We start from the raw sequence: 206,809 nt of genomic DNA, 5'->3' as shown, positions 1-206,809 counted from the left end.
TGTTCATCGTAGGGGCTGACGACATAGAGCTTTCGTGTGCCGCGATGGAGGCGCACGAAGCTGCCCCTGAAGCGGCCTGAAAAGTTTCGGAAGCAGAAGTACAGCGCGACGGCAGCGGCAACGGCGATACAGGGCATAAGGAAGAGCAGGCCCCATACATCAACTGTAATTGGGGGCGTCGATATTGACCAGGCATAGACCGCGGTTCCCATCCCAATGAGTAGCGATTTGCCGACAAAGCTTGCCCACACATCCCGCACGATGTTGCCCTGAAGCGCCAACTCGACGCATTGGTCGCTCACGCGCCGTACGCCCAACTCCTGCTGTAGCAGGTCAGGCGTGCTGGGGATGGCGTGGCGATCGGGTGCGCTGTGCCACAAGCGGGTGGCGCCGATGAGCAGGCTGTTGGGCAGGCGCTGGAGGGTGTTGGGGGAGCATTTCATTTGGGAGGCCTGACGGGGGTCAGTTTGGCAGGATCAATGGTCGGAGAGAGCCAGCCGGACGAGGTAAAGACCAAGGGCTCGGGCGCACCAGGCTGTTCCACGCCGATCCTGGGCAGTTTTTGCGGATCGGGCCGGAAGAAATACTTCAACTCGACCTGGGCATCCTTGTGCATGGCAATGCGCCAACCGCGCTCCATACCCACGCCATCGGTGAGCGGCTCGATGATGTAATGGCTTTCGAGGTTGATCAGGGCGCCCGGACGCGTCAACGCGCTGTTCGCGTCGATCTTTTCTAGCGGCCGCCCGCGCAAGAGCACCCGTAGATCGATCTGCAGGTCATTCATCGCGTAAGTGGCGGCAACGGTAAAGCGCAGCCGCAGGATGCCGGCGATACCATGCTCCGGGTCCCACACGGCACTGATCTGAGGGCTGTATTGCAGGCTATGCCAAGCTTCCAGCTCCTGCGCCAGCGAGTAGCGCGGCGTGAGAATGCCCCAGGCGGAGTGGCGGAGCAGGATTTCCACTGGACCGTGTTGTGCGGCGTCCGCCTGAATCGTGAAAAAGACGACAGCTCCCACGGCCAGGATGGCAATCAGTGCCCAGCCGAAGGGCGTGATGCCTAGGGTCCAGAGCGGAGCGGCGGCGCCGGTCAGGGTGGCTAGGCTGGCCGCGCCACCCGCAGCCGCGGCGAAGGCCGATATGCCGCCAAATATCGCAGATTTCAGATACATGTCGGCTTGTTCCGGATTTGCCTCGCTCCCGGCCTTGACACTGCGTACTCCATCTGCCGCCGCGAGTGCGGCAGCCGCAGCCGAACCAGCGACGGTGCTTCCCCACTTCACGCCAAAAATCTTGAGGGCGTTCGCCAATGCTGTATTACCACGCCGCGACGATGCCGTAGAGGCGGTTATTGTTGTTACCTCCAGACTTGCCCCGATTACGGTAAGCAGAGATCCGAAATGTGCCAGTGCTGTTGTGGTGTTTTTGGTTTCTTCCCGATCCCTAATCGCATTCCTCATCCCCCAAATCGCCAACCCACCCCCGATCCACGTAAAGCCGATGCCCAGCGGCCCCTGCAAGCGTTTGAGGTTGCGCAGCATTGGGTTGCCGGACGGATCCATCGGCCTGGGCTGCCCGATGACATGGGCGGTACCCACCGTTTCAAATTCCCACACGTCGACCTGTTCGACCATCGAGACGCGCGTGGTGCCGGGCTTTAGGCCTGGCGCGGTATCGACCCGGACTCTCCAACGGGTCTCGCGGTCCTGGAAGGTGGCATACCCCTGCATTTCCAGACTCCACGCGAGGTACTGGTCGCGGGATACCGAGCGGCAGCCGAGTACGCACGCGAAGCGGCGTTCGGCCACATGACGCCAGCGCCTGACCTGGATATCGGCTTTCTCCACGGGGGCGGTGGCGACATAGGAATAGATGAGCCGCGCGAGCATGTCCGTGACGATGGTGCCGGGCCGCTCGTCGAGCATCTTGTCCACTACGTCGAAGACGCCCCTGGCGAGGGTGAGCGGCGTGGCAAAGCGATTCATGAGCGGTTCGTCGCCCGCGCTCAGGGCCTGCCACAGCGGGCTGACTTGCGGCGGCTGCTCAATGATCCTCGCGAGTTCGGCCCGACCGCCCTCCGTGTGCACGGCGGCAGCGAGGCAGTTCAGCACGGCGATTTCGAAGTCGCGGGCATTGTCGGCGCACGACAGGTCAAACAGCTTGAACGCTTTGCCGACGAGCAGGGACGCGTCTACCAGCTTGACCCATGCAGCGACGTCAGCGCCAGTTTTGTCGACCGGGACTTGCAACGCTTTCAGTGTTTTCTCATAGGTCGGCCGGAAGGCGCGTGCGCCCTTGAGGTCGACGAGTTCGCGCTGACGTTGGAGTGCATGTTGGGTGTCCGGCGTCTGGGCCTGCCGTTCGGCATAGGTGAAATAACCGTCGATTAGCGCAGCGCTTTGCAGCCGGTGCTTGCTGGCCTTCTGGTAGTTGTCGCGCTTTTGCACTTCCAACGCGCAGAGATGCCCCAGCTCGCTGGCGATACCGATGGGGTCCTGCAATGCCACCGCCAATGGCGGCGTGTCCTTGCGCGGCACCAGCGCAACGTGCATGGCGCTGAGAATACGGGTGTAGTCGGGCTTGTCGGTTCGGAGCTTGATCTCGCTCCACGGGTAGTCCAGTGCGACACCCGACACGGAAGCGATGAGTTCCGGTGTGGCGTTGCCCAGCAACACCGCATCGAACACATGACGCTGCTCGGGGCCGCCGCCGGGTTTCACGGTCGTCGCCAAGGTGTCGCGCAGCCCACCCTCGTTGGTTTCGATCCACCAGAGCGTGCCGTGCGTCAGCAGCGTGTCGCTGACCATCACGTAGACGGTATCGGCGGTGCTCTTGTCCGGCGCCAGCAAATATGGGGTCGCGCGTGTCTCGTCGGGACGCGCCACGCGGCCGGGCGCATCGTCGTTATAGTCCGCCGCAGTCCACTTGATGGGCGCGAAACGCACGTCGGCTGTCACCTTGTAGTGCGTCGTCATCATGCGTCCACCTTGATAAAAGAACAGATAGACGTAGGTGCCAGGGCGCAGCACGCGCAGGCCATAGGCCTTGCCACCTTGCAGCGCAGGGTAGCCGGCCACACTGAGCTTGGGATAGGCCTTCGCATCGTAAGGCTGGTCCGCAATGCCGTAGCGCAGCGGATAGAGGGGAATGCCATGCTCGCAGGGTGGTGCGGACAGGCTGTCGCAGGTTTTGGCGTTGGGGCTGTCCGGTTGCACGGCCCGCTGGAGGCGATTTGTCATGGCGGCGTGTGCTTAGAAGGTGAGGGACGCAATCTGGGTCAGACGCGCCGTGATGGCAAACAGTCTTGACATGCCGTGGTCTTCGCGCCGGCTCAGCAGCGCATGCACGGTTTTGTCCTCGACGAAAGGCTCGCGCGGATAGCGCAGCCGCAGTTCCATGTAGTAGCGGATATCGCATTCCAGCCGGAAGCCGAACTGATGCGCTTCGTCGGCGAACGTCGCCAACGACCGACGCAAGGCAAGCTGCGCGTCGGCAGGCGCGTAGGCGGGGAAGCGTCGCGTGAGCGTATGAGCAAACTCGCGCATGAACCACGCACGTCCAGCCAGGTTCAACGCGGCTTCGTCGCTTGGCGTCAATGCGAGGTGATGATCGATCGACAACGGTGGCGCCTTGCGATCAGGCGCATCGGCACGCAGCCAAGTGTCGGTTTGCGTTTCACCGTCGTGCCAGATGCAAGCTTCAATCGGACCGAACAGTTGGGCGCGCTGGTCTTCGGGCAGTGCCTCGCAGCATTCTTCGAGCGCGCGTGTGACGTGCAGGCCGAATGCGACGGGCCATCCGTCCGCAGCGATAAACTGATGCAGCCCCTGCACGTGGCTGACCAACACGTTTTCATCATTCGGTCCAAGCAGAATCACGCCAGCTTGCTGGGGTATCCAGGTCGCGACGGCATGGGCCAGCAGCGCCGCATCCAGTGGGACCAGTAATGGACCGTGGCGATAGCCGGGAAGCGCGTACTCCAGTGGCGTATCGCGCCATACCCAGCGGTAGTCGAAGCCATGGATGGTCGCGATAACTTCTTCCTCCAACGCTTCGCTATGCGCGCCGCTGAGCAAGAGCCATGGTCGTGGACCGGATTGCAAAGCCGACCAAACGGGTTCGGCGATGGCGCGCACGACCTGGCGCGGCCAGCCTGCGTCGACGGTGTGCGGTTCCATCAAGCGGCTCCTTTACCGCAGGGGCAGGGTTTGCGCGGGCAGGTGCCGTCTGCGCGCATCGCGCAGGCACGATCCATGGGCAGGCCGGTGTTAGGGGTGCCGGCGATGCCCAGCGCATTGCCGCGCCCGCCCGTTTGCAGGCGCAACGGTCCTTCGAGCTTGATCGCGATCCCGCTGATCGTGATTCCGGATGCATCGATACGCAGCGTCCCACCGGGACCCCTGATGACGATGGCGTCGGCGGCCCCCAGTTCATAGACGCGGGTTTTGCGGCGAATCGCCTGACCGGCGGCCAATCGAGCATAGCCTGCGACCTTTTCCTCGAGATGTCCGCCAATCGTGATCGAGTGGTTGGCGGTGATCGTGTCGTGGCGGTGGTTGCCGACTTCTTCGGTGCGGTCTTTGCCGATACGGACAGTGTGATTACGCTCGATGGCAAGGAAATCGTCTTGGCCGATCTGATGCCGCCGGTCCTGGCCGATCGTCACCTGTTCGTCGTTGCCGACCGTTTCCTTGCGGTCGTGGCCGATGGCGACGTTTTCATCATGTTCGACGTTTTCGCTACGGTCATGGCCGACGAAGGTAGTTTCGTAATGGTTGACGTGAATGTTCTGGTCCTTCTGCGCGTGGACGAAGATTTCTTCCTGATCCTTCTCGTCCTCGAAGCGCAGCTCGTTGAAGCCGTCGCCCTTGTGGGTCTTGCTCTTGATGGTCATGCGCGTCTTGTGGCGCGGCAGCTCGTAGGGTGGCAGCTGCGTAGCCATGAACGTACGCCCGATGATGATCGGCTGGTCGGGATCGCCGTTGACGAAAATCACCAGGACTTCCTGCCCGATGCGCGGGATCGCGATGTGCCCCCAAGTGGCGCCGGCCCAGTTCTGGACGGCGCGTACCCAACAGGAGCTGCGATCATCGAACGTTCCGCGGCGATCCCACGGAAACTGAATTTTTACCCGCGCCCACTCATCGCAAAAAATTTCTTCGCCTTCCGGGCCGACCACTGTCGCCGGTTGCGGGCCATCGATGCGGGGCTTGGGCAAGGGCTCCGGCCGCCATTCCACGTCATCCGGCACGAGTTCGGCGGTGTAGCTGTAGTGCGTGCCCTGTTCCGCACCGACGCTGTCTTCCTCCAGGTTGGTGTGCTGCACGCCGCGGTGGCGCATGCGAATGACGCGCCAGCCGCGGTTCCACGCGTCACGCGGGTGATCGGTCAAATCGAAGGCCAAGCCTGGCTGGAGACGTGCGTCATCGCCTTCCACTGTGGCCACCTTGGCGTCGCGCCGATGGCCGCGCAGGCGATTCAGGGTGAACGGCGTTCCAGCCGCATCTTGCTTGTATCTCCCAGGGTAGTCGAAACGCTCGTAGTGATCGCCTTGGTGTTCCAGGTCAGATGCCCGTGGCGAGTGTTCCTGGTTGTAGCGCGGGTGGGTAAAAACGTAGTCGCGCTGGGTTTGCTGGGCGGTGCGGACGTTTTCTGCGTATCGGAACCGCCGCAGCGCGGGTTCCGGCTGGTCGCCGCCGGCCATTGGGTTATACACAACGGGACCGCCCTGAATTCCTCCGTAACTCCAGAGCCGGTCACAATAGATCAGCTGATGTTCGTTCTCGGTATGAAGAAAGCCGTGGACGAAGCCTTCTTCCCGTGCGATGCGCTCCAAAAAGTAAGCATGGGTGTCGCCGGCTTGTACGCAATATTCACGGGTGAGATGTTCGGTCGTGTCGTCAAAGTCGACGTGCACGATGCGCTGTTCTTTGAGCACCCTGGCGATGATCTGGGGGACTGTTTCGGCCTGGAAGGCCCGCCAGTCGGAACCGAGTTCGAGGCGGGCGAGTTCCGGTTCGACCACCGCGTAGTAGAACGTTCGCCGGAAGCCGGTTTCGCGTTGCTCGAAACTCGAAACGACGCCATGCACATAGCGCACAGGCGCGTCGCTCTGCCAGATAGTGAGTACCGCCGGGCAATCCAGCACTTTGCCGAAGTCCACGGCCGGATCGGCGCTGACGAGTGTCAGCCGTAACCGATACCCTTCGGACAGACCCTCGTCGAGGTCGAACTCGACGACATCAAGCGGGACATCGCCGGCCTTCAACGTAAAACGCACATCGGATTGCGCGGCCATCGTCAGGTGTCCATTCCTTATCTGAACTGAAGCGACGCACTTCGTGCATGCCTCGAATTTCTGGCGGCGTCACAGCGGGATGGATCGATTCATCGTGCGCGATGCCGGTCGATGTAGTGCTGTGATATGGATGCCCATGGGGCACGTTACCGGGGGGGAATGGTGGGCCTTGGAGGCGCCAAGCGTCTATGAGACGAATCCGAAAATAGTTGGCGTATAAGGCTCGCCTCATTTCGATGCAAAAAGGCGGCGATGGCTAATGGGCTTCCAGGAACTTGCGCGTGTATCGGCGAGTTGCCAACGGCACGCCAGCATGAGGACGCAGTCGTGGCGAAGCGGTGTGCTTAGCCGACGTGTGAATTGACCCGATACGGAGAAGCGGAACGGCCGTTGGTTCGCGCCGACCCAGACCAAAGATCGTCACCTTCATTCAGATAGGAGCCTGCACGGCACTTCCAACGAACGGAAAGTTGCATGCGCGTGGGCATGCCGATAGCGCATCGAATTGCGCCAAATTGCAACTAAACGCGATGCAACCACCCGAGCCAGCGCTCGAGCAGCGGTGCACGCGTCCACAGCGATTGCGCAAGCCACAGCGTGCCGCCCCATGCGGCGGCCACGACGATCAGGTCGCAGTGTCCGCTGTTCCACAGGTTCAGTGAATGGCGCCGCCAGATCCACGGCACGCCGAGCGGATTCGGCCAGTCGGCGAGCAGGTGCATCACGCCGCCGCACGCGAAGCCGAACAGCGGCGCCGCCCACAGCGGATGCGGTTGATGGATGAGCCCGTGCCACCCGAGCGCGAGCAGCGCGATCCAGCCGATACCCCAGTGCGTGATGGTGCGATGCGTGATCCACAAGCGGCGCTTGCGGGTCCACCAGGCGACTTCGAGCCAGTCGGGCGCGGTGCCGCCCGCGACGCCCGCCGCGAACGCGGCGAACATGCCCAAATGCCACGGGCCCGTGGCGCCGGTTTGTGCGACGAGGACGGCGGCGGCGACGCCGGCTGCGAAGCCGGACGCATGATGCGCATTGTGTGATGCCATAGGAAGCGAGACGAAGAAACGTGAAGCTGCGCGTGCAAGAAAAAATGATGCGGCGCGAAAGCGGGGCGCTATCTTCGCAGATCGTCCGGTGCAGTGGGAGCGACGTTTGCAGATTTTTTTGCACGGGCCGCATGGCCTGCCGCGCAGTTTGCAACTTTCGGTTTTGTGCGCTGCATGATGATGCGTATCGCGTGCAATTTCGACCGATCCACCGGCCTGTTTTGAAACCTCGGCATGACCCCGCACACACACAACGCATGCGCTTTCGTTGCACGTCATGTGTTCGACCCTTTTTGTCCCCCTATACTACGAAACCGGAGATGGCCGTCGGCGCGCCGGCGGTCGTGAGCGGAACAGGTGCCTTTCCTGCCTGAAGGAGATCCACATGGGGGACATGCAATGACTACGCTGAATCGCTTCAAATCATCCGCTGTCGTGCTTGCGACGGTGGCCGGCATCGGGTTCCTGCCGAACGCGCCCGTCTATGCGAAAGGGCCGCAGCCGGCCGTCCTGACGAGTTCGGCCGTTGCGGTGGCCGACAAGTACAGCGCGGACGCCGCGGAGCGGATCTTCAAGGAAGGCGGCAACGCGATCGACGCGGCCGTCGCGATCGCGTTCACGCTCGCCGTCACGTATCCGGAAGCCGGCAACATCGGCGGCGGCGGCTTCATGACGATCTACAAGGACGGCAAGCCGTACTTCATCGACTACCGCGAGCGTGCCCCGCTCGCCGCGACGAAGGACATGTATCTCGACAAGGACGGTAACGTCGTCAAGGGCATGAGCCTGTATGGCCCGCGCGCGGTCGGCGTGCCGGGCACGGTTGCGGGCATGTGGGAAGCGCAGAAGCGCTTCGGCAAGCTGAAGTGGAAGCAGGTGCTCGCGCCGGCGATCCACTATGCGCGCGACGGCTTCGTCGTCGACGAACAGCTTGCGCAGCGCGGCGTCGACGCATCGAAGGAGTTCGGCGGCAAGACCAACTTCGACAAGTATTTCTCCGGGCTGAAGGCCGGCGTGAACTTCAAGCAGCCGGATCTCGCCGATGTGCTGACGCGCATCGCGAACGACGGCGCGGAAGGTTTCTACAAGGGCAAGACGGCCGAGCTGATCGCCGCATCGATGAAAACCGGCGACGGCAACGGGCTGATCACCACCGAGGATCTCGCGCAATACCGCGCGGTGTGGCGCCAGCCGGTGCAGGCGAAGTGGAACGGCTATGACGTGATCACCGCACCGCCCCCGAGCTCGGGCGGCATCGGCCTCGTGCAGCTGCTGAAGATGAAGGCGGACCTCAAGCAGGACTTCGAGGGTGTGAAGCTCAACTCGCCGCAGTACATCCACCTCGTCGCGGAAATCGAGAAGCGCGTGTTCGCCGATCGCGCGCAGTATCTCGGCGATCCGGATTTCTACAAGGTGCCGATCGCGCAGCTGACCGACGACGCATACATTGCGAAGCGGGCGGGTGAAGTCAACCCGAAGGAGCCGTCGGATACGAAGAGCGTGCAGCCGGGCCTCGGCACGTCGATGCCGGAGAAGGCCGAGACGACGCACTTCTCGGTCGTCGACAAATGGGGCAACGCGGTGTCGAACACGTATACGATCAACGGCTATTTCGGCTCGGGCGTGATCGCCGACGGCACCGGCATCGTGCTGAACGACGAGATGGACGACTTCTCCGCGAAGCCGGGCGTCGCGAACATGTTCGGCGTGGTCGGTAGCGATGCGAATGCAATCGAGCCGAAGAAGCGTCCGCTGTCGTCGATGTCGCCGACGATCATGACGAAGAATGGCAAGGTGTCGCTCGTGATCGGCACGCCGGGCGGCTCGCGGATCTTCACGTCGATCTTCCAGGTGATCAACAACATCTACGACTTCAAGATGCCGTTGAAGGAGGCCGTCGGCGCGATGCGTTTTCACCATCAGCTGCTGCCGCCGAACACGATCTTCTGGGAGCCGTACCACCCGATCGAAGGCGAACTCGCGAAGCAGATCGAGGCTCGCGGCTACACGCTGAAGGGGCAGGACTTCAGCGGCGACATTCAGGTGATCAAGATCGACGGCAAGACGCCGGAGGCGATGGCCGATCCGCGCGGACGCGGGGTCACGCGGATCATTCACTGACGAAGGCGGCCGGATGCGCGACCGCCGCGGCGGTCGCGCCGCTGCGTGTCGCCTGACGCTCAGCACCGGTCGTTCGCCGCATTGCTCTCGAGGAAGCTGTCCGCCGCGATCGGCGATGGTTCGTCGAGGGTGCCGAGCACGCTTTTCAGCGTCCACTGCAGCTTGGGCCCATCGAGATGGCGGTCGAACAGCTTCTGCCGGATGCCCGAGATGTCGCGCCGCAGGTTCGGCGTTTCATACGTCTTTCGGTCGCTGACCTGGCGCGTTTTCATTGGCGCGTCGTATGCAAGCCGCGCCGCCTGCAGCGATTGCTGCAGCGCACGCATGCGCATGCCGACCGATTCGAGCGCGGACAGCGCCTCGCGGTGATCGGTGCTGAATTGCTCCTCGACTTTGCGCAGCCGGTTGCGATACTGCTCGGTCACGCGGTCGGCTTATCCCGTTGCACACGAAGACCACGCTTGACATTCGGGCCGCCGAATCGGACGCTGGCGTCCAATACCTTCAACATTACCGCGAACCCGGTTCTGGCCAGCGTGCTGCCCGGATTCCGCTTCTGAGGGGCGGATCGGCCCCTTTTTCATCAATTTGACGCGAGACACTGGGATAATGCTGTAGTTTGGCTGCGTCAATTGAAGGAAGGAGGCCCCATGGACGATAACGATTCCCGCACCGAGACCGACAACTTCACCGATACGGCATCGCTTGATTCGCGCCGGCGCCGTTTCGAGGAAGACCTCGTCGACGCGTACGACGAAGAACTCGAAATGGAGCTCGACGACCGCCGCTTCGACAGCGACGAGGATATGCTGTTCTCGCCGGAGCGCCGCGAAGCGCGCAAGCAGTATTTCCGCGAGCTGTTCCGGCTGCAGGGCGAACTCGTGAAGCTGCAGGACTGGGTCGTGAGCACGGGGCACCGGCTCATCGTGATTTTCGAGGGGCGCGACGCAGCAGGCAAGGGCGGCGCGATCAAGCGCATCACGCAGCGCCTGAACCCGCGCGTGTGCCGCGTGGCGGCGCTCCCGGCGCCGAGCAACCGCGAACGCACGCAGTGGTACTTCCAGCGCTATGTCGCGCACCTGCCGGCCGGCGGCGAAATCGTGCTGTTCGATCGCAGCTGGTACAACCGCGCGGGTGTCGAGCGCGTGATGAATTTCTGCACCGACGATGAATACGAGGAGTTTTTCCGCTCGGTGCCCGAGTTCGAGAAAATGCTCGTGCGCAGCGGGATCCAGATCGTCAAGTACTGGTTCTCGATCACCGACCACGAGCAGGAGCTGCGCTTCCAGAGCCGGATCGAGGATCCGCTGAAGCAGTGGAAGCTGAGCCCGATGGACCTCGAGAGCCGCCGTCGCTGGGAAGCGTACACGGTCGCGAAGGAAGAGATGATGGCGCGCACGCATATTCCCGAGGCGCCGTGGTGGGTCGTGCAGGCGGTCGACAAGAAGCGCGCGCGGTTGAACTGCATCCACCATCTGCTGACCCAGGTGCCGTATCACGAGGTGCCGCGGCCGACGATCGATCTGCCGCAGCGCGAGCACCATGAGGACTACATTCGCCGTCCGACGCCGGACAGCATGATCGTCCCTGACGTCTATTGAGCGGCTCGGGCCGGCTGGATCGACCACGGAGGCGCGCCGTGCAATGCGGCGCGCGTCATCCCGGATCTGGGAATGCGGCTCGGTTGCCGGAATTTCACAGGTCGGGGAAGCCTGAGCGCCCCTGCGTCAAATCGAACAGCTCGGCCTTGGCCGCCGCCTCGGCCGTTTCCGGCAGCTTGATCACGAGCCTCACGGTCATCCCGTACGCGCTGTCCACCAGCTCGTAACCCGCCTGCTCGATCCAGCGGCGCACGCGCGCCTCGTCCGGATAGCCGATTTCGATCGCGAACCGCGTGTGGCGAATGCGTTCGACGCGCTCGGCATCGAGCAGCGCCGAGGCGATCGCATCCGTATAGGCGCGCACCAGGCCGCCCGCGCCGAGCTTCACGCCGCCGTAGTAGCGGACGACCGCACCGAGCACGCCGTCGAGATCGTGATGACGCAGCACTTCGAGGATCGGCCTGCCGGCGGTGCCCGACGGCTCGCCGTCGTCGGACATGCCGGACTGGCCGCCGGCAAGCAGCGCCCAGCACACGTGGGTGGCCGTCGGGTGCTCGTCGCGCAGGCGCTGCAACGCCTGCATCGCGGCTTCGCGGTCCTCGACGGGGATTGCGAATGCGATGAAGCGGCTTTTGCGGATTTCGAGTTCGCGAGTGTAAGCAGTAGCGAGTGAATAACTCATTGAAAGGAAAGCAGGTCCTGTGAGGGCGGCATCGAGCGCATTATGAGCCATTCCGGTGCGGAATCGCCGCAAGGCACGCCGGGTGGGGATCGTCTCGATAACCGACGATGCACGGTTTTTTCTAGAAATTGATAAATGGTTAAATCTGGAAGGCGCCTCGCGCAGTGGCGTTGATCTTTTGTAACGGCCCTGTTACAGTTCCGGCGCACCGAGTTACCGCTTATTCAGTCGCAGCGATTGACAATCCGGGTGCCGGCTTCGCGAACATTACGATTTCCCGTTTTTTCAGGTAGTACCGGAAGGGGGAGTCGACGGCGCGAGTCCGGTGGTCAATATGCGATGGGCGGATTTCATGGAAAGCGGAGCGCAACCGCCTGATACCGGGTGGCGCCATATAACAACACCCAAGAGAAGCAATCCTAACGAGAACAACAATGGCCGATTTGCATTGGACTATGCCAATCGCCAGATGGACGTCGATTTCGACCGCGGGGGTACCGGGCGTCGAAGCCCTCGATCCGATGGTGCGACGCCGCTTGAGCCGGCTGTCGCGTCTCGCGCTTCAGGCGGCCTACGATTGTGCCGGAGCGGAAAATCCGTTGCGCATGGTGTTCGCTTCGCGTCACGGTGAGCTGACGCGCACCACCGGCATTCTCGCCGACATTGGCGCCTCGGAACCTGTCTCGCCGACGGCATTCAGTCTCTCGGTTCTCAACGCCGTTACGGGCATTTTCGGAATCGCCCGTCGCGACCGAACGGCCGCCACGGCGATCGCGGCCGGCCATGAAACCCTCGGCTACGCGCTGCTCGAAGCCTTTTCCCAGTATGCAACGTCGCCGGACTCGCCGGTGCTGCTCGTCTATGCGCACGAGCCAGCCGATCCTGTCTATGGCGATGTCGACGACGATCCCGAGAGTGTCGGGCTGGCCATTCTGATTGGCGCCGATGAATCGGCCGACTATCTGACGTGTGAGATGGCGGCGGACGGGGCGGGCGATGCGCGCGATGCCGACGATGCGGCCGGTACGCAAAGCGAGGCTGTGCTGCGTTGCCTGTCCACGCGCGCCACGGCGTCGTGGCGCGGTCAACACGCATCCTGGCGGTGGAGCTGGCATGATCGCGCGGCTTGACTACGGCTGGCGTCTGTTCGCGACCGGTGCGAGCCTGGCGTTTTTCGCGCTGTGCGGATCGGCGTTCTCGTTGTTGGCGATCGTCGTCGGCGGACTATGGCCGCATCGGCGCTCGCGCCAGCGTGGCGTGACGCTTGTCATCCACTATTTCTTCCGCGCGTTGGTCGCGATGCTGCAACGCGTCGGCGTGATGAAGCTTGAGCTGAGCGGCGCGGAGCGCCTTGCAAAGGACGGTCCGGCAATCGTCGTCGCGAACCACCCGACCTGGCTCGACGTCATGGTGCTGCTGTCGCTGACGCCGAAGGCGTGCTGTGTCGTAAAGCGTGGTCATTGGGGCAACCCCTGTTTCTGGGGTATCGTCCGCGCGGCCGAGTACGTCAGCAATGCCGATGCCGTGCATCTCGTCGAGGCCGGCGCGCGACAACTGGCGGCGGGCTACACGATGATCATCTTCCCGGAGGGGACGCGCAGTCCGGGCGGCAATCGCCTGCATTCGTTCTCACGCGGTTTCGCCCATATGGCGCTGCAATCCCGCAGCCGGATCCAGCCGGTGCTGATCCATTGCGACCCACCCGTATTTACCAAGGCGCTGCGTTGGTATCACGTGCCGGCTCGAGCATTTCGTATGCGCATCGACGTCCTCGAGCCGATGGACCTGAACCGGCTGGCGTCGAACGAGACGTCACCATCGATTGCCGCTCGCAGCATCGCCCGCGAGGTGGAAGTGCACATTACTCAAAGCCTGTTTCAGCATGGATACTTTAAAACTGCAAATTAAGCAGCTTCTGATCGAGATGCTCGATCTCAGCGACATGGCGGTCGACGATATCGACGACGATGCGCCACTGTTCTCGACGGACGGAATCGGTCTCGATTCCGTCGATGCGCTCGAAGTCGGCATCATGCTGCGCAAGAAATTTCACCTGACAATCGCCGCGAACGACGAACGCACGAAAGCGCATTTCCGTTCGATCAACACGCTGGCGGCGTTCATTGCCGACCAGCAGTCTCATCAGGCATCGCAAGAAGCAGTGCTGGAAAAAGGGAGTCACTCGTGACCGACGCAGAAATCCTGGAGCGCATCCGCGCCATCTTTCATGAGAATTTCGCGATCGAGCCGGAGCGGGTGACACCCGAGACGCACCTGTTCGAAGAGCTCGATCTGGACAGCATCGACGCAGTCGATCTGGCCATCAAGCTTCAGGAAATGACGGGCAAGCGCATCAAGCCGGAAGAGTTCAAGTCCGTACGGACCGTCGGTGACGTTATCGCCGCCGTTCACGTGTTGCTTGCGTGCGCTTGACGATGCCGGTGACGGGCATGCGCGCTACTACCGGCACGGTCCTGCCGCGCTGGGCAGGTGTCGCGATCAGGGCGGTGCTGGTCCTGGCCTATCCGCTCGTCATCCTGTTTGCGTGGCAGAGCATGTCGCCGCGTTACGTCGGTTGCCTGCTGATCGTATTGCTGTGGCTGCAGCGCACGGTCGGCAAGGGCACGCTGGCGAAGGCGCTCAAACGCCTCACGCTACTCGACTGGGGCGTGGCCGGTGCATTGACCGCGTTGTCGGCCGCGATTGCCGTGACCGATAGCGAACGACTTCTTCATCTCTACCCGGCATGCGTGAGTGTCGGCTTGTTGGTCGCGTTCGGCGCGACACTGCGGCACGGTCCGACCATGATCGAAAAATTCGCACAACTGACCTATCCCGAGCCGAGTCCGGAAATCGTCCGGTACACGCGGCGCGTCACACAGGTCTGGTGCGCGTTCTTTATCGTAAACGGCAGCTTTTCGGTTTATACGGCGCTGTGCTGGAGCCGTGCGGGATGGGCGCTTTACAACGGGCTGATCGCGTATGTGCTGATCGGTGCGCTGATTGCAGGCGAGTGGCTGTTGCGCCGGTTCGTCATCGCCGTCGCGCACAAGCGGACGGGTGCAACATGATCGCGCTGCACGAGATGTTGTGTGCCGAAGCGGATAGCGGAGTGGCGGTCTGTCGCGACGGCGCCGAGGTGTTGACGCTGGGTGATCTGCGCGCTCGCGCCGGCGCGATTGCGAGGGTGGTGGCAGCCAGCGGCGCGCGACGGGTCGCGATCTGCACGGATGATCCGTACGAGTTCGCGTGTGCATTGTTTGCGGTTGCGGCGGCGCACGGGGAAGTCGTGATTCCTGCCAGCAGCGCGCCCGGCTATCTTGATGCGCTGGCTCATGCATACGACCTCGTGCTGGATGAGCCGGCACTGGCCGCGTGCGGGTACGACACGGAGGTCGGATCGGCAATCTTCAGCCGCCCGATCGACGCTGCCGCAGCGGTGACGCTTTACACGTCGGGCAGCAGCGGCACCGCGAAGCCTGTGCGAAAGTCGCTTGCGCAGCTCGATGCCGAAGTGCGCACGTTGCAGCGCGAATGGGGCGGCCAGATAGGCGCGGCAGTGACGCTGTCGAGCGTACCGCATCACCACATCTACGGACTGCTCTTCAGGATCCTTTGGCCACTGGCGGCAGGCCGCGCGTTTGACCGGAAGTCGGTGCTTGAACCGCTGCAACTGGAGCAGCGGCTCGCCGAATACGGTGGCGGTGTCGTGGTCTCCACGCCGTCGCAACTCATGCGCTGGCCGGCGTTGCCCGGCTTTCCGATGCGGGTGCCCATGCCGCGCGCGTTCTTCTCGTCGGGCGGCCCGTTGCCGGCCGATGCGGCTACGGCCTATTCGAACGCATTCGGCGCCGCGCCGCTCGAGATCTTCGGCAGCACCGAAACCGGCGGCATTGCGTGGCGTCGCCAGGACGTCGCGCACGCGTGGCAGCCGCTGACCGGCGTCGACGTGCGCTGCGACGACGATGGCGTGCTGTGCGTTCGCTCCGCCCATCTCGGCCACGATCGCTGGCACCGCACCGACGACACCGCGCGATTCGACGCGCACGGTCGCTTTGAACTCGCCGGACGACGCGATCGCGTCGTCAAACTGGACGGCAAGCGTGTATCGCTGCCGGAACTCGAAGCGCGGATACTCGCGCATGCATACGTCGAGCAAGCGGCGGCCGTGGTGGTCGACGGCACGACGCGCGCGCACGTCGGCGTCGTGGCGGTATTGACCGCGGCGGGGCGCGATGCGCTGGCGGCGGATGGACGGGTTGCCGTTGCCACGACCTTGCGGCACGCGCTCGGTGCATACTTCGACGCGGCCGCATTACCGCGCTACTGGCGGTTCCTGCACGCGATGCCGTTCGATGCGCGCGGCAAGTTGCCTGCCGCCGCGCTGGCGGCCGCATTCACCGCCACACCGGAGGGCTTCGAACTGCTCGCTTCCTGGCGCGGCGACGACGCGTTGCATTACGAGTTGCGCGTGCCGCCTACGCTTGCGCATTTCGATGGACATTTTCCGGGGCTGCCGATCCTGCCCGGCGTCGTGCAAATCGACTGGGCTGCGCGCCTGGCTAGTCGCGAGATGCCGGCCGTGCGCGAAATCCGTTCCGTCGACCACCTGAAGTTCAAGGCGCCGGTGCCGCCTGGCGCGGTGCTGTCGCTGCGTATCGCGCATGACCCTGTACGCGGATGCACACGCTTCGCGTTCCGCTGCGGCGACCGCGAATGCACGTCGGGCGTTTTGGTCTATGGCACGGCGGCACGATGAGCGACACCTGCATCGTCATTCCGATCTACAACCATCGCGACGCGATCGGCGGCACGCTCGCGCGCCTCGCCGTGCACGGCCTGCCGATCCTGGTGATCGACGACGGCAGCGACGAGCCGACGCAACAGGCGCTGGCCACGCTGGCGGCGCGCTACGCGGGCCTCGTGACGCTGCTGCGGTTGCCCGTCAACGGCGGAAAGGGCGCGGCGGTCATGGAAGGTCTGCGCGCGGCGCGTGCCCGGGGCTACCGTCACGCGATTCAGATCGATGCCGATGGCCAGCACGACGCGGCCGATGTGCCGAAGTTCGTGGCGGCAGCGCAGGCCGAGCCGGACGCCGTGATTCTCGGCCGGCCGCGTTTCGACGACAGCGTACCGAAGGCGCGCCTGTACGGCCGCTACCTCACCCATGCATGGGTATGGATCGAAACGCTGTCGCTGGACATTCCCGATGCGATGTGCGGGTTTCGTCTTTATCCGGTGGACGTCGTCTGCGAACTGATCGACGCGGTGCCGATGCCGACGCGAATGGCTTTCGACAGCGAAATCCTGGTCCGTCTTCACTGGCGCGGCCTTGCGTTCAGGACGGTTCCGACGCGAGTCGTCTACCCGGTCGACGGCGTGTCCCATTTCGATGTCTGGCGCGACAACGTGCGCATCAGCCTGAGCCACACGCGGCTCGTCGCGGGGATGCTCGTGCGCGCGCCGATGCTCCTGACACGCCGTCTGGTCGGGCGGCGCGGCGCGGCGCCGACGGGCCGCACGCGCGCATGGTGGCGCATGCCGGAGCGCGGTAGCCGGATCGGCATGGCGTTGCTGGCGCTCAGTTGCCGCTGGTTCGGCAAGGGCTTCACGTCGTTCTGGCTGCATCCCATCGTCGGCTATTTCGTGCTGACGAATCGTACGGCGCGCACCGCGTCGCATGCGTATATCGCGCGCCTGCGCGATGCGGAAGCGGCGGCCATGCCGAAGCCGGGATGGCGCAGTGCTTACCGGCACATGCTTGCCTTTGCGCAGGCAGGATTCGACAAGTTCGTCGCGTGGTCCGGCCGTCTCGACGAGCTCGACGTGCGTTTCGACGATTCGTCCGCGTTCGATGCGCTCGCGGCGAGCGGGCGCGGCGCGCTTGTGATCGGCGCGCATCTGGGCAACCTAGAGATGACACGGGCGCTTGCGCTGCGCGATGCACACACGAAGGTGACGGCGATCGTCTATACCGAGCATGCGAAGCGTTTTACCGGCGTGCTTGCCGGCGCGAATCGGGAATTCGGCAAGCAACTCGTAGAGGTGTCGAACTTCGGACCGGATACGGCGATGATGATGCAGTCGCGCATCGACGCGGGAGAGTTGCTCGTGATCGTCGGCGACCGCGTGCCGCCGCATGATTCCGGTAAAACGGTCGACGCCCGCTTTCTCGACGCGACTGCCCCGTTTGCGCAGGGCCCGTATATCCTCGCCCACGCACTTGGCTGTCCTGTCTACCTGTTCTTCTGCCTGAAGGAGGCGCGCGGCTACCGCCTCTATTTCGAGCCGTTCGCCGACAAGATCGAGCTACCGCGCCGTGAGCGCGCCGAACATGTCGCGGCATGGGCGCAGCGCTACGCCGAGCGGCTCGAACACTATTGCCGCAAGGCGCCCTACCAATGGTTCAACTTCTTCGATTTCTGGGCGCGGCCCGATGGAGGTCCGCGTGGCGGAGCATGACATGAACGACGTCGCGGCATGCACCGCCGCGTATCGGAACCGGCCTGCCGTCGTGGTCGGGGGCCGGCATCTGACGATCGAGGACGTCGTCGCGATCGCCCGCGACGGTGCGCCTGTCGCACTGAACGCGGCGCCCGAATGGCGCGCGCGAATCGAGCGCGGCGCAAGCTGGCTGCGCGCCTATCTCGCGAATGGCGGCACGCTGTATGGCGTAACCACCGGTTATGGCGACGCCTGCGTGGTAGAGGTGCCGCCGTCGCTCGTCGAAGCGCTGCCGCTGCAGCTGACCCGCTATCACGGGTGCGGCATGGGGGACTGGTTCGATGCGACGCAAACGTTGTCCATCATCGTCGCGCGGCTCAACTCGCTCGCCTTCGGCTACTCGGGCGTGCGGTTCACGCTGCTGGAACGGCTGGCCGACATGGTGAATCACCGCATCCTGCCACGCATTCCATCGGAAGGCTCGGTCGGCGCGAGCGGCGACCTGACACCGCTGTCCTACGTAGCCGCGGCGCTGGTCGGCGAGCGCACCGTCGTGTTCGACGGCACCGAGCGGGACGCGCGGGAGGTATGGCACGCGATCGATCGCACGCCGTTGACGCTCGCGCCGAAGGAAGGACTGGCGTTGATGAACGGCACGGCGGTCATGACCGGGCTGGCCTGTCTCGCGTTTGCGCGCGCCGACTACTTGACGCGCGTGGCGGCACGCCTGACGGCATTGACCACTGTCGCGCTCGATGGCCGGGCTGGGCACTTCGATGCGCGGTTGTTCGACGCGAAACCTCACGCGGGGCAAGCGGAGGCGGCGGCGTGGATACGCGCCGATCTGGTCGGGCGCGACGAATTGCCCGGACGCCGCTTGCAGGATCGCTATTCGGTACGTTGCGCGCCGCACGTGATTGGCGTGGCGCGCGACGCGTTGTCGTGGATGCGGCGCGATATCGAGAACGAGCTGAACAGCGCGAACGACAACCCGCTGATCGACCCGGACGAAGGGTGCGTGCTGCACGGCGGGAATTTCTACGGCGGTCATATCGCGTTCGCGATGGATGCGCTGAAGACCGCGGTGGCCAACCTCGCGGACCTGATGGATCGCCAGCTTGCGCTGCTGGTCGACGACAAGTTCAGCAACGGACTGCCGCGCAACCTGACGGGCGCCGGGCCGGAACGCTCGGCGATCAACCATGGGTTCAAAGCCGTGCAGATCTCGTCTTCCGCGTGGACGGCGGAGGCGCTGAAGCTCACGATGCCGGCGAGCGTGTTCTCCCGCTCAACGGAGTCGCACAATCAGGACAAGGTCAGCATGGGAACGATTGCCGCGCGCGATTGCCTGCGCGTTCTGACGTTGACCGAACAGGTTGCCGCGGCGCATGTGCTCGCGACCGTGCAGGCTACCCGGCTGCGACTTCGCGACGATCCGCAGACGCAGCTTTCGCCCGCACTTCGCGCGTTCGTCGATGATGTGGATCGTCAATCGCCGCTGGTGGTCGAGGACCGGCCGCTCGAAGCCGAGTTGCGTGCGTTGACCGCGCGCCTTGCCGCATGCGAGGCGATCGGCGGCTCGTCCGACGGAATCCGGCACGAGGAGGTGGCATGAACGCGTCTCGTCCGCCGCTGACCGCGACTGCCCGTGTCGAGGTCCTGTTTCACGATGTCGATGCCATGAACGTCTGCTGGCACGGACATTACTTGAAGTACTTCGAGAGCAGCCGAGCTGCGTTGCTGCGCATGATCGACTACGACTATCCCGCGATGCTGGCGTCGGGCTATATGTGGCCGGTGGTGGAGGCGCATCTGAAGTACGTTCGCCCGGCCCATTACAGTCAGCAGCTCGACGTGCGCGCGACCCTGCTCGAATTCGAGAACCGGCTGAAGATCGGGTACGAAATCGTCGACGCAGCGTCCGGCGAGCGCCTGACGAAGGGGTATACGGTGCAACTGGCGGTCGATGCGACGACGCGCGAACTGCAGTTCGTGTCTCCGCCGGCCCTGATCGAAAAGGTGCATGCACGATGGGATTGAATTCGCACTACCGACGGTTTGTGGCGGTGACGCTGGCCGCATCCGTGACGTTCTCCTGCGGCACGGCGCTGGCCGCCCCGCCGCCGGTTACGGCGTCGCGGCCGGCGAATGCCGCGCTTGTGTCGGACGTCGCGGCGCGGCTTGCGCGGGTCGGCGCGATTCGCGCGGATTTTCGGCAGACGCAGACGCTGTCGGCGATGAAGGCGCCGCTCGTCAGCACTGGATCGATGTTGTTCGATCGCAGGTCGGGCGTCGTTTGGCGAGTCGAGACGCCTTACAAGGCCACTTACGTGATCACCGATGGCGGCGTGCGCGAGGTCGGCGCGGACGGGCACCTCGTCGCGCCTGGCGGTGGCGGCCGCGGCGTCGCGCAGGTGTCGCGCATGATGCGCGACATGCTCGGGGGTGACCTGTCGGCGCTGTACGCGCAATTCGACGTCGATGCGAGCGGAACGCCGGAACGGTGGCGGATGGTGTTGCGGCCGAATCAGCCGCAACTCGCCCAGGCGGTCCGCGTGCTCGAAATGAGCGGAGGCACCTATCTGGGCCGGCTCGACCTGACTTTTGCGAACGGTAATGTGACCGCGCTGGAGTTTGCCCGGCCGACGCCGGTCGACGCGCCCGCGCCGGCCGAGCGCGCGTGGCTGGAGGCCCGGTGATGGATGCGGCGCGTGATGTCGTCGGCGCATCGGGCGAGCGCGCGCGGCGGCGCGTACTGTGTGCTGCATGGCTGCTCGTTGCGCTCGTGGCGGCCGCGTACATTCTGTCGCGCTTCTTGAGCGGGGCCGCGCCGCTGCAGACGAACCTGCTCGCGTTGCTGCCGGCAACCGAGGCAAACCCGGTTGCCGAGCGAGCGGTCGACATGCTCGGTGATGCGCTCGGCAACCGCACGGTCTACCTGGTCACCGCCCCGGACGCCGCCCGCGCCAAGGCCGCCGCGAAACAGTTTGGCGCGCGGCTCGATGCCAGCGGAGCATTTCGTTCGGTGACGGTCGAGGTGCCGCCATTCAATCTGTCGGATATCTCGGCCACTTACATGCCAGCTCGTTTCGGTCTGCTGACGGATGCGGACCGCAGATCGCTCGAGCAAGGCGGAGCCACACTCGGCGAACGATTGGTCCGGCGTCTCTATGCACCGCCCGTCGAAGGCTTGCAGACCGCCCTGGCGGACGATCCGTTCGGCTGGTTACAGCACTGGCTCGGCGAGCTGCCGCTCGCGACGTCCGGTCTGTCGCTCGAGGACGGCATGCTGGTATCGCATCGCGATGGCGCAACAGGCGTGCTCGTGATGACGTCGTTACCGGGTTCGGCCTACGAGTCGAAGGTCCAACGCGCAGTGCGCGTCGCGACGGACGATGCGGAGCATGCGCTCGCGGCCGACTTCCCGGGCGTTCGCGTCGACCGTGCCGGCGCAGTCTTTCATGCGCAAGCGGCGCGTGCCAGCGCCGAGCGCGACGTACACGTGATCGGCGCGGTATCGCTGGGCGGCATCGCGTTACTGCTCATGAGCGTATTCCGGTCGCCGCGCCTGCTGGTGCTCGCGTTCGCGTCGACGGCATTCGGCATCGTGTGCGCGATGGCGGCAACGCTGCTCGTATTCGGCAAGCTGCACCTGCTGACGCTGGTGTTCGGTGTGAGTCTGATCGGCGAAGCCGTCGATTATTCGATCCAGTATTTCGTCGCGTACCTGTCTGCAGGGCGGCAATGGGACACGCGTCGCGGCTCGGCGGCGGTCAGGCCGGCACTCGTGGTGGCGCTGGCGACCAGTCTGCTGGGCTACGCGATCCTGATGTGGGTGCCGTTCCCCGCGCTCAAGCAGATCGCATGCTTTGCGATCGTCGGGATCCTCAGCGCGTTCGCGGCGGTCACCGGCTTTTTGCCGCTCATGCTCACGCAGGGGCCACGGCGCGTGCCGTCAGGCATTTTCTCGAGCGCGGCCCGCCTGCTGCGCGGATGGCAGTCGCTGCTGGCTGGCCGGCGCGCCCTGATCGCTGCCGTGCTGGTTGCGCTGGTTGCGATCCCGGGTTGGGCCGTCTTGAAGAGCGACGACGACATTCATCTGCTGATCCAGCGCGATGCGGACCTCGCGCGGCAGGAGAGCAATATCCGCGCGGCGGTCGGGCTGGCGAACACGGCACAGTTCTTCGTCGTTCAGGGCGCGACGCCGGAGGAGGTGCTCGAGCGTTCCGAGGCACTGATCGGATCGCTCGATCAGCAGCGGGTCGGTCGTGTTCAGTCGATCACGACGTTCGTGCCGTCGGCCAGGCAGCAGGCGCATGACCGCGCCGTGATGGACACGCACGTGTTTGGCGATGCCGCCGCACTGCGCGCGGCGCTGGCGCACGCGGGCTTCCGCGACGAGGTGATCGACGCGTGGATTAACGCGCATTCCAGCAATGCCGCGGCGACGCTATCCGTCGACACGTGGCTGGCGGCACGCTGGTCGGCGCCGTTCCGTTATTTGTGGCTCGGACGAATCGACGGCGGCGCCGGCCCCGTCGATGCGGCGCTAGCGACCCCCGAGCGAGTCGATGCGGCGAATGCTGAGACGTTCGCGGCCGTCGCGCGCACGTTGCCGGGCGTATCGTGGGTAGACAAGGCATCGAGTGTGTCGAGACTGTTCGGTGCCTATCGGGTCGACAGCGGCCTGTGGCTGGCTGGCGCGCTCGTCGTGGTCGCCGGACTGCTGATGTGGCGCTACGGCGTGCGCGGCGGCATCGCAACGACGTTGCCGGTCGTGTTCGCCATCGCGTTGACGCTTGCGGCGTTCGGCTATGCACGGGTGCCGCTCACGCTGTTCAATTGGCTCGCGCTGATGCTGGTGCTCGGCGTGGGCGCCAACTACGCGGTGTTCCTCCGCGAAGGCTGCATGCGGGACAACGCTGACCTTGGCGCAGTGTGGACCGGCGTGTTGCTGTCGGCGGCCACGACGTTGCTGTCGTTCGGGATGCTTGCAGCGAGCGCCATGCCCGTGCTGCGCAGCTTCGGCACGACCCTTGCGATGGGCATCGTGTTTTCGGTGCTGTTCGCGCCGCTTGCCACGCCGTCCGCGAAGGAGTGTCGCGCATGAATTCGAAACAGGCGCCGGGTTATCTGTCGGCACCCGGCATGATCAACGCGCTTGGCGCAACCACGGACGAGATCGTTGACGCATTGTGCGCCGGCATCGCACCGGGCATGGCGCCGCGCACCGATGTTCCCGCCGGCGGCTGGGTCGGGCGCGTGCGGTCGCCACTCGATGTCGCGCCGCCCGAATCCCTTGCGCATTTCGATTGCAGGAACAATCGCCTGCTGCTTGCGGCGCTGGCGCAGATCCGATCCTTCGTCGACGCGGCGATCGCGCGTTACGGCGCGCGCCGGGTCGGCGTCGTGATCGGCACGAGTACGTCCGGGATCCAGGCGGCAGAGCAGGCATTCGCACAGCGTGCCGCAACGGGCGCGATGCCCGCCGGATTCGACTATCGGCAGACGGAAATCGGCACGGCGGCGCCGTTCGTGCGTGCGGTGCTGGGTGTGGCCGGGCCGGCCTACACGCTGTCGACGGCCTGCACGTCGAGCGCGAAGGCATTTGCAGCCGCACGCCGCCTGTTGCAGCTGAGGCTGTGCGACGCGGTCGTCGTCGGCGGAGCGGATTCGCTGTGCGAGCTGACGCTGCAAGGCTTCGCGTCGCTCGAATCGGTCAGTCCGGGGCGGACCAATCCGATGAGCCGGAACCGGAGCGGCATCAACATCGGCGAAGGTGCCGCGCTGTTCGTGATGTGCCGCGACGAAGCCGCGGTCCGGCTGGCCGGCGTCGGTGAGTCGAGCGATGCGCATCACATCTCGGCGCCGGACCCGGCAGGATATGGCGCGGAGGACGCGCTGCGCGCCGCGCTCGCGGACGCCGGTGTGCCTTCGTCCGCGATCGGCTACGTGAACCTGCACGCGACGGCGACACGCCTGAACGACGAAATGGAAGCGAACGTGACGGCGCGGGTGTTTCCGCACGGCGTGCCGGCGAGCGGGACCAAGCCGCTGACGGGCCACATGCTGGGCGCGGCTGGCGCGACCGAGCTCGCGTTCGGCTGGCTGACGCTGGCCCGCGGGATCCGGCTGCCGACGCACGTCTGGGACGGCGAGCACGATCCGGCGTTGCCGAAACTCGATCTCGTCGAGGGCGAGCGCCGCCTCGCGGGCGATGCAACAGGGCGCTATGTAATGAGCAATTCGTTCGCTTTCGGCGGCAGCAATGCCAGCCTGATTCTGGGAGCCTGACATGCATGCCGGACCATTGATCGACGCGCTGCACGGCGGTGCGGATATTCCGATCGGGAGCGTGCCGGACGTCTTGCCGCATCGCGGCACGATGCTGCTGCTCGATGCGATCGAGCGCTGTTCTGAAACCGGCATCGAGGTGAGCGCGACCGTGCGCCGCGATGCGTGGTATGCCGACGGCAGCGGGGCGATGCCGGCATGGATCGGCATCGAGCTGATGGCGCAGGCGATCGCCGCGCACGTCGGCCTGCTCGCGGCACATGCGGGCGGCCGCGCGAAGCCGGGCGTGCTGCTCGGGGCCAACCGCTATGTCGCGCATCGCGCGACGTTCGGGGCGGACACGGTGCTACGCATCGTCGCGCGGGAATTGCTGCGCGGCGACGAGGGGCACGGCGCATACGAATGCGCGATTCATGCTGAAGGTGAGTGTTGCGCGGAAGCCGTCGTCAAGGTGTACCAACCGAACGATTTCCAATCTTTTATCGAAGGGAGCTTCAATTCATGACTCGGCGAGTTCTCGTGACAGGGGCGAGCCGCGGCATCGGCCGCGCCGTGGCACTGCGCGTGGCGTCAGACGGCTTCGCCGTGACGGTTCATTGCCGCACCGGGCGCGAGGCTGCGGAAGCGGTCGCAGCGACGATTCGCGCGCAAGGCGGCACGGCCAGCGTGTTGCAGTTCGACGTGCGCGATCGCGCGGCGTGCCGGCGTGAGCTGGAGGCCGACGTCGAAGCGAACGGCGCGTACTACGGGATCGTGTGCAACGCGGGCGTGACGCGGGACGGTGCATTTCCGGCGTTGTCCGAGGAGGACTGGGACGTCGTGATCGAAACCGGGCTGGACGGGTTCTACAACATCGTTCATCCGCTGACCATGCCGATGGTGCGCCTGCGCAGTGGCGGCCGCATCGTGACGATCGCGTCCGTGTCCGGCGTGACGGGCAATCGTGGTCAGGTCAACTACAGCGCCGCGAAAGCCGGCCTGATCGGCGCGACCAAGGCGCTGGCAGTCGAACTGGCATCGCGAAAGATCACGGTCAATTGCGTTGCTCCGGGGCTGATCGACACCGGCATGCTCGACGACGTGTCGCTGGAGCACGCGTTGAAGATGGTGCCGATGGGCCGCGTCGGCCAACCCGACGAAGTCGCGGCGGTCGTCGGATTCCTGATGTCGGATGTGGCGACCTACGTCACCCGGCAAATCATCGGCGTCAATGGCGGGATGGTGTGATGAAGCGAGTGGTCGTGACGGGGATGGGCGGCGTGACCGCTTTCGGTCAAAGCTGGCCGGAAATCGAGGCGCGTTTGCGCAGCGGGCGCAATGCGGTACGGCGCATGCCGGAATGGGACTGCTACGAATCGCTTCATACGCGGCTCGCGTGTCCGTTGCCGGCCTTCGAGTTGCCGGCCACGTATCCGCGCAAGAAGACGCGTTCGATGGGGCCGGTTTCGATGTACGCGGTGCGAGCGAGCGAGCTCGCACTGGCGGATGCGGGGCTGACCGACGATCCGTCGATCCGGGACGGTCGGATGGGCGTCGCGTACGGGTCGTCGTCGGGATCGGTCGAACCCATCCGGGCCTTTGGAACGATGATCGAGACGGGGTCGATGCGGGACGTCACGTCGAACAGTTACGTGCAGATGATGCCGCATACCACGGCGGTCAACGTCAGCCTGTTCTGGGATCTGAAAGGTCGGATCGTGCCGACGTCGTCCGCCTGCGCGTCCGGCAGCCAGGCGATCGGCTATGCCTACGAGGCGATCGCGACGGGCAAGCAGACGCTGATGCTGGCGGGCGGCGCCGAAGAATTGTCGGGACCGGCGGTGGCGGTGTTCGATACGTTGTACGCGACCAGCACGCGCAACGATCACGCGAACCTGACGCCGCGCCCGTTCGATGTCGATCGTGACGGCCTGGTTGTCGGGGAAGGCGCGGCGACCTTGGTGCTCGAGGAATACGAGCACGCGATCGCACGCGGCGCAACGCTCCATGCGGAGATTGTCGGTTTCGGTTGCAATTCCGACGGCGCACACATTACCCAGCCGACGGCCGAGACGATGGCGGTCGCCATGCGTCTCGCGCTGGGTGATGCGGGGCTCGATGCCGATTCGATCGGCTACGTCAACGCGCACGGTACGTCGACTGATCGAGGCGATGTGGCGGAGAGTCACGCGACGGCGTCCGTGTTCGGCGAGCGGATGCCGATCAGCTCGCTGAAAAGCTATGTGGGCCATACGTTGGGCGCGTGCGGCGCGCTCGAGGCGTGGTGGACGATCGAGATGATGAAGCGCAACTGGTATGCACCGACGCTCAATCTCGAGACAGTCGATCCGGCCTGTGCACAGCTCGACTACATCGTCGGCGACGCGCGCCGGATCGATGTGGAATTCGCGATGAGCAACAACTTCGCATTCGGCGGGATCAACACGTCGTTGATCTTCCGGCGGGCCGCCCTATGACGGCGCGCGTCGTCGTCACGGGGCTCGGCATCGTGTCGTGCCTCGGTAATTCGCTGGACGAAGTATCGGCCGCGCTGCGAGCGGGTCGCTCGGGTGTGAGTCACGTGAACGCGTGGTGTGAGCGCGGTTTTCGCAGCCAGGTGGCAGGGGTGGCGTCGGTCGCACCGGCGGCGCGATTCTCGCGCAAGCATGAGCGGTTCATGGGCGACACGGCACGCTTCGCCGCGCATGCGGCTGCGTCGGCGCTCGACGATGCGGGCATCGATGTCGGGATGCTTCGTTCGCCGCGCGCGGGCGCGATCGTGGGGTCGGGCATTGGATCGATTGCCGATTACGACGATGCGATGTCGATTGCGCAGCATCGCGGTATCGACAAGACGCCACCTTATGTCGTCCCGAAGGCAATGAGCAGCACGGCGTCGGCGTGCGTTGCGCAGTTGTTCGGCATCGAAGGCGTGTCGTACTCGCCGTCGTCCGCGTGCACGAGCGCGGCACTCGCGATCGGGCACGCGACGCAATTGATCCGGTCCGGTTGCCAGGACATCGTGCTGGCGGGCGGCAGCGAGGCGCTGCACGACAACATGACGTTGATGTTCGACGCGATGGGCGTGTTGTCCAGTGGTTTCAACAGTACGCCGGATCGCGCGTCGCGTCCGTATGCGCTTGGCCGCGACGGCTTCGTGATTGCGTCCGGCGCAGGCATTCTCGTTCTCGAATCGCTCGAGCATGCGCGTGCGCGTGGTGCGCGAATTTACGCGGAGGTCGCGGGGTTCGGCCAATGCACGGACAGCGCAGGCATGGCGACGCCTCGCGCGACGGGGATCGCGCGGGCGATGCGCGGCGCGCTCGACGGCGGCGGACGGCGTCTGGACTACGTCAATACGCACGCGCCATCGACGCCGCTCGGAGACATCGAGGAACTGAAGGCGCTCATCGACGTATTTGGGGGCGACGTGCCGGCGTTCTCGTCGACGAAAGGCATGACGGGGCATCCGCTCGGCGCGAGCGGGGCGCATGAAGCGATCTATACGATCCTGATGATGCGCGACGGTTTTGTTGCGGGCTCGGCCGTCGGCCGCGAGCCCGACCCGGCACTCGCCGGCATGCCACTCGTTCGCGACGCGCGCGAATGCACAATCGAGCGGGCGCTTTCTGTTTCGTTCGGATTCGGCGGCAGCTGCGCAAGTGTGTTGTTGGACGCCTGGAAAGGCGATTGATGTGAACTTACTGAGCTGAGAGGACGATAACAATGAAGCACAAACGACATCTGGCCGGCATGTTGGTCGCGGCATCGTTGCTGACGGGGTGCGGCACCGTGGTCCGTTCGCTGCCTCTGCCGGCAGCGGCGACTGCATCGGACGCGAGCGGCGTCGCGATCTATTTCGGTGCGCAGCCGCACCCGGACGTCAAGACCAGCATCGGTCCGCGTTCGGAATCGGTCCGTGTGTCGCGCGGGACGCAAGCGGAACAGCCGACGTGCGATCAGGCGTTGGCCGAAGCGCTGAACCGTCTTCGCGTCTATGCGAAGAATCATGGCGGGAATGCGGTCATCAACGTGACGACACGCTTTCATGAGAAGCGTTCAAATTCGACGAGCGAGTATACGTGCGGCGTGAGCGGTAGTGCCGGTGCGATCGCCGTGTCTGGCGACGTCGTGCAACTGAACGCGCAATAACGGGAGTACACGTGAAATATCGCATTGCACTGGCACTGTCTTGCGCGATGTTCGCAGCCTCGGCTGCAAACGCGCGGGACACGATCAACGATTATCCGATCGAGAGCGCATTGAAGAGCGAGGCGGGCAAGCTCGATGATGGCATCGCGCTCTATTTCGGCGATCAGGCGCATCCGCGCGTCATCCAGTCGTACGGTTCGTTCGCGACCAACAAGAAGACCAATTCGTTCGGCAAGAGCGACGAGGCGGCGTGCCAGCATGTATTCCTGTCGGCCGTGATCGAGCTTCAGGCGCGCGCGCGAAAGGAGGGCGGCAATGCCGTCATCGGCATCAAGAGCAATTACCGCAACGTGTTGCGATCCAGCGCGACCGAGTTCACGTGCGGTGCCGGTGCGGTCGTGGCCGGGGCAGCACTGACCGGCGAGGTCGTGACGTTGAAGCCGTAACCGGCACGCGTCGGGAAGGGGCCGCCAGACGGCGGCCCCGTTCACTCAGGCCGGTTTGCGTGCAGCGACATTGACGAGCGTCTCGCGGCGCTTGCCGGGCTTCGGTGCATACAGGCCGATGCGCTCGAGCAGGCCGAAGTCTTTCGCGCGGCTCCACCACAGGTAGGGAAACGACACGTTGCGCGGTTCGAACGCAAACCCGGCGTGGCGGAGCATCGCAAGGTAGCCGTCGGCGCTTTTCTGAACCTGCATCGGGTGACGGAACAGCAGCCGGATCACCCATGACTTGATGTACGCATCGGTCGATTCAGCGAACAGCAGCAGCCCGCCGGGTTTCAGCACGCGGTGAAAGTCGGCCAGTGCATGTTCCTGGTCGACGAGATGGTGAAAGGTCTGATGGCAGAACACGATGTCGACGCTCGAATCGGCGAGCGGAATTTGCGTGCAGTCGGCGTGATGCAGCTCGACGGGCGTTGCGCAGCGATGCGCCTCTTCCGACGCATGCTTGAGCGAGTCATCGTGGCAATCGATACCGATGATCTTGCCGGGCGAGAACGCTTCGCTCAGCAGGCGGAACGACTTGCCTTGACCGCAGCCTGCATCGAGGATCACGGGCGCCGTCGGCAGCGGCGCCGCGACAAGCCGCTTCAGATCGTCGATGGCCACCCTAAGCACGTGATGTTCCCAGGTATGCGTGCGAAGAAACCAGATGCCGAATCGGGTTTCGGGAACAAAGGCGGGAGCGTGCGGGCGGTAGGACGTCATGGGCCTCTCGTCGGAATCTTGGATTTGTTGAGCGCCTATTGTAATTTGCAACGTCAAATCGTGGTGTGAGAAACGTAAGATACCCAATCATTCGAAGTGAATTGCCAAGCATGACTGAAATGAAATCGAACTCGATCGACGTCGCGATCATCGGGGCAGGACCATCCGGTGCAGTGGCAGCCGCGCTGCTACGCAAGGCCGGCCGCTCGGTGCTGGTGCTCGAACGCCAGCATTTTCCGCGCTTTTCCATCGGGGAAAGCCTGTTGCCACAGAGCATGCGGTATCTCGAAGAAGCGGGAATGTTGCAGGCAGTCGTCGAGGCCGGCTTCCAGTTCAAGAACGGGGCGTATTTCGTCTATCGCGACAGGATGTCGTCATTCGATTTCCGCGAGAAGTTTTCCGACGGCTGGGGAACGGCGTATCAGGTCGAACGCGCCACGTTCGACGATCTGCTGATACGTTGTGCGGCTGAACAGGGCGCGGACGTGCGATTCGGTCATACCGTACGCGCTTTCGAGCCCGGCGATACGCCGCGGCTCGACGTCGTCGACGAGGCAGGCCACGAATATTCCGTTCACGCGTCGTTCGTACTCGATGCGAGCGGGTTCGGTCGCGTGTTGCCGCGCTTGCTGGGGCTCGAGGCACCCACCGGCCTGCCGACGCGCGCGGCCATCTTTTCGCATGTCGAAGATCGTTTGCCGGCCGGGTCGACCGATCGAGACAAGATCTGCATTGCTGTCCATCCGGCGCGACGCGATGTGTGGTTCTGGATGATTCCGCTGACGAACGGACGTTCGTCGGTCGGGTGTGTGGCCGATGCCGGATTTCTGGACGTGCCGGAAGCGCAGCAGGAATCGCTGTTGCGTGACTTGCTGCAGAGCGAGCCGACACTGTCGCGGCTTGTCGGCAGCAAGCCGTTCGTGATGCCGGTGCGCCGCATTTCAGGCTATGCGTCGAATGTCGAGTCTCTGCACGGCCGCGGCTATGCATTGCTCGGTAACGCGGGCGAATTCCTCGATCCGATCTTCTCGTCGGGCGTGACGATCGCGCTGCGGTCGGCCCATCTGGCGGTTGCCGTGCTCGAACGGCAGTTGCGCGGTGAGACGGTCGACTGGGCGCGCGATTACGACGTCGCGTTGCGCAAGGGCATCGACACCTTCCGCGCCTTCGTCGAGCGTTGGTATTCAGGGACGCTGCAAGACATCGTGTTTCATGAAGACAAGGCATCCGACGTGAAGCGTATGGTCTGCTCGATCCTGGCCGGCTACGCGTGGGACGAGTCGAATCCGTTCGTGCGGGAACCGGCGCGCGGCCTCGACGTGCTCGCAGAATTCTGCCGTTCCGGCGGCCTCGACTGATTCACCCGAGCCGCAAGTGCGACACGGGCAGGCGAGGACGTCGTGAGACGTCCGGGCTTCCCGTTTCGCCTGTCAGCCGAGCAATCGGGTGCACGCCGGCCGCCTGGCGCATCATTCGCCGCGACAATCGTGGCCGCGCGCGCCAGGCGACAAGGGGGCTCCCGACGCCCGGCTCGCCGGCTGTCTGATTAGCTCCCCTGCAGCCGGATATCGCGCGACGACGCGCCCACATACACCGTCCCGCCCGGCACGACCTTCCATCCGTTGCGCGACGTGTCCCACACGCTCTGCATCCGCGGCGACACGGTCACGCGGACATGCCGCGCCTCACCCGGATTCAGCTGGATCTTTTCCCAGCCGACCAGCCGCTTCGGCGGTTCGTCCTTATACGGCACGCCGAGATAGACCTGCGGCGTTTCCGCGCCGGCGACGCGGCCGTCGTTGCGCACGGTAAACGCGACGCTCAAGGAACCGTCCCGTTGCCGCGACACCGACAGGCCCGAATACGCGAAGTGCGTGTACGACAGCCCGTAGCCGAATTCGAACATCGGCTTGATGTTGCGCGCGTCGTACCAGCGGTAGCCCATGTTCAGCTTCTCCGCGTAGACGGGATCGTTCTCGAACGCGCCGTTTTGTCCCCATGTCGGCGAATCCTGGTCGCGCGCCGGGAACGTGACGGGCAGCTTGCCGGACGGATTGACCGCGCCGAACAGCACGTTCGCGATGGCCTTGCCGCCGCCTTCGCCCGGATACCACGCCTCGACGATCGCCGACACGTTGTCCTTCCACGGCATCAGCACCGGATTGCCGCTCTGGACGACGACGATCGTGTGCGGATTCGCGCGCGCGACGGCTTCGACGAGCGCATCCTGGTTCGACGGGTTCGCGAGGCTCAGGCTTTGCAGATCGCCGAAGTCCTCGCCGGCCGGTTGCGCGACCACGACGATCGCGACATCCGAGCGGCCCGCGAGCGCCGCGGCCTGGTCGATTTCCTGCTGCGTGTACGCGCGGAACGGGGACTGCTGGTCGCTGTTGCCCGCGAACGTGACCTGTGCCGACGGCGCGAGCGCACGGATCGCCGCGACGATCGGCACGTCGACCTTGAGCCACGGATTGCGCCACCAGCTGCAACCCGTCGACGACCCGAACGTCAGCCCGCCGCAGCCCGGGAACGAACCCGTGACCGGATCGCGCGTGTTGCCCGAGCCGCCGCCCGACAGCACGGCCGCATCGGCGTGGCCACCGATCACGGCTATGCGCGACAACGCCGCGGCCGCCAGCGGCAACTGGTTGCCGTCATTCTTCAGCAGTACGATCGACTGCTCGGCGACCCCCTGTGCGAATCGGTTCGCGGCCGCGAAGTCGATCGTACCGCCGCCCTTGGCCGGATCGTCCATCACGCCGACGCGAATCATCACGGCCAGTTTGCGGCGCACCATGTCGTCCAGGCGCGCGGTCGACACGGAGCCGTTCGTGATTGCCTGCTTGACGGCGGCTGGCGTCAGGTAGACCGACGGTCCGACGTCCTCTTCCTCGTCGAGCCCGGCGTTGATCGCGGCGGCCGTGCTGTGCGTCGCGCCCCAGTCGGATTGCACCTGGCCCTGGAAGCCCCATTCGTTCTTCAGCACGTCGTTCAGCAGGTGACTGTTTTCGCAGGCGTACGTGCCGTTCAGGCGGTTGTAGCTGCACATCACGCTGCCGGGCTGCCCGCGTTTCGCGGCGATCTCGAACGGAAGCAGATAGAGTTCGCGCAGCGTGCGCTCGTCGATCTGCGTGTTGCCGCCCATCCGGCCATGCTCCTGTTCGTTGCCGGCATAGTGCTTGATGGTCGCGATGACCTTCTGCCGCTGCGTCGCGAGCGTGCGCTCCGCGAGCAGGTCGCCGGCGAGCAGCGGATCCTCGCCGAGATACTCGAACAGCCGGCCGCCGCGCGGCTCACGTGCGAGGTTGGTGCCGCCGCCGAGGCCCATGCCGAACCCTTGCGCGCGCAACTGAATCGCGACCTGCTTGCCATAGTCGTACGACAGGCGGCGATCCCAGCTCGCGGCGACGGCGATCGTCGCGGGGAAGGTCGTGCTCGCGAGCGACGTGCTGCCGGAGCCGGTCGCCGAGTCGACCATGTTGAGATCGGGAATGCCGAGCCGGGGCACACCCTGGATGTAGCCGGCGCCGCCGCCTGGCACCTTCGACATTTCGTATTGCGAATGGATGAACTGCAGTTTCTCGTCGAGCGTCATCTTGCGCACGAGGAGGTCGGCGCGCCGCTGCACGGCGGAGGACGCGAACGCGTCGGCCGCGTCGCCCTGTGAATTGAAATCGGCGTTGCCTGCGTAGGCGCTGGTGCAGAGGGTCGCTGCCAGCACGGCGGCCGGCCAGAGTGTGTCCCGCATGTTGCTCTCCATGATCGTATTGCTCGTTGTTCGGATGATGTCTGGAGCTGCGCACGCCCGGCGGATTCGCACCGGACGCATTCGGCTGGCGATGCAGGGTGGTTGCGCGTCGGCATGCCAGGACAGGCGGGGAATCGTTACGGCCGGTTGGGCCCGATCGGACAACGCGGACGGCGACGCGGACCGTCCGACACTGCCGAATCGGATGTAGCGATTCTCTGCAGTGACTAATCGTACGAATGTAGTTTGACTACAGCATCAGTGTTTCTACCGATACGTATGATCTTTTTTTCGATGCGCGTGCGCGGCGTGGGAAAAAGACGGTCATCGTTCCCGATCCGGCGTATGCGTCGGAGTAAGAAGTACCTGCGCGCGAGCGTCTGGCGGGGAGGAAGGCGCAGAGGTGCGTGCCCGCGCGATGCGGTTCGTTGCGCGCGCATCGAATGGAGTGCCATTCGATTCCGGCCGCCTCGGGGGGATCGGGGCGGCACGAACGGTGCGCTAGCCGCGCCGCGCGACGGGACTGCCGGGCATCGGTATCCCGGCGCGATAGACGACGGTTGCAAGCGCCGCGGCGACGGCAGCCTCGGCCGTCAGCACGGCGGCGGCGGCGCCCACTTCGGCGAAGTACTTCGCGAGCACCGGCACGAGCACGATGTTCAGAATGCCCGATGACATGAGCACGCGCGTGAATTCGGACTTCATCCCGAGCGGCAGCATCGTCTGCACACCGAAGAGGTCGGTCATCCCGGCCATGAATGGAATGAAGGCCATCCACCGCAGAACCTGGACCGTCGGTTCGTACGAAGGCCCGTACAGGATGCGCACGGCGAGCGGCGCGCCGAAGAAGATCGCGAGCGAGATACCGAGCACCATCGCGACCTGCACGACGAACAGCTTGCGCAGGAAAGAAAACGCGTCGTTTCGCGCATGCCGCATCAGATAGCTGATGCGCGGATAGGTGGCAGCCTTCAGCGGCTGGAGCATGCTGAGCGCCGCGCGGATCAGCTTGTCGCCGGCCGCGAAATAGCCGGCCGCGACGTTGCCCGACACGAAGCCAAGCAGCACGGTGTTGGTCGACGCATAGAACGCGATCGATGTCGATGCGAGGAACACCTGCCAGCCGCCTTTCAGCGATTCGGCGATGTCGGCGAAACCGACGCGAACGAAGTCGATTTCGCGCTGGGCATACAGATAGACGGCCAGCACGAGCGCGGACAGCGTCGGGACGGCGGCGTTGACGATCATCGCGCGGTCGATGTCCGCCGGGCTGTGCACGAGCGCGAACATCGCGGGCAGGCTCAGGATGCGGCCGATGAACAGGATCACGCTCAGCGCGCGCAACTTCTCCATGCCCTGGAAATACCAGCCCGGCGTGAACGCCACGCCGGCCACCATCCCGAAGCCGATCAGCAGCAGGTCGCGGTCCTCGCCGAAGCGGCCGACGAGGACGATCAGTCCGACTAGCACGATGAAACAGATCACGGCGATGCCGATCTGCGCATACAGCGTCGCCCAGAAGATGCGGGAGCGTTCGGCGCGGTCGTCGCGGGCGAGCGCGATGCGCGGCGTGGCGGTCAGGTCGAAGCTGTAGCTCGTGCAGTTGGTGAGGTACGCGATGACCGCCAGCGAAAACGCGAGCTGCCCGTAGCCTTCCGGGCCGAGCGCATGCGTGAGCAACGGTGCGATCAGCAGCGGCACCGCATACATCGAAATCTGCAGCGTCAGCAGCAGCAGGAAATTCTTCTTGAGGTTAGACATTCGCTTGGTCGGCGCCGTGGGTGTTGCTGGGCGGCGGCGTGCGGGCCGCCGTGCGCTCGCGCGGCCGGTCGGCGCTGACCCGGCTGCGTAGGTTCGCGGCCCGTTCCGGCAGGCGCCGGCTTCGTCCGGCGATGCCGTACACGGCCACATCGTATGGCGGCCATGATACGGGCCGAGCGGGACGACTGTGTTCGCGAGCGTACCTTTCGAGGATTCGGTATGCATGTGCGGCGCGAATCGCGACAGCGCGGGCCTGGTTGTATCGCTGCAGTGATGAATACATTTGTAAGCTGGCGCACCGAAGAACGCTCGGGCCGAGTGCTCTAATCGAACGACTTTTTGGTTCGCGGCGGAAAGGCTTGACGACGACTCAGGCCGGCAACCTGCCGTCCCCGGCAGCGGGACCAGGACAACGCATCGCGAAGGTCGAACACGTCGCGCAGGGGCGCGGCGAAGGTCCGTTGCCAGAAGGCCGTGCTTTGCAGCGCAGTCACATGATCGTGGAGTGGCCGATTCCGGTGGAGCCGCCGGAACGCGCGTCCGCGTCCGATAACAAATACCGATCCGAGGAGTACCAATTGAAGCCGATAACGTTCGGCAGCTGCGTGGGGTGGCTGCACGAAGGACAGACGAAACAAGGCGTGATCCTGTGCGAATCGCTCGGTCACGAGGCTTCGTGGACGCACAAGCTCATGCGGGCGATTGCTGAGCGGCTGGCCCGCGAGGGTGTCACGGTATTGCGATTCAGCTATCCGTGCACCGGCGACTCGGCGGGCGACGATCGCGACGCCGGTCGGTATGCCGCGAGCATCGCGAGCATTCACGATGCGATCGACCTGCTGCGCGATCAGGCCGGCGTCACCGCGCTGACGCTCGTCGGGATTCGCGCGGGCGCGCTGTTCGCGATGCTTGCCGCCGCGGGTGTCGGCCCGCGCCCGGCGCCGCGCGTCGACGCGGTGGTGGCGCTGGCACCGGTGGTGCGCGGCCGCGCCTATCTGCGCGAGCTGTCGTTCGTGCATCGCCAGTGGCTCGATACCACGTCGCCCGCAATCCGCGTCGCGCATCGCGACGAACCGTGCATGAACGTGCTCGGGCATCGCTTTCCCGCCGATTTCGTCGAGGCGCTGAAGGCGGTCGATCTGTGCGACGTCGTGCGCGACGCGCCGACGTTGCCCGGCGCGATGTTGCTGATCCAGCCCGATCAGGGCGACGGGCCGGCATTACGTGAAGCGTTGCTCGAGCGCGGCGTGGACGTGGCGAGCGATCCGTTCCGCGAATGGCCGACGACGATGCAGGACGGCACGCGCTCGCGCTTGCCGCTCGCGGCGATCGACACGCTCGCGAACTGGATCGCCGAACGCGCGCCGGGTATGCCGACTGGCGTCGAGACCCCGTCGCGAGCGGATCCGGCGTGGAATGGCGAATCGGCCGTCGCGCTCGACCTGCACGACATGACCGAGCAGGTCGTCGCGGTCGGTCCGGACCGGCTGGTCGGCGTGTTGTGCCGTCCCGCCGACACGCGGCCGGCGAATCCGGTGGGTCCGGCTGTCGTGATCGCGAACACGTCGACGAATCCGCGCAGCGGCGAAGGGCGCTTTAGCGTGCGCCTCGCGCGCACGCTGGCACGCGCCGGCGTGACGACGCTGCGGATCGACGTACATGGCGTCGGCGATAGCGGGCCCGCTGCGCTGGACGATCAGTCGGGCGTCGTGTATTCGGCGCAGTCGAGCGACGACGTTGCCGCTGCCGCGGACTGGCTGCGCGCCCTCGGTCATCCGGAGGTCGCCGCGGCCGGCATTTGTTCCGGCGCCTATGCCGCGCTGCATGCGGCCGTGAAGACGCCGTCGCTCGGCGGCGTGATCGCGATCAATCTTGCCCGCTTCGTGTGGCCGGCCGGGCTCTCGCTCGAGGCGGTGCAGAAGCAGCGGAACAACTCGGTGCGCGGTTACTGGCTGTCGGTGCGCGACTGGCAGAAGTGGAAGCGTCTGCTGCGGGAACGGCGCGACCTTCGGCCGATCGTACGGGCAGTGGCCGCGAATGCGATCGCGCGGGTCAGCGTGCCGGCGAAGGAACTCGCCGCGCGCGTCGGCTGGAAGCCGGGCATCGGCACGCCACGCGGCGTGATGCACGCGCTTGCGCAGCGCAACGTATGGACGACGCTGGTGTATGGCGCGCTCGATCCCGGCATCGACGACGTCCGGCGTCACTTCGGCGCAATCGAGTGCGCGTTCCGCCGCTCGCGTCACGTGCGTCTGCACCTCGAGCCGCAGGTCGACCATGCGGTGTACGGCGCGGTGGGCACGGACATCGTGATCGACCTGTGCATGCAGGCGCTGGGCCGCGACTCGGCCCGGCCGGTCGCGCGCGTCGCCGATCCGGCCGCACCCGAAGCCGCCGCGCGATCGTACGCGAGCGTGTCGGTCGGCCGGTCGTGATGCGTGCCGCGTTGGGCGCGTCGGGGTGCGATTCCCGTTACATATGAAGATCGGCGTTCGGTGGGGTCCCTCACAGACGCGCCGTTCACCGTGGTGTCCAATCCCGTATCGGGCATCGCCGGTCACGCCGCGGCATGACCGGCCGGGATGCGTCAGTCCGGATCGCCCGGTTGCTCATAGGGCGACTTCGCATAGGGCGACTCGTACAACCTGTCGCTGCGCCATACGTCGGCGGCGGGTGCACTGACCACTTGCGGGCGATGCGGCCGCCCTGGCACGAGCGGCCGGCGCAGCATGCCACGGGCGCGCGTGTCGGGCTGGACGGCGGCGCTGGCGTCGGGACGCCCGAAGGCGGACGTCGCGGCCCCGGAGGCGGTTGCAGCGGGATCGGCGGCGTCGCTTGTCGCGGCGGCTTGCGCCGAACGTTGCAGCGGTGCCGGCGGAAGCACCGCCGACGATGCGAACACCGGCGCATCGGCCGGGACGGCGGCCAACGTCTGCGCATTGACGGCGCAGGCAATGCCGGCCGAGACGATGCAGACGAGTAACGAAAGCGACGAAGAGCAGTTCATGACGAATCGTACGGAATGACGTGCGGTGTAGAGGGAGGCGCGGCACTGCGATGCGAGCCGCGCCGGCAAGCGTAATGCCGGAATTCGCCGCGTTCGGCGGGTTACCACACAGTTTTGGAAGGGCACGATGTCAATCACCACGCAACCCGAATCGACGCCGGGGACGCCGCGGCCGGGCATGGCCGGCACCCGTCGCGCACCGTGGCTGTCGCGCATGGCGATCGTGGCGGCCGCGTGCGCGCTGAGCGCATGTGTGCTGTCGCCGGGCATGACGTATCGGGCGCCTGCCGACCGCGACGCGAACGCGCGCGTGAGCGCCGATGCGTCGGGCGCGGGCGGCCTCGACGGCGTGCAGAACGTGTCGAGCGAGGAGCTGATCGAAATCACGCCGGCATTCGTCGCGCAACAGCATGCGGGGCAGCGCGTCAATGTCGACGCGGAAATCCGTCAGCTGTTCGGCAAGCCGACGCCGTACGCGATCGGCCCCGGCGACGTGCTCGGCATCGTCGTGTGGGACCACCCCGAATTGAACCTGCCGACGACGCAGACGACGGGCGGCGGCGACGGTGTCGGTGCCAGTTCGGTTGCGACCGGCTACACGGTCGACGCCAACGGCAACGTGCAGTTCGCGTATGCGGGCCTCGTGCACGTGGCGGGGTTGACCGAGGCGCAGGCGCGCGCGCTGCTGACGAAGCGGCTCGGCGAATACGTGCGCAAGCCGCAGATCGCGCTGCGCGTGCAGACCTATCGCAGCAAGCGTGTCTATCTCGATGGCGAGGTGCGCGCGCCGGGCCTGCAGATCGTCAACGACATGCCGATGACGCTGCCCGAGGCGATCGACCGCGCGGGCGGCTTCACCCCGACGGCCGACCGTTCGCAGGTCTCGGTCACGCGCGGCGACAAGACCGTGAACGTGAGCCTGCCGGCGCTGATCGCCGCGGGCGTCAACCCGTCGAACATCCTGCTGCGCGACGGCGATCTCGTGCGCGTGCGCGCGGCGAGCGACGCGAAGGTGTTCGTGCTCGGCGAAGTGTCGCGGCCCGCGACGCTGACGCTGACCGACGGCCGGATGAGCCTCGGCGAAGCACTCGGCGACACGGGCGGCGCGAGCCAGTACACGTCGGACGCGCGCCAGGTGTTCGTCGTGCGTCGCGGCCCGGACAACCGTCCGCGCGTGTACCACCTCGACGGCAGTTCGCCCGCGTCGTTCGCGCTGGCCGACCAGTTTCCGCTCGAGCGTCGCGACGTCGTGTTCGTCGATGCGTCGCCGCTGGTGCGCTGGAGCCGCGTCGTCAACCTGCTGATTCCGTCGTCCGCGCAGGGAGCGCTGACGGCCAAGGCGATTTCGCCGTGACACTCGTGACCCATTTCGTCATCGCGACCGCGCGTCGCGCCTACGGGACTGATGCCGTATGACTTTTTCGACCCTGCCCGACCCGCACAGCCGGCTCGTCCTGCGGCCGTCCTATCCAGTGCGCCGCTACTGGGGCATGCTCTACGGCGGCCGGCGCCTGATCCTGTGTACAGCGCTCGCGGGTGCGTTCATCGGCGCCGTGTATGCGCTGTGTGCGGCCCCCGTCTACCGGACCGACATCCTGTTCCAGGTCGAGCAAAGCCCGACTGACTCGAAATCGACGTCGCCGACCGGCGATCCGTCGTCGGTGTTCGACCTGAAGACGGACGCGTCGACCGAGATCGAAGTGCTGAAATCCCGCGCGGTGCTCGATCGCGCGATCGACAGCACCAATCTGGCCGTCGACGCACGGCCGCACTATCTGCCGCTGATCGGCTGGCGGTTCGTGAACGCGGCCGACGGGGTGTCGTCGCCGTTGCCGGGCGGCTACGTGTACGGCGCCGAGCGCATCGACGTGCCGACCTTCGACGTGCCCAAGCGCCTGCTCGGCAAGCGGTTCGCACTGACCGTCGGTGACGACGGCGCCTACACGCTGCAACGGACCGGCTGGTTCGGCCGAACCGGCCCGGCATGGCAGGGGCGCATCGGGCAGCCGCTGCATGTCGAGACGGCGCAGGGGCCACTCGACATCTTCGTTCGCGGCGTGGCCGGCAAGCCCGGCGCACGCTTCGACCTGACGCGCTACAGCGACGAGGAGGCGACGGCCTGGCTGCAGAAGAACGCGCTGATCTCGGAGCGCGGCAAGCAGTCGAACATGGTCGGCGTGACGCTCGACGGCACCGATCCCGTGCACGAGAGCCGTGTGCTGAACGCGATCGGCGACGCGTACCTCGCGCAGAACACGCAGCGCAAGTCCGAGGCGGCCGACAAGCTGATCCGCTTCATGGACGCACAGTTGCCGCAGCTCAAGGCGCAGCTCGAAAAGGCCGAAAGCCGCTTCAACGCATTCCGGGCCTCGCACGGGACGGTCAATACGAGCGACGAGGCGCTGGCGTTGCGCCAGCAGTCGGTCGACATCGAGACGCGCGTGCAGACGCTGCAGCAGCGGCGCGAGGAATTGCTGACGCGCTTCATGCCGAAGCATCCGGCCGTGGTGGCCGTCGATGCCCAGCTCTCCGACGCGCAGCGTTCGCTCGACACGACCCGCAAGCAGATTCAGCAACTGCCTGCCGTCGAACAGGGCGTGCTGCAACTGCAGCGCGATGTGGCCGTCGACACGGCGCTGTACACGAACCTGCTCAATACGCGCCAGCAGATGATCCTCGCGCGGGCCAGCAAGACCGGCACCGTGCGGATCGTCGATACGGCGAAGGTCGCCGAGCAGCCGATCGGGCCGCATCGCGGGGTCGCCATGATCGCCCTGTTGCTGGTGGGCCTGCTGGCAGGCGCGGCGATCGTGGTCGTCCGGCAGCGGATCGTCGGCACGATCGGCGATGCCGAGGAAATCGAATGGACGACGGGGCTGCCCGTGTTCGCGACCGTGCCGCACAGCCCGGTCGCGGCGCAAGCGGAGTTGCGCCCGAAGGCCGCACGGCGCGGCGCGCGCGCGCCGGTTCCGCCGGTTGCCGCGCAGGACGCGGCGCTCGAAAGCCTGCGCAATTTCCGCGCGGCGCTGCAACTGTCGATGCCGGACGCGTCGAATCCCGTCGTGCTGATCTCCGGGCCGACGACGGGTGTCGGCAAGTCGTTCGTCGCCGCGAATATCGCGTCGCTCGTCGGCGCGGCGAAGCGCCGCGTCCTGCTGATCGATGCCGACCTGCGCAAGGGATCGCTGCACGAGCGGTTCCGCTACAGCCGCGCACCGGGCCTGTCCGACGTGGTGGCAGGCACCCACAGTCTCGACGAGGCGATCAAGCGCGGCGTCGTGCCGGGTCTCGATTTCATCGCGATGGGGAGCGTCGTGCCCGATCCGGGCGAACTGCTGCTGCAGCCCGCGCTCGCCGAACTGATCGAGCAGCTCGCATCGCGCTACGACATGGTCGTGATCGACGGCCCGCCGTTGCTGCCGGTGGCCGATGCGCTGGTGCTCGGCCGCCTCGCGGGAACCGTGTTCCTCGTCGCGCGCAGTGGTGTGACTACGCTCGCAGAACTGGACGAAAGCGCGCGACGGCTCGAACACGCGCATATCGACGTGCGCGGTGTGGTCCTGAACGATTACAAGGGCGCGCCGGGACGGTACGACTACGGCTATACGGATACGAACACGCATCAGGCCGCGTCTGGATATGCGGGGGTGATCGCGCCGCGGCAACGGGTGGAACGGGTGTCATGAACCGGCGAGCGGGCGGCGCAGGAGGCGGGCCGCGACAGGGCCCCGCGACGATGCGCAGGATGGCGCGCGTGCGCGATGCCGCGGGCGGTTACACGGGCTATTGGTGGGAAGATCCGGCACGCCTCGTGCTGATGTTCATCCTGCCGTTGTACGGATTGCTGTCGCTCAGCCTGCTGGGAGACCAGAAGTCGATCGCGCGGATCTACTTCGACGGCTTCTATGCGTTCGTCGGCGCGCTGTTCCTGATGGTGGTGATGGCAGCAGCATGGCTCGCGACGACCGAAGCGCGGACGCGGCGAGGGCCGCCGCCTGCCACCGTCGAACTGTCGCCTCGCGTGCTCGATTTCGTGTTCGCGCTTGCGCTGTTCGGCTATGCCTTGCTGCTGAGCGGCGTCGTTACGCATCCTGCACTGCTGATCGCGTTCGTCCGGGGTGAGGCGAATGCATACGACATGCTTGATCTGAAAGGGCGCATCACGGGCCTCAGCACGTTCACGCAGGCGACCGCACCGTATGTCGTCCTGTATTTCTATCTGTTCAGGAAACCTGTAAAGGGGCTGAATCGCTACAAGATCTACTTCGCCGTGCTCGCGGTGCTGACACTGCTGCGCAGCTTCATCTTCGCCGAGCGGCTCGCGCTGATCGAGATGGTGATGCCGCTTGCGCTCATGGTCGTGCGATTCCGGCTCGGCGGCAGGTATTCGCGGCTGTTGACGTTCGGCCCGTATGCGGCGATCCCGCTGCTGTTCGGGCTGTTCATCGCGAACGAGTACAACCGGTCGTGGGAAGCGTATTACGTCAACATCTACGACAACCTGTTCGATTTCGCGCTCGAACGTCTCGGCCTGTATTACTCGACGTCGTTGAACAACGGCGCGGGAATACTGAGTGTGCTGGGCTGGGACCAGGGCCACCCGATGTTCACGTTCGACTGGTTGCTGCGCTTCCCCGTCATCGGCGCGACGTTGCAGCCGTGGCTCGACTCGGGAGACAGCATCAACCTGTTCCTGAACGGCTACGCCGATCCGGAGTTCAATAATCCGTCGGGGATTTTCGTTCACTTCTACGAGTGGGGCTGGTTCGGCTTGCTCGACGCACTCGTACTCGGCTGGGTGGTCGGTCGCAGTTATGCGGGCTGGCGGAGCGGGAACGGGTTCTGGTGCTGCGCACACGCGGTGCTGTTCGTATCGGTCATGGAAATCATGCGGACCCCGAACCTGTTCAGCGGACGGAATTTCGTGCCGGTCGTACTGCTGATCGCCGTATTCCACTGGTTCGCCAAGGCTCGGGCACGCGCTGCGCCCGATACCGCCTGCACCGGATCCGATGGAGATGGAAGCGGGCGCGCTATGGCGCGCGAGCATCGCGCCGCGGACATCGATCCAGTGTTGTCGCGATAACAGCAAGGGTCGTGCGGTACGGGGCATGCGACCACTTCGTAGATTGCCGGGTCCCAAAACCAATATTTCCCGGAGCCACCACTTTTCATGGCTATTCAAAAGCAGCAGTTTGAAATTCTGGACGGGTTGCGCGGCATTGCGGCAATCAGCGTGATGTTCATGCATTTCCTTCAGGATCTGCCGATTCCGATACTGCAGAGCGCGTATCTTTCGGTAGACGTTTTTTTCATGCTGAGTGGCTTCATCCTGACGCACGCTTACGGCGAAAGATTGCGTCAGGAGTCGTGGTGGGGCGAGTATTTGAAGCGACGAGTGATACGCCTGTATCCGATGATATGCATCGGGCTCACGATCGGGCTGGTGAGCCTCGTCGTCATGCGTATCCACTCGTCGGCGGCGTTTTCGTTGGGTAATCTGGCGGCTGCTTCCGGGCAGAACTATTTTCTCGTTCCGTATCTCGGTCGTTTCTCTGTGTCGGGCTTCGTCGGCGCGGCGAATCACGGCCTGCCGGCAGTCGATGACCCAGGGGTGTTTCCTCTGAATCCGCCTGCATGGTCGCTGTTCTTCGAGCTGTTCGCGAGTGTCGTCCTGATCGCGGCGTTCAGGATGAATGCGCAGAATCTGCTGCGCCTGGCGTATGCGTGTCTCGGCGCTTTCGTCGTGTATGGGTGGCTCGTGGGCCTCGACAACGACAAGCTGGCCGTCATCCTGAATCAGGGTTGGTCGGCCGATAACTTCATCGGCGGATTCTTCAGGGTCGGCTACGGGTTCCTGCTGGGCGTTGCGATCGGGAAGATGCACGACGCCAGTCTCCCGGTCAGGCCGCACTGGTTTGTCGCCGGGTACATCAGGAACGACTACATGCTGTTTGTCGCTTTCCTGCTGATGGTCGTGTTTCCGACGTCGATCAAGGGAATTTACGCGCTTGCCGTGCTGTTGTTCATCGCGCCTGCGCTGGTTTATCGGGGCGCCATGCTGGCTCCGAGCGGCAAGGTGATTGCACGTATCAGTGCGTTCCTCGGCTGGATCTCGTACCCGCTCTATTGCGTGCATTACCCGATCGGAAGGCTGGTGTTCGCGTATGCGCCGCATGGCGACATCCACGTGGTCAGGACGGCGATTCTTGCTGCGTGCGTTTCGATCGTCGCCGCTGCCGTCCTCGCGAAATTCGTCGAGGAGCCGATCAGGTCGTATCTCGGCAAGCGCCTGTTCGGTAATCGACGGGCCGCGGCCGGCAGCACGGCCAACGTCGCGTAGCTGCGCCAATTTGCCGAGCATGCGGGCCGCTGTTGGCGCGACTGCGTGAAACTGCGCCTCTCGGCCGGGGCGCCGGGCAGCGCATGAGGGCAGGGCGTGTCGATCGGTTCCTTTCCCGATGACCACACGCCGCGATCGCCCTACAGTGACTCGAAGATCTCCTTCATCATCTCGGCGCTCCGGCTCCAGCGATATTTCTCCGCGTGCAGGCTTCCTTTACGTTTGAGCTCGGCCCTGAGCGCAGCGGAATCGAGCAGGCTCCGCAACTTCTGCGCGATATCGTCCTGCGAATACGGATCGCAGTACAGCGCCGCATCGGCACAGACTTCCGGCAGTGCGGCCGATTTACCGACAACCGCCGGACAGCCGTATCGCATCGCCTCGAGCGGCGGTATGCCGAAGCCTTCGTAGATCGACGGGTAAAGGAAGCACGCCGCGTTCTGGTACAGCGCCTTCAGTTGCTCGTCGCTGATGTAGCCCATGTACTTGATGTTCGGTTCGGCTGCCGAGAGGTGATCCTGCTTGCCGAACACGGTGGTGTTTTGCATGCCGACGATGACGAGATCGACGGACGGATCGTTGATCTGCCGGAACGCCGCGATCAGCCGCCCGAAGTTCTTGGTGGGGTTCATGCTGCTGACCGCGAGCACGAACCGGTCCGGCGTCAGCGCGTGCTTGTCGAGCACGCTCGTGTCCGGTTCCAGGGCATCGAGATGATCGGCACCAAGTGGCACGACGCTGATCTTCTCCGCGGAAACGCCGCAGTGATACGCGAGGCGATCCCGCGAGAAACGGGAGTTGGTCAGCACGCAAACGGAGGTTCGCGCGAGGATCCAGAACATGATCCGGTACCACATGCGAAACGGCCGGGAGAAATGCGCGGGCGTGTCGAATACCGCCGCGTCGTGCATGTAGATGATCTGGTTGCCGATGAAAATGGATGCGGAATTGCTGAGATTGACGATGCGGCCGCGGCGCGCGAATAACGGGAGAACGAGTTGCTCCCAGACCACGCCCTTGTAAAACCCCACCTTGACCGTCTTCGCGCCGCTTATTTCGACGCCGGGCTGCGGAGGCACCAGCACGGTCACCGGCTCCTGCGGCTGAAACTTGATCAGTGCGGCGATCAGTTCGCGCGCGACGCGTTGCACGCCGGTTGTTTTCTGCGTCGTGAATCGTCCGTTGTATACGAATTGCTTCGATTTCTTGAAAGCGGTCATGTCGATAAGGGGTGTCGAAATCGGAATCAGGCTTTGACGTGATCCGGTACAACCGGCTTGAAGTCGCGTGTGTCGACACGCGGCTCGTTGGTGTCGAGTCCGTAAAGGCCGTGCCACTGACGGAAGATCGCGTTCATCGAAAATCGCTGAATCGCCCGCTGCCGGGCAGCCGCACCCATTTCCTCGCGAAGCTGCCGGTCGTCGCGGAGCAGGCGCAGATACGCGGTCATCTCGTCGGCGTTCGACGCGACGTAGCCGGTCACGCCGTGAATCACCACGTCGCGATTGCCCACGACGTCCGTCACCACGGCCGGTATGCCGGCGACCTGCGCTTCGATCAGCGCGACCGGCATGCCTTCCCAGCGGGACGTCTGGACATAGATGTCCAGTTCCGATGTCAGTGCGAGCGCACGAGCGCGAGTTACCCAGCCGCTGCAGACGACGGCGCGGCGCTGGCCGGGATCCGGAATCTCGGCGGCGTCGCCGCCGATCCAGAGAAACTCGACGTCCGCGCCATGCAGCGCGTCGGCGAGGCGCACGAATGCCTCATGATTCTTCTGGAACGACGCCCGACCGCTCATCCCGATGACGACCTTGTGATCGTCGCGCGTTCGACGCGGCGGAATCTCCGCCACGTTCACGCCGTTTTCCACCAGAACCGCCGACTTCGCCCGCACCTTTCCCCTGATCTCGGCGAGTTCGCTGCCCGAGCACGCGACGATGGTTCCGCCGATATGCGCCGCGATGCGTTCGAAGCTCAGGTAGGCGTACTGCTTCATGCGCGATACGTCGCGGCGCAGGAACGAGAGTCCGTGCGGCGAGTAGAGGACCCTCGCATCCGGGGCCGCGATCCGCGCGGCGATTCGGCCGAGGACGCCGGCCTTCGACGAGTGCAGATGAATCGCGGTCGGCTTGCAGTCGCGCAAATTGCGGACCAGCGAACGCAAGCTCCGCAGGTCCTGTTTAATGCTCACTTCGCGCGCCATGTCGACGTATGTGAGCTTCACGTCGGGAAGGAATAGCGTTGAAAAATCGATCGGGGTTTCCGGTCGGATCGAATGCAGCACCGTCACGTCGACGCCGGTTGCCGCAGCATGGTTCGCGAGATGGGTCAGCATCGACAGCACGCCGCCACCAAATGCCTCGGCAATATGAACAATCTTTTCTTTGGTCATCTTCGGGTCTAGCGATCCGATCGCACATTCATCGCCCATCGTGACGATGAGCAACCTGAAAATCGTGCGGTCTCGGTGTCGAGTTCGTTAAACTATGCATTCCTGATTGATAAATGAATGGCAGTCTTGGCCATTGGATCCTGCTGTCGCGGTCGCGTGTGTGAGCTGGCGAGGCGGCCCGGTGATTTCAGGCAATGCAATGTCGGGTAGACGTTGCCGGAGAGCGCCGAACACGAGCAGCACGACGAATTCATACCGCGTTCTACGTGGCGGCTAGATTCCTCTGAACATCGGATGCCGGCGTTCGACTACGACGACTGGAGACGAGAACACGGCGAAATCCGGTCAGTGCGCGTGAATCTACTGGTCTGGATCATTGTGCAGCGCATGCGCGACCCACTGGGTGCGATGGCTTACCGAAGGCGCGATTCGGTGCCGGAAGCGCGGGTACCACGCTGCTATCGAGCGTCGGCGGGATGACCGGATGACCGGCGCACGCGTGCGAGCGGGTTGGAGATGTAGTGAATCGCGCGGTTGCTGAGCGTTGTTGACGGCAGCAGGCACGCGAGTGACAGCCCGGCGACTGCCACCTTCTTGGCAGGACCCCAGAACGGATTGCGGAGCACGGTTTGCCAGTAGCGCCCGGATTCGCACAGGAACCACCGCCAGCGTCGCACGAGCGGCGCGTGATACAGCGTGCTGGCAAAGCGGGCCTTTTCGATCGCGAAGTCGAGCGGCGCGATTGGTAATGCCTCGTGCAGCCGCGTGCCGGCGATCATGCGCAGCGTCGACCACCGGCGTTCAGCCTTCAGCGCGCCCGTCGCGGCGTCTTCCGAATTGGTGAGGGCAAGGGCTGGCGTGTCGTCGGCCGGGCGCGTATCCGACTGCTGATGCACGCGATAGCCGCCGAGCGTTGCATCGATCATGTGCACGTTGCCGAGCAACGCGATACCGTAGATCGCGTAGAAGTCGGCGCCATGCAGGTTGTCCGGGGTGACGGGCACCGGAAAGATGCGCTTGAGCGCATCGACCCGATATGCATTGCCCGATGCTGGCGGCGACGGGTACAGCCAGCCCGCGCGCAGCAGGCGGCCACAATCGGTGTCGACGGCTGACTGCGGCACGCTCGCCCCGGTCATCGCACCGTCACGAGCGATCACGTCGAGCCGGAAATGCACCTTCACGAAGTCGCCGGACGCGAACGCTGCCAGCACGCGGGTCGCGGCGTCGTTATAGAGCAGGTCGTCCGCGTCGAGCAGAATGACGTAGCGCGTCGTGACGTGCTCGAGCGCGCGGTTGTATGCGGCGACCTGACCGCGATTTTCCTGAAACACCGCCGTCACGCGCTCGCCGTACGAGCGAATGATGTCGCACGAATCGTCGGTGGAACCGTCGTCTACAACCAGCACGCGTACATCGTGCGCGGTCTGTGCGAGCGCCGAATCGATCGCGTCGCGCAGGTACGCGCCATGATTGTAGTTGCAGATTGCGATGGTCAGGTCGGTCATGAACGGGGCTGGACGAGCGAAGGGCGGGCGATCCGTGTGCAGCGCGCGTGGTGCGCCGCCGGGCGCACGGCACGTCGGGACCACGACGCCGGATCGCGTGCGGCCGGTGCCTTGGGATGATGCCGTAGCACGGTCGCGTCGCGTGATGGCCATGATACGCGTCGCCGATCGGCAGTTGGTTCGCGAGCCTACCGTTCCGCGATTCGCTTCAGGGGAAGCGCGATGGGCAACGGCACGCGAGATCGCGCCGCGCAAGCGGGGGGCATTGGTCTGTTGACGTACCGAAACCCGACTGTTTCGAATGATCTAATCGAACGTATCGCGTCGCCCGCTTTGGCGGTATCACGGGCAGGCAACCCGGCCGGCATGCCGTGTTCGGTTGCGCCAGCCGACGCGCACGAAGTCATTCGAGGGAGCAGATTCGATATGCGTAGATCGCAAAGCCCGTTCCTCGCATGCGCGGCGATCGTCGGCATGTGCATGGCAGGCGGGCCGGCGTGGCCGGGGAGTGCCGTGGCAGCAGTCGTCACGCCCGCACCGGGTGCGCTTCATGCGAACGTACCGGATGCGTACGTTCGTCCCGCCGCGGACGCGGGGGATCAGGCCGACACGCTGCAACGTGCGCTGGACGCGTTGCAGCCTGGCCAGCGGCTGATATTCGCGCCGGGGCGGTACGTGATCGGCCGTTCGCTGGTCGTGTGGCAGCCGAATGTGGTGGTGTCGGGCTACGGCGCGACGCTGATCGCGACAACCCCCGACGATCAGACGATCGAGATGCGCGGCGACGGTACGACACTCGTCGGCTTCCGGCTCGCGGGAACCGGCACGACGCGGCTCACGACACCCGCGTCGACGAAGGTCGAGGTAACGGGGCGCGGCGTGCAGGTGCTCGACAACGTGGTCGACGGCGGCGCCGGAGCCGGCATCTTCGTGTTCGGCGGCGCGGACGTCGCGATCGTCGGCAACGAGGTGCTGTCGACGCTGGCGGACGGCATTCACATGACGCACGGCTCGCACAACGTGCTCGTGCAAGGCAACGTCGTTCGCGGCACCGGCGACGACATGATCGCCGTGGTGAGTTACCAGGCGGAAGGCGTGCTGACGCGCAACGTGCTGATTACCGGCAACTCGCTGGAGGGCAATCCGTGGGGCCGGGGCATCACGGTGGTCGGCGGTGCGAACGTCACCATCTCGAACAACATCGTGCGCAACGTCCAGGTGAGCTCGGGGATTCTCGTCGCGCAGGAAGACAGCAACCGCACCGCCGGCTCGTCCGACATTCGCATCGAGCGCAACTCGATCGCGGATATCCAGACCGCGACGGGTCGGCCCGATTCGCGCCCGATTACACAGCAGGCGGCGATCGAGGTCAGCACCTGGTCGGGTTCGGTGTCGCGCGTCACCGTGATCGGCAACCGCGTATCGCATGCGCGATTCGACGGCATTCGTCTGTGGGGAAACGTGTCTGGCATACGTATTGCGGACAACCAACTGTCGGAGATCGGCGGAATGGCGGTCCGGATCGACCCTGCGCACGATTGCGCGGCCGGCCGGCCGGCGACGGCATCGGGAGGGCGAGCGAAGGGCGCGCCGTGTTCAGCCGTGCTTCAGTCACCGTCGGCCGCCGGTGACGCGGTCGGCGCGGATACGTCGTTGTTGCCGCGCGTGCGGGAGTCAGTCAGGCAGGCGCGCTGGTCGCAAGGCGGAATCGACTGACGGTGCGTCGCGTGGGCCGCCGGTTTGCGGCGACACGCGGTGAACGGACCGCCGCCGCTCGTCCGCGCGGCGGCGCCCGTCATCGTCGCGCGCGCCGCCGCGATCCGCATCCGCCTATCGGATCACGTCGCGTTCCGCGACTTCCTCGTCCGGTTCGCGCGAGGCGAGCGACGCGCGCTGCGGCACGGTCTCGACAACCGGCCGCCCATACTGATCGTCGAACCGCACGATATCGTCTTCGCCGAGATAGTCGCCCGACTGCACCTCGATGATCTCGAGCGGAATCCGGCCGGGATTCTCGAGACGGTGAACCTCGCCGACGGCGATGTAGGTCGATTCGTTCTCGCTGAGCAGAAAGGTTTCGTCGCCGCGCGTGACTTTCGCGGTTCCGCGCACGACGATCCAGTGCTCGGCACGGTGATAGTGCATCTGCAGCGACAGCCGCTTGCCGGGCTCGACGACGATCCGCTTCACCTGGAACCGCTCGCCGAGATCGATCGAATCGTAGTGTCCCCACGGCCGCTGCACCTTGCGGTGTTCGCTTGCCTGCGGGCGCTGTTCGGTCTTCAGGCGCGCGACGATGTTCTTCACGCGCTGCACGTCGTGCTTGTTCGCAACCAGCACCGCATCGGGCGTCTCGATCACGACGACGTCCTTCATCCCGATGCACGCGATCAGCCGGCCTTCCGAGCGCACGAGACTGTCCTGCGTATCCTCTAATACGATCGGGCCGCGCGCGACGTTGCCCTGATCGTCCTTCGGCATGATTTCCCAGATCGCATCCCAGGTACCGACGTCCGACCAGCCCGCGGAAAGCGGGACCACGATGCCTTCGATGCCGAGCTCGGGGCTCTGCGCGAGGCGTTCCATGACCGCATAGTCGATCGAGTCGGACGGACAGGCGTCGAAAGCCGCCGCGTCGATTCGGAAGAACGGGTCCTCGGCGGTGCCCGCGCGCCATGCCGCGTCGCAGGCCGCGTGGATGTCGGGTGCGAGCGCGCGGATCGCCTTCAGCCAGATCGATGCGCGCGTGATGAAAATCCCGCTGTTCCACCAATAATCGCCCGAATGCAGGTAGCGTTCTGCGAGTGCGGCGTTGGGTTTCTCGACGAACCGCCCGATTGCATAGCCGCCTTGTCCGCCGAGGCGACCGGCGCGCGGTTCGCCGACCTGGATGTACCCGTAGCCGGTTTCCGCGCGGCGCGGCAGCACGCCGAGGGTGACGATCGCGCCTTCCTGTGCGTAGCGCGCCGCGCGTCCGATGGTTTCCTGGAATGCGGCGACGTCGCCGATCACGTGATCGGCCGGCATGACCACGAGGATGGGGTCGTGCGCAAGCGCGCTGGCGTCGAGCGCCGCGAGCGTCAGCGCAGGTGCCGTATTGCGCGCGGCCGGTTCGAGCAGGATACGGGGAGGCGCCGCGCGCCCGAGCACCTGAGCGGCGCTCATGATGCGATGCTGTTCGCCGCATACCAACAGCAGCGTGTCGCCGAGTGCCGCGCTCGCGATGCCGTTCAGGCGGCGCGCGGTCGACGACAGCGGCGATTCGTTCGAGGTCAGCTCGATCAACTGTTTCGGATACTGCTCTCGCGACAGCGGCCAGAGGCGCGTGCCCGAACCGCCGGCGAGAATGACGGGCAAGATGCAGGGCAGCTCCGGTTCGGGAACCTGGCGAAGGATGGCGCTCATCGATTGACTCCGGTATCGGCGGACAGCCGGTTGTGTGCGCAGCCGTCGACGCGCGCGTCCTCGTCTCGCGATCGCGGCGCGGCGAGGGTCCGCGACAGGAGCTGACGCAGCGCGCCGGCGGCGCGGCCTGCCGGCCGGACGAGACCGACGAACGGCGCGCCCTGTTCGAGATAGGGGCCGTAGGCCTTGCGGAATCCGAAACGCTTGTAGAAAGCCTGGCGCTGTGCGGGCACGTGCGTGCGCACGGACACGTCGGGCCAGGCGGCTTGCGCGGCCGTGAGCGCGCGCTGCATCAGTTGCTCGAGGGTGCGGTCGTCGCGACATGCCTCGCTCGTCAGTACCTTGTCGATCACGACGTCCGGATCGGCGTCGTCGCCGGGGAGCACGCGGGCGTAGGCGACGACTTCCGTCGTGTCGCCCCGGTGCATGCACGCGAACACGTGCAGCGCGTGCGCATCCTTGCCGTCGATGTCGAGATGCGTGTGCGCGTCCTCGACGACCAGCACCGCGTTTCGCGAGCGCAGGATCGCGTAAAGATCGATGGCGCTCAGATGTTCGAATTCACAACAATGCCATTCCATGATGCCGTCCTCGTGTGAAGCCTTCAGCACGTCGGGCTGCACGAACGCGTTCGTTGTGTGCGGGCCGACGATATTCATGATGCGGATGCGGCGCGCGGCGGTCTGTTCGAAAGCGTACTCACGCTCCCGTTACTGGCCGATGCCGCGAAACGGGCCGCGTGCCGCGAACGGGGCAGTGTGCGGTAGCACACGGTGGACGTATGGCGGCTTTCCCATAATTGACGCGTCGTGACGGCCCGCTGCGAAATGCGCAACGAGGTCGTCCGTATCGAACGAGATCGAAGGACGGGGGGCCGCACTTGAAGATTGCGATCGTTCACGGCGGGCAGGTCGCGCATCGCGATCGGCTGTCGTTCGCACACCACCGTCTACCCCATCGCCGATTTCCTCGCGGCGCGCGCGTCCTTCATGTGGCCGCGATCATTTCGTCCCGCCGGCCAACACGCGCATACTTGCCATTTCTCGTGCCCGACGCTTTGGCGCTGCGCGCGGGCTTTCCCCAGCGCGGAGCCTGTCGCATCGCCATGCCGGCAGCGACCGGAGATGACGCGATAGGCATTGACGTCATGCTGCATCGCGACAGGAGACGGACGATCCGGCCGGCCGCTTCGTTACGATGTTGTAACGGGCACGCCCGGTTCACCCGCGTTCGATGTGTCACGCTGGCGTCGCGCTGGACGCGCGATTACCGACGCACGAAACATGTTGCCCCGACTTTTTGTGCGATTCAGGCGAGAATCGCGGGCAATGGGAGGCACTGATCTTGCGGAAAAGTGGGATTTGCCACTGATTGACAGGAATGGTCGTAGATAATCAAATCTGAGTCGCTAAATGCGCGCCGCGCCGGCGGAGCGGCAGCGTAATGGCCTGAATTGTTATTTATCTTTTGGTAACAAGGCCATCTCGATACGGGGTGTAAATTCAGGAGCAGATGAAGTGAGGCCACCATTCCGAAAGCGGGTTGGCGGCTATCCGGTTCAGCATCGGGCGCGACTGTCGTGTACGACGCGACGCAAATGCGGACGGAATTTCCGTTTGCCGACGTGCTCCGCCTGACGGCGCGTCGCGTGAAAGCCGGAACGCCTCGGCTCCCGTGGCCGTGCGTTCCCTTCGAGTTCGATGACAACGAGGCCGGATGACATCCGGCTCGACCTCCGGGGGCCCTCGCCGTGTGCAGTTTCGATCTTCGCCAAAACTGCGGAAACGCAGTGCGGACAGGCGGCCATGTGCCGCCGACCGCAGCGCACGCGAACGATTCGCGGAGTGGAGAAAGTGACGGTTCATTATGAATATGCCAATAGCGCGCGATAAAAGCGCAGGCGGGGGGAGGACTACCGGGCAGCGTCCTCTGATTTACTGGACCCAGTCGCCGTCCGTCATGCTGCGCAAGGAGCTTGCTCGGCGCGACTGGAAAGTGACGGTCGTTGCGCACGCAAATGAATTGCGCGACACCACCGGCCAAATCACCTGCGGCATCCTCGACCTGAGCGGCGGCCACGCCGACGCGATCGGCAGCATCGCGTCGACCTGCGCGTCGATGCGCGATGTCGTATGGGTCGCGCTCGTCGAAACCGGCCAGACTGCCTCGCCGAACGTGCGCGCACTGTTGCGCGACTATTGCTTCGACTACATCACGTTACCCGCGTCGCACCAGAGAATTGCCGATACGGTCGGCCATGCGTACGGGATGGAATGCCTGTTCGCGCGCGATCGCGAAGCGCTCGAATCGCGGGAGCACGGCATCGTCGGCACCTGTAGCGCGATGCTGCGGCTGTTCGATACCGTTCGGCGCTTCGCGCGCACCGACGCACCGGTGTTCGTGTTCGGCGAAACGGGAACCGGCAAGGAGCTCACGGCTGCCGCAATCCATCGTCATTCGGAACGGCGAAACGGCCCGTTCGTCGCGGTCAACTGCGGTGCGATCCCGCCCCACCTGCTGCAATCGGAACTGTTCGGCTACGAGCGCGGCGCGTTTACCGGCGCGAACGCACGCAGGATCGGCTACGTCGAGGCCGCGAACGGCGGCACGCTGCTGCTCGACGAAATCGGCGACCTGCCGCACGAGAGCCAGGCGAGCCTGCTGCGCTTCCTGCAGGAGGGCGCGATTCATCGCCTCGGCGGCAGCGATCCGGTGCCGGTCGACGTGCGGATCGTCTCCGCGACCCACGTCGACCTGCGCGAAGCGATGGAAGAAGGGCGTTTCCGCGCGGACTTGTTCCACCGTCTTTGCGTGATGCGCATCGATCAGCCGCCGCTGCGTGCGCGCGGCAAGGACATCGAGCTGCTCGCGCATCACATGCTGGAACGCTTTCGCGGCGACGCGCGCCATCGCGTGCGCGGCTTCTCGACGGATGCGATCACGGCGCTCTACAAGCACGACTGGCCGGGCAATGTCCGCGAACTGATCAACCGCGTGCGGCGAGCGGTCGTGATGACGGAAGGGCGCCTGATCACCGCGCAGGATCTCGAGCTCGAATACTGTCTCGATGCGGCGTCGCCGTCCGTTGCCGACATCCGCAAGTCGATCGAACGTGAAGCGATCGAATCCGCGCTGCTGCGCACGCGCGGACGCGTCGCCGCTTCCGCGCGCGAGCTCGGTGTGTCGCGTGCAACACTCTATCGCTGGATGGAAGCGTACGGAATCGAGCGGCCGCGCGGCACGGGATCGTCGGACTGACGTGTGCGGCGCGGCCGTGCGACCGTGTGTGCGGTCCCGGTCGTGTCAGTCGGCCAACGCGGCGCGCACGGTTCGTGCGGCGTTGACCGCGCGGATCTCGACGGTCGGTGGCGCGCCAGCGGCTGGATGGTCGCCGGCGTTATCCTGCGGCACGAGCGCGACGCGTGCCGGCGTGCCGGGCGCGAGATCGAACCAGTCGTCGCGCGGCACGAAGCCCGGTGCGTCGATCTGCACGTGACGCGCGACGTGGCGCGTATCGATGTCGACGTGCCACGTGTCGCCGGTGCGCGACACGCATGCCTCGATGCCGGGTTCGCGGCGGGCGAACACGGCCGGGTGCGTGCGGGACGGGAAGTAGAAGGCCTGCGACAGCAGCGTGCCGTCTTCGGCGCGCAGCGTCGCGACGACGGTATCGTGCTCGCACGGGCCGAAGCGATACGCGTAGGTCCAGTCGAAGAAGCGGCCGAGCAATTCGGCCGAATCGAGCCGCACTGTGCCGTGCGCGGCGATCCGCAGCGGCCCGCCGGCCCGCGCGACCGGCGTGCGGCCGTCGCGCAGCGCGACCAGCTCGACGGCTGCCGACAGCGGCGCCGGCCGCTCGTTGATCACGTGCACGTCGAGCCCGTTCAGCCCTTCGTCGACGAGCAGGATCTGCACCGGTTGAAGTACCTGGCGCAGCGCATACCATGCCGATTTCGGCCGATGCGTCGCATCGAGCATGCCCCATCCGGCGCCGGCCATCACGTCCTGGAACTGCCAGACGAGCGCGCCCGCGCAGCGTGAGCCGGTGCGCCGCCATTCCGAGAACGTGTCGCGCATCAGGTCCGCGATCACCGCGCGCGACAGCTCGAAGTAACGCGACGGGTCCTCGCGCCGCAGGCGGTCGGGTGCCACGTCGTACAACGTCTGCAGATAGTGATCGCGAATGTCGTCGAAATCCCACGACGTGCCGGGATCGCGCGGCACGGCCGCTTTCCAGCGCGGCTCGTGAACACCCGGCCAGCCGAGGCTTGCGAGCATCGCATCGCACGGCACGTTCGCGAACGCGAGGCATTCGCTTGCGAAGCGCACGTCGGCGCGACGCGCGTCGTCGAGCGGGCGAAGGTACGCGCCGACGCCATAGTAGTGCGACACGCGTTCGCGCGGCATGAACGGCAGCACGCCGCCGTCGGGCGAGTCGGGGACGTAAAGCGTGTCGGGCCGTCGCGCCGCCACATGGCTGGCGAGGCGCTCGGCGGTCAGTTCGAGGAAGCGCTGTTTCGGCCCGAGCCCCGACATCGCGGCCTGCTGCGCGATCTCGCTGCCGCCGCACAGCACCGCGAGCGATGGCGATGCGCGGTGGCGCGTGAGGAACTGTTCGACTTCGCGATCGACGGCGTCCGCGAACGCGCGATCGTCGAGCGCGTAGTCGAAGTTCGCGAACATGAAGTCCTGCCAGACCAGCAGGCCGAGCCGGTCGCACCACGCGTGGAATGCGTCGGCCTCGTACGCCATCGTTCCGCCGACGCGAATCATGTTGAAGCCTGCGTCGCGCGCGTGTCCGAGCAGCCGGCCATAGGTTGCGTCGTCCGCGTGCAGTGCGAGCGGCGCAGCGCTGCTCCAGCAGGCACCGCGCGCGAACACGCGCACACCGTTCACGCGCACGCCGAACCCTTTGCCGTCGTCGCCCGCGTCCTGCTCTATCGTGCGAAAACCTGTCGCGCCGAGCGGCCGTCGGTCGGCGCCGATGTGTAATGCGACGTCATAGAGCACCGGTTCGCCGTGCGTGTGCGGCCACCAGCGGCGCACGTTCGGCACCGCAACGGTTGCCTGCAGGCGGTTGACGCCGCTGCGCTCGAGCGTCGCGAGATGCTCGCCGCACGACAGCCGCGCCGTGAACGCGTCGGGCAGCGGTCCGGCGAACGCGAGTTCCGCATCGAGCCAGCCGGTGTCGCCATCGATGCGCGCATGCAGGTCGCAATGAACGAGAACGGGGCCGTGCGCCGGATCGAGCACGTCGACGGGCCGCCACGGTCCGGTCGGCACGCAGCGCGGAAACCAGCCGGGCATGTGCCCGAGCAGCGACGTGCGCACGGTGCGCAGCGTCGCCGGCTCGGCCAGTCGCGTGCGCCAGCGTGCACGGCGCGGTGCGCGCACGTCGCGCAGGTGCGGCGCGAGGGCGCGGAAGCAGACGATCAGCCGGTGCGTGCCGTCGAGCGACACGGGCACGTCGTGCGCGACGAACATGCTGTCCGAGCGCAGGATCGGCGTGTCGTCGAGCCAGGCTTCGGCGAGTGTCGCGAGGCCGTGAAAGCGCAACACGCGCGGCCCGTGTCCATGCAGTTCGACGCGATACCAGTGGTCGCGCTCGTCCAGCGACGCCGTGTCGTCGGGCCGTCCGGCCAGCGCGAGCGCTTGCGCGACCGTGCCGGGGACGGGGGCGGGGACCCAGCCGTCGGCGGGAAGATCGCGTGGCCCGCGCGCGGCGCCCGCGGCCGTGGCGCGCATCGACCACGCGAGCGCGGCGGGGGCGCGCTTCACCGCATCGACAGCACGGGGGCCGCGTCGCGACGAACGGGTGCCCCGTGCTGAAGCGGCGGGGTGATCTGCCGCGCGCAGTCGATCAGGTCGGCGTAAGCCGCTTCGATCGCTTCGAGCGTCGCGTCGCCGCGCTCCTCCTTGCCGCGCGCGCAGGCCCGCGCCAGCCGGAACTCAAGCACCATCGCCTCGGACGCGATGCGGTCGCAGGCGATGCGAATCTCGGCGAATGGTCCGATGCAGCCACTTGCCTGCAGCCAGCGCGCGTAGTGGCCGAACAGTTCGAAGTTCGCGCCGAGTTGCCGCACCGAATTGAACGAGTACGCGTGGAACCGTTCGAGCGGCGAGTCGGCGAGTGATTTCGCATCGATCTGCAACTGGCGCCGGAACATCGTGACCGGATTGACGACCGGCAGGCGGCGCAGATGGCGCTGCAGCGACGCGAGCGAGGCTTCGCACAGTGCGCGCTCGTCGAGCGGCGCGAAACGCCGCTTCGCGCACTCGACGTACGGCGGCAGCGGCATCGGCGAACTGCCGCCGACGAGGCCGTCGTAGTCGATATCCTCGGCCACGTAATAGCCGCTGTTGTGAAAGTAGCCGATCTGGCGGCGCGTGCGATCGATCGCGTCGATACCGATCGTCGTCTTCGTATGCTGCGTGCGGTAGCTGCTGCCGCGCGTGTCCGGCAGGAACCACGCGTCGACTTCGACGATCATCAGGTGACCGCGCGCGACCTGCGTCTCGATGTGCTGGTCGAGCGGCTCGTAGATGGAGTGTTCCTGCACGACGATTCCGTAAAGCCGCTCCAGTTCGTCGTGCGGAAACTTGAAGAACGTGAACTGGTCGCCCTCGAAATCGAGTGCGATCGTAAACGGCAGTGCCGCGTACGGATTGAGGCCCCACCACCGGAGCACCTCGAGCCACATGTCGACGTAGCAGTTGGTCTGCTTCCAGACCATCTCCTGACTGTGCAGCGGGTGCGGCCGGTAGTGGCGTGCGCGGTGGCGCACGTCCTCGAACGACGCATCCTCGCCGGCGCGGGACACGAATTTCATCGCGTACCCCACAGCACGTCGCGAACGTCGGCCGGCCATGCGTCGATGTCGAAACCATGATGACGGAACAGCGCGAGCGTCAGCCGCTCGAGGCCGAAGCCGACGCAGCCCGTGTGCGCGACGTCGCCCGTGGCGGTGCGGATGTCCCACAGCAACCCGAAGTGATCCATGTGGTAGTTGAAGCTCAGGCACGCGGTCTGGCGATCGTCGTGCTCGATCGGGATCAGAAGCTCGAACTTCAGGTTCTGCTCGCGCTGGCTGTTCGCGACGATCTTGCCGCCGCGCCCGAAGAACGGATCGTTCGCGAGATCGATCGCGTTCGGCAGGCGCAGCGCCTCGATCATCCGCGTGCCGCGCTCCATCCACGTCGCGCGGAACGCGACGATCTGCTCGGGCGTGCCGATCCGCACGTATTCACGCATCCGGAACAGCTGCATGCGGGTCGGGTCGAGCGACGGCTCATGGCGGAAGCAATACGAAAACACGTCGACGATGCGGCCGTCGTCAGGCAGCGCACCCGCACGCGCGACGACCGGATAGACCGGGTAGCAGGCGGCCGGCGTCATCACGACGTAAGTCGGCTTCTGGCTTTCGGTCCAGTCCTCGCCGCGGTCGAGGCACTGCAGCACGCGCTGGTGACGCTGTTCGTCGCCGCAGAACGCGTGCACGCTGCCCGCGAGTTGCGGGAAGCTCTTCATGTATTCGCTGCGCTCGAATTCGGTGCGGCTCATCGCGGGCGGGAAGCGCAGCACTTCGGCCTGCTGGTCGTCGCCGAGGCGCGTGACGAAGGCGTCGAGCGCTTCGACGACGCGCTCGAACCGTTCGCTGCGGCCGAACAGGCCCTGGATGCCGGTCGACACGAGCAGGCCCGCGTCGATCAGCTCGTCGCGCAGGGGGTTGACGCCCGCGCGGTCGAGCGGCGCGTCGGACGGGATGGCGGCGGAGGGCACGGACAGGCGGTCGTTCACGAATGGATCTCCAGCGTCGCGGGACGCAATGCGAGCAGCAAGCTCGCGGTATTGGCGGCAATGCGGTCGTTGCTGATCATCAGCGGCGCCGCGTGCAGGTCGCGCAGATGGCGGCCGATGCTGAACGGCGTGCCGTGCTTGTAGCCGGCCATCCCGCAGATCATCATTGCCTGCTGGGCGACTTCCAGCGCGGTCGACGACACATAGGTCTTCAGCGTGTTGATCTCGGCAGCCCAGGCCATGCCGGCCGACCACGAGCGGGGCGACGCGCTGGCATAGAGGCGCAGTACGTTGTCGACGCGTGCCTGCATTGCCTGCATCAGCGCAAGCGATTCGGTGATGCGCCGCGATGCGGGCGACGGCGCGCCGTCAGTCTGGCGCGCCTGCGCGCGAAAGAACTGATGCGCGCGATGGAACGCATCGCCGGCCACGCCGATCCACACCGCCGCCCACAGGATGTGCGAAACCGGCACCATCGTCTGTTCGGCGATCTGCGCGAACGGTACGGGCAGGCATTGCTCGGTCGCGCCGTGTGCGTCGAGCACGAAGCCGTTGCTGCACGTTCCGCGCATGCCGAGCGTGTCCCATTCGCCGCGGCGCGTGAGCGTATAGCCGTCGCGCAGCAGGGTGACGAGCACCTGCTCGGACGCAGGCGCGTCGGCGTCGCGCCGCGCGGTCGCGAGGATACCGTCCGCATAGTCGCCGTACGAGATCGTCGGCGCGGATTTGTGCAGCCGGATTTCGCCGCCGTTGGTCTCGAGCGCGCACTGGCTCGCGCGCAGGTTGCCGCCGACGCCGTCTTCCGACGTCGCCGACGCGAGTAGCCACTGATGGCGCACGAGCTGCTGCAGGAACAACTTGTGCCAGCCCTGGTCGGCAGCGTGATTGACGATGCAAGCGACCTGGATCTGGTGCATCGCGAACACCATCGCCGACGATGCGCAGGCCTCGCCGAGGATCGAGCATGCCGATGCGATGTCGGCCAGCGACGCGCCGGCACCGCCAAGCCGGGTCGGGACCATTGCGCTCAGCAGGCGGCGCGCGCGCATGGCCTCGATCGCTTCGACGGGGCAGCGCGCGTCGCGATCAACCGCATCCGCATGCTGGGCGGCGATTTGCGCGACCGCGCGCGCGGCCTCGTCGAGCCGGCGTGCATCATCGTCGGCCGCGAGTTCGGGAAGCAGCGCGCTCATGCGGAATGCTCGGAGCGTTGCAGCGTCGCGACCGTGTCCGCGAGCGCGTCGATGCTGCGGAACAGATTGCGGTTCAGCATCTCGTCGGGAATCTCGATGTTGAACTGCTTCTCGATCGCGAGCATAAGCTGGATCGTGTCGAGCGACGAGAGTCCCGCTTCGTAGAGGTCGTCCCCGTCACCGATCGAATCGATTGCGGCTTCGAGGTGGGCAACGTGCTTGAGGATGGTTCTGATTTCGTTTTTCACGTGCTGCTCCGGCGTGTGTGATGTCGTCCGCACGGGCGGACGCGCGCAGCGCGCTGACATCCCCCCGGCAGTCCGGCATCAGTAGACCATTCGCAAGCACGCCGTTCTGTACGCCACCCTACAATCGGCTGACTCGGATCGCACGCGTGCGCCGAAACGCCGTGCGCATCACGCGCGTGCCGCGGCGGTCACGCTCGAGTCGGCCGACAGGATGCGCTTCATTTCGTCACGCACGATCGCGCGGCAGCCGCACGACATTTTCTCGAGGCCCGCAAGATCGGCAAGCTCGATCGAGCTCCGGAACTGTCGAATCAGGCCAAGTTTCTGAATCTCGCCGGCTGCGTCCGTGACCGTCTCGCGCCGCACGCCGAGCATCTGCGCGAGCATGCTGTGGGTGACCTGGATCTCGATGCTGCGCGACCGGTCGTAGGCAAGCAGGAACCATCTGCATAACTGATGTTTGAGCACGTGATGACGGCTGCAGAACGTGATCTGCGATACCTGGGCCATCAGCAGCCGCACGCAGACAAACACCAGATGGCGAATCACCGGCGACGCATCGAAAGCGGCGGCGAAGATGCGTCGGTCCAGCCGGTAGACGAAGCCGTCGCGGCATGCGACGGCACGGCACGGCATCCGGCCGCTGCCGCCGATCACGTCGTCGCATACGACGCTTTCGCTGCCGATCTCGGCAACTTCCAGCGTCATGCCGCCGGATGACACGTATTGCAGCGAAATCGCCGTCGTGACGGGCAGGTAAACCGCGGTGAGCATTTCGCCGGGCTCGCACAGCACCTGGCCCGATTTCAGGTGAACGAGCTGAAGATTGGCAATCAGCGTGGCGCGTTCCTCGCGGTCGAGGGCCGCGAGAAACCGGTTGGCGTCAAAGCTGTGGGAGAGCTCGATCATGCCGTTCGCGTGGGCGACGGCGTCATTGGCCTGTTGGGTCACGGCGCATCCTCGTAGGGGGGGGCGGTCACACGTCGCGATGCGGCATCCCCGGGGATTTAGCACGCGCGTGCGGATTTGTATTCGTCGAAATTCGAATGACGATGGCGGGAAAAGGCTAGCACGCAATTGGATTTGATAAATTGCGCACTACGTCATTTCACAAAGTTTGACGTTTTCGGATAAATGAAAATGTTGTGTGGATTTGAAGATCGTGTTTTCGCGAGTTAATCGCATTGATATGGATCGACGGATAGGTCAAGAATTCGACGTCGATCTGGAATCAATGGAGAAGCGACGCGGGCCATGCATGTAAAAAATTCAGGATGCATCGAACATTATTTGACAATCGAGATTGTAGTTATTAATTGATCAATTGAATCATGGCATTACAGTGGTTGTGTGCGCTAGATCACACAGTCGGAAATTAATATGCCGCTTCATATTTGAGACAGTTTCAAACGATCATTCGAGGTGCCGTGGGCCGCCCGGGCGCCGTGCGAGACATCACGGAAACAATTGAAAAGGGCTCGTAAGTATTTGAACGACAAGCTTCGCGCGCCGCTGCAGGCGCCGCCGCGCGCTCGGTGGTCATTGATCAGTCGAATCGCCTGCTGTGTCCGCTGCGGCAGGGGGTGTCCGAAAATGAGACGCTTTTTTGCGGTTTTCAGTTGGTTATAAGAGGCGCTGAATCGCGGGTCATTTATATATTAAGGATGAAGCGGGTATTGGCACGTAAATCGCTTATTGAGATGGGCGCATCGAAACGGGACGCCCGATTCGATCCGGCGGCGTGAAGCCGAAGGTCGATTGGGTGGAGGGTTGTGGGCCGCAACCCGGGTCGCCGCCAGGACGCGCATCACGATAACGAGTTCCGCTGAAGCGGCTGCATGCGGCGCGGACGACAAATGGGATACAGACATGCTTCATCTTCACTCGAGCTACTCGGCGAATGCCATCCTCGATGCCCTCCCGGAGGACAGCATCCGTGCCATCGCACCGCACCTCGAACTGGTCAGGATCAAGGCCGGCATGCTTGACCGTGTCGGGGAACCGATGCGCCACCTGCATTTCCCGACGACCGCCATGATGTCGGTTCAGCACCTGATGGAAGACGGAGCGATGGTCGAAGTCGCCGTGGTCGGCCGCGAAGGCGTGGTTGGCCTGGCGACGCTCGTCGGCGGCACATCGGTATCGAACCGCGTCGAAGTCCGTATCGGCGGGATGGCCTACCGCGTGCCGGCCTGCGTGATGCGCGCGGAATTCGAACGTTCGCCGGCGACGTATCGGCTGTTGCTGAACTACTGCCAGGCGACGATGGCGCAGATTTCGCGCAGCGCGTTGTGCAACCGCCATCACTCGGTCAGCGAGCAGTTGAGTCGCTGGCTGCTGCTCGCGCATGACCGGATCGACGGCGACGAACTGGCCGTCACGCAGCAGACGATCGCGAACATGCTCGGCGTGCGTCGCGAAGGTGTGACGGAAGCAGCCGGCAACCTGCAGGAAGCCGGGCTGATTCGTCAGCGTCGCGGCCGCATCACGGTGCTCGATCGCGACAGCCTCGAGCGCCAGGCGTGCGAGTGCTACGAGCTGATTCGTGCGGACTATCGCCGGCTGCTCGGCACGCGCGACGGCGCGCGATCGATGCCGGTGCGATCGCGCAGGCACGATGTGCACGGCGGATTCCCTGCGCACGGTGCGTGACGATGCATGCGATGGCGGGTGGAACGAACACGATACGGCGCGCCGCGATCGCCGCGGCCGATGCCGCGCTCGTGCTGACAGGCGGGCTCACCGCGCAGGCGGTGATGGGACTCGCATGGCGCGATCTGTCGGACGCACAGCGCGGCGCGATTGCATTGCTGTGCGCGTTGACGGTCGCGCTGTTGCCGCGCAGTGTGCGCTTGTCGCGCGGCGCGGCATCGTCGCATGACAGCGGATCCGTGCTGACGCGCACGATGATCGCCGTCGTGTGCGTGGGCATGCTGACGGTGGCCGGCACGATGTGGATCATGAACCGCGGCGGCACGGTCACGACGCGCTGGATTGCGCGGACGGTGCTGTCCAGCGACGCGGTACTGCTGCTCGGCAGGCTGGCACTGTGCGCGCTGGCGATCGAGCGGGGCGATCCGCGCGCGCGGCAGCGGCGGGTCGCGATCGTCGGCGCGACCGCTTACGGACGAGTGGCGATCGAGCGCATGCAGCGCGAGCCTGCGGGCCCGTTCGCGGCGGCCTGCGTATTCGACGACGATGCGCCGCCCTCGGCAGCCGCAGACGGAATCGGCGGCGTGCCGGTGATCGGCGACTGGGTCGCGCTGCGGCGCATGATCCGCGGCGGCGAGATCGACGAAGTGTGGCTCACGCTGCCGATGTCGCACGAGTCGCGCATTCAGCGCATCGTGCGCGAATTGCGCGACGAGTTCGTCGAGTTGCGACTGTTGCCGGACGTGCGGCAGATGGCGGTCGTCGAGCGATCCGCGACCGATGTGCTCGGCATGCCGGCGATCAACCTCGCGACCACGCCGCGTTCCGCGCCGGAACTGTGGGCGAAGTTCGCGTTCGACCGGATGTTCGCGGTCGCGGTGCTGATCCCGTTGCTGCCGCTGCTTGCGGTGCTGGCGATCGCCGTGAAGGTGTCGTCACCGGGGCCCGTCTTGTTCAGGCAGCGCCGCAAGGGTGCCGACGGCCGCGAGTTTCACATCCTCAAGTTCAGGACGATGCGCGTGCATCGGGCACAGCCCGGTGTCGTGCGGCAGGCATCGCGCAACGACGCGCGCATCACGCCTGTCGGCGCGTTCCTGCGGCGCACGTCGCTCGACGAGCTGCCCCAGTTCTTCAACGTGTTGTTCGGCCAGATGTCGGTGGTCGGCCCGCGTCCGCATGCGATCGAACACGACGACTTCTACCGGCAACTGGTCGACTGCTACATGTATCGATATCGCGTACGGCCGGGGATCACGGGATGGGCGCAGGTGAACGGCTATCGCGGCGAGACGCGCAAGGTCGAGGCGATGGCCGCGCGTGTGAAGTTCGACCTGTTCTACATGCAGAACTGGAGCTTCTGGTTCGACATGAAGATCATCCTGATGACGGTCGTTCGCGGCTTCGTCGGGCGCAACGCATTCTGATGAACAGGATTACGAAGTATCATGCGCGGTGCTTTCGTCGTCGATGCGATGGTCCCCGCAACGGCGCACCTGAAACTGCGCGTCAACCGTCCGACGGCCGCTGAGCGGCCGGTGACGCGGCGGGCGTGACGGCGGGGCTGGCGGCGGGCGCGGCTTGCGCGCTCGACGGCTGGATGGCGTGCTGGATCGTCGGCACGACCATCGTCGGGAACAGGGCCGCAAGGGCCACCCAGATGACGACGCCGAACAACATGACGTTCTCCCGGAAAGCCGCGGATTCACCGCGCATGCCTTCAATCTATGTCGCAACTTTTTACAGGGGATTGATCGACCTCAACGGCGGCTGCGTCAGACGAATGCGGGCGTGCGGGATTATCGCGTCGGTCCCCGGTTTTTCGCGCGCATGGTGCGGGCGCTGACGACGGTCAACACATGCGTGTGCATTGGGTTTATGCTGCGTCGAATGCGTCCGGCGCTTCGTGTGGCCGGGCGCGCATCCGGGCGCGGCGAGCCGGGCGTTCCGGCCCGCCGCGTACCGGCGCGACAACCGCGCGCCGCATGCGCTTTGCGCGGAACCCGGAAAAGGAGAGACGGCGATGGCGCTCGATCAAGAACAACGGCGGACGCTGCAGCGGCGGCTGACCGAGAGCGAGCAGGCGTTGCGGGCGAACATCCGCACGAGCGAGGACCAGCGCGCGTCGGAGTCCTATGCAGAGCTCGCCGGCGCGGCACCCGACGAGGGCGACGAGGCGAACGCCGATCTGTTCGTCGACATGGATCACGCGCTGATCGGGATGAAGCTGGCCGAGTTGCGTGCGATCGGGCGCGCGCAGCAGCGCATGCGCGACGGCAGCTACGGCGAATGCATCGATTGCGATGCGCCGGTCGGCTACGAGCGGCTGCTCGCGCGCCCGACTGCCGAGCGTTGCACGCATTGCCAGTCCCTGTACGAGCGGCGCTACGCGACGACACCGCGCGCATCGCTCTGATGCTCGGATGTATCGGCGCAGGAGCCGCGCAGGCCGCATCGCTCGCGCGACATGACACGGGCAATCGGTGCAGGATGACCAACGCGCGCCCGCCGTCGTCGACAGGCGGCGCCGGGCGGGCAGAGGCCGGTGCACCAGCGCACGGCGCCGTTCACGTGGAGGGCGCCACGCCGACCATGCCGATCCACAATGCCGAGTGTGCGTCCGTCTTCGCCGAAATCGCCGATATGCTCGCGATCCAGGGCGCCAACCCATTCAGGGCGCGCGCCTATCGCAACGCGGCACGGACGATTGCCGATTGCGGACGCGACATTCCGGCGATGCTCGCGAACGGCGGCGATCTCGGCCGGATTCCATCGATCGGTGCCGATCTCGCGGTGAAGCTGCCCGAGATCACCTCGACCGGCACCTGCGAACTGCAGCAAACGCTGCGCCATGCGCTGCCGGGCGCGATCGTCGAACTGCTCAACGTGCCGGGGCTCGGCGCGAAACGAGTCAAGACGCTGCATGACGCACTGCACGTCGAGTCGCTCGAACAGCTGCGCGTCGACGCGCTGCCGCCCGAAGGGCGGCGTGATGCCGCGCGCCGAAGTTAGGCCAGCACGTCTTCCGCCGGTACGTACGGCAGGCCGAGCGCCATCGCGACGGCCTCGTGGGTGATGCGGCCGTCGCACACGTTCAGGCCCGCGCGCAGATGCGGATCGTCGGCCATCGCGCGTTTCCAGCCCTTGTCGGCGAGCGCGAGCGCATGGCCGAGCGTCGCGTTGTTCAACGCGAACGTCGAAGTGCGCGCGACCGCGCCGGGCATGTTCGCGACGCAGTAGTGCACGACGCCGTCGACGACGAAGGTCGGCTGCGCATGTGTCGTTGCATGCGATGTCTCGAAGCAGCCGCCCTGGTCGATCGCGACGTCGACGACGACGGCACCCGTGCGCATCGTCGCGATCATGTCGCGCGTGACGAGCCGCGGCGCCGACGCGCCCGGCACGAGCACCGCGCCGATCACGACGTCGGCGTCGCGCACGGCTTCGTCGATCGTGTGCGCGTTCGAGCAGACGGTCGTGATCCGGTTCGCGAAGACCAGGTCGAGCTGGCGCAGCCGGCCCACGTTCGTGTCGAGCACGGTGACGCGTGCGCCGAGGCCGACCGCCATCTGCAGCGCACCGGTGCCCACCACGCCTGCGCCGAGCACCACGACGTGCGCGGCCGGCACGCCGGGCACGCCGGCCATCAGCACGCCGCGGCCGCCGCGCGGGCTTTCGAGGTGCGTCGCCGCGACCTGGATCGACATGCGTCCCGCGACCTCGCTCATCGGCGCGAGCAGCGGCAGCCCGCCGCCGGGGCCCGTCACGGTCTCGTACGCGATGCACACCGCGCCGGACTTCACCAGCGCGGCCGCCTGCCGGGGATCGGGCGCGAGATGCAGATACGTATAAAGAATCTGTCCGCGCCGCAGCATCGCGCACTCGGCCGCCTGCGGCTCCTTGACCTTGATGATCATGTCGGCGCGCGCGAAGACGTCGCGCGCGTCGTCGCACAATGTCGCGCCGGCGGCCGTGTAGTCGTCGTCGAGCAGGCCGATCGCGGTGCCCGCGCCGCGCTGCACGAGCACGCCGTGGCCATGACGCGTGAGTTCGCGTGTGCCGGCCGGCGTGAGGCCGACGCGGTACTCGTGATTCTTGATCTCCTTCGGCACACCGATCAGCATGAGTCGCCTCCATGGGTAGTCGTCATTGTTGTCGTGCCCGAGCGCGCCGGCGAACGGCACGTGTGCGGCGGCTGCGCATGCACGGTTCGAGTGCCGTACTGGAATAAAAGGGTAGTGGTGCCCGGAGGGAAGTCAAGCGGCGGCCGGTGCGACGGTGCGCGCACTGCATCGCAGCACGCGGCATGGCGTATTGCGACCGGACGTCGCAATGCATGTGGCACGTGGTTTGGGTATCGTTTCGTGTTGCGCGGAACGGAGCCGCGTGCTGCCGGAGCCGTTCCGGCTGGATCACGACACGATGAGACAAGGAACCTTACCGAGATGAGCGGCGCGTATTTCAGCGTGCCGACGCTTTGTGCGATCGCAATCGTTCACGTCTACTGGGCGTTCGGCGGACGGCTCGGCAAGCGTGCGGCCATTCCGGAACAGGACGGGGTACCGCTTCTGCGGCCGACCATGCTCGGCACGCTCGCCGTCGCGACGGCGTTGCTGGCCGGCGCATGCGCGGTGGCGTCGCGCGCCGGCTGGCTGTGGCCGAACCTGTATCCCGGCGCGATCGCACTCGCGATCGTTGCGCTCGCATTGATCTTCGCGGTGCGCGCGGTCGGCGATTTCCGCTACGTCGGCTTCTTCAAGCGGGTTCGCGGGTCGCGTTTCGCGCGGATGGACAGCCTGTGTTACTCGCCGCTGTGCATGGCGCTCTCGTTGTCGATCGCGTCGATGCTGTGGTCGTGATACGCGTCGCGCCTGGCGCGGCAGCCAGCTTGAAGCGCGCGAAGCCCTGACGCTCGTCGCGGCGTCCCGTTGGAAAGCGCCGAGTAGGCGAAGCCCACGCGCGCATCGCGCCACCTTGGTGAGCGTCGACGCGACCCGCGCCCTGGCTCTTGCGCATTCCGAAAAAACGATTTCCTCATTGTTGCGGTTTTCGATGTAATGAATTGCATCGAACCCTTTGGCAATGGAACCGGTTCCATTTATAATTCGCGGCGTTTGTCGTCGGGCCCGGAATGAGGGTCGTGCACGATGCGCTTGCCGTCGGCCAGCGCGGCGTCTAAGTTGAATAGGGCCATGGCGATGAAGGGCGGATGCGGGCGGTAAGCCGGTATCGGCCCGATGATCAGACCCGCGAAGAGGTCGAACCCGCAGCGCGCCGAAACTGGCGCGCTGCGCGGCAGCATGACGGCGCCACCGCGCAGCGCGTGGCGTGCGCCCGCATCGAGGTTGTTCGCAACGCCGCAAGAACAGGACGGCCGGCCGCGTGCGGCATGGCTGCCGTGCCGGGCATTCCGCATGCGGAATGCGCGCCCCGAACCACGTTCCACAACGATCACCATCCGACCATGTCCACGCCACCCGACAAACCCAATTCGCGTCGTCGCTTCCTGCGCACGTCGGTCGCGCTCGTGCCGATCGCGTCGGTCGCCGGTTGCGACCTGCGCTCGTCGTCGTCCTCGACCACGGCCGGCAATGCCTCCACCGCGTCGGTCGGCGCCGAACGCGCGCCGTACAAGCCGACCTTCTTCGATGCGAAGGAGTGGGCGTTCGTCCAGGCCGCCGTCGACCGGTTGATCCCGGCCGACGCCGAAGGCCCCGGCGCGCTCGAATCCGGTGTGCCCGAATTCATCGACCGCCAGATGGAAACCCCGTACGCACACGGCGCGACGTGGTACATGCAGGGGCCGTTCCAGCAGGGCGTGCCCGAGCTCGGCTACCAGCTCAAGCTCGTGCCACGCGACATCTACCGGCTCGGCATCGCGGCGGTCAACCGCTATTGCGAAAAGGCCCATGGCAAGGTGTTCGCCGATCTCGACGCGCCGACTCGCGACACCGTGCTCGGCGCACTCGAAAAAGGCGACGCGCAGATCGACGACGTGCCGTCCGCCGTGTTCTTCGGCCAGTTGCTGCAGAACACGCGCGAAGGCTATTTCTGCGATCCGGTGCACGGCGGCAATCACGACATGGCCGCGTGGAAGATGATCGGTTTTCCCGGCGCGCGCGCCGACTTCATGGATTTCGTCAACCAGAACGGCAAGCCGTACCCGTACGGCCCCGTCTCGATCAACGGGGAGCGCAGCTGATGGCCGCAGATAAAAAGCCGCATGTCGATGCGGTGATCGTCGGCTTCGGCTGGACCGGCGCGATTCTCGCGAAGGAACTGACCGAAGCGGGCCTGAACGTCGTCGCGCTCGAGCGCGGCGAGTATCGCGACACCTACCCGGACGGCGCGTATCCGAACACGATCGACGAGCTGACCTACAACATCCGCAAGAAGCTGTTCCTCGACCTGTCGAAGACGACCGTGTCGATCCGCCACGGCGTGCAGGACACCGCGCTGCCGTACCGGCAGCTCGCCGCGTTCCTCCCGGGCGAGGGCGTCGGCGGCGCGGGGCTGCACTGGTCGGGCGTGCATTTCCGGATCACGCCGGAAGAGCTGCGCCTGCGCAGCCACTACGAAGAGCGCTACGGCAAGAAGTTCATCCCGGAAGGGATGACGATCCAGGACACGGGCGTGACCTACGACGAGCTCGAGCCGCATTTCGACTTCGCCGAGAAGGTGTTCGGCACGTCGGGGCAGGCGTACAAGGTCGGCGGCAAGGTGGTCGGCGACGGCAACGTGTTCGAAGCGAACCGCAGCGACAACTTCCCGCTGCCCGCGCAGCTCAACACCTATTCGGCGCAGCGCTTCTTCGATGCGGCCAAGTCGCTCGGCCTGCATCCGTACCGGCTGCCGTCGGCGAATACGTCGGGCCCATACACGAACCCGTACGGCGTGCAGATGGGCCCGTGCAACTTCTGCGGCTACTGCAGCGGCTACGCGTGCTACATGTACTCGAAGGCGTCGCCGAACCTGAACATCCTGCCGGCGCTGAAGCAGGCGCCGAACTTCGAGCTGCGCTCGAAGTGCCACGTGTTGCGCGTGGACCTCGACGACACGAAGAAGCGTGCGACGGGTGTCACCTACGTCGACCCGGCCGGCCGTGAAGTGCACCAGCCGGCCGATCTCGTGATCGTCGCGGCGTTCCAGTATCACAACGTGCACCTGCTGCTGCTGTCGGGTATCGGCAAGCCGTACGACCCGATCTCGGGCGAAGGCGTGGTGGGCCGCAATTTCGCGTACCAGAACCTGTCGACGATCAAGGCGTTCTTCGACAAGGACACCTTCACGAACCCGTTCATCGGCGCGGGCGGCAACGGCGTCGCGGTGGACGACTTCAACGCGGACAACTTCGACCATGGCCCGCTCGGCTTCGTCGGCGGTTCGCCGCTGTGGGTGAACCAGGCCGGCGTGAAGCCGATCAGCGGCATTGCGACGCCGCCGGGCACGCCGCAATGGGGCGCCGCGTGGAAGAAGGCCGTGAAGGACAACTATGCGCACACGATCTCGATGGATGCGCACGGCACGAACATGTCGTACCGCGATGTCTACCTCGACCTCGATCCGACCTATCGCGATTCGTACGGCCAGCCGCTCTTGCGGATGACCTTCGACTGGAAGGACAACGACATCAAGATGGCGCAGTACGTGACCGGGCAGATGAAGAAGATCGCGGAGGCGATGGGGCCGAAGGCGATCGGTGTGTCGACGCGCGAGTTCGGCAAGCACTTCGATTCGCGCGCATACCAGACGACGCACCTGGTCGGCGGCGCGATCATGGGCACCGATCCGAAGACGAGCGTGCTGAACCGCTACCTGCAATGCTGGGACGTGCACAACGTGTTCGTGATGGGCGCGTCGGCGCTGCCGCAAGGCATCGGCTACAACCCGACCGGGATCGTCGCGGCGCTGGCCTACTGGTCGGCACGTGCGATCCGCGAGCAATACCTGAAAAATCCTGCTCCGCTGGTGACCGCATGATGAGGACAGTGAACCACCACAACGCCGCGCGCCGAATTTTCCCGCTGCGGCGCGCACTGGCGATCGGCACGGCATGGGCGGCGTTCGGTCTCGCGGGCGGGGCGGCCTTCGCGCAACCGGCGGGGCCGGCTGCGGCTTCGGGCCCGACGGCGGCACCGGCGGCATTGGCGGCCCAATCGGTCGACGCGAACCTCGTCAAGCGCGGCGAATATCTTGCCCGCGCGGGCGACTGCATCGCATGCCACACCGCGAGCGGCGGCCAGCCGTTCGCGGGCGGGTTGAAGTTCGACACGCCGATCGGCGCGATCTATTCGACCAACATCACGCCGGACCGGAAGACGGGCCTCGGCGGCTGGACGCTCGACGACTTCACTCGCGCGGTGCGCGAGGGCGTCCGCAAGAACGGCGACACGATGTATCCGGCGATGCCGTACCCGTCCTACGCGCGCCTGAGCGACGACGACGTGAAGGCGCTGTACGCGTACTTCATGCACGGCGTCACGCCGGTCGAACGCGAGAACCGCGCGGTCGACATCGTGTGGCCCCTGTCGATGCGCTGGCCGCTGATGTTCTGGCGCAAGATGTTCGCGCCGGCGCCGAAGCCGTTCGACGCGGCGTCGTACACCGATCCGGTGGTCGCGCGCGGCGCGTATCTCGTGCAGGGTCTCGGTCATTGCGGCGCGTGCCACACGCCGCGTGCGGCGACGATGCAGGAGCGCGCGCTGACCGATGCGGGCGGCCTCGACTTCCTGGCCGGCGGCGCGGCGATCGACGGCTGGGTGCCGACGAGCCTGCGCGGCGAGCCGCGCACCGGGCTCGGCACGTGGAGCGAAACCGAGATCGTGCAGTTCCTGAAGACCGGCCGCACGCTGCGCACGGCCGCGTTCGGCGGGATGACGGACGTGGTCGGCCACAGCATGCAGCACTTGAGAGACGACGACCTGACTGCGATCGCGCGCTACCTGAAGACGCTTCCGCCGCGCGTGCAGGGCGAGCAGCCGCACATGTACGACGCGGCCGCGGCGAAGGCGCTGCAGACCGGCGACGCAAGCAAGCCGGGCGCCGCCGTCTATCGCGACAACTGCATGGCGTGCCACCGCAGCGACGGCCACGGCTACACGCGCGTGTTCCCGGCGCTCGCCGGCAACCCGGTCGTGCAGGGCGAGGATCCGACGTCGCTGATCCATGTCGTGCTGGAAGGCAGCGCACTGCAGGGGACGCACACGGCGCCGTCGACCTTCACGATGCCGCCGTTCGGCTGGCGCCTGTCGGACCAGGAAGTCGCGGACGTGTCGAACTTCGTGCGCACGAGCTGGGGCAATACGGGCACGGCGATCACGGCCGCGCAGGTCGCGAAGGTGCGCAAGAGCACGCCGTCGACGCGGCCCGAGCCGCCGCCGGGCGCGCGGTTCCCGCAGGCGTCGCGCTGACGCACGCGGCGGGACGCCTGTCGCCGCCCGATCGATCCGCCTCGCGCCGCCGGCCGGCGCGTGGGGCGCGTTCCGACACCCGGGGTAGTACCCCCGCAATGGCGGGCCACCGCGTGAATATTTCGCGGTGGCCCGCCATTTTTCCATCTCATCCCTTATCCTTCCATCTTTGAACCTTACTAAATAGTTACAAGAACTCGGGAGGGGGGATGCCTCATGACGTCAGCCTGATTGCGTTGCTCGCGGCCGGTTTCGGTCTCGCGATGATCTTCGGTTACTTCGCGTCATTGCTGAAAATGCCGCCGCTCGTCGGCTATCTGCTCGCCGGGATCGTGATCGGCCCCGGCACGCCCGGTTTCGTCGGCGACCTGTCGCTCGCGCAGCAGCTCGCGGAAGTCGGCGTGATGCTGCTGATGTTCGGTGTCGGCCTGCATTTCTCCCTCGGCGATCTGCTCGCGGTGCGCAAGATCGCGCTGCCGGGGGCCGTCGTCCAGATTACCGTCGCAACGTTGCTCGGCGGCGGGCTCGCGCTCACGTGGGGCTGGAGCCTCGGTGCGGCGCTCGTGTTCGGGCTCGCGCTGTCGGTCGCGAGCACGGTCGTGCTGCTGCGGGCGCTCGAGGGGCGCGGGCTCGTCGAGACGGTGAATGGGCGCATCGCGGTCGGCTGGCTCGTCGTCGAGGATCTCGTCATGGTGCTGGTGCTCGTGCTGCTGCCGCCCGTCGCGGGGCTGCTCGGCGGCACGCCGCCCGGCGATGCGCACGCGGCCGGCGGTAGCGTGTGGGGCACGCTCGGCGTCACGATGCTGAAGGTCGCCGCGTTCATCGCACTGATGCTCGTGGTCGGCAAGCGCGTGTTCCCGCGCATCCTGTGGCTCGTCGCGCGCACCGGTTCGCGCGAGCTGTTCACGCTGTGCATGATTGCCGCGGCGGTCGGCATCGCGTTCGGCGCGGCGAAGCTGTTCGACGTGTCGTTCGCGCTCGGCGCGTTCTTCGCCGGGATGATGATGCGCGAGTCGGAGTTCAGCCGGCGCGCGGCAGACGAGACGCTGCCGCTGCGCGACGCGTTCTCGGTGCTGTTCTTCATTTCGGTCGGGATGCTGTTCGATCCGACGGTGCTGCTCACCGAGCCGCTGCACGTGATCGAAGTCGCGGCGATCGTCCTGATCGGCAAGACGCTCGCGGCGGTCGCGCTCGTGATCGCGTTCCGCTATCCGCTGAACACCGCGTTGACGGTCGGCGCGGGCCTCGCGCAGATCGGCGAATTCTCGTTCATTCTCGCGGGGCTCGGTCGTGCGCTGGGGCTGCTGTCGGCCGAAGGGCAGAGCCTGATCCTCGCGGTCGCGCTGATCTCGATTGCGATGAACACGCTGCTGTTCGCGATGATCGATCCGGCGCTCGCGTGGATCCGCAAGCATTCGGCGTTCGCGCGCAAGCTCGAGGCACGCGACGATCCGCTCGCCGCGCTGCCGATGTCGACGCCGCAGACGCACCTGACCGGGCAGGTCGTGATCGTCGGCTACGGCAAGGTCGGCACGCGGATCGCGCATGCGCTGGACGAGCGCGGCATCGCGTATGTCGTCGTCGAGCAGAATCGCGAGCTCGTCGAAAAGCTGCGCGCGGACGGCGTCGCCGCCGTGTCGGGTGACGCGATCGAGCCGATCGTGCTCGTGCAGGCGCATATCGCGCGCGCCGGGATGCTGGTTGTCACGCTGCCGGACGTATTCGACGTGCGGCAGATCGTCGAGATCTCGCGCACGCTGAACCCGATGTTGGAGGTCGTGCTGTGCACGAACAGCAGCGACGAGGCTGCGTTGCTGTCGAGCGAGGGCGTCGGCACCGTGTTCATGGGCGAGAGCGAACTCGCGCGCGGAATGACCGAGCACGTGCTCGGCAGGATGGTGAAGCCGGCGGCGGCTGCGCACGCGCACTGACGGTCGCGCGGCCGGGTTCGCGCGGGTGGCGGGATAGTGTCGGCCAGCGGAAAGCGGGCGCGCCGGGAATGCGACACGGCGAACAGTCGACCTGTTCGCCTCGCGCCGCGCCGAGTGCGCCCCGGCGGCTTCAGCCTGCCGTCGCCTTCGCCGGTACGGCCGCGCCGGATTGCGCGGCCGTTTTCACGGGGGGCGATGCCTTCTGCTCGCCCGCCGTCTTCGGTTGCGCCGTGGCCTTCGGCGCCGCGACGGTTTTCTGCGGTGCGGCCTTGACCGGCGCATTCGGCGTCGGCTCGACCGGTGCGTCGGGCGGCACGCCGAGCAATTGCAGCGAGCCGCTCGTGACCGACGAGAACACCGGGCCGGCCACCGTGCCGCCGTAATAGCCCTTGCCGCGTGGCTCGTCGATCATCACTGCGACGATCAGGCGCGGGTTGCTCATCGGCGCCATCCCCGCGAACAATGCGCGGTACTTGCCCTTCGCATAGGTAGCGCCGACCTGCTTGCGCGCCGTGCCCGTCTTGCCGCCGATCCGGTAGCCGTCGACGCGCGCGCGGCGCCCCGTGCCGCCTTCGCCGACGGCCGACTCGAGCATCGCGCGGATCGCCGCCGCGGTTTGCGGCGACGTCACGCGGTGGCCGCGATGGGCATTGATCGTCTGCGGATCGGAGCCGTTCTTCAGCAGCGACACCGGGTGCAGCGTGCCGTCGCCCGCGTAGGCGGTGTAGGTCTGCGCGATCTGCAGCAGCGACATCGACAGCCCGTAGCCGTACGCCATCGTCGCCTGCTCGATCGGCCGCCAGCGTTTGTAGCCGCGCAGGCGGCCCGACGCGACGCCCGGGAATGTCAGCTCCGGCGCGCGGCCGATCCCGTATTCCTGGTACTTGTTCCAGATCGTTTCGGCGGGCAGGTTCAGCGCCAGCTTCGCGAGCGCGACGTTGCTCGACTTCTGCAGCGCCTGCGAGACGGTCAGCGAGCCGTGGTTCGACGTGTCGTGGATCACGGCCGGGCCGATCTTGTAGGTGCCGGGCGATGTGTTGATGATCGTGTTCGGCGTGACCTTGCGCTCGTCGATCGACAGCGCGACGACGAGCGGCTTGATCGTCGAACCCGGCTCGAACGTGTCGATCACCGCGCGGTTGCGCAGCTGCTGGCCCGTCAGCCGGGCGCGGTCGTTCGGGTCGAAGGTCGGGTAGTTCGCGAGCGCGAGGATTTCGCCGTTCTGCGCGTCGAGCACGACCACGCTGCCGGCTACCGCGTTGTTCTCGAGCACCGCGGCCTTGAGCTGGCTGAACGCGAGCTGCTGGATCCGCCGGTCGATCGTCAGTTCGATCGTCGCGCCATGCTGCGCGGGCACGAGCGGACGCGTGTCGGACACGATGCGGCCGAGCCGGTCGCGGATCACCTCGCGCTGCCCGGAGGTGCCCGACAGCCGGCCGTTCGCCGCGAGCTCGACGCCTTCCTGGCCCTTGTCCTCGACGTTGGTGAAGCCGACTACGTGTGCGGCCGATTCGCCTTCCGGATAGAAGCGCTTCGAGTCGGCGATCTGCGTGATGCCGTCGATCTCGAGCTTGTCGAGCCGGCTCGCGGTGTCGGCGTCGATCTGCCGCTTGAGCAGCACGAACGTGCGGTCGTTGCGCAGGCGGCGCTTCACTTCCGCGAGCGGCATGTCGAGCAGCTTCGCGATCTGCGGATAGTCGATTTCAGCGACCTGTTTCGGATTCGCCCAGATTTCATAGGTCGACAGGCTGACCGCGAGCATCGCGCCGTTGCGGTCGACGATGCGCCCGCGCATCGCGTCGAGCTCGATCGTGCGCTGGTAGCGCTTCTGGCCTTGCCCGACGTAGAAATCCTGGTTCGCGACCTGCACCCAGAAGGCGCGCCCGATCAGCGCGGCGAAACCGAGCGACACCATGATCACGACCAGCTTCGAGCGCCACATCGGCAGGCGCGACGCGAGCATCGGATGCTTGGTCGCGGCGGCGTACGGATCGGCGGGATGGGTCTTCTTTTTCACGCTCATGCAAGGGGCCGGGTCGGGCCGCCGGACGGCGGCAAGTCAGTTGAAATAATGCGATTGTAATAAATGAGTAAACATCATGTGGGGAAAGTATGTATCGGCCCCATAAAAGGTTTGCGTTTCCGCCAGGGCGCGGTTCGAAGACGGGGGGAGCGCGGCGAAATGGCAGCGCGGTCTGACGTACTGATGCCGACGGCGCCGGGATGGATTAGGGGGATCGTTACCGCCGCCGCGGTTCGATTAACCCGGCCCCGATTAATCAAGGGGCCGGAAAATAAAAAAGCGCCTCGAAGCGAGGCGCCGTTATTCGTGAATATCTAAATGAATATCGCGGAAACTGGACTAAACCCGAAAACCGCAGAGGATTGCCGTCAAAAATACCTATCGCGCGACGGAAATAAATTCATGGTATTCCGGCTCCTCGGTGGAACGATCGACCGCCTGCAGACGCCATGCGCCGTCGGGGTGCTCGCCGGCGAGCACCGCCGGACCTTGTTCGCGCTGCGTCGCGCTGAACGACAGCCCCTTCAACTGGCACACGGCATCGCCGCTGTCGGCCGTGCAGAGGGCCATTGCGCCTTCCACGTCCCGGACCTTGCCCCAGCTCGGAAGATCGATCCCCTGGTGTGCCTCGCGTGACCACAGCCCCTCATCGGTATCGACCCAGAGCACCGCGAAGGCGTGACGGGTTGCCGACTCGCTGCCATTAATCCGAATAGTGAGGCGCATTGGATCGTCTCCTGAAGAAAATGACACATTCGACCGTTTTGGTTTGACCAGTCTAGATAGACTGCTGTGAAACGCAAGTGATAATCCGCAATAAATTCGAATTGCACCTATAGGCGTTTCCCGATGAAACGACGTCTGACGATTCGTCACGGTTGTGACGGAGCGCGCAAACGCAAGCGCAGCATGATCCGCGCGCTGCGACCTGAACCTGGCGTGTCCCGGACATGCGATGACCCGGGAGAGGCCGCGTCGAAGTGTCGCGTCGAAGCGAGGGCCCGACGCGCATCGGCCGTCCCGCCACGGAAGCCCTCGCATGCTGCCCGACCGGACATTTCGATGATTTGACCGCCTGGCCGGTACGACACACTCCGACATTCGCATACAAATCCGCACACTTTCACGAAACTTTCAGGACAGACTTGCGGGCGATCAGGCCCCACACTTGGATCTTCCGATCCTGCGCCGCGGACGCCTGTCCGTGGCGGGCCGCCGCCGCCTCGTGCCAGAGACGCGATCGACGCGATCGCGGGCCGCAGCCCGATCGGGATTGCCGGGGCGAGCGTCGGCCCCGGTCCGGCCGACAGCCGTGCGTCGCTCCGCGATCCGGGGCGGGCGCGGCGTCCGGCCGATTCTTCGAAGGAGACTATCGTGCTGATCTGGAAAACCGCGTTGTCGCTCAACTGGCGCACGAGCCTCGTGTCGCCGGCCAGCGCACCGGTCGCGGCGGCCAACGTCGGACGGCTGGTGCTCACCGGCGCCACCGGCTTCATCGGCAGTACCGTGCTCACGGCGCTCGTCAACGCCGGGTTGCTCGAGCGCATCGTGTGTGTCGTTCGTGCGGAACATCGCGCCCACGCGGTCGCGCGGTTGCGCGAAGCGGCGTTGCGCGCGGGGCTCGCGCCGTACTGGGCATCGCGTCTCGGCGACGCGAACGTGGTCGTCGGTGCGCTCGGCGACGTGTGGCAGCGCACCGACGCGTCGCGTCTCGCCGGCGCGACGCACGTGATCCATTGCGCGGGCCATGCGTCCCCGGCCGACGGTTCGCATCTGCAGGCCGACATCGCCGATTCGCTGCGCTTTGCCGAGCGGTTCGCGCACGCGCCGCAGCTGCAGCGTTTCGTGTACGTCGGCACCGCCTATGCGCACGCGGGCCGCGGCGGGATCGTGTACGAGGCGTCGGCGGGCGACGCGGCGCAGGGCGGCGACGGGTTGCACGGCGCGGTGCTCGCGGCCGGCTACCTGCAAGCGAAGGCCGAAACGGAGCAGCGCCTGCGCGCGCTCGGGCTGCCGCTCGTCGTCGTGCGTCCGTCGCACGTCGTCGGTCATACGGTGCTCGGCACGCGGCCCGCACCGAATTCGTTCTGGATGTTCCGCGTCGCGCACGCGGCGCGGCGCTTTACCGCGCGGCCGATGACGCGCATCGACATCGTGTCGGTCGACGACGTCGCGCGCGCGACGATGCTGCTGGCCGTGAAGCCGACGCTGATGCACGACGTGTACCACGTGTCGGCCGGCGACGACGCGCCGCAGGTCGCGCAGATCGTGCGTGCGATGGACGAGGCGGCCGGCATGACGGGCGCGCCGCGCTACGCGGCCTGTGCGCCGGCCGAACTGCCGCTCGTGGTGCGCGATGTGCTGGGGCGGTCCGATCCGGCGCTCGAACGTGTGATCGGCCGCGCGTTGCAGCGCTGCGCGGAGTTCGCGATGGTCGATCGCGTGTTCGACAACCACCGCGTGCGCGACGAAATCGATTTCGAGCCGCTGCCGTTCATCGATTACGTCGAGGAATGCATGCGCACGTCGCGCGGCGTCGCGGTGACGGAACTGATGCGCGGCGCGCTGCACTGACGGCCCGCGCGATTCGGGGCCTGCCGATTCCCGGGGGCCGGTTCGTAGCCGCTCGCGGCGGTCCGGCGGCGGCAGGCCCTACGACGCGCTGCCGAGTTCGATCAGCCGGTCGAGCGCTCGGTAGATGTCGTCCAGGCCGTCCTGGCCGAAACGCGCTTCAAGCTGACGATATTGCTCGTCGATGCGCGGACCGATTTCCGTGACCAGTTTCCTGCTTTGCGGCGTCAGGCTCACCAGCAGCCGGCGCTGATCTTCCTGCGCGCGCGTGCGCGTAATCAGGCCGTCGCGCTCCATGCGTTCCAGCACGCCCGTGAGGCTTGGGCTCAGGATGCAGCAGCGGCGCGCGATCTGTCCCGCTTCGAGCGCGTGCGCCGGCTCGCCGTCGAGCACGCGAATGATCCGCCATTGCTGTTCGGTCAGCGCGAATTCCTTGAGAATGGGGCGGAACAGGCACATCAGCGTTTCGCGGGCCTCGAGCAGCAGCATGGCCAGGTTGCGATGGTCGAGCGTACGGTTCATCGGAGTGGGTAGAGGTGCGGAGGACGGGGACGCATCAATCTTAACAGCCGGCGGGAATGAATTTCGTGTGTCAGGGTAATCGAGGTTGCGAGCGTTCGATTGTTTACTTAAGATGTTAAGTATTGACGATGTGCCGCGACGCGCGGCAGGGGAATGACGCATGGAGCTGTCCTGCATGACCGCCGCGGCACCGCCGCTGCCGGTCGCCATCGGTACCGTCTACGGTGCGCTGCTCAACGAGCGCGCCGCACTCGACGCGCTCGGCGACGCCGTACACGCGCCGCCTTACGGCCGTCCGCCGCAGGCACCGATCCTTTACATCAAACCGGCCAACACGCATGCAGCCGACGGCGCGGCCGTCGTGGTGCCGGCGGGCATCGATGCGTTGGAGATCGGCGCGTCGGTGGCCGTCGTGTTCTCGCGGCGCGCGACGCGCGTGCCGGCCGCGCAGGCGCTCGACTACGTGCACGGCTTCACGCTCGCGAGCGACGTGTCGGTTCCTCACCGCGATTACTACCGTCCGGCCGTGCGCTTCAAATGCCGCGACGGTTTCTGCCCGTTGGGCCCGGCGATCGTGCCGGCTGCTGCGCTCGGCGACATCGACGCGATCGGCCTGACGGTACGGATCGACGGCAGCACCGCGGTGTCCGCATCGACCGCCACGCTGATTCGCCCGGTGCGCGAGCTGATTGCCGACGTGACGGCGTTCATGTCGTTCGACGCGGGCGACGTGCTGCTGCTCGGCGTCGCGGGTGGCGCACCGCATGCCCGCGCGGGAAGCATGGTGGAGATTACCGCTGCCGGCATCGGCACGTTGCGGCATACGCTGATTGCGGAGGAAGCACGATGAAGACGGCGCGCGTGATCTACAACGGCGCACTGCATGCGGCCGAACCGGCCGGCGACGGCGCGATCCGCCTCGACACGGGGCGCGTGCTCGCCGAGGACGCGGTGACGTGGCTGCCGCCCGTCGCGCCGCGCACGACGTTCGCGCTCGGCCTCAACTACGCGGACCACGCGAAGGAACTCGCGTTCAAGGCACCGAGCGAGCCGCTGATTTTCCTGAAGGGGCCGAACACGTTCGTCGGTCATCGGTCGCGCACCGTGCGCCCGGCGGACGCGACGCACATGCACTACGAGTGCGAGCTGGCCGTCGTGATCGGCCGCCCGGCGCGCAACGTGAGCCGGGCGCGGGCGATCGACTACGTTGCCGGCTACACGGTCGCGAACGACTACGCGATCCGCGATTACCTCGAAAACTACTACCGCCCGAACCTGCGCGTGAAGAACCGCGACACCTGCACGCCGCTCGGGCCCTGGTTCGTCAGCCGCGACGAGATCGGCGATGCGGGCGGCCTCATGCTGCGCACGACGGTGAACGGCCGCGAGACGCAGCGCGGCAGCACACGCGACATGATCTTCGACGTACCCGCGCTGATCGAGCACATCAGCGGTTTCATGACGCTCTCGCCGGGCGACCTGATCCTGACCGGCACGCCGGAAGGGTTGGCCGACACGAAGCCGGGCGACGAGGTGGTGACCGAAATCGAAGGGATCGGCCGGCTCGTGAACACGATCGTCGGCGAAGCAGACTACTATCGCGCCGGCTGAGCCCGTCGCCCAAGGAAGGAGAGCACATGACCATCAAGCACTGGATCGACGGCCGCGAAGTCGAGAGCCGCGAGACCTTCACGACGCTGAACCCCGCGACGGGCGACGTGATCACCGACGTCGCATCGGCCGGAGAGGCCGAAGTCGACGCGGCCGTGCGCGCGGCGAAGGACGCGTTCCCGAAATGGGCGAACACTCCCGCCAAGGAGCGCGCGAAACTGATGCGCAAGCTCGGCGAGCTGATCGAGAAGAACGTGCCGATGCTCGCCGCGCTCGAGACGCAGGACACGGGCCTGCCGATCGCACAGACGAGCAAGCAGCTGATTCCGCGCGCGTCCGAGAACTTCAACTTCTTCGCGGAAGTGTGCGTGCAGATGAACGGCCGCACGTATCCGGTCGACGACCAGATGCTGAACTACACGCTTTACCAGCCGGTCGGCGTGTGCGCGCTGGTGTCGCCGTGGAACGTGCCATTCATGACCGCGACGTGGAAGACGGCGCCGTGTCTCGCGCTCGGCAACACGGCCGTGCTGAAGATGTCGGAGCTGTCGCCGCTGACGGCCGACCAGCTCGGCCGGCTCGCGCTCGAGGCTGGCATTCCGCCGGGTGTGCTGAACGTCGTGCAGGGCTACGGTGCGACCGCCGGCGACGCGCTGGTGCGGCATCCGGACGTGCGCGCGGTGTCGTTTACGGGCGGCACGGTCACGGGCAAGCGGATCATGGAGCGCGCGGGCCTAAAGAAGTATTCGATGGAGCTTGGCGGCAAGTCGCCGGTGCTGATTTTCGACGATGCCGATTTCGACCGCGCGCTCGACGCGTCGCTGTTCACGATCTTCTCGATCAACGGCGAGCGTTGTACCGCAGGCTCGCGGATCTTCGTGCAGCGCACGATCTACGATCGCTTCGTGCAGGAATTCGCGCGCCGCGCGAACAACCTGGTGGTCGGCGACCCGTCGGATCCGGCGACGCAGCTCGGCGCGATGATCACGCGCCAGCACTGGGAGAAGGTGACCGGGTATATCCGGATCGGCGAGCAGGAAGGCGCGCACGTGGTGGCCGGCGGCGCGGACAAGCCGGCCGGTCTCGCCGAGCATCTGCGCAACGGCAACTTCGTGCGCCCGACCGTGTTCGCGGACGTCGACAACCGGATGCGCATCGCGCAAGAGGAAATCTTCGGACCGGTCGCGTGCCTGATCCCGTTCGAGGGCGAGGAAGAAGGTCTGCGGCTCGCCAACGACACGTCCTACGGGCTCGCGTCGTACATCTGGACGCAGGACGTCGGCAAGGTGCATCGCCTCGCGCGCGGTATCGAGGCCGGGATGGTGTTCGTGAACAGCCAGAACGTGCGCGACCTGCGCCAGCCGTTCGGCGGCGTGAAGGAGTCGGGCACCGGGCGCGAGGGTGGCGAGTACAGCTTCGAGGTGTTCGCGGAGATCAAGAACGTGTGCATCTCGATGGGTTCGCATCACATTCCCCGCTGGGGCGTGTAACTGGCGCGGGTCGTTTCGCCGCAGGAATACCGCCAGAACGCCAGAACGCCAGAACGATACGGAGACTTAACGATGGGCAAACTGTCCCTCGCCGCGAAGATCACGCACGTGCCGTCGATGTACCTGTCGGAGTTGCCGGGCAGGCATCATGGCTGCCGCGAAGCGGCGATCCGCGGCCATCAGTTGATCGGTGAGCGCTGCCGCGCGCTCGGCGTCGACACGATCGTCGTGTCGGACGTGCACTGGCTCGTCAACGCCGGCTATCACGTGAACTGCAATGCGCGCTTCGCGGGCATGTATACCAGCAACGAACTGCCGCATTTCATCCGCGACATGGCGTACGCGTATCCGGGCAACCCGGCGCTCGGGCGCTTGATCGCCGAGACGGCCAGCGCGCGCGGCATCGCGACGCGCGCGCACGAGATCGACAGCCTCGAACTCGAATACGGCACGCTCGTGCCGATGCGCTACATGAACGGCGACCAGCACTTCAAGGTCGTGTCGATCGCAGGCTGGTGCATGTGGCACACGCTCGACGAAAGCCGGCGCTTCGGCGAGGCGCTGCTCGAGGCGATCGGCAAGAGCGATTCGAATGTCGCGTTCCTCGCGAGCGGCTCGCTGTCGCACCGCTTCAACGACAACGGCAGCCCCGAGGAATCGATCCACCAGATCAGCCGAGAATTCTTCCGGCAGGTCGACCTGCGCGTGGTCGAGCTGTGGAAGCAGGGCGATTTCAGGACCTTCTGCGCGATGCTGCCCGAATACAACACGCATTGCCACGGCGAAGGCGGCATGCACGACACGGCGATGCTGCTCGGCCTGCTCGGCTGGGATCGCTACGACAAGCCGGTCGAGATCGTCACCGACTATTTCGCGAGCTCCGGCACCGGGCAGATCAACGCGATCTTCCCGCTCGCCTGAGCGTCTCATCACCTATCAGGAGCGTTGCCATGCCACACATCGTCGTCGAGTACACCGCGAACATCCGCGACGACGCGCGCATTCCCGCGCTGCTGCGCACGATCAACGCGACGCTGATCGCGCAGGGCGGCGTGTTCCCGACGGGCGGCATCCGCTCGCGCGCGATCGAGCTGCAGGACTACTGCGTCGCCGACGGCACCGAGGACGACGCGTTCGTCCACGTAACGCTGAAGATCGCCTCGGGTCGCAGCGACGAAACCAAGAAGGCCGCGTGCGACGCGTTGTTCGACGCGATCAAGGCGCATTTCGCCGAACTGTACGCGAAACGCTACCTCGCGTTGTCGATGGAACTCACCGAGTTCAGCGAAAGCGGCTCGTTTAAGCACAACAACATCCATGCCCGCTACAAGCGGGCCGGCTGAACCCCATTCCCGACCCGACCATGCTCGAACCAGCCCTCATCGACCAGCTCGCCCGACGTCTGCACGACGCCGAGCGCGCGCGCACGCAGATCCGCCAGATCTCGCTCGACCATCCCGACATCACGATCGACGACGCCTATGCGATCCAGCGCGCGTGGGTGAACCTCAAGCTCGCGGAAGGCCGCACGCTGAAAGGGCACAAGATTGGCCTTACGTCGAAGGCGATGCAGAACACGTCGCAGATCGACGAACCCGATTACGGAGCGCTGCTCGACGACATGTTCTTCGACGACGGCGGCACGATTCCGACCGGGCGCTTCATCGTGCCGCGCGTCGAGGTCGAACTCGCATTCGTGCTCGGCAAGCGGCTTGCCGGCCCGAACTGCACGATCTTCGACGTGTACGACGCGGTCGACTACGTGGTGCCCGCGCTCGAGATCATCGACGCGCGCAGCCAATCGATCGACCCCGACACGAAGCGGCCGCGCAAGGTGTTCGACACGATCGCCGACAACGCGGCGAATGCGGGCGTCGTGATCGGCGGTCGGCCCGTGAAGCCGCAGGACGTCGACCTGCGCTGGGTCGCGGCCATCATGTCGCGCAACGGCGTGGTCGAGGAAACGGGCGTCGCGGCCGGCGTGTTGAACCATCCGGCCAATGGCGTCGCGTGGCTCGCCAATCGGCTGGCGCGCTTCGGCGTCGCGCTCGAGGCGGGGCAGATCGTGCTGGGCGGCTCGTTCACGCGGCCGTGCGCGGCGCGGCCAGGCGACACGTTCAGCGTCGACTACGGTCCGCTCGGGACGATCCAGTGCTATTTCGAGTGAGGGGCGCGCGATGCAGATTCCGCCGAATGTCTTCAAGCGCGCGCTCGCGCGTGGCGATGCGCAGATCGGGCTGTGGCTCGGGCTCGCGAATCCGTACAGCGCCGAAGTCGTCGCCGGCGCCGGGTTCGACTGGCTGTTGATCGACGGCGAGCATGCGCCGAACACGGTGCCGACGATTCTCGCGCAGTTGCAGGCGATCGCGCCGTATCCGTCGCATCCGGTCGTGCGGGTGCCGTGGAACGATCCGGTGATCGTCAAGCAGGTGCTCGACCTCGGCGCGCAGACCTTACTCGTGCCGATGGTGCAGAGTGCCGATGAAGCGTGCGCGGCGGTAGCCGCGACGCGTTATCCGCCGCACGGGATTCGCGGGGTCGGCAGTGCGCTTGCGCGCGCGTCGCGGTGGAATCGCGTGGGGGACTACCTGCATCGTGCGAACGACGAGATGGCCGTGCTCGTGCAGGTCGAGACGCGCGCCGGGCTCGATGCGATCGACGCGATTGCGCGGGTCGATGGCGTCGATGGCGTGTTCATCGGGCCGGCGGACCTCGCGGCCGATCTCGGGCATCTCGGCAATCCGGGGCATCCCGATGTGCAGGCTGCGATCGACGGTGCGATCCGGGCGATCAAGGCGGCAGGGAAGGCGCCGGGCATCCTCAGCGCGGACGAGGCGGCGGCGCGGCGGTATTTCGAAGCGGGCGCGCTGTTCGTTGCGGTGGGGGTTGATACGACACTGCTGGCGCGGAGTGCGGAGCGACTGGCGGCGCGGTTCAAGGGGAACGGCGGGGAGGCGGCGAAGAAGGGGGATGGGACGTATTGAACGAAGCGGACGGCATCTCGTACGATCGCGTGCGAGTGCCAGTGACTTCATCGCATGGACGCAGGCGGCCACGCGTGCCGCCGCCTGCGTCGTCAGGCCAGGACTCAGAACCGCTGCTGAATCCCCGCCGTCACGCCGACCTGCGTCGTGCCGTAGCCTGCGAAATCGCGCGAAACGCCGACCTTCTGGTCATGCTTCGCGATCGCAAACGCGCCTGCCGCGTACAGCACCGTGCGCTTCGACAGCGTGTAATTCGCGCGCACCGACACCAACGTCGGATCTGCATCGGTGCCGCCCTTGACGTTCTGGTGATAGACAGCGGCGATCAGCGAGAACGTCGGTGTGAACTGGTACGACCCGCCGACCCAGTACGTGTCGCTCAACTGGTTCGCCGCAGTCGTGCGAAACGTGCGCTTGTAGTTGCGATAGCCGGCCATCGTCTTCAGGTTGCCGAAGTCGTAGCTCAGGCCCGCGTGGATGCCCTGGATGTAGTTGACGGTATCGGCCGGCGTGACGCTGTCGGCCGCGCCGTTCTGCCGGTCGAACGTGAGCACCGCCGCGAACGGGCCGGTCTCGTAGCCGAGCGCGAAGTCGTATTTCGAGCTGGTCTTCACGCTGCCCGGCACGTTGCCGAAGCCGTACATCGCACCGAACTTCACGCCGCTGAATTCGCCGTCGTAGCGCACCGCGTTCGACGAGCGCGTGAACATGCCGTCCTTGCGGCCACCCGTCGCCATCGACGACGTCGCCCACGAGTAGTTCTGCGCGTAACCCATCGGGTCGAACGGCAGCATGTAGTCGTACGTGACGGTGTAGTTGCGGCCGAGCGTCAGCTCGCCCCATTTTCCTTTCAGGCCGACCGTCGCGCGGCGCGCGAAGATCGAGTCGGGGCCGTCGTCGAACGCTCCGTTCGCGAGATCGATGCCGCTTTCGAGGCGGAACACGGCCTTCAGCCCGCCGCCGAGATCCTCGACGCCGCGCAGGCCCCAGCGCGACGTATTCTTGTTGCCCGACTTCAGCTTCACGGAACTGCCGCCTTCCGGTGCCGCATGGTTCGTGTATTCGATGCCGGCATCCATGATCCCGTACATCGTGACCGACGACTGCGCGTGCAAGGACGGCGCGGCGATGCACGCCGCGGCGGCCGAGCTGGTGAGGACTACTGCACGAAATTTCATTGACGGTGTCTCCTGATTTATTGTGGGTTGGGTGAAACGGGTGTGACGCGGTCGCGGCCAACGCCGGAAAGCGTTCGCCGGACCAGCCGGTCATTGTCTTGCTCGACGTGCACGCCGGCGCGCAGGCCGGCGCACAGGCCACCGCGCGGGTCAGCCCGCTTTCGCGAACGCCCAGCAGTCGTTGGTCGGGAATTCGATCCAGTGCTTGCCTGCCGCGCGCGGAACATGGCCGAACGCGCGCAGGCGCATTTCGCCGCAATGGAACAGGTATTCCCAGCGATCGCCGAGATACATCGACGTGACGAGATCGGCCTGCAGCCGGTTCGCGCCCGGGCCGTCGGCGACCTGCACGCGTTCGAGGCGGATCACGGCCTGCACGTCCTGGCCCGGTGCGAACGCGTCGCGGGCCAGCGCCTGCAGTTCCCAGCCGTCGCCGGCGAGCGTCACGCGTTCGCCGTCGACGGCCGCGACGCGTGCGTCGATGCGGTTGTTGCTGCCCATGAACTCGGCCGTGTAAAGCGAGCGCGGCGCGCCGTACAGCTCGGCCGGCGTGCCTTCCTGTTCGATGCGGCCGTTGCGCAGCAGCAGGATGCGGTCGGACATCGCCATCGCCTCGGTCTGGTCGTGCGTCACGCAGAGCGCCGACAACCCGAGCGATACGATCAGCTCGCGCAGCCACGCACGCGCTTCCTCGCGCAGCTTCGCGTCGAGGTTCGACAGCGGCTCGTCGAGCAGGATCACGGGCGGGTTGTAGACGAGCGCGCGTGCGATCGCGACGCGCTGCTGCTGGCCGCCCGACAGCTGATGCGGAAAGCGTTCCGCGAGATGACCGAGGCCGAGCTGGCCGAGCGCGGTCTGCACGCGGCGCTTCTGTTCGGCGGGCGCCACGCGGCGCAGCTTGAGCCCGTAGCCGACGTTCTCTGCCACGGTGCGGTGTGGCCACAGCGCATACGACTGGAACACGAGGCCGAGCGAACGCTGCTCGACCGGCAGGTCGACGCGCTGCGCGCCGTCGAAGAACACGCGGTCGTCGAGCTGGATGCGCCCGTCGGACGGCTGTTCGAGGCCGGCCACCGCGCGCAGCAGCGTGGTCTTGCCGCTGCCCGATGCGCCGAGCAGGCACACGACTTCGCCGGCCTTCAGTTCGAACGACACGCCCTTGAGGATCGGGTTGGCGCCGTAGCTGAGATGCAGGTCGTCGACGATGAGCTTATCCATGAAGTTTCACTCCGAAGCGCAGGGCCACGCCGAGACCGGCGCCGACCATCGCGATGTTGATGACAGAGAGCGCGGCAACCTGGTCGACGGCGCCGGTCGCCCAGAGCGACACGAGCAGCGCGCCGATCACTTCGGTGCCGGGCGACAGCAGGTAGACGGCGGTCGAGTATTCGCGCTCGAAGATCATGAAGATCAGGAGCCACGCGGCGAGCAGGCCGAAACGCACGAGCGGCAGCGTCACGTCGAGCGACACGCGGCTGCGCGTCGCGCCGACGCTGCGGCCGGCTTCCTCGAGCTCGGGGCCGACCTGCAGCAGCGCGCTTTGAATGAGCCGCATCCCGTATGCGAGCCACACGACCGTGTACGCGATCCAGATGCTCCACATCGAGTTCTTCAGCTCGCGCAGGCCCGGAACGAACAGGAATATCCACAGGAACGCGAGACCGGCGAGCAGGCCGGGCACCGCGCGCGGCAGCAGCACGAGGTAGTCGAGCAGTTTCGTCGCCCAGTCGGGGCGGCGGTGGCCGGCGAACGCGACGAGCGAGTAGAAGCCGATCGCGAGCGCGCCGCCGATCACGCCGATGCCGAGCGTGTTGATGATCGCGCGCACGAGGTTGTCTTGCTCGAACAGCTCGATGAAGTTCGACAGCGTCAGCACTTCGGCGAGCGCGACGCCTTCGCCCCAGTTGGTCACGAATGCGCGCAACACGATGCCGGAGATCGGCACGATCACCGTCAGCATCAGCCACAGCGCGACGATCGCGAGCGCGACCCAGCGCCATACGCCGAGCGGCAGCACCGTCGCGCGGCCGGCCTTGCCCTTCACGGTGACGAAACGGTTTGCGGTCTTCAGCAGGCGGCGCTGCAGCAGCACGAGCGGGAACGTGATCGCGACGATGCACACCGCGACCGCGGCCATCAGGTGATACGACGGCACGCCGAGCTTGTTGGTCAGCTTGTACAGGTAGGTCGCTAGCACGAGGTGGCCTTCTGGATCGCCGAGCACGAGCGGCAGCCCGAACACCTCGAAGCCGAGGAAGAACACGAGCACGCCGGCGAACAGCAGTGCGGGCATCGTCATCGGCAGGCTCACGTCGAGCGCGACGCGGAACGGGCGGGCACCCGTCACGCGCGCGGCTTCCTCGACGTCCGAGCCGAGGTTGCGCAGCGCGGCCGACGAGTACAGGTACACGTGCGGAACGTGCGTGAGGCCGACGATCACCGTGATCGCGAAGATCGAGTAGACGTTCCAGGGTACGTTCTGCACCCCGAACAGTTCCTTGAACCATACCGAGTAGAATCCGACCGGGCCGGCGGCGACCACGTAGCCGAACGCGAGCACCATCGGCGACACGAACACGGGCGTGAGCAGCAGCGGTTCGAGCCAGCGGCGGCCGGGCAGGTCGGTGCGCACCATCAGGAACGCGAGAATGCCGCCGAGCGGGATCGAGATGAACAGCATCCCGCCGGCGATGATGAACGAGTTCTTTACGGCCGACCAGAAGTCCGGGTCGGTGAAGATGAAGCGGAAGCCTTCGATGCCGAGCGTCTTGTTCGCATCGAAGAACGGCGCGGACAGCAGGCTCTGGAACAGGATGAAGCCGAGCGGCAGCGCGACCGCGACGGTGAGCACCGCGACGACGATCCAGCGCAGCATGCCGGCGAGCGGCTGCAGGCTGTTGGCCGGCAGCGCGGGGATCGCGCCGCCCGGGCCGGTGGTGGGCGGAACGGCCGGCGCCGTTGCCCGTGTGCTGGTTGAAAGCATGAGTTCGCCCCTGCGGCCATCCGGATGGCCGCCTCTAGGAAGTCGGTAAGGGGAAGGGGGCGCCCGCGCGATGCGCCGCGGGCGCCCCGTGGTCAGCTGCTCAGCGGATCAACGCTTGATCGCCTGCTGCCATTGCTTCAGGAACGCAAGCCGCTTCGACTGGTCGAGATAGACGAGCAGGCCGGTGCCGATCTGGATCGGCTTCAGCGAATCGCCGAGTTCCTTCGTGAGGCTCGCGGCCGACGTTTCGCCGGTCACGTCCGCACGGATCGCGTACAGGTTCGCCTGATTCGCGATCAGCGTCTGGCCGCGCTGCGACAGCAGGTAGTCGACCCACAGCTTCGCGGCGTTCGGGTTCTTCGCCTTCTTCGAGATCGTGGCCAGGCGGCTCACGACTTGTGTGTAGTCCTTCGGAAGCACGTAGCCGATCGACTTGTCCTTCTTCGCCTTCGCGTACGCATACGAGCCGATGATGTTGTAGCCGATCAGGTTCTCTCCGGACGAAATGCGCTCCATCATCGCGCCGGTGCTCGACTGCAGCTTCGGGCCGGTTGCGCCGATCGCCTTCACGAGTTCCCACGTGACCTTCTCGTTCACGTGCGCGTCCTGCGTCAGGTAGTTGAAGCCGACGCCCGACTTTTCGATGTCGTAGGTCGTGACCTTGCCCTTGAACTTGTCGGTCTGCGTGGTGAGCAGCTTGATCAGGTCGGCGCGCGTCTTCGGCACCTCGTTCTCGGGGATCAGGCGCTTGTTGTAGACGATCGCGAGCGGCTCGAACGTCGTGCCGTACGCCTGTTTCTGGTATTGCGCCCATTGCGGCACGCTCGCGCTTTCGGGCGAATCGTACGACGCCATCAGGCCGTCGTTGACGAGCTTGACCTGCAGGTCCATCGCCGAGCTCCACAGCACGTCGGCACTCGTGCTGCTCGCCGCGTTCTCGCTGATGTAGCGGTTGTACAGCTCGGTGCTGTTCATGTCGTTGTATTCGACCTTCACGCCGTACAGGCTTTCGAAGTCCTTGATCAGCGGGCGCACGAGGCCCGTGTCAGTCGTCGAGTAGACGATCAGCTTGCCTTCCTTCTTCGCGGCGTCGACGACGCCTTGGTAGTTACCCGGATACCCGGCCGGAACCTGCGCGACGGCGGCGCCGGCGGCGGTGCCCAGGACGATCGCCAGCGCGGCGGTGAGCTGCTTCGGTGCAAACGGCATGTCTTCCTCCAGTGATGCGTGTGTGTTGTTCGAGTGACGCGGATGTTAATTGCGAGGCACTTTCAGCCTGCTTTCATTTCGGTTCACAATAGCGTCCTTTGTGTCATGGATTTCCCGAGGTCCCCATGCGTGTGCTGCTCGTAGAAGACAACCCGAACCTGGCGCAGTCGCTGAACGACGCGCTGAGCGCCGCGCGCTTCGCGGTCGATCACATGGCGGACGGGGAGGCGGCGGATCACGTGCTGCGCACGCAGGACTACGCGCTGGTGATCCTCGATCTCGGGCTGCCGAAGCTCGACGGGCTCGAGGTGCTGCGGCGGTTGCGCGCGCGCCGCAATCCCGTTCCGGTGCTGATCCTGACCGCCCACGGCTCGGTCGAGGACCGCGTGAAGGGGCTCGATCTCGGGGCCGACGACTATCTCGCGAAGCCGTTCGAGCTGACCGAGCTGGAGGCGCGTGCCCGCGCGCTGATCCGGCGCAGCCTCGGCCACGAGCATTCGCGGGTCGCATGCGGGCCGCTTTCGTATGACAGTATCGACCGCAGCTTCCACCTCGCCGGCGAAGCGCTGCCGCTCACGCCGCGCGAGCGCTCGGTGCTGGAGGTGCTGATCCTGCGCAACGGTCGCGCGATCAACAAGGAGACGCTGTCGGAGAAAATCTTCGGGCTCGACGAGTCGGTCAACGCGGACGCGATCGAGATCTACGTGTACCGGCTGCGCAAGAAGCTGGAAAATACCGGCGTCGCGATCGTCACGCTGCGTGGGCTCGGGTATTTGCTCGAAGCGAAGGCCGCCGGATGAACCCATCCCACGCTCACGTGCTTTGCACGGGACCGGAGTGCGCGCTGAACCGCAATGCCGGATCGACACGTGCGCTGCCCGCCGAGGGGGCGCATGCCGTGCCTGGGGCGGCCCGGCGGGAGGCATGATGATCCGCCGACCGAACCTGCGCACGCAGGTCGCGCTGTGGCTGCTGCTGCCGCTGCTCGGGCTGCTCGCGCTCGACTCGTGGCTCACGTATCAGCGCGCGATGAGCGCCGCGCACGTCGCGTTCGACCGCACGCTGTCGTCGTCGCTGAAGTCGATCCGCGAAGGCGTGCGGCTCAACGACGGTGAGATCGAGGTCGACCTGCCGTATCTCGCGCTCGAGATGTTCGAGTCGGGCGACGGCGGCAAGATCTACTACCTGATCCGCGAGGACAACGGCCACACGATCACCGGCTATCCGGACCTGCCGCTGCCGCCGGGTGACGGCACGCTGTTCGTCACGCGCTACTACAACGTCGTCTATCGCGGCGAGCAGCTGCGCATGGCCGCGTTGCGCGTGCCGGTGCACGACGTGCCGACTGCGCAGACGCGCATCGTGTGGGTGATGGTCGGCGAAACCATCGAGGGGCGCCAGGCGCTCGCGCGCGAAATCCTGATGGGCTCGCTGCTGCAGGAAGGACTGCTTGTCGTGCTCGCGCTCGGGATCGTGTGGCTCGGCGTCGGGCGCGGGCTGCGGCCATTGAACCGGCTGTCCGCGAAGGTCGCCGCGCGTACCGACGGCGATCCGACGCCGCTCGACACCGGCGGCATGCCGAGCGAGCTCGCGCCGCTCGTGGAGTCGATCAACCAGTACATCGGCCGCACGCAGCAGATGCAGGTCGCGCGGCGGCGTTTCTTCGCGGACGCGGCCCATCAGCTGAAGACGCCGCTCGCGGCGGTGCAGGCCGGCGTCGAACTGGCATTGCGGCCGGACGAGCAGCCGCGCGTGAACGTGCACTTGCGGCGCGTGAACGGCGCGGTGCGGCAGGCCGCGAAGATCGTCCAGCAGCTGCTGTCGCTGTCGCGGCTCGATTCGGACAGCGGCCATGCGGTCGCGCACCAGCCGGTCGCGTTGCATCGGCTGGCGCGCAACGTGACGCTCGACTGGTCGCCGGTGGCGCGGGCGCGCGACATCGATCTCGGCTTCGAGCACGAGGCCGACGTCGATGTGCACGGTCAACCAGACCTGCTCGGCGAAATGATCGGCAACCTGATCGACAACGCGATCCGTTATTCGGGCGACCGCGCGGTAATCACGGTGCGCGTGTCGCGCGACGGCGAGCATGCGCGGCTCGACGTGATCGACAACGGGCCGGGCATTCCGGCCGGTGAGCGCGACGCGGTGTTCGAGCGCTTCCATCGTGGCAGCAAGACGCAGACGGTCGAAGGCACCGGGCTCGGGTTGTCGATCGTGCGGGAAATCGCGCGCGTGCATCAGGGCAGCGTGACGCTCTCCGATGCGGCGGGCGGCGGGCTGATCGTGACGGTGATGCTGCCGACGGTTCGGGCGGCGCAGTAGCCGGCGCGGCGATCGACGCAACCGAGGTGAATGGCGGCGGAGGGCGGCGACGGAAACGATATGCCGTCCGCCGCTTCGACCGATCCGCTCAGTCGCCGAACCCGATCTCCGCTTCGAGCGACTGCCCGACCTCGAGCCACGCGCCCGCGCCTTCGACGACGATCGCGTTGATGCCGAACGTCAGCGCGTCGTCGTAGTTCGGATGCGCGCGATAGGTCTGCATCGTGTCGGTCGGCTCGTGCGGCCATGCCGGATCCGGCGCGCCGGTCGCCTGGTCGATCGTCGGCATCGGGCAGCGCGTGCACAGCTTCACGAGGCGCAACCGCACGCGCGTCGCGCCGTCAGCGTCGAGATGCTCGACGAAATCCTCTTCGTACGCATCGAGATCCGTCACGACGATGTTCGGGCGGAAGCGGTTCATCGGAATCGCCGGCGCGCCTTTCGCGACGAGCTTCGCGTTCAGGTCGTCGAGCGACGACTGGCCGATCACGAGCAGCGGGTAGCCGTCCGCGAACTGCGTGTGCGTGTCGATGTCGCCGGTCCATTTGCGGTTGCAGCCACGGCGCGACTCCGCACCGAAGCGCGCGAGCTTCAACGGCGTGCCGAGGAATTCGGTGAGCCACGCGGCCGTCTCGGCGCCCGTGTCGATCGCGTCGACGGTGTCGCGCCAGACGGTCGCGGCCATCTTCGGCGTGGCGGGCGTTGCATCGCCGTCGAGCGGCGTACGGATCTCGGGCATGCCAGGCGCATTCAGCACCAGCGCATCGTGTTCGAGCGCGGTGCGGATCAGCGCGAGGCGCGGGTGCGTGCGCTGCGTGATCATCATCCCGTCCGGGGTGGTGATCAGCCAGTGGCGGTCGTACGCGAGGCCCGTTTCGAGCAGCCGTGCGCGCGACAGCGCGATGCCGGCGCAGGATTTGATCGGATAGACGAAGAGTTCGGAAATGGCTGGCATGACGCTGGCTGACGAAGGCAGGATGGTCGAATCGCGATTGTGCCAGATCATGCGAGAGCCGTTTGGGCGGTTGCACGCCGCCGTGCCGCGCGGCCGGTCACGCCAGCGGAAAGCCGAGGTCGAAGGTCGTGCGCACGTCGAGCGGCTGGCGCAGCAGCCCGGCCTTCAGGTAGAAGTCGGCCGTGCGTTGCTGCCCGGCGATCACCGTCGCGTCGATCGGCTGCCACCGCGTGTTGCGGCGCTCGAACTGCAGCTTCGCGGCAGCCGGCGGGATGCCGACGATGCGCGCGAGCGTCGCGGAATACGCGTCGACGTGCCGGTACGACCAGGCCTGCGCGCGCACGACGCGTTGCAGGAAGTCCCGCAGCACGTCGCGCTTCGACGCGATCGCCGCGTCGGTCGCCGCGACGTAGCTGAGGCCCGACCACAGCCCGCGGCCGTTGACGAGCACGCGTGCGCGGCCGCTGGTTTCGGCGAGCGCGGTATAGGGTTCCCACGTCGCCCACGCGTCGATCGAACCGGTTGCGAGCGCAAGCATCGTGTCGGCCGGCGGCAGGAAGCGGAACGATACGGCATCGAGCGGCAGGGCTGCGGCGTCGAGTGCCTTCAGCGTGACGAAATGGCCGATCGAGCCGCGCGTGGTGCCAATGCGCTTGCCTTTCAGGTCGGCGGCGTCCGTCAGCGTCGCATCGGGCCGCACGAGTAACGCGGTGCCGTACGGGTCGGACCGGTTCGCGCCGATCACCTTGATGCGCGCACCCGATGCGAGCGCGAAGATCACCGGCGCGTCGCCGATCGGTCCGCAGTCGACGGCCGCCGCGTTCAGCGCTTCGGCCAGCGGCGCGGCGGCCGGGAATTCGGTCCATGCGATGTCGTAAGCGAGACCGTTCAGTTCGCCGGCCGCTTCGAGCAGCGCGCGCAGCCCGCCCTTTTGGTCGCCGGCACGCAGCAGCGGTCGCGCGCCCGATTGCGCGTGCAGTGCGGTGGGAGCGACGGCCAAGGTGGCGGCGGCGAGGGCGCTTGCTTGCGTGAGGAAGTGGCGTCGGGTCGGATTCATCGTGAAGTTCGGTCGATTGGAGGAAACGGTTCAGAGATTCAATGCGCAAGCCCGGCCTGCACGTCGCGCACCGGTTCAGCGTCGACACGCAGCAGCAGCGCGGTCAGCGGATCGACGTTCGCGGGGGCGGCGGGCGGCCGTGCGGTCGCATCCGAGCGGCACAACAAATCATCGGCCGACCAGCCCGCGCTGCCAGGCAACGCGCGCGCCCGCAGCCAGCCGCGCCGGTCGGCAAGCAGTTGCGTGCCGCCGAACGTCTCGGGCGACACGCCGGCGATCGTCGCGAACGCTTGCCACGCACCGGGCGTCGACGCGACGCAGTTCGCGCGCGAGCCGGTTGCCGGTGGCGCGGGCGTGTCGTCGGCGGTGAGGAGCAGCGTCTGCCAGCGCGGATCCTCCGTCGGCAGCGCGTTGCCCGGCGCGAGCGCAACGACTCGCACGCGCTGGCCTTCGCGCCAGCGCTCGAGCGGCTGCGGCGCGGCGCTGCCGCAACGCACGTCGAGCGCAGGCAGCGGAACGGGCACGGGCCATGCACCTTCCGCCTGCGCGCCGCTGCCGGCCGACAGCGCCTTCAGGTAAGCGAGCACGGTCCACGTGTCGCCGGGGCCGAGCGTCGCGGCAAAGCCCGGCATCGACGACACGCCGCGCGCGTCGTGCGTACCGTGCCGCACGCGCCAATACAGTTCGCCTTCGAGCCGGCGGGCGAGCAGCGTGCCCGCGAAGGTCGGCGGCCAATGCGCGAGCGTTGCCGCGAGCGGTCCTTCGCCGCGGCCGTCCGCGCCGTGACACGCCGCGCAATGCCGCGTATACAGGTGCGCACCGCGCATCGCGTTCGCGACGGAAAACGGCGCGGGGTTGCGCTGGAAACTGGTCGGCACCGCGGGCGCGAGCCACAGCGACGCCGGTGGCCACGGCGCGAACCACGCGACGGCCACTGCGGCGATTGCCGACGCCGCTCGCCACTTGCGCGAAACGAGCGCGATGCAGGCCAGTGCCACGGCGAGCGCGGTTGCCGCGCAAGCGAACGCAAGCTGTCGCGTGAGCCCGGCATCGATGCGCAGCGTTTCAAGCGCGATCCGATGTGCCCAGGGCCACGCGGCCTGTCCGTCGGCGTCCCCGGTCAGGCCGGCCGCATGCAGTGCGCGGGCGACCGCGATCTGCGCGCGATACAGCAGTTGCAGGAACAGGAGCGCCCAGTCGGCGAACGGCGGTGCATTCATCGGCGCGGCCTTTGCCGTGCGCGGGCCATCCCGCTGGCGGCACTCGGCATCTACCAGCTCGAATCGAGTCCGAGATGCCGCAGCGCTTCGTGGCGCAGTTCGGCGAGACGCGGGTCGCCGCGATGGCGCGGATACGGCAGGTCGACACGCAGTTCCGCGACGATCCGTGCGGGACGCGGCCCGAACACGATCACGCGCTGCGCTAGAAACAGCGCTTCCTCGACATCGTGCGTGACGAGCAGCGCGGAGAACCCGTCGCGTTGCCACAGCGCGGTCAACTCCGCCTGCATCGTCAACCGCGTCAGCGAATCGAGCTTGCCGAGCGGCTCGTCGAGGATCAGCAGGCGCGGATCGTTGACCAGCGCGCGGGCGAGCGCGACACGCTGCGCCATCCCGCCCGACAGCTGATGCGGAAACACGTTCGAGAATTCCTGAAGTCCGACGCGCGCGAGCGCATCGTCGACGCGATGCTGCGCGGTGCGCGCCACGCCACGCGCCTCGAGGCCGAGCGCGACGTTCGCGCGCACGCGGCGCCACGGGTAGAGCGTCGGATCCTGGAACACGACGATGCGCGACGGATCGGGCCGTTCGATCGGCACGCCGTCCTGCACGATTGCGCCTTGTCGCGCGGCGTCGAGGCCCGCGACGAGCCGCAGCAGCGTCGATTTTCCGCAGCCGCTCGGGCCGAGCAGCGCGACGAATTCGCCGGCCGCGACCGACAGCGTGACGTCGTCGAGCACCGGCAGCGGGCCGCCGGGGCCGTCAAACGCATGGCTCACGCGGCGGATGTCGATGCGTGCGCCGCGCGCCGTCGTGGCATCGGGCGTGACGGGTGCCGTGGAGACGGACGATTCGAGAGCGGCGGCGCTCACCATTTGACGGTTCCTTTCTGCCATGCGAGCACACGGTCGCGCACCGCGAACAGCAACGCGATCAGCCCGGAAAACAGCAGCGCCATCACGATCAGCGCCGCATACATGTTCACGTACGATGCCCAGCCCTGCGCCCAGCTCAGGTACCAGCCGAGCCCCGACTTGACGCCCATCATCTCGGCGACGACGAGCACCGTGAACGATGCGCTCAGCCCCATGAAGATGCCGACGAACACATGCGGCAGCGCGGCGGGAATCGCGACGCGCAGTACCAGGAAGCGCGCATTCGCACCGAGCGTGCGCGCGACGTCGTAGTACTGCCGGTTCACGCTCGCGACACCCGACCACGTCAGCACCGCGACCGGGAAGCCGGTCGACAGCGCGATCAGGAACGCGGCGGCCGAATAGCTCGTCGGGAAGAAGTAGAACGTGAGCGGCAGCAGCGCGGTGGCCGGCACCGGGCCGAGCACGCGCAGCACTGGATGCACCCAGTAGCCGATGCGGCGCGACCAGCCGATCGATACGCCGACCGCGAACCCGACCGCGACGCCATACGCGAACCCGAGCGAAAGCAGCTTCAGCGTATTGCCGGCGCTGCCGGCGAGGCGCGGCCAGTCGTCGACGTAGACCTCGATCAAGGCCTGCGGCGGCGCGAAGAACGGCGTTGGCAGCCAGCCGGTCTTGGCCGTGACGATTTCCCACGCGGCAAGCACGAGCGGCAGTGCGACGAGCCACGGGCCGGCCGGGCGCACGCGCGCAAGCCGCGCACGTGTGGCCGGCACGCGATGGCCAAGCGTCGCGGCGACCAGCAGCAGCGCGGCGATCGCCCACGCGGCGATGCCGAACGTGTCGGTGTATGCCCAGTCGGTGAAACCGACGACGCGGTTCGGCCACACGTAAGTCACCGCGCCGAGCGCGGCCCACGCGAGCGCCGCGACGACGCCGGTCGGCCAGGTATGCGCACGGCGGGCTTCGGCCGCGAGCGTCGCGTCGCAGGCGGTGCATGCTGCGCGGGACGTGGCAATTGCCGTGGCGGTGCTGCCCGCTGCGGGTGTGGTCCGCGCGGCGGACGCGTGTTCGATCGTCGACATCGCGTCACCCCAGCACGTTCGCATAGACCTGCTGCGCGAAGCGCTGCGGGTCGGTGCTCTTCTTCAGCACGCTGATCCGGCGGAAATCGTCCGCGTAGAACGCGATTTCCTGCTGCAGGTCGACGTTGGTCGGGTGGTGCGTGTAGGTCAGCGTCGCGTACAGCTTGCGCAGGTCTTCGGGATTGATCTTCGGCGAATACTTCGCGAACGCCTTCGCGGCTTCATTCGGGTTGTCGTGCGTGTATTCGGTTGCCTGCACGATCGAGCGCGCGAGTGCGGCGGCCGCCGGCCGGTCGTTGCGCACGAGGTCGCCGCGCGCGCCGATCACGCAGCACACCTTGCGCGCGTATTCGCCGGACAGGTTCGTCGCGAGTTCCGTGTACGCGCCGTTGCTGCGCTTTTCGAGGAGATAGAGATTCGGGTCGCCGTCGGCGATCGCCTGGATCTCGCCCTTGTCGACCGCGACGCCGAGCAGATCGGCCGGATACTGCCGCCACGTGATGTCGCGTTCGGGATCGATGCCGTTCTTCGCGAGCAGGATCGAGAAGAAGTGCTTGCCGGGCGCCGCGAGATCGCTGACGCCGACCGTCTTGCCCTTCAGCGCCTGCAGCGTCGTCACGCCGGCCGTCTTCGCGCCGAGCAGCCGCACGCAGCCGCCGTGCGAGCTGCCGATGATCTTCACGTCGAAGCCGGCTTCGAGCGGCTTCAGCCAGCGGTGGATCATCCCGACCGCCGCGTCGGCCTTGCCGGTCGCGATCGATTCGAGCAACTGATCGGTCGATCCGCTGTAGTTGATCAGCTCGACCTTCAGTCCGTTCTTCTCGAAGAAGCCGTTCTCCTGCGCGACGACGATCGGCGTCAGGCAGAACGCGTTCTGGTTCCACGCGAACGTGAGCTTTTTCAAAGGCGGCGCGGACCACGCGTTGCGGCCCAGCGTGATCGCCGGCGCGGCGAGCGCGGCGGCGCCGGCCGCACGCAGCAGCCGGCGGCGCTTGTCGTCATGGGCGCCGGTCGGCGCGGGGGCGGTGGTATCGGTCATCGTGTGGTCTCCGGTTCCGGGCATGCGCAAGGGCGTTCAGTCGAGCAGGTCGGGTTCGTCGGCGACGACGCGTGCGAACAGGCTGTCGAACGCGTGCAATGCGCCGTCTGGGCCACCGATCTGGCCGTGCGTGTGTCGCGCGGTCGCGTGATCGATCGGTTGCGGCGTGCCGGCCGCTTCGGCCAGCAACTGCGTGTGCGCGGCGTTGTCGAGCGCGATGTACCACCACGCGGCGGCCTCGACCGTCGGGCCGGCCGTCAGGATCCCGTGGTTCTTCAGGATCACGCCCTTGTGCGTGGTGCCGTCGGGCTTCGCGAGCGCGCCCGCGATCCGTGCGCCTTCGCTCGTGTCGACGACCATGCCCGTGAAGTCGTCGAACAGCGCGTGATCCTCGTAGAACACGCACGCGTCCTGCGTCAGGGGATCGAGCGGGCGGCCGAGCGTCGACCACGCCTTGCCGAAGGTCGAATGCGTGTGCGCGGCGGCGACGATGTGCGGATGCGCGTCGTGAATCGCCGCGTGGATCGCGAACGCGGCCTTGTTCAGCGGCCGGTTGCCGATCGCGGTTTCGCCGCGTGCGTTGACGAGCAGCAGGTCCGATACCTTGATCCGCGAGAAATGCACGCCGAGCGGATTCACCCAGAAGTGGTCGGGCAGTTCGGGGTCGCGCGCGGTGATGTGGCCGGCGAGGCCCGACGCGAAGCCGAAGCGCGCGAACAGGCGGAACGCGGCCGCGAGCCGCTCCTGCCGGTGGCGGCGCTCGGCGGCGACGTCGATGCGCGGCGCGGGCGGGTCGAACCAGAAATGCTGGCGCGGCGTGTCGGCGAGGACGAGGCCCGACGCGGTGCGTGCGGGCAATGACGAAGCCAGGACGGCGGACATGGTCGGCGTCTCCCTTTGGGTCAGGCCGCGCGGCGCGCCGCGTCGCGTGCCGCGACGGCGCTGCGCACGCGCGGAATCAGTTCGCGACCGTAGTCGATCGCGTCTTCGAGCGGATCGAAGCCGCGGATCAGGAACGTCGTCACGCCGAGGTCGTAGTAGTCGAGCAGCGCGTCGGCGACCTGTTCGGGTGTGCCGACCAGCGCGGTCGAATTCGAGCGTGCGCCGGTGAGCTTCGCGATCTCGGTCCACAGCCGCTTGTCGACGCGCGAGCCGCGTTCGGCCGCGGCAAGCAGGCGCCGCGCGCCTTCGCTTTGCTGCGGGCCGCCGGTGCCGAGGCCGGCCGCTTCGCGTACCCGGCGCGTTTCGTCGAGGATCCGGTGCGCGCGCGCCCATGCTTCGTCTTCGGTCGCCGCGAGGATCGGCCGGAACGACACGGAGAAGCGCACCTGCCGGCCGTGCTTCGCAGCTTCGGCGCGCACGCGGGTCGTCAGGTCGCGCACCTGGTCGAGCGATTCGCCCCACAGCGCATAGACGTCCGCGTGCTTGCCGGCGACTTCCAGCGCCGCTTCCGAGGCGCCGCCGAAGTAGATCGGCACGTGCGGCTGCTGGAACGGCTTCACCTCCGAAAAGCCCTGCGTGAAGCGGTAGTGCGTGCCGTCGTGATCGAACGGCTGCGTTTCGGTCCAGATGCGGCGCAGGATGCCGAGATATTCGTCGGTGCGTGCGTAGCGTGCGTCGTGGTCGAGGAAGTCGCCGTCGCGCTGCTGCTCGCTGTCCGAGCCGCCGGAGATGAAGTGCACGGCGAGCCGGCCGCGGCTGAACTGATCGAGCGTCGCGATTTGCCGCGCGGCGAGCGTCGGCGCGGTGAAGCCCGGCCGATGCGCGAGCATGAAGTGGATGCGCTCGGTCGCGGCGGCGGCGAACGCGATCGTCAGCGTCGCGGACGGGCCGGTCGAATGGTGCGGGACGAGGATCCGGTCGAAGCCGGCCGTTTCATGTGCGCGGGCGAAGTCGCGCACGTAATCGGGGTCGACGACGGGGCCGGCGGGCGGATGGATTTCCGACTGCTTCTGGCTCTGGATCATGCCGATGAATTCGACGCTCATCTGGGTCTCCGATGCAAGGACGGCCCCACGCGGCCAGCAACGGCCGGCGGGGGGAATGGAGCGCAGATTACCGCCGGGATCATGCGGAACGGAAATAATCAATCCCGAATTGAATATCAGATTTGCATGGTTTGGCCGCGTGTGCATTGCGCATACGCTGTGGGCTCGCGATGGTGTTGAAAGGGCGTGCCGGGCGGGGCGGTTGCGCCGGGCAGAACCGGATCCGCATGCGGTCCGGGATGTGCGGTCCGGTTCGAATGCCGATGCGTGCGCGCGCATTCGCGGCAAACGTCCGCGAACCGGCGCGCGAGTGCGCAACCGATCGCCGCCGGCTTCACGCGCCGCCGCACCATCCTCCGATCGATCTCCGCGATTGCCGCTGTTGCGTTACCCAGCTACCCAGCTATCCAGTCACCGAGGGAACCCGTACCGATGTCCGCCAGCCTTGCCGCTTCCTCGCCGCTACCGCCGCAGTCATCGCTGCGCCATCTGCCTGCCGACGATGCGCGCGTCGCGGCGCTGCTCGAACGTCTTGCGCCCGAACTCGCCGCCGACGCCGCCCGCAACGACGTCGACGGCCGCTTTCCGCACGAGAACTTCGCGCGGCTGCATCGCGCCGGGCTGATCGCGCAGGTCGTGCCGCGCGAGCATGGCGGTGCGGGCGCGACGCTGGCGCAGGCGAGCCGGATCGTGGCCGCCGTCGCGCGCGCCGACCCCGCGACTGCGCTGGTGCTGACGATGACGTATCTGCAGCATCGCGCGCTCGGCCGTGCGGACAACCGCTGGCCCGAGCACGTGCGGCGTGCGGTGTTCGACAGTGCGGTCGCCGAAGGCGCGCTGATCAACGCGTTGCGCGTCGAACCGGCGCTCGGTTCGCCGTCGCGCGGCGGCCTGCCCGAAACGATTGCGCGTCGCGACGCCGACGGCTGGCGGCTGTCCGGCCACAAGCTGTACAGCACCGGCATTCCGGCGCTGCGCTGGCTCGCCGTATGGGCACGCACCGACGAACCCGAGCCGCGTGTCGGCGTATTCCTCGTGCCGCGCGAGCGCGATGTGGACGGCGACGCAGGCATCCGCGTGATCGAAAGCTGGAACCACCTGGGCCTGCGCGCATCGGGCAGCCACGAGGTCGTGTTCGACGACGTGCGGCTGCCCGCCGATCATGCGGTGGACGTGCGCGCGCCCGATGCGTGGGCCGTATCGGCCGCGAGCCATGCGGATGTCGACGCGCAGGCTGACCAGCAGGCGTGGATGGTCGCGTTGCTCGGCAGCCTCTACGATGCGGTGGCGCGCGCGTCACGCGACTGGCTGCTCGAGTTCGCGACGACGCGCGCCCCGAGCGGGCTCGGGGCGCCGCTCGCAACGCTGCCGCGCATGCAGGAGGCCGTCGGCGAGATCGAAGGGTGGCTGCACACGAACCGCGTGCTGCTCGACGAGCACATCGCGCGCACCGATGCGGGTGACGCACCAACGGTGACGACGAGCGGCCTCGTCAAGCGAACCGTGACCGAGCAGGCGATCCGCGCGGTCGAGCACGCGTTGAAGCTGTCGGGCAATCACGGGCTGAGCCGCCACAATCCGCTCGAACGTCATTATCGCGACGTGCTCTGCAGCCGCGTGCATACGCCGCAGGACGATGCGATCGCGGTCGCCGCCGGGCGTGCCGCGCTCGACGCCGCGGCGCGAAGCGCAACCGCCTACGCGGAGACCGGCGGGACGTCACGCGGCGCACCGGCTTCCGGTCGAAGCGATGCGTGAGCAGGGCCGCCTGACGGGCGGCGCGAACGGGACACCGCGGCGCCGGCGCCGCAGGCCTCGGTCAAGCTCAAGCGGCTTCGTCGTGCGCGGCGGCATCCGCGGGCAGCGCGAATGCGGCGCGCGCGTGCGCGCCCACGGCCGCGAGCGGCGACGCGAAGCGTGCGGCGTCCTGCCGGTGCAGCAGCCACAGATCGATCTGCGGCTTGAAATCGGCGAGCGGCACGATGTCGACCGCGTCGCGCAGCGGGCTGCCTTCGACGAGCGGCATCGGCATCAGCCCGATGCCGATGCCGTTCGCGACGCTCTGCAATTGCAGGTCGCGACCATATGTGTCGAGCGTGACGTGCATCGGCAGCCCCTGCGCGTCGAGCGCGCGGCGCAGGCCCGCGCGAAAGCCGCAGCCGTCGGGATTGAGCACCCAGCCGCGCGCATGGCAGTCGGCGAGCCGGTAGCTGCGGCGCGGCCAGTCGCCCTTGCGGCCGACCGCGACGAGCCGGGTGGCCAGCAGCCGTTCGCCCTCGACGTGCGGCGGCAGCACCATCTCGCGGGCCAGAAACACCAGCGCCGCATCGAGTTCGCGGCGCGCGACGCGCTCGACGAGCATGCCGCCCCAGGCGGTCGTGACCTGCGTGGCGAGCGCCGGCCATTGCCCGGCGATCCGCGCGATCAGGCCCGGCAGCATCAGTTCGCCGAGCCCTTGCGTGAGGCCGACGCGGAATTCGCCGGCGGGCGGCCGCTGGCCGGCCGTCAGTTCGCGCAGCGCATCGACCTCGCGCAGGATCGCGCGGCACTGCGCGAACACCTGCAGCCCGATGTCGGTCGGGCGCGGCGGTTTCGTGTTGCGGTCGAGCAGCGTCGCGCCGAGCGCTTCCTCGAGATTCTGCACGCGCCGTGTGATCGCCGGCTGCGTCATCCCGAGCTCGGCCGCGGCCTGGCTCAGCGTCTGGCAGCGGACGACCGCTGCAAAAGCGTCGATATCGCTAATTTTCATGTTTGTTCTGCATGATCTTTCGGGTGATCATGACGATTCATCATATTCGGCATCATATTCGAGGAGGCAGCCGATGAGTACGCTTTCGTTGCATCAGACGCCGCTGCGTCGGTTCGTCGACGGCCTGGGCGCGCTGCTCGCGTCCGGCGCGAACGAGGCGCGCATTCTCGACGAGGGCGGCGCGCTGCTCGCCGCGCTCGTCGCGCACGACGACTGGCTGCCCGACGCGTTCGCGCAGCCCGATCCCGAACGCTACCGCCAGTACCTGCTGCATCTCGATCCCGACGATCGGTTCTCCGTCGTCAGCTTCGTGTGGGGACCTGGCCAGACGACGCCGATCCACAATCACACGGTGTGGGGGCTGATCGGCATGCTGCGCGGCGGCGAGTTTTCGCAGCCGTACCGGTTCGACGCGACCGGCAGGCCGGTGCCGTCGGGCGATGCGGTGCAACTGCGGCCGGGCGACGTCGAGGCCGTGTCGCCGCGCATCGGCGACGTCCATCGCGTGACCAACGCGTTCGCCGACCAGGTATCGATCAGCATTCACGTGTACGGCGCGAATATCGGCAAGGTCGAGCGCGCGGTGTTCCTGGACGACGGCACCGTGAAGCCGTTCGTGTCCGGCTATTCGAACGTGTGACGCCGCACGTCGCGAGCGTTCCGTTGCGAGCGCGCGCCCGCGGCCTCGGGCTTCAATCGTTTTCCGTTTGTTTTTTTCACCGACTTCAACAGAATCCGACAGAGACATCGTGACGCAATCCGTTGATTCCACCTCCCGTTTCCCCGTCGCGTCGTACCAGGACGTACGCGCGCGCCTCCTGGCCCGCGACGAGCTCGCGCTGATCGACGTGCGCGAGGAAGATCCATACGCGCAGGGCCATCCGCTTTGGGCCGCCAACTTTCCGCTGTCGAAGCTCGAACTCGACGCGTGGACGCGCATTCCGCGCCGCGACACGCCGATCGTCGTGTTCGGCGAAGCCGGCGGCGAGGACCTCGCGCCGCGCGCGGCCGCGAAGCTCGCGCAGCTCGGCTATACCGACGTGCGGCTGCTCGACGGCGGTCTCGCGGGCTGGCACGCCGCGGGCGGCGAGCTGTTCATCGACGTGAACGTGCCGAGCAAGTCGTTCGGCGAATGGGTCGAGGCCGAGCGCCATACGCCGTCGCTGTCCGCGCAGGAAGTGCAGGCGCTGATCGACGAGAAGGCCGACGTCGTGATCGTCGACGCGCGCCGCTTCGACGAATACCAGACGATGAACATCCCGACGTCGACGAGCGTGCCGGGGGCGGAACTCGTGCTGCGCGTGCGCGCGCTCGCGCCGAACCCCGCAACCCGGGTCGTGGTGAACTGCGCGGGCCGCACGCGCAGCATCATCGGCACGCAATCGCTCGTGAACGCAGGGCTGCCGAACCCGGTCGCGGCACTGCGCAACGGCACGATCGGCTGGACGCTCGCGGGCCAGACGCTTGAGCACGGCGCCGCGCGACGCTTTCCCGACGACGTCGAACCCGCGCAGCGCGAGGAAGCCCGTCGCGCCGCGCGCGCGGTGGCCGAGCGCGCCGGCGTGCCGCGCATCGCGCTGGCGGACGTCGCGGCGCTCGACGAGCCGGGCCGCACGCTGTACCGCTTCGACGTGCGCACGCCGGAGGAATACGAGGCCGGCCATCTGCCAGGCTTCCTGGGCACGCCGGGTGGCCAGCTCGTACAGGAGACCGACCATCACGCGCCCGTGCGCGGCGCGCGAATCGTGCTGGCCGACGACGACGGCGTGCGCGCGGACATGACCGCGTCGTGGCTCGCGCAGATGGGCTGGGACGTGCGCGTGATCGAGCCGGCCGGCACGGCGGCCTTCACCGAGCGCGGCCAGCCGCCGCGCGACGTGCCGGCGACGCCGCAGGTGACCGAGGTGTCGCCCGCGACGCTCGCGGGCTGGTTGAAGGAGGCTGCCGCGGGCGAGGTCGCGATCGTCGACGTGACGACCAGCGCGAACTACGTGAAGCGCCATATCCCCGGCGCGTGGTTCGTCGTGCGTGCGCAGTTGCGCGACGCGCTCGCCGCGATCCCGCCGGCGAAGCGCTATGTGTTCACGTGCGGATCGAGCCTGCTCGCGCGGTTCGCGGCGGACGACGCGCGCGCGTTGCTGCCGGCTTCAGCGGCGATCACGGTGCTGACCGGCGGCACGGCCGCGTGGATCGACGCGGGGCTGCCGCTCGAGCACGGCGAGACGCATCTGGCGTCGCCGCGCGTCGACCGCTACCGGCGCCCGTATGAAGGCACGGACAATGCGGCCGCCGCGATGCAGGCGTATCTCGACTGGGAATACGGGCTGGTCGACCAACTGAAGCGGGACGGCACGCACCACTTCCGCGTGATTTGACCGCGGCGCGGCAACCGGCGTGTGGCACGACATGCGCCGCGCCCGGTTGCCGCACGTTCAGCGGCGCATCGCATCCGGCGCGTTCAGTCCGCTCAGCGCTTGAACGTATCGACGGCCGTGCGGCCGACGGTCGGGTCGTCGGTGAAGAAGCCGTCGATGCCCGCGCGCAGGTACGCCTGGATCTCGCGCACCGAGCCCGCGGTGTTGCGCGTGGCAGGCGTGCCGCCGTCCTTCAGCGACGCGGGCAGGAAGTTGTTCTCCGGACGGAACGTATACGGATGCACGACGAGGCCGGCTTCGTGCGCGTAGCGCACGTACGGCGTCGGCTGCTGCAGCGTGCCGTCGGCGGCGACCGCGATGATCGACGTCTTGTACGGGCCGACGCCGTTCGCATAGGACGCGATCTCGCGCATTCCGTCGCGCGTCGACAGGTCACCGTAGGTGCGCTTGTCGTTCGCCTTCACGAAGTCGTACGGGCGCTGATCGGCTTCGTCCATCAACTGCACGAGCTTCCAGTTCGGCTGGCTCGTCTTGATCCGGTTGCGGATCGTCTTCAGGTTCGCGACCTCGAACGACTGGATGTAGACGGTCGCCGTGCGTGCCGTGTACGGATCCTTCAGCAGCGCATCGACGAGACGGTCCTCGAGCGGCAGGCCGACCGACTGGAAGTAAGTCGGGTGCTTGGTTTCCGGATACAGGTGGATCGTGCGGCCGGTCTGCGCGGCCATCTGTTTCGCGAGCGCGACGATTTCGTCGAAGGTCGGAATCTCGAACTGGTCGTTGTACGCGGTGTTCGCCGGGCGGACCTGCGGAATGCGCTCGCGGGTACGCAGCGTCTTCAACTCGGCGAGCGTGAAGTCCTCGGTGAACCAGCCGGTCAGCTGCGCGTCGTCGATCGTCTTGGTCGCCTTGCGGCTCGCGAACTGCGGCAGGGTCGACACGTTCGTCGTGCCGGAGATTTCATTCTCGTGGCGCGCGACGAGTACGCCGTCGCGAGTCGAGACGAGATCGGGTTCGATCACGTCCGCGCCGTCCTCGATCGCCTTGCGGTACGACGCGAGCGTGTGTTCGGGGCGCAGCGCGCTCGCGCCGCGATGGCCGACCACCTGGACCTTCGCGGAGATCGGTTGCGTCGGATCGGATGCCGACACGTCGTCGCCGCCGCAGGCGGCGAGCAAGAGGGCGGCGGCACAGGCGAGCGGGATGCAGCGCAGGGCGGTCGGGCGCGTGAAGTGCATGGTGGAGAACCTTCGAAACGGGAGTCGGTGAAAGGGCGGTCGTTCCGGCGGTGCGGCTTGTCTCGGCGGGCCGCGCGGGATCGAACGGGACGCGATCGTCGCATCGGATAATTACATATGTATTACTCACGCCTTTCTTTTTCGTTGCCGCACAAAGCGCACGGGAGGGCCGGATAGCGCAACCGTGCGTGCGGCGCGATCCGGCCGTCGCCGGGAGCCGGCGCGCCGGATGCACTAAACTTGCGGGACTTTTGCATCGCCGCGCCGGGCCGACGCCCGCTCGCGCGCGACGATGCGGCGACTCGCGGGCCGGCGCGGGCGCCCGGCGTCAATGTGCGTCCGGGGCCCGCGCCGGCCGATTTTTACCGACCCATGACGACTCATACCGATTCCGCCTATCTGCTCGGCGACCTGCTGAAGAACGTTTCCCGCTCCTTCTACCTGACGCTGCGCGTGCTGCCCGACGGCATGCGCGACCCGGTCGGCCTGGCCTATCTGCTCGCGCGCGCGGCCGACACGATCGCCGACACGGCGCTCGTCGCGCCCGAGCGCCGCGCGGCGCTGCTGACCGACCTGCGCGACGAGATCGAGCGGCTCGGCGACGGTGCCGCGCTGTCGCGTGCGCTGGAGGAGGTGACGCGGATGCAGACGGATTCGCACGAGCACGTGCTGCTCGGCTCGATGCAGCCGATGCTCGCGCTGCTGCGCGCGCAGCCGGAGGCGGATCGCGCATCGATCCGCAAGGTCGTCGCGACGCTGACGTCGGGGATGGAGTTCGACCTGCGCACGTTCCCCGACGAACAGTCGGGGGAGGTCGCGTCGCTGCCGGACCGCGACATGCTCGATCGCTACACGTATCTGGTCGCCGGCTGCGTCGGCGAATTCTGGACCGACATGACCGGCGCGCACACGCGCGCCGCGCGCGGTTGGGACCTGGCGGACATGCGTGAGAAGGGCATTCGTTTCGGCAAGGCGCTGCAGATGACCAACATCCTGCGCGACTGCGCGAAGGACCTGCGGATTGGCCGCTGCTACCTGCCGGACGACGTGCTGGCCGCGCACCGCGTGGGCGTCGCCGACCTGATGTCGCCCGACGCGTCGGCGCGCGCGCGCGGCGTGCTGGTCGACCTGCTGCGCGTGACGCTCGATCAGTATCGCGACGCGTGCCGGTACACGCTGGCGATTCCGCGCCGCTTCGTGCGTCTGCGGCTCGCGTGCCTGTGGCCCATCATGATCGGCCTCGAAACGCTCGAACTGCTGGCCGGCCACGACGCGTGGCTCGATCCGGCGAGGCCGGCGAAGGTGCCGCGCAAGCGGATCTACCGGATCATGGCGTCGTCGCTCGCGCTCGTCGGCTCGAACGCGGCGATCCGTGCGCGCATGAACGCGCTCGTCGCCGCGGTGAACACGCGGATCGAGCAGCCGTCCGCGCGCTGAATCGCGCCGAGATGCGCTGAACGATGCCGGCGCGACAGGCGCCGGCATCGCCCTCGGCCCGCGTTCGCCGGGCCGCTCCCGTCCGATCCTCCCCACACGAACTGAAACGTTTTCACGATTTCGCTTTCCGAAACGTGGGTGTCATGAATGTCAGCGATCCTGCGCGGCGGCGTGAATCGCGGCACCAGCCACGGTCGCGCATTTGTAAGAAGGTTGTTGCCGAAGGCGTCTGACGACATTGGACGGTCGCGATGCACCAGTAAAAATGTAAAGCTAGGGTTTTCACCGGGAAATGCCGGAGAGGCCCGCCGCGTAAGCGTTTTCAGGTGTTATGTAACCGTTTGGTGAACCCCTGCGTTGCGTCGATCATACGATGACCGACTGCACATGTTGGGAAACGATTGGTAATCCGTCAGAATCCCACCGGCATGTACTCGCACATGTGTCAGTCATAAAACCACACCAGAAAAGAAATCATTCTTTGAGGACGGAGAATCAATGAAAAAGCGCGTCGCTTTCGCCATGACGGCAGTGGGTCTCGCAGCCGCTACCGCCGCCCACGCCCAGAGCAGCGTGACCCTGTACGGTATCGTCGATAACGCTATCGCCTGGCAGAACAACTCGTCGGCTACCAGCGCGGTTTCGGGTGGTCACTCGAAGGTGCAGATGGCCACCGGCATTTGGGCAGGCAGCCGCTTCGGCCTGAAGGGCAGCGAAGATCTCGGCGGCGGCACGAAGGCGATTTTCCAGTTGGAAGCCGGCTTCAACGCGAACAACGGCACGTCGCAATGGACGAACGGCATCTTCACGCGTCAGGCATGGGTGGGTCTGACCAACGCGACGTACGGTACGCTGACGGCCGGCCGCCAGTACACCGCTTACTACACGCTGCTGTCGCCGTATAGCCCGACGACCTGGCTGACCGGTTACTACGGCGCGCACCCGGGCGATATCGACTCGCTCGACACCAGCTATCGCGCGAACAACTCGCTCGTCTACATGTCGCCGAAGTTCTACGGCTTCACGGTCGGCGGTTCGTACTCGCTCGGCGGCGTGGCAGGCAGCTTCAACCGCGGCTCGACCTGGAGCGCGGCGGTCCAGTACCTGAACGGCCCGGCAGGCATCGCGGTTGGTTATCAGCGCATCAACAACGCGACGCTCGGTGGCGGCGTGTGGGGCGCGAACTCGACCGCGCAAAACGGTCTGGATTCGAGCGGCAACGGTGCGGAGCAGGCCGTGTCGTCGATCAACGGCGGCTACAAGACGGCACAGTCGCAGCAACGCGTCGCCGTGACGGCCGGTTACCAGTTCACGCCGGCGTGGGACATCTCGGTGTCGTACTCGAACGTCCAGTACATCCCGGGCACGCTGTCGGCATTCCGCAACACGGCGATCTTCAACACGGCGGGCGCAGTGCTGCACTGGAAGGCAGCGGCGCAGTGGGACTTCGCGGCAGGCTACTCGTACACGCGTGCGACCGAATCGAACGGCATCTCGAGCTCGGCCAAGTACCATCAGGTCACGCTGTCGCAGTACTACAGCCTGTCGAAGCGCACGGGCCTGTACGCGGTTGAAGCGTACCAGCACGCTACCGGCAACACGATCAGCGGCCTGACCGGCGGCATCGTCACTGCAACGACGTCGATCGGCGACGGCGTGGGCGCGGGTTCGAAGCAGAACCAGATCGCTGCCGGCGTCGGCCTGATCCACCGCTTCTGATGTCGCGCGGCGCGCAAGCGCCGCTCACGGCATGCGGTATGAAAAAACCGGCCTTCGGGCCGGTTTTTTTTCGCGGGTGCGCCGCGCGCTTGGCGCGGGCACATGATCGTCCCGATCGTCACCGGGTCGAATCGTCCGACCAGTTCCCCGCCAGCGACTGAAACAGCGCCGCCGTATCGGCAAGCCGGTCGGCCTGTGCGCGCGTGCGATCGAGTGCGGTCTGCAATGCTTGCCGCTGGGCATCGAGCAGCGCGAACGCGCTGATCCCGCCTGCCGCGTAACGGTCGCCGGCAATCGCGTTGCCGGCCGCCGCTTCCCGTGCGGCCGTGTCTCGTGCCTCCAGTTCCGCCGCATCGTGTTCGACCGCGCGCATTGCGTCGGCAACCTGCTGGAGCGCCAGCAGCACGGTTTCCCGATAGCTTGCGAACGCGGCATCGTATGCGGCTTCGGCCGCGCGCTTCCTCGCGCGCAGTTCGCCGCCATGAAAGAGCGGTTGCGTCAGGCCGAGACCGACATTCCAGACATTGAGCCCGCTCACGATATCCGCGATGCGCGTGCGTTCCGAACCGATTCCCGCCGAAATCGAAAAACGCGGATACAGGTTCGCGGTCGCCACGCCGACGTTCGCGCTCGCCTGGTGCAGCACGGCCTCCGCCGCGCGGATGTCGGGCCGTTCGCGCGCGAGCGTCGACGGCAGCGCGACCGGCAGCGTGTGCGGCAGCGCGAGCGCATCGAGCGTGAGATCGGGCAGTGCGGCGTCGGATGGCGGCGCGCCCAGCAGGATCGCGAGCCGGTGGCCCGCCTGCGCGAGGCGGGCCGCGAGCGGCGGTAGCGAGGCCTGCGTCTGCGCGAGCAGCGTGCGCTGCGCATGCACGTCGGCCTGCGATACGCCGCCCGCCGCGAAGCGCGCTTCGACGATGCGCAACTGCCGCGCCTGCGCGTCGACGAGCTCACGCGTGAGCGCGATCTGCTGCGCGAGCGACGCGCGCAGGATCGCGGTCGCGACGACGTTGCCCGCGAGCGTCAGGCGCGCGGCGTCGAGCGTGTATGCCTGATAGTCGACCTGGGCGCGCAGCGCTTCGAGCGCGCGCCGGTTGCCGCCGAACACGTCGAGCACGTACGACACGCTCACCGACGCGTCGTACAGCGTGAATGGCCCCGGATTCGGCACGTTGGCGGGCAGCCCGAACGCCGCGATGTCGACTTTCTCGCGCGTGGCGGACACGTTCGCGTCGACGCGCGGCAGCATCGTCGCGCCGGCTTCCGCCGCATGGTTCTGCCGTGCTTCGTCGAGCCGCGCGCGGGCCTCGGCGAGCGTCGGGCTGTTTTGCCAAGCGATGTCGACGAGCCGGTTCAGCGGCGCCGAATCGAACCGGGTCCACCAGCGTTGCAGCGTGTGCGCGGCCGGTGCGAACGTCTGCGCGTTGCGGGCCGGGCCGCCGGCTGCCGCCGTCGCTGCGGGCGCTTCGTCGCGCGTGTAGCGCTGCGTGGCCGGCGCATCGGGTATGCGGAAATCCGGCCCGACTGCGCAACCGGCGACGAGCAGCGCAGCGGAGGCCAACGTCAAGCAGCGGGCGGTGTGGGAGGCGTGACGCGAAGACGGTTTCATCGCGCGGCCCCTAGTCGAGCGTGCGCCGGTAGAAGCGCAACGCGATGCTCATCACGACGAGCGTGAAGATCGCGACGGGCCACACGGACGGCCACAGGTCGGCCCAGCCGTTGCCTTTGAGCAGGATGCCGCGCACGAGGCGGTTGAAGTAGGTGAGCGGCAGCAGGTTGCCGATGAACTGCGCCCACTTCGGCATCCCGGCGAACGGGAACATGAAGCCCGACAGCAGGATGTTCGGCAGGAAGTAGAACACCGCGAGCTGCATCGCCTGCAGCTGGTTCTGCGCGAGCGACGACAGCGTGATGCCGACCGTGAGGTTCGCCGCGATGAACAGCAGCGCGGACAGGTAGATCGCGAACAGGCCGCCGACGAACGGCACGTCGAAAACGTAGCGCGCGGCCGCGAGGATGATCGACACCTGGATCAGCCCGATGAACACGTACGGGACGATCTTGCCGGTCATCACCTCCAGCGGCCGCACGGGCGTCGCCAGCAGATTCTCCATCGTGCCGCGCTCGCGTTCGCGCGTGATCGCGAGGCCCGTCATCATCACCATCGTCATCGTCAGGATCACGCCCATCAGACCCGGCACGACGTTGTACTGCGTGATGCCTTCGGGGTTGTACAGCCGGTGCAGCACGACGTCGAACGCGGCCGGGCGGCCGTTCAGGTGCGCGAGCGGCCCCGTCAGGTCCTTGTCCGCGACGGGCTGCACGAGGCCCGGCAGCGCGCCGATCGCCGACGCGGTCGCGACGGGGTCGGTCGCGTCCGCCTCGACGAGCAGCGACGGGCGCTCGCCGCGCAGCAGCCGCTTCGAGAAATCGGCCGGCACGCTCAGCACGAACTGCACGTCGCCGCGGGCGAGCGCATGCCGGCCGGCCGTCTCGTCGGGCAGCGTCGCGACGATGTCGAAGTACGCGGAATTGCGCATCGCGGCGATGAAGCTGCGCGCGAAGGGGCTCGAATCGGCGACGATCACCGCGGTCGGCAGGTGCTTCGGGTCGGTGTTGATCGCGAAGCCGAACAGCGCGAGCTGAATGATCGGCACGCCGACGATCATCGCGAACGTCACGCGGTCGCGGCGCAGCTGCAGGAATTCCTTCAGCACGATGCTCCACCAGCGCGCGACCGAGAACGATTCGCGCAGGCCCGCCCACGCGTTCATGGCGATGCTCCGCCGGGCGGCGCGGATGCGCGGCCCATCATGTAGATGAAGACGTCTTCGAGCCCGGTGTCGATCGGCGCGACCTGCAGCGGTGCGCTTCCGTCGGCCTGCGTGGCGACCTGCGCGAGCGTCGCGTCGAGCAGCGCACGATCGCGGCCGCTCACATGCAGCGCGGAACCGAACACGACGGTTTGATCGACGCCGGGCATCGCGCGCAACCGCGCCGACAGTTCGGTCAGGTGCCCGCCGGTGATCGTACGCGTCGACAGGTGCTGCGACGCGACGATCTCCGCCGACGTGCCCTGCGCGAGCAGTTCGCCGGCCGCGATGTACGCGAGCTTGTGGCAGCGTTCGGCTTCGTCCATGTAGTGCGTGCTGACGAGTACCGAGATGCCTCGTGCGGCCAGCCGGTGCAGTTCTTCCCAGAAGTCGCGGCGCGCGGCCGGATCGACGCCGGCGGTCGGCTCGTCGAGCAGCAGCAATTCCGGCTCGTGCAGCATGCACGCGGCGAGCGCGAGACGCTGCTTCCAGCCGCCGGACAGCGCGCCCGTGAGCTGGTCCGCGCGGCTCGCGAGGCCGAGCCCGTCGAGCGCGCGGGTGACCGCCGCCCGGCGGTCGGGCATCCCGTACACGCGTGCGACGAAATCGAGATTCTCGCGGATCGACAGGTCTTCCCAGTACGAGAAGCGCTGCGTCATGTAGCCGACACGCCGCTTGATCTGCGCGCTGTCGCGCACGATGTCGTAACCGAGGCAGGTGCCGCTGCCCGAGTCGGGCGTGAGCAGGCCGCACATCATGCGGATCGACGTCGTCTTGCCGCTGCCGTTCGGCCCGAGAAAGCCGAAAATCTCGCCGCGCGCGACGCGCAGCGAGACGTCCTTCACGACGTGCTTGTCGCCGAAGCGCTTGTTCAGGCGATCGACGTCGATCGCGTACGGTGCGGGCGGCGCGTTCAACGCATCCTCACGGCGACGGGCTGGCCCGGGTGCAGCTTCGGCGCGTCGACTACGGCGGGGCGCGCTTCGATCATGAACACGAGCTTGGTCCGGCTCTCGTTGCTGTAGATCACGGGCGGCGTGTATTCTGCCTCGCGCGACACGTAGGTGACGCGCGCGGGCACGTCGGCCGCGCAGCCGTCGCAGCGAATCGCGACGGCGCGCCCCGGCGCGATCGATGCGATGACGGCTTCCGGCACGAAGAAGCGCACCTTCAGGTTCTGCGGCGGCAGCATCTGCACGACCGGATTGCCGGCCTGCACCCATTCGCCGACGCGGTACAGCGTGTCGTACACGCGCCCGGCGGCGGGCGCGGCGACGCGCTTCTGGTCGAGCTTCCACTGCGCTTCGGCAACCGCCGCCTGCGCGGCGTCGACTTGCGCGGCCTGGGCGGCCACTTGCTGCGCGCGTCCCGGCAGGCGCGCGACGTCGACCTGGTTCTGCAACTCGCGGACCTGCGCGGCGGTGGTCTGCGCGGACGTGCGCGAATCGTCGAGCTGCTGCTTCGACAGGCCGCCGGCCGCGTACTGGCGTTCGTCGCGCGCGCGTTGCGCGGCGGCCCGCGCGGCCTGTGCGGCGGCCTGCGCGAGTTGTGCCTGCGTGACCGCGATTTCCGGCGGCCGCTTGCCGGTCTGCAGGTCGGCAAGTTGCGCGCGGGCCGCCGCGAGCTGATGCTGCGCCTGCAGCAATGCGGCCGTTTCGTTGACGGCTTCGAGCGAGAACACCGGCATGCCGGCCGCGATGGCCTGGCCGCGTTCGACCGACAACTGCGTCAGCGTGCCCGCTTGCGACGACGACAGGTACACGAATTCGCCTTCGACGTAGCCCTGGTAGGTCGCGACGTCGTTCGCCGGCCGTCCGCAAGCGGCGAGCAGCGCGACGGCGGCGGCCAGTGCGAGCGGCAGCGGGCAGGACACGTTCACGACGGCCTCCGCGGCGAATCCGCGCCGGCATCCCGTGTGGCGGCGGGCGGTGGCTGCAGGCCGGAACCGAGCAGCGCGCGGACGTGGCGATGCAGCACGTCGCGATCGATCGGCGGCAGGCCGCGCGCGCTTTGCCACAGCTTCGCGGTGGCGAGCGGCAGCATCACGAGCGCGATGATCGAATGAAACAGGAACGCGGGTTCGAGCGCGGGGTTCAGCGTGCCGGCCTGCTGCGCGGCGCGGATGCGCTCGGCAAAGCGCCCGACGTGCTCCAGCGGAATGCGCCGCAGCATGCGCTCGCGCAGCAGCCCGCCTTCATGAACGATCTCGCGCAGCCAGATCGACGGCAGCCACGGCATGCGATGCGTGACGTCGAAGAAGCGGTCGACGAGTTCGGCGACGAGCGCGAACGGATCGTTTTCGATCTGCGGCTCGGTTGGCCGCCACACGAACGCGATGACCTGCGCGAGCCGCTCCTCGACGATCGCATCGAGCAGCTGCTCGCGATTCGTGAAGTAGTAATGGACCATCGCCGACGTGACGCCTGCGGCCGCGGCGATCTGCGCGACCGTCGTCGCCGCGATGCCACGATCGGCGAACAACTGCATCGCGACGTCGAGCATGTGGTCGCGCAGGTCGAAGTCGTCCGCCGACGGGCGGCGCCCGCGCGGCCTGGCGACGGTGGATTTCGCGTTCATGCAGACGACGCTAATTGATGAGTTAGTTAATTTCAAGGAAGGGTTTTTGCCCGCGTTGATCGAGATCAGGCGTGCTCCAAATGGCGGCGCGGACGAACGGGGAGGCAGCGTGACGAAGGGGCGTACGCCGGCAGCGGAATGTAGGGAGCGGCTAATGGGGAAACGCGGGGAACCGGTGGAGGAGTGGGTGGAGCGGCCAGCGCCCGAGGCTGGCGCGGAAGCCGCGCGTCACGGGCCGGGAAGCCGGCAGCACGGCACGGGTGCGCGCCCGACACGGCACGCACCCCGGAAACGTCGTTACTGATCAATCGGCGACTTCAGCGGTTGGTGCTCGCCCGTCAGCCCGAACACGACGAGTTGCGCGGGCTCGGTCGCGCTCGCATTGCGCGACACCTGGTGGCGCGAACCGGGCGGCTCATACCAGCCTTCGCCGGCGCGATAGCGGCGCACCGGGCCGTCGTTCACCTGCGACAGCACTTCGCCTTTCGACACGACCGCGAACACCGAGCCGAGGTGCTTGTGTGGTTCGGATGCCTGACCAGGCGCATAGTCGACGGTCGCGACGACGGCGAGCTTGCCGGGCGCTTCGGGCACGGCCTGCTGCATGATCGCGTGCACGTTGTCGCCGGCATCGTGCGCACGGGCGGCGGCCGGCAGCGCGGCGACGAGCGCGAGCGACATGCACAGCATCGCGCGGCGGAGCGTGGGGCTGGAGCGCATGATCGTCGTCTCCTTACTCAGGCATCTTGCGAAACGCGATCGCGAAGCGGTTCCACGTGTTGATCGTCGCAATCAGCATCGACAGCTCGAACAGCTCGGTGTCGCTGAAGTGCGGCTTCACGGCTTCCCAGACGGCATCCGGCACATGGTTGTCCGCGACCAGCGTCAGCGCTTCGGTCCACTCCAGCGCCGCGCGTTCGCGCTCGGTGAAGAACGGCGTTTCGCGCCACACGACGACCGTCGCGAGGCGGCGATCGGTCTCGCCTCCTTTGCGCGCATCGGTGGTGTGCATGTCGACGCAGAACGCACAGCCGTTGATCTGCGACGCGCGCAGCCGGACCAGTTCCGCGAGCGGCTTCTCGATCGAGCTTTTCGCGATGAATTCCTCGGCGTTGCGCATCACCTTGATTGCGTTCGGGCTGGCGGTATAGAAGTTCAGGCGCGGTTGCATGGCAGGTCCTTTTTCGGTTGATGCGCTCGGTGGCGCGACAGGACCCACTTTAAGCGTGCCACTGGCCTGCTTGAATGGCCAATTCTTGGAAAATTCAGGTAACCAGTGTCGCGCCGCCGACGCTGCCCGAGTCCAGCAGCGCGGCCAGTTTCGCGAGCGCGGTGTCGATGCGCAGCGCGTCGATCCCGCCATAGCCGAACAGCAGCCCCGGGCGCGCCGCCGAGCCGACGTGGAACGCCGCGATTCCGTACAGGCCGATGTCGTGCTCGCGGGCGGCACGGACCAGCGCGGCTTCATCGAGCCCCGGTTTCAAGTGCGCGGCGAGGTGGATGCCGGCGGTCGGCACGATCGGGTCGAACCACGGCGCGAGGCTGCCGCGCAAATGCGCGAGCAGCATCTTGCGGCGCGCGTCGTAGTGCTTTTGCACGCGCCGCAGATGCCGCGCGAAATCGCCTTCGTGCATGAAGCGCGCGAGCGCCGCCTGCGTGAGTGTGCAGGTATGCCAGTCGACGATCTGCTTCGCCTTGGCGAGCGCGCCGCGCAGCGCGCGCGGCGGAATCGCGTAGCCGATCCGCAGTTCGGGAAAGATCGTCTTCGAGAACGTGCCGACGTACGCGACGAGGCCGGTGCGGTCGAGGCTCTTGAGCGACTCCACCGGCCGGCCTTCGAAGCGGAATTCGCCGTCGTAATCGTCCTCGATGATCACCGCGCGGCGGCGCTGCGCCCATTCGAGCAGCGCGACGCGCCGGTCCAGCGTCATCGGCATCCCGAGCGGGAACTGGTGCGACGGCGTCACGTAGACGAGGCGCGCGTCGTCGGGCAGCCGTTCGACGATCAGGCCGTGCGCATCGACCGGCACGCCGATCACCGCCGCGCCGAGCGACGCGAACGCCGCGCGCGCCGGCGGATAGCCGGGATTCTCGACCGCGACGACGTCGCCCGGCCGCACGACCACGCGCGCGATCAGGTCCAGCGCCTGTTGCGCGCCTTGCGTGACGAGTACGTCGTCCCAGCCGCACGCGACCGCGCGGCTGAACGCGACGTAGCGCGCGATCGCGCCGCGCAACTGGGGATCTCCGGCCGGGTCGTGGTACTGGCCGGGGCCGCGCGCCTGCTGGCGCAACGCGTGATGCAGGCAGCGGCGCCACGCGTCGAACGGGAACAACGTCTTGTCGGTCACGCCGCCGCGGAAGTCGAACGCGGGCGTGTCCTGCGGCGCGGGCATCGCGAGCGCGTCGGGCAGGTCGTCCCATAGCGCGCGTGCGTTGACGGCGTGGACGGGTGGTGTGGCCTCGACGAGCGACGGCGTCGAGGCCGCCGCATGCGGCACCCGCGCGAGACCGTCGGCGACGAACGTGCCGTCGCCCGCGCGCGTGTTCAGGAAGCCCTCGGCGACGAGACGTTCGAACGCGTCGAGCGTCGTCTTGCGCGACACGCCGAGCTGCTTCGCGAGATCGCGCGTCGACGGCAGCCGGGCGCCGCCTTCGAGCCGCCCGTCGACGATCGCGGTGCGCAGTTGCCGAAAGATCTGCCCGGTCAGGTCGTGACGGCCTTCGATGCGGATCGCGATGTCCATCGCAGTGCTTACCTCGAATATGGCAATTTGATGCCGACGAGCATACCGGAAGTTCGTGGCCGGCCCGGCATCCACCGAACACAGGCGGCGCGGCGCCGTTCGATTGGACCGCCGCCCGCCGGTGCCTTACGATCCATCACAATCCCCGACCGGAGTGCCCGCATGCTGTCCGAAGACGAACTCGCGCTGCTCGATGCGATCCGCGCCACCGGCAGCCTGTCGCGGGCGGCCGCGCGGCTTGGCAAGGCGCCGTCGACGGTGTCGCACGCCGCGCGACAGCTCGAAACGCGTTTCGACGCGCTGCTGTTCGACCGGCGCGGCTACCGGCTGCAGCTCACGCCGGCCGGCCAGCTGCTGACCGACGAGGCGTCGCGCCTCGCGCTGGACGTCGCGCGGCTCACGCAGCGCGTGCGGCAGGTCGCGAGCGGCTGGGAGGACCGGCTGTGGATCGTCACCGACGAGGTGCTGGAGTTCGATACGCTGCTGCCGGTCGTCCGCGCATTCGATGCGCTCGATTCGGGCGTGTCGCTGCGCTTCACGCACGAAGTGCTCGGCGGCACCTGGGAAGCGCTGCGCGACGGTCGCGCGGATCTGGTCGTCGGCGCGACCAACGAGCCGCCGGCGATTCCGGGTTTCAAATGGTTCGAGCTCGGCGCGATGGAATGGGTGTTCGCCGTATCGCCGCGCCATGTGCTGGCCGCGGCAAGCGAGCGACTGACCCGCGACGCGATCTGCGCGCATCGTGCGGTCGTCGTCGCCGATTCGTCGCGGCGGGCTGTCGGCCGCGCATACGGGCTGCTCGGCGGGCAGGCGGTGCTCGCGGTGCCGTCGATGCGCGCGAAGATCCTCGCGCAGCGCGACGGGCTCGGCGTCGGCTGGGTGCCGCGCCGGCGGGTTGCGTCGCTGCTCGCGCGCGGCGAGCTCGTCGAGAAGGAAACGGCGGATCAGCGCGAACCGAACGTGCTGTACGTCGCGTGGCGCGGCGACCGCGACGGCCGCGCGCTGCAATGGTGGCTGGAGCAACTGCGCGAGCCGCGGCTCGCGCAGCGGTTGCTCGACGGGATCGACGTGGTCGGCTGATCACGCCGGCCGCGCGCTATCTCACCGCTCAGCGCAAGAGCCGGGCGCGACCCGCGCTGCGGCGCCCGGCCTCGACGCCGAGCACGTAGGTGGCCAGCATGCCGCTCGACAGCGCAAGCATCGTCATCAGCGTGTCGCTGCCGAAGGCCTTCATCAACGTGCTCGCGACGAGCGGGCCGGCGATCGACGCAACGCCGAACGCCAACGATATCAGCCGCATCGCCCGCCCGGGCACGTCGGTGTGTGCCGCCGCCGCCGCGCACATGCCGAGGGTCAGGAATGCGCTGGTTGCGCCGCCCAGCGCGATTGCCGCGAGCGTGGCCGGCCACGACGACTGATCCGAGAAAGCGAGGCCGAGCGCGGCGGCCGTGCCGACGGTGGCAGCCGTCACGATCGCGACAGCGAGCCCGGCGCGATCGACGAGCCAGCCGACCGGAAACTGCATCGCGATCGCGCCGACCCCGAACAGCGTCAGCAGGGTTGTGGCGCGTGCGCCCGTCATGCCGTGCCCTGCGGAGAAGAACGACAGCAAGCCGTACAGCGCGCCGTCGCATAACCCGCCCACGGCCGCCACCACGATCCCGAGGCCGACGAGCGGGCCGAGTGGAGCGTGCCGGGCGGATGGTGCGTTGCGTTCGCACGGCCTGACATGCAGGCGCGGATCGTAGGGGGTGAGTGCGAGCGGGAGCGCTGCGAGCAGCGTGAGGCCGGCGCCGGCCGCGAACGTTGCCGGGCCGTCGACGCCCGACGCGGCGGCGAATGCCGGTGCGACGACCCCGCCGATGCCGATCAGCGCCTCGTGCACACCGACGACACGGCCGCTCGTTTCCGGCGGGACAAGCCCATACAGCCAGGTTTCGTTGCCGATCCAGCGCAGGCCGAGCCCGAGCCCGATCAGCGCACCCGGCGCGACCCACAGGGGCCAGCCGGCGACGCTCATTGCCGCGAACCCTGCTAGCGTCGCGGCCAGCGCGAGCATCACGGTGCGCTTCGCGCCGACGCGCGCGAGCAACGCCGGTGCGCCCGCGAGGCCCGCGAGCATGCCGGCCGATTGTGCGCTCGAGAACAGGCCGACCTGCGACGCGTCCAGCCCGCGGCTGGCGAGCCAGACCGGCAACACGATGAAGCCGAGGCCGAACTGCGCGATCTGCGAGCATGCCGACACGGCGTTCAGCGACGCGACGGTGCGCCAGAGTGGGCTCATCACGCCGGCTCCGACGGCATCGGCCGGCCGTGTTCCCGGCAGTCGACGGGGCAGCCGGCCGCGAGGCAGGGCGCGTCGTCGCAGAAGCGGCAGAGTCGCATCGAATGCGAGGGATCGCGCGTTTCCTGCCACAGGATCTTGATCAGCAACTGTTCCAGCGTCGCGCGTTCATGTGTGTCAAGGCGCCCCGCGATGCGGGACAGCAGACGCGCGCGCGCATCGCGCAGGCGCTGCATCTCGGCGTGGCCGGCCGGTGTCAGCGCAAGTGCAACCGAGCGCTTGTCCGTGCCGGGACGCTTGTCGACGAACCCGGCATCCACCAGCCCGGCAATTGCACGTACCGCTGCGGGGTGCGACAGTCCGACCGCGTCGCGGATCAGTTCGATCGACGAATCCGGATACTGACCGATCGCGTTGAGCATGGCGCGCGCAGTCTGGCCAACCGGCGTTGCCGCGACATCGAGCTGGCTCATCTCGTCGCCGATCAGCAGTGCCAGCACGCCCAGGAGATTTTCAGCACGATTGGTCATCGACGGCGCTCACGTATATATGCATTGTGCATATATGCAGACTACATACATTGCACGACAAACGCAAGCTGCACTGCAGGAGCCGCTGCCACGCAAACCGGCGTCGACCGACGCTCGAGTCCGCGCGAACATGTTCGATATCTTCGAACGTGTTCGCGCCGTACGTCGTACGGCAAGGCCGCGCGCCGCGCGCATCCTGTGTTCACGGTCAACTCACCGGTTCACAGGAGAACATCATGCAACGCTTCGAAGGAAAAACGGTCCTCGTCACGGGCGGCAACAGCGGCATCGGCCTGGCGGCCGCACGGGCATTCGCGGCCGAAGGCGCGCGGGTCATCATCACCGGTCGCGACGAGCATACGCTCGCCGCCGCGCGCGAGTCGCTCGGCGACGGCGCGCTCGCGATCCGCAACGAAGCCGGCAGCGTCGCGTCGGCCCGCGCCCTGGCGGACGCGATCTCGACCGCAGGCGCGCGGCTCGACGCCGTGTTCATCAACGCGGGCGTCGCGAAACTCGCGCCGTTCGCCGACAGCGACGAGGCCATGTGGGACCTCGTGTTCAACACCAACGTGAAGGGCGCGTATTTCCAGATTCAGTCGCTGGTGCCGCTGCTGAACCGCGGCGCGTCGATCGTGATCAACGGCTCGATCAACGCGCACATCGGGATGCCCGGCTCGTCGGTGTACGCGGCGAGCAAGGCGGCCGTCAATTCGTTCGCGAAGACGTTGTCGACGGAGCTGCTGCCGCACGGCGTGCGGGTGAACGTGGTGAGCCCCGGCCCGGTCCAGACGCCGCTGTACGGCAAGCTCGGGCTCGACGCGGCGACGCTCGACGAGACGGCCGAGAAGATCAAGGGGCTCGTCCCGGTCGGCCGGTTCGGCACGCCGGACGAAATCGCGTCGACGGTGCTGCACCTGAGCGCGCCGGAGTCCGCGTTCATCGTCGGCGCGGAAATCATCGCGTCGGGCGGGATGGGTTTGCTCTGAGCGCATAACCGGCGGGGTCGCACGACCCGACGCGACGTCGGGCGGTGCACCCCGCCGTTCGATCGCATCGCTAGCGCGATGCGCAGGCGTCACGCACTTCGTCGGCCCGATCGCGTCCGTGGAGCTGCGTCACCGTCAGCCCCGAGAACGCCGCGCTGCCGTGCTCGGCGAACACGGCCACGCGGTCCGCATCGCGCGGCGGAAAGATCAGGTCCGTCAGCGCGACGCGGCCGCCGTTCGCAAATACCTCGACCGACCCGCGATCGACGACGATTTCGAGCCGCAGTTGCCCGTGCTCGAGCGGCAGATCGACGATGTGCTCGCGGCTGAACGTGCCGGCAAAATCCGTCGTGCCGGAGCGCGAGCGGTCGAGCGTCAGCGTGCGCTTTGCCGTGTCGTACACGATCCGGGTGCCGATCGAGCCATCCGCCGATCCCCGGACGATCAAGCCCGCGCGGGCCGCGCGCCGCGGCGCGATCGTCACCGTGATGCGCTGGACGATGCCGCGCGTGGCTTCCGACAGTGCGCGGGTGGCGGACTCGACGTTCAGGTTGCCCTCATGCACGGCGGGCCGCCCGTCGGCCCACGCATCGAACGCGGCGGCCGGCGTCACGACGAGCGTCGGTTCGCCGCCGATCGTCTTCAGCGCGAACTCGCGCGGCAACGTGGCCGCGCCGCGCCAGGGCGCCGTCGGCGCCTTCGCCGCGTAATCCCAGTTGCTCATCCATGCGATCGCGACAGGCCGCGCGCCCGGCGCGCCGGAGAACGTGCCGGCGGCGTAAAAGTCGGCGCCGTGATCGACCCAGCGGAATCGCGCGGGATCGGAACCGGCCGGCGCGACGCGGTCAGGCGTGAACGTGCGACCGTCGAAGTCGCCGATGAAATACATCGCGCCGGAGCCGCCGGCGATCGACCACGGGTTGACGTTGACGATCATCACCCACTTGATGTGTCGCGGATCGTCGTCGACGGGCAGCGGCACGAGGTCGGGCATTTCCCACAGCACGCCCGCATGCGGCACGTCCGGCAGCGTGAAGTCGCTCAGGAACGACCAGTGGATCAGGTCGTCGGACCGATAGAGCTTCACGACCTGCGCGTCCGCGACGACGGTCGTCATCAGCCAGTAGCGTCCCGGCGCGTACCACGACACTTTCGGGTCGCGGAACTGTTTCGACTCGGGATCGAGCGTGAGCACGGGGTTGTGCGCGTAGGGCCGCCACGTCGCGCCGTGATCGAGGCTGTACGCGAGCGATTGTGCCTGCGTGCCCGGTGCGTGACCCGAGCCGTCTTTGTAGACGCTCGTGTAAAGCGCAACCAGCGGCGTGGCGCCCGGCGCGCCGAGGCCGGACGTGTTGCGCGTGTCGGCGACGATCGAGCCGGAGAAAATTTCCTCCATCGCGTTCGCGCGCATCGCGACCGGCTGCTCGCGCCAGTGGACGAGGTCGGTGCTGGTCGCATGGCCCCACGACATGTTGCCCCAGTCATGGCCGAGCGGGTTGTACTGATAGAACAGGTGATAGCGGCCGTTCTCGTAGACGAGGCCGTTCGGATCGTTCATCCAGTTGCGTTGCGGTGTGTAGTGCAGGGCCGGCCGCCATTGCGGCGTGCCGGTTTCGGGCGGTGCGTCGCAGGGCGCGGCGGTGGCGTGCGTGCAGGCCGCGCTTGCCGTACACGCGAGCAGCAGCCGGGCAATCCGGAGGGAAAAGCGAAAAAACGTCGATCTCATGCGGGGTTCCGTGCTTCGGCGCGCGAAGCGGGAAAGGGGGGGCATGCCGCTCGCGACGGCAGCATGCGCGATTCTGCGAAGGAGAGAGGCGGCACACCCGCGACACGCGCGACGTGCGCCGCCTCGACGCTGGCGGGCGGTGCCCGCCGCGCCCGTCGCGGACCCGTTACGGACGGGTGCCGGGGCCACCGTTGTGGTCGGCGCCCGTCGCCGGCAGGTTTGCCGGGATGTCGCCGTAACCGCCGAGGCCGCTGCGTCCGTACGCGCGGTCGACCGCCGTCGACGTGCCGCTGATGTTCACCTTCACCGTCGGCGCGAGCGTGCCGCCGCGACGCGGGCCGATCGCATCGATGAACGATTCGACGAGCCCGCCCGGCATCACATAGTGCGAATACGACTGGAATTCGCGCGGATTCTGGTTCGGGTCCTGCGAATACGGCGCGCCGGCCGGTGCGGAGAAATCGGTCGGGTTGCCGAGCACGAGGCCGCTGCCGCCGTTCAGCGGCAGGAAGTCGCTGCGGATGCCATTGCCGACGAAGCCGTAGACACCGTCCGGCCCGTCGACGCCCGCGGCCATCGTCATGCGGTGGCTGATCGTGAACAGGTAGTACTTGCCATCCTTCAGATAGATCTGCGGGCGCTCGGTCTGGTCGTCGACGCAGTTCGCCGACAGGATCGGCGGCAGGAACTTCCATTCGGTCAGTTGCGGATTCGTCGCGACCGCCAGGCCGACGTTGGCCTTTTGATACACTGCGCCCGAGTTCATGACGGCGTTGAGGTCTTCCCGGTGCGGATCGTTCGGCGCGTAGCCGAGATCGGCCTCGGTGCAGGTCCGGGCGCCGCGCTGGCCGCCGGTGTTGCCTTCGAACACCATGTAGGTCTTGCCCGGATGCGCGGGATCGGTGAACACGAACGGATCGCGGAACGAGAAATAGGTGTTCTGCTGGCCGGTCTGGTAGTAGTTGCCGTCCGGTTGCAGCAGCGCCTTGTGATCGTCGAAGCCGCTGAACCACACGTGCTTGTCGTCGGCATGGATGTGGCCGTCGGCGCGCGTGATGATCGCCTGCGGCGGCGTGATGTCGGCGCCGCCGGGGGCCGAGCGGTTGAACGAAGTCGCGGTGTAGTACAGGCTGACGTTGTCGCCATGCGTGAGGCGGGCCGAACCCGACCATTCGGCGTTGTTGGTCATCGGCGACGTGCCGAACACCTTGGCGCTCGCGCCGTCCGGGAACAGATGGCCGCCCCAGGTCCAGCCGCCGTTCGCGGGACGCCGCGACGCGGGAATGCCGGCACGGCGATAGAAGAACCCGATGCGCGCATGGACGTGACGATCGTCGAACGTGTATCCGGCGTGCGGATCGGCCGTGAGCGAGAAGATCACCTCCCAGCCCTTGTAGCTGAGCTGGTTCGCGCGCAGGTCGGCCAGCGGCCAGGTATCCCAGACCCACACGTTCGAGTTGATCAGCGGGAAATCCTGCGGGATGTCCGGCATCGTCAGCGACTGCGGCAGCGAGTTCTTGTCGGCGCCGGCCGTATGCGACTGCGCGACGATCTGGCGGATGTCCGCGCGGGTCCAGCGCATCGTGAAGTTGCCTTCGGGATCGTAGGCCTGCTGCGTATGCGGCGTGGGGGCGGGGGCGCCGGTGCTCTGCGCGTGCGCGACGGACGACGCGCACGCGAAGGCGGCCAGTGCCGCGCCAGCGAACAGCAAACGTTTGGCCGCGGTCGCGCGGCAAAAAGGAAAGTCAGTCATGTCGGCGTTGTTTCCGTTGACGGTGAAAAGGAACTGCTGAGGTGATGTCGACATCCAAACCGGTTTGGATGCTATTTCAAACCGGTTTGGGCGTCAAAAGATAATTATTTGACGGTAATAACTGCCATTCGGAAATAATTGCCGCGGCGAGCCGGTTGAACGAATGGCATGCACAACGCGAGGAGCGACGTGAAGGTGAATCTGAAGGCGCTGTCGGATGCGCTCGGGCTGTCGCGCACGACGGTCAGTCGGGCGCTGAACGGCTACGACGATGTGAGCGAGGCGACCCGCGAGCGCGTGATGAAGGCTGCGCGCGAACTCGGTTATGTCGCGGATCCGACCGCACGGCGGCTGGCGACGGGGCGTGCCGATACGATCGGCATCGTGTATCCGTTCGGAGCCGGCGATCTGGGTGACCCGCGCTTCGGTGAAGTCGTCGCGGGCATGACCGAGCGGCTCGCCGAGCGCAATCTCGACTTCATCATCGCGGCCGCGCGGCCGAACGCCGAACTCGACACGTATCGCCGGCTCGTCGACGGCAGGCTGGTCGACGGGCTGATCGTCGCGCGCACGCTGGTCGACGATCCGCGCCTCGCTTACCTGCGCTCGAATGCGTTTCCGTATGTCGCGTACGGCCGTACGCAAACCGCGCAGCCTTACGCGTGGTTCGATTTCGACAACGAAGCGGGCGCGCGCGATGCGGTGCGGCGCCTGATCGGCTTCGGTCATCGCCGCATTGCGATGATCAGTGCGCCGCTGTCGCTGAATTTCGCGATGCAGCGCCGCGCCGGCTACCTCGCGGCGTTGCGCGAAGCCGGGATCGAACCCGATCCGTCGCTGCTCGTCGAGTGTGCGTTTACGCGCGAAGGCGGGCAGCAGGGCGCACAAGCGCTACTCGCGCAGGCCGAACGACCGACTGCGCTGCTCGTCGACAACAACATCGCGGGCGGCGGCGCGTTCCGGGCGCTGGTCGACAGCGGCTTGCGGCTGGGACGGGACATGTCGCTCATCGTCTATGACGGGGTGCCGCCGGAGGTCGCGTATCCGCATCGGGTGACGGCGGTGGTGCAGCCGACCGGGCATGCGACGGGGCGTGCGCTGGCGGACCTGATGCTGGGCTTGCTCGCCGACGGCGTGCGCGGGCATCGGCTCGAGATGCCGATGATCGAGGCAGGCGATACGGACGGGCCGTTGCACGGCTAGCCGCTTCGGCGGCGCGCAGCGCGGGGGCGATCGGCAACGAGCGTTGCCGGAAGCGCTCCGGCGCAAAAGCCATGACGGCGGCAGGGCTGAATGCCAGATTTCTAGACGACCGGTCTAATCAGGGGCTATCATCCGGCCTCATGAATGCGACAGGGTTCCTGCCAACGGACGCGAAAATGCCATATCGCGCTGCAATGCTGGTCGTGCAGGCGCTGTCGCCGATTTTTTTGAGCCAGTTGTAGACGACTGGTCTAATAGAATCGGGCAATATTTTTGGTCCGGAGCCGGCACGTTGACGCGTGCCAGCGGCCTAACCGGCAGGCGCGCCGTCGTCGCCGGCACGTGACGTGCGTCGCGTTGGCTGCCGCCGTGACGCGGCTCCGTTCCCCCATTTCGAAGGAGTGTCGATCATGAAGATTCTGGTTGTCCTGACCTCGCACGACACGCTCGGCGATACCGGCAAGAAGACCGGCTTCTGGCTCGAGGAACTGGCCGCGCCGTATTACGCGTTCACGGATGCGGGTGTCGAGCTGACGCTCGCGTCGCCGAAGGGCGGCCAGCCGCCGCTCGACCCGAAAAGCAGCGATCCGTCCGCGCAGACCGACGCCACGCGCCGCTTCGACGCCGATCCCGCGGCCAAGGCCGCGCTCGCGGCCACGCGCAAGCTGGCCGACGTGTCGATCGACGATTACGACGCGGTGTTCTATCCGGGCGGGCACGGCCCGCTGTGGGATCTCGCCGAGGACCTGCACTCGATCGGCCTGATCGAGCGCGCGCTGGCGGCGGGCAAGCCGGTCGCGGCCGTGTGCCACGCGCCGGGTGTGTTGCGCCACGTGAAGGATCCGAAGACCGGCGAATCGGTCGTGCGCGGCAAGCGTGCGACGGGCTTCACCAACAGCGAGGAAGCGGCCGTCGAACTGACGGAAGTGGTGCCGTTCCTCGTCGAGGACATGCTGAAGACCAACGGCGCGCAGTTCGAGCGCAGCGCCGACTGGGCGCCGCATGTCGTCACCGACGGGCTGCTGATCACGGGGCAGAACCCCGCGTCGTCGCAGCCCGCTGCCGAGGCGCTGCTCGAGAAGCTCGGCCGTCAGTAAGCCGGCGCGGTGCCGGCATGGCCGGCATCTGGCCGTTTCGTCGTCGGGCGCATCCGGCCCGGCGACGACCCGAACCGTTCCGTCGTGCGCACCGCACGTCGGCTCATCCAGTCGTTTCGTAGAACCAAGCAAAGGAGTGGTGGATGTCTGCCCTGTTCGAACCGTTCAAACTCAAGGATGTCACGCTGCGCAACCGCATTGCGGTGCCGCCGATGTGCCAGTACGTCGCCGAAGACGGCGTCGTCAACAACTGGCATCACGTGCATCTGGCCGGCATCGCGCGCGGCGGCGCGGGCCTCGTGATCGCTGAGGCGACGGCCGTGTCGCCGGAAGGTCGTATCACGCCGGGCTGCGCCGGGCTGTGGAACGATGCGCAGGCCGAGGCGTTCGCGCCGTCGGTCGCGGCGATCAAGGCGGCCGGCGCGGTGCCGGGCATCCAGATCGCGCATGCGGGCCGCAAGGCGAGCGCGAACCGTCCGTGGGAAGGCGACGACCATATCGCCGACGGCGATCCGCGCGGCTGGCAGACCATCGCACCGTCGGCCGTGCCGTTCGGCGCGCATTTGCCGAAGACGCCGCGCGCGATGACGCACGACGACATCGCACGCGTGCAGGTCGACTTCGTCGCGGCGGCCAAGCGTGCCCGCGACCTCGGCTTCGAATGGCTCGAACTGCACTTCGCGCACGGCTATCTCGGCCAGAGCTTCTTCTCCGTGCATTCGAACCAGCGCGACGACGAGTACGGCGGCTCGGTTGAAAACCGCGGCCGTTTCCTCGTCGACACGCTGAAGGCCGTCCGCCAGGTCTGGCCGGAGCACCTGCCGCTGACCGCGCGTCTGGGCGTGATCGAATACGACGGCCGCGACGAAGAGACGCTCGCCGAATCCATCGCGCTCACGCAGCGGATGAAGCAGGAAGGCCTCGACATGCTGAGCGTGTCGGTCGGCTTCTCGACGCCCGATGCGCAGATTCCGTGGGGCCCCGCCTTCCTCGCGCCGATCGCTGAACGCGTGCGCCGCGAGGCCGGCATACCGGTGTCGTCCGCATGGGGGATCGACACGCCTCAACTGGCCGAGCGCGTCGTCGCCGAACAGCAGCTCGACCTCGTGATGGTCGGCCGCGCCCATCTGGCCGATCCGCACTGGCCGTACTACGCGGCCAAACAGCTCGGCGTCGAGCGTCCGTCGTGGACGCTGCCTGCGCCGTACGCGCACTGGCTCGAACGCTATCGCGTCGCCGACAAGGCGGCCTGAGCGCGCGTCGCACCGCGCGGCGCGCGTGACGTGCGCGGCACGCATTTGACAATGCTTGGCATCGCGTCCGCGTGCCGTGGCGGTATCGATGGATAGAATGGCGGTTCGCACCGGCCCTTGGCCCGCGCGAACCGCCATTTTTTCATTTCGACAGAGGTGCCATGCGCGCAGATGTCTCGCCTTCCCAGGATTCCGCCGCGCGGCCGCGTGCCCAGCAGATCGCCCGCGCCGTGCTGTATGCAGCGCTGTTGGTGCTCGCGCTGTGGGTGATCCGCGATTTTCTTCCCGCTATCGCGTGGGCATGCGTGATTGCGATCGCGTTGTGGCCGTTGCTGAAACGCTTCGAATCGCACCGCTGGTTTCGCGACCGGCCGACCCTGATCGCGACCGCGATCACCGCGGGCGTGTCGCTGCTGGTCGTGCTGCCGATCGCCATTGCGCTCGGCCAGGCGATCTCGCAGGCGCACGACCTGCGCATCTGGCTGCAGTCGATCCAGGACAACGGCATTCCACTGCCGGACGTCGTCGGCCGGTTGCCGTACGGCGCCGCGCAGGTCACCGAGTGGTGGCAGGCCAATCTCGGTCATCCGCTGCACGCGGGCGCCGCGATGCATGGCGCGAGCGGAGAGAAGTTCATCGCGTTCGGCCGGCAGTTCGGCACGAAGCTCGCGCATGCGCTCTTCGAGTTCGGCTTCATGCTGGTCACGCTGTTCGTGATCATAAGGGCCGGCCACAAGTTGTCGGGCGCGTTGCTGGAGGGCGCGCGGCGTGCGTTCGGCGGCGGCGGGGCGGACCTGATCGAACGGATGGTCGCAGCCGTGTACGGCACGGTGACGGGGCTGGTCGTCGTCGGGCTGGGCGAGGGCGCCATTCTCGGCGTCGGGTATGCGCTCGCGGGCGTTCCGCACGCGGCGCTGCTCGGCCTCGTCACGGCCGTCGCGGCGATGCTGCCGTTCTGCGCGCCGATCGTGTTCTGCGGCGCGGCGCTCTGGCTGTTCGTGCAGGGGGCGACCGCGTGGGCCGTCGTGGTGCTGGCGCTCGGCTTCGTGGTCGTGTTCGTCGCCGAGCATTTCGTGCGGCCGGTGCTGATCGGCAGCTCGACCCGCCTGCCGTTCCTGCTCGTGCTGTTCGGCATCCTCGGCGGCGCCGAGTCGTTCGGCCTGATCGGACTGTTCGTCGGCCCGGCGCTGATGACGGTGCTGACGATGCTGTGGGCCGAGTGGGTCGCTTGACGACGAGGCTCATTGCGCAGATCCGGGCCATCGGCGCAACGGCATTGACGCGTGTGCGGGCCCGCGCGGCGCATGATGTTTCGCAACGATCGGGCGTGCGCCGGGCCGCGCCGAGCGCGGCGTCGGACACAAGTCTCTACATTTCTTTTCGATCCGGACCCAAAGGTCTAGTAGCATGGGGCTTTCGATCACGCCGGCACGGCGCAGCAGATTTCCCAAGCATGCGATTGATTCCGATGTCCCGTCGCGCAGCGACATTGTCGCTGGCCGCCAGTTGCCTGATGCTGCACGGTTGCGCGTGGTTCGACTCGTGGCTGCCGTTCTCCTATTCGCGCACGCCGCTGGCGCGGGCCGCGTCGCGGCACGGCGCGACGCGCGCCGATGTCGTCCGCGCGGGCGGCAACCCGCGCAGCGTGTGGATGGTCCGTAACGGCAGCGGCGTCTGCTACAACTACTTCATCGAGCGCGGCAACGATCACCGGGCGTACTTCGTCGTGTTCGACAAGGCCGGTGCCGTCACGCAACACGGCTTCGATACCTGCATGGACGCCGACCGCAAGGGCACGCTTCAGTCGGACAAGGCGGCTTCGCGATAGCGCGGCCGCCATGCGCCGTGCGAGCGTGTCACGCAATCGTCACGCTATCGTGTCGACCACGCCGCCGTCGACGCGCAACGCCGCGCCCGTCGTGGCCGAAGCCTGCGGCGAGCAGACATACACGACCATATTCGCGACTTCCTCCGTCGTAGCCGGGCGCTGGATGATCGAGCTCGCGCGCTCGCTGCGCACGAAATCCACCGCGACTTCGTCGATGCTGCGGCCCGTTGCGTCGGCCGTGTCCTTCAGCAGCGCGCGCACGCCTTCCGACATCGTCGGCCCTGGCAGCACGGAATTGACGGTCACGTTGGTTCCGGCCGCGAGTTTCGCGAGGCCGCGCGCGATCGCGAGCTGCGCGGTTTTCGTGAACCCGTAGTGAATCATGTCGACCGGGATGTTCAGGCCCGATTCTGATGAAATGAACACGACGCGGCCCGTGTTGCGCGCGAGCATCCCCTTCAGATAGTGCCGCGCGAGACGCACGCCGGACATCACGTTCATCTGGAAGTAATGCGCCCATTCGTCGTCGTCGATGTCGAAGAACGCCTTCAGCCCGTAGATGCCCGCGTTGTTGACGAGGATGTCGGCCTCCGGCGTGTGCTGCGTGACGCGCGCGACGCCGGATGCGTCGGACAGGTCGGCGGCGACGCCGTCGATGTCCGCACCGGGTACCGCGCTGCGCAGCTGTGCGAGCGCGGCATCGACCGACTTGTCGCTGCGTCCGTTGACGACGACACGTGCGCCGGCCTTCGCGAGCCCTTCGGCGATCGCCAGCCCGATGCCGGCGGTGGAAGCGGTGACGACCGCGGTCTTGCCTGTCAGATCGATGTGCATGAATGTACCGGTTGGAAGAGGGAACGGGAACCGCCGCGGGGGCCGCGTCGGCCGAATTCATAGCTTAGGCGATTCGGCCGCGAAGCGTCGGGTCGCGGTTGCATCGCGCAGCGCAGTCTTGTACGGTGTGCGTTCGCCGTCCGATCCGGGAGCCCGTCGCGTGAGCCGTTCCGCCAACCCCCTCGCCGTGCCGTCGCCGTTCTGGCGCGACGCCGCGCTGCCGTTCATCGAGGCGCGCACCGTCGACGACGGCCGGACGTTCTGCTACGCGAAGCACACGCACGATACGTTTTCGCTCGGCGCGATCGTCGGCGGCACGAGCACCTACCTGAACGGTGCGACGAAGGAACGCGTCGGGCGCGGCGTGCTCGTGATCATCGACCCGGAGCAGGTGCATGCGTGCAATCCGTATGGCCCGGACGCATGGGCGTACCGGATGGTCTATGTCGACGTGCCGTGGCTCGCACGGCTGCAGCATGCGCTCGGGCGTGACCCGAACAGCGATTTTCACGGTTTTTCGCCAAAGTTGACGGAACGACGCGACCTGTTCGCGCAGTTCGGCGGCTTTTACCGCACGCTCGTGGCACCCGGCATCGATCCGCTTGGCAAGGAAAGCGCGGCGGTCGAATTCTTCACGCGGCTGCACAGCGCGCTCGATCGCGAGTTGCCCGTCGATACGCGGCGCGGGGCCGACAACGCGAAGCTCGCGCGCGCGGCCGACTACATCGCTGCGCATTGCCGTCAGGCCGTCACGCTCGATGCGATCTGCGCGGCCGCCGACCTGTCGCCGTCCTACCTGATTCGCGCGTTCAACGCCCGCTACGGGATGACGCCGCATGCGTTCCTGGTCGACCGTCGCGTGCAGTACGGCCGCGCGGAACTGCGCCGCGGACGGCCGATCGCCGAGGTCGCGCTCGATGCGGGCTTTGCGGACCAGGCGCATTTCCAGCGCGCATTCCGGCGCATCGCGGCCGCCACGCCGGGGCAGTATCGAAGCGCCGCGAGTTGACCGGCGAACCGTGGGGCGATGCCGGTGGCGCAGAGCGCAGACCGGCGACGGCCCGTATCATCGGTCGCAGGCGGCACCGGCGCTGCGACCACACACCGAAGCAACGGCACTAAACATCGAGCAGATAAAGCGCGCTGCCCGCGAGCAGCAGCGCCATCGCGCGGTTGAACAGCCGCATCCGCCGCGCATTCGCGAGCCAGTGCCGCAGCGACGCACCCGCATACCCCCAGCACGCGATCGACGCGAAGCAGATCACCAGATACAGCGCCGCGAATTGCCACACCTGCGCGCGATCGCCATCGGCCGCATACGCGCCCATCGCGGCCACGCACGCAAGCCACGCCTTCGGATTCAGCCATTGCATCGCTGCGCCGGCCGCCGCCGACGGGCCAGCGACGTCTGGCGCGTCCGGATCGGCCGGATCGGCCGGATCGGCCGACAGCCGGCCGTCGTCGAGCGCCAGCCGCAGCGCGAGGTAAAGCAGGAACGCGATCCCGGACCATTGGGTGGCCGCAGTCAGCATCGGCCAGCGCGCGAGCGCCGCGTGTAGTCCGAGGCCGATCAGCAGGAACAGCGCGACGAAGCCGAGCGTCGCGCCGGCCGCATAGCGCAGGCTCGCGCCGAGACCGTGGCGCGCGCCCGCGCCGAGCGCGACGATGTTGACGGGACCGGGCGTGATCGACGACGCCAGCGCGAACGCGGCCATCGAAACCAGCATGCTCATCATGTGTCTCCATGCGAATGTGAAAGTCGCATCGAGACTAAAGAAGCCGCGCGTGTCCGTATTGAAGAAAACTGCCCTCGGCGGTGCGGGCGCCGTCAATGCACCGCGCGCGGCGCGTGCGCCGGCCGCAGCGCGGGCGGGTCGCCCGCGTCGGTCGCGCGCAGCGGGCCGACGCTGCACAGCTGCGTCGACACCGAGAAGCCGAACGTATTGACGCCGCCAGAGCACGCGACGAACACGCTGCCGCCGTGCATCTCCGCGACGGCCTTGACGATCGACAGCCCGAGCCCGTGGTTCTCCTTGCTGTTCGCGCGCGCTTCCTCGAGCCGGTAGAAGCGCTCGAACACGTGCGAGCGCTGCACGGGGTCGATCGGTTCGCCGGGGTTGGCAACCGACACGTCGACGAGCGTGTCGCGCGGCGTGATCGTCACCTTCAGCGTCGCACCGGGCGCCGAATGCTGGATCGCGTTGATCAACAGGTTGGTCATCGCGCGGCGGAACAGCGACGGGTCGACGGCCGCGTGCGCATCGCCGTGCAGTTCGGTGCGCAACTGCGCTTCGTCCAGCGGAATCTCGAGGAAGTCGAGCATGCGCCGCACTTCGTCGGCGAGCGATACGTGCTTCAGGTCGGTCGCGCGCTCGCCGCGATCGCTGCGCGACAGGAACAGCATGTCGTTGATGATGACGCGCAGCCGTTCGAATTCTTCGAGGTTCGACTGCAGCGTCTGTCGCATCCGGTCGACCGAGCGGTCGCGGCTCGTCAGCGCGACCTGGGTCTGGCCGATCAGGATGCTGATCGGCGTGCGCAATTCGTGTGCGACGTCCGCGTTGAACGCCTCGAGCCGCGCGTAGGTCTGCTGGATGCGCTCGAGCGCACCGTTGAACGACGCGGCCAGATCGCGCAGCTCGGTCGGCAGCGCGTCGGTGTGCAACCGCTGGCGGCGGTTGGTGGCGTTGATCGCCGCCGCGTCCTGCGACAGCCGTTCGAGCGGCGCGAGCCCGAAGCGCGCGACCGCGCGGCCCAGCAGCAGCGTCACGACGGTAGCGATCGCGATCAGCGCCGCGAGCGTCCACACGAAACGGCGCAGCATCCGCTGCGTGCGCTCGCACGACGACGCGACGATCAGCTTCACATCGGGGCGCTCCCCGTTGCCCGCGATCGGGACGGTCTTCGTCATCACGTTGTAGCTGCTGTGGTTGAGCGCGTACTGCTGGAACGCACCGAACGGCTTGCCGAGGGGCACGCCGTCGACCGGATGACCGAAGCGGAAGGCGGCGTCGGGGCTGTCGATCTGGTAACGCGTCGACCCGTCGGGCGGTTCGAGGTCGGCGAGCTTTTCCTGCATCAGGTGGCCGCGCGCGGCTGTGGTCGCGTGCAACACGATCATCTGCGCGACCTTCGCGCGCGTGTCGATCGTCATGCGCAGTTCGGCAAACAACTGGCGCTCCATCATCACGAACAGCCCGCAGCCGACCAGCGTGAACACGAGCAGCGACACGATGCCGAACATCGCCGACAGACGCAGGGTGATCGAACGTTTCATGCGTGCCTCTCGTTGTCGGCGTCCTCGCGCGCCTCGAGCACGTAGCCCATGCCGCGGATCGTGTGCAGCAGCTTCTGCGCGAACGGGCCGTCGAGCTTCGCGCGCAGGCGCTTGATCGCAGTCTCGACGACGTTCGCGTTGCTGTCGAAGTTCACGTCCCATACGAGTTCCGCGATCGTCGTCTTCGACAGCACCTCGCCGCTGCGCCGCGCGAGCACGCCGAGCAGCTGGAATTCCTGCGCGGTCAGATCGAGGCGCGTGCCGTCGCGCGACGCGCGCCGGCCGATCAGGTCGACGCGCAGGTCGCCGATCGAGATCAGCGTCGATTCCTGCACGCGCGCGCGGCGCGTCAGCGCGCGCAGCCGCTCGATCAGCTCGAGGAACGAGAAGGGCTTGGTCAGGTAGTCGTCGGCGCCGCCGCGCAGCCCGCGCACGCGATCGTCGACGCGGTCGCGCGCGGTCAGCATGATCACGGGCGTCTGATTCCGCGCGCGCAACGCGCGCAGCACGCCGAAGCCGTCGAGCTTCGGCAGCATCACGTCGAGCACGACGACGTCGTATTCGAATTCGACGGCCTTCCACGCGCCGTCCTCGCCGTCCAGCGCGGTATCGACGACCCAGCCTTCCTCGGTCAGGCCGCTCTTCAGGTATTCGACGACTTTCGGTTCGTCTTCGACGATCAGGACTTTCATGGGTGTGTCCTTGTAACCGGGTTAGGGGCCGACGCTCGCGGCGCGCGGGAGGTTCGCCGTTGCGACGTCGGTCGGCGTGGCGCCGCCGGTCGCGCCGCCGTCCCAGCCGCCGCCGAGCGCCTTCGCGAGAAACACGACGAGCGCCGCGCGCTGGCCCTGGATCTGCGCGGCCTGGCGCTCGCTCGTCAGCAACTGCTGCTGGGCGGTCAGCACGTCGATGAACGGCGTGAGGCCGCCCGCATAGCGGTCCTGCGCGAGCGACACGAGCTTGCGCGCGTCGTCGACGGCCGCCGATGCCTGCTGCGCGGCTTCGGCCAGCACCGACAGGCCCGTCACCGCATTTTGCACCTCCTGGAACGCGGTGAGCACGGTCTGCCGGTAGCTGGCCTGCGCGGCCACGTAGCCGGCCTGCGCGAAATCGACGCCGGCCTTCAGCTTGCCGCCTTCGAACAGCGGCTGGCTGACCGACGCGCCGACCGACCACAGCAGCGCCGGCACGGTGAACAGGCCCGCGAAGCGCGTCGCATCCCAGCCGATGTCCGGCGACAGCGTGATGCGCGGGAAATACGCGGCGCGCGCAACGCCGATCTGCGCGTTCGCGGCCGCCATCGCGCGTTCGGCCGACGCGACGTCGGGGCGCCGCTGCAGCAGGTCGCTGGGCATCCCGGTCGGCAGCGCGGGCGCGTTGATCGGCACCACGCGCGGCGGCAGCGAGAATTCGGGGGCCGGCGTGCCGACCAGCGTCGCGATCGCGGTCTCGACCTGCGCGCGCTGCTGGATCAGCAGCTGTGCCTGCGTGCGCGTCGCGTCGAGCTGCGCGCGTTGCTGCAGCAGATCGAGGCCGGACACCGCGCCGAGGTCGTGGCGCGCGCTCACGTAGTCGAGCGCCTTCTGCTGCAGGTCGATCGAGCGCTTGACGACGTCGATCTCGGTGTCGAGCTCGCGCAGCGCGAAGTAGCTCGACGCGAGATCGGCGGTCAGCACGAGGCGCGCGCTCGCGAAATCGTCGCGCGCCTGCTCGGAGCTGGCCTGCGCGGATTCGACGCTGCGCCGCACGCGGCCGAACAGGTCGAGTTCATAGCTGGCGCTTGCACCGACCTGGATGTCGTTCTGGACGGTCGACGTGCTCCGCGTCGCGTAGTTGGTCTGCGGCCGGTCGGCGGAGATCTTGAAACGCTGGCCGCTCGCGTTCAGGCCGACGGCCGGATACTGCGCGGACGCGACCGACGCGAGCGTCGCCTTTGCCTGGTCGTAGCGTGCGGCGACGGCCTTCAGGTTCTGGTTGTTGCGCAACGCGTCGGCTTCGAGCGCGTTCAGCTGCGCGTCGCCGAAGGCGGTCCACCAGGCCGGATCGAGCGGCGCACGGGCCGGTGCGGCCGGGTGCCAGTACGCGTCTGCCGGGTCGAGCCGCCAGGCGGCCGGCGTTTCGACGGCGGGGCGCCGGTAGTCGGGGCCGACCGTGCAGCCGGCAAGGGCCGCGACCGCGACGGCGGCCAGGAGCGCGGCGGGGTGCAGGCGGGCGCGCATCGCGCTCACGACTTCGCTCCCGCGGCGGCGGATGCCGGCTTCACGGCCGGCGGCGCCTGCACGATGACGGCGTCGCCGTTCGCGAGCGCATCGCTCGGGTTCGCGACGAGGCGGTCATTCGGCGTGAGCGGGCCGTCCACTTCGAGCGTCTGCCCGATCGTGCGCGCGACCGTCACCGCCTTCAGGCGCACCTGGCCGTTCGCGTCGACGGTCGCGACGGTCGTCCCTTCGGCGCGGAACAGCAGCGTGTTGGCCGGAATCTGCAGGCGGCCGACCGGCGTCATCGGCAGCGTCGCCTGCACGTATGCGCCGGGCAGCAGCCGTCCGTCCGGGTTCGGCAGCGTGATCTCGATCTGCAGCGAGCGCGTCGCGACGTCGATTGCCTGGGACGTGCGCGTGATCGTGCCGTCGAAGGTCTGGCCAGGCAGCTCGGCCTGCGCGACGCTGACGTGCTGGCCGACCTTGATTTGCTGCGCATACGCCTGCGGTACCTGCACATACAGGCGCAACCGGTCGGCCTGCACGACCGTGAACAGCGAGCGGCCCGCGTTGCCGGAATTGACGAGATCGCCGACGTCGACGTTGCGCTGCGTGACGATCCCGTCGATCGGCGCGACGATGCGCTGGAAGCCCTTCAGTTCGGTGAGCCGGCGCATGTTCGCATCGGCCGCCGCGAGGTTCGCGCTGCCCTGGTTGAACGCGCCTTGCCGGTCGTCGAGTTCCTGCTGCGACACCGCATCGCGCTGGCGCAGTTGCTGCGCGCGGTCGAACGACGTCTTCGCGAGCGCGAGCGCGGCCTGCGCCTGCTGACGCTGCGCGGTGGCCTGCGCGAGTTCCTGGTTGAGCTCGGGCGTGTCGAGCTCGGCGAGGAGTTGCCCCTGCTTCACGTGCGCGCCGATGTCGGCCTGCCAGCGCAGCACGTAGCCGCTCGCGCGCGCATAGATCGGCGCCTCGACGAAGCCGCGCAGCGTGCCGGGCAGCGTGAGCTTGCCGCCGCTGGCCGCATCGACCGGATGCACGACGTTCACGTACTGGCGCGTGTTCTGCTCGGCCACGGCGTCGAGCCGGTTGCGGTTCAGCACGTTGACGACGATCGTGCGCGCGGCGCCCGCGGCCAGCAGCACGCCGACCACGATCAGCACGATCCGGCCGCGCCGCGACACCGACGTGCGCGTCGGCAGGTGCATGCCGTGTTCGTCCACCTGGATGCCGACGGAGCTGTGATGTTTCTCTTCCATGAATTGACCGGGTCTAAAGGCTAGGGGCGAAAGTCAGCGTCCGGCCTGGCGCGCGCGCCGGTGGGCCAGCCTCGAATGCACGCCGCCGAACACGAGCGGCACGAACAGCAGCGTCGAAACGGTGGCGAACAGCAGGCCGCCGATCACCGCGCGGCCGAGCGGCGCGTTTTGCTCGGCGCCTTCGCCGAGACCGAGCGCCATCGGCACCATCCCGATGATCATCGCGAGCGCCGTCATCAGCACCGGGCGGATCCGCGTCGCGCCGGCCTCGAGCGCGGCCGTGAGCGGCGGCGCGCCGGCGGCGAGGCGTTGGCGCGCGAACGACACGACAAGGATACTGTTCGCGGTCGCGACGCCCACCGTCATGATCGCGCCCGTCAGCGCGGGCACGCTCAGATGCGTGCCGGTGATGAACAGCATCCACGCGATGCCGGCGAGCGCGGCAGGCATCGCGCTGATGATGATCAGCGGATCGAGCCACGACTGGAAATTCACGACGATCAGCAGGTAGACGAGCACGATCGCCATCGCGACGCCCGCGCCGAGACCGATGTACGACGTGCGCATCGTCTCGACCTGGCCGCGCACCGTGAGGTCGGTGCCGCGCGGCAGCGTCGCGCGCGCGTCGGACACGATCCGGTCGATCGCGCCCGCGACCGAGCCGAGGTCGCGGCCCTCGACGCTCACGTACAGGTCGATCGCCGGGCGGATGTTGTAATGCGTGATCACGGCCGGGTTCGTGACGGGGTGGATCTGCACGAGGTTGCCGAGCAGCTGCAGCGGCATGCCCGTGCGCCCGCTCGCGGAAACCGGCGTGCCGAGTAGGTCGTCGATCGACGCGATGTTGTATTGCGGGGTCTGGATCTGCAGCGGGTACTGGACGCCGGTGCGCGTATTGATCCAGAACGACGGGGTCGTCTGGGAACTGCCGGACAGCGAGATCAGCATGTTCTGCGCGACGTTTTGCGCGGAGAGGCTGAGCTGCTGCATGCGCGTACGGTCCATGTCGGCCACCAGGGTCGGTTCGTCGTTGCGCTGCAGTACGTGCACGTCGACGGTGCCGGGGATTTGCCTGATCTTTTTCATCAGGCTGCTCGCGATAGCCATGTTACTCGCGAGATCGTTGCCGAGCACCTGCACGTCGATCGCGGCCGGCTGACCGAAGTTGAGGATCTGCGTGATGATGTCCGACGGCTGAAAGAAGAACTCGACGCCGGGGAAGCGCTGCGGCAGCAGCGTGCGCAGCGTCTGCACGTAGTGCTGGGTCGAGCGATGGCCGGGCTTCAGCGCGATCATCAGTTCGCCGTCGAGCGTGCCGATCGTGCCGCTGTTGCTGTACGACAGGTTGATGCCGCTCACCGGCAGCCCGAGGTTGTCGACGATCGCGCCGAGTTCGTCCGGCGGCACGGCTTCGCGGATCACGCGCTCGACCTGGTCGGCGAGGCGCGCGGTTTCCTCGATCCGGTAGCCGGTCGGTGCGCGCATGTGCAGCCGGATGTTGCCGGAATCGGCGTTCGGGAAGAAGTCGCGGCCGAGCACGAACACGAGGCCGGTCGACAGCACGCAGAAGCCGAGGAAGCACGTCGCGTAGAAGCGGCGGCGCACCAGCAGGATGCTGAGCAGCACGATGTACCACGCGCGCAGCCGCTCGAACGCGGCGTTGAACGCGTGATGGAGGCGCGCGAAACGCGACGTCGAGTGGTCGGGGCCGGTGGTGGCCTGCTGCGGGCGGAACAGCAGCATCGCGAGCGTCGGCACGAGCGTGCGCGACAGCACGTAGGACGCGAGCATCGCGAACACCACGGCTTCGGCGAGCGGCACGAACAGGAAGCGCGCGACGCCCGTCAGGAAGAACATCGGCACGAACACGATGCAGATGCACAGCGTCGAGACGAACGCGGGCACCGCGATCTCGCCCGCGCCTTCGAGAATCGCATCGTGCAGGCGGGTGCTTGCCGACGACGCCAACGCGCCCTCCGGTCGCTGCCCCCCGAGGGGGCTGCCCGGCACGCCCGGGTCGGCTCCGCCCGTGCCGAGATGCAGATGCCGCTCGATGTTCTCGATCGTGACGGTCGCGTCGTCGACCAGGATCCCCACCGCGAGCGCGAGCCCGCCGAGCGTCATGATGTTGATGGTCTCGCCGAGTGCGGAGAGCGCGATCAGCGACGCGAAGATCGACAGCGGAATCGAGATCGCGATGATCAGCGTGCTGCGCCAGTTGCCGAGGAACAGCAGGATCATCATCGCGGTCAGCACGGCCGCGATCAGCGCCTCGCGGATCACGCCCTGCACGGCGGCGTTGACGAACACCGACTGGTCGAACAGCGGCGTGATCGTGAGCCCTTCGGGCAGCGTCGGGATCACCTTCGGCAGCAACGCCTTCAGGTCCGACACGACCTTCAGCGTCGACGCGTCGCCGGTCTTCAGGATCGACATCAGCACGCCACGCTGGCCGTTCTGGCGCACGACGTTGGTCTGCGGCGCGAAGCCGTCGCGCACCGACGCGACTTCGCGCAGGTAGGTCGTCGCGCCGTTGACGGTTTGCACCGGCAGGCCGCTGATGTCGGCGATCGTGTCGGCCGACGCGTTCGTGTCGATCCGGTATTCGGTCTGGCCCATCTTCGCGGTGCCGGTCGGCAGCACGAGGTTCTGCGCGTTGACCGCGTTGACGATGTCGGCGGGCGTGAGGCCCTTCGCGAGCAGCGCCTGCGGGTCGAGGTCGATCGCGACCACGCGCGTGCGGCCGCCGTACGGAAACGGGATCTGCGCACCCGGGATCGTGATCAGTTGCGGGCGCAGGAAGTTGAGCGCGATGTCGGCGAGCGACTGTTCGCTGAGCGTCTTGCTGGATAACCCGAGCTGGATCACCGGGATGCTCGACGCGGAATAGGTGATCACGAGCGGCGGCGTCGCGCCCTGCGGCATCTGCCGCACGATCGCCTGCGCGGACGAGACCGTCTGCGCGATCGCCGTCTGCACGTTCGCGCCGGGCTGCAGGAACACCTTCACGACCGCGATGCCGGGCAGCGAGGTCGACTCGATGTGCTGGATATTGTTGACGGTCGTCGTCAGGATCCGTTCATGGACGGCCGTGATCCGGTTGGTCATCTCCTTCGCGGAGAAGCCGTTGTAATTCCAGATCACGCTGATGACGGGAATGTTGACCGCCGGCAGGACGTCGACGGGCGTGCGCATCAGCGCAAGCGGGGTGGCCAGCACGATCATGATGGCCATCACGATGAACGTGTAGGGGCGCCTGAGCGCGAGATTGACGATCCACATGGAGGCAGCGGGACAGGCGGTGATCAGGCGTCGATAAAGGGAACCCGAATGATAGGCGTCGGGGCGGAACGGGTCACTGGCGCGAAACTGGCGGAATTGTCAGGTTGGGGCGGGGCGACGAAAGGCCGATTCATCGGATGAAAAGCGCGCGGGCGCAGGCACCCGGAAACCGCCGCCGTGCCGCACGCGCATGCCGCAGCGCCGACGGTTCCGCTCATCCGGCGTCGCTCAGATCTGTTCCATCCCGACCCGCGCCAGCGCGGCCAGATCGACGACCTCGATCTGGTTGTACGCGAGCCGCAACACGCCGCGTTTCTCGAGCTGCTGCAACGCCTGGTTGATCCGCTGCCGCGACACGCCGACGAGCATCCCCAGTTCCTCCTGAGAGATCGCGAGCGACGGGCCGGTGTCCGGGTACAGCGCCGGGTTGAACAACTGCGCGAGCGCCTGCGCGACACGCGCGTCGACGTCGAGCAGCCGGCTGTTCTGGATCGACGCGATGAACTCGCCCATCCGGTTGTTCAATTGATGGATCACGAAGCGCGTGAACGGCAGGCTCGTGTCGAGCAGCGCATGGAACGTGTCGACCGGGACGAACAGCACGATCGAGCGCTGGACGGCGACGACTTCGTACTTGCGCAACTCGCGCTTGATCACGCTGCCTTCGCCGAACCAGCCGCCCGACGGCACGCCGGAAAACGTGCAGCCGCGCCCCGACGCGTTGAAGATCGCCAGCTTGAGCAATCCGCGATGCACGCCGATCCAGTATTCGGACGGCGCGAGCCGCTGCGCGATCACGTCGCCGGCTTCGTGCCGTTCCGCGTGCGACTGCGCGAGCACCAGCGCCTGGTGTTCCGGCGCCAGCGCGCGGAACCACGCGCACTGGCCGAACAGCGCGGACAGGGCGGGCAACGGGCCCGGTTCGGGCGGCGGGTCGGCCGGCGAGTGGTCCGGCGGAGCGGCCGCGTCGGGCGGCGCAACGGAGTGGTCGTGCATGGGTGCGGGTTTGCGAGGATAGGGATAACGCGCAGCGTTCATCGGGCACTCTGTCGTTTCGATGACAGACGGCTCACAATAGCGCCCGTTAGGCTATCGGCAATTGAACCACATCAAGACCGATCGGGGTGCATGCACGTCGGCCGGCAGAAAACGGGAGACAGGATCATGACGCAGATGTTCGAGGCCGGACTCGGCCGCCGCGACGCCAACTACGTGCCGCTCACGCCGATCGACTTTCTGGTCCGCGCGGCCGAAGTCTACGGCGAGCGCCTCGCGATCGTGCACGGCGACGTGCGGCGCACGTGGGGCGAGACCTACAAGCGCGCGAAGCAGCTCGCGAGCGCGCTCGCGCGGGCCGGCGTCGCGCGCGGCGAGACGGTCGCGGCGCTGCTGCCGAACATCCCGGCGATGGTCGAGGCGCACTTCGGCGTACCGATGGCCGGCGCCGTGCTCAACACGATCAACACGCGGCTCGACATTTCGTCGGTGCTGTTCATGCTGCGTCACGGCGAAGCTAAGGTGCTGATCGTCGACACCGAATACGCGGAGCTCGCGCATCGCGCGGCGCTCGAAGTGCCGGGCCTGAAGATCGTCAGCGTCGCCGACGCGATGCCGGCCGACCCCGCGCGCTTCGCGGGCGCGACCGACTACGAAGCGTTCGTCGCGGGCGGCGACCCGGACTACGCATGGACGCCCCCCGCCGACGAGTGGGAGGCGATCGCGCTGAACTACACGTCCGGCACGACCGGCGACCCGAAGGGCGTCGTCTATCACCATCGCGGCGCGTATCTCGCGGCGATCAGCAACATCCTCGAATGGGACATGCCGAAGCACGCGGTGTATCTCTGGACGCTGCCGATGTTCCATTGCAACGGCTGGTGCTTCCCGTGGGCGGTCGCGGCGCGCGCGGGCGTGAACGTCTGCCTGCGCAAGTTCGACGCGAAGACGGTGTTCGACCTGATCCGCCGCGAACGCGTCACGCATTACTGCGGCGCGCCGATCGTGCAGAGCGCGATCGCGAATGCGCCGGCCGAGTTACGCGCGGGCATCGATCACACGGTGCACGCGATGGTCGCCGGTGCCGCGCCCGCGCCGGCCGTGATCGCGAAGATGAAGGAGATCGGCTTCGACCTGCTGCACGTGTACGGATTGACCGAGGTCTACGGCCCCGCGACCGTGTGCGCGAAGCAGGCGCACTGGGACGAACTGCCCGACGACGAGCGCGCGCGGCTCAATGCGCGGCAGGGCGTGCGCTATCACCTGGAAGCGGGCGCGACGGTGCTCGACCCGGACACGATGGCGCCGGTGCCGGCCGACGGCGAGACGCTCGGCGAGATCATGTTCCGCGGCAACATCTGCATGAAGGGTTACCTGAAGAACCCGCACGCGACGGACGAGGCATTCCACGGTGGCTGGTTCCATACGGGCGATCTCGGCGTGCTGACGCCGGACGGCTATATCCGCATCAAGGATCGCCGCAAGGACATCATCATTTCCGGCGGCGAGAACATCTCGAGCATCGAGGTCGAGGACGCGCTGTACCGGCATCCGGCCGTCGAGGTCGCGGCGGTGGTCGCGATGCCGGACCCGAAATGGGGCGAGGTGCCGTGCGCGTTCGTCGAGCTGCGCAACGGCATGAGCGCGACCGAGGAGGAAATCGTCGCGCACTGCCGGCAGTTGCTCGCGGGTTTCAAGGTGCCGAAGGTCGTGCGCTTCGGTGAGTTGCCGAAGACGTCGACCGGCAAGATCCAGAAATTCCAGCTGCGCAACGCGGTCGGGTCGGACAAGGCGATCGACCTGGCCGGGGACAAGAAGTAATCGACGCGACCGGGCAGTTGCCCGGCCGTTCGTCGTGCGTCACGCGTCGCGGGCCAGCCGGAACACGCTGACGGCTTCCGCCAGTTGCGCGGCCTGGTCGCGCAACGCGACGGCCGCGCGTTCGGCATCCGAGATCAGCGTCGCGTTCTGCTGCGTCGCCTCGCCGATCTGCGTGATGGCCTGATTCACCTGCTCGATGCCGGTCGATTGCTCGCGCGACGCGGCGCTGATCTCGCCGATCAGCGTGCTGACCTGATCGACGCGCTGGACGATGTCGCGCATCGTGCCGGATACGAATCCTGAGTCGAGAGGGAGAGAGGCGGAACGCACGCGCCACCGCATACCGTAAGGAATACGGCAGCTTCGGTGGATTCTTTAACGGTGCGAAGCCGAAGGGGCGAGCAGGTTCGCCCGACGCAGGCGGGCAGCGTCAGTGCATCACGAGCCACGCGACGGCCAGATACCGCCCGACCTTCGCGATCGTGACGATCGCGAGGAAGGTCGGCAGCGGCTCGCGGAGCACGCCGGCGACCATCGTCAGCGGATCGCCGACCACCGGCGCCCAGCTCAGCAGCAGCGACCAGCGGCCGTAGCGCGCATACCAGCGCTCGGCGCGCGCGAGCGCGGCCGGCTTGACCGGGAACCAGCGGCGCTCGCGGAAGTGCTCGATGCCGCGGCCGAGCGCCCAGTTGACCACCGAGCCCGCGACGTTGCCGACGCTCGCGACCAGCAACAGCGCCCACACGGGCTCGCGTCCGGCGAGCAGCAGGCCGGCGAGCACGGCTTCGGACTGGAGCGGCAGCAGGGTCGCGGCGACCATCGACACGGCGAACAGGCCGCCGTAAGTGAGCAATTCGGACATCGCGCGATTGTACCGGCCGCGCGTCGGCCGGCACCGGTCACGCGGCGGCGTCGGTGCCGAACAGCAGGTGCGAGATCACCGACTTGTCGACCGGTTCGTCGTTGAGCGTGCTGGCGAGCAGTTCGCCCGCGAGCTGCTGCGGCGAGAACACCATGTCCGGCTTCAGCAGGCGCAGCCGCTCGAGGTTGCGTTGCTGGTTCACGAGCGCGACGGTACGCACCGTCGACGCGATCTCGCGGATCGCGAGGATGATGAACGCATTCTCGGCATCGTCGGAGCGCAGCGCGAGCACCGCGCGGGCCGTTGCCGCGCCGGCGCGTTCCAGCACCGCGTGGTCGGTGGCGTCGCCGACGATCAGGTCGGTCCCGCCTGCATAGTTGTGCTCGACGCCGGCCGGCACGATGACGGTCACGGCGTAGCCGCGCTTGCGCAGCCCTTCGTGTACTGCATGCGCGACGGGCGTCGCGCCGACGATCAGGAAATGATGCTTGCGGATCACGTTCGAAATACCTCCCTTGACGATCCGTTTCAGGTTGCCGCCGATCACCGGCCCGACCACCGCGCTGATCGATGTCGCGAACACGGTGATGCCGAGCACGATCACCGATGCGGTGAAGAGGCGCGCGGTGGGCGCGTGCGGGACGATGTCGCCGTAGCCGACCGTCGACATCGACACGATCGAGAAGTAGACGGCCGTGGCGAGGTCGTGGACCGGCGGCGTGTATTCGTCGCCGAGATACAGCACGCCGAAGGTCGCGTAGATCAGCAGAGACACGATGCTGAGCAGCGCGAACAGGCTGCTCGCGGCGACGCTCGCGCGGTCGAAATGGCGCCAGTAGTAGATCAGCGTGACGGCCAGCACGGCCGTGTACACGAACACCGCGTTGCTGCGGTAGCCGCCGAGGATGCTGATCGCGGCGGCCGCGACCAGCAGCAGGATCGACAGCACCCACGCGAGGCGCGCACGCAGCACGATGCCGATGGCCATCGTCGCGAGGCCGGCCGCGACGACGACCTGCGGCAGCACGACGAGGCCGGCGTTATCGACGAGATTCAGCGCATCGGTGAGCCACGCACGATGCACGCCGAGCTTCGCATGGGCGACGACGGGGCGCAGCACCATCAGTGCATCGAGCGCGAGGAGGAGAGCGAGATACCAGTGCAGGCCGATCGGCGCGAACAGGCGCCGCAGGCGGGTAGTGACGTGCTTCATGCAATCACCCGGTCGAGCCGGGTATGTCCAACGAACCAGGCGCTACCCTAAAGCATTCGGCGATCGGCTGCTTTTTCGCGGGGCGCGCGGGTGACCCGGCACCCGCGCGCGCGGCCGCTCGGTCTCAGTTCCAGCCGACCATGATTGCGCCCATGCCGACCAGCAGCCCGCCCGTCACTCGGTTCATCGCGCGCATCCGCGCGGGACGCTGCAGCACACGGCTCAGCCGGTGCGAGAAGAGCGCCATCGACGCAATGCCGCCGGCGAACAGCAGCGCGAAGGACGTCGCGAGCAGCAGGAACTGCGCGTTCAGGCTCCAGTCTGCGCTCGGAACGATGAATTGCGGAAAGAACGACGGAAAGAACAGCAGCGTCTTCGGATTCAGGCCGGAGGTGGCGAGGCCGCGCCAGAACAGCGCGCGTCCGCTGTCGGTGTCGTCGGGTGCGGCGCTGCCGGGCTGCGTCGACGCGGCGGGCGCGGCGAGTTGCGCGCGGCCGAGCCATTGCTTACCGCCGAGCCACACGAGGTAGGCGGCGCCGGCCCAGCGCAGCACGGTCAGCGCGTGCTCGTCGAGGTGGACCAGCGAATTCAGGCACAGCGCGGTCAGCGCGAGCTGCAGCAGCACGGCGAGCGTGCCGCCCCATACGCACGGCAGCGCGCGGCGCCAGCCGGTGCGCAATGCCTGGTTCATCGTGAGGAGGTTGACGGGGCCGGGGGCGTAGATGAGGACGACGGACGCAGCGAGGAACGACAGATAGAGCCTGAACGACATGACGGGAGGTGCGGAAAACGAAGGATCAGGCGCCAGCCCGTGCAGCCGGATAGGCGCGCGGGAGGCGGGACATTGCATGCCTGCGTGTCCGGCGCCGCAACTCGTGATTGCGGCCGGGCGTCCCGGTGCGAAGGGGTTGTCGCGGGGAGCGTGCCGGACGACAGGCATGGAGAAAATGTATCAAGCGGGCCGGTTAAAAGGCTTCCTGTTTTCCAGTGAAGTGCGCCTGAAACCGGAATCCTGTTCAGATAGAATGCCGATTTCCAGTAGAAAATTCTTTACGTCATGGCTACCCGCGAACGCACGCCAAAAACCCTCGACAACCAGGACCGCAAGATCCTCGGTGCACTGCAAAAGAATGCGCGTCTGTCGAACGCCGAACTGGCCGAACAGATCGGCATGTCGACCACCGCATGCTGGAACCGCACGCGGCAGCTCGAGCTCGACGGTTACATCGACGGCTACGTCGCGCTGGTCAACCAGCGCATGCTCGGCTACGCGGACATCGTGATCCTCGAAGTCACGCTCGATCGCCATGAGGACGACGCGCTCGCGCGTTTCGGCGCCGAACTCGCGGCGCTGCCCGAAGTGCTCGAGGCCTACCTCGTGTCGGGCGAATACGACTACTGGATCAAGGTTGCGGTGGACGGCACGGCGGGCTATGAGCGCTTCCTGCGCGAGAAGCTGTACCGGATTTCGAGCATCCGCCATAGCCGCTCGATGTTCGCGCTGCGGTGCATGAAAGACGTGCCGTCAATTCAGGTGTGACGGCAGGAGAGATGGGCCGCGGATCGTCGTGACGACGATATTCGCGGTTGTGTTGAAGCAACGTGGTAATCGGGCTGTCGCGTCGAGTGGGCGCGGCCCGGCGCCGGAAACAGGCGGGCAATGCCTGCGGGGCGGTAAAACGGATGAATCTTCCGCGGGCTTTCGCGGCCTTCATCCGTCACGCCGATGCCGGGCGCGGCAGCCTTTTGGTGCGCGTCCCGGCAGGCGGGTCGGATGGATGGCGTGCCGCCGGCCGGCGGCGTGGCGCTGCGCTCAGCGCGGCAGGCGTGCGTGCGCTTCAGCGATGATTTCGCAGGTCTCGAGGTGCAGCGCCCATGCTTCTGCAAGCAGCTCGCCAACACGTGCGAGCCAGCCAGCGGATTGGGTGGAACGATCGGAGACATTAGACGTTTGCATGACGAAGCCCCATGTAGGTGGCGAGTTAGGGATAACCCTAATGATAGAGGAGCGTCGCCGCGTTGTGAAATGCGATTTCGTTATATGAGAATTACTGACAATTTCTGTTGCTGCTGCGCAACATGAATTGCGCCTGTTTCTGCATGGCGGACAGGCGTAACGAGGCCGTGGCGAGCACGGCCGCGCATTGACGGACGGAAAGGGTTGTCAGGCGGGGAGAAAGGGGGCGGCAGCAGAGCGGTGCTTACGCGCCGATCCATCCGAAGCGCCACGACAGGCGGCGCGTCGCGGCGAGCAGCGCATGTGCGAGTTCGCTTTCTGGCCCGCGCGGGAAGCCGCGCGACGAACCGATGATCGCGATCACGAGCCGGATGCTGCCGGTGTGATCGAACACGGGCGCGGCGATCGTCCCGATGCCCGGCACCGGCGCATCGAACGCGAAATCGAGCTCGTCCGCGCGGATCGTCGCGAGCCGTGCGCGGAATGCGTCGTCGACCTGCGTCGCGCGGCCGGCGAGGCGCACCGGCTCGTCGGTCAGCAGGCCGGCCAGCACGTCGTCGGACATGCCGGCCGCGAAGATCCGCCCTATCGCGGTATTCACGAGCGACATCACCGTGCCGACCTGCAGGCTCACGTGCTGCGGCCGCGCGGATTCCTCGAGGCGGATCACGGTCGGCCCGAGCGGCCCGAGCGTCGCGGCAGCCACGCTCATGTCGGTCGCGGCCGCCAGCGCGACGATCTCGGCTTCCGCATCGCGCGTCGGCGACACGCGCTGCATCGCGATCAGGCCGAGCGCCTGGCCGAGCGGCCCGCCGCCGAAGCAGCCGGCGTCGTCGCGGCTCAGCAGGCCGATCTTCTGCAGGCTCACCAGATGCGGAAATGCCTTCGCGGCCGGCATGCCGGCCGCCGCCGCGAGGTCGCGCAACGGCAGTGCACGACCCGCCGAGACGAGCGCCAGCAGCAGCTCGCCCGTGCTGTCGAGCGCGTTGATGCCGCGTTGCGCTTTCGTATCGTCGGCGAGCGCGGGCGGCATGCGCTGCGTGGCCGGGAGCATGCCCGGCGCGATCGGCGGCGCATCGCGTCCCGCGCCGAGCGACGCAGTGGCTAGCCGTGCCGCGTCGCGCAGCGCCGTCGCGATCGGGCCGTCCCATCCGACATCGATCGATCCGGTCGAGCCGATCACCGTCAACGCGAGTTGCAGACGTCCGTCCGCGTCCAGCACCGGCACGCACATTGCGCTGACGCCGGGGCTCGGCAGGTCCACGCCGCGCTCGATCCCGCGCGCGCGGATCGCGTCGAGTTCGGCCTGCCACGCGCCGGCGTCGGACGTGGGCTGGACGCCTTCCGCGCCCGCGAGCGTGTCGCCGGCGCCGGCTTGGCTGGCCGCCATCGCGTCGAGCTGCGCGGGGTCGCCGAACGCGCGGAACACCCGGCCGGTCGCCGTCGTGTCAAGCGACATCACCGATCCGACGTGCAGGTTCACGTGCAGCGGATAGCCGCCGTGCTCGATGCGCACGATCGTGGGCCCGAGCACGCCCGGCACCGACAGCGCGACGCTCAGGCCGACCGCTTCCGCGAGCCGCGCCGCATACGGCAGCGCCGCGCGATAGGCCGGCTGGCGCTCGATCGACATCAGCCCGAGCCGCAGCGACAGCGGCCCTGGCTCGTAGTTGCCCGTGAGCGCGTCGCGTTTCACGAGCGCGAGCCGCGTCAGGCTGACGAGATAGGTGTGCGCCTGCGCGGTCGACAGGTCGGCCGCGGCCGCCAGCTCCGACAGCCCGAGCGGCTTGCGCCGGCGCGCGAGCGCGTCGAGCAGCCGGCCGCCGACCTCGACGCTCTGGATCCCGCGCTGCGCCTTGGGCGGCGCGTCGTCCGCGCTGACTTCATGGTTCTGCACGCGATGATTCTTCCGTTGACGAAACCCCGCATGGTATCCGACGCCATTTGACGCGCCAGCCCACAGGTTTACCCGCATTAGACAATAGCAAGCGACTTTGTCATTGACAAATAATCGGTGCGGGCAGATGATCCGCTCACTCCCCTCAACACATGGCTCGCAGCCACGGAACGCAACATGGCCAAAGCATTCGCCTCCCAAGCCGATCTGGAAGAGAAGAAAGTCACCTGGACGCAGCTGTCCGAGAACGCGTACGCGTACACCGCCGAAGGCGACCCGAACTCGGGCGTGATCATCGGCGACGACAGCGTGCTGATCGTCGACACGACCGCGACGCCCGCGATGGCGCAAGACCTGATCGCGAAGATCCGCAGCGTGACCGACAAGCCGATCAAGCACGTCGTGCTGTCGCATTACCACGCGGTGCGCGTGCTCGGCGCGTCCGCGTATTTCGACGAAGGCGCGCAGCACGTGATCGCGAGCCGCGGCACGTACGAGATGATCGTCGAGCGCGGCGAGGCCGACATGAAGTCGGAGATCGAGCGCTTTCCGCGCCTGTTCGCGGGCGTCGAGACGGTGCCGGGCCTGACCTGGCCGACGCTCGTGTTCGAGCGCGAGATCACGCTGTTCCTCGGCAAGCTCGAAGTGAAGATCATGCACGTCGGCTCGGGCCACACGAAGGGCGACACGATCGTCTGGCTGCCGTCGCAGAAGGTGCTGTTCTCCGGCGACCTGGTCGAATACGACGCGGCCTGCTATTGCGGCGACGCGCAGCTCGAACAATGGCCGGCCACGCTCGAGGCGCTGCGCGCGCTCGGCGCGGAAAAGCTCGTGCCCGGCCGCGGCCCCGCATTGCTGAATCCGGCCGAGGTCGACAAGGGCCTCGACTACACGAAGGATTTCGTGACGACGCTGCTCGCGCAGGGCCGCAAGGCCGTCGAGCGCAAGCTCGACCTGAAGGCGGCGATGGCGCTCACGCGCGAAGCGATGGATCCGAAGTTCGGCAACGTGTTCATCTACGAGCACTGTTTGCCGTTCGACGTGTCGCGCGCGTTCGACGAGGCGAGCGGCATCACGCATCCGCGCATCTGGACCGCGCAGCGCGACAAGGAAATGTGGGACGCGCTGCAGGACTGAGCGGCTCACCGCGGCGCGGCGTCCAGGCGGGCGTCCTGCCGTTTTACTGACGGCGCCTGAACGACGGCGGCATTGGGCCGCGGTTCAGCGCGCCGGCTTCCGGTCTCACAAGAATGCAGGGCGCACGTACGCCCTCGGAGACTGCTGCGCGCTCGAATCGCGCGGCCCGTTTGGAGAGAGACATGCCCCGATCGCTTCCCGCCGAAGCGACGATCGCACACGCGAGTGCTGCGGCGTCGGCTTCCGCATATGAATCCACACCGGCGTCGGACGCCGGCGACGCGCTGCTGTTCCGCAAGATTGCATGGCGGATCGTGCCGTTCCTGTTCCTCTGCTACGTCGTGTCGTTCCTCGACCGCATCAACATCGGCTTCGCGCAGCTGCAGATGAAGCACGACCTCGGCTTCAGCGACGCGATGTACGGCCTCGGCGCCGCGGTGTTCTACGTCGGCTACGTGTTCTGCGAGGTGCCGAGCAACTTGCTGCTCGCGCGCTTCGGCGCGCGCCGTACGTTCACGCGGATCATGCTGCTGTGGGGCGTCGCGTCGACCGGGATGATGTTCGTGTCGCAGCCGTCGCATTTCTACGTGCTGCGCTTCCTGCTCGGCGTGTTCGAGGCCGGCTTCTTTCCCGGCATCGTGCTGTATCTGACCTACTGGTTCCCCGCGAACCGCCGCGCGGCGGCGATCTCGGTGTTCTTCGCGGGCGTCGCGGTGGCCGGCGTGCTCGGCGGCCTGATGTCGGGCTGGATCATGCGCGACATGAGCGGCGTGCTCGGGCTGTACGGCTGGCAGTGGATGTTCGCGATCGAAGGTGCGCCGGCGATCGTGCTCGCGTGCTTCGCGTTTGCCTATCTCGTCGACCGGCCGCAGGACGCCGCGTGGCTCACGTCCGACGAAAAGGCGCGTGTCGCCGCGCTGTGCGGCGACGGCCGTGCGCACGGCGCGCACGACACACGCAGCCTGATGGCCGCGCTCGCGAACCCGCGCGTCTACCTGTTCGCGTTCGTCTACTTCTCGCTGACCTGCGCGTCGCTCACGCTCAATTTCTGGATGCCGCTGATGATCCGCGACTTCGGCGTGACCGACGTCGTGGCCGTGAGCCTGTATACGGTCGTGCCGAACGCGGTCGGCGCGGTGGGGCTGATCCTCATCGCGCGCCGCTCGGACCGCACCGGCGAGCGCCGCAAGCACTTCGCGTGCTGCACGATCGGCGGCGGCCTCGCACTCGCGGCGCTGACGCTGCACCTGCACAGCTTCGCGGCGATGCTGGCGTGCCTGTCGATCGCGGCGACGCTGATCTTCGCCGCGCTGCCGATCTTCTGGGCCGTGCCGACCCGCTATCTGTCGGGAAATGCGGCCGCGGCCGGGATAGCGCTGATCAGCAGCATCGGGATCACGAGCGGCATCGTCAGCCCGTGGGTGATCGGGCTGATCCGCACGCGCACCGGCAGCATGGATCTCGCCGTGTACCTGCTGGCGGCGCTGCTCGCGCTGAGCGGCGCGGCGCTGATGCTCGGCGCGAAGGGCGAACCCGCGCGGCGGGCCTGAACCACGGCCGGGCGCTGCAGGCGGGCCGGCAGCGCCCGGCGTTGCGTGTCCTGTCGGCCCCGTATTCGCATCCATCGAGGAGACGATCGATGTCAGCCCATCTTCAAGCGGACGCCGCGCATCCCGTCGCGGCCGCGTCGCGCCCGTCGGACAACGACGCGCTGTACCGCCGCATCGGCGTGCGGATCGTGCCGTTCCTGTTCATCTGCTACATCGTGTCGATCCTCGACCGCAGCAACATCGGCTTCGCGCAGTTGCAGATGCGGCAGGATCTCGGCTTGACCGACGCGATGTACAGCCTCGGCGCGGTGCTGTTCTTCGTCGGCTACGTGCTGTTCGAGGTGCCGAGCAACGCGCTGCTGCGCCGCTTCGGCGCGCGCCGCACGTTCGCGCGGATCATGTTCCTGTGGGGCGCGGTGTCGGTCGCGATGATCACCGTCGACAGCGCGAAGCATTTCTACGTGCTGCGCTTCCTGCTCGGGCTTTTCGAGGCCGGCTTCTTCCCCGGTGTCGTGTTCTACCTGACGTACTGGTATCCCGCGCGCCGGCGCGCGTCGGTGCTGTCGATCTTCTATGCGGGCGTCGCGGTGGCCGGGATGGTCGGCGGGCTGCTGTCGGGCTGGCTGATGCGCGGGATGTCCGGCGTGCTCGGGCTGCACGGCTGGCAATGGATGTTCGCGATCGAGGGCGCGCCCGCCATCCTGCTCGGCGTGATCGCGTGGTTCTGGCTGTGCGACCGCCCTGAACAGGCACGCTGGCTGTCCGACGACGACCGGCAACGGCTCGAGGCCGACCTGGCCGCCGATCGCGCGGCCGCACCCGCGCACGCGGCCGCATCGCTGCGGCAGGTGCTGGCCGAGCCGCGCACGTACCTGTTCGCGTTCATCTATTTTTCGCTGACGACCGCGCTGCTGATGCTGCTATTCTGGATGCCGCTGATGATTCGCGAATTCGGCATTCATGACGTCGTGCAGATCAGCCTGCTGTCGATCGTGCCGAACGCGATCGGCGCGGCCGGCCTGATCGCGATCGCGCGGCGCTCGGACCGCAAGCGCGAGCGTCGTTGGCACTTCGCCGCGTGCGCATTCGGCGGCGCGGTGACGCTCGCGTTGCTGACGCTGCACCTGCCGAGCATCGTCGCGATAATGGCGCTGCTGTCGATCGCGGCGATGCTGATCTTCGCCGCGCATCCGGTGTTTTGGGCCGTGCCGTCCGCGTATTTCTCCGGCGCCGGCGCGGCGGGCGGGATCGCGCTGATCAGCAGCATCGGCGTATCGAGCGGGATGATCACGCCGTGGATCGTCGGGGTGATTCGCACCCGCACCGGCAGCATGGATTCGGCGATGCTGATGATCGCGGGATTGCTCGCCGCATGCGCCGTCGCGATGCTGCTGGGCGTGCGCGCGACCTCGCGTGACGCGGTGCTCGCGCCGCGTTGACGGGTGCGCACCGGCGCGGTGCGCGGCTAGGGTCGATACACCTCGACCCGGTTGCGGCCGCGTTCCTTCGCGACATACAGCGCCTTGTCGGCGCGCGATAGCGCCTGATACGGGCCGAAGTCGGACGCGCGCATCGCGTCGATGCCGATGCTGACGGTCAGCGCAAGCGCCTGATCCTCGTGCACGAGCATGGAATCGGCCGCGCGCTGCTGGACGCGCCGCGCGAGCGCGCACGCCGCATCGATCCCGGCGTGCGGCAGTACGATCGCGAATTCCTCGCCGCCGATGCGCCCGACGATGCCGTCCGGCCCGATTTCCGCGAGCAGCAGCTGCGCGAAATGCCGGAGCGCGCGATCGCCGAACGGATGTCCCCAGCGGTCGTTCAGCGCCTTGAAGTGGTCGAGGTCGAGCATCAGCACCGCGGCGTCCTGGCCGGTCGCGCGCACGCGGCGCAACGCGGCTTCGCCTTGCCGCATGAACGCGTGGCGGTTCGACAGTTCGGTCAGGTGATCGGTCGTCGCCATCCGGTGCAGCTCGGTCTCGATGTGCTTGCGCTCGGTCGCATCCCTGATGAAGCCGTGCCAGACCGTGCCGCCGTCCGGCATGCGTTGCGGCCGTGCGTCGCCTTCGCGCCAGCGCATCCCCTGGTCCGGCAGCAGCACGCGGTATTCGAGCCGCCACGGTGCCAGTTGCTCGGCCGACGCCGCCAGCGACTGGCGGTAGGCGACCAGGTCGGCCGGATGAATCCGGGTCTCGACCGCATCCGCGTCGTGGGCGATCTGCTCGGGCGTCAGTTCGTAGATGTCGCGCGCCCCCGCGCTCGCGTACGAAAAGAACCGGCGGCCGTCGGCAGTCTGCCGCAGCTGAAACACGAGACCGGGAACCTGATCGGTCAGGTTCGTCACGAGCGTGACGGAGTCGCTCAGCCGGCCGGCGAGTTCGCGCAGTGCGGTGATGTCCGTGGTCGTGCCGACCATGCGCAACGCACGCCCGTTGCTGTCGCGGGAGATGACCCTGCCGCGGCTGCAGATCCATTTGTACGTGCCGTTCTTGCAGCGAATGCGGTGCTCGACCGCATAGCTGTCGGTGCGGTTTTCGAAATGCGCGATCATCGCGGCCTTCACGTCGGCGACATCGTCCGGGTGCAGCCGTTCGTACGCGTCTTCGATCCGGCTCGTCAGTTCGTGGGGCGCGTAGCCGAGCAGCGCCTTCCAGGCCGCCGAATAATGGATCTCGCCGGTTTCCACGTTGCGATCCCACACGCCGGCGCCGCTTTCGGTCAGCGCGAGCGTGGTCAGCGCGCTGCGTTCCGCGACGATGCCGAGCTGTTCGTGCAGCGTGGCCTGCGCGTTCGCGCGGGCGATCGCGTGTTCCGCGAGCGTGGCGAGGTCATGCAGGAAAGCGCGTTGCGCGGCGTCGAGCATCAGGCCCGCGTCGCCGACGATACACAGTGCGCCGCGCGTGGTGCCGTCGGCCGCAATCAGTTCGCAGGCCGCGACGACATGCGGTGCGTCGAGCGGCAGGCCGCCCGCTTCGGGTGTGATGAATCGACGGTCGGCCGCCGAGGTGCGCTCGACGCGCGGCGGGAAGTGCACGGAAGAAAGCGTGGCGGGCAGCGTTCCGTCGGACGCCACCACATGCGGTGTGCCGGCTTCGGCGCAAGTGACGAACGCGCCGGCCGTGCCGACGTGCGCGCGGGCGAGACGGCACACGGTCTCGAGTTCGGGCAACGGCGCGAGCGCCGGGCGATCGTCGGCGGGAACGCGAGAGGAGGCGGGTGTGTCGCCGGCCCCGGAGGTGAACATTCGGAACCGCATGGTTGAATTCCGCGACGGTCGATTGCGCCGATGATAGGACGAATGTCGCCTGGCGCTGCTTCGGGAGTTGCAAACGCGCAGCTTATCGTCGCGGAAAATGCGTGGCAAGCGGGGCGCATCCGGCTTTGGCGGGAACGCAACGCAGGGTCCGGAATGCGTCGTGGCATCGACGGCTGCGGTGGCGCAAGCGCCGTCGACGCGCTTCGATTCGGGCGCGTCGCGCCCGGACGGCACGGGCGCGACGCGGCTACTGCCCGACTAGCGCGCCACCGCGTAGCGCGGCGCCGGCGAATCCGTCGACAGGTGCGGCGCCATCGTGCGGCGCGCGGCCTCGTACGCATCCCATTCGTCGGCCGCGTGCAGCGACGGAATCGTCACGAGTTCGCCGCGATCGAAGCCGACCAGCGCTGCGTCGACCAGGTCGGAGGCCGACATCACGATCTCCTTCGGCAGGTGTTCGAGCGGCAGGCCGCCGGTCTGCCAGAAGTCGGTGGCGGTCGCGCCGGGCAGCACGGCTTGCACCTGCACGCCGTGGTTCGCGAGTTCGTGGTGCAACGACTGGCTGAACGCGAGCACGAATGCCTTGCTGCCGCCGTAGACGCCGTTGAGCGTTTCCGGTGACAGCGCGACGATCGACGAGATGTTGATGACGGCGCCGCGCCCGCGCGCCACGAAGCCGGGTACGGCGGCATAGGTCAGGCGCATGAGCGCGGTCACGTTCAGGTCGATCATCCGCGTCATCGCGTCGACGTCGCTGTCGAGCAGCGACGCGTGCGTGCCGACGCCCGCGTTGTTGACGAGCAGCGTGATGCTCGCGTCCTCCTTCAGCTTCGCCTCGACGGTGGCGAGCGCCGCGCGGTCGTCGAGGTTCGCGCCGACGATCTCGACGCTGCGCTGCGTGTCGTTCGTGATGCGCTCGGCAAGCGTGGCCAGCCGGTCGCGGTTGCGCGCGACCAGAATCAGGTCGTAGCCGCGGCGCGCGAGGCGGTCCGCATAAATCGCGCCGATGCCGGACGATGCGCCGGTAATGACGGCGGTACCGCGATGTGCTTCAGTCATGATGTCGCTCCATGTCGAGGAAAGGGTGAGTGCGTGAAGGCATTCTGGCCTCGAATCGCGGTGACGCAAATGACGTAGATGGGTATGATTTCGGACATCGGGTGGGTCGTGACGATCATGCCCCGGCACTGGAGATACGCATGCACCGCATCGGCTTTCTGATCAGCGACGGCTTCCAGATCATGGCGCTCGCCGCGCAATCGGTGTTCGAGTACGCGAACCTCGGCGTGGGCGAGCCTTTCTACGTGATGGACAACTATTCCGTCGACGGCGGCGACGTGCGTTCGTCGCTCGGATTGCCGGTCGCGACGCGCGCGCTGCGCGGGCGGATCGACGTCGATACGTGGATCGTCGCGGGCGTCAACGATCCGCTGGCGTCGCCGGCGCCGGCCGGCGTCGTCGCGTTCCTGCGGCGCCCGAACGCGCGCGCGCGGCGGATCGCCGGCACCTGCACGGGCGCGTTCGTGCTCGCCGAGGCCGGGCTGCTCGCGCAGCGCCGCGCGACGACGCATTGGGCATACGGACGCGACATGCAGAAGCTGTTTCCGGACATTCGTGTCGAGGAGGACCGGATCTACATCGTCGACGGCCCGATCTGGACGTCCGCCGGGATGACGGCCGGCCTCGACCTGGCGCTCGCGATGGTGGAGAAGGATCTCGGCGCGGACGTCGCGCGCTCGGTCGCGCGCAAGCTCGTGATGCACCAGCGTCGCGCGGGCGGGCAGTCGCAGCATTCGGAAATGCTCGACCTCGCGCCGAAATCGGACCGGATCCAGAATGCGCTGAACTATGCGCGGCAGAATCTCGGGCGCGCGCTGACCGTCGAGGAACTGGCCGACGCCGTCCACCTGAGTCCGCGCCAGTTCAGCCGGGTGTTCACGCTCGAAACCGGGCAATCGCCGGCGAAGGCGATCGAGCGGCTGCGGCTCGAGGCCGCGCGGCTAATGATCGAGCAGAGCCGGCATTCGCTGGATGTGATCGCGAAGGAGAACGGTTTCCGCGACCGGCGCCACCTGCGCGATGCGTTCGTGCGCGGCTTCGGCGTGCCGCCGCAGGCCGTGCGGCGCGACGCGCGGGCGGACGCGCGCGAAACGGGCTGACGCTCGCGGGCGCGCGCCGCCAGCGCGGGTCTGAAAAATCGCGCAGAATCTCCGGCATTCCTCGCGAGGAGACACCATGCACGCGGTCCCGTTCAATATTGCGATTCCCGATCACGCGCTTGATGACCTGCGTCGGCGCCTGCGCGACATGCGCGCGCCGGTGCTGACACCCGCCGGGCCGTGGCAGCAGGGCGTGGATGGCGCGTGGCTGCGCGAACTGGTTGCGTACTGGGGCGAGCGTTTCGACTGGCGTGCGGCGGAGCGGGCGCTGAACCGGCATCCGCAGTTCGTCGCGGACGCAGGCGGGCAACGCGTGCATTTCATCCATCGGCGTGGGGCGGGGCCGAAGCCGTATCCGCTTGTCATCACGCACGGCTGGCCGGGCTCCGTATTCGAATTCGACGCGCTGATCGATCGCCTGTGCGATCCGGCCGCTTTCGGCGGCGATCCGCACGACGCGTTCGACGTGGTCGCGCCGTCGCTTCCCGGCTTCGCGTTCTCACCAGCGCCGGCGGCACCCGGCATGTCGGCATTTCAGGTCGCCGACTGCTGGGCGACGTTGATGTCCGGGCTCGGATATCGCCGCTTCGGCGCGCAAGGCGGCGATCTGGGCGCAGGCGTGTCGATTGCGCTCGGCGCGCGACATCCCGATGCGGTGGACGGTATCCATCTGAACTACCTGCCCGGCAGCTACGAGCCTCCGGCCGACGCGGCTTCGCCGCTGACCGAGGACGAACGGGCATTTGTGACGCAGCGTGGAGAGTGGGCTGCGCTGGAGGGCGGATACGCGCATGTGCACATGACGAAGCCGCAGACGCTGGCCGTCGCGCTCAACGATTCGCCGGCCGGGCTGGCCGCGTGGATCGCCGAGAAATTCCGCACGTGGAGCGATTGCGATGGCGACGTCGCAAAACGGTTTTCGCACGACACGCTGCTGACCGGAATCTCGCTCTACTGGTTTGCCGGCTGCATCGGCTCGTCAATGCAGATGTATTGGGAAAACCGGCTGCAGCCGCTGCGCTTCGCGGCCGGGCAACGTGTGGCGGTGCCCGTCGCGTTTGCACGCTTTCCGAAGGAAATCAGTCGTCCGCCGCGCAGCTGGCTCGAACGGGTGTTCGACGTCGTGCAGTGGACCGACATGCCGAGCGGCGGCCATTTCGCCGCGATGGAAGAGCCGGAACTGCTGGCCGACGATATTCGGCGATTCTTCCGGCGCTTTCGATAGTGCCGCCCGGGGGCGGCCTGGCTGGCGAAGTGCGCCGGCGGTCATGCGCGCGTTGGCGCGTGCCGGCACCGTGCGGATCGCGACGCGGTGATGTCGCCTGTCTTATCGCGTGACGAACGGCGCCGCATCGTGCGGCGCGGTGCGCGCATGCTTGCGCTGGCGCAGCAGCGCGACGCGGCAATTCTCGCGCGCGGTCTCGCGGCCGTCGTCGTCGAGCAGAACCAGATCGCCGCGCATCACGTTGAGCGTGATCACGTCGTCGCCGGGCGCGCCGAGCGTTTCCGGCGTATGCACCGACCCGGCCGGTTCGAGCACCGTCGAGCCGGCCTGCGCGATCCATTCGTACTCGCGGTAGCGCCACGCACCCTGCAGCGTATGGACGAAGACCTCGCCGTCGTGGCGATGGCGCGGCAGCGTGCCGCCGGCAGGCATTTTCAGCAGCGCGGTCAGCGTGTCTTCCGCCGGATTGATATGCAAATACTTGATCGCGAGCCCCGGCAGGTCGGCGCTCATCGGCAGCCACGGCAGCGCATCGCCGGGCAGGCACGAAATCGGCGGCAGGTCGTTGGGGAGCGGGGCGGACGGCTGCGTCATGGCGGGAGGCGGAGCGGAAACGGGAAGTGCGCATTATCGCAGAGCCGGATCGGGCCGCAGCCCCCTCGTCGGACGGCGGCGCCAGCGAAGCCCGACCCCGGCTACACGTCGGCGCCCGGCCGCGCCACCGCATGCGCGGCTTCGAGGCACGACTGGAACAGCAGCGCGGCCCGCGACGGCCGCGGCGAGCGGCGCAGCAGGCTCACGAACCGGCACCGGTAGTTGAAGCGGTGCGGTGCGATCGGCTGCATCAGCCCCTTGTTTTCGAAGCTCTCCGCGTAATGGTCGGGCAGGAAGCCGAGATAGCGGCCGGAGAGGATCAGCGTCGCGATCGATTCCTGGTCCGATGCCGTCGCGCTGCGCGTGAGCTTCGCGCGATGGCTCAGCTCCATGTTCGGCGAATGGAAGCCGAGCCCGGCGAACGCGTGGTTGCGGATCGTCGTCCACGTGAGCTTGCCGTGCGGTGCGTCAAAGAGCGGGTGCTGGCGGCCGCAGTACAGCAGCATCCGCTCGTCGAACAGTTCCGAATACACGAGGCTGCCCGAGCTGCGGTGCGCGGGGATGATCCCGACCTGATAGCTGCCGTCGATGATCCCGCGCTCGACCTCGTTGATCGACGCGACATGCAGGTTCAGCGCGACGTCGGGCGCTTCGTCCGTGAACTGGCGGATCGCGTCGCCGAGCCGCGCGTTCGGGTTGGTGGCCGTCTTGTCGAACACGGCGACGTGCAATTCTCCGCCCATCTTGTCGTGAATGCCGTCTATTCTGCTTCTAAATGCTTCCATCGACGCGAGCAGTCGCAGCGTTTCCTCGTAGACGGTCTGCCCCTCGGCGGTCAGCGTGAAGCCCGCGCGGCCGCGCCGGCACAGCACGAGGCCGAGGCGCGTTTCCAGGTCCTTCACGTGCCGGCTGATCGTCGAGATGCCGATATTCAACTCGAGTTCGGCCGCCGCCATTCCGCCGCACTGCACGACGCCCTTGAAGACCCGCAGCAGCCGCAGATCCATGTCGCTGAGCTGCCCGAGCAGCGCGCGGCTCTTCGGTTTCTTTGCTTGCATAGTTGCGCAAGTGAACATTGATATTGCGATATTGAAGAGACTAATTGGCCTCCCGACAATGCGCAACATCATCACAAGAAGGAGGGGCGCGCCGCGCCAACCGACATGACCGATACGATCACCGCCAGCCAGCAGGACGAGACGAACATCCGCACCGACGCCGCCTGGCTCGACGCACACTGGATGCCGTTCACGGCGAACCGCCAGTTCAAGTCCGACCCGCGCATGATCGTGTCGGCCAAGGGCGCGTATTTCACGGATGGCGAAGGCCGCAAGATCTTCGACGGCCTGTCGGGCCTGTGGTGCACGGGCCTCGGTCACGGCCGCACGGAAATCACGGAAGCCGTGAGCCGCCAGGTCGCGCAGCTCGACTACGCGCCGGCGTTCCAGTTCGGCCATCCGAAGTCGTTCGAGCTCGCGAACAAGATCAAGGATCTGACGCCGGCCGGCCTCGACTACGTATTCTTCACAGGCTCGGGCTCGGAAGCGGCCGACACGTCGCTGAAGATGGCCCGCGCGTACTGGCGCGCCAAGGGCAAGGGCACGAAGACGCGCCTGATCGGCCGCGAGAAGGGCTACCACGGCGTGAACTTCGGCGGCATTTCGGTCGGCGGGATCGGGCCGAACCGCAAGCTGTTCGGCCAGGGAATCGACGCCGACTTCCTGCCGCACACGCAGCTCGCCGAAAACAAATTCTCGCGCGGGATGCCCGAGCACGGCGCGGAGCTGGCCGACCGCCTGCTCGACCTGATCGCGCTGCACGACGCATCGAACATCGCGGCCGTGATCGTCGAGCCGTTCTCGGGTTCGGCGGGCGTGGTCGTGCCGCCGAAGGGCTATCTGAAGCGCCTGCGCGATATCTGCACCGCGCACGACATCCTGCTGATCTTCGACGAAGTCATCACGGGCTTCGGCCGTGCCGGCGCGATGACGGGCGCCGACGCGTTCGGCGTGGTGCCGGACATCATGAACTTCGCGAAACAGGTGACCAACGGCGTGCAGCCGCTCGGCGGCGTGATCGCGACGAAGGAAATCTACGACACGTTCATGGCCGCGGGCGGCCCCGAGTACATGCTCGAGTTCCCGCACGGCTACACGTACTCGGCGCACCCGGTCGCGTGCGCGGCCGGCGTCGCGGCGCTCGACCTGCTCGTGAAGGAAGACGCGGTGGCCCGCGTGCGCGATCTCGCGCCGCATTTCGAGGCGGCCGTGCACGGGCTGAAGGGCCAGCGCCACATCACGGACATCCGCAACTACGGCCTCGCGGCCGGCCTGACGATCGCGGCACTGCCGGGCGAACCGGCACGGCGCCCGTACGAGATCGCGATGCGCTGCTGGGCGAAGGGCTTCTACGTGCGCTACGGCGGCGACACGATCCAGCTCGCGCCGCCGTTCATCTCGGAGAAGCGCGAGATCGACAACCTGGTCAACGCGCTGTCCGACGCACTGAACGAAGTGGACTGAGCCGCGGCCCGTTTCCTGCGACAACCGAATTCACGACAGAGCCAGAAACATGAAACACGACAGCAATGTGACCTCCACCGTCGGCCACCTGATCGACGGCAAGCGCGTCGACGGCGGCAGCCGCGTCCAGCCGGTGTTCGACCCGGCCACCGGCGAATCGCACAAGAGCGTCGCGCTTGCCGACAAGCTGACCGTCGAAGCCGCGATCGCGTCCGCGCAGGCCGCGTTCCCGGCGTGGCGCAACACGCCGCCGCTGAAGCGCGCGCGCGTGATGAGCCGCTTCAAGACGCTGCTCGAGGAACACGCGGACGAACTGTGCGCGCTGATCACCGCCGAGCACGGCAAGGTGCTTGCCGACGCGATGGGCGAACTGCAGCGCGGGATCGAGAACGTCGAATACGCGACCTACGTGCCCGAGCTGCTGAAGGGCGAGCACAGCAAGAACGTCGGCCCCGCGATCGATTCGTGGAGCGAGTTCCAGGCGCTCGGCGTCGCGGCCGGCATCACGCCGTTCAACTTCCCGGTGATGGTGCCGCTGTGGATGTGGCCGATGGCCGTCGCGTGCGGCAACACGTTCGTGCTGAAGCCGTCGGAGCGCACGCCGTCGTCGACGCTGCGCATGGCCGAGCTCGCGCTCGAGGCCGGCCTGCCGCCGGGCGTGCTGAACGTCGTGAACGGCGACAAGGAAGCGGTCGACACGATCCTGACCGACCCGCGCGTGAAGGCCGTGAGCTTCGTCGGCTCGACGCCGATCGCCGAATACATCTACGCGACCGGCTGCGCGCACGGCAAGCGCGTGCAGGCGCTCGGCGGCGCGAAGAACTTCGCGGTCGTGATGCCCGACGCCGACATCGGCAACGCGGTGAATGCCCTGATGGGCGCCGCGTACGGCTCGTGCGGCGAGCGCTGCATGGCGATCCCGTTGGTCGTCGCGATCGGCGATGAAACGGGCGACAAGGTCGTCGCGGGCCTGAAGGCGGAGATCGAGAAGATGAAGGTCGGCCCGGGCAACGGCGCGGGCGTCGACATGGGCCCGCTCGTCACGCAGCAGCATTTCGAGAAGGTGACGGGCTTCGTCGATGCAGGCGTGGAAGCGGGCGCGACGCTCGTCGTCGACGGCCGCGGCGTGAAGGTCGACGGCCACGACGGCGGCTACTACCTCGGCCCGTGCCTGTTCGACAACGTGAAGCCCGGCATGCCGATCTACCAGCACGAGATCTTCGGTCCGGTGCTCGGCGTGATCCGCCTGAAGTCGCTCGACGAGGCGATGGCGCTGATCGACGCGCACGAATACGGCAACGGGACGTGCCTGTTCACGCGCGACGGCGAAGCGGCGCGCTACTTCAGCGACAACATCCAGATCGGCATGGTCGGCATCAACGTGCCGCTGCCGGTGCCCGTCGCGTACCACTCGTTCGGCGGCTGGAAGCGTTCGCTGTTCGGCGACCTGCACGCGTACGGCCCGGATGCGGTGCGGTTCTACACGAAACGCAAGACGATCACGCAGCGCTGGCCCTCGGCCGGCGTGCGCGAAGGGACGGTGTTCAGCTTCCCGTCGAACCGCTGACGCGCGATCCGGCCGCGACGCAACGCGACGCGCGCCGGCCGGCGGCGTGACGCCACGCGGCCGGCGTAAAGACGCACAGGCCCGCCCCGGTCGATGACCGGGGCGGGCCTTTTTACACGTGCGGCGGTCGTGCCGACACTGAAGGCGGCGATGAAGCGCTTACGGCGCGACCACGTGCCACATGTTCTTGAAGTTGTCGCCGTTGCGATCGCCCTGTTTCATGTCCTTCGAGAAGAAATACAGCGGCTTGCCCTTGTAGGCCCATTGCGGGCTACCGTCGTCGCGCTTGACGATCGTGTAGGGGCCGACCGGGACGTCGGTCGCGCTGGCCTTGTACGGAGGCCAGAACGATTCGCATTGGCCCGTGCATGCGCTGGTGCCGGCGTTGGGCTTGTCCTTGTCGAATACATAGACGGTCATGCCGTTCGCGGCGACGAGCGCGCCGTTTTCGACCTTGGTGATCGCGTCTTGAGCCGAGGCGGAAACGGACGCCATGGCGAGCACGGCGGAGCTGACGAGCAGCACGGCTTTCATGATTACCTCCTTGTAGTCCGGTGGGCGGCGCAGCCGCACGCATGGCCGGGCGTGCACGCGACTGCGGGGAATGGTGCCGGAACGCGGCGCCGTGGCCGCCGGTGCGAGCGACGTGAAGTCGAATGGCGGAGGCACGGACGCGCTTCATTCACCATAGGCGGTTTTTGGCGGGGCTGCGAGAAGAACCGGGGGCACATCGGCGATGCGTGTGTCTCGCGCAACGACGCGGCGATTGCGCGCGTGCGGCGGAATTCGCCATCCGTCCCCGAACCTTCTCGAGTTGAACGGGCCTCTGCGGCCGCGCGCCCATGACGGATAGCGACACGCCGCGGTGCCGGGCCGTCAGCGAAACACCGGCGCCGACGCAAGCGCCGTCAGCACGGCCGGCATCGCGAGCGTGGCGGCGATCGTCTGGAACGCGGTGATGCCGGCCATCAGCGGCGCGTCACCGCCGAGCTGGCGGGCCATGATGTACGACGAGGACGATGTCGGCAGCGCCTGGAACAGCAGCGCGATGGTCAATGCGGCATCGCCGAGCCCGAACAGGCGGCCGGCCGCGAGCGTGGCGAGCGGCATCGCCATGAACTTGAACGCCGACGCGATGCACGTCGGCTGCATCCAATCGCGCGCCGAGTCGAACTTCAGCGCAGCGCCCACGCACAACAGGCCGAGCGGCATCGAGGCGGCGCCGAGCGCGCGCACGGCCGGTTCGACGGCGGCCGGAAACGCGATGCCGGCAACCTGCATCGCGATCCCCAGCGCGCACCCGACGACGAGCGGATTCGACAGGATCTGACGCACGAGCGCCCACGCGCCGAGCCGCGTGTCGCCGTAGCGCGCGAATACCAGCACGCACATCAGGTTGACGGTCGGCACGATCGCCGCGACGCACACGGCCGCGAGCGCGATTCCGTGCGCGCCGAAAAGTCCGGCGGCGAGCGCGGTGCCGACATAGTTGTTGAAGCGCACCGCGCCCTGGAACACCGACGTGAACCCGGCGCCGTCGACCGCCACGAAGCGGCGGACCAGCAGAAGAAGCATCGAGACGAACACGGTCGAGCCGACCAGCGCCGCCGCGAGCGGCAGGACGGGCAGCGCTTGCAGCCGGGCATTCGCGAGACCGTCCGCGAACAGCGCCGGCAGCAGCACGTAGTAGCACAGCCGCTCGGCGTGCGGCCAGAACGCATCGCCGATGAAGCCCGTGCGCCGGAGGCCGTGGCCGAGCGCGACCAGCAGCGCGACCGGCGCGAGCGCGAGCAGGATCGGGCCGATCATCGACGCGCCTTCAGGCGACACGGGCGGGACGGCAGGCACGCGGAGCAGCGGAACGAAGCGGGAATCCATCCGGCGGGCAACATGGCGGCGCGCAATCGAAAGAGTGACGATGCCGCCAAGTTAACACGCGGATGCAGCAGGAATAATGGTTAATTATCGGGTGTTCAATGAGAAATTCTCATCGATGACGCGGTGACTTCGGCGGCCAGCGCACGCGCGAAACGCTCCGCCGGCCGCGACTGGTGTTCGAGCAGCACGACCGCGCGGCCCATCTGCGGCTGGCCGAACGGCAAGCGCGTGACGGGCGGCAGTCGCGCGAGCGTCGAGTCGGGGAGCGCGACGATCGCCGCGCCGAGCCCGCGCGCGACCATCCGCGCGATCGTCTCCGCGCTGTCGAGCACCATCTCCTCGCGCACGCGCACGCCGATGCGGCGCAACTCGGCGGCGATCATCCGGCCGGCCCACGCCTGCGCGTCGAAGCGGATGAACGGCAACGCCTCGAGCAGCGTGCCCGCGTCGCGCTCCGCATATTGCGGCGGCGCGAGCAGCCAGAAGCGGTCTTCGTACAGCGTGGTCCACGTCAGTTCAGCCGGATGCGGGCGCACCGGGCGCGTCGTGATCGCGGCGTCGAGTTCGCCGGCGGCGACGCGGTTCGCCAGTTCGGCCGACATGCCGGCCGATACGTGCACGTGCAACGACGGGTGCGCCGCGCGCAGCGCGAGCAGCGCATCGGGCAGCGGGCCGGACAGCGCGGTCTGGATCGCGCCGATCCGCAGGCGGCCGACGAGCTTCTTCTCGTCGCTGAGCGCATCGGGAATCCGGTCGACCATCGCGAGCACCTGCTCGGCCTGCGCGACGAGGATGTTGCCGGCTTCGGTGAGCACCGGCTGGCGGCGCGAACGGTCGAACAGCCGGACGTTGTATTCGCTTTCGAGCGTCTTGATCTGCAGGCTCACGGCCGATTGCGTGAGCCCGATCGCTTCGCCGGCGCGTGCGAAGGTTCGGTATCGGGCGATCGCGACCAGCGTTCTGAATGCGCGTAGTGACATGGACTCGATGAGGTGGGCGGCCGGGGCCGGCACGCGGATTGCTCGATGATGCCGGCCGCGGCGCATGGAACGCATGCCGATCGCGGCGCCGATGATCGCCGAAGCCGGCGGCCCGGACGGCACGCTGGCGGACATCATGCCCGTGCGTGCGGAAACGGGCAACGGGCAACCGTGGCATCGGTGCGCGCGGCGGAAAGCGTGGCGTGACGCGGCGTGTGCAGGCGGCTGCGGCGATCGCCCGGTGCGGGTTTTCGTGAATGGCCTCGAGCCGGGCATGCGCGCAAAGCTGCATGTGCGGGCGGTCGTGGTCGTTCGTGCCGCCCGCATGCGTTTGATCGATGCCTCGGGGCGACGCGCGCTGTCGCGTCGGCCCCGCCCTTCGCGGAGTAACGACGATGACAGACGACCCCGGTGACGTTGCGCGCGCCAGCTATCGCGCGTATGTCGACAAGGACCGCGATGCGATCGAAGCGCTGATCGCGCCAGACTTCCATTTCACGAGCCCGCTCGACAACCGGCTCGACCGCGACACGTATCTGGCGCGCTGCTGGCCGAACAGCGCGATGCTCGCCAGTTTCGCGTTTGTCGACGTTGCCGTGCACGGCGAATACGTGTTCGTCGTGTACGAAGCCGACACGATTGCCGGCAGGCGATTCCGGAACGCGGAGCGGTTGCGTGTCCGCGATGGCCGGATCGTCGAGGCCGAGGTGTATTTCGGCTGGTATGTGCCGCACCAGGCGCCGGACGGCGGGTTCATCGAATCGGGCGGCTGATGCGTGACGGGCAGCGGCCCGTCATACCCAGAGCCGGTACATCCAGAACGATTCGTCCTCGGCGAAGCGTCGCACGAACTCGGTCGGCGAGAAGCCCGTGATGCGCCGCGTCGCGCGGCTCAGGTGTGCCTGATCGGCGAACCCCTCGTCCAGCGCGAGCGCGGCCCAGTCGACCGGCTGCCCGGCGTCCTGCCGGTCGCGCGCGGCGAAGAACACGCCTTCGGTGCGCACCAGCGTTTGCCAGTCGCGCAACGAGCGACCGCTGTACGACTTGATGCGCCGTTCGACCTGACGCGGGCTGTGGGTGTACCGCCATTCGCGCGCTTTCGACGCGAGACGCCCGACCCAGCTGCGTCCGGCATCACGCAGCGACGACAGCGGCGATACGCTGCCGCGCAGCGCGTGCCAGCGCGGCGCGAGGTAACGATCGAGCGCGGCCAGCGCGTCGTCGTCGTGTTCGGCATTCGCGAGTGCATCGAGCAGCGGCTGCCAGCTGTCGTCGAGGCATGCGTGCGCGTCGACGAAGGTGTCGTGGATCGCCGGTAGCGCGACGCCGAACAATGCGCATGCTGCGTCGGCATGCAGGCAGACGATGCCGCCTTGTCCGCTCGTCGGCGCCCAGCTCGCGACCGGCATCGACTGGCTGCCCGACAGCGTCGCCGATGCACCGAACGGCCGCCACACGGGCCCGTCGCCCGTGCGCCGGACGAGCCCGACGTCGAGGCCGCGATACCACGACAGGCAGACGATCGGCGACGCGGGGAAATGCGTGAGCCGCTGCGCGTCGCTCAACGTGAAGCCGCGCGTGTCGCGGGTGATGATCGCGACGACCGCGCCTTGCAGCGCAGCCGGCGGCTGATACAGCCGCGTGGGCGGCGACCGGCCGTCGCACAGCACGCGCGGCGCACGCGCGAGCGGATCGGGACACGGCGGCAAAGTCGGAGACGGACCGAAGGGCATGACGCCGGAGTATAGGGACCGGCGCGGCACGTGTCGATGTCGTTTGCGTTCAAGACCGGCAGCGTGTCGATCCGGACAATCCGGCGCATGAACACACGATCCTCTTCCCGTTGCCCGTTTCATGCGGACGCCGCCGGTGCGGCGCCCGCGCTTCACCCGCCCGGCGTATGGCCGCCGGGGCCGCGCGCCGGCCTGACGGGGTGGCGGCTGCTGCGCGCAATGTCGCGCGATCTGCCCGGCGCACTCGCGGGCTGGCAGCGCACGCATGGCGACGTCGTGCACCTGCGCATGTGGCCCGAACATGCGGTGGTCGTGACCGATCCGGCGCTCGTACGCGAGTTGCTGGTCACGCATCACGATGCGTTGGTGCGCTGGGAGCGCGGCATCCGCGTGTTCTCGCAGGTCCACGGGCACAGCGTGCTGGTCGCCGAGGGCGACGCATGGCGCGACAAGCGGCACGCGCTGCAGCCGAACTTCATGCCGAAACCGGTGCAGGCATTCGTGCCGTCGATCGCCGCGACGGCCGGTCATGCGCTCGCGCAGTGGCCCGCGCACGACGCGCGCTGGCCGATCGAAAGTGCGCTGACGTCGCTCGCGATGGACGTGATCATGCGCACGATGTTCTCGAATGCAATTGGCGCGGACGCGCGCGCGGCCGAGGAAGCCGTGCGCACGGTCAGCGCGGCCGCGAACGCCGAGTTCTACCAGCCGGCCAGCGCACCGGACTGGATGCCGTGGAAGCGCGGCAAGGCGAGAGCGCTGGCGGTGCTGAACGGATTGATCGACCGGCAATTGCATGCGCGTCTGGACATGCCGGAGCACGGCTGGCCGGACGATCTGCTGTCGCGCCTGTTGCGGCTGCACCGCGCCGACGCGCGCACCTGGCCGCTGCAAGCCGTGCACGACGAGTGCATGACGGCTTTCCTGGCCGGTCACGAGACGGCCGCGGCCACGCTGACCTGGTGGGCGTGGAACATGGCCGCGAATCCGGCCGCGCAGGCCGCCGCGCGCGCCGAAGTCGTACGCGTGCTGGGCGGCCGTGCGCCGACCGCCGACACGCGCGCCGCATTGCGCTACCTGACGCAGACGCTCGAGGAAACGATGCGCCTGTATCCGGCGGCGCCGATCCTGATCAGCCGTCGCGCATTGCGGCCGGTCGAACTGGGCGCATGGCAGTTTCCGGCGCGAACGTTGTTCATGCTGCCGATTCAGCTGATGCATCACGACGCGCGATGGTTTCCGGAGCCGCAGGCATTCCGGCCCGAGCGCTTCGCCGACGACGCGCCGGCGATTCCCCGCGGCGCGTACATGCCGTTCGGCACGGGGCCGCGCGTGTGCCTCGGGCAGCATCTGGCGATGACGGAAATGACGGTGGTGGCGGCCATGATCCTGCAGCGCCATGAATTGGCAGTGCCGCCCGGCATGGCGGCACCGCGCGCGACGCTGAACGTGACGCTGCGGCCGACGCGCGCGCTGCACCTGGCGATCGCGCCGACGCGGTCGGCGGCGAACGTCGCATCGTCGTGACGCGGCGGCGTCGCGCTCAGCCCGCCGCATCCTCCCCGAGTGCCTGAATGAACCGCGAAAACAGCTCCGGCTGCGACGAGATCCCGAGCTTCGCGTAAAGATGGCGCCGATGCACCTTCACCGTCTCGGGTGAAATCGCCAGCCGCTCCGCGATCGCCTTCGACGAATTGCCGCGCAGCACCATTCTTGCGATCGACATCTCGCGATCGGTCAGCACGCCCGCGCCGAAGCGCGCGAGCGCCAGCTCGACGCGCGCCCCGAGATCGTCGTCGGGCGTCGTGCGCGCGGCATCGCCCACCAGCCGCCAGTGCTGCCGCATCGTCGCGAGCACCCACGGCATCGCGGCCGTCAGCTTGCCGAGCGGCTCGACGTCGAAGCGCGCGGACGCACCGAGCGACAGCGACAGCAGCGTGTCGGCGTTCGGCCGCACGAGGATCTGGATCTCGTCGTCGCCGACCGCATCGCGGAAGTAGCTCAGGAAATACTCGCTCTGCCGGAACAGGTCGGGCGCGACTTCCTCGAGCCGGTAGCAGCCGTCGGCGAGCCCGTCGTGCGCGGCTTGCAGGAAGGGATCGAGCAGATATAACCCATTGAGGTAAAGCGGCACCGGCGACGCGCTGTCGGTGCCGCCCGTGTCGTATTCGTCGAGCACGAGCGGCACGCCGTCGCGGCCGATCGCGGTCGCGAGCGCGTTGTCGAACGGCACCATTTCGTTGAGCAGCAGCACCAGGAAGCGCCAGAAGCGCGGCTGGCCCAGATGATCGATCGCGCGGCCAAGCGCCTGGTGCATCGCGAATTCGGAGAAGAGTCGATCCATACCACCACCGAAGGGTGTAACACGAAGGGGGAATAGCGGTCCTGAATTTGGCTTCCTAGACTGCCACGCAATCAATCGGGCCCGAGTATGGGTGTTCAAAAAAGAGCAGGGTAGGAGCAACAGGAGAACGAAATGGCGATGATGTCGGAATCGACGGGCACGCTGCAAGCGACGCCTGCCACGGAAGACGCGCCGCGCGCGTTGTCGCAGACGCTCAGCGTGCGCGACGCGGTGATGATCACCGTGTCGGGCGTGACGCCCGCAAGTTCGATCTTCGTGATCGCGCCGTTCGCGATCCAGCAGGCCGGCAGCGGCGCGGTGCTGTCGTTCCTGCTCGGCGGCGTGCTCGCGCTCGCGTTCGCGCTCTGCTACGCGGAGCTCAGCGCCGCGCATCGCAGCGCGGGCGGCGAATATGTGATGGCCAAACGTGTGTTCGGCACGCTGCCCGGCTACCTGACGTTCATCACGGTGCTGTCCGTCAGCGTGTTCATCCCGGCCGTGCTCGCGAGCGGCGCCGCGCCGTACCTGAACAATGCGCTCGGCACGCACTTCGGCAATCAGTCGGTCGCGCTCACGATCGTGCTGCTCAGCTACGTGCTCGGGATGCTGAACATCAAGACGAATGCGTGGATCACCGGCGCGTTTCTCGTCGTCGAGATCGGCGTGCTGATGCTGATCGCGGGGCTCGGATTCGGCTCCCCGCATCGCGGCGCCGACGCACTGATCGCACCGGTCGTCGCGAGCGGCAATGCGCTGGTGCCGGCCACGCTCGCGGCGATCGTGCCGGCGATCGGCACGGCGATCTTCTGCTACAACGGCTTCGGCTCGGCCGCCTATCTCGCTGAAGACCTGCGCGGCGGCAACCGCAACGTCGCGAAGGCGGTGATCTATTCGCTGGTGGTGATCCTCGTTGTCGAACTGATTCCGCTCACCGCGATCGTGCTCGGCGCGCCGTCGCTGACGGAGCTGACGAAGAGCGCGGACCCGATCGGCTATGTCGTGCGTTCGCTGAGCAACCCGGCGGTGTCGCGCGTGGTCAGCGGCGGGATTTTCCTGTCGGTGTTCAACGCGATCATCGCGATCGTGATCACGATGGGGCGCCTGCTGTACAGCAGCGGCCGGCATGCACTCTGGTCGCGCACCTGCAATCGCGCGTTCTCGACGATCCATCCGCGCTTCGAGTCGCCGTGGCTCGCGACGCTCGCGCTCGCGGTGCCGTCGGCGGGGCTGGTATTCGTGTCGAGCCTCGACGAGCTGACCGCGTTCACGGTCGACCTGCTGCTGTTGATCTATCTCGTCGTCGGGCTGGCCGCGCTGGCGAGTCGCCTCGTGCGCCGCGACGTCGAGCATCACTACCGGATGCCGATGTGGCCCGTGACGCCGCTCGTCGCGGTGGCGGGTGCCGCATACACGCTCTACACGACGCTGGCGACGGCGACCAAGCCGACCGACCTGATCATCATCGCGGGGCTGCTGATTGCCGCACTCGTGATGTACGTCGTCTGGGCGCGCCACAGCGAAGCATTCCGCGCGCTCTGAACGCCGGATCGTCACCTTGCAGCACCGAAACACCGAACCATTGAGAGACTGGAGGAATTGCATCATGCGCACGAGGGATCTCGGCATCCGCATCGGACTCGGCACGCCGGGCCGCTTCAACGCGATCACGGACGTACCGGGTGTGCGGGTCGGACATTGCACGCTGAACGTCGAGAACGGCGACGCGTCGATCCGCACCGGCGTCACCGTCATCGAGCCGCGCGCGGGCGCGGCGCACGATTCGCCGTGCTTCGCGGGCGTCCATGTGCTGAACGGCAACGGCGACGCGACCGGGCTCGAATGGATCCGCGAAGCCGGCCTGCTGACGACCCCGATCGCCTACACGAACACGCACAGCGTCGGCGCGGTGCGCGATGCGCTGGTCGCGAACGAGCGCGAAGCGGCGGCCGGCCGCGTGTACTGGTGCATGCCGGTCGTCATGGAAACCTACGACGGCCTGCTCAACGACATCTGGGGGCAGCACGTGAGCGCCGCGCACGTGCTGCGCGCGCTGACCGCCGCGCAGTCGGGGCCGGTCGCCGAAGGCGGCGTCGGGGGCGGCACCGGGATGATCTGCCACGAGTTCAAGGGCGGCATCGGCACCGCGTCGCGCGTGGTCGGGGCCGACGCGGGCGGCTGGACCGTCGGCGCGCTCGTGCAGGCGAACTACGGCGTGCGCGAGATGCTGCGCGTGGCAGGTTATCCGGTCGGCGAGGTGTTGCGGCACGTGCATTCGCCGTTTCGCACACCCGATGCACGAGGCGAGGCCGGGATGGGTTCGATCGTCGTCACGATCGCGACCGACGCGCCGCTGCTGCCGCACCAGTGCACGCGCCTCGCGCAGCGGGCGAGCGTCGGGCTGGCCCGCGTCGGCGGCGGCACCGAGGATTCGAGCGGCGACATCTTCCTGGCGTTCGCCACGGGCAACGACGGGCTGCCGGCCGCCAACTACGGCAGCAAGGGCGCGCCGACGACGGCCGTGAAGATGGTGAACAACGACCACATCTCCGCGCTGTTCGTCGCGGCGGCGGAGGCGGTGGAGGAGGCAATCGTGAATGCGCTGGTCGCGGGGAGCGACGTCGAATCGCGCGGCGCGCGGGTCGAAGGGCTGGGGCAGGCGCGTTTGCTGGATGCGTTGCGCGAAGTGGGGTGGCGGCCGGGGCGCGGCGCCTGAAACGGCATGCGCCGCTTCAATCGAAGCGGCGTAGCGGACAGTGTCGTTGCGGCGATCGGCCGGCGCGTCGTGCGCGCGCGCATGCGATGCGTGCGCGGCGGGCCTGGCCGTGGCGACGCGGCGTCATGCTCAGCTGCCGAAGTAGACGTTGCAGAAGCTGACGGGGCCGACGCATGCGTTCGGATCTTCCTGCTTCGATTGCGCACGATCGGCGCGGCCCGCGGCCTGGACGGCTTCGGCGCGGTTCGCCGGTTGTTGCGCGACGTCGGCCGGCGCGGGCTGGGCATGCGCGACTGCGGCGGTGAGCGACAGGGCAACGAGGGCGAGGTGCAGCGGCTTCATTTGGGTTTCTCCTGGGTCAGTGCCAGTCTCGCTGGCAGTGAGGAAACTATAGGCTCGCACTGCTTAGAGATTAATCACCGCGGGTGTAGAGCTTATTTCCAATCGGAACAAGGATGACGTTGCGCGCGCATTGATCGCCGCCGATCGCCACCGACCGTCAATGACGATGGCGATTGAACGGTGCGTCCTTGTCCAGCAGCGCGCTGCGGATGAAGTGCAGGCAGCCGACGATGCGCTGCATGCGATGGCGCTCGTCTGGCACCGCGTACCACGCGTGCAGCGTGTGCTGGGCGGCCCGGATCGCCAGATTCACCGATTTCAGCGTGCGCGCATGGTGGGCCGGCGTCGGATCGTCGAAGAATCGCGGCAGCTCGCGTAGTACCGCATCGATCGATGCGGTCCAGCGCTGCGTCTGCGGCGGTTTCGATTCGCAGAACCCGTGCAGCTCGTCGCGCAGGTCGATCACCGCATGGCCGACTTCGAGCGTCGACAGCATCCAGCGCAGCGCGTCGCGATGCTGCCGCGTGCGCTTGACGAGCAGCGTGCGCAACTGCGCCATCAGGTCGTGCGTGCTCGACTGGAAGCGTGCGGCGAGGCCGTCGCGCGTGCCTTCGCACGCGAGCGTGACCTGACGGCGCAGGTCGTGCGCGATACGCGATGTGAGCCACGGCATGTGGGTCGGAAACACCACGGCGAACACGATCGAGCATGCGAGCATCGCGACGACGATGGCGAAACCGTTGTTGATCAGCACCTCGGGCGTATACGCGATCGCGTTGTCCGGGCCCGCGAGCAGGCAGAAGAACACCGCGAAGCCGATCCCGTAGCCGGACAGGCCCGGGCGCATCGCGAGAAACGCGCCGAGGCCGAGCACCGGCGCGAGCGTCGCGCACAGCAGCGGAAAGCCGTCGATGTTCGGATAGACGTAGCACAGGAACACATAGCCGACGGCCGTCGCGAACGCCGCGCCGACGCCCATCTGCGCGACGAACTTCGGCGCCCGCGGCGACGTCGAGCTCAGCGCGCACGCAATCGCGGTGGCGATGACGGCGAGCGAGCCGCTCGGCCATTCGGACGCGATCCAGAACGCGCTCATCGCGCCGACGGCGACGAGCGTGCGCAGGAACGTGAAGCCGACGAAGAACGAATTGGTCTTCACCGCGTAGCGCGTGACCGAGCGTTCGAACGCATGATCGTCGCGGTCGAGCGACGCGTTGGTGTCGGCATAGCCGAGATACTCGCCGATGAAGCGATACATCAGCTCGATCGCGGTGTCGAAGTCGAGCAGGCCGCCGGCCGCGTGATCCTCGATCTCGCGGCGCGACGCGCGCGCGGCCTTCGGCAGCGCGCCGTGAAAGCGGCGCAGTTCGAGCAGCGCGCCGGTGGTCGACGCGATCCCGCGCTGCCGCTCGTCGTGCAACGCCGTCACCCGTTGCGCAAGCGCATCGATGTGCGGCGCGAGCGCGTCGAGCACCGCGTCGGACTGGTTCGCGCGCAAGCGTTTGACGAGCTGGTGCAGCGCATGCAGGCGCGTGCACGCATTCATGAACTCGCTGTTCAGGCGCGCGAGCCGGCGGCTGCGCGCACGAATGTGCGGATCCTCGAACGACGCGAACGCGCGGTTGGCCTCGAAGCCGACGATCTCGTCGACGAAATCGGCGAAGCGCCGCTCGAAATCGCCGCGTGCAAGGTCGCCCGACAGCGCGCCGGCCGCGAATGCCGCGAACTTCACATGGCGGACGGTCAGCGAGCGCATCAGCGCCTTCGCGGAACTGAGCGGAAGAATCAGCGCGCTGACCGCGCCGGAGCATGCGATGCCGAGCGCGACTTCCGCGGCGCGCGTGAGCGCGGACTGGAACAGCGTCTGCGGCGTCATCACGGCGGGCAGGCCGATCAGCGCGGCCGTGTAGCCGGCGAGTACGAACCCGTACCAGCGGAAATGGCGGTTGCGGACTGCGAGCGCGATGCAGCCGCCGATCCACAGCGTGATGCCGGCCATGTACAGCTCCGGCTGCTGCGCGAACAGCCCGCCGAGCGCGAGCGCGGCGACGAGGCCGGCCACGGTGCCGAGCACGCGGTAGAAGCTCTTCGCGAACACCATCCCCGACAGCGGCTGCATCAGCACGAACACGGTCGTCATCGCCGTGCGCGGCTGCGACATCTCGAGCCGCATCGCGATCCCCATCGCGAGCAACGCGGCGAGCACGGTCTTGGCGAGGTGCAGCCAGATCAGCCCGTCGCTTGCGGCCCAGTCGCGCGCGGCGTCGCCGAGCGGATCGAGCCAGGTTCTCCATCGTGCCGGTTCGATGGAAGGTCGCTCGATCGCAGGTTGTGGCTTCATGAAGAAAGAGGGGGCGTGCGCGGTGTCGCGGCGCGTCCGGACGGGTCCGTTCGACTGATGAGGCGCCGATTGTAGGAGTGCGGCGCGCGGGCATTAACGCAGCTGCGGGGAAACGATAGTTGCAGGGCGCGTAACAATCTGTCGCATCCGCTGGAGGAAAATAGCGGCTCCGCTACAGGTGGCTCACAGCAATGGATACCCTACAAAACATGCGGGTGTTTACGCGCGTCGTCGAGACGGGCAGTTTCACCGCGGCCGCGCAATCGCTGAATTCGACGACGGGCGCGATGTCGCGCGCGGTGTCGGAACTCGAGGCGCGCCTGCGCACCCGTCTGATGAATCGCTCGACACGCCGCCTCGCGCTGACGTCGGCCGGCGAAAATTATCTGCGGCGCTGCCGCCAGATCCTCGCCGACGTCGATCGCGCCGAGGAAGAGGCGAGCTGCGCGCACGAGCGGCCGGCCGGCGTGCTGCGCATGCACAGCTTCGCGAGCGTCGGCCATCACTACGTGATGCCCGCGCTCACGCGCTACCACACGCAATTTCCGGACGTATCGATCGAGCTGTCGCTGTCGCAGCGCATGCCCGACCTGTTCGACGGCACGAGCGACATGGCGGTCGTGACCGCGTCGTCGCTGCCCGATTCGGAGCTCGTGTCGCACCTGCTTGGCTCGACCTTCAGCATCCTGTGCGCGTCACCCGAGTATGTGAAGCGCCACGGCGCGCCGGCGCGCCCGCAGGATCTCGGCGCGCATGCGTGCCTGACGCTCTGCACGCCGGCGTTTCCGACCCACGAATGGGTGCTCGAAGGCGCCGAGGGCGTCGAGCAGATCCATGTCGCCGGGCCGGTGCAGACCAACACGGCCGAGTCGCTCGCGCTCGCGATTCGCGACGGCATCGGGATCGGCATGCTGCCGCTGTACGCGGCGATCGACGCGTTGCAGGACGGCACGCTCGTGCGTGTGCTGCCCGGTCACATCCTGCAGAAGATGAACGTCTATGCGCTGTATCCGTCGCGCCGCTTCGTCGACGCGAAGGTGCGCACCTGGGTCGAGATGCTGCGTGCGCAGGTGCCAGGGATGATCGCGCACGACGTCGAGATGCTGAACGCGATCGAGCGGGAACCGCAGGCCGCCTGAGGGCGAATACGGAAAAGGAAGGCCGCGTGCCGGACGGCACGCGGCCTGGCCGCATCCATCGTCACGAACCGGTTTGCGCGATGTCCGCCGCGCCCGCATGACACGCGTCGTGCGGGCGCGCCGTCATGCATTCACAGCGCGGGCTTGACGGCCACGCCCGATTCGGTTGCGCCCGCACCGGCCGGGCCATAGGCGGTATGCGCGGCCTTGTGCTCGGCGAGCCGTTTTGCCGCCAGGCGTTCCTGCGCGGCCATGATGTCGTCCGGATAGTTGCCGGCGTCGCCGAGCGACGGGTTGTAGCCGACCGATTCGAGGTCGTAGAGCTCCTGCAGCACCTGTGCGCGCGTGACGGGCGACTTGGCGGACTGAGCGAACGACAGGGCCGGTGCGGCAAGCAGGACGGCAGCGGCGGCGGTAACGACGAGCGATTTCACGATGTTCTCCTGTAGGCGGGGTGTGAGTCCGGTCCGGCAATCGATGTGTGATCCGAACCATTGATGCCAGTCTATGCAGCGCACGCGGGCACAAAAACCCCGATTCCAGGCAAGCAGATTTTCAGATGGAACAACACTGACGCACGTCGCCCGCGTTGCGCGAACCCGTCCGTCAAGACAGGTTCGCGGCTGGCGGGCGACGTGCGGTCCTGCTGCGCTGAACTCAGAAGCGCGTGCGCATGCCGATCGTGCCGACGATCTGGTTCGCGGTGGTCGATGCGCCGCCAGACGTGTTGATGAACGCCTGGTAGCCGCGGCCCGACGCGTGCTGATACATCGCTTCCGCATACAGGTCGGTGCGGCGCGACAGTTTGTACACGGCCTGCAGGTCGACCTGGTGCCACTTCGGATCGGTGCCGTGCTTGCTGTCCGGATTCGACACGCTGGCGTCCGTGTACACGTACGCGGCGCCGAGGCTGACGGCCGGCGTCACCGCATAGCGCACGTTCACGTCGTAGTTGTTGAACGCGATCTGGCCGGTGGAGCCGAACGAGCCCGAGTTGTCGTACTGCGAACGCGTGTAGACGAAGCCGATCGTCGCCGGACCGAACACGTAGCTGGCGCCGCCGCCGTAGCTGCGCATGCGGTCCGCGCCGACCGACCAGCCGCCCTGGCTCACGCTCTTCGCTTCGGCCACGTCGGTCGCGCCCGGGCTCGCGCTCGTCGAGCCCTTCGTGCCGTTCATCTGCAGGTAAGCGCCGGCCAGCTTCAGCGGGCCGTTCGTGTAGCTCGCCGCGACGCTGTATGCACGGTTGCCGGCGAAGTTCGTCGAGTTCGAGAAGCCGTACAGCGCGCCGACCTTGAAACCCGCGATCGTGTCGCTCGTGTACTTCACCGCGTTGTTGATGCGCACCGAGTGGTTCAGGTTGTCGTTGTCGAACGGGTGCGCGAAGCCGGTATCACCGAAGTCGCCCGACGTCGCGGACAGCGGCGCGACGAAGTCGACCATCGTGTCGTACTGGCGGCCGAGCGTCAGCGTGCCGTAGCCGCTGCGGGTCAGGCCGACATACGCGTGGCGGCCGAACAGCTTGCCGTCCTGGCCGAGCGCGCCGTTGTTCACGTTGAAGCCGTTCTCGAGGACGAACAGGGCCTTCAGACCGCCGCCGAGATCTTCCGTGCCGCGCAGGCCGAAGCGGCTGCCGTTGACGGTGCCGCTGGTCATGCGCCACAGCGAGGCGCCGCCCGCGTTGTTCGTGTACGCGATGCCGGCATCGATCAGGCCATACAGCGTGACCGAGCTCTGTGCATGCGCGAACGGGGCGAACAGTGCGGTGGCCGATGCGGCGGCAATCAGGGTTTTCTTCATGTAACTGCTCCTGCGTGTGGGACAAGTGGCTAAAGTTCGGCGCCAGTGTAGGGGCGGGGTCGCGCGATGACGGCCGCTGGCGCGCGAGCGCACCGTTGCGAGTTGCGCAAGAGTGCGTCACACAGCGTTCACAAATCGATGCGGAGGCCGGATGGCGTGCGTTTTCGTCGACGGCGCGACGCGAGATACCGGGTGGCCGCGTTCGCCGTGTCGCGCATTGACAACACGCGCGCGTCGCTGGCGCGGGAGTTGATTGCCGCGCCGCGCGCGTGGAGAATGAGCAGACCGATGCCGAGATCCGGAGACACCCGATGACCACGCCTCGCCGTCCGTCGTTCAGTTCCGCGCTGTGCTACCGCAACCCGAAAGCCGCGCTGGCATGGCTCGAACGCGCATTCGGCTTCGAGCGCGCGATCGTCGTCACCACGCCGGAAGGCGACATCGCGCATGCCGAAATGAAATTCGGCGACGGCCTCGTCATGATCGGCGGCGCGTGGGCCGACTTCATCGCCTCACCGGAAGACACCGGCGACCGCAACACGCAGCACGTCCACGTGCACCTTGCCGACGACGCGGACATCGACGCGCACTGCGCGCGCGCGCGTGCGGCCGGCGCGGAGATCCTGCAGGCCCCAGCCGACCAGTTCTACGGCGACCGCATGTATCGCGCGCGCGATCCCGGCCGGCATGTGTGGACGTTCGGCAAGCACGTGCGCGACGTGAAGAACGACGAGATGCGCGCGGCCACCGGCCTGACGATCGAGGATTTCAAATAAGCGCGGCACGCATCGCCGGAGCCGGTTTTCCCCACCACGCGGCGCTCGCGCCGCATGACGCCTGGACCCACATGAACCTCTTCAATGCACGCCTGCGCGGTCGCGACGGGCTGTTTACGATCGGCATCGACGGCGACAGGATCGCGCGGATCGACGCGCAAGCCGCGCCGGTCGCCGCTGTCGGCGCCGGCGATGTCGATGCGGGCGGCCGTCTCGCGATTGCGCCGCTCGTCGAACCGCACATCCATCTCGACGCGGTGCTCACGGCCGGCGAGCCGGCCTGGAACATGAGCGGCACGCTGTTCGAGGGAATCGAGCGCTGGTCCGAGCGCAAGGCGACGATCACGCACGCGGATACGAAGACGCGCGCGCATGCGGCGATCGGCATGCTGCGTGATCACGGCATCCAGCACGTGCGCACCCATGTCGACGTCACCGATCCGACGCTGGCCGCGTTGAAGGCGATGCTCGAAGTGAAGGACGAGGCGCGCGGGCTGATCGACCTGCAGATCGTCGCGTTTCCGCAAGAAGGCATCGAGTCGTTCGACGGCGGCCGCGCGCTGATGGAGCAGGCGATCGAGCTTGGCGCGGACGTCGTCGGCGGAATTCCGCATTTCGAGAACACGCGCGAGCAGGGCGTCAGCTCGATCCGCTTCCTGATGGATCTGGCCGAGCGCACCGGCTGCCTCGTCGACGTGCACTGCGACGAGACCGACGATCCGCATTCGCGCTTTCTGGAAGTGCTCGCGGAAGAAGCGCGCGTGCGCGGGATGGGCGCGCGCGTGACGGCGAGCCACACGACGGCGATGGGCTCGTACGACAACGCGTACTGCTCGAAGCTGTTCCGGCTGCTCAAGCGCGCGGGCCTGAACTTCGTGTCGTGCCCGACCGAGAGCATCCATTTGCAGGGGCGCTTCGATACGTTTCCGAAGCGGCGTGGCGTCACGCGCGTCGCGGAACTCGATCGCGCGGGGCTGAACGTGTGCTTCGGTCAGGATTCGATCAAGGATCCGTGGTATCCGCTCGGCAACGGCAACATCCTGCGCGTCCTCGATGCCGGCCTGCACATCTGCCACATGATGGGCTACCAGGACCTGCAGCGCTGCCTCGACTTCGTGACCGATCACAGCGCGACGACGATGCATCTCGGCGACGGCTACGGGATCGCGGTCGGACGGCCGGCCAATCTGGTCGTGCTCGACGCGGACAGCGATTACGAAGCCGTGCGCCGGCAGGCGAAGGCCACGCTGTCGGTGCGCCACGGGAAGGTGATCATGCGACGGGAGCCGGAGCGCGTCACGTATCCGGAGTAGTGCGATCGCGTTGGCGGCGGCACGCACCGCCGTGGGTTGCCGTCACTCATATATTCGCGAATTGCATGAGTTGATCAGAAAAATACGTTTGTCTCATGAGAGGCCGAAGCCTACGATGCGGTCCTGACGGCGGCGTGCATGGTGCGCGCCGTCGTGTCGATCCTCATTCGCCGACCTCATGCGCCTCGATCTCCCGTCCGCTCCCGCTTCCTCTTCGCCGCCGGCCAGCCCGTTCGCGCGGATGGCCGCCGTCACGGTCCTGACCGGCGTTGGCGCGGGCGTCGGCGGGATGCTGCTCGCGCTGCTGCTGCACGCGATCCAGCATGTGGCCTACGGTTACAGCCTGGCGCACCTGGTCGGGGCCGAGAGCTTTCTCGCGGGTGTGACCGACGCCGAGCCGCTGCGCCGGCTCGCGGTGCTCGTCGTCTGCGGGCTCGTCGCGGGCGGCGGCTGGTGGGCGCTTTACCGGTTCGGCCAACCGCTCGTCAGCATCCGCCGGGCCGTTCGCGCAGCCGATCCGCGGATGCCGTTCGTCAGCACGACGGTGCACGCGCTGCTCCAGATCGTCACCGTCGCGCTTGGTTCGCCGCTCGGCCGCGAAGTCGCGCCGCGTGAGATCGGCTCGCTGCTGGCCGGGCGGCTCGCGCATTGCGCGGGGCTCTCGCCCGCCGATTGCCGACTGATGGTCGCGTGCGGCGCGGGCGCCGGTCTTGCGGCCGTCTACAACGTGCCGCTCGGCGGTGCCGTGTTCGTGCTCGAAGTGTTGCTCGGCACGTTCGAACTGCGCGCGCTGGTGGTGGCCGTCGTCACGTCGGCGATCGCGGCGGCCGTCGCATGGATCGGGCTCGGCAACGAACATCAGTACACGGTGCCTTCGTTCGTGCTGAGCACGCCGCTGGTTGTGTGGTCGATCGTCTGCGGGCCGCTGTTCGGTTTTGCCGCTTACGGCTTCGTGCGGCTCACGACCCGCGCCCGGGCAGATGCGCCGAAGGGTCGCCTGCTTCCCGTGCTCTCGCTGGTCAACTTCGCGGCCATCGGCGTGCTGGCGATGTGGTTTCCGCAACTGCTCGGCAATGGCAAGGGGCCGGCTTCACTGGGTTTCGACGGCACGTTGACGATCGGCCTCGCGGCGACGCTGCTCGTGCTGAAGGTGCTGATCGAGGCGGGCAGCCTGCGTGCGGGTGCCGAGGGTGGGCTCCTCACGCCGGGTCTTGCGAACGGCGCGCTGCTGAGCGTCGTGCTCGGTGGGGTGTGGAGTCTCGTGTGGCCGGGGGCGTCGATCGGCGGATGCGCGCTGATCGGTGCGACCGCGTTCCTTGCCGCGTCGATGCAGATGCCGATCACGGCCGTCGTGCTGCTGCTCGAGTTCACGCGCGTGAATCACGACAGCCTGGTGCCGATGCTGCTGGCCGTGGCTGGCTCGCTGGTTGCGTACCGGTTCGCGCAGCAGCTGGCGGAGCGGCGGATGGTTGCCGCCGCAACCGTCGCCACGCCGGCGACGGCGGCCCGGTAGCCAACCCGCGCCGTCGCAATCCTTCCCGTTTCGCTGCTTCCAAGCAGGCGCTCGGCGCCGATCCCGGCCGATGCCGCTTCACGTGCTGCAGCGCTTCCATATCGCCGCCGGTGTGGCGAGGTGCGGTCAGCTCGCAGCCTTTCATGAATGAACGGCACCTCGAACGTCGCCAGTGGCACCCCGATCGTGCAGAATCGAGCCTCCGACTCCCGCCAACGGAGGCCGCATGACCGATCCGAACGAACCATCCGCCCGCCGCGCGTATGCGAGCTTCGCGCAACGGTACGCGGACATCGCGCCGACCAAGGCGCACAACGCGCTCTACGAGCGCCCGGCGACGATGGCGCTGCTCGGCGACGTCGACGGCCTGACGGTCCTCGACGCCGGCTGCGGACCCGGCATCTGCAGCGAGCACCTCGCGCGCCACGGTGCGACCGTTCATGCGTTCGACATCACGCCCGAGATGGTCGCGCTCGCGAGCGCGCGTTGCGCGGGGCTCGCGGTCGACGTCGCCGAGGGCGATCTCGCAGCGCCGCTCGACTGGCTGCCCGACCACGCGTTCGACGCGATCCTGTGTTCGCTCGCACTCGACTACGTGCGCGATCTCGCGCCGACGTTGCGCGAATTCAGGCGTGTCGCGCGGCCGGGCGCGACGCTGGTGTTCTCGATGGCGCATCCGATGCGGGACTGGATGGACGAGCGTACGCGCGGGGACGGCACGTACTTCGATACGAGCCGTTTCGGCTTTCACTGGTCGGGTTTCGGCGAACCGAAGCCCTATGTCGAAGCATGGCGCAGGCCGCTTGCCGACATCCTGAGCGCGCTCGCGGACGCCGGCTGGCGGCTCGAGCGATTCGTCGAGCCGACGCCGCTGCCGACGATGAAGGCGGTGTCGGAGCGGCTCCATGCGGAGCTGTCGCTGGCCCCGGCCTTCCTCTGCATCCGCGCGCGCTGCTGACGAAGCGCGGCGGATCGCCGAGGCTCAGCGTGCCGGCTCGTCGGTCAGCGTGCCGAGAAACGCTTCGATATCCTTGATGTCCTGCGCGGTCATCGCGGGCTTGTCGCCGGGTTTGCGGTTGAACGGCGCATCGGTCACATCGACGTTCGCGCGGTACTTTGGCGGAATGTCGTCATATTCGTCGACCTTGCCGTCCGCGCCGCGCGAATAGAACTTCTGCGGCGAGATGCTGCGCTCGTTGTAGAACGCCATCACCTGATCGAGCGTGTGGAACACGCCGTTGTGGAAGAACACGTGGCGCGTCGCCGCGTTGCGCAGCGTCGGCGTGAGGAACATCGCGCAGTACTGCGTCTGGTCCTTCAGATCCTCGCGGAACGGCCCGCACACGCCCAGATCGTAGAACGCCGGGTTGCGGTTCTGCGCGAGCGCCGTGTTGCGCGGCGCGCCGAGCGCCTCGTACTGGTAATCGGTAAACATCGGCGGCAAGCCGTCCTTGCCGGGCTTCGACAGGTGGCAGCCCGCGCAATTCGCCTTGTCCGGATCGTTGAAGAGCCGCAGCCCGCGCAATTCGGCCTGCGTCAAGCGCGCACGGCCTTCGAGCCAGCGGTCGTACTTGCTGTTGTACGGATGGAACGACGGATCCTCGACCTGATAGCGCGCGATCGCGAACATCGCCTCCGACACCACGAGCTGCGGGCTGGAGAACACGCGCGCGCCGAACAGTTGCTCGAACTGCGCGCGATGCGACGACTGCGCGAGCTTGCGCGCGACGTCGTCGATGCTCGCATTCGCCATCTCGACCGGATTCAGCAGCGGCCCGAACGCCTGCTGCTGCAGCGTATCGGCGCGGCCGTCCCAGAACATCCCGCCCTGCGGCACGAGCTGCGGCGCGGCCGATGTGCCGGCCACCTTCTGCGCCTTGACGACGCCGGCCGCCGATGCAGCCTGCTGAGCGACGCTCGGCGCGGCGTCGTTTTCGCCCGCATCGGGGCCGATGCTGAAGTTCGGCTGACGATACAGGTACATCAGCGACGGCGGCGGGCGGTAACCCTGCTGCGTCATCGCGAGGCCGCCCGGCTGCACGTCGAGCCCGTTCGGCGGCCCGTACGCGTGATCGGGGCTATGGCACGACGCGCACGACTGCTTGCCGGATGCCGACAGCGACGGATCGACGAACAGTGCACGCCCGAGCTGCGCGACGGCGGACAGCGGCTGCGCGGCCGGGCGCTGCAGCGCGACCGGATGCGGATTCGCGCCCGTCCAGTCGGCGACGACGTCGCCGATCGCCGCCGGCGTGCGGGCCGGAAACGCGATCGCGAACGCGCCGTAGCCGAGCACGGCCGCGCCGAGCACGAACGCCGCGCGGCGCACCGCGCGGGCAGGGGAACGCGGCGCGGCGGCGCCGGATGCGTCGGGAGACGGGAACGCGGGACGGGCTGTCATGCTGTCGGTCGAAAGTCGGGCACCGCGTGGAAGCGGCGCATCAAATGGAAACGGCCGGCGCACGATGCGCCGGCCTGCGGCTACCGGTTACGCGATGCCGGTCAGATCGACGGCGCCGCGCTCAGCACGGTGCCTTGCGTCGGATCGAGATACAGCGGCGCCGTATTCGGCTTCGACGCGAAGTCGAACAGCCCGCGCAGGTCGCCTGCCGTCGCATCGAACGAACCGCCGCCGATGCGCTGGCCGCCGAGCCAGTTGTCCTCGATGAAGCGCACGACCGATGCCTGGTCGATCATCGTGTGATCGACGTAGTTCTGCTTCGCATACGGCGAGATCACGACCAGCGGGATGCGCACACCCGGGCCGCAGCGGCCGTTCACGGTGCCGCCGTTCACGCCTGTGGTGCCACCCGAGCCGCATACGCCGTTGCCGTTGACCTGGTCGACGGCGTCGGACGACGAATGCGTCGGCGCCGTGTATGCGTGGTCGTACCAGCCGTCGGAGTCGTCATACGTGACGATCACGGCCGTGTTCTGCCAGTCCGGCTGCTGCTGCAGAAAGTTGACGACCTTCGTCACGAACGCCTGCTCGTCGAGCGGATCCGAATAGCCCGCGTGCGCGTCCTGCGCGGCCGGTGCCTTCAGGAAGCTGACCGACGGGAAGTTGCCGGCCTTCACGGCCGCGAAGAAGTCGTCGCTGTCGTACTGGTGGTTCGCCGGTTCGGCCGTCTTGCCGTCGGCTTCGAAGCTGGAACCGATCGCCGCGACGCTACTCGGCCGCGTGTGCTGCGGGTTTGCAGTCGACGCGTAGTACTGGAACCAGTTGTGGTGCGGGATGTAGTCGGCCGTCGCGGCGTTCACGGCGGTGGCGACGGTGCTGCGGCTACAGCCGGTCGTGCCGTTGCTGTTGGTCGTCGACAGGTTGAAGCCGCCCATGAAGCCGCCCCACGTGATCTTTGCGCCGTTCAGCAGGTCGCCGATGTTCTTGCCGCTCATCATCGCCTGGTCGGTCGTGCTCGAGCACACGTCGTAGCCCGGGTCGACATCGTTGATCATCGTGAAGCCGCCCTGGCCGTCGTTGATGTAGTACGACGTGGCGGCGAGCGTCGACGGCTGCTTCGACGTCTTGACGATCTGCATCCCGTTGGTCTGGCCCGACACGACGTTCAGCGCGCCCGGCGTCGACGGGCCGTAGACCGTCGTATACGCGTTGTCGCTCATCGCGAAGCGCTGCGCGTAGTTCCACAGCGCGGTCACGGTGTTGCCGTCGAAGTAGCCCATCACCTGGCCCTTCGTGCCGAACGCGCCGGCGCCGCCGGACGAGCCCTTGCCCGTGTATTTCGGGAACAGGTCGGCGAGGCCGTTGTCCTCGGCCTGCTGCTCGGCCGTGTACGCGTGGTTCTGGTCGGCGGTTGCGGCTTGCGTGCGGTCGAGGCGGAACGGGTTCGCGGCGTCGGTGCCGTTGGCCGTGTTCGTGAAGTTCGGGTTCGCGGTGAGCAGCGTGCCCGTCAGCCCGTTGATCGTCGGCGTGCCGGACTTCGCGGTGAACGCCGGTTCGCCGGACGGGTTCGACGCATTCGGGTAGGTGCCGAAGTAGTGGTCGAACGACACGTTTTCGCCGTAGATCACGACGACGTGCTTGATCGGTGTGGCGGTCTGCAGCGCATCCTGCGACGATAGGACGGGCGTCGACGAGGGATCGTCGCTACCGCCGCAGGCGAACAGCGCAAGCGCCGCGCCGGCGCACGCTGTGACGAGCAAGGCTTGACGGAACATCGGGAAACTCCAGGTAGGTTTTCGATGGTGGGTAGCGGCCCGTCGCCATGTCGGTCCGGCGCGGAGCTCGCGATAGAGCACCGGCATTGAAACAGTCTGGTATGAAGATATGGGGGCGGAGCGGTTTCGCGACGGTTGCGCCGCGGTATCGATTTCATTACGGCGCGAGACGGCGCGAAAGAAAGCAGAAAGGGACGGAGCGGATGCAACCTGAGCGACATATTCGGCGATCGGCACCGTCACCGCCGCGGATGTCGCACCGGGCGGGCGACGGCGCACGGCGGGCCGGTTCGTCCGGGATGCCGGGCCGCGCGCTTTTTTGACAATCGGGTGACGGGTTCATGCGATGGTTGGCCCGCGGCGACGATTTCGCGTTGCCGGCCGTCAGCGAGTATTCAGCGTGCCGATCCCCGTTCTGTTTGCCGTCCCGTGTGCCGCCTTCCTGCGTGCGTCCTGGAAGGCGCGCGTGCGCGGCAGCCGAGCATTGCGTCGCCCGGGCGGTCGCGCAGTGCCGTGTCAGCTTTCCACGGGCATCGCACTCGTGCACTTGATCTCGTCGAGGCACACGCTGGAATGCACGCCGCTCACGCCGGGGATTCGCATCAGGGTTTCGAGCAGGAACGTGGACAACCCCTTCAGGTCGTGCGCGACGACCTTCAGCACGTAGTCGATATCGCCTGTCACCGAGAAACATTCCTGGATCTGCGCGAGATCCGACACGAGCTTCTGGAACTTGGACAGGTCGCGGATATGCCCGCGTTCCATCGTCACGTGTACGAACGCGGTGACGCCGAACCCGAGCGTGTCGGGGCACAGGCGCGTCTCGTAACGGCGGATCGCGCCGATTTCCTCCAGCCGCCGGTGGCGTCGCAGCGTCTGCGCGGGCGACAGGCCGACGGCCTTCGCCAGGTCGAGGTTCGACGCGCGGCCGTTCTCCTGAAGCACCGACAGCAAGTGGCGATCGATGCGATCGAGAACCGGTTCAGGCATTTTTGTTTCCTCATCTGTCTCCCGGATGCAATCTTATCTCATAATGTAGGGTTTGCATGAGCGGGTTACGCAACCCGATTTCGCTGTCGCGACGCTAAACTGACGCCGGATTTTCGTGTGCGCCCGCAGCAATGCGGGCGAGGGCGACGGTCGGTGGCCGGTCTGGCGGGCCTGCGGACAGGAAACGGGTTTGCCGCGCGAAGATTGCAGTCCCCAACCCGGCGGCTCCACGAACGGCCGCCGGCACAGCAAAACAGCGCCCGGCACACCGAGGCGCGCCGCACCGCTTCCGGCGGAGGCGGGCAGAATGGAGAAGACATGGTTTCTGGAAACGAGAAGGACGGCCTGAAGCGGGGGCTGAAGAACCGGCACATCCAGCTGATCGCGCTCGGCGGCGCGCTCGGCACGGGGCTGTTCCTCGGCATCGCGCAGACGATCAAGATGGCCGGCCCGTCGGTGCTGCTCGGCTACGCGGTGGCCGGCGTCGTCGCGTTCTTCATCATGCGCCAGCTCGGCGAGATGGTCGTCGACGAGCCGGTCGCCGGCTCGTTCAGCTACTTCGCCGACAAGTACGTCGGCCACTTCACCGGCTTCCTGTCCGGCTGGAACTACTGGGTGCTGTACATCCTCGTCAGCATGGCCGAGCTGTCGGCCGTCGGGATCTACGTGCAGTACTGGTGGCCCGGTGTGCCGACCTGGGTGTCGGCGCTGGTGTTCTTCGTCGCGATCAACCTTCTCAACCTGGCGAGCGTGAAATCGTATGGCGAGACCGAATTCTGGTTCTCGATCATCAAGGTCGCCGCGATCGTCGGGATGATCGGCTTCGGCGGCTGGCTGCTCGCGAGCGGTCATGCGGGGCCGGAAGCGAGCATCGCGAACCTGTGGCAGCACGGCGGCTTCTTCCCGAACGGCGTGTCGGGGCTCGTGATGTCGATGGCCGCGATCATGTTCTCGTTCGGCGGACTGGAGCTGATCGGCATCACCGCGGCCGAGGCCGACGATCCGAAGCACAGCATTCCGCGCGCGACCAACCAGGTGATCTACCGGATCCTGATTTTCTACATCGGCGCACTGGCGGTGCTGCTGTCGCTGTATCCGTGGGAAAAGGTCGTCTCCGGCGGCAGCCCGTTCGTGCTGATCTTCCATGCGCTGAGCAGCAACGTGGTCGCCAACGTGCTGAACGTGGTCGTGCTGACGGCCGCGCTGTCGGTCTACAACAGCGGCGTGTACAGCAACAGCCGGATGCTGTTCGGCCTCGCGAAGCAAGGCAACGCGCCCAAGGTGCTGTGCTCGGTGAACAAGCGCGGCATTCCGCTCGCCGCGCTCGGCGCGTCGGCGCTCGCGACCGGCGCGTGCGTGCTGGTCAACTACTTCATGCCGGGCAAGGCGTTCGAGGTGCTGATGGGCCTCGTCGTGTCGGCGCTGATCATCAACTGGGCGATGATCACGCTGATCCACCTGAAGTTCCGCCAGGCCAAGCGCATCGCCGGAGAGCAGACTTCCTTCCGCAGTCTGGGCTATCCTTTCACGAATTACCTGTGCCTGGCGTTCATGGCCGGCATTCTCGTCGTGATGTACCTGACGCCGGATCTCCGCCTGTCGGTGTACCTGATTCCCGTATGGCTCGCGGTGCTCGCGATCGGGTATCGCTTCCGTCAGAAGAATGCGGGCTACGCGATCCGCGACGGCGCGTCCGCAGGCTGACACGGGCACCACGACCATTCTTCCAAACGAGACCGACATAGCCATGTTCGAACACATCGACGCGTACCCGGGCGATCCGATCCTGACGCTCAACGAGAACTTCCAGAAAGATCCGCGCGATCAGAAGGTCAACCTGAGCATCGGCATCTATTTCGATGCCGAAGGCCGGATTCCCGTGATGGGTGCCGTGCGCGAAGCCGAAACCGTGCTGCAGCGCGACCTCGGCCCGAAGCCCTATCTGCCGATGGTCGGCCTGGCCGCCTATCGCGACGCCGTGCAGGCGCTCGTGTTCGGCGCCGATCACCCGGCGCGCGCGGCCGGCCGCATCGCGACCGTGCAGACGCTCGGCGGCTCGGGCGCGCTGAAGGTGGGCGCCGATTTCCTGAAGCGCTACTTCCCGGACGCGCAGGTGTGGCTCAGCGATCCGAGCTGGGAAAACCACCGCTTCATCTTCGAGCGTGCGGGCTTCACGGTGAACACGTACCCGTACTACGACGAAGCGACGGGTGGCCTGAAGTTCGACGCGATGCTCGCGGCGATCGACGCGCTGCCGGCGCGCAGCATCGTGCTGCTGCACGCGTGCTGCCATAACCCGACCGGTGTCGATCTCGACGAAGGCCAGTGGGAGAAGCTGATCGACGTGATCGAGGCGCGCGGGCTGCTGCCGTTCGTCGACATGGCGTATCAGGGCTTCGGCGCAGGCCTCGACGCGGACGCGTTCGCGGTGCGCGAACTGGCCCGCCGCGGCGTGCCGGCGCTCGTCGCGAACTCGTTCTCGAAGAATTTCTCGTTGTACGGCGAGCGCGTCGGCGGCCTGAGCGTCGTCTGCGAGGATGCGGCCGCGGCCGAGCGCGTGCTGGGCCAGCTGGCCGGCGCGGTGCGCTCGAACTACAGCAACCCGCAAACCTACGGCGCGAAGGTCGTGGCGACCGTGCTGAACACGCCCGCGTTGCGCAAGCAGTGGGAAGAAGAGCTCGCCGCAATGTGCCGCCGCATCGCGCGGATGCGCCAGTCGATCCATGACGGCCTGCGCGACCACGTCAGCGGCGAAGCGCTGACGCGCTACGTGAAACAGCGCGGGATGTTCACGTACACGGGCCTGACCGAATCGCAGGTCGAAGCGCTGCGCGAAGTGCACGGCGTGTACATCCTTCGTTCGGGGCGCATGTGCGTCGCGGGGCTGAACGATTCGAACGTCGGCATCGTCGCGGACGCGATCGGCAAGGTGCTGAAGAGCGGCGTCTGACGGCGCGCCTGCGGGCGCACGATCGCATCGCCGAAACCGGCTGTCTCCGTCGTGGAGGCAGCCGGTTTTTTCTTGCGCGGCGGCGGCGCGGCGGTACGATGGCGGATCGAACGCATGATGAAGGAGCGGCATGGCTATTCGAATCGTACGGCTCGGCACGCCGCGCACGGCCGGCGAGGGCCTGAGGATCGGCACGGTGCGGCGACCGCCGCGCGGCGTACCCAAGGCGGAATTCGCATCGCGCAACTACTATGATGTATGGCTGCCGACGCTGTCGCCGAGCCCCGAGCTGGTCGCGCAGGCGCAGGCTGCCGAAACCGACGCCGAATGGCGCGCGTTCACGCGCCACTTCCGAGCGGAAATGGCGCATGGCGACGCGCCGAAGGTGCTGGACCTGCTCGCCGCGTTGTCGGCGACGAGCGCGTTTTCGATCGGCTGCTACTGCGAGGACGAGCGCCGCTGCCATCGCAGCGTGCTGCGCGAACTGCTGGCCGAGCGCGGTGCGGCGATCGACGCGGATGCGTGCTGAACCGCCGCCCGGCGGCGCGACGGTGCGCCGCCGCGTGAGGCGCAGCTGACCGGTTGACGTGGGTCAAGCGTGTGGCGGCGTGGGCCGTTATGCTCACGTCATGAATCGTCCCGACGATGACAGGCGCACAGATGCAGATAGTCTTTCCACCCGAACCGCCCGAATATTGCGCACGCGATCTGGTCGTCGCGTTTTCGGCGCTCGTCGACGGCCGCTGCGTGCAGTGCGCGATCACGGCCGAAGCGCTGGAAGACCATTTCGGCGCGCCGTCGCTGCTCGAACGGGATTTGCTGCATGCGTTCGAAGCGCACCGTTCGGCGATCGAGGCGATGGCGCGACGGATGCTCGACGAAATCGGCGGCCGGCCGGTGTTGCTGCACAGCGGTCACTTCCGGATGGATGATTGATACCGCAGGAGGAGGCATGACACTGCAAGGCACGATTCATGAGCGCGACTGGTCGGTCGAGATCGAGACGCGCAAGTGCGAATCCGGCGAGTTCCGCTGCCGTGTGTCGGTCGAGCACGGCGCCGGGCCAGCGCGTTTTCACCACACGTTCGAGCACAGTCATGCGTACCCGACCGAGCACGAGGCGGCGATCGAAGGGTTGCGGGCCGGGATGACATGGATCGAAATGAAGGCGTCGCAGACATTCAACGTTTGAACCGCATCGTGCCGATGGATGCGCGGATGCAAGGCTGCCAGGGCAGTATTCGCCGCGGCCGGCATCGCGCTGCGTGAAGCAGGAGCGTGCCGCGCGCGGGACACCGAGGCACGGAGATACAGGAACAGGCAACGCCGTCGACGAGCGGCGACCGCGTCAGGAGAAGCGCCATGGGCGTGGGCATGCAGATCGTCTGCGTCGGATTCGCAGGTTCCGCTGCGCTGGAAGCAGAAGCGGCGGTGCAACTGGTGCGGCTGGAACGATTCCGCGCACGGCTGGAGGATTGCCGTCTGGCGATCGAATTGCGCCCGCGCGTGGACGGCGGCCGGACCTACGACGTGCGGCTCGAGCTGGTCATGCGCGGCCGCTCGCCGGTATCGCTGCCGTGCAGCACTGGCGACGACGTGATCGAGGTGCTTGGCCGCGTGTTCGCGCTGGCCGAGCAGGCCTTGTCCGTATCGGAGGCGGGCGAATCCGGGGCGGTCGTGCTGCATGCGCTCACGCCGGGCGCCACAGCGCAATGACGTGCGACGCGCCGCGCGTCACACCTGCGCGAGCGCCTGTGCGTCGATGATCCGCACGCGCTTGCCGCGCGTCTCGACGAGTGAATCCCGATGAAACCGCGAGAACATCCGGCTGACGGTCTCGAGCTTCATGCCGAGATAGCAGCCGATCTCTTCGCGCGTCATCCGCAGGTTGAATTCCGATGCCGAATAGCCGCGCGCCTCGAAGCGCGACGACAGGTTCAGCAGGAAATGCGCGACGCGCTGCTCGGCCGACATCGTACCGAGCAGCAGCATCTGGCTCGACTCGCGAACGATCTCGCTGCTCAGCATCTGGTAGAGGAAATGCTGCATCGGCTTCATTTCGCGGCACGCCGCCTCGAGTGCGCCGAACGGGATGACGCATACGACGCTGTCCTCGAGCGCGATCGCGTCGCAGCAGTGCTGGCCGCCGCCGATGCCGTCCATGCCGAGCGTTTCGCCGGCGATCTGGAAGCCGGTCACGTGCTCGCGGCCGTCGCGATGCATCATCACCGTCTTGAACGAGCCCGCGCGCACGGCGTAGATGCTGTGAAATGGATCGTCGGTTCGGAACAGCGCGTCGCCTTGGCGAACCTGTCGCGTCGAACAGATGATCGCGTCCAGTCGGCCGTATTCGGCGGCGGTCAGGTGCGGCGGCAGGCACAGCGAGCGCATCAGGCAAGCCGAGCAGCGCGCGGCGGGATGTTTGGCGCCGTCGTTACGCGAGACCGCGGGAAGCGGAATCATTGGCCGAGGCGCGACGGATGGGGCGGCGGCGCAGGCGGTGGCTGTGGACATGAGTCACTCCGGCTCGGTCAGGGGGCGGTGCGCACGAGCGCGCACCAGGGATTCGATGACGTGGCATGCGGCGTCGAATTCGGCGGTCTTGTCGAAGAAGTAGTCTGCTCCCGCCGTCGCACATGCCTCCCTGAATGCCGGTGCCGAATGGTTCGTCAGCACGATCGTGACGATCCGCGGCGCGGCTTTCGACAGCATCCCGATCAGGTCGAGACCGCTGCCGTCCGCGAGTCGCAGGTCGACGATCACGACGTCCGCGTGGCTGCCGCGGATGTGCATCAGTGCGTCCTCGCCGTCTTCCGCTTCGCCGACGACCACGACGCCGCGGATCGCGCCGACGAGCAGCGCGATTCGTTGCCGGACGGCAATGGCGTGATCGATGAGAAACACCCGGAGTGCGTCGACGGGTGACAGGCTGGCATTCATGCCGGCAGTATCGTGTTGCGCCGCCAAAAATGAAATCGGCCGAACTGGAAGTTTGTGTAGGCCGCTGCGACGCGTTGTAGGGCGTTTCCTACAACGCGTACGGGAAAGAGGCGAGGCCGCGTGCCGGCGACGCCGGGTGGGGCCCGCGCAGGATATGGCGGATCGAGGTCCGCCGCCCGGAATCAGCCCGCCGCGCGTGCGTCCAGCGCGTCGCGAGCCGTGCGGCACGCGGCCAGATCCCACGCGGCGCAGCCGACCGTTTTGAACAGCAGCGGCCCGCTGCGCTCGAAGGCGCCGCGCAGCACGTCGGCGAGCGATGCAACCTGCTGCCAGTCGACCTGCGCGACGATCAGGTCGCCGGCCTCGTGGCGCGCGCCGGCCGGGTCGTCGACGACGAGGCGGCTGTGGCGCACGGTGTCGGCGTCGATCTCGGCGGCATCCGCGGTGAACGCGCCGACGCCGACCACGAGGCGGCCTTCGCGCGCCGCTTCGCGATAGACGGGCGTCCGGCTCGTCGTCAGCGTGACGACGACGTCGATCGCATCCGGAATCGTGTCGCCGTCGAGCGGGGCCAGTTGCGGCGCCTGCGCGCGGTGCGCGGCGCAGAACGCGGCCGCGCTGTCGGCGCGCGAGCCGCGCACGTGCAGGCGCGCGTCCGGAAAGATCGCCGCGAGCGCTTCCGCGTGATTGGCCGCCTGCTTGCCGGTGCCGATCAGCAGGATGTCGCGGGGCGCGGCGCCGTGCAGCGCCTGAATGCCGAGCGCGGTAATGGCCGCCGTGCGGCGCCCGGTAACGGTCGGGCCATCGAGCACGAAGCGCAGCGCGCCCGTCGTCGCGTCGTACGCGCTCACCTGGCCGAGGATCGTCGGCAGTCCGCGCGCGCCGTTGCCAGGGCACACGTTCACGAGCTTGTGGCTCGCGAGGTCGCGTGCGCTCGACGGCATCGACAGCATCACGCCGCCCGCCTGCAGCGGCACGACCAGTCGTTCGGGGCTGACGATCTCGCCCGCCGCGTATTCGGCGACGGTGTGTGCGAGCGTGGCGAGCAGCGCGGGGTAGTCGAGCAGCGCGGCCGTTTCGGCGGCGTCGAACGCGGGAATCCGGGAGGGAGCGGTCATCGTGTCGGTCGGTTGTGTGTCGGTGGGCGTGGACGACGGGCGCATGCCGCGCTCGCCACGGACGCTGCCGAATATCGAGGCGGCAGTCATTCTGGATCAAATCTATACCAGTTGATCGTCGGCAGGCAAGCCGGAAAAGCCAGCAGACCGTCGATTTTGGTTCTAATATCCGTCCAGATGGGCCTCGCGCACGCCGGCGCCGGTATCGCTCCGGTATAGTGCGAACCCGTTTCCCCGTCCACCACCCGCCCGGGCAGGAGCCCCAGATGATGTCCGCACGTCCCGATTCGCTCGAAGCCGGTTTCCGACCGTTGCAGATCTACGAACAGGTCGCCGAGAAGATCCGCGACGAGATCCGCGCGGGGCGCTATGCGGCCGATTCGAGGCTGCCGTCGGAGCGCGAACTCGCGGCGCTGTTCCAGGTCGGCCGGCCGGCCGTGCGCGAGGCGCTCGGCGCGCTGCAGAACGAAGGGCTGGTGTTTACGAAGCGCAATTCGGGCACCTACGTCGTGCCGGCGCCGCTCGACGTGCTCGCGCAGCGCGGCGACACGCGCAGCGTGCCCGACGCCGACTTCAGTCCGACGTCGACGCTCGACGTGCGGCTCATCCTCGAGCCGGCGATCGCGCGCCTCGCCGCCGCGCACGGGCGCGCCGATCCCGTCGCCGAAGGCTATCTCGCGCAGATGGAAACCATCGCCGACATCGACGATCCGCAACAGCGGGCGCTGTGGAACGAGAGCGACCGGCTGTTCCATCGGCAGCTCGCGTTGATGACCGGCGACGCGCTGATCGTGAAGATCGCGGAGGAAGTCGCGAAGACGATGGACCAGCCCCTGTGGAAGCGGCTGAAGGACGACGGCATCCACGACGCGGGCCGGATCCGGCTCTACGTGTCCGAGCACCGGCTGATCTACGAGGCGATCGTGTCGGGCGACGCCGATGCGGCGGCCTTCTACGTCGAACAGCACATTCTTCGTGTGCGGCGAGACATCACGCCGAAATGACGTGCACCACGTTGGTCTGGTCTTTAAAATGACCAAAAGCACAAAAATCATTTTGAAATTGCTTGCATCCTGACCACGTGTGTCCTACATTGGTTTCACACAAAACCAATCAGGAGACACCATGCGACACTTCGTTACCGCGCTCTCGGTGGCCGTTGCCGCCGGCGCGCTGACTTCCGCGCACGCGCAGGAAGTCGTGATGATCGGTCATTCGGCACCGCTGACCGGCCCGCAGGCTGCGAACGGCAAGGACAATGAAAACGGCGCACGCCTCGCCGTCGAGGAGCTCAACAAGGCCGGCGTGAAAGTGGCCGGCAAGACGGTCACGTTCAAGCTGGTGTCCGAGGACGACCAGGCCGATCCGAAGGCGGGCGTGCAGGTCGCGCAGAACCTGGTCGACAAGGGCGTCGTCGCGGTGCTCGGGCCGTACAACTCGGGTGTCGCCATTCCGGCGTCGCGCGTATACAGCAACGCGGGCGTACCGATCCTGCCGGTCGCGTCGAACCCGGCGCTCACGCGGCAGGGCTTCAAGAACATCTTCCGGATCGGCGCGAGCGACGAACAGCTCGGCGGCACGATGGCGACGTTCGCCGCGAAGACGCTGAACGCGAAAACCGCCGCCGTCATCGACGATCGCACCGCGTACGGGCAGGGCGTTGCGGAGCAGTTCATGAACGTCGCGAAGGCGAACGGGATCAAGATCGTCGACCAGGAGTACACGAACTCGTCGGCGACCGATTTTCTCGGCATTCTCACCAAGATCAAGGCCAGCAATCCCGACGTGATCTTCCTCGGCGGTTATGCGGCGCAAGGCGCGCCGATGGCCAAGCAAATGAAGCAGCGCGGGTTGCGCGCGAAGCTGCTCGGCGGCGACGGCATCTGCTCGGCCGACATGGGCAAGGTCGCGGGCGAGGCCGCGTCGATCGTCTACTGTGCGCAGGGCGGTGTCGCGCTCGAGAAAACGCCGGCCGGCCGCGAATTCCTGAAGAAGTACCACGATACCTATCACACGGACACGCAGGTCTACGGCGTCAACTACTACGACGGCATGAAGCTGCTCGCCGACGCGATGGTCAAGGCCGGCACGACCACCGACAAGGCGAAGTTGATTGCGCAACTGGCGAAGTCGAACTACGCGGGCGTCGCGGGCACCTATTCGTTCGACGAACGCGGCGACCTGAAGGGCGCGCCGACCACCGTCTACGTGATCCGCAACGGCCTGCCCGAGCCGTACGCCAAGTAACCGTCACCGGACGGCGCCGCGGCGCCGTCCTTCGTCTTCACGCCTTCGATCCTTCATGAAAATTTCCCGATCCATTTCCACCGTCGAGGTCCATACCGGCGGCGAAGCGTTCCGCATCGTCACGAGCGGCCTGCCGCGCCTGCCCGGCGACACGATCGTCAAGCGCCGCGCGTGGCTCAAGGAGAACGCCGACGAGATCCGCACGGCGCTGATGTTCGAGCCGCGCGGCCACGCCGACATGTATGGCGGCTACCTCACCGAGCCGGTGTCGGCGAACGCGGATTTCGGCGTGATATTCGTGCACAACGAAGGCTACAGCGACCATTGCGGTCACGGCATCATCGCGCTGTCGACCGCCGCGGTCGAGCTCGGCTGGGTGCAGCGCACGGTGCCGGAGACGCGTGTCGGCATCGATGCGCCGTGCGGTTTCATCGAGGCGTTCGTGAAATGGGACGGCGAACACGCGGGCCCGGTGCGCTTCGTCAACGTGCCGTCGTTCATCTGGCAGCGCGACGTGTCGGTCGACACGCCGTCGTTCGGTACCGTGACCGGCGACATCGCGTACGGCGGCGCGTTCTATTTCTACGTCGACGGCGCGCCGTTCGATCTGCCGGTGCGCGAAGCGGTGGTGGAAAAACTGATCCGCTTCGGCGCCGAAGTGAAGGCCGCCGCGAACGAGAAATATCCGGTCGTGCATCCGGAGATCCCCGACATCAACCATATCTACGGCACGATCATCGCGAACGCGCCGCGCCATCCGGACTCGACACAGGCGAACTGCTGCGTGTTCGCGGATCGCGAGGTCGACCGCTCGCCGACCGGCTCCGGCACCGGCGGGCGCGTCGCCCAGTTGTACCAGCGCGGCCTGCTCGCGGCCGGCGACACGCTCGTCAACGAGTCGATCGTCGGCACGGTGTTCAAGGGGCGCGTGCTGCGCGAAACGACGGTCGGCGATATTTCGGCCGTGATCCCGGAAGTGGAGGGCAGCGCGCACATCTGCGGGTTCGCGAACTGGATCGTCGACGAACGCGACCCGTTGACTTACGGTTTTCTCGTGCGCTGAGCGTCGCGTACGGCACCCGGTTGTACCAGGCTTGGCGCGCGGTTCCTTTGTGGGGCGCGCGCCTTTTTTGTTGTAAAAATGCGCGATCCGGCACCGTTCGCACGGGCCCGGGACCGCCGCTGGCCGGTGGGCCGCGCGAGTTTTGGTACGATGCAGCCTTTCCAGCAGATCCCCCACCCGCGTGAATCGCCGAAACGTGTCGTCAGTGCGTGACCTCTGTGCCAAATGGGTCGCGCGCGCCCAACCCGTCGCGGCCGCTGCCGCCGTGCCCGTCAAGCGTGTCCTGGCCATCGCCTGGCGCCATCTCCGTCATCCGACGCGCCGCGGCGTGCTGCGCGCGGCCGCCGCCGTGCCGGTGCTGTTGCTGCTGTACGTGCTGGCGCTGATTCCGTTCACGCCCGGCATCGGCGACATCCGCAAGGCACGCGTCGACCAGCCCGCGCAGGTGCTGTCCGCCGACGGCAAGGTGCTGGCGGAATTCAAGCCGTCGAACCGCGAATGGGTGTCGCTCAAGCAGATCTCGCCGCACATGGTCGACGCGCTGATCGCGACCGAGGACCATCGCTTCTACGAGCACCACGGCCTCGACTGGAAACGCACGGCGTCGGCCGCGCTCCATACGTTCTCGGGCAGCCGCCAGGGCGGCTCGACGATCACGCAGCAGCTCGCACGCAACCTGTATCCGGACGAGATCGGCCGCGCGCCGACTCTCACGCGCAAGGTGAAGGAGGCGATCACCGCGCTGAAGATCGAGGCCGTGTACAGCAAGGAGCAGATCCTCGAGACCTACCTGAACACGGTGCCGTTCCTGTACAACGCGTACGGCGTCGAGATGGCCGCGCGCACCTATTTCGACAAGTCGGCCGACGAGCTCGACGTGCTGGACAGCGCGACGCTCGTCGGGATGCTGAAGGGCAACAGCTACTACAACCCGGTGCTGAACCCCGAGCGCGCGCTGCAGCGGCGCAACACGGTGCTCGGCCAGATGGTGAAGTACGGCAAGCTGTCGCCGGCGCAGTTCGCGCAGCTGCAGCGCCGGCCGCTGCGCATCGATTTCGAGCGCCAGAAGGAACCGCCCGGGCCTGCGCCGCACTTCGCGCAGCAACTCCGCAAATGGCTGATCGCCTGGGCCGACCGCAACGACTACAACATCTACTCGGACGGGCTGGTCGTGCGCACCACGATCGATTCGCGGCTGCAGCAGATGGCGACCCAGGCGCTCACGCTGCAGGCGAACCAGTTGCAGGGCATCGCGAACAACGCGTGGAGCGGCCGCGACGGTTGCGGCACCGACAACGAGGTGTTCCGCACCTTCATGCGCGAGTCGCCCGAGTACAAGGCCGCGCAGGATGCCGGCAAGAACGATGCCGCCGCGATGAAGCAACTCGCCGCCGACCGCGGTTTCATGCGCGCGCTGTGCAAGGCGAAAACCGACGTGCAGGCCGGCTTCGTCGCGATCGATCCGCGCGACGGGCAGATCCGCGCGTGGGTCGGCAGCCGCGACTTCACGAACGAGCCGTTCGATCACGTCGCGCAGGCGCGGCGTCAGCCGGGCTCGACCTTCAAGCCGTTCGTCTACGGCGTCGCGTTCGCGAACGGGATGAAGCCGGACGACACCTTCATCGACCAGGCGGTCGAGATTCCGCTGAAGGGCGGCGAGATCTGGCGGCCGAATGACGACGCGCCGCCGTCGGGCAAACCGATGACGCTGCGCGACGCGGTCGCGCTGTCGCGCAACCGGATCACCGCGCAGGTGATGGAGAAGGTCGGACCGGCGGCGGTGGCGCGGCTCGCGCGCGACATGGGCGTGCGCGAAAGTCCGCTCGAGCGCGTGCCGTCGCTCGCGCTCGGCACGAGCCCGGTGACGCTGAAGGAGATGGTCGCGTCGTACGCGACGATCGCGAACGGCGGGCTGTACCTCGAGCCGCAGATGGTGACGCGCATCGAGAACCGCCAGGGCGACGTGCTCGCCGAGTATGCGCCGGCGCCGCCCGAGCGCGCGCTCGACGCCGAGACCGACAAGACGCTGCTCGGCGTGATGCGCGACGTGGTGACGCGCGGCACCGGCAGCAGCATCCGCACGCGCTTCGGCATTCGCGGCGACGTGGCCGGCAAGACCGGGACCACGCAGGACAACGCGGACGGCTGGTTCATCCTGATGCAGCCCGGGCTGGTGGCCGGTGCGTGGGTCGGCTTCGACGACGGCCGCGTGACGCTGCGCAGCGACTATTGGGGGCAAGGCGCGCACAGCGCACTGCCGATCGTCGGCGACTTCTTCCAGCGCGCGCAACGCGCCCGGATCGTCGACACGAAGCTGAAATTCGATACCGAGCCGTCGCCCGGCTGGTTCGCGTCGGTGCGCGAACGCGTGACGGATCTGTTCGACGGGTGGTTCGGGCCCGAGCCGAAGCAGGCGCCGGCGCCCGTCAGAACGCAGCGTATCGAGCGGCAGCCGGAGGCGGACGCCGCCGCGGCGTCGGCCGCATCGGCTGCGTCGGCGCCCGAGGCGGCATCCGGCGGTATCGTCGAGGAGTGGGTTCCGGCGTCCGAGGTGGCTGCATCGGCCGCCGCGCTGTCTGCGGGCGCGTCGCAACCGCAGGCCGCGCAGCCGGCGGCGGGAGGCAGCGCGACGCCGGCGGGCAACTCGGGCGGCGGGGGCCTCGGCTCCGCCCCGGCCGCACCTTCGGCCGTACCGGCTCCGTCGGCGGCTCCGGCCCCGGCGCCGGTTTCACCCGGCGCGACCAGCGGTTCGGAGTAACGAGACGTTCAGATTCGCGCGATGCTGCCGTAATAACGTTGTCACAACAGCTCGCGCGGTCACTCCGCGCCCTTCCGATGCGGTTCATCACAGATCACGTCGCGCTCGCGCGCGATGACGTCCCCGCCGGCGTACCGCTCGGCTTCGATCTCTACGATGCGGGCGGCGCCGCGCTGCTGCCCGCCGGCACGACGCTGCACGATCCCGCGCAGCATGCTTTCCTGTTCGATCACTTCCAGCCCGTCCGCCGGCGCGATGACGCCGAGCCCGCCGCGCCGGCGCCCGACACCGTGCCGGCGGCCGCGCGCATGGGGCTGTCGGCCGGCGCCGCGATCGGCATCCGGCGGCGGGTTGGCGCGACCCGCATGCTGCAGCGCTGCCGGTTGATCGGGATCGGCGCATCGGGTGCGCTGTTCGTCGAGCCGCAGCCGGCGGTCGTGCTCGACTTTGCCCGCGGCGACGACGTCGAGGCGGTCGCGATCGGCCGGTCGGCGGTGTCGCGTTTCGGTGCGACGGTCGAAGCGGTGCAGGCAACGGGCGCCGCGCCGTTCATGGTGCTTTCGCCGCCGGGCTTCGTCGGGCGGCTGCGCACGCGCGCGGAGCCGCGCGTCCAGGTACGGATCGCGGCCCGCTGCACGGGCGGGCCGGCGCACGCGGAGGGTATCGGGATCGTTCGCGATCTCAGCTTGAACGGGCTGTCGATCGCGCTCGACCGGGCGCTCGCGGCGGCCGGCGAGCCGTTGCACGTGCAGTTGCCGTATAGGGAGGAGGACCGTGTCGCGTTGCTCACGCTCGACGGCACGGTGCGCGCGGTGCATGCCGATCCGGCGATGCCGGGCTGGGCGCTTCACCACGCGGCGTTCGACGAAACGGCTGCCGACGACCGGATTCGCCTCAAGGCGTTGCTGTTCGACCTGTCCATGGGAGCCACTGACGCGGATCAGGTCCGCTGATGCCTTGAACGGGGCAAACGTGGCAGCCGCGGCGCGGTGGTCCACGGCGGGGCGAGTCGATCCCCCGGGCGAACGCATGCTGCCGCATATTGGGTTCGGATGCGTCCATAATCCTCTGATGAATCTGCCGAACGCGTGGCAATTGTATGGATTCGGTCAACAGTGAATTTGCGATTTAAGTATTTACCCTGATAGGCAAGCCTCCTAGACTTCCATTCATGCGCAACGACTACCGAGTCCGAAGCGCCTGACAAAACAATTTGGAGGTAACGCATCATGAAATCGCTGATCAAGGCAGTTGCACTGGCCGCTCTGGTGGCCGCACCGGTCGTCTCGTTCGCCCAATCGAACCAGCAGCCGCTGACGCGCGCGCAAGTGCGTGCCGAGCTGGTCCAGCTCGAAAAGGCCGGCTACAACCCGAACGACTGGATCAACTATCCGGAAAACATCCAGGCCGCACAGGCAAAGATCGCCGCGGCACAGAACACCGGTGCGCAGGCTGACGTAACGGGCTACGGCCCGAGCCCGGTCGCGTCGTCGCAGTCGGGCCAGCGTGTGGCCGTGCCGGAAGCAGCCGATCGTTCGTCGGTGTACTTCGGTCACTAAGTAAGCCGTCGGCCGGGCGGCCTGCGGGCCGCCTGCAAAGCCGTACCGAAAAGCCCGCACGCGTGTCGAGTGCGGGCTTTTTTGCGTGCGCGGCAAGCGTGGCGCGGGCTGACAATCCATCGCGTGTGCGCTAGCATCGCGGTCGGCATTGCCACGCTGCGGCGGCCGCGACGGAGGTCGCGCCGATCGGCCGGCGAGGTCGCGCACCGAGGCGCGGCGGCAAGCCCGGCATCACGTTCCACGACTTCAACGAAAACAAACAGGAGCATCCATGCGTGTCTTGACCGGTCTGCTGTGCGCGCTGGCGCTGACGGCAAACGTTGCCCATGCGCAGGCGAATTGTGCGGACGCGACGGATCAGGCGGCGATGACGGCGTGCGCCGATCGCGCGTACAAGAAATCCGACGCGGATCTGAACCGCACTTACCAGGCCGTCACCGCACGGCTGCGCGATGCGAAGCCGCTCGCGGAGAAACTCGTGAACGCGCAGCGCGCGTGGATCGCCTACCGCGACGCCGAATGCAACTTCTCCAGCGCGAACGCCGAAGGCGGCAGCGTGTATCCGATGGTCGTGTCGACCTGCCTCGACGATCTGACCAAGACGCGCAACGAGACGCTGAAGGGGTATCTGTCCTGCGAGGAAGGCGACCTGGCCTGTCCGGTGCCGGGGAAGTAAGGCCGTGCAACGTCCGGCCGGCCCGCACGCCGCGCGGCCGGCACGGTGCGGCTAGACGTCGTCCGCTTCGTCGAGCAGCTTGTGCCGGATCGCGTAGCGGACCAGCGCCGCTTCGTGCGGCATCTGCATTTTTTCCAGAATCCGGGTCTTGTAGGTGCTGACCGTCTTCGCGCTCACGCACAGCGCCTGCGCGATCTCGGTCAGGGTCTGTCCGGCGGCGATCCGGCGGAACACGTCGAACTCGCGATCGGACAGCCGCTGGTGCGGCAGCGTCTCGGCCGGTTCGTTCAGGCTCTGCGCGAACTGCTCGGCCATCGCGAGACTCACGTAGACGCCGCCCGCTGCAACCTTGGTCACCGCGCCGACCAGTTCGGCGCTCGCGCTTTCCTTGGTCAGGTAGCCCGACGCGCCGGCGCGGAACGCGCGCACCGCGTATTGCTGTTCCGCGTGCATGGTCAGCACGAGCACGCGCAGCGCGGGCTTCTCGTCCTTGATCTGCTTGATCAGCTCGACGCCATTGCGGCCCGGCATCGAAAGGTCGAGCACCAGCACCTGCGCGGGCGTCGAACGAATCAGCGCGATCGTCGACGGCCCGTCGCACGCTTCGCCGGCGACTTCGAACGCGGTGGCGTTCTGGAGAATGTGCCGCAGACCGTCGCGCACGAGCGTATGGTCGTCGGCGATGAGCACCTTGATCATGTGAGGGTGGTTTCCTGTTGAACGGTGCCGAGCGGGAACGCGACCGTGATCGAGAAGCCGCGTGCGAGCGCGGTATCGATCGTCACGCTGCCACCCAGCATGTGTGCGCGTTCGCGAATGCCGATCAGGCCGAACGACTTGTCCTCGTGGGCGGTGCCGCCCGGTGGCGCACCGCGGCCGTTGTCCGCGACGCGCAGCACGCAGAAGCCTTCCTCGATGTCGAGCCGCAGCGCGACGCGCGTCGCATCCGCATGGCGCGCGACGTTCGTCAGCGCTTCCTGGACGATCCGGAACAGCGTGGTCGCCCCGGTGCTGGTGAACGAGAGCCCGCCCGTTTCGATGTGGCGTTCGACGTCGATGCCGTAGCGGTTCGTGAAGTCGTTCGCCAGCCACTCGATCGCGGGCACGAGGCCCAGATCGTCGAGCATCACGGGGCGCAGATCGGCTGCGATGCGCCGCACCGACGCGACAGTCGCGTCGATCAGCCGGCGCATGC

Annotated in this window: 178 protein-coding genes and 6 pseudogenes (1 of these 184 only partly in view); 94 read left to right on the top strand and 90 right to left on the bottom strand. The window is 67.3% G+C overall.

What is annotated here, in order from left to right; translation table 11 throughout:
* The 5 genes from WS75_RS06695 to WS75_RS06675 all read right to left on the bottom strand — a co-directional run.
* Nucleotides 1-443, bottom strand: a 443-nt coding sequence (locus tag WS75_RS06695) for a hypothetical protein (RefSeq protein WP_156429718.1), incomplete at its 3' end; no start/stop codon positions are given.
* Nucleotides 440-3,241 (bottom strand): toxin VasX, encoded by a 2,802-nt coding sequence (locus WS75_RS06690; protein WP_059679709.1) that lies wholly within the window; start codon nucleotides 3,239-3,241, stop codon nucleotides 440-442. The genes WS75_RS06695 and WS75_RS06690, both read right to left, overlap by 4 nt.
* A 12-nt stretch (nucleotides 3,242-3,253) precedes the next feature.
* Nucleotides 3,254-4,180 carry a DUF4123 domain-containing protein gene (locus tag WS75_RS33335; RefSeq protein WP_156429717.1) on the bottom strand — a complete coding sequence of 309 codons (927 nt, stop codon included), beginning with the start codon at nucleotides 4,178-4,180 and terminating at the stop codon, nucleotides 3,254-3,256.
* Nucleotides 4,180-6,300 (bottom strand): type VI secretion system Vgr family protein, encoded by a 2,121-nt coding sequence (locus tag WS75_RS06680; RefSeq protein ID WP_059679707.1) that lies wholly within the window; start codon nucleotides 6,298-6,300, stop codon nucleotides 4,180-4,182. Before WS75_RS06680 ends, WS75_RS33335 begins: the two co-directional genes overlap by 1 nt.
* Before the next feature lie 521 nt (nucleotides 6,301-6,821).
* Nucleotides 6,822-7,346, bottom strand: coding sequence for a metal-dependent hydrolase (locus WS75_RS06675; RefSeq protein ID WP_059679706.1), 525 nt, complete (start codon nucleotides 7,344-7,346; stop codon nucleotides 6,822-6,824).
* A gap of 399 nt (nucleotides 7,347-7,745) precedes the next feature.
* On the opposite strand from WS75_RS06675, the gene ggt reads away from it, so the two are divergent.
* A complete protein-coding gene (gene ggt, locus WS75_RS06670) occupies nucleotides 7,746-9,467 on the top strand; it encodes a gamma-glutamyltransferase (RefSeq protein WP_059679705.1) in 1,722 nt (573 codons plus the stop codon).
* Between the two features lie 59 nt (nucleotides 9,468-9,526).
* On the opposite strand, the pseudogene WS75_RS06665 reads toward ggt, so the two are convergent.
* A pseudogene (locus tag WS75_RS06665) lies at nucleotides 9,527-9,901 on the bottom strand (TolC family protein); the annotation flags it as partial.
* A 216-nt stretch (nucleotides 9,902-10,117) separates the two neighbouring features.
* On the opposite strand from WS75_RS06665, the gene ppk2 reads away from it, so the two are divergent.
* Nucleotides 10,118-11,068 (top strand): polyphosphate kinase 2, encoded by a 951-nt coding sequence (gene ppk2 / locus WS75_RS06660; RefSeq protein WP_059679703.1) that lies wholly within the window; start codon nucleotides 10,118-10,120, stop codon nucleotides 11,066-11,068.
* 94 nt (nucleotides 11,069-11,162) lie between these two features.
* Here ppk2 and WS75_RS06655 read toward each other — a convergent pair whose 3' ends face one another.
* Nucleotides 11,163-11,750, bottom strand: coding sequence for an IMPACT family protein (locus WS75_RS06655; RefSeq protein ID WP_059679702.1), 588 nt, complete (start codon nucleotides 11,748-11,750; stop codon nucleotides 11,163-11,165).
* A gap of 434 nt (nucleotides 11,751-12,184) precedes the next feature.
* On the opposite strand from WS75_RS06655, the gene WS75_RS06650 reads away from it, so the two are divergent.
* The 18 genes from WS75_RS06650 to WS75_RS06565 are packed head-to-tail and all read left to right on the top strand — an operon-like array spanning nucleotide 12,185 to nucleotide 29,065.
* Entirely contained in the window at nucleotides 12,185-12,880 is a 696-nt protein-coding gene (locus WS75_RS06650; protein ID WP_059679701.1) for a beta-ketoacyl synthase chain length factor, read from the top strand.
* Nucleotides 12,864-13,658, top strand: a complete 795-nt coding sequence (locus WS75_RS06645) for a lysophospholipid acyltransferase family protein (protein ID WP_059679700.1) — start codon at nucleotides 12,864-12,866, stop codon at nucleotides 13,656-13,658. The genes WS75_RS06650 and WS75_RS06645 overlap by 17 nt, the downstream gene beginning before the upstream one ends.
* The gene (locus WS75_RS06640; RefSeq protein ID WP_059525678.1) at nucleotides 13,633-13,938 is read left to right on the top strand and encodes a phosphopantetheine-binding protein; all 306 of its coding nucleotides are present in this window, start codon (nucleotides 13,633-13,635) and stop codon (nucleotides 13,936-13,938) included. Before WS75_RS06645 ends, WS75_RS06640 begins: the two co-directional genes overlap by 26 nt.
* Entirely contained in the window at nucleotides 13,935-14,183 is a 249-nt protein-coding gene (locus WS75_RS06635) for an acyl carrier protein (protein ID WP_059679699.1), read from the top strand. Before WS75_RS06640 ends, WS75_RS06635 begins: the two co-directional genes overlap by 4 nt.
* Nucleotides 14,184-14,185: 2 nt before the next feature.
* Nucleotides 14,186-14,821, top strand: a complete 636-nt coding sequence (locus WS75_RS06630) for a hypothetical protein (RefSeq protein WP_059679698.1) — start codon at nucleotides 14,186-14,188, stop codon at nucleotides 14,819-14,821.
* Entirely contained in the window at nucleotides 14,818-16,509 is a 1,692-nt protein-coding gene (locus WS75_RS06625) for an AMP-binding protein (RefSeq protein ID WP_059679697.1), read from the top strand. The genes WS75_RS06630 and WS75_RS06625 overlap by 4 nt, the downstream gene beginning before the upstream one ends.
* The gene (locus WS75_RS06620) at nucleotides 16,506-18,212 is read left to right on the top strand and encodes a glycosyltransferase family 2 protein (RefSeq protein ID WP_059679696.1); all 1,707 of its coding nucleotides are present in this window, start codon (nucleotides 16,506-16,508) and stop codon (nucleotides 18,210-18,212) included. The genes WS75_RS06625 and WS75_RS06620 overlap by 4 nt, the downstream gene beginning before the upstream one ends.
* Nucleotides 18,199-19,809, top strand: coding sequence for an HAL/PAL/TAL family ammonia-lyase (locus WS75_RS06615; protein WP_059679762.1), 1,611 nt, complete (start codon nucleotides 18,199-18,201; stop codon nucleotides 19,807-19,809). Before WS75_RS06620 ends, WS75_RS06615 begins: the two co-directional genes overlap by 14 nt.
* Complete coding sequence (locus tag WS75_RS06610) at nucleotides 19,806-20,234, top strand: acyl-CoA thioesterase (protein ID WP_059679695.1); 429 nt, start codon at nucleotides 19,806-19,808, stop codon at nucleotides 20,232-20,234. The genes WS75_RS06615 and WS75_RS06610 overlap by 4 nt, the downstream gene beginning before the upstream one ends.
* Entirely contained in the window at nucleotides 20,225-20,893 is a 669-nt protein-coding gene (locus tag WS75_RS06605) for a LolA family protein (protein WP_059679694.1), read from the top strand. Before WS75_RS06610 ends, WS75_RS06605 begins: the two co-directional genes overlap by 10 nt.
* The gene (locus tag WS75_RS06600) at nucleotides 20,893-23,304 is read left to right on the top strand and encodes an MMPL family transporter (RefSeq protein WP_059679693.1); all 2,412 of its coding nucleotides are present in this window, start codon (nucleotides 20,893-20,895) and stop codon (nucleotides 23,302-23,304) included. The genes WS75_RS06605 and WS75_RS06600 overlap by 1 nt, the downstream gene beginning before the upstream one ends.
* Nucleotides 23,301-24,488, top strand: coding sequence for a beta-ketoacyl-[acyl-carrier-protein] synthase family protein (locus WS75_RS06595; protein WP_059679760.1), 1,188 nt, complete (start codon nucleotides 23,301-23,303; stop codon nucleotides 24,486-24,488). The genes WS75_RS06600 and WS75_RS06595 overlap by 4 nt, the downstream gene beginning before the upstream one ends.
* A gap of 1 nt (nucleotide 24,489) precedes the next feature.
* Nucleotides 24,490-24,993, top strand: coding sequence for a hotdog family protein (locus tag WS75_RS06590; RefSeq protein ID WP_059679692.1), 504 nt, complete (start codon nucleotides 24,490-24,492; stop codon nucleotides 24,991-24,993).
* The gene (locus tag WS75_RS06585) at nucleotides 24,990-25,715 is read left to right on the top strand and encodes a 3-ketoacyl-ACP reductase FabG2 (protein ID WP_059679691.1); all 726 of its coding nucleotides are present in this window, start codon (nucleotides 24,990-24,992) and stop codon (nucleotides 25,713-25,715) included. Before WS75_RS06590 ends, WS75_RS06585 begins: the two co-directional genes overlap by 4 nt.
* Entirely contained in the window at nucleotides 25,715-26,944 is a 1,230-nt protein-coding gene (locus tag WS75_RS06580) for a beta-ketoacyl-ACP synthase (RefSeq protein WP_059679690.1), read from the top strand. The genes WS75_RS06585 and WS75_RS06580 overlap by 1 nt, the downstream gene beginning before the upstream one ends.
* Nucleotides 26,941-28,161, top strand: a complete 1,221-nt coding sequence (locus tag WS75_RS06575; protein ID WP_059679689.1) for a beta-ketoacyl synthase N-terminal-like domain-containing protein — start codon at nucleotides 26,941-26,943, stop codon at nucleotides 28,159-28,161. The genes WS75_RS06580 and WS75_RS06575 overlap by 4 nt, the downstream gene beginning before the upstream one ends.
* A 32-nt stretch (nucleotides 28,162-28,193) precedes the next feature.
* Complete coding sequence (locus WS75_RS06570) at nucleotides 28,194-28,619, top strand: hypothetical protein (RefSeq protein ID WP_059679688.1); 426 nt, start codon at nucleotides 28,194-28,196, stop codon at nucleotides 28,617-28,619.
* Between the two features lie 11 nt (nucleotides 28,620-28,630).
* Nucleotides 28,631-29,065: an excinuclease ABC subunit A gene (locus WS75_RS06565; RefSeq protein ID WP_082729510.1), complete on the top strand. Its 435-nt coding sequence runs from the start codon at nucleotides 28,631-28,633 to the stop codon at nucleotides 29,063-29,065.
* Nucleotides 29,066-29,110: 45 nt separating this feature from the next.
* On the opposite strand, the gene WS75_RS06560 is transcribed toward WS75_RS06565, so the two are convergent.
* Nucleotides 29,111-29,830 (bottom strand): class I SAM-dependent methyltransferase, encoded by a 720-nt coding sequence (locus WS75_RS06560; protein ID WP_059679686.1) that lies wholly within the window; start codon nucleotides 29,828-29,830, stop codon nucleotides 29,111-29,113.
* 110 nt (nucleotides 29,831-29,940) lie between these two features.
* Here WS75_RS06560 and WS75_RS06555 point away from each other — a divergent pair, with 110 nt between their 5' ends.
* Nucleotides 29,941-31,188, top strand: coding sequence for an NAD(P)/FAD-dependent oxidoreductase (locus tag WS75_RS06555; RefSeq protein WP_059679685.1), 1,248 nt, complete (start codon nucleotides 29,941-29,943; stop codon nucleotides 31,186-31,188).
* 188 nt (nucleotides 31,189-31,376) lie between these two features.
* Here WS75_RS06555 and WS75_RS06550 read toward each other — a convergent pair whose 3' ends face one another.
* Both WS75_RS06550 and WS75_RS06545 read right to left on the bottom strand, forming a co-directional pair.
* Nucleotides 31,377-33,578 (bottom strand): glycoside hydrolase family 3 C-terminal domain-containing protein, encoded by a 2,202-nt coding sequence (locus tag WS75_RS06550; RefSeq protein ID WP_059679758.1) that lies wholly within the window; start codon nucleotides 33,576-33,578, stop codon nucleotides 31,377-31,379.
* A gap of 501 nt (nucleotides 33,579-34,079) precedes the next feature.
* Nucleotides 34,080-35,339 carry an oligosaccharide flippase family protein gene (locus tag WS75_RS06545; protein ID WP_059679684.1) on the bottom strand — a complete coding sequence of 420 codons (1,260 nt, stop codon included), beginning with the start codon at nucleotides 35,337-35,339 and terminating at the stop codon, nucleotides 34,080-34,082.
* 578 nt (nucleotides 35,340-35,917) lie between these two features.
* On the opposite strand from WS75_RS06545, the gene WS75_RS06540 reads away from it, so the two are divergent.
* The gene (locus tag WS75_RS06540; RefSeq protein WP_059679756.1) at nucleotides 35,918-37,774 is read left to right on the top strand and encodes an alpha/beta hydrolase; all 1,857 of its coding nucleotides are present in this window, start codon (nucleotides 35,918-35,920) and stop codon (nucleotides 37,772-37,774) included.
* A gap of 152 nt (nucleotides 37,775-37,926) precedes the next feature.
* On the opposite strand, the gene WS75_RS06535 is transcribed toward WS75_RS06540, so the two are convergent.
* Nucleotides 37,927-38,346, bottom strand: a complete 420-nt coding sequence (locus tag WS75_RS06535; RefSeq protein WP_059679683.1) for a hypothetical protein — start codon at nucleotides 38,344-38,346, stop codon at nucleotides 37,927-37,929.
* A 127-nt stretch (nucleotides 38,347-38,473) separates the two neighbouring features.
* Between WS75_RS06535 and WS75_RS06530 the strand changes: the two genes are divergently transcribed.
* The 4 genes from WS75_RS06530 (at nucleotide 38,474) to WS75_RS06515 (ending at nucleotide 44,689) form a co-directional block, all read left to right on the top strand.
* Nucleotides 38,474-39,700 (top strand): polysaccharide biosynthesis/export family protein, encoded by a 1,227-nt coding sequence (locus WS75_RS06530; protein WP_059679682.1) that lies wholly within the window; start codon nucleotides 38,474-38,476, stop codon nucleotides 39,698-39,700.
* 58 nt (nucleotides 39,701-39,758) lie between these two features.
* Nucleotides 39,759-42,032 carry a polysaccharide biosynthesis tyrosine autokinase gene (locus WS75_RS06525; protein WP_059679681.1) on the top strand — a complete coding sequence of 758 codons (2,274 nt, stop codon included), beginning with the start codon at nucleotides 39,759-39,761 and terminating at the stop codon, nucleotides 42,030-42,032.
* Nucleotides 42,029-43,432 (top strand): oligosaccharide repeat unit polymerase, encoded by a 1,404-nt coding sequence (locus WS75_RS06520; RefSeq protein WP_059679680.1) that lies wholly within the window; start codon nucleotides 42,029-42,031, stop codon nucleotides 43,430-43,432. The genes WS75_RS06525 and WS75_RS06520 overlap by 4 nt, the downstream gene beginning before the upstream one ends.
* Nucleotides 43,433-43,519: 87 nt before the next feature.
* The gene (locus WS75_RS06515; protein ID WP_059679679.1) at nucleotides 43,520-44,689 is read left to right on the top strand and encodes an acyltransferase family protein; all 1,170 of its coding nucleotides are present in this window, start codon (nucleotides 43,520-43,522) and stop codon (nucleotides 44,687-44,689) included.
* A 140-nt stretch (nucleotides 44,690-44,829) separates the two neighbouring features.
* Here the strand turns inward: WS75_RS06515 and WS75_RS06510 are convergent, their stop codons facing one another.
* The 3 genes from WS75_RS06510 to WS75_RS06500 form a co-directional block, all read right to left on the bottom strand.
* Complete coding sequence (locus tag WS75_RS06510) at nucleotides 44,830-45,909, bottom strand: glycosyltransferase family 4 protein (RefSeq protein ID WP_059679678.1); 1,080 nt, start codon at nucleotides 45,907-45,909, stop codon at nucleotides 44,830-44,832.
* 26 nt (nucleotides 45,910-45,935) lie between these two features.
* Nucleotides 45,936-47,084 (bottom strand): glycosyltransferase, encoded by a 1,149-nt coding sequence (locus tag WS75_RS06505; RefSeq protein WP_059679755.1) that lies wholly within the window; start codon nucleotides 47,082-47,084, stop codon nucleotides 45,936-45,938.
* Nucleotides 47,085-47,542: 458 nt separating this feature from the next.
* Nucleotides 47,543-48,592, bottom strand: coding sequence for a glycosyltransferase family 2 protein (locus WS75_RS06500; protein ID WP_059679677.1), 1,050 nt, complete (start codon nucleotides 48,590-48,592; stop codon nucleotides 47,543-47,545).
* A gap of 426 nt (nucleotides 48,593-49,018) precedes the next feature.
* On the opposite strand from WS75_RS06500, the gene WS75_RS06495 reads away from it, so the two are divergent.
* Complete coding sequence (locus WS75_RS06495) at nucleotides 49,019-50,308, top strand: right-handed parallel beta-helix repeat-containing protein (RefSeq protein ID WP_059679676.1); 1,290 nt, start codon at nucleotides 49,019-49,021, stop codon at nucleotides 50,306-50,308.
* Between the two features lie 114 nt (nucleotides 50,309-50,422).
* Here WS75_RS06495 and WS75_RS06490 read toward each other — a convergent pair whose 3' ends face one another.
* Complete coding sequence (locus WS75_RS06490; protein WP_059679675.1) at nucleotides 50,423-51,997, bottom strand: mannose-1-phosphate guanylyltransferase/mannose-6-phosphate isomerase; 1,575 nt, start codon at nucleotides 51,995-51,997, stop codon at nucleotides 50,423-50,425.
* Nucleotides 51,994-52,578, bottom strand: a complete 585-nt coding sequence (locus WS75_RS06485) for a drug:proton antiporter (protein ID WP_059679753.1) — start codon at nucleotides 52,576-52,578, stop codon at nucleotides 51,994-51,996. Before WS75_RS06485 ends, WS75_RS06490 begins: the two co-directional genes overlap by 4 nt.
* A gap of 1,285 nt (nucleotides 52,579-53,863) precedes the next feature.
* Between WS75_RS06485 and WS75_RS06480 the strand changes: the two genes are divergently transcribed.
* On the top strand, nucleotides 53,864-55,255 hold the full coding sequence (locus WS75_RS06480; RefSeq protein WP_059679674.1) for a sigma-54 dependent transcriptional regulator: 1,392 nt from the start codon (nucleotides 53,864-53,866) through the stop codon (nucleotides 55,253-55,255).
* Nucleotides 55,256-55,300: 45 nt separating this feature from the next.
* Here the strand turns inward: WS75_RS06480 and WS75_RS06475 are convergent, their stop codons facing one another.
* The 6 genes from WS75_RS06475 to WS75_RS06450 form a co-directional block, all read right to left on the bottom strand.
* Nucleotides 55,301-57,775, bottom strand: coding sequence for a glycoside hydrolase family 2 protein (locus WS75_RS06475; RefSeq protein WP_059679673.1), 2,475 nt, complete (start codon nucleotides 57,773-57,775; stop codon nucleotides 55,301-55,303).
* Nucleotides 57,772-58,827, bottom strand: coding sequence for a DUF1839 family protein (locus WS75_RS06470; protein WP_059679672.1), 1,056 nt, complete (start codon nucleotides 58,825-58,827; stop codon nucleotides 57,772-57,774). Before WS75_RS06470 ends, WS75_RS06475 begins: the two co-directional genes overlap by 4 nt.
* Entirely contained in the window at nucleotides 58,824-59,795 is a 972-nt protein-coding gene (locus WS75_RS06465; protein ID WP_059679671.1) for an amino acid--[acyl-carrier-protein] ligase, read from the bottom strand. The genes WS75_RS06470 and WS75_RS06465 overlap by 4 nt, the downstream gene beginning before the upstream one ends.
* Complete coding sequence (locus tag WS75_RS06460; protein ID WP_059679670.1) at nucleotides 59,792-60,988, bottom strand: acyl-CoA dehydrogenase family protein; 1,197 nt, start codon at nucleotides 60,986-60,988, stop codon at nucleotides 59,792-59,794. Before WS75_RS06460 ends, WS75_RS06465 begins: the two co-directional genes overlap by 4 nt.
* Nucleotides 60,985-61,236 (bottom strand): acyl carrier protein, encoded by a 252-nt coding sequence (locus tag WS75_RS06455; RefSeq protein WP_059679669.1) that lies wholly within the window; start codon nucleotides 61,234-61,236, stop codon nucleotides 60,985-60,987. Before WS75_RS06455 ends, WS75_RS06460 begins: the two co-directional genes overlap by 4 nt.
* Nucleotides 61,237-61,404: 168 nt before the next feature.
* Complete coding sequence (locus WS75_RS06450; RefSeq protein WP_179948881.1) at nucleotides 61,405-62,187, bottom strand: Crp/Fnr family transcriptional regulator; 783 nt, start codon at nucleotides 62,185-62,187, stop codon at nucleotides 61,405-61,407.
* 918 nt (nucleotides 62,188-63,105) lie between these two features.
* Between WS75_RS06450 and WS75_RS06445 the strand changes: the two genes are divergently transcribed.
* Both WS75_RS06445 and WS75_RS06440 read left to right on the top strand, forming a co-directional pair.
* Nucleotides 63,106-63,888 (top strand): Crp/Fnr family transcriptional regulator, encoded by a 783-nt coding sequence (locus WS75_RS06445; protein WP_059679668.1) that lies wholly within the window; start codon nucleotides 63,106-63,108, stop codon nucleotides 63,886-63,888.
* Between the two features lie 11 nt (nucleotides 63,889-63,899).
* Entirely contained in the window at nucleotides 63,900-65,312 is a 1,413-nt protein-coding gene (locus WS75_RS06440) for an undecaprenyl-phosphate glucose phosphotransferase (protein ID WP_059679751.1), read from the top strand.
* An 82-nt stretch (nucleotides 65,313-65,394) separates the two neighbouring features.
* Here the strand turns inward: WS75_RS06440 and WS75_RS34050 are convergent, their stop codons facing one another.
* A complete protein-coding gene (locus WS75_RS34050; protein WP_179948878.1) occupies nucleotides 65,395-65,565 on the bottom strand; it encodes a hypothetical protein in 171 nt (56 codons plus the stop codon).
* A gap of 343 nt (nucleotides 65,566-65,908) precedes the next feature.
* Here WS75_RS34050 and WS75_RS06430 point away from each other — a divergent pair, with 343 nt between their 5' ends.
* Together WS75_RS06430 and WS75_RS06425 are read left to right on the top strand one after the other, a co-directional pair.
* Nucleotides 65,909-66,301: a TraR/DksA family transcriptional regulator gene (locus WS75_RS06430; protein WP_059679750.1), complete on the top strand. Its 393-nt coding sequence runs from the start codon at nucleotides 65,909-65,911 to the stop codon at nucleotides 66,299-66,301.
* Between the two features lie 176 nt (nucleotides 66,302-66,477).
* Nucleotides 66,478-66,855, top strand: a pseudogene (locus tag WS75_RS06425) (DNA polymerase/3'-5' exonuclease PolX); the annotation flags it as partial.
* A 38-nt stretch (nucleotides 66,856-66,893) separates the two neighbouring features.
* On the opposite strand, the gene ald reads toward WS75_RS06425, so the two are convergent.
* Nucleotides 66,894-68,009: an alanine dehydrogenase gene (ald, locus tag WS75_RS06420; protein WP_059679749.1), complete on the bottom strand. Its 1,116-nt coding sequence runs from the start codon at nucleotides 68,007-68,009 to the stop codon at nucleotides 66,894-66,896.
* Between the two features lie 321 nt (nucleotides 68,010-68,330).
* Between ald and WS75_RS06415 the strand changes: the two genes are divergently transcribed.
* The gene (locus WS75_RS06415) at nucleotides 68,331-68,744 is read left to right on the top strand and encodes a DUF3995 domain-containing protein (RefSeq protein ID WP_059679665.1); all 414 of its coding nucleotides are present in this window, start codon (nucleotides 68,331-68,333) and stop codon (nucleotides 68,742-68,744) included.
* A gap of 239 nt (nucleotides 68,745-68,983) precedes the next feature.
* On the opposite strand, the gene WS75_RS06410 is transcribed toward WS75_RS06415, so the two are convergent.
* A complete protein-coding gene (locus tag WS75_RS06410; RefSeq protein ID WP_059679664.1) occupies nucleotides 68,984-69,343 on the bottom strand; it encodes a hypothetical protein in 360 nt (119 codons plus the stop codon).
* Nucleotides 69,344-69,349: 6 nt separating this feature from the next.
* On the opposite strand from WS75_RS06410, the gene WS75_RS06405 reads away from it, so the two are divergent.
* The 4 genes from WS75_RS06405 (at nucleotide 69,350) to WS75_RS06390 (ending at nucleotide 75,226) form a co-directional block, all read left to right on the top strand.
* Nucleotides 69,350-70,087, top strand: a complete 738-nt coding sequence (locus WS75_RS06405; RefSeq protein WP_059679663.1) for a gluconate 2-dehydrogenase subunit 3 family protein — start codon at nucleotides 69,350-69,352, stop codon at nucleotides 70,085-70,087.
* On the top strand, nucleotides 70,087-71,865 hold the full coding sequence (locus WS75_RS06400) for a GMC family oxidoreductase (RefSeq protein ID WP_059679662.1): 1,779 nt from the start codon (nucleotides 70,087-70,089) through the stop codon (nucleotides 71,863-71,865). Before WS75_RS06405 ends, WS75_RS06400 begins: the two co-directional genes overlap by 1 nt.
* Nucleotides 71,862-73,295 carry a cytochrome c gene (locus tag WS75_RS06395; protein WP_059679661.1) on the top strand — a complete coding sequence of 478 codons (1,434 nt, stop codon included), beginning with the start codon at nucleotides 71,862-71,864 and terminating at the stop codon, nucleotides 73,293-73,295. Before WS75_RS06400 ends, WS75_RS06395 begins: the two co-directional genes overlap by 4 nt.
* Before the next feature lie 209 nt (nucleotides 73,296-73,504).
* Nucleotides 73,505-75,226, top strand: coding sequence for a cation:proton antiporter domain-containing protein (locus WS75_RS06390; RefSeq protein ID WP_059679660.1), 1,722 nt, complete (start codon nucleotides 73,505-73,507; stop codon nucleotides 75,224-75,226).
* Nucleotides 75,227-75,356: 130 nt separating this feature from the next.
* Here the strand turns inward: WS75_RS06390 and WS75_RS06385 are convergent, their stop codons facing one another.
* Together WS75_RS06385 and WS75_RS06380 are read right to left on the bottom strand one after the other, a co-directional pair.
* Entirely contained in the window at nucleotides 75,357-77,249 is a 1,893-nt protein-coding gene (locus tag WS75_RS06385) for a peptidoglycan D,D-transpeptidase FtsI family protein (protein ID WP_059679659.1), read from the bottom strand.
* A gap of 378 nt (nucleotides 77,250-77,627) precedes the next feature.
* Nucleotides 77,628-77,975, bottom strand: a complete 348-nt coding sequence (locus WS75_RS06380) for a DUF3564 family protein (RefSeq protein ID WP_059679658.1) — start codon at nucleotides 77,973-77,975, stop codon at nucleotides 77,628-77,630.
* Between the two features lie 648 nt (nucleotides 77,976-78,623).
* Here WS75_RS06380 and WS75_RS06375 point away from each other — a divergent pair.
* Nucleotides 78,624-79,823: an SDR family oxidoreductase gene (locus tag WS75_RS06375; RefSeq protein WP_059679657.1), complete on the top strand. Its 1,200-nt coding sequence runs from the start codon at nucleotides 78,624-78,626 to the stop codon at nucleotides 79,821-79,823.
* Nucleotides 79,824-79,901: 78 nt separating this feature from the next.
* Here WS75_RS06375 and hpaR read toward each other — a convergent pair whose 3' ends face one another.
* The gene (hpaR, locus tag WS75_RS06370) at nucleotides 79,902-80,342 is read right to left on the bottom strand and encodes a homoprotocatechuate degradation operon regulator HpaR (RefSeq protein WP_059599282.1); all 441 of its coding nucleotides are present in this window, start codon (nucleotides 80,340-80,342) and stop codon (nucleotides 79,902-79,904) included.
* A 160-nt stretch (nucleotides 80,343-80,502) separates the two neighbouring features.
* On the opposite strand from hpaR, the gene WS75_RS06365 reads away from it, so the two are divergent.
* The 7 genes from WS75_RS06365 to hpaI all read left to right on the top strand — a co-directional run bounded on the left by WS75_RS06365 (nucleotide 80,503) and on the right by hpaI (nucleotide 86,427).
* Nucleotides 80,503-81,192, top strand: coding sequence for a fumarylacetoacetate hydrolase family protein (locus tag WS75_RS06365; RefSeq protein ID WP_059679656.1), 690 nt, complete (start codon nucleotides 80,503-80,505; stop codon nucleotides 81,190-81,192).
* The gene (locus WS75_RS06360; RefSeq protein ID WP_059679655.1) at nucleotides 81,189-81,953 is read left to right on the top strand and encodes a fumarylacetoacetate hydrolase family protein; all 765 of its coding nucleotides are present in this window, start codon (nucleotides 81,189-81,191) and stop codon (nucleotides 81,951-81,953) included. The genes WS75_RS06365 and WS75_RS06360 overlap by 4 nt, the downstream gene beginning before the upstream one ends.
* 26 nt (nucleotides 81,954-81,979) lie before the next feature.
* Nucleotides 81,980-83,443, top strand: a complete 1,464-nt coding sequence (gene hpaE, locus WS75_RS06355; protein WP_059679654.1) for a 5-carboxymethyl-2-hydroxymuconate semialdehyde dehydrogenase — start codon at nucleotides 81,980-81,982, stop codon at nucleotides 83,441-83,443.
* Nucleotides 83,444-83,515: 72 nt separating this feature from the next.
* A complete protein-coding gene (hpaD, locus tag WS75_RS06350) occupies nucleotides 83,516-84,364 on the top strand; it encodes a 3,4-dihydroxyphenylacetate 2,3-dioxygenase (protein ID WP_059679653.1) in 849 nt (282 codons plus the stop codon).
* Between the two features lie 29 nt (nucleotides 84,365-84,393).
* Complete coding sequence (locus WS75_RS06345; RefSeq protein WP_059679652.1) at nucleotides 84,394-84,786, top strand: 5-carboxymethyl-2-hydroxymuconate Delta-isomerase; 393 nt, start codon at nucleotides 84,394-84,396, stop codon at nucleotides 84,784-84,786.
* 20 nt (nucleotides 84,787-84,806) lie between these two features.
* Nucleotides 84,807-85,610, top strand: coding sequence for a 2-oxo-hept-4-ene-1,7-dioate hydratase (hpaH, locus tag WS75_RS06340; RefSeq protein WP_059679651.1), 804 nt, complete (start codon nucleotides 84,807-84,809; stop codon nucleotides 85,608-85,610).
* A 10-nt stretch (nucleotides 85,611-85,620) separates the two neighbouring features.
* Entirely contained in the window at nucleotides 85,621-86,427 is an 807-nt protein-coding gene (hpaI, locus tag WS75_RS06335) for a 4-hydroxy-2-oxoheptanedioate aldolase (protein WP_059679650.1), read from the top strand.
* A gap of 104 nt (nucleotides 86,428-86,531) precedes the next feature.
* On the opposite strand, the gene WS75_RS06330 is transcribed toward hpaI, so the two are convergent.
* The 4 genes from WS75_RS06330 to WS75_RS06315 all read right to left on the bottom strand — a co-directional run bounded on the left by WS75_RS06330 (nucleotide 86,532) and on the right by WS75_RS06315 (nucleotide 91,797).
* A complete protein-coding gene (locus tag WS75_RS06330; RefSeq protein ID WP_059679649.1) occupies nucleotides 86,532-87,605 on the bottom strand; it encodes a porin in 1,074 nt (357 codons plus the stop codon).
* A 150-nt stretch (nucleotides 87,606-87,755) separates the two neighbouring features.
* Nucleotides 87,756-88,823 (bottom strand): ABC transporter ATP-binding protein, encoded by a 1,068-nt coding sequence (locus tag WS75_RS06325; protein ID WP_059679648.1) that lies wholly within the window; start codon nucleotides 88,821-88,823, stop codon nucleotides 87,756-87,758.
* Nucleotides 88,816-90,588: an ABC transporter permease gene (locus WS75_RS06320; protein WP_059679647.1), complete on the bottom strand. Its 1,773-nt coding sequence runs from the start codon at nucleotides 90,586-90,588 to the stop codon at nucleotides 88,816-88,818. The genes WS75_RS06325 and WS75_RS06320 overlap by 8 nt, the downstream gene beginning before the upstream one ends.
* A gap of 108 nt (nucleotides 90,589-90,696) precedes the next feature.
* Nucleotides 90,697-91,797 (bottom strand): ABC transporter substrate-binding protein, encoded by a 1,101-nt coding sequence (locus WS75_RS06315; RefSeq protein ID WP_059679646.1) that lies wholly within the window; start codon nucleotides 91,795-91,797, stop codon nucleotides 90,697-90,699.
* Nucleotides 91,798-91,922: 125 nt separating this feature from the next.
* On the opposite strand from WS75_RS06315, the gene WS75_RS06310 reads away from it, so the two are divergent.
* Nucleotides 91,923-92,597, top strand: coding sequence for a response regulator (locus WS75_RS06310; protein WP_059599296.1), 675 nt, complete (start codon nucleotides 91,923-91,925; stop codon nucleotides 92,595-92,597).
* A 127-nt stretch (nucleotides 92,598-92,724) separates the two neighbouring features.
* Nucleotides 92,725-94,122, top strand: a complete 1,398-nt coding sequence (locus WS75_RS06305; protein WP_179948880.1) for a sensor histidine kinase — start codon at nucleotides 92,725-92,727, stop codon at nucleotides 94,120-94,122.
* A gap of 88 nt (nucleotides 94,123-94,210) precedes the next feature.
* Here WS75_RS06305 and WS75_RS06300 read toward each other — a convergent pair whose 3' ends face one another.
* The 8 genes from WS75_RS06300 to WS75_RS06265 form a co-directional block, all read right to left on the bottom strand.
* Nucleotides 94,211-95,077, bottom strand: a complete 867-nt coding sequence (locus WS75_RS06300; RefSeq protein WP_059679645.1) for an MOSC domain-containing protein — start codon at nucleotides 95,075-95,077, stop codon at nucleotides 94,211-94,213.
* Nucleotides 95,078-95,174: 97 nt separating this feature from the next.
* Nucleotides 95,175-96,134: an ABC transporter substrate-binding protein gene (locus WS75_RS06295; protein WP_059679644.1), complete on the bottom strand. Its 960-nt coding sequence runs from the start codon at nucleotides 96,132-96,134 to the stop codon at nucleotides 95,175-95,177.
* Nucleotides 96,135-96,172: 38 nt separating this feature from the next.
* A complete protein-coding gene (locus WS75_RS06290) occupies nucleotides 96,173-97,354 on the bottom strand; it encodes a c-type cytochrome (RefSeq protein WP_059679643.1) in 1,182 nt (393 codons plus the stop codon).
* Between the two features lie 50 nt (nucleotides 97,355-97,404).
* Complete coding sequence (locus WS75_RS06285) at nucleotides 97,405-98,229, bottom strand: ABC transporter ATP-binding protein (protein WP_059679642.1); 825 nt, start codon at nucleotides 98,227-98,229, stop codon at nucleotides 97,405-97,407.
* Entirely contained in the window at nucleotides 98,223-99,317 is a 1,095-nt protein-coding gene (locus WS75_RS06280) for an ABC transporter permease (RefSeq protein ID WP_059679747.1), read from the bottom strand. The genes WS75_RS06285 and WS75_RS06280 overlap by 7 nt, the downstream gene beginning before the upstream one ends.
* A gap of 4 nt (nucleotides 99,318-99,321) precedes the next feature.
* On the bottom strand, nucleotides 99,322-100,356 hold the full coding sequence (locus tag WS75_RS06275; protein WP_059679641.1) for an ABC transporter substrate-binding protein: 1,035 nt from the start codon (nucleotides 100,354-100,356) through the stop codon (nucleotides 99,322-99,324).
* A gap of 36 nt (nucleotides 100,357-100,392) precedes the next feature.
* Nucleotides 100,393-101,238 (bottom strand): class II aldolase/adducin family protein, encoded by an 846-nt coding sequence (locus tag WS75_RS06270; RefSeq protein ID WP_059679640.1) that lies wholly within the window; start codon nucleotides 101,236-101,238, stop codon nucleotides 100,393-100,395.
* 20 nt (nucleotides 101,239-101,258) lie between these two features.
* Nucleotides 101,259-102,344: an LLM class flavin-dependent oxidoreductase gene (locus WS75_RS06265; RefSeq protein ID WP_059679639.1), complete on the bottom strand. Its 1,086-nt coding sequence runs from the start codon at nucleotides 102,342-102,344 to the stop codon at nucleotides 101,259-101,261.
* A gap of 432 nt (nucleotides 102,345-102,776) precedes the next feature.
* Here WS75_RS06265 and WS75_RS06255 point away from each other — a divergent pair, with 432 nt between their 5' ends.
* Complete coding sequence (locus WS75_RS06255; RefSeq protein ID WP_059679637.1) at nucleotides 102,777-104,102, top strand: acyl-CoA dehydrogenase family protein; 1,326 nt, start codon at nucleotides 102,777-102,779, stop codon at nucleotides 104,100-104,102.
* A 67-nt stretch (nucleotides 104,103-104,169) separates the two neighbouring features.
* On the opposite strand, the pseudogene WS75_RS06250 reads toward WS75_RS06255, so the two are convergent.
* A pseudogene (locus WS75_RS06250) lies at nucleotides 104,170-105,149 on the bottom strand (LysR family transcriptional regulator).
* A gap of 17 nt (nucleotides 105,150-105,166) precedes the next feature.
* Between WS75_RS06250 and WS75_RS06245 the strand changes: the two are divergent.
* Together WS75_RS06245 and WS75_RS06240 are read left to right on the top strand one after the other, a co-directional pair.
* The gene (locus WS75_RS06245) at nucleotides 105,167-105,733 is read left to right on the top strand and encodes a cysteine dioxygenase (protein ID WP_059679635.1); all 567 of its coding nucleotides are present in this window, start codon (nucleotides 105,167-105,169) and stop codon (nucleotides 105,731-105,733) included.
* Nucleotides 105,734-105,842: 109 nt separating this feature from the next.
* A complete protein-coding gene (locus WS75_RS06240; RefSeq protein WP_059679634.1) occupies nucleotides 105,843-107,468 on the top strand; it encodes a rhodanese-related sulfurtransferase in 1,626 nt (541 codons plus the stop codon).
* Between the two features lie 92 nt (nucleotides 107,469-107,560).
* On the opposite strand, the gene WS75_RS06235 is transcribed toward WS75_RS06240, so the two are convergent.
* Nucleotides 107,561-108,706, bottom strand: a complete 1,146-nt coding sequence (locus tag WS75_RS06235) for a glycerophosphodiester phosphodiesterase (RefSeq protein ID WP_059679633.1) — start codon at nucleotides 108,704-108,706, stop codon at nucleotides 107,561-107,563.
* Between the two features lie 372 nt (nucleotides 108,707-109,078).
* Here WS75_RS06235 and WS75_RS06230 point away from each other — a divergent pair, with 372 nt between their 5' ends.
* The 3 genes and pseudogenes from WS75_RS06230 to WS75_RS06225 all read left to right on the top strand — a co-directional run bounded on the left by WS75_RS06230 (nucleotide 109,079) and on the right by WS75_RS06225 (nucleotide 111,862).
* On the top strand, nucleotides 109,079-110,143 hold the full coding sequence (locus WS75_RS06230; RefSeq protein WP_059679632.1) for a phytoene/squalene synthase family protein: 1,065 nt from the start codon (nucleotides 109,079-109,081) through the stop codon (nucleotides 110,141-110,143).
* A 10-nt stretch (nucleotides 110,144-110,153) separates the two neighbouring features.
* Nucleotides 110,154-110,318, top strand: a pseudogene (locus tag WS75_RS35050) (hypothetical protein); the annotation flags it as partial.
* 323 nt (nucleotides 110,319-110,641) lie between these two features.
* The gene (locus tag WS75_RS06225) at nucleotides 110,642-111,862 is read left to right on the top strand and encodes a porin (protein WP_059679631.1); all 1,221 of its coding nucleotides are present in this window, start codon (nucleotides 110,642-110,644) and stop codon (nucleotides 111,860-111,862) included.
* A 118-nt stretch (nucleotides 111,863-111,980) separates the two neighbouring features.
* On the opposite strand, the gene WS75_RS06220 is transcribed toward WS75_RS06225, so the two are convergent.
* From WS75_RS06220 to pdxR, 8 genes are all read right to left on the bottom strand, one after another.
* Entirely contained in the window at nucleotides 111,981-113,471 is a 1,491-nt protein-coding gene (locus tag WS75_RS06220; protein ID WP_059679630.1) for an efflux transporter outer membrane subunit, read from the bottom strand.
* A 10-nt stretch (nucleotides 113,472-113,481) separates the two neighbouring features.
* Nucleotides 113,482-114,636, bottom strand: a complete 1,155-nt coding sequence (locus tag WS75_RS06215; RefSeq protein ID WP_059679629.1) for an ABC transporter permease — start codon at nucleotides 114,634-114,636, stop codon at nucleotides 113,482-113,484.
* Nucleotides 114,633-115,592 (bottom strand): ABC transporter ATP-binding protein, encoded by a 960-nt coding sequence (locus WS75_RS06210; protein ID WP_059679628.1) that lies wholly within the window; start codon nucleotides 115,590-115,592, stop codon nucleotides 114,633-114,635. The genes WS75_RS06215 and WS75_RS06210 overlap by 4 nt, the downstream gene beginning before the upstream one ends.
* Complete coding sequence (locus WS75_RS06205) at nucleotides 115,589-116,554, bottom strand: HlyD family secretion protein (protein ID WP_059679627.1); 966 nt, start codon at nucleotides 116,552-116,554, stop codon at nucleotides 115,589-115,591. Before WS75_RS06205 ends, WS75_RS06210 begins: the two co-directional genes overlap by 4 nt.
* A complete protein-coding gene (locus WS75_RS06200) occupies nucleotides 116,551-117,252 on the bottom strand; it encodes a TetR/AcrR family transcriptional regulator (RefSeq protein ID WP_059679626.1) in 702 nt (233 codons plus the stop codon). The genes WS75_RS06205 and WS75_RS06200 overlap by 4 nt, the downstream gene beginning before the upstream one ends.
* Nucleotides 117,253-117,549: 297 nt before the next feature.
* Nucleotides 117,550-117,972: a cupin domain-containing protein gene (locus tag WS75_RS06195; protein ID WP_059679625.1), complete on the bottom strand. Its 423-nt coding sequence runs from the start codon at nucleotides 117,970-117,972 to the stop codon at nucleotides 117,550-117,552.
* 13 nt (nucleotides 117,973-117,985) lie between these two features.
* Nucleotides 117,986-118,423, bottom strand: a complete 438-nt coding sequence (locus tag WS75_RS06190) for a carboxymuconolactone decarboxylase family protein (RefSeq protein ID WP_059599312.1) — start codon at nucleotides 118,421-118,423, stop codon at nucleotides 117,986-117,988.
* A gap of 94 nt (nucleotides 118,424-118,517) precedes the next feature.
* Nucleotides 118,518-119,999: a MocR-like pyridoxine biosynthesis transcription factor PdxR gene (gene pdxR / locus WS75_RS06185; protein ID WP_059679624.1), complete on the bottom strand. Its 1,482-nt coding sequence runs from the start codon at nucleotides 119,997-119,999 to the stop codon at nucleotides 118,518-118,520.
* Nucleotides 120,000-120,161: 162 nt separating this feature from the next.
* Between pdxR and WS75_RS06180 the strand changes: the two genes are divergently transcribed.
* Nucleotides 120,162-121,079 (top strand): LysR family transcriptional regulator, encoded by a 918-nt coding sequence (locus WS75_RS06180; RefSeq protein ID WP_059679623.1) that lies wholly within the window; start codon nucleotides 120,162-120,164, stop codon nucleotides 121,077-121,079.
* 28 nt (nucleotides 121,080-121,107) lie between these two features.
* Here the strand turns inward: WS75_RS06180 and WS75_RS06175 are convergent, their stop codons facing one another.
* Nucleotides 121,108-122,283 carry an MFS transporter gene (locus WS75_RS06175; RefSeq protein ID WP_059679622.1) on the bottom strand — a complete coding sequence of 392 codons (1,176 nt, stop codon included), beginning with the start codon at nucleotides 122,281-122,283 and terminating at the stop codon, nucleotides 121,108-121,110.
* On the bottom strand, nucleotides 122,283-122,813 hold the full coding sequence (locus WS75_RS06170; RefSeq protein ID WP_059679621.1) for a MarR family winged helix-turn-helix transcriptional regulator: 531 nt from the start codon (nucleotides 122,811-122,813) through the stop codon (nucleotides 122,283-122,285). Before WS75_RS06170 ends, WS75_RS06175 begins: the two co-directional genes overlap by 1 nt.
* A 236-nt stretch (nucleotides 122,814-123,049) precedes the next feature.
* On the opposite strand from WS75_RS06170, the gene WS75_RS06165 reads away from it, so the two are divergent.
* A complete protein-coding gene (locus WS75_RS06165) occupies nucleotides 123,050-123,799 on the top strand; it encodes an SDR family oxidoreductase (RefSeq protein ID WP_059679620.1) in 750 nt (249 codons plus the stop codon).
* A gap of 70 nt (nucleotides 123,800-123,869) precedes the next feature.
* Here the strand turns inward: WS75_RS06165 and WS75_RS06160 are convergent, their stop codons facing one another.
* Nucleotides 123,870-125,525 (bottom strand): glycoside hydrolase family 32 protein, encoded by a 1,656-nt coding sequence (locus WS75_RS06160; protein ID WP_059679619.1) that lies wholly within the window; start codon nucleotides 125,523-125,525, stop codon nucleotides 123,870-123,872.
* 166 nt (nucleotides 125,526-125,691) lie between these two features.
* The gene (locus WS75_RS06155) at nucleotides 125,692-127,278 is read right to left on the bottom strand and encodes a glycoside hydrolase family 68 protein (protein WP_059679618.1); all 1,587 of its coding nucleotides are present in this window, start codon (nucleotides 127,276-127,278) and stop codon (nucleotides 125,692-125,694) included.
* A 168-nt stretch (nucleotides 127,279-127,446) separates the two neighbouring features.
* Between WS75_RS06155 and WS75_RS06150 the strand changes: the two genes are divergently transcribed.
* From WS75_RS06150 to WS75_RS06130, 5 genes are all read left to right on the top strand, one after another.
* Nucleotides 127,447-128,481 (top strand): substrate-binding domain-containing protein, encoded by a 1,035-nt coding sequence (locus tag WS75_RS06150; RefSeq protein WP_059679617.1) that lies wholly within the window; start codon nucleotides 127,447-127,449, stop codon nucleotides 128,479-128,481.
* A 410-nt stretch (nucleotides 128,482-128,891) separates the two neighbouring features.
* A complete protein-coding gene (locus tag WS75_RS06145) occupies nucleotides 128,892-129,578 on the top strand; it encodes a type 1 glutamine amidotransferase domain-containing protein (RefSeq protein WP_059679616.1) in 687 nt (228 codons plus the stop codon).
* Between the two features lie 143 nt (nucleotides 129,579-129,721).
* The gene (locus WS75_RS06140) at nucleotides 129,722-130,831 is read left to right on the top strand and encodes an NADH:flavin oxidoreductase/NADH oxidase (RefSeq protein WP_059679615.1); all 1,110 of its coding nucleotides are present in this window, start codon (nucleotides 129,722-129,724) and stop codon (nucleotides 130,829-130,831) included.
* Nucleotides 130,832-130,992: 161 nt separating this feature from the next.
* On the top strand, nucleotides 130,993-132,063 hold the full coding sequence (locus tag WS75_RS06135; protein WP_059679614.1) for an AI-2E family transporter: 1,071 nt from the start codon (nucleotides 130,993-130,995) through the stop codon (nucleotides 132,061-132,063).
* Between the two features lie 221 nt (nucleotides 132,064-132,284).
* A complete protein-coding gene (locus WS75_RS06130) occupies nucleotides 132,285-132,659 on the top strand; it encodes a hypothetical protein (protein WP_059679613.1) in 375 nt (124 codons plus the stop codon).
* A 39-nt stretch (nucleotides 132,660-132,698) separates the two neighbouring features.
* Here WS75_RS06130 and WS75_RS06125 read toward each other — a convergent pair whose 3' ends face one another.
* A complete protein-coding gene (locus WS75_RS06125) occupies nucleotides 132,699-133,493 on the bottom strand; it encodes an SDR family NAD(P)-dependent oxidoreductase (RefSeq protein ID WP_059679612.1) in 795 nt (264 codons plus the stop codon).
* 160 nt (nucleotides 133,494-133,653) lie between these two features.
* Here WS75_RS06125 and WS75_RS06120 point away from each other — a divergent pair, with 160 nt between their 5' ends.
* Nucleotides 133,654-134,502 (top strand): AraC family transcriptional regulator, encoded by an 849-nt coding sequence (locus WS75_RS06120; protein ID WP_059679611.1) that lies wholly within the window; start codon nucleotides 133,654-133,656, stop codon nucleotides 134,500-134,502.
* 109 nt (nucleotides 134,503-134,611) lie between these two features.
* On the opposite strand, the gene WS75_RS06115 is transcribed toward WS75_RS06120, so the two are convergent.
* The 7 genes from WS75_RS06115 to WS75_RS06085 form a co-directional block, all read right to left on the bottom strand.
* On the bottom strand, nucleotides 134,612-135,226 hold the full coding sequence (locus tag WS75_RS06115) for a LysE family translocator (RefSeq protein WP_059679746.1): 615 nt from the start codon (nucleotides 135,224-135,226) through the stop codon (nucleotides 134,612-134,614).
* 95 nt (nucleotides 135,227-135,321) lie between these two features.
* Nucleotides 135,322-136,770 (bottom strand): heavy metal sensor histidine kinase, encoded by a 1,449-nt coding sequence (locus WS75_RS06110; RefSeq protein WP_059679610.1) that lies wholly within the window; start codon nucleotides 136,768-136,770, stop codon nucleotides 135,322-135,324.
* Nucleotides 136,767-137,462, bottom strand: coding sequence for a heavy metal response regulator transcription factor (locus tag WS75_RS06105; protein WP_059679609.1), 696 nt, complete (start codon nucleotides 137,460-137,462; stop codon nucleotides 136,767-136,769). The genes WS75_RS06110 and WS75_RS06105 overlap by 4 nt, the downstream gene beginning before the upstream one ends.
* A gap of 21 nt (nucleotides 137,463-137,483) precedes the next feature.
* Nucleotides 137,484-138,989: an efflux transporter outer membrane subunit gene (locus tag WS75_RS06100; protein WP_059679745.1), complete on the bottom strand. Its 1,506-nt coding sequence runs from the start codon at nucleotides 138,987-138,989 to the stop codon at nucleotides 137,484-137,486.
* Nucleotides 138,990-138,994: 5 nt separating this feature from the next.
* Nucleotides 138,995-140,227 carry an efflux RND transporter periplasmic adaptor subunit gene (locus WS75_RS06095; protein WP_059679608.1) on the bottom strand — a complete coding sequence of 411 codons (1,233 nt, stop codon included), beginning with the start codon at nucleotides 140,225-140,227 and terminating at the stop codon, nucleotides 138,995-138,997.
* Between the two features lie 33 nt (nucleotides 140,228-140,260).
* On the bottom strand, nucleotides 140,261-143,509 hold the full coding sequence (locus WS75_RS06090) for an efflux RND transporter permease subunit (RefSeq protein ID WP_059679607.1): 3,249 nt from the start codon (nucleotides 143,507-143,509) through the stop codon (nucleotides 140,261-140,263).
* 228 nt (nucleotides 143,510-143,737) lie between these two features.
* Nucleotides 143,738-144,505 (bottom strand): Crp/Fnr family transcriptional regulator, encoded by a 768-nt coding sequence (locus WS75_RS06085; RefSeq protein ID WP_059679606.1) that lies wholly within the window; start codon nucleotides 144,503-144,505, stop codon nucleotides 143,738-143,740.
* 168 nt (nucleotides 144,506-144,673) lie between these two features.
* On the opposite strand from WS75_RS06085, the gene WS75_RS06080 reads away from it, so the two are divergent.
* Entirely contained in the window at nucleotides 144,674-146,326 is a 1,653-nt protein-coding gene (locus WS75_RS06080) for an acyl-CoA synthetase (protein WP_059679744.1), read from the top strand.
* Nucleotides 146,327-146,365: 39 nt separating this feature from the next.
* Here WS75_RS06080 and WS75_RS06075 read toward each other — a convergent pair.
* The 4 genes and pseudogenes from WS75_RS06075 to WS75_RS06060 all read right to left on the bottom strand — a co-directional run.
* Nucleotides 146,366-146,614, bottom strand: a pseudogene (locus WS75_RS06075) (methyl-accepting chemotaxis protein); the annotation flags it as partial.
* A gap of 142 nt (nucleotides 146,615-146,756) precedes the next feature.
* Nucleotides 146,757-147,188 (bottom strand): YqaA family protein, encoded by a 432-nt coding sequence (locus tag WS75_RS06070; protein ID WP_059679604.1) that lies wholly within the window; start codon nucleotides 147,186-147,188, stop codon nucleotides 146,757-146,759.
* Between the two features lie 37 nt (nucleotides 147,189-147,225).
* Nucleotides 147,226-148,401, bottom strand: coding sequence for a voltage-gated potassium channel protein (gene kch, locus WS75_RS06065; RefSeq protein ID WP_059679603.1), 1,176 nt, complete (start codon nucleotides 148,399-148,401; stop codon nucleotides 147,226-147,228).
* Between the two features lie 124 nt (nucleotides 148,402-148,525).
* On the bottom strand, nucleotides 148,526-149,173 hold the full coding sequence (locus WS75_RS06060) for a LysE family translocator (protein ID WP_059679602.1): 648 nt from the start codon (nucleotides 149,171-149,173) through the stop codon (nucleotides 148,526-148,528).
* A 285-nt stretch (nucleotides 149,174-149,458) separates the two neighbouring features.
* Here WS75_RS06060 and WS75_RS06055 point away from each other — a divergent pair, with 285 nt between their 5' ends.
* Entirely contained in the window at nucleotides 149,459-149,941 is a 483-nt protein-coding gene (locus WS75_RS06055; protein ID WP_006755380.1) for an Lrp/AsnC family transcriptional regulator, read from the top strand.
* Between the two features lie 273 nt (nucleotides 149,942-150,214).
* Here WS75_RS06055 and WS75_RS34045 read toward each other — a convergent pair whose 3' ends face one another.
* Entirely contained in the window at nucleotides 150,215-150,358 is a 144-nt protein-coding gene (locus WS75_RS34045) for a hypothetical protein (protein WP_179948877.1), read from the bottom strand.
* A 244-nt stretch (nucleotides 150,359-150,602) separates the two neighbouring features.
* Nucleotides 150,603-152,255, bottom strand: coding sequence for an IclR family transcriptional regulator (locus WS75_RS06050; protein WP_059679601.1), 1,653 nt, complete (start codon nucleotides 152,253-152,255; stop codon nucleotides 150,603-150,605).
* Nucleotides 152,256-152,432: 177 nt separating this feature from the next.
* On the opposite strand from WS75_RS06050, the gene WS75_RS06045 reads away from it, so the two are divergent.
* The 3 genes from WS75_RS06045 to WS75_RS06035 all read left to right on the top strand — a co-directional run bounded on the left by WS75_RS06045 (nucleotide 152,433) and on the right by WS75_RS06035 (nucleotide 156,381).
* A complete protein-coding gene (locus WS75_RS06045; protein ID WP_059679600.1) occupies nucleotides 152,433-153,392 on the top strand; it encodes an MBL fold metallo-hydrolase in 960 nt (319 codons plus the stop codon).
* Nucleotides 153,393-153,574: 182 nt separating this feature from the next.
* A complete protein-coding gene (locus WS75_RS06040; RefSeq protein ID WP_059679599.1) occupies nucleotides 153,575-154,942 on the top strand; it encodes an MFS transporter in 1,368 nt (455 codons plus the stop codon).
* 89 nt (nucleotides 154,943-155,031) lie between these two features.
* Complete coding sequence (locus WS75_RS06035) at nucleotides 155,032-156,381, top strand: MFS transporter (protein WP_059679598.1); 1,350 nt, start codon at nucleotides 155,032-155,034, stop codon at nucleotides 156,379-156,381.
* 26 nt (nucleotides 156,382-156,407) lie between these two features.
* Here WS75_RS06035 and WS75_RS06030 read toward each other — a convergent pair whose 3' ends face one another.
* The gene (locus WS75_RS06030; RefSeq protein WP_059679597.1) at nucleotides 156,408-158,186 is read right to left on the bottom strand and encodes a sensor domain-containing diguanylate cyclase; all 1,779 of its coding nucleotides are present in this window, start codon (nucleotides 158,184-158,186) and stop codon (nucleotides 156,408-156,410) included.
* 270 nt (nucleotides 158,187-158,456) lie between these two features.
* Nucleotides 158,457-159,257: an SDR family NAD(P)-dependent oxidoreductase gene (locus WS75_RS06025; RefSeq protein WP_059679596.1), complete on the bottom strand. Its 801-nt coding sequence runs from the start codon at nucleotides 159,255-159,257 to the stop codon at nucleotides 158,457-158,459.
* A 140-nt stretch (nucleotides 159,258-159,397) separates the two neighbouring features.
* Between WS75_RS06025 and WS75_RS06020 the strand changes: the two genes are divergently transcribed.
* Nucleotides 159,398-160,357, top strand: a complete 960-nt coding sequence (locus WS75_RS06020; protein WP_059679595.1) for a GlxA family transcriptional regulator — start codon at nucleotides 159,398-159,400, stop codon at nucleotides 160,355-160,357.
* Nucleotides 160,358-160,433: 76 nt separating this feature from the next.
* Nucleotides 160,434-161,582, top strand: coding sequence for an epoxide hydrolase family protein (locus WS75_RS06015; RefSeq protein WP_059679594.1), 1,149 nt, complete (start codon nucleotides 160,434-160,436; stop codon nucleotides 161,580-161,582).
* 102 nt (nucleotides 161,583-161,684) lie between these two features.
* Here WS75_RS06015 and WS75_RS06010 read toward each other — a convergent pair whose 3' ends face one another.
* Together WS75_RS06010 and WS75_RS06005 are read right to left on the bottom strand one after the other, a co-directional pair.
* A complete protein-coding gene (locus WS75_RS06010; RefSeq protein ID WP_059679593.1) occupies nucleotides 161,685-162,176 on the bottom strand; it encodes a 2,4'-dihydroxyacetophenone dioxygenase family protein in 492 nt (163 codons plus the stop codon).
* Between the two features lie 101 nt (nucleotides 162,177-162,277).
* The gene (locus WS75_RS06005) at nucleotides 162,278-163,234 is read right to left on the bottom strand and encodes a LysR family transcriptional regulator (protein WP_059679592.1); all 957 of its coding nucleotides are present in this window, start codon (nucleotides 163,232-163,234) and stop codon (nucleotides 162,278-162,280) included.
* 105 nt (nucleotides 163,235-163,339) lie between these two features.
* Between WS75_RS06005 and WS75_RS06000 the strand changes: the two genes are divergently transcribed.
* Together WS75_RS06000 and WS75_RS05995 are read left to right on the top strand one after the other, a co-directional pair.
* Nucleotides 163,340-164,698: an aspartate aminotransferase family protein gene (locus tag WS75_RS06000; protein ID WP_059599400.1), complete on the top strand. Its 1,359-nt coding sequence runs from the start codon at nucleotides 163,340-163,342 to the stop codon at nucleotides 164,696-164,698.
* 49 nt (nucleotides 164,699-164,747) lie between these two features.
* A complete protein-coding gene (locus tag WS75_RS05995; protein WP_059679591.1) occupies nucleotides 164,748-166,265 on the top strand; it encodes a CoA-acylating methylmalonate-semialdehyde dehydrogenase in 1,518 nt (505 codons plus the stop codon).
* A 159-nt stretch (nucleotides 166,266-166,424) separates the two neighbouring features.
* Here WS75_RS05995 and WS75_RS05990 read toward each other — a convergent pair whose 3' ends face one another.
* The 3 genes from WS75_RS05990 to WS75_RS05980 all read right to left on the bottom strand — a co-directional run bounded on the left by WS75_RS05990 (nucleotide 166,425) and on the right by WS75_RS05980 (nucleotide 169,123).
* Nucleotides 166,425-166,799, bottom strand: coding sequence for a COG4315 family predicted lipoprotein (locus tag WS75_RS05990; protein ID WP_059679743.1), 375 nt, complete (start codon nucleotides 166,797-166,799; stop codon nucleotides 166,425-166,427).
* Nucleotides 166,800-167,141: 342 nt separating this feature from the next.
* Nucleotides 167,142-168,074, bottom strand: a complete 933-nt coding sequence (locus tag WS75_RS05985) for an AEC family transporter (protein WP_059679742.1) — start codon at nucleotides 168,072-168,074, stop codon at nucleotides 167,142-167,144.
* A gap of 164 nt (nucleotides 168,075-168,238) precedes the next feature.
* On the bottom strand, nucleotides 168,239-169,123 hold the full coding sequence (locus tag WS75_RS05980; RefSeq protein ID WP_059679590.1) for a LysR substrate-binding domain-containing protein: 885 nt from the start codon (nucleotides 169,121-169,123) through the stop codon (nucleotides 168,239-168,241).
* A 64-nt stretch (nucleotides 169,124-169,187) separates the two neighbouring features.
* Here WS75_RS05980 and WS75_RS05975 point away from each other — a divergent pair, with 64 nt between their 5' ends.
* Together WS75_RS05975 and WS75_RS05970 are read left to right on the top strand one after the other, a co-directional pair.
* Nucleotides 169,188-169,538, top strand: a complete 351-nt coding sequence (locus WS75_RS05975) for a hypothetical protein (RefSeq protein WP_059679589.1) — start codon at nucleotides 169,188-169,190, stop codon at nucleotides 169,536-169,538.
* Nucleotides 169,519-169,896, top strand: a complete 378-nt coding sequence (locus WS75_RS05970; RefSeq protein WP_059679588.1) for a nuclear transport factor 2 family protein — start codon at nucleotides 169,519-169,521, stop codon at nucleotides 169,894-169,896. Before WS75_RS05975 ends, WS75_RS05970 begins: the two co-directional genes overlap by 20 nt.
* 21 nt (nucleotides 169,897-169,917) lie before the next feature.
* Here WS75_RS05970 and WS75_RS05965 read toward each other — a convergent pair whose 3' ends face one another.
* Nucleotides 169,918-170,856 carry an AraC family transcriptional regulator gene (locus WS75_RS05965; protein ID WP_059679587.1) on the bottom strand — a complete coding sequence of 313 codons (939 nt, stop codon included), beginning with the start codon at nucleotides 170,854-170,856 and terminating at the stop codon, nucleotides 169,918-169,920.
* A gap of 87 nt (nucleotides 170,857-170,943) precedes the next feature.
* Between WS75_RS05965 and WS75_RS05960 the strand changes: the two genes are divergently transcribed.
* Nucleotides 170,944-172,383 (top strand): cytochrome P450, encoded by a 1,440-nt coding sequence (locus tag WS75_RS05960; protein ID WP_059679741.1) that lies wholly within the window; start codon nucleotides 170,944-170,946, stop codon nucleotides 172,381-172,383.
* A 16-nt stretch (nucleotides 172,384-172,399) separates the two neighbouring features.
* On the opposite strand, the gene WS75_RS05955 is transcribed toward WS75_RS05960, so the two are convergent.
* Nucleotides 172,400-173,200 carry a helix-turn-helix transcriptional regulator gene (locus tag WS75_RS05955; RefSeq protein ID WP_059679586.1) on the bottom strand — a complete coding sequence of 267 codons (801 nt, stop codon included), beginning with the start codon at nucleotides 173,198-173,200 and terminating at the stop codon, nucleotides 172,400-172,402.
* A gap of 132 nt (nucleotides 173,201-173,332) precedes the next feature.
* On the opposite strand from WS75_RS05955, the gene WS75_RS05950 reads away from it, so the two are divergent.
* A complete protein-coding gene (locus WS75_RS05950) occupies nucleotides 173,333-174,739 on the top strand; it encodes an APC family permease (protein WP_059679585.1) in 1,407 nt (468 codons plus the stop codon).
* Between the two features lie 64 nt (nucleotides 174,740-174,803).
* A complete protein-coding gene (locus tag WS75_RS05945; RefSeq protein ID WP_059679584.1) occupies nucleotides 174,804-175,913 on the top strand; it encodes a DmpA family aminopeptidase in 1,110 nt (369 codons plus the stop codon).
* A 129-nt stretch (nucleotides 175,914-176,042) separates the two neighbouring features.
* Here WS75_RS05945 and WS75_RS05940 read toward each other — a convergent pair whose 3' ends face one another.
* Both WS75_RS05940 and WS75_RS05935 read right to left on the bottom strand, forming a co-directional pair.
* Nucleotides 176,043-176,255, bottom strand: a complete 213-nt coding sequence (locus WS75_RS05940) for a hypothetical protein (RefSeq protein WP_059599409.1) — start codon at nucleotides 176,253-176,255, stop codon at nucleotides 176,043-176,045.
* 157 nt (nucleotides 176,256-176,412) lie between these two features.
* Complete coding sequence (locus WS75_RS05935) at nucleotides 176,413-178,596, bottom strand: FUSC family protein (RefSeq protein ID WP_059679583.1); 2,184 nt, start codon at nucleotides 178,594-178,596, stop codon at nucleotides 176,413-176,415.
* Nucleotides 178,597-178,787: 191 nt separating this feature from the next.
* Between WS75_RS05935 and WS75_RS05930 the strand changes: the two genes are divergently transcribed.
* Nucleotides 178,788-179,735: a LysR family transcriptional regulator gene (locus tag WS75_RS05930; protein ID WP_059679582.1), complete on the top strand. Its 948-nt coding sequence runs from the start codon at nucleotides 178,788-178,790 to the stop codon at nucleotides 179,733-179,735.
* Between the two features lie 131 nt (nucleotides 179,736-179,866).
* Here the strand turns inward: WS75_RS05930 and WS75_RS05925 are convergent, their stop codons facing one another.
* The 3 genes from WS75_RS05925 to WS75_RS33325 form a co-directional block, all read right to left on the bottom strand.
* Nucleotides 179,867-180,169 carry a DUF4148 domain-containing protein gene (locus WS75_RS05925; protein WP_059599468.1) on the bottom strand — a complete coding sequence of 101 codons (303 nt, stop codon included), beginning with the start codon at nucleotides 180,167-180,169 and terminating at the stop codon, nucleotides 179,867-179,869.
* Between the two features lie 223 nt (nucleotides 180,170-180,392).
* Nucleotides 180,393-181,535: a porin gene (locus tag WS75_RS05920; protein ID WP_059679581.1), complete on the bottom strand. Its 1,143-nt coding sequence runs from the start codon at nucleotides 181,533-181,535 to the stop codon at nucleotides 180,393-180,395.
* Nucleotides 181,536-181,663: 128 nt separating this feature from the next.
* Nucleotides 181,664-181,843: a hypothetical protein gene (locus WS75_RS33325; RefSeq protein WP_156429715.1), complete on the bottom strand. Its 180-nt coding sequence runs from the start codon at nucleotides 181,841-181,843 to the stop codon at nucleotides 181,664-181,666.
* 3 nt (nucleotides 181,844-181,846) lie between these two features.
* Between WS75_RS33325 and WS75_RS05915 the strand changes: the two genes are divergently transcribed.
* The 4 genes from WS75_RS05915 to WS75_RS05900 all read left to right on the top strand — a co-directional run bounded on the left by WS75_RS05915 (nucleotide 181,847) and on the right by WS75_RS05900 (nucleotide 186,095).
* Nucleotides 181,847-182,311 (top strand): VOC family protein, encoded by a 465-nt coding sequence (locus WS75_RS05915; protein ID WP_059679580.1) that lies wholly within the window; start codon nucleotides 181,847-181,849, stop codon nucleotides 182,309-182,311.
* Between the two features lie 71 nt (nucleotides 182,312-182,382).
* Nucleotides 182,383-183,624: a cytosine deaminase gene (gene codA / locus WS75_RS05910; protein WP_059679579.1), complete on the top strand. Its 1,242-nt coding sequence runs from the start codon at nucleotides 182,383-182,385 to the stop codon at nucleotides 183,622-183,624.
* 178 nt (nucleotides 183,625-183,802) lie between these two features.
* Entirely contained in the window at nucleotides 183,803-185,137 is a 1,335-nt protein-coding gene (locus tag WS75_RS05905) for a chloride channel protein (protein WP_059679578.1), read from the top strand.
* Nucleotides 185,138-185,363: 226 nt separating this feature from the next.
* On the top strand, nucleotides 185,364-186,095 hold the full coding sequence (locus tag WS75_RS05900) for a class I SAM-dependent methyltransferase (RefSeq protein ID WP_059679577.1): 732 nt from the start codon (nucleotides 185,364-185,366) through the stop codon (nucleotides 186,093-186,095).
* Nucleotides 186,096-186,119: 24 nt separating this feature from the next.
* Here WS75_RS05900 and WS75_RS05895 read toward each other — a convergent pair whose 3' ends face one another.
* Nucleotides 186,120-187,538 (bottom strand): cytochrome-c peroxidase, encoded by a 1,419-nt coding sequence (locus WS75_RS05895; protein WP_059679576.1) that lies wholly within the window; start codon nucleotides 187,536-187,538, stop codon nucleotides 186,120-186,122.
* Between the two features lie 101 nt (nucleotides 187,539-187,639).
* Nucleotides 187,640-189,313, bottom strand: a complete 1,674-nt coding sequence (locus WS75_RS05890) for a phospholipase C (RefSeq protein WP_059679575.1) — start codon at nucleotides 189,311-189,313, stop codon at nucleotides 187,640-187,642.
* Nucleotides 189,314-189,659: 346 nt separating this feature from the next.
* Here WS75_RS05890 and WS75_RS35045 point away from each other — a divergent pair.
* Nucleotides 189,660-189,791: pseudogene (locus tag WS75_RS35045) on the top strand (EamA family transporter); the annotation flags it as partial.
* Between the two features lie 38 nt (nucleotides 189,792-189,829).
* Here the strand turns inward: WS75_RS35045 and WS75_RS05885 are convergent.
* The gene (locus WS75_RS05885; protein WP_006479071.1) at nucleotides 189,830-190,303 is read right to left on the bottom strand and encodes an Lrp/AsnC family transcriptional regulator; all 474 of its coding nucleotides are present in this window, start codon (nucleotides 190,301-190,303) and stop codon (nucleotides 189,830-189,832) included.
* 318 nt (nucleotides 190,304-190,621) lie between these two features.
* Here WS75_RS05885 and WS75_RS05880 point away from each other — a divergent pair, with 318 nt between their 5' ends.
* The 6 genes from WS75_RS05880 (at nucleotide 190,622) to WS75_RS05855 (ending at nucleotide 194,969) form a co-directional block, all read left to right on the top strand.
* Complete coding sequence (locus tag WS75_RS05880; RefSeq protein ID WP_059679574.1) at nucleotides 190,622-192,007, top strand: amino acid permease; 1,386 nt, start codon at nucleotides 190,622-190,624, stop codon at nucleotides 192,005-192,007.
* Nucleotides 192,008-192,050: 43 nt separating this feature from the next.
* Nucleotides 192,051-193,253, top strand: a complete 1,203-nt coding sequence (locus WS75_RS05875; protein ID WP_059679573.1) for an amino acid aminotransferase — start codon at nucleotides 192,051-192,053, stop codon at nucleotides 193,251-193,253.
* 130 nt (nucleotides 193,254-193,383) lie between these two features.
* Nucleotides 193,384-193,782, top strand: coding sequence for a DUF488 domain-containing protein (locus WS75_RS05870; RefSeq protein ID WP_059679572.1), 399 nt, complete (start codon nucleotides 193,384-193,386; stop codon nucleotides 193,780-193,782).
* A gap of 116 nt (nucleotides 193,783-193,898) precedes the next feature.
* Nucleotides 193,899-194,189 (top strand): DUF1488 domain-containing protein, encoded by a 291-nt coding sequence (locus WS75_RS05865; RefSeq protein ID WP_059679571.1) that lies wholly within the window; start codon nucleotides 193,899-193,901, stop codon nucleotides 194,187-194,189.
* 16 nt (nucleotides 194,190-194,205) lie between these two features.
* On the top strand, nucleotides 194,206-194,445 hold the full coding sequence (locus WS75_RS05860; protein ID WP_059679570.1) for a hypothetical protein: 240 nt from the start codon (nucleotides 194,206-194,208) through the stop codon (nucleotides 194,443-194,445).
* Nucleotides 194,446-194,615: 170 nt separating this feature from the next.
* On the top strand, nucleotides 194,616-194,969 hold the full coding sequence (locus WS75_RS05855) for a hypothetical protein (RefSeq protein WP_059679569.1): 354 nt from the start codon (nucleotides 194,616-194,618) through the stop codon (nucleotides 194,967-194,969).
* Nucleotides 194,970-194,987: 18 nt separating this feature from the next.
* Here the strand turns inward: WS75_RS05855 and WS75_RS05850 are convergent, their stop codons facing one another.
* From WS75_RS05850 to lhpI, 3 genes are all read right to left on the bottom strand, one after another.
* A complete protein-coding gene (locus WS75_RS05850; protein ID WP_059679568.1) occupies nucleotides 194,988-195,767 on the bottom strand; it encodes a helix-turn-helix domain-containing protein in 780 nt (259 codons plus the stop codon).
* Between the two features lie 3 nt (nucleotides 195,768-195,770).
* Entirely contained in the window at nucleotides 195,771-196,193 is a 423-nt protein-coding gene (locus tag WS75_RS05845) for a response regulator transcription factor (RefSeq protein WP_059679567.1), read from the bottom strand.
* 182 nt (nucleotides 196,194-196,375) lie between these two features.
* Nucleotides 196,376-197,311, bottom strand: a complete 936-nt coding sequence (gene lhpI / locus WS75_RS05840; protein WP_059679740.1) for a bifunctional Delta(1)-pyrroline-2-carboxylate/Delta(1)-piperideine-2-carboxylate reductase — start codon at nucleotides 197,309-197,311, stop codon at nucleotides 196,376-196,378.
* A 266-nt stretch (nucleotides 197,312-197,577) separates the two neighbouring features.
* Here lhpI and WS75_RS05835 point away from each other — a divergent pair, with 266 nt between their 5' ends.
* The 7 genes from WS75_RS05835 to WS75_RS05805 all read left to right on the top strand — a co-directional run bounded on the left by WS75_RS05835 (nucleotide 197,578) and on the right by WS75_RS05805 (nucleotide 205,614).
* A complete protein-coding gene (locus WS75_RS05835) occupies nucleotides 197,578-198,315 on the top strand; it encodes a FadR/GntR family transcriptional regulator (protein WP_059679566.1) in 738 nt (245 codons plus the stop codon).
* Between the two features lie 121 nt (nucleotides 198,316-198,436).
* Nucleotides 198,437-199,558 (top strand): branched-chain amino acid ABC transporter substrate-binding protein, encoded by a 1,122-nt coding sequence (locus WS75_RS05830; protein ID WP_059450263.1) that lies wholly within the window; start codon nucleotides 198,437-198,439, stop codon nucleotides 199,556-199,558.
* A gap of 55 nt (nucleotides 199,559-199,613) precedes the next feature.
* The gene (lhpH, locus tag WS75_RS05825; RefSeq protein ID WP_059679565.1) at nucleotides 199,614-200,621 is read left to right on the top strand and encodes a trans-3-hydroxy-L-proline dehydratase; all 1,008 of its coding nucleotides are present in this window, start codon (nucleotides 199,614-199,616) and stop codon (nucleotides 200,619-200,621) included.
* 196 nt (nucleotides 200,622-200,817) lie between these two features.
* Nucleotides 200,818-203,379 (top strand): penicillin-binding protein 1A, encoded by a 2,562-nt coding sequence (locus WS75_RS05820; RefSeq protein ID WP_179948876.1) that lies wholly within the window; start codon nucleotides 200,818-200,820, stop codon nucleotides 203,377-203,379.
* 77 nt (nucleotides 203,380-203,456) lie between these two features.
* Nucleotides 203,457-204,332: a PilZ domain-containing protein gene (locus WS75_RS05815; protein WP_059679563.1), complete on the top strand. Its 876-nt coding sequence runs from the start codon at nucleotides 203,457-203,459 to the stop codon at nucleotides 204,330-204,332.
* A 276-nt stretch (nucleotides 204,333-204,608) separates the two neighbouring features.
* Nucleotides 204,609-204,938, top strand: a complete 330-nt coding sequence (locus WS75_RS05810) for a DUF4148 domain-containing protein (RefSeq protein WP_059679562.1) — start codon at nucleotides 204,609-204,611, stop codon at nucleotides 204,936-204,938.
* 271 nt (nucleotides 204,939-205,209) lie between these two features.
* Nucleotides 205,210-205,614 carry a lysozyme inhibitor LprI family protein gene (locus WS75_RS05805; protein WP_059599432.1) on the top strand — a complete coding sequence of 135 codons (405 nt, stop codon included), beginning with the start codon at nucleotides 205,210-205,212 and terminating at the stop codon, nucleotides 205,612-205,614.
* A gap of 51 nt (nucleotides 205,615-205,665) precedes the next feature.
* Here the strand turns inward: WS75_RS05805 and WS75_RS05800 are convergent, their stop codons facing one another.
* Nucleotides 205,666-206,313, bottom strand: a complete 648-nt coding sequence (locus WS75_RS05800) for a response regulator (RefSeq protein ID WP_059599433.1) — start codon at nucleotides 206,311-206,313, stop codon at nucleotides 205,666-205,668.
* On the bottom strand, nucleotides 206,310-206,809 hold the end of the coding sequence (locus WS75_RS05795; protein ID WP_059679561.1) for a PAS domain-containing sensor histidine kinase. Its footprint extends 1,612 nt past the window's final position; 500 of the gene's 2,112 nt are visible here — the last part of the coding sequence; its start codon lies off the right edge, out of view; it ends in the stop codon at nucleotides 206,310-206,312. The genes WS75_RS05800 and WS75_RS05795 overlap by 4 nt, the downstream gene beginning before the upstream one ends.

The organism is Burkholderia sp. FL-7-2-10-S1-D7 (assembly GCF_001524185.1).
Classification (GTDB): domain Bacteria; phylum Pseudomonadota; class Gammaproteobacteria; order Burkholderiales; family Burkholderiaceae; genus Burkholderia; species Burkholderia diffusa.
Note: the sequence above shows the minus strand (reverse complement) of the source record. Positions and strands in the feature narration are given on the sequence as shown.

Bases quoted from the DNA above. Each gene is read 5' to 3' on its own strand.
- WS75_RS06560 (WP_059679686.1), bottom strand. From the start codon at position 29,830: ATGACGTCCTACCGCCCGCACGCTCCCGCCTTTGTTCCCGAAACCCGA.
- WS75_RS06300 (WP_059679645.1), bottom strand. From the start codon at position 95,077: ATGCCAGCCATTTCCGAACTCTTCGTCTATCCGATCAAATCCTGCGCC.
- lhpH (WP_059679565.1), top strand. From the start codon at position 199,614: ATGAAAATTTCCCGATCCATTTCCACCGTCGAGGTCCATACCGGCGGC.
- WS75_RS05835 (WP_059679566.1), top strand. From the start codon at position 197,578: ATGATGTCCGCACGTCCCGATTCGCTCGAAGCCGGTTTCCGACCGTTG.
- WS75_RS05960 (WP_059679741.1), top strand. From the start codon at position 170,944: ATGAACACACGATCCTCTTCCCGTTGCCCGTTTCATGCGGACGCCGCC.
- WS75_RS06415 (WP_059679665.1), top strand. From the start codon at position 68,331: ATGAGCGGCGCGTATTTCAGCGTGCCGACGCTTTGTGCGATCGCAATC.
- WS75_RS34050 (WP_179948878.1), bottom strand. From the start codon at position 65,565: ATGTTGTTCGGCGTCGTCATCTGGGTGGCCCTTGCGGCCCTGTTCCCG.
- WS75_RS06395 (WP_059679661.1), top strand. From the start codon at position 71,862: ATGATGAGGACAGTGAACCACCACAACGCCGCGCGCCGAATTTTCCCG.
- WS75_RS05930 (WP_059679582.1), top strand. From the start codon at position 178,788: ATGGATACCCTACAAAACATGCGGGTGTTTACGCGCGTCGTCGAGACG.
- WS75_RS06030 (WP_059679597.1), bottom strand. From the start codon at position 158,186: ATGTTCACCTCCGGGGCCGGCGACACACCCGCCTCCTCTCGCGTTCCC.
- WS75_RS06380 (WP_059679658.1), bottom strand. From the start codon at position 77,975: ATGCGCCTCACTATTCGGATTAATGGCAGCGAGTCGGCAACCCGTCAC.
- WS75_RS05800 (WP_059599433.1), bottom strand. From the start codon at position 206,313: ATGATCAAGGTGCTCATCGCCGACGACCATACGCTCGTGCGCGACGGT.
- pdxR (WP_059679624.1), bottom strand. From the start codon at position 119,999: ATGGACATCGCGATCCGCATCGAAGGCCGTCACGACCTGACCGGGCAG.
- WS75_RS06310 (WP_059599296.1), top strand. From the start codon at position 91,923: ATGCGTGTGCTGCTCGTAGAAGACAACCCGAACCTGGCGCAGTCGCTG.
- WS75_RS06630 (WP_059679698.1), top strand. From the start codon at position 14,186: ATGCCGGTGACGGGCATGCGCGCTACTACCGGCACGGTCCTGCCGCGC.
- WS75_RS06125 (WP_059679612.1), bottom strand. From the start codon at position 133,493: ATGCACATCGATCTGACAGGCAAGACCGCGGTCGTCACCGCTTCCACC.
- codA (WP_059679579.1), top strand. From the start codon at position 182,383: ATGAACCTCTTCAATGCACGCCTGCGCGGTCGCGACGGGCTGTTTACG.
- WS75_RS05850 (WP_059679568.1), bottom strand. From the start codon at position 195,767: ATGTCCACAGCCACCGCCTGCGCCGCCGCCCCATCCGTCGCGCCTCGG.
- WS75_RS06525 (WP_059679681.1), top strand. From the start codon at position 39,759: ATGACTTTTTCGACCCTGCCCGACCCGCACAGCCGGCTCGTCCTGCGG.
- WS75_RS05855 (WP_059679569.1), top strand. From the start codon at position 194,616: ATGGGCGTGGGCATGCAGATCGTCTGCGTCGGATTCGCAGGTTCCGCT.
- hpaR (WP_059599282.1), bottom strand. From the start codon at position 80,342: ATGAACCGTACGCTCGACCATCGCAACCTGGCCATGCTGCTGCTCGAG.
- WS75_RS06345 (WP_059679652.1), top strand. From the start codon at position 84,394: ATGCCACACATCGTCGTCGAGTACACCGCGAACATCCGCGACGACGCG.
- WS75_RS06470 (WP_059679672.1), bottom strand. From the start codon at position 58,827: ATGAAATTCGTGTCCCGCGCCGGCGAGGATGCGTCGTTCGAGGACGTG.
- WS75_RS06605 (WP_059679694.1), top strand. From the start codon at position 20,225: ATGGGATTGAATTCGCACTACCGACGGTTTGTGGCGGTGACGCTGGCC.
- WS75_RS06390 (WP_059679660.1), top strand. From the start codon at position 73,505: ATGCCTCATGACGTCAGCCTGATTGCGTTGCTCGCGGCCGGTTTCGGT.
- WS75_RS05995 (WP_059679591.1), top strand. From the start codon at position 164,748: ATGAAACACGACAGCAATGTGACCTCCACCGTCGGCCACCTGATCGAC.
- ald (WP_059679749.1), bottom strand. From the start codon at position 68,009: ATGCTGATCGGTGTGCCGAAGGAGATCAAGAATCACGAGTACCGCGTC.
- WS75_RS05965 (WP_059679587.1), bottom strand. From the start codon at position 170,856: ATGCCCTTCGGTCCGTCTCCGACTTTGCCGCCGTGTCCCGATCCGCTC.
- WS75_RS06580 (WP_059679690.1), top strand. From the start codon at position 25,715: ATGAAGCGAGTGGTCGTGACGGGGATGGGCGGCGTGACCGCTTTCGGT.
- WS75_RS05990 (WP_059679743.1), bottom strand. From the start codon at position 166,799: ATGAAAGCCGTGCTGCTCGTCAGCTCCGCCGTGCTCGCCATGGCGTCC.
- hpaH (WP_059679651.1), top strand. From the start codon at position 84,807: ATGCTCGAACCAGCCCTCATCGACCAGCTCGCCCGACGTCTGCACGAC.
- WS75_RS05975 (WP_059679589.1), top strand. From the start codon at position 169,188: ATGGAACGCATGCCGATCGCGGCGCCGATGATCGCCGAAGCCGGCGGC.
- WS75_RS05890 (WP_059679575.1), bottom strand. From the start codon at position 189,313: ATGTTCCGTCAAGCCTTGCTCGTCACAGCGTGCGCCGGCGCGGCGCTT.
- WS75_RS06480 (WP_059679674.1), top strand. From the start codon at position 53,864: ATGAATATGCCAATAGCGCGCGATAAAAGCGCAGGCGGGGGGAGGACT.
- WS75_RS05805 (WP_059599432.1), top strand. From the start codon at position 205,210: ATGCGTGTCTTGACCGGTCTGCTGTGCGCGCTGGCGCTGACGGCAAAC.
- WS75_RS06500 (WP_059679677.1), bottom strand. From the start codon at position 48,592: ATGACCGACCTGACCATCGCAATCTGCAACTACAATCATGGCGCGTAC.
- WS75_RS06150 (WP_059679617.1), top strand. From the start codon at position 127,447: ATGCACAACGCGAGGAGCGACGTGAAGGTGAATCTGAAGGCGCTGTCG.
- WS75_RS06155 (WP_059679618.1), bottom strand. From the start codon at position 127,278: ATGACTGACTTTCCTTTTTGCCGCGCGACCGCGGCCAAACGTTTGCTG.
- ppk2 (WP_059679703.1), top strand. From the start codon at position 10,118: ATGGACGATAACGATTCCCGCACCGAGACCGACAACTTCACCGATACG.
- WS75_RS06220 (WP_059679630.1), bottom strand. From the start codon at position 113,471: ATGAAACCGTCTTCGCGTCACGCCTCCCACACCGCCCGCTGCTTGACG.
- WS75_RS05810 (WP_059679562.1), top strand. From the start codon at position 204,609: ATGAAATCGCTGATCAAGGCAGTTGCACTGGCCGCTCTGGTGGCCGCA.
- WS75_RS06385 (WP_059679659.1), bottom strand. From the start codon at position 77,249: ATGAGCGTGAAAAAGAAGACCCATCCCGCCGATCCGTACGCCGCCGCG.
- WS75_RS05900 (WP_059679577.1), top strand. From the start codon at position 185,364: ATGACCGATCCGAACGAACCATCCGCCCGCCGCGCGTATGCGAGCTTC.
- WS75_RS06320 (WP_059679647.1), bottom strand. From the start codon at position 90,588: ATGCTTTCAACCAGCACACGGGCAACGGCGCCGGCCGTTCCGCCCACC.
- WS75_RS05970 (WP_059679588.1), top strand. From the start codon at position 169,519: ATGACAGACGACCCCGGTGACGTTGCGCGCGCCAGCTATCGCGCGTAT.
- WS75_RS06495 (WP_059679676.1), top strand. From the start codon at position 49,019: ATGCGTAGATCGCAAAGCCCGTTCCTCGCATGCGCGGCGATCGTCGGC.
- WS75_RS05875 (WP_059679573.1), top strand. From the start codon at position 192,051: ATGTTCGAACACATCGACGCGTACCCGGGCGATCCGATCCTGACGCTC.
- WS75_RS06235 (WP_059679633.1), bottom strand. From the start codon at position 108,706: ATGCACTTCACGCGCCCGACCGCCCTGCGCTGCATCCCGCTCGCCTGT.
- WS75_RS06100 (WP_059679745.1), bottom strand. From the start codon at position 138,989: ATGCGCGCCCGCCTGCACCCCGCCGCGCTCCTGGCCGCCGTCGCGGTC.
- WS75_RS06060 (WP_059679602.1), bottom strand. From the start codon at position 149,173: ATGTCGTTCAGGCTCTATCTGTCGTTCCTCGCTGCGTCCGTCGTCCTC.
- WS75_RS06445 (WP_059679668.1), top strand. From the start codon at position 63,106: ATGCTTCATCTTCACTCGAGCTACTCGGCGAATGCCATCCTCGATGCC.
- hpaI (WP_059679650.1), top strand. From the start codon at position 85,621: ATGCAGATTCCGCCGAATGTCTTCAAGCGCGCGCTCGCGCGTGGCGAT.
- WS75_RS06530 (WP_059679682.1), top strand. From the start codon at position 38,474: ATGTCAATCACCACGCAACCCGAATCGACGCCGGGGACGCCGCGGCCG.
- WS75_RS06020 (WP_059679595.1), top strand. From the start codon at position 159,398: ATGCACCGCATCGGCTTTCTGATCAGCGACGGCTTCCAGATCATGGCG.
- WS75_RS05980 (WP_059679590.1), bottom strand. From the start codon at position 169,123: ATGTCACTACGCGCATTCAGAACGCTGGTCGCGATCGCCCGATACCGA.
- WS75_RS06275 (WP_059679641.1), bottom strand. From the start codon at position 100,356: ATGACCGATACCACCGCCCCCGCGCCGACCGGCGCCCATGACGACAAG.
- WS75_RS06170 (WP_059679621.1), bottom strand. From the start codon at position 122,813: ATGACCAATCGTGCTGAAAATCTCCTGGGCGTGCTGGCACTGCTGATC.
- WS75_RS06245 (WP_059679635.1), top strand. From the start codon at position 105,167: ATGAGTACGCTTTCGTTGCATCAGACGCCGCTGCGTCGGTTCGTCGAC.
- WS75_RS05865 (WP_059679571.1), top strand. From the start codon at position 193,899: ATGACAGGCGCACAGATGCAGATAGTCTTTCCACCCGAACCGCCCGAA.
- WS75_RS06095 (WP_059679608.1), bottom strand. From the start codon at position 140,227: ATGGAAGAGAAACATCACAGCTCCGTCGGCATCCAGGTGGACGAACAC.
- WS75_RS06640 (WP_059525678.1), top strand. From the start codon at position 13,633: ATGGATACTTTAAAACTGCAAATTAAGCAGCTTCTGATCGAGATGCTC.
- WS75_RS06460 (WP_059679670.1), bottom strand. From the start codon at position 60,988: ATGAGCGCGCTGCTTCCCGAACTCGCGGCCGACGATGATGCACGCCGG.
- WS75_RS06490 (WP_059679675.1), bottom strand. From the start codon at position 51,997: ATGAGCGCCATCCTTCGCCAGGTTCCCGAACCGGAGCTGCCCTGCATC.
- WS75_RS06575 (WP_059679689.1), top strand. From the start codon at position 26,941: ATGACGGCGCGCGTCGTCGTCACGGGGCTCGGCATCGTGTCGTGCCTC.
- WS75_RS06440 (WP_059679751.1), top strand. From the start codon at position 63,900: ATGGCGGGTGGAACGAACACGATACGGCGCGCCGCGATCGCCGCGGCC.
- WS75_RS06195 (WP_059679625.1), bottom strand. From the start codon at position 117,972: ATGCGCTCCAGCCCCACGCTCCGCCGCGCGATGCTGTGCATGTCGCTC.
- WS75_RS06625 (WP_059679697.1), top strand. From the start codon at position 14,818: ATGATCGCGCTGCACGAGATGTTGTGTGCCGAAGCGGATAGCGGAGTG.
- WS75_RS06535 (WP_059679683.1), bottom strand. From the start codon at position 38,346: ATGAACTGCTCTTCGTCGCTTTCGTTACTCGTCTGCATCGTCTCGGCC.
- WS75_RS06405 (WP_059679663.1), top strand. From the start codon at position 69,350: ATGTCCACGCCACCCGACAAACCCAATTCGCGTCGTCGCTTCCTGCGC.
- WS75_RS06130 (WP_059679613.1), top strand. From the start codon at position 132,285: ATGCGATTGATTCCGATGTCCCGTCGCGCAGCGACATTGTCGCTGGCC.
- WS75_RS06555 (WP_059679685.1), top strand. From the start codon at position 29,941: ATGACTGAAATGAAATCGAACTCGATCGACGTCGCGATCATCGGGGCA.
- WS75_RS06040 (WP_059679599.1), top strand. From the start codon at position 153,575: ATGCCCCGATCGCTTCCCGCCGAAGCGACGATCGCACACGCGAGTGCT.
- WS75_RS06600 (WP_059679693.1), top strand. From the start codon at position 20,893: ATGGATGCGGCGCGTGATGTCGTCGGCGCATCGGGCGAGCGCGCGCGG.
- hpaE (WP_059679654.1), top strand. From the start codon at position 81,980: ATGACCATCAAGCACTGGATCGACGGCCGCGAAGTCGAGAGCCGCGAG.
- WS75_RS06675 (WP_059679706.1), bottom strand. From the start codon at position 7,346: ATGGCATCACACAATGCGCATCATGCGTCCGGCTTCGCAGCCGGCGTC.
- WS75_RS06090 (WP_059679607.1), bottom strand. From the start codon at position 143,509: ATGTGGATCGTCAATCTCGCGCTCAGGCGCCCCTACACGTTCATCGTG.
- WS75_RS05905 (WP_059679578.1), top strand. From the start codon at position 183,803: ATGCGCCTCGATCTCCCGTCCGCTCCCGCTTCCTCTTCGCCGCCGGCC.
- WS75_RS06305 (WP_179948880.1), top strand. From the start codon at position 92,725: ATGATCCGCCGACCGAACCTGCGCACGCAGGTCGCGCTGTGGCTGCTG.
- WS75_RS05945 (WP_059679584.1), top strand. From the start codon at position 174,804: ATGCGCACGAGGGATCTCGGCATCCGCATCGGACTCGGCACGCCGGGC.
- WS75_RS06570 (WP_059679688.1), top strand. From the start codon at position 28,194: ATGAAGCACAAACGACATCTGGCCGGCATGTTGGTCGCGGCATCGTTG.
- WS75_RS05955 (WP_059679586.1), bottom strand. From the start codon at position 173,200: ATGGATCGACTCTTCTCCGAATTCGCGATGCACCAGGCGCTTGGCCGC.
- WS75_RS06055 (WP_006755380.1), top strand. From the start codon at position 149,459: ATGGCTACCCGCGAACGCACGCCAAAAACCCTCGACAACCAGGACCGC.
- WS75_RS06135 (WP_059679614.1), top strand. From the start codon at position 130,993: ATGCGCGCAGATGTCTCGCCTTCCCAGGATTCCGCCGCGCGGCCGCGT.
- WS75_RS06550 (WP_059679758.1), bottom strand. From the start codon at position 33,578: ATGCGGGACACACTCTGGCCGGCCGCCGTGCTGGCAGCGACCCTCTGC.
- WS75_RS05845 (WP_059679567.1), bottom strand. From the start codon at position 196,193: ATGAATGCCAGCCTGTCACCCGTCGACGCACTCCGGGTGTTTCTCATC.
- WS75_RS06035 (WP_059679598.1), top strand. From the start codon at position 155,032: ATGTCAGCCCATCTTCAAGCGGACGCCGCGCATCCCGTCGCGGCCGCG.
- WS75_RS05935 (WP_059679583.1), bottom strand. From the start codon at position 178,596: ATGAAGCCACAACCTGCGATCGAGCGACCTTCCATCGAACCGGCACGA.
- WS75_RS06505 (WP_059679755.1), bottom strand. From the start codon at position 47,084: ATGACCAAAGAAAAGATTGTTCATATTGCCGAGGCATTTGGTGGCGGC.
- WS75_RS06140 (WP_059679615.1), top strand. From the start codon at position 129,722: ATGTCTGCCCTGTTCGAACCGTTCAAACTCAAGGATGTCACGCTGCGC.
- kch (WP_059679603.1), bottom strand. From the start codon at position 148,401: ATGAAGCACGTCACTACCCGCCTGCGGCGCCTGTTCGCGCCGATCGGC.
- WS75_RS06520 (WP_059679680.1), top strand. From the start codon at position 42,029: ATGAACCGGCGAGCGGGCGGCGCAGGAGGCGGGCCGCGACAGGGCCCC.
- WS75_RS05920 (WP_059679581.1), bottom strand. From the start codon at position 181,535: ATGAAGAAAACCCTGATTGCCGCCGCATCGGCCACCGCACTGTTCGCC.
- lhpI (WP_059679740.1), bottom strand. From the start codon at position 197,311: ATGACCGCTCCCTCCCGGATTCCCGCGTTCGACGCCGCCGAAACGGCC.
- WS75_RS06115 (WP_059679746.1), bottom strand. From the start codon at position 135,226: ATGAGCATGCTGGTTTCGATGGCCGCGTTCGCGCTGGCGTCGTCGATC.
- WS75_RS06280 (WP_059679747.1), bottom strand. From the start codon at position 99,317: ATGTCGACGATCGAACACGCGTCCGCCGCGCGGACCACACCCGCAGCG.
- WS75_RS06590 (WP_059679692.1), top strand. From the start codon at position 24,490: ATGCATGCCGGACCATTGATCGACGCGCTGCACGGCGGTGCGGATATT.
- WS75_RS06255 (WP_059679637.1), top strand. From the start codon at position 102,777: ATGTCCGCCAGCCTTGCCGCTTCCTCGCCGCTACCGCCGCAGTCATCG.
- WS75_RS05950 (WP_059679585.1), top strand. From the start codon at position 173,333: ATGGCGATGATGTCGGAATCGACGGGCACGCTGCAAGCGACGCCTGCC.
- WS75_RS06160 (WP_059679619.1), bottom strand. From the start codon at position 125,525: ATGAGATCGACGTTTTTTCGCTTTTCCCTCCGGATTGCCCGGCTGCTG.
- WS75_RS06430 (WP_059679750.1), top strand. From the start codon at position 65,909: ATGGCGCTCGATCAAGAACAACGGCGGACGCTGCAGCGGCGGCTGACC.
- WS75_RS06330 (WP_059679649.1), bottom strand. From the start codon at position 87,605: ATGAAATTTCGTGCAGTAGTCCTCACCAGCTCGGCCGCCGCGGCGTGC.
- WS75_RS06015 (WP_059679594.1), top strand. From the start codon at position 160,434: ATGCACGCGGTCCCGTTCAATATTGCGATTCCCGATCACGCGCTTGAT.
- WS75_RS06045 (WP_059679600.1), top strand. From the start codon at position 152,433: ATGGCCAAAGCATTCGCCTCCCAAGCCGATCTGGAAGAGAAGAAAGTC.
- WS75_RS06690 (WP_059679709.1), bottom strand. From the start codon at position 3,241: ATGACAAATCGCCTCCAGCGGGCCGTGCAACCGGACAGCCCCAACGCC.
- WS75_RS06545 (WP_059679684.1), bottom strand. From the start codon at position 35,339: ATGTCTAACCTCAAGAAGAATTTCCTGCTGCTGCTGACGCTGCAGATT.
- WS75_RS06585 (WP_059679691.1), top strand. From the start codon at position 24,990: ATGACTCGGCGAGTTCTCGTGACAGGGGCGAGCCGCGGCATCGGCCGC.
- WS75_RS06295 (WP_059679644.1), bottom strand. From the start codon at position 96,134: ATGAATCCGACCCGACGCCACTTCCTCACGCAAGCAAGCGCCCTCGCC.
- WS75_RS05860 (WP_059679570.1), top strand. From the start codon at position 194,206: ATGACACTGCAAGGCACGATTCATGAGCGCGACTGGTCGGTCGAGATC.
- WS75_RS06010 (WP_059679593.1), bottom strand. From the start codon at position 162,176: ATGACGCAGCCGTCCGCCCCGCTCCCCAACGACCTGCCGCCGATTTCG.
- WS75_RS06165 (WP_059679620.1), top strand. From the start codon at position 123,050: ATGCAACGCTTCGAAGGAAAAACGGTCCTCGTCACGGGCGGCAACAGC.
- WS75_RS06290 (WP_059679643.1), bottom strand. From the start codon at position 97,354: ATGAATGCACCGCCGTTCGCCGACTGGGCGCTCCTGTTCCTGCAACTG.
- WS75_RS06190 (WP_059599312.1), bottom strand. From the start codon at position 118,423: ATGCAACCGCGCCTGAACTTCTATACCGCCAGCCCGAACGCAATCAAG.
- ggt (WP_059679705.1), top strand. From the start codon at position 7,746: ATGACTACGCTGAATCGCTTCAAATCATCCGCTGTCGTGCTTGCGACG.
- WS75_RS06070 (WP_059679604.1), bottom strand. From the start codon at position 147,188: ATGTCCGAATTGCTCACTTACGGCGGCCTGTTCGCCGTGTCGATGGTC.
- WS75_RS06485 (WP_059679753.1), bottom strand. From the start codon at position 52,578: ATGGAATGGCATTGTTGTGAATTCGAACATCTGAGCGCCATCGATCTT.
- WS75_RS06285 (WP_059679642.1), bottom strand. From the start codon at position 98,229: ATGGTGAGCGCCGCCGCTCTCGAATCGTCCGTCTCCACGGCACCCGTC.
- hpaD (WP_059679653.1), top strand. From the start codon at position 83,516: ATGGGCAAACTGTCCCTCGCCGCGAAGATCACGCACGTGCCGTCGATG.
- WS75_RS33335 (WP_156429717.1), bottom strand. From the start codon at position 4,180: ATGGAACCGCACACCGTCGACGCAGGCTGGCCGCGCCAGGTCGTGCGC.
- WS75_RS06315 (WP_059679646.1), bottom strand. From the start codon at position 91,797: ATGCCGTTTGCACCGAAGCAGCTCACCGCCGCGCTGGCGATCGTCCTG.
- WS75_RS06270 (WP_059679640.1), bottom strand. From the start codon at position 101,238: ATGTCCGCCGTCCTGGCTTCGTCATTGCCCGCACGCACCGCGTCGGGC.
- WS75_RS06620 (WP_059679696.1), top strand. From the start codon at position 16,506: ATGAGCGACACCTGCATCGTCATTCCGATCTACAACCATCGCGACGCG.
- WS75_RS06410 (WP_059679664.1), bottom strand. From the start codon at position 69,343: ATGGTGATCGTTGTGGAACGTGGTTCGGGGCGCGCATTCCGCATGCGG.
- WS75_RS05940 (WP_059599409.1), bottom strand. From the start codon at position 176,255: ATGAAGCCGCTGCACCTCGCCCTCGTTGCCCTGTCGCTCACCGCCGCA.
- WS75_RS06215 (WP_059679629.1), bottom strand. From the start codon at position 114,636: ATGAACGCGTGGGCGGGCCTGCGCGAATCGTTCTCGGTCGCGCGCTGG.
- WS75_RS06225 (WP_059679631.1), top strand. From the start codon at position 110,642: ATGAAAAAGCGCGTCGCTTTCGCCATGACGGCAGTGGGTCTCGCAGCC.
- WS75_RS06510 (WP_059679678.1), bottom strand. From the start codon at position 45,909: ATGACCGCTTTCAAGAAATCGAAGCAATTCGTATACAACGGACGATTC.
- WS75_RS05915 (WP_059679580.1), top strand. From the start codon at position 181,847: ATGACCACGCCTCGCCGTCCGTCGTTCAGTTCCGCGCTGTGCTACCGC.
- WS75_RS06400 (WP_059679662.1), top strand. From the start codon at position 70,087: ATGGCCGCAGATAAAAAGCCGCATGTCGATGCGGTGATCGTCGGCTTC.
- WS75_RS05895 (WP_059679576.1), bottom strand. From the start codon at position 187,538: ATGACAGCCCGTCCCGCGTTCCCGTCTCCCGACGCATCCGGCGCCGCC.
- WS75_RS06230 (WP_059679632.1), top strand. From the start codon at position 109,079: ATGACGACTCATACCGATTCCGCCTATCTGCTCGGCGACCTGCTGAAG.
- WS75_RS06000 (WP_059599400.1), top strand. From the start codon at position 163,340: ATGACCGATACGATCACCGCCAGCCAGCAGGACGAGACGAACATCCGC.
- WS75_RS06145 (WP_059679616.1), top strand. From the start codon at position 128,892: ATGAAGATTCTGGTTGTCCTGACCTCGCACGACACGCTCGGCGATACC.
- WS75_RS06365 (WP_059679656.1), top strand. From the start codon at position 80,503: ATGGAGCTGTCCTGCATGACCGCCGCGGCACCGCCGCTGCCGGTCGCC.
- WS75_RS05885 (WP_006479071.1), bottom strand. From the start codon at position 190,303: ATGCCTGAACCGGTTCTCGATCGCATCGATCGCCACTTGCTGTCGGTG.
- WS75_RS06655 (WP_059679702.1), bottom strand. From the start codon at position 11,750: ATGAGTTATTCACTCGCTACTGCTTACACTCGCGAACTCGAAATCCGC.
- WS75_RS05830 (WP_059450263.1), top strand. From the start codon at position 198,437: ATGCGACACTTCGTTACCGCGCTCTCGGTGGCCGTTGCCGCCGGCGCG.
- WS75_RS06110 (WP_059679610.1), bottom strand. From the start codon at position 136,770: ATGAAACGTTCGATCACCCTGCGTCTGTCGGCGATGTTCGGCATCGTG.
- WS75_RS06265 (WP_059679639.1), bottom strand. From the start codon at position 102,344: ATGAGCGTCGAATTCATCGGCATGATCCAGAGCCAGAAGCAGTCGGAA.
- WS75_RS06200 (WP_059679626.1), bottom strand. From the start codon at position 117,252: ATGAACGCGAAATCCACCGTCGCCAGGCCGCGCGGGCGCCGCCCGTCG.
- WS75_RS06025 (WP_059679596.1), bottom strand. From the start codon at position 159,257: ATGACTGAAGCACATCGCGGTACCGCCGTCATTACCGGCGCATCGTCC.
- WS75_RS06680 (WP_059679707.1), bottom strand. From the start codon at position 6,300: ATGGCCGCGCAATCCGATGTGCGTTTTACGTTGAAGGCCGGCGATGTC.
- WS75_RS06105 (WP_059679609.1), bottom strand. From the start codon at position 137,462: ATGAAAGTCCTGATCGTCGAAGACGAACCGAAAGTCGTCGAATACCTG.
- WS75_RS06610 (WP_059679695.1), top strand. From the start codon at position 19,806: ATGAACGCGTCTCGTCCGCCGCTGACCGCGACTGCCCGTGTCGAGGTC.
- WS75_RS06515 (WP_059679679.1), top strand. From the start codon at position 43,520: ATGGCTATTCAAAAGCAGCAGTTTGAAATTCTGGACGGGTTGCGCGGC.
- WS75_RS05985 (WP_059679742.1), bottom strand. From the start codon at position 168,074: ATGATCGGCCCGATCCTGCTCGCGCTCGCGCCGGTCGCGCTGCTGGTC.
- WS75_RS06080 (WP_059679744.1), top strand. From the start codon at position 144,674: ATGACGCAGATGTTCGAGGCCGGACTCGGCCGCCGCGACGCCAACTAC.
- WS75_RS06650 (WP_059679701.1), top strand. From the start codon at position 12,185: ATGGCCGATTTGCATTGGACTATGCCAATCGCCAGATGGACGTCGATT.
- WS75_RS06180 (WP_059679623.1), top strand. From the start codon at position 120,162: ATGCTGTCCGAAGACGAACTCGCGCTGCTCGATGCGATCCGCGCCACC.
- WS75_RS06325 (WP_059679648.1), bottom strand. From the start codon at position 88,823: ATGGATAAGCTCATCGTCGACGACCTGCATCTCAGCTACGGCGCCAAC.
- WS75_RS06360 (WP_059679655.1), top strand. From the start codon at position 81,189: ATGAAGACGGCGCGCGTGATCTACAACGGCGCACTGCATGCGGCCGAA.
- WS75_RS05880 (WP_059679574.1), top strand. From the start codon at position 190,622: ATGGTTTCTGGAAACGAGAAGGACGGCCTGAAGCGGGGGCTGAAGAAC.
- WS75_RS06085 (WP_059679606.1), bottom strand. From the start codon at position 144,505: ATGCACGACCACTCCGTTGCGCCGCCCGACGCGGCCGCTCCGCCGGAC.
- WS75_RS06595 (WP_059679760.1), top strand. From the start codon at position 23,301: ATGAATTCGAAACAGGCGCCGGGTTATCTGTCGGCACCCGGCATGATC.
- WS75_RS34045 (WP_179948877.1), bottom strand. From the start codon at position 150,358: ATGCAAACGTCTAATGTCTCCGATCGTTCCACCCAATCCGCTGGCTGG.
- WS75_RS05870 (WP_059679572.1), top strand. From the start codon at position 193,384: ATGGCTATTCGAATCGTACGGCTCGGCACGCCGCGCACGGCCGGCGAG.
- WS75_RS06645 (WP_059679700.1), top strand. From the start codon at position 12,864: ATGATCGCGCGGCTTGACTACGGCTGGCGTCTGTTCGCGACCGGTGCG.
- WS75_RS05815 (WP_059679563.1), top strand. From the start codon at position 203,457: ATGCGGTTCATCACAGATCACGTCGCGCTCGCGCGCGATGACGTCCCC.
- WS75_RS06175 (WP_059679622.1), bottom strand. From the start codon at position 122,283: ATGAGCCCACTCTGGCGCACCGTCGCGTCGCTGAACGCCGTGTCGGCA.
- WS75_RS06005 (WP_059679592.1), bottom strand. From the start codon at position 163,234: ATGCAAGCAAAGAAACCGAAGAGCCGCGCGCTGCTCGGGCAGCTCAGC.